Source organism: Novosphingobium sp. TH158 (genome assembly GCF_002855555.1).
Lineage (GTDB): Bacteria > Pseudomonadota > Alphaproteobacteria > Sphingomonadales > Sphingomonadaceae > Novosphingobium.
Window position 1 is genome coordinate 1,667,347 of the sequence record NZ_PKRT01000001.1, and the last position, 221,482, is coordinate 1,888,828.

At 66.0% G+C, this 221,482-nt stretch carries 211 protein-coding genes, 4 tRNA genes and 1 other RNA gene (2 of these 216 running past the window's edge); 108 read left to right on the forward strand and 108 right to left on the reverse strand.

Going from position 1 to position 221,482, the window contains the following annotated elements; all coding sequences use genetic code 11:
- Positions 1-308, forward strand: partial view of a DUF3667 domain-containing protein gene (locus C0V78_RS08265; RefSeq protein ID WP_101797280.1) — the 3' end only. Its footprint begins 754 nt before the window's first position; 308 of the gene's 1,062 nt are visible here — the last part of the coding sequence; its start codon lies off the left edge, out of view; its stop codon occupies positions 306-308.
- A gap of 39 nt (positions 309-347) precedes the next feature.
- On the opposite strand, the gene ftsH is transcribed toward C0V78_RS08265, so the two are convergent.
- On the reverse strand, positions 348-2,279 hold the full coding sequence (gene ftsH / locus C0V78_RS08270; RefSeq protein ID WP_101797281.1) for an ATP-dependent zinc metalloprotease FtsH: 1,932 nt from the start codon (positions 2,277-2,279) through the stop codon (positions 348-350).
- 247 nt (positions 2,280-2,526) lie between these two features.
- Between ftsH and C0V78_RS08275 the strand changes: the two genes are divergently transcribed.
- Positions 2,527-3,486 (forward strand): complex I NDUFA9 subunit family protein, encoded by a 960-nt coding sequence (locus C0V78_RS08275; protein WP_101797282.1) that lies wholly within the window; start codon positions 2,527-2,529, stop codon positions 3,484-3,486.
- 3 nt (positions 3,487-3,489) lie between these two features.
- On the opposite strand, the gene C0V78_RS08280 is transcribed toward C0V78_RS08275, so the two are convergent.
- From C0V78_RS08280 to C0V78_RS08305, 6 genes are all read right to left on the reverse strand, one after another.
- Positions 3,490-4,161, reverse strand: a complete 672-nt coding sequence (locus tag C0V78_RS08280) for a glutathione S-transferase family protein (RefSeq protein WP_101797283.1) — start codon at positions 4,159-4,161, stop codon at positions 3,490-3,492.
- Positions 4,162-4,241: 80 nt separating this feature from the next.
- Positions 4,242-4,646, reverse strand: coding sequence for a hypothetical protein (locus tag C0V78_RS08285; RefSeq protein WP_101797284.1), 405 nt, complete (start codon positions 4,644-4,646; stop codon positions 4,242-4,244).
- Between the two features lie 112 nt (positions 4,647-4,758).
- Positions 4,759-5,532, reverse strand: coding sequence for a ParA family protein (locus tag C0V78_RS08290; protein WP_101797285.1), 774 nt, complete (start codon positions 5,530-5,532; stop codon positions 4,759-4,761).
- Positions 5,533-5,645: 113 nt separating this feature from the next.
- The gene (locus tag C0V78_RS08295) at positions 5,646-6,044 is read right to left on the reverse strand and encodes a hypothetical protein (protein ID WP_101797286.1); all 399 of its coding nucleotides are present in this window, start codon (positions 6,042-6,044) and stop codon (positions 5,646-5,648) included.
- A 35-nt stretch (positions 6,045-6,079) separates the two neighbouring features.
- Positions 6,080-6,673 carry a methionine biosynthesis protein MetW gene (gene metW / locus C0V78_RS08300; RefSeq protein ID WP_101797287.1) on the reverse strand — a complete coding sequence of 198 codons (594 nt, stop codon included), beginning with the start codon at positions 6,671-6,673 and terminating at the stop codon, positions 6,080-6,082.
- Positions 6,670-7,779 (reverse strand): homoserine O-acetyltransferase, encoded by a 1,110-nt coding sequence (locus tag C0V78_RS08305; protein ID WP_101797288.1) that lies wholly within the window; start codon positions 7,777-7,779, stop codon positions 6,670-6,672. The genes metW and C0V78_RS08305 overlap by 4 nt, the downstream gene beginning before the upstream one ends.
- Before the next feature lie 80 nt (positions 7,780-7,859).
- Between C0V78_RS08305 and hisC the strand changes: the two genes are divergently transcribed.
- Genes hisC through C0V78_RS14915 form a run of 3 tightly spaced genes read left to right on the forward strand, consistent with a single transcriptional unit; the run spans position 7,860 to position 10,056 of the window.
- Entirely contained in the window at positions 7,860-8,957 is a 1,098-nt protein-coding gene (hisC, locus tag C0V78_RS08310) for a histidinol-phosphate transaminase (protein WP_101797289.1), read from the forward strand.
- A complete protein-coding gene (locus C0V78_RS08315; RefSeq protein WP_101797290.1) occupies positions 8,954-9,868 on the forward strand; it encodes a prephenate/arogenate dehydrogenase family protein in 915 nt (304 codons plus the stop codon). The genes hisC and C0V78_RS08315 overlap by 4 nt, the downstream gene beginning before the upstream one ends.
- 11 nt (positions 9,869-9,879) lie before the next feature.
- Complete coding sequence (locus tag C0V78_RS14915; protein ID WP_158241513.1) at positions 9,880-10,056, forward strand: hypothetical protein; 177 nt, start codon at positions 9,880-9,882, stop codon at positions 10,054-10,056.
- Here C0V78_RS14915 and nadA read toward each other — a convergent pair.
- From nadA to C0V78_RS08335, 4 genes are all read right to left on the reverse strand, one after another.
- On the reverse strand, positions 10,053-11,039 hold the full coding sequence (gene nadA, locus C0V78_RS08320; protein WP_101797291.1) for a quinolinate synthase NadA: 987 nt from the start codon (positions 11,037-11,039) through the stop codon (positions 10,053-10,055). The genes C0V78_RS14915 and nadA overlap by 4 nt on opposite strands.
- A 58-nt stretch (positions 11,040-11,097) precedes the next feature.
- Positions 11,098-11,820: an adenylate cyclase gene (locus C0V78_RS08325; RefSeq protein ID WP_101797292.1), complete on the reverse strand. Its 723-nt coding sequence runs from the start codon at positions 11,818-11,820 to the stop codon at positions 11,098-11,100.
- A 97-nt stretch (positions 11,821-11,917) separates the two neighbouring features.
- Positions 11,918-12,553 carry a DUF4230 domain-containing protein gene (locus C0V78_RS08330; protein ID WP_101797293.1) on the reverse strand — a complete coding sequence of 212 codons (636 nt, stop codon included), beginning with the start codon at positions 12,551-12,553 and terminating at the stop codon, positions 11,918-11,920.
- Entirely contained in the window at positions 12,535-13,407 is an 873-nt protein-coding gene (locus tag C0V78_RS08335) for an MBL fold metallo-hydrolase (RefSeq protein WP_101797294.1), read from the reverse strand. Before C0V78_RS08335 ends, C0V78_RS08330 begins: the two co-directional genes overlap by 19 nt.
- A 64-nt stretch (positions 13,408-13,471) precedes the next feature.
- Between C0V78_RS08335 and glpK the strand changes: the two genes are divergently transcribed.
- Entirely contained in the window at positions 13,472-14,947 is a 1,476-nt protein-coding gene (gene glpK, locus C0V78_RS08340) for a glycerol kinase GlpK (RefSeq protein WP_101797295.1), read from the forward strand.
- A gap of 12 nt (positions 14,948-14,959) precedes the next feature.
- On the opposite strand, the gene C0V78_RS08345 is transcribed toward glpK, so the two are convergent.
- Both C0V78_RS08345 and C0V78_RS08350 read right to left on the reverse strand, forming a co-directional pair.
- Positions 14,960-15,415, reverse strand: coding sequence for a DUF1465 family protein (locus C0V78_RS08345; RefSeq protein ID WP_101797296.1), 456 nt, complete (start codon positions 15,413-15,415; stop codon positions 14,960-14,962).
- A gap of 144 nt (positions 15,416-15,559) precedes the next feature.
- On the reverse strand, positions 15,560-15,757 hold the full coding sequence (locus C0V78_RS08350) for a YdcH family protein (protein ID WP_101797297.1): 198 nt from the start codon (positions 15,755-15,757) through the stop codon (positions 15,560-15,562).
- Between the two features lie 233 nt (positions 15,758-15,990).
- Between C0V78_RS08350 and C0V78_RS08355 the strand changes: the two genes are divergently transcribed.
- The 5 genes from C0V78_RS08355 to tilS all read left to right on the forward strand — a co-directional run bounded on the left by C0V78_RS08355 (position 15,991) and on the right by tilS (position 21,493).
- Positions 15,991-16,146, forward strand: coding sequence for a YdcH family protein (locus C0V78_RS08355; protein ID WP_101797298.1), 156 nt, complete (start codon positions 15,991-15,993; stop codon positions 16,144-16,146).
- 115 nt (positions 16,147-16,261) lie between these two features.
- A complete protein-coding gene (gene ptsP / locus C0V78_RS08360) occupies positions 16,262-18,535 on the forward strand; it encodes a phosphoenolpyruvate--protein phosphotransferase (RefSeq protein WP_101797299.1) in 2,274 nt (757 codons plus the stop codon).
- Between the two features lie 133 nt (positions 18,536-18,668).
- Complete coding sequence (locus C0V78_RS08365) at positions 18,669-19,376, forward strand: helix-turn-helix domain-containing protein (RefSeq protein ID WP_101797300.1); 708 nt, start codon at positions 18,669-18,671, stop codon at positions 19,374-19,376.
- A 79-nt stretch (positions 19,377-19,455) separates the two neighbouring features.
- A complete protein-coding gene (locus C0V78_RS08370) occupies positions 19,456-20,556 on the forward strand; it encodes a tol-pal system YbgF family protein (RefSeq protein WP_254049861.1) in 1,101 nt (366 codons plus the stop codon).
- Complete coding sequence (tilS, locus tag C0V78_RS08375) at positions 20,540-21,493, forward strand: tRNA lysidine(34) synthetase TilS (RefSeq protein ID WP_144039860.1); 954 nt, start codon at positions 20,540-20,542, stop codon at positions 21,491-21,493. The genes C0V78_RS08370 and tilS overlap by 17 nt, the downstream gene beginning before the upstream one ends.
- Before the next feature lie 7 nt (positions 21,494-21,500).
- On the opposite strand, the gene C0V78_RS08380 is transcribed toward tilS, so the two are convergent.
- Positions 21,501-22,127 (reverse strand): L,D-transpeptidase family protein, encoded by a 627-nt coding sequence (locus C0V78_RS08380; RefSeq protein ID WP_254049862.1) that lies wholly within the window; start codon positions 22,125-22,127, stop codon positions 21,501-21,503.
- Between the two features lie 183 nt (positions 22,128-22,310).
- Between C0V78_RS08380 and C0V78_RS08385 the strand changes: the two genes are divergently transcribed.
- Positions 22,311-23,411, forward strand: a complete 1,101-nt coding sequence (locus C0V78_RS08385; protein ID WP_158241514.1) for a phosphatidylserine/phosphatidylglycerophosphate/cardiolipin synthase family protein — start codon at positions 22,311-22,313, stop codon at positions 23,409-23,411.
- Positions 23,412-23,413: 2 nt separating this feature from the next.
- On the opposite strand, the gene eda is transcribed toward C0V78_RS08385, so the two are convergent.
- Genes eda through zwf form a run of 4 tightly spaced genes read right to left on the reverse strand, consistent with a single transcriptional unit; the run spans position 23,414 to position 28,238 of the window.
- A complete protein-coding gene (eda, locus tag C0V78_RS08390; RefSeq protein WP_101797302.1) occupies positions 23,414-24,028 on the reverse strand; it encodes a bifunctional 4-hydroxy-2-oxoglutarate aldolase/2-dehydro-3-deoxy-phosphogluconate aldolase in 615 nt (204 codons plus the stop codon).
- On the reverse strand, positions 24,025-24,975 hold the full coding sequence (locus C0V78_RS08395) for a glucokinase (protein WP_101797303.1): 951 nt from the start codon (positions 24,973-24,975) through the stop codon (positions 24,025-24,027). The genes eda and C0V78_RS08395 overlap by 4 nt, the downstream gene beginning before the upstream one ends.
- 3 nt (positions 24,976-24,978) lie before the next feature.
- Entirely contained in the window at positions 24,979-26,793 is a 1,815-nt protein-coding gene (edd, locus tag C0V78_RS08400; RefSeq protein WP_101798267.1) for a phosphogluconate dehydratase, read from the reverse strand.
- Positions 26,794-26,798: 5 nt separating this feature from the next.
- Positions 26,799-28,238: a glucose-6-phosphate dehydrogenase gene (zwf, locus tag C0V78_RS08405; RefSeq protein WP_101797304.1), complete on the reverse strand. Its 1,440-nt coding sequence runs from the start codon at positions 28,236-28,238 to the stop codon at positions 26,799-26,801.
- Between the two features lie 187 nt (positions 28,239-28,425).
- Between zwf and C0V78_RS08410 the strand changes: the two genes are divergently transcribed.
- From C0V78_RS08410 to C0V78_RS08430, 5 genes are all read left to right on the forward strand, one after another.
- Positions 28,426-29,727, forward strand: coding sequence for a tetratricopeptide repeat protein (locus tag C0V78_RS08410; protein ID WP_101797305.1), 1,302 nt, complete (start codon positions 28,426-28,428; stop codon positions 29,725-29,727).
- Positions 29,728-29,748: 21 nt separating this feature from the next.
- Entirely contained in the window at positions 29,749-33,747 is a 3,999-nt protein-coding gene (locus tag C0V78_RS08415; protein WP_101797306.1) for a hypothetical protein, read from the forward strand.
- Between the two features lie 254 nt (positions 33,748-34,001).
- A complete protein-coding gene (locus C0V78_RS08420; RefSeq protein ID WP_101797307.1) occupies positions 34,002-34,688 on the forward strand; it encodes a response regulator transcription factor in 687 nt (228 codons plus the stop codon).
- Between the two features lie 4 nt (positions 34,689-34,692).
- Entirely contained in the window at positions 34,693-36,063 is a 1,371-nt protein-coding gene (locus tag C0V78_RS08425; protein WP_101797308.1) for a HAMP domain-containing sensor histidine kinase, read from the forward strand.
- Positions 36,060-36,641, forward strand: a complete 582-nt coding sequence (locus C0V78_RS08430) for a hypothetical protein (protein ID WP_101797309.1) — start codon at positions 36,060-36,062, stop codon at positions 36,639-36,641. Before C0V78_RS08425 ends, C0V78_RS08430 begins: the two co-directional genes overlap by 4 nt.
- A 189-nt stretch (positions 36,642-36,830) precedes the next feature.
- Here the strand turns inward: C0V78_RS08430 and C0V78_RS08435 are convergent, their stop codons facing one another.
- The 10 genes from C0V78_RS08435 to C0V78_RS08480 all read right to left on the reverse strand — a co-directional run bounded on the left by C0V78_RS08435 (position 36,831) and on the right by C0V78_RS08480 (position 46,198).
- Positions 36,831-38,351, reverse strand: a complete 1,521-nt coding sequence (locus C0V78_RS08435) for a peptide chain release factor 3 (RefSeq protein ID WP_101797310.1) — start codon at positions 38,349-38,351, stop codon at positions 36,831-36,833.
- 16 nt (positions 38,352-38,367) lie between these two features.
- Positions 38,368-39,102 carry an SDR family NAD(P)-dependent oxidoreductase gene (locus C0V78_RS08440; RefSeq protein WP_101797311.1) on the reverse strand — a complete coding sequence of 245 codons (735 nt, stop codon included), beginning with the start codon at positions 39,100-39,102 and terminating at the stop codon, positions 38,368-38,370.
- Positions 39,099-41,492: a phenylalanine--tRNA ligase subunit beta gene (gene pheT, locus C0V78_RS08445; protein WP_101797312.1), complete on the reverse strand. Its 2,394-nt coding sequence runs from the start codon at positions 41,490-41,492 to the stop codon at positions 39,099-39,101. The genes C0V78_RS08440 and pheT overlap by 4 nt, the downstream gene beginning before the upstream one ends.
- Positions 41,489-42,586, reverse strand: coding sequence for a phenylalanine--tRNA ligase subunit alpha (pheS, locus tag C0V78_RS08450; RefSeq protein WP_101797313.1), 1,098 nt, complete (start codon positions 42,584-42,586; stop codon positions 41,489-41,491). Before pheS ends, pheT begins: the two co-directional genes overlap by 4 nt.
- Positions 42,587-42,670: 84 nt before the next feature.
- Positions 42,671-43,498: an AraC family transcriptional regulator gene (locus C0V78_RS08455; protein ID WP_101797314.1), complete on the reverse strand. Its 828-nt coding sequence runs from the start codon at positions 43,496-43,498 to the stop codon at positions 42,671-42,673.
- A 212-nt stretch (positions 43,499-43,710) separates the two neighbouring features.
- Positions 43,711-44,070 carry a 50S ribosomal protein L20 gene (rplT, locus tag C0V78_RS08460; RefSeq protein ID WP_101797315.1) on the reverse strand — a complete coding sequence of 120 codons (360 nt, stop codon included), beginning with the start codon at positions 44,068-44,070 and terminating at the stop codon, positions 43,711-43,713.
- A gap of 13 nt (positions 44,071-44,083) precedes the next feature.
- Entirely contained in the window at positions 44,084-44,287 is a 204-nt protein-coding gene (rpmI, locus tag C0V78_RS08465) for a 50S ribosomal protein L35 (RefSeq protein ID WP_101797316.1), read from the reverse strand.
- Positions 44,288-44,417: 130 nt separating this feature from the next.
- The gene (locus C0V78_RS08470) at positions 44,418-44,939 is read right to left on the reverse strand and encodes a DUF1993 family protein (protein ID WP_101797317.1); all 522 of its coding nucleotides are present in this window, start codon (positions 44,937-44,939) and stop codon (positions 44,418-44,420) included.
- A 30-nt stretch (positions 44,940-44,969) separates the two neighbouring features.
- On the reverse strand, positions 44,970-45,416 hold the full coding sequence (locus C0V78_RS08475) for a gamma-glutamylcyclotransferase (RefSeq protein WP_101797318.1): 447 nt from the start codon (positions 45,414-45,416) through the stop codon (positions 44,970-44,972).
- Positions 45,416-46,198 carry an inositol monophosphatase family protein gene (locus C0V78_RS08480; RefSeq protein WP_101797319.1) on the reverse strand — a complete coding sequence of 261 codons (783 nt, stop codon included), beginning with the start codon at positions 46,196-46,198 and terminating at the stop codon, positions 45,416-45,418. The genes C0V78_RS08475 and C0V78_RS08480 overlap by 1 nt, the downstream gene beginning before the upstream one ends.
- A gap of 157 nt (positions 46,199-46,355) precedes the next feature.
- Between C0V78_RS08480 and C0V78_RS08485 the strand changes: the two genes are divergently transcribed.
- Positions 46,356-47,300 carry an AraC family transcriptional regulator gene (locus C0V78_RS08485; protein ID WP_101797320.1) on the forward strand — a complete coding sequence of 315 codons (945 nt, stop codon included), beginning with the start codon at positions 46,356-46,358 and terminating at the stop codon, positions 47,298-47,300.
- A gap of 18 nt (positions 47,301-47,318) precedes the next feature.
- On the opposite strand, the gene C0V78_RS08490 is transcribed toward C0V78_RS08485, so the two are convergent.
- The 4 genes from C0V78_RS08490 to C0V78_RS08500 all read right to left on the reverse strand — a co-directional run bounded on the left by C0V78_RS08490 (position 47,319) and on the right by C0V78_RS08500 (position 51,276).
- Complete coding sequence (locus C0V78_RS08490; protein ID WP_101797321.1) at positions 47,319-48,257, reverse strand: ribose-phosphate pyrophosphokinase; 939 nt, start codon at positions 48,255-48,257, stop codon at positions 47,319-47,321.
- A gap of 391 nt (positions 48,258-48,648) precedes the next feature.
- Positions 48,649-49,158: a DUF1993 family protein gene (locus tag C0V78_RS08495; RefSeq protein ID WP_101797322.1), complete on the reverse strand. Its 510-nt coding sequence runs from the start codon at positions 49,156-49,158 to the stop codon at positions 48,649-48,651.
- A gap of 44 nt (positions 49,159-49,202) precedes the next feature.
- A complete protein-coding gene (locus C0V78_RS14765; protein ID WP_144039861.1) occupies positions 49,203-50,198 on the reverse strand; it encodes a hypothetical protein in 996 nt (331 codons plus the stop codon).
- 4 nt (positions 50,199-50,202) lie between these two features.
- Positions 50,203-51,276, reverse strand: coding sequence for a ribonucleotide-diphosphate reductase subunit beta (locus C0V78_RS08500; RefSeq protein ID WP_101797323.1), 1,074 nt, complete (start codon positions 51,274-51,276; stop codon positions 50,203-50,205).
- Between the two features lie 166 nt (positions 51,277-51,442).
- Here C0V78_RS08500 and C0V78_RS15280 point away from each other — a divergent pair, with 166 nt between their 5' ends.
- On the forward strand, positions 51,443-51,907 hold the full coding sequence (locus C0V78_RS15280) for a DUF2171 domain-containing protein (protein ID WP_371514430.1): 465 nt from the start codon (positions 51,443-51,445) through the stop codon (positions 51,905-51,907).
- A gap of 26 nt (positions 51,908-51,933) precedes the next feature.
- Here C0V78_RS15280 and C0V78_RS08510 read toward each other — a convergent pair whose 3' ends face one another.
- From C0V78_RS08510 to C0V78_RS08520, 3 genes are all read right to left on the reverse strand, one after another.
- The gene (locus tag C0V78_RS08510) at positions 51,934-52,374 is read right to left on the reverse strand and encodes a cupin domain-containing protein (RefSeq protein ID WP_101797324.1); all 441 of its coding nucleotides are present in this window, start codon (positions 52,372-52,374) and stop codon (positions 51,934-51,936) included.
- A 4-nt stretch (positions 52,375-52,378) separates the two neighbouring features.
- Entirely contained in the window at positions 52,379-52,783 is a 405-nt protein-coding gene (locus C0V78_RS08515; protein WP_101797325.1) for a PepSY domain-containing protein, read from the reverse strand.
- Positions 52,784-52,891: 108 nt separating this feature from the next.
- On the reverse strand, positions 52,892-54,835 hold the full coding sequence (locus tag C0V78_RS08520; RefSeq protein ID WP_371514441.1) for a ribonucleoside-diphosphate reductase subunit alpha: 1,944 nt from the start codon (positions 54,833-54,835) through the stop codon (positions 52,892-52,894).
- 699 nt (positions 54,836-55,534) lie between these two features.
- Between C0V78_RS08520 and C0V78_RS08525 the strand changes: the two genes are divergently transcribed.
- From C0V78_RS08525 to pbpC, 3 genes are all read left to right on the forward strand, one after another.
- Entirely contained in the window at positions 55,535-55,777 is a 243-nt protein-coding gene (locus C0V78_RS08525; RefSeq protein ID WP_101797327.1) for a GlsB/YeaQ/YmgE family stress response membrane protein, read from the forward strand.
- Between the two features lie 156 nt (positions 55,778-55,933).
- A complete protein-coding gene (locus C0V78_RS08530; protein WP_101797328.1) occupies positions 55,934-61,678 on the forward strand; it encodes an alpha-2-macroglobulin in 5,745 nt (1,914 codons plus the stop codon).
- Positions 61,679-61,809: 131 nt separating this feature from the next.
- Complete coding sequence (gene pbpC / locus C0V78_RS08535; protein ID WP_254049939.1) at positions 61,810-63,897, forward strand: penicillin-binding protein 1C; 2,088 nt, start codon at positions 61,810-61,812, stop codon at positions 63,895-63,897.
- 3 nt (positions 63,898-63,900) lie between these two features.
- Here the strand turns inward: pbpC and C0V78_RS08540 are convergent, their stop codons facing one another.
- Positions 63,901-66,015: a PKD domain-containing protein gene (locus tag C0V78_RS08540; protein ID WP_254049863.1), complete on the reverse strand. Its 2,115-nt coding sequence runs from the start codon at positions 66,013-66,015 to the stop codon at positions 63,901-63,903.
- 147 nt (positions 66,016-66,162) lie between these two features.
- On the opposite strand from C0V78_RS08540, the gene C0V78_RS08545 reads away from it, so the two are divergent.
- The gene (locus C0V78_RS08545; RefSeq protein ID WP_101797329.1) at positions 66,163-67,017 is read left to right on the forward strand and encodes an SDR family oxidoreductase; all 855 of its coding nucleotides are present in this window, start codon (positions 66,163-66,165) and stop codon (positions 67,015-67,017) included.
- On the opposite strand, the gene C0V78_RS08550 is transcribed toward C0V78_RS08545, so the two are convergent.
- From C0V78_RS08550 to C0V78_RS08565, 4 genes are read right to left on the reverse strand one after another with little or no spacing between them, the layout of a single operon-like run.
- Entirely contained in the window at positions 67,018-67,986 is a 969-nt protein-coding gene (locus C0V78_RS08550) for a phosphotriesterase (protein WP_101797330.1), read from the reverse strand.
- A 2-nt stretch (positions 67,987-67,988) separates the two neighbouring features.
- A complete protein-coding gene (locus C0V78_RS08555) occupies positions 67,989-68,993 on the reverse strand; it encodes an NAD(P)-dependent alcohol dehydrogenase (RefSeq protein ID WP_101797331.1) in 1,005 nt (334 codons plus the stop codon).
- Entirely contained in the window at positions 68,990-69,403 is a 414-nt protein-coding gene (locus tag C0V78_RS08560) for a nuclear transport factor 2 family protein (RefSeq protein ID WP_158241515.1), read from the reverse strand. The genes C0V78_RS08555 and C0V78_RS08560 overlap by 4 nt, the downstream gene beginning before the upstream one ends.
- Positions 69,400-70,155 carry an SDR family NAD(P)-dependent oxidoreductase gene (locus C0V78_RS08565; RefSeq protein WP_101797333.1) on the reverse strand — a complete coding sequence of 252 codons (756 nt, stop codon included), beginning with the start codon at positions 70,153-70,155 and terminating at the stop codon, positions 69,400-69,402. The genes C0V78_RS08560 and C0V78_RS08565 overlap by 4 nt, the downstream gene beginning before the upstream one ends.
- A 156-nt stretch (positions 70,156-70,311) precedes the next feature.
- Between C0V78_RS08565 and C0V78_RS08570 the strand changes: the two genes are divergently transcribed.
- From C0V78_RS08570 to C0V78_RS08580, 3 genes are read left to right on the forward strand one after another with little or no spacing between them, the layout of a single operon-like run.
- On the forward strand, positions 70,312-70,848 hold the full coding sequence (locus C0V78_RS08570) for a nuclear transport factor 2 family protein (RefSeq protein WP_101797334.1): 537 nt from the start codon (positions 70,312-70,314) through the stop codon (positions 70,846-70,848).
- Positions 70,848-71,705: an SDR family NAD(P)-dependent oxidoreductase gene (locus tag C0V78_RS08575; RefSeq protein WP_101797335.1), complete on the forward strand. Its 858-nt coding sequence runs from the start codon at positions 70,848-70,850 to the stop codon at positions 71,703-71,705. The genes C0V78_RS08570 and C0V78_RS08575 overlap by 1 nt, the downstream gene beginning before the upstream one ends.
- A gap of 17 nt (positions 71,706-71,722) precedes the next feature.
- Complete coding sequence (locus C0V78_RS08580; protein WP_101798271.1) at positions 71,723-72,637, forward strand: SDR family NAD(P)-dependent oxidoreductase; 915 nt, start codon at positions 71,723-71,725, stop codon at positions 72,635-72,637.
- On the opposite strand, the gene C0V78_RS08585 is transcribed toward C0V78_RS08580, so the two are convergent.
- Complete coding sequence (locus C0V78_RS08585) at positions 72,628-73,509, reverse strand: LysR family transcriptional regulator (RefSeq protein WP_101797336.1); 882 nt, start codon at positions 73,507-73,509, stop codon at positions 72,628-72,630. The genes C0V78_RS08580 and C0V78_RS08585 overlap by 10 nt on opposite strands.
- A gap of 108 nt (positions 73,510-73,617) precedes the next feature.
- Between C0V78_RS08585 and C0V78_RS08590 the strand changes: the two genes are divergently transcribed.
- The 4 genes from C0V78_RS08590 to C0V78_RS08605 all read left to right on the forward strand — a co-directional run bounded on the left by C0V78_RS08590 (position 73,618) and on the right by C0V78_RS08605 (position 78,893).
- Positions 73,618-74,436 (forward strand): sterol desaturase family protein, encoded by an 819-nt coding sequence (locus C0V78_RS08590; RefSeq protein WP_101797337.1) that lies wholly within the window; start codon positions 73,618-73,620, stop codon positions 74,434-74,436.
- Entirely contained in the window at positions 74,433-76,757 is a 2,325-nt protein-coding gene (locus C0V78_RS08595) for an arylsulfatase (protein ID WP_254049865.1), read from the forward strand. The genes C0V78_RS08590 and C0V78_RS08595 overlap by 4 nt, the downstream gene beginning before the upstream one ends.
- Positions 76,758-76,890: 133 nt before the next feature.
- Positions 76,891-78,474 (forward strand): SMP-30/gluconolactonase/LRE family protein, encoded by a 1,584-nt coding sequence (locus C0V78_RS08600; protein ID WP_254049866.1) that lies wholly within the window; start codon positions 76,891-76,893, stop codon positions 78,472-78,474.
- A gap of 5 nt (positions 78,475-78,479) precedes the next feature.
- Complete coding sequence (locus C0V78_RS08605) at positions 78,480-78,893, forward strand: EthD domain-containing protein (RefSeq protein WP_101797340.1); 414 nt, start codon at positions 78,480-78,482, stop codon at positions 78,891-78,893.
- A gap of 48 nt (positions 78,894-78,941) precedes the next feature.
- Here the strand turns inward: C0V78_RS08605 and C0V78_RS08610 are convergent, their stop codons facing one another.
- Entirely contained in the window at positions 78,942-79,394 is a 453-nt protein-coding gene (locus C0V78_RS08610; RefSeq protein ID WP_101797341.1) for a nuclear transport factor 2 family protein, read from the reverse strand.
- Between the two features lie 181 nt (positions 79,395-79,575).
- On the opposite strand from C0V78_RS08610, the gene C0V78_RS08615 reads away from it, so the two are divergent.
- From C0V78_RS08615 to C0V78_RS08625, 3 genes are all read left to right on the forward strand, one after another.
- A complete protein-coding gene (locus C0V78_RS08615) occupies positions 79,576-81,363 on the forward strand; it encodes a thiamine pyrophosphate-binding protein (protein WP_101797342.1) in 1,788 nt (595 codons plus the stop codon).
- A gap of 103 nt (positions 81,364-81,466) precedes the next feature.
- Positions 81,467-82,891 carry an aldehyde dehydrogenase family protein gene (locus tag C0V78_RS08620; RefSeq protein WP_101797343.1) on the forward strand — a complete coding sequence of 475 codons (1,425 nt, stop codon included), beginning with the start codon at positions 81,467-81,469 and terminating at the stop codon, positions 82,889-82,891.
- A 10-nt stretch (positions 82,892-82,901) separates the two neighbouring features.
- Positions 82,902-83,768 (forward strand): MaoC/PaaZ C-terminal domain-containing protein, encoded by an 867-nt coding sequence (locus tag C0V78_RS08625; protein ID WP_101797344.1) that lies wholly within the window; start codon positions 82,902-82,904, stop codon positions 83,766-83,768.
- On the opposite strand, the gene C0V78_RS08630 is transcribed toward C0V78_RS08625, so the two are convergent.
- Positions 83,765-84,556 (reverse strand): IclR family transcriptional regulator, encoded by a 792-nt coding sequence (locus tag C0V78_RS08630; RefSeq protein ID WP_101797345.1) that lies wholly within the window; start codon positions 84,554-84,556, stop codon positions 83,765-83,767. The two genes, C0V78_RS08625 and C0V78_RS08630, sit on opposite strands and share 4 nt — an antisense overlap.
- Positions 84,557-84,619: 63 nt before the next feature.
- Between C0V78_RS08630 and C0V78_RS08635 the strand changes: the two genes are divergently transcribed.
- The 5 genes from C0V78_RS08635 (at position 84,620) to C0V78_RS08655 (ending at position 90,206) form a co-directional block, all read left to right on the forward strand.
- Entirely contained in the window at positions 84,620-86,197 is a 1,578-nt protein-coding gene (locus tag C0V78_RS08635; RefSeq protein ID WP_101797346.1) for an acyl-CoA synthetase, read from the forward strand.
- Between the two features lie 24 nt (positions 86,198-86,221).
- Positions 86,222-87,346 (forward strand): MaoC family dehydratase N-terminal domain-containing protein, encoded by a 1,125-nt coding sequence (locus C0V78_RS08640; protein ID WP_101797347.1) that lies wholly within the window; start codon positions 86,222-86,224, stop codon positions 87,344-87,346.
- A gap of 85 nt (positions 87,347-87,431) precedes the next feature.
- Positions 87,432-88,643, forward strand: a complete 1,212-nt coding sequence (locus tag C0V78_RS08645) for a CaiB/BaiF CoA-transferase family protein (RefSeq protein ID WP_101797348.1) — start codon at positions 87,432-87,434, stop codon at positions 88,641-88,643.
- Positions 88,644-88,653: 10 nt separating this feature from the next.
- Positions 88,654-89,565, forward strand: coding sequence for an SDR family NAD(P)-dependent oxidoreductase (locus C0V78_RS08650; protein WP_101797349.1), 912 nt, complete (start codon positions 88,654-88,656; stop codon positions 89,563-89,565).
- Between the two features lie 89 nt (positions 89,566-89,654).
- Positions 89,655-90,206 carry a lipocalin family protein gene (locus C0V78_RS08655; RefSeq protein ID WP_101797350.1) on the forward strand — a complete coding sequence of 184 codons (552 nt, stop codon included), beginning with the start codon at positions 89,655-89,657 and terminating at the stop codon, positions 90,204-90,206.
- A 6-nt stretch (positions 90,207-90,212) separates the two neighbouring features.
- Here C0V78_RS08655 and C0V78_RS08660 read toward each other — a convergent pair whose 3' ends face one another.
- From C0V78_RS08660 to C0V78_RS08690, 7 genes are all read right to left on the reverse strand, one after another.
- Positions 90,213-90,641, reverse strand: coding sequence for a DUF2721 domain-containing protein (locus C0V78_RS08660; protein ID WP_101797351.1), 429 nt, complete (start codon positions 90,639-90,641; stop codon positions 90,213-90,215).
- On the reverse strand, positions 90,638-92,566 hold the full coding sequence (gene acs / locus C0V78_RS08665) for an acetate--CoA ligase (protein WP_101797352.1): 1,929 nt from the start codon (positions 92,564-92,566) through the stop codon (positions 90,638-90,640). The genes C0V78_RS08660 and acs overlap by 4 nt, the downstream gene beginning before the upstream one ends.
- A 51-nt stretch (positions 92,567-92,617) precedes the next feature.
- The gene (locus C0V78_RS08670) at positions 92,618-93,412 is read right to left on the reverse strand and encodes a class I mannose-6-phosphate isomerase (RefSeq protein ID WP_254049867.1); all 795 of its coding nucleotides are present in this window, start codon (positions 93,410-93,412) and stop codon (positions 92,618-92,620) included.
- The gene (locus tag C0V78_RS08675) at positions 93,409-94,449 is read right to left on the reverse strand and encodes a mannose-1-phosphate guanylyltransferase (protein WP_101797353.1); all 1,041 of its coding nucleotides are present in this window, start codon (positions 94,447-94,449) and stop codon (positions 93,409-93,411) included. The genes C0V78_RS08670 and C0V78_RS08675 overlap by 4 nt, the downstream gene beginning before the upstream one ends.
- Positions 94,450-94,512: 63 nt before the next feature.
- The gene (locus C0V78_RS08680; protein WP_101797354.1) at positions 94,513-95,091 is read right to left on the reverse strand and encodes a TetR/AcrR family transcriptional regulator; all 579 of its coding nucleotides are present in this window, start codon (positions 95,089-95,091) and stop codon (positions 94,513-94,515) included.
- The gene (locus C0V78_RS08685; protein ID WP_101797355.1) at positions 95,088-95,639 is read right to left on the reverse strand and encodes a molybdenum cofactor guanylyltransferase; all 552 of its coding nucleotides are present in this window, start codon (positions 95,637-95,639) and stop codon (positions 95,088-95,090) included. Before C0V78_RS08685 ends, C0V78_RS08680 begins: the two co-directional genes overlap by 4 nt.
- A 37-nt stretch (positions 95,640-95,676) precedes the next feature.
- A complete protein-coding gene (locus C0V78_RS08690) occupies positions 95,677-96,483 on the reverse strand; it encodes an SDR family NAD(P)-dependent oxidoreductase (protein ID WP_101797356.1) in 807 nt (268 codons plus the stop codon).
- A 143-nt stretch (positions 96,484-96,626) separates the two neighbouring features.
- On the opposite strand from C0V78_RS08690, the gene C0V78_RS08695 reads away from it, so the two are divergent.
- Complete coding sequence (locus C0V78_RS08695) at positions 96,627-97,451, forward strand: IclR family transcriptional regulator (protein ID WP_101797357.1); 825 nt, start codon at positions 96,627-96,629, stop codon at positions 97,449-97,451.
- A gap of 125 nt (positions 97,452-97,576) precedes the next feature.
- Complete coding sequence (locus tag C0V78_RS08700; protein WP_101797358.1) at positions 97,577-98,626, forward strand: phosphotransferase family protein; 1,050 nt, start codon at positions 97,577-97,579, stop codon at positions 98,624-98,626.
- Between the two features lie 17 nt (positions 98,627-98,643).
- Here C0V78_RS08700 and C0V78_RS08705 read toward each other — a convergent pair whose 3' ends face one another.
- From C0V78_RS08705 to C0V78_RS08720, 4 genes are all read right to left on the reverse strand, one after another.
- The gene (locus tag C0V78_RS08705; RefSeq protein ID WP_101797359.1) at positions 98,644-99,846 is read right to left on the reverse strand and encodes an amidohydrolase family protein; all 1,203 of its coding nucleotides are present in this window, start codon (positions 99,844-99,846) and stop codon (positions 98,644-98,646) included.
- Between the two features lie 75 nt (positions 99,847-99,921).
- Complete coding sequence (locus tag C0V78_RS08710; RefSeq protein WP_101797360.1) at positions 99,922-101,106, reverse strand: thiolase family protein; 1,185 nt, start codon at positions 101,104-101,106, stop codon at positions 99,922-99,924.
- Positions 101,099-101,509: a Zn-ribbon domain-containing OB-fold protein gene (locus C0V78_RS08715; RefSeq protein ID WP_101797361.1), complete on the reverse strand. Its 411-nt coding sequence runs from the start codon at positions 101,507-101,509 to the stop codon at positions 101,099-101,101. The genes C0V78_RS08710 and C0V78_RS08715 overlap by 8 nt, the downstream gene beginning before the upstream one ends.
- On the reverse strand, positions 101,506-102,720 hold the full coding sequence (locus tag C0V78_RS08720; RefSeq protein ID WP_101797362.1) for a CaiB/BaiF CoA-transferase family protein: 1,215 nt from the start codon (positions 102,718-102,720) through the stop codon (positions 101,506-101,508). Before C0V78_RS08720 ends, C0V78_RS08715 begins: the two co-directional genes overlap by 4 nt.
- Before the next feature lie 152 nt (positions 102,721-102,872).
- On the opposite strand from C0V78_RS08720, the gene C0V78_RS08725 reads away from it, so the two are divergent.
- From C0V78_RS08725 to C0V78_RS08755, 7 genes are all read left to right on the forward strand, one after another.
- Positions 102,873-103,895 carry a phosphotransferase family protein gene (locus C0V78_RS08725; protein WP_254049868.1) on the forward strand — a complete coding sequence of 341 codons (1,023 nt, stop codon included), beginning with the start codon at positions 102,873-102,875 and terminating at the stop codon, positions 103,893-103,895.
- Between the two features lie 5 nt (positions 103,896-103,900).
- The gene (locus C0V78_RS08730; protein WP_173843416.1) at positions 103,901-105,364 is read left to right on the forward strand and encodes an aldehyde dehydrogenase family protein; all 1,464 of its coding nucleotides are present in this window, start codon (positions 103,901-103,903) and stop codon (positions 105,362-105,364) included.
- 16 nt (positions 105,365-105,380) lie between these two features.
- Positions 105,381-106,673, forward strand: a complete 1,293-nt coding sequence (locus C0V78_RS08735; protein WP_101797364.1) for a cytochrome P450 — start codon at positions 105,381-105,383, stop codon at positions 106,671-106,673.
- A 47-nt stretch (positions 106,674-106,720) separates the two neighbouring features.
- A complete protein-coding gene (locus C0V78_RS08740; RefSeq protein ID WP_101797365.1) occupies positions 106,721-110,263 on the forward strand; it encodes a hydantoinase B/oxoprolinase family protein in 3,543 nt (1,180 codons plus the stop codon).
- Between the two features lie 160 nt (positions 110,264-110,423).
- The gene (locus C0V78_RS08745) at positions 110,424-112,541 is read left to right on the forward strand and encodes a TonB-dependent receptor (RefSeq protein WP_101797366.1); all 2,118 of its coding nucleotides are present in this window, start codon (positions 110,424-110,426) and stop codon (positions 112,539-112,541) included.
- Positions 112,542-112,644: 103 nt separating this feature from the next.
- A complete protein-coding gene (locus C0V78_RS08750; protein WP_216822171.1) occupies positions 112,645-112,911 on the forward strand; it encodes a hypothetical protein in 267 nt (88 codons plus the stop codon).
- Positions 112,912-113,030: 119 nt separating this feature from the next.
- The gene (locus C0V78_RS08755) at positions 113,031-113,510 is read left to right on the forward strand and encodes a VOC family protein (RefSeq protein WP_101797367.1); all 480 of its coding nucleotides are present in this window, start codon (positions 113,031-113,033) and stop codon (positions 113,508-113,510) included.
- Here C0V78_RS08755 and C0V78_RS08760 read toward each other — a convergent pair.
- Both C0V78_RS08760 and apaG read right to left on the reverse strand, forming a co-directional pair.
- Complete coding sequence (locus tag C0V78_RS08760; RefSeq protein WP_101797368.1) at positions 113,507-114,295, reverse strand: LysR family transcriptional regulator; 789 nt, start codon at positions 114,293-114,295, stop codon at positions 113,507-113,509. The two genes, C0V78_RS08755 and C0V78_RS08760, sit on opposite strands and share 4 nt — an antisense overlap.
- A 55-nt stretch (positions 114,296-114,350) precedes the next feature.
- Positions 114,351-114,767, reverse strand: coding sequence for a Co2+/Mg2+ efflux protein ApaG (gene apaG / locus C0V78_RS08765; RefSeq protein ID WP_101798275.1), 417 nt, complete (start codon positions 114,765-114,767; stop codon positions 114,351-114,353).
- A 138-nt stretch (positions 114,768-114,905) separates the two neighbouring features.
- Here apaG and C0V78_RS08770 point away from each other — a divergent pair, with 138 nt between their 5' ends.
- Positions 114,906-115,340, forward strand: coding sequence for a DUF6628 family protein (locus C0V78_RS08770; protein ID WP_101797369.1), 435 nt, complete (start codon positions 114,906-114,908; stop codon positions 115,338-115,340).
- Here the strand turns inward: C0V78_RS08770 and C0V78_RS08775 are convergent.
- Positions 115,337-116,545: a PLP-dependent aspartate aminotransferase family protein gene (locus C0V78_RS08775; RefSeq protein ID WP_101797370.1), complete on the reverse strand. Its 1,209-nt coding sequence runs from the start codon at positions 116,543-116,545 to the stop codon at positions 115,337-115,339. The two genes, C0V78_RS08770 and C0V78_RS08775, sit on opposite strands and share 4 nt — an antisense overlap.
- A 77-nt stretch (positions 116,546-116,622) precedes the next feature.
- Here C0V78_RS08775 and C0V78_RS08780 point away from each other — a divergent pair, with 77 nt between their 5' ends.
- Both C0V78_RS08780 and C0V78_RS08785 read left to right on the forward strand, forming a co-directional pair.
- Positions 116,623-117,927, forward strand: coding sequence for a phospholipid carrier-dependent glycosyltransferase (locus C0V78_RS08780; RefSeq protein ID WP_254049869.1), 1,305 nt, complete (start codon positions 116,623-116,625; stop codon positions 117,925-117,927).
- Positions 117,928-117,942: 15 nt separating this feature from the next.
- Positions 117,943-119,016: an NADH:flavin oxidoreductase gene (locus C0V78_RS08785; RefSeq protein WP_101797371.1), complete on the forward strand. Its 1,074-nt coding sequence runs from the start codon at positions 117,943-117,945 to the stop codon at positions 119,014-119,016.
- Positions 119,017-119,020: 4 nt separating this feature from the next.
- On the opposite strand, the gene C0V78_RS08790 is transcribed toward C0V78_RS08785, so the two are convergent.
- From C0V78_RS08790 to C0V78_RS08815, 6 genes are all read right to left on the reverse strand, one after another.
- Positions 119,021-120,163, reverse strand: a complete 1,143-nt coding sequence (locus C0V78_RS08790; protein WP_101797372.1) for a glycosyltransferase family 2 protein — start codon at positions 120,161-120,163, stop codon at positions 119,021-119,023.
- Positions 120,164-120,192: 29 nt separating this feature from the next.
- Positions 120,193-121,251, reverse strand: a complete 1,059-nt coding sequence (gene leuB, locus C0V78_RS08795; RefSeq protein ID WP_101797373.1) for a 3-isopropylmalate dehydrogenase — start codon at positions 121,249-121,251, stop codon at positions 120,193-120,195.
- 10 nt (positions 121,252-121,261) lie between these two features.
- The gene (locus tag C0V78_RS08800; protein ID WP_101798277.1) at positions 121,262-121,864 is read right to left on the reverse strand and encodes a DNA repair protein RecO; all 603 of its coding nucleotides are present in this window, start codon (positions 121,862-121,864) and stop codon (positions 121,262-121,264) included.
- A 49-nt stretch (positions 121,865-121,913) separates the two neighbouring features.
- Positions 121,914-122,174 (reverse strand): accessory factor UbiK family protein, encoded by a 261-nt coding sequence (locus C0V78_RS08805; protein WP_101797374.1) that lies wholly within the window; start codon positions 122,172-122,174, stop codon positions 121,914-121,916.
- 31 nt (positions 122,175-122,205) lie between these two features.
- Entirely contained in the window at positions 122,206-122,766 is a 561-nt protein-coding gene (locus C0V78_RS08810; RefSeq protein WP_101797375.1) for a TspO/MBR family protein, read from the reverse strand.
- A 111-nt stretch (positions 122,767-122,877) separates the two neighbouring features.
- Positions 122,878-123,657 carry a TlyA family RNA methyltransferase gene (locus C0V78_RS08815; protein ID WP_101798278.1) on the reverse strand — a complete coding sequence of 260 codons (780 nt, stop codon included), beginning with the start codon at positions 123,655-123,657 and terminating at the stop codon, positions 122,878-122,880.
- Between the two features lie 48 nt (positions 123,658-123,705).
- Here C0V78_RS08815 and C0V78_RS14920 point away from each other — a divergent pair, with 48 nt between their 5' ends.
- Positions 123,706-124,245, forward strand: a complete 540-nt coding sequence (locus C0V78_RS14920; protein ID WP_158241516.1) for a hypothetical protein — start codon at positions 123,706-123,708, stop codon at positions 124,243-124,245.
- Positions 124,246-124,611: 366 nt separating this feature from the next.
- Here C0V78_RS14920 and C0V78_RS08825 read toward each other — a convergent pair whose 3' ends face one another.
- Together C0V78_RS08825 and C0V78_RS08830 are read right to left on the reverse strand one after the other, a co-directional pair.
- On the reverse strand, positions 124,612-125,664 hold the full coding sequence (locus tag C0V78_RS08825) for a hypothetical protein (protein ID WP_101797377.1): 1,053 nt from the start codon (positions 125,662-125,664) through the stop codon (positions 124,612-124,614).
- Between the two features lie 11 nt (positions 125,665-125,675).
- Positions 125,676-126,482, reverse strand: a complete 807-nt coding sequence (locus C0V78_RS08830; RefSeq protein WP_101797378.1) for an SDR family NAD(P)-dependent oxidoreductase — start codon at positions 126,480-126,482, stop codon at positions 125,676-125,678.
- A gap of 268 nt (positions 126,483-126,750) precedes the next feature.
- Between C0V78_RS08830 and C0V78_RS08835 the strand changes: the two genes are divergently transcribed.
- Together C0V78_RS08835 and C0V78_RS08840 are read left to right on the forward strand one after the other, a co-directional pair.
- On the forward strand, positions 126,751-127,854 hold the full coding sequence (locus C0V78_RS08835) for a branched-chain amino acid aminotransferase (protein WP_101798279.1): 1,104 nt from the start codon (positions 126,751-126,753) through the stop codon (positions 127,852-127,854).
- Between the two features lie 103 nt (positions 127,855-127,957).
- Positions 127,958-129,202, forward strand: a complete 1,245-nt coding sequence (locus C0V78_RS08840) for a L,D-transpeptidase family protein (protein ID WP_101797379.1) — start codon at positions 127,958-127,960, stop codon at positions 129,200-129,202.
- A 20-nt stretch (positions 129,203-129,222) separates the two neighbouring features.
- On the opposite strand, the gene C0V78_RS08845 is transcribed toward C0V78_RS08840, so the two are convergent.
- Positions 129,223-130,161 (reverse strand): glyoxalase, encoded by a 939-nt coding sequence (locus tag C0V78_RS08845; RefSeq protein WP_101798280.1) that lies wholly within the window; start codon positions 130,159-130,161, stop codon positions 129,223-129,225.
- 78 nt (positions 130,162-130,239) lie between these two features.
- Here C0V78_RS08845 and yghU point away from each other — a divergent pair, with 78 nt between their 5' ends.
- The 8 genes from yghU (at position 130,240) to C0V78_RS08880 (ending at position 136,997) form a co-directional block, all read left to right on the forward strand.
- Entirely contained in the window at positions 130,240-131,076 is an 837-nt protein-coding gene (yghU, locus tag C0V78_RS08850; protein WP_101797380.1) for a glutathione-dependent disulfide-bond oxidoreductase, read from the forward strand.
- 32 nt (positions 131,077-131,108) lie between these two features.
- Entirely contained in the window at positions 131,109-132,062 is a 954-nt protein-coding gene (locus C0V78_RS08855; protein WP_254049870.1) for an alpha/beta hydrolase, read from the forward strand.
- Positions 132,063-132,109: 47 nt separating this feature from the next.
- A tRNA-Gln gene (locus tag C0V78_RS08860) sits at positions 132,110-132,184 on the forward strand.
- Positions 132,185-132,262: 78 nt separating this feature from the next.
- A tRNA-Leu gene (locus C0V78_RS14925) sits at positions 132,263-132,333 on the forward strand.
- Positions 132,334-132,545: 212 nt separating this feature from the next.
- Positions 132,546-134,390 carry a TonB-dependent siderophore receptor gene (locus tag C0V78_RS08865; protein ID WP_158241517.1) on the forward strand — a complete coding sequence of 615 codons (1,845 nt, stop codon included), beginning with the start codon at positions 132,546-132,548 and terminating at the stop codon, positions 134,388-134,390.
- 5 nt (positions 134,391-134,395) lie between these two features.
- Positions 134,396-135,247, forward strand: coding sequence for an ABC transporter substrate-binding protein (locus C0V78_RS08870; RefSeq protein ID WP_101797383.1), 852 nt, complete (start codon positions 134,396-134,398; stop codon positions 135,245-135,247).
- Positions 135,244-136,236, forward strand: a complete 993-nt coding sequence (locus C0V78_RS08875) for a FecCD family ABC transporter permease (RefSeq protein ID WP_371514431.1) — start codon at positions 135,244-135,246, stop codon at positions 136,234-136,236. Before C0V78_RS08870 ends, C0V78_RS08875 begins: the two co-directional genes overlap by 4 nt.
- Complete coding sequence (locus C0V78_RS08880) at positions 136,236-136,997, forward strand: ABC transporter ATP-binding protein (RefSeq protein ID WP_101797385.1); 762 nt, start codon at positions 136,236-136,238, stop codon at positions 136,995-136,997. The genes C0V78_RS08875 and C0V78_RS08880 overlap by 1 nt, the downstream gene beginning before the upstream one ends.
- A gap of 9 nt (positions 136,998-137,006) precedes the next feature.
- Here C0V78_RS08880 and C0V78_RS08885 read toward each other — a convergent pair whose 3' ends face one another.
- Complete coding sequence (locus tag C0V78_RS08885) at positions 137,007-138,119, reverse strand: S-(hydroxymethyl)glutathione dehydrogenase/class III alcohol dehydrogenase (RefSeq protein WP_101797386.1); 1,113 nt, start codon at positions 138,117-138,119, stop codon at positions 137,007-137,009.
- Between the two features lie 185 nt (positions 138,120-138,304).
- Between C0V78_RS08885 and C0V78_RS08890 the strand changes: the two genes are divergently transcribed.
- From C0V78_RS08890 to C0V78_RS08945, 12 genes are all read left to right on the forward strand, one after another.
- Positions 138,305-138,730: an NAD(P)H-dependent oxidoreductase subunit E gene (locus C0V78_RS08890; RefSeq protein WP_101797387.1), complete on the forward strand. Its 426-nt coding sequence runs from the start codon at positions 138,305-138,307 to the stop codon at positions 138,728-138,730.
- Positions 138,727-140,280, forward strand: coding sequence for an NADH-ubiquinone oxidoreductase-F iron-sulfur binding region domain-containing protein (locus C0V78_RS08895; protein WP_101797388.1), 1,554 nt, complete (start codon positions 138,727-138,729; stop codon positions 140,278-140,280). The genes C0V78_RS08890 and C0V78_RS08895 overlap by 4 nt, the downstream gene beginning before the upstream one ends.
- Positions 140,270-143,116: a formate dehydrogenase subunit alpha gene (gene fdhF / locus C0V78_RS08900; protein WP_101797389.1), complete on the forward strand. Its 2,847-nt coding sequence runs from the start codon at positions 140,270-140,272 to the stop codon at positions 143,114-143,116. The genes C0V78_RS08895 and fdhF overlap by 11 nt, the downstream gene beginning before the upstream one ends.
- Before the next feature lie 30 nt (positions 143,117-143,146).
- Complete coding sequence (locus C0V78_RS08905; protein ID WP_101798281.1) at positions 143,147-143,329, forward strand: formate dehydrogenase subunit delta; 183 nt, start codon at positions 143,147-143,149, stop codon at positions 143,327-143,329.
- Between the two features lie 153 nt (positions 143,330-143,482).
- Positions 143,483-144,064 carry a helix-turn-helix transcriptional regulator gene (locus C0V78_RS08910; protein WP_101797390.1) on the forward strand — a complete coding sequence of 194 codons (582 nt, stop codon included), beginning with the start codon at positions 143,483-143,485 and terminating at the stop codon, positions 144,062-144,064.
- A gap of 215 nt (positions 144,065-144,279) precedes the next feature.
- The gene (locus C0V78_RS08915; protein ID WP_101797391.1) at positions 144,280-144,654 is read left to right on the forward strand and encodes a hypothetical protein; all 375 of its coding nucleotides are present in this window, start codon (positions 144,280-144,282) and stop codon (positions 144,652-144,654) included.
- Between the two features lies 1 nt (position 144,655).
- Positions 144,656-145,231: a hypothetical protein gene (locus tag C0V78_RS08920; protein ID WP_144039862.1), complete on the forward strand. Its 576-nt coding sequence runs from the start codon at positions 144,656-144,658 to the stop codon at positions 145,229-145,231.
- 24 nt (positions 145,232-145,255) lie between these two features.
- Entirely contained in the window at positions 145,256-146,266 is a 1,011-nt protein-coding gene (locus C0V78_RS08925; RefSeq protein ID WP_101797393.1) for a hypothetical protein, read from the forward strand.
- Positions 146,267-146,348: 82 nt separating this feature from the next.
- Positions 146,349-147,089, forward strand: a complete 741-nt coding sequence (locus C0V78_RS08930) for a C39 family peptidase (protein WP_101797394.1) — start codon at positions 146,349-146,351, stop codon at positions 147,087-147,089.
- A gap of 77 nt (positions 147,090-147,166) precedes the next feature.
- Entirely contained in the window at positions 147,167-147,919 is a 753-nt protein-coding gene (locus tag C0V78_RS08935; RefSeq protein WP_144039863.1) for a hypothetical protein, read from the forward strand.
- A complete protein-coding gene (locus tag C0V78_RS08940) occupies positions 147,919-148,533 on the forward strand; it encodes a peptidoglycan-binding protein (RefSeq protein WP_101797396.1) in 615 nt (204 codons plus the stop codon). The genes C0V78_RS08935 and C0V78_RS08940 overlap by 1 nt, the downstream gene beginning before the upstream one ends.
- 36 nt (positions 148,534-148,569) lie before the next feature.
- A complete protein-coding gene (locus tag C0V78_RS08945; protein ID WP_144039864.1) occupies positions 148,570-149,940 on the forward strand; it encodes a transporter in 1,371 nt (456 codons plus the stop codon).
- 64 nt (positions 149,941-150,004) lie between these two features.
- Here C0V78_RS08945 and C0V78_RS08950 read toward each other — a convergent pair whose 3' ends face one another.
- From C0V78_RS08950 to C0V78_RS08960, 3 genes are all read right to left on the reverse strand, one after another.
- Positions 150,005-152,329: an arylsulfatase gene (locus C0V78_RS08950; protein WP_101797398.1), complete on the reverse strand. Its 2,325-nt coding sequence runs from the start codon at positions 152,327-152,329 to the stop codon at positions 150,005-150,007.
- 70 nt (positions 152,330-152,399) lie between these two features.
- The gene (locus C0V78_RS08955) at positions 152,400-153,032 is read right to left on the reverse strand and encodes a TetR/AcrR family transcriptional regulator (RefSeq protein WP_158241518.1); all 633 of its coding nucleotides are present in this window, start codon (positions 153,030-153,032) and stop codon (positions 152,400-152,402) included.
- 90 nt (positions 153,033-153,122) lie between these two features.
- Entirely contained in the window at positions 153,123-153,956 is an 834-nt protein-coding gene (locus C0V78_RS08960; RefSeq protein WP_158241519.1) for a MaoC family dehydratase N-terminal domain-containing protein, read from the reverse strand.
- A 79-nt stretch (positions 153,957-154,035) separates the two neighbouring features.
- Between C0V78_RS08960 and C0V78_RS08965 the strand changes: the two genes are divergently transcribed.
- The 8 genes from C0V78_RS08965 to C0V78_RS09000 all read left to right on the forward strand — a co-directional run bounded on the left by C0V78_RS08965 (position 154,036) and on the right by C0V78_RS09000 (position 161,905).
- Positions 154,036-155,256 carry a CaiB/BaiF CoA-transferase family protein gene (locus tag C0V78_RS08965; RefSeq protein WP_101797400.1) on the forward strand — a complete coding sequence of 407 codons (1,221 nt, stop codon included), beginning with the start codon at positions 154,036-154,038 and terminating at the stop codon, positions 155,254-155,256.
- A 15-nt stretch (positions 155,257-155,271) separates the two neighbouring features.
- The gene (locus C0V78_RS08970; protein WP_101797401.1) at positions 155,272-155,937 is read left to right on the forward strand and encodes a GntR family transcriptional regulator; all 666 of its coding nucleotides are present in this window, start codon (positions 155,272-155,274) and stop codon (positions 155,935-155,937) included.
- Positions 155,934-156,515 (forward strand): cysteine hydrolase family protein, encoded by a 582-nt coding sequence (locus tag C0V78_RS08975; RefSeq protein ID WP_101797402.1) that lies wholly within the window; start codon positions 155,934-155,936, stop codon positions 156,513-156,515. Before C0V78_RS08970 ends, C0V78_RS08975 begins: the two co-directional genes overlap by 4 nt.
- Before the next feature lie 93 nt (positions 156,516-156,608).
- Positions 156,609-157,811 carry a MaoC family dehydratase N-terminal domain-containing protein gene (locus C0V78_RS08980; RefSeq protein WP_101797403.1) on the forward strand — a complete coding sequence of 401 codons (1,203 nt, stop codon included), beginning with the start codon at positions 156,609-156,611 and terminating at the stop codon, positions 157,809-157,811.
- An 18-nt stretch (positions 157,812-157,829) separates the two neighbouring features.
- Positions 157,830-158,933, forward strand: a complete 1,104-nt coding sequence (locus C0V78_RS08985; RefSeq protein ID WP_101797404.1) for a CoA transferase — start codon at positions 157,830-157,832, stop codon at positions 158,931-158,933.
- The gene (locus C0V78_RS08990; RefSeq protein WP_101797405.1) at positions 158,930-160,063 is read left to right on the forward strand and encodes a CaiB/BaiF CoA-transferase family protein; all 1,134 of its coding nucleotides are present in this window, start codon (positions 158,930-158,932) and stop codon (positions 160,061-160,063) included. The genes C0V78_RS08985 and C0V78_RS08990 overlap by 4 nt, the downstream gene beginning before the upstream one ends.
- Positions 160,035-160,961: an NAD(P)-dependent oxidoreductase gene (locus tag C0V78_RS08995; protein ID WP_371514442.1), complete on the forward strand. Its 927-nt coding sequence runs from the start codon at positions 160,035-160,037 to the stop codon at positions 160,959-160,961. Before C0V78_RS08990 ends, C0V78_RS08995 begins: the two co-directional genes overlap by 29 nt.
- On the forward strand, positions 160,958-161,905 hold the full coding sequence (locus C0V78_RS09000) for an SMP-30/gluconolactonase/LRE family protein (RefSeq protein WP_256385667.1): 948 nt from the start codon (positions 160,958-160,960) through the stop codon (positions 161,903-161,905). Before C0V78_RS08995 ends, C0V78_RS09000 begins: the two co-directional genes overlap by 4 nt.
- A gap of 42 nt (positions 161,906-161,947) precedes the next feature.
- Here the strand turns inward: C0V78_RS09000 and rnpB are convergent.
- The 3 genes from rnpB to C0V78_RS09015 all read right to left on the reverse strand — a co-directional run bounded on the left by rnpB (position 161,948) and on the right by C0V78_RS09015 (position 163,811).
- An RNA gene (gene rnpB / locus C0V78_RS09005) (RNase P RNA component class A) lies at positions 161,948-162,360 on the reverse strand.
- A 91-nt stretch (positions 162,361-162,451) separates the two neighbouring features.
- Positions 162,452-163,156 (reverse strand): N-acetylmuramoyl-L-alanine amidase, encoded by a 705-nt coding sequence (locus C0V78_RS09010; RefSeq protein ID WP_101797407.1) that lies wholly within the window; start codon positions 163,154-163,156, stop codon positions 162,452-162,454.
- 13 nt (positions 163,157-163,169) lie between these two features.
- Positions 163,170-163,811 carry a histidine phosphotransferase family protein gene (locus tag C0V78_RS09015; protein ID WP_101797408.1) on the reverse strand — a complete coding sequence of 214 codons (642 nt, stop codon included), beginning with the start codon at positions 163,809-163,811 and terminating at the stop codon, positions 163,170-163,172.
- A 125-nt stretch (positions 163,812-163,936) separates the two neighbouring features.
- Between C0V78_RS09015 and C0V78_RS09020 the strand changes: the two genes are divergently transcribed.
- From C0V78_RS09020 to mtgA, 3 genes are all read left to right on the forward strand, one after another.
- Positions 163,937-164,878, forward strand: coding sequence for an RluA family pseudouridine synthase (locus C0V78_RS09020; RefSeq protein WP_101798284.1), 942 nt, complete (start codon positions 163,937-163,939; stop codon positions 164,876-164,878).
- 103 nt (positions 164,879-164,981) lie between these two features.
- Positions 164,982-165,908 (forward strand): RNA polymerase sigma factor RpoH, encoded by a 927-nt coding sequence (gene rpoH / locus C0V78_RS09025; RefSeq protein WP_101797409.1) that lies wholly within the window; start codon positions 164,982-164,984, stop codon positions 165,906-165,908.
- Positions 165,909-165,964: 56 nt separating this feature from the next.
- Positions 165,965-166,690 carry a monofunctional biosynthetic peptidoglycan transglycosylase gene (mtgA, locus tag C0V78_RS09030; RefSeq protein ID WP_101797410.1) on the forward strand — a complete coding sequence of 242 codons (726 nt, stop codon included), beginning with the start codon at positions 165,965-165,967 and terminating at the stop codon, positions 166,688-166,690.
- On the opposite strand, the gene C0V78_RS09035 is transcribed toward mtgA, so the two are convergent.
- From C0V78_RS09035 to C0V78_RS09045, 3 genes are read right to left on the reverse strand one after another with little or no spacing between them, the layout of a single operon-like run.
- Positions 166,681-167,535: an alpha/beta hydrolase fold domain-containing protein gene (locus C0V78_RS09035; RefSeq protein ID WP_101797411.1), complete on the reverse strand. Its 855-nt coding sequence runs from the start codon at positions 167,533-167,535 to the stop codon at positions 166,681-166,683. The two genes, mtgA and C0V78_RS09035, sit on opposite strands and share 10 nt — an antisense overlap.
- A complete protein-coding gene (locus C0V78_RS09040) occupies positions 167,532-168,689 on the reverse strand; it encodes an LLM class flavin-dependent oxidoreductase (RefSeq protein ID WP_101797412.1) in 1,158 nt (385 codons plus the stop codon). The genes C0V78_RS09035 and C0V78_RS09040 overlap by 4 nt, the downstream gene beginning before the upstream one ends.
- Entirely contained in the window at positions 168,689-169,498 is an 810-nt protein-coding gene (locus tag C0V78_RS09045; RefSeq protein ID WP_101797413.1) for an SDR family NAD(P)-dependent oxidoreductase, read from the reverse strand. Before C0V78_RS09045 ends, C0V78_RS09040 begins: the two co-directional genes overlap by 1 nt.
- 95 nt (positions 169,499-169,593) lie before the next feature.
- On the opposite strand from C0V78_RS09045, the gene C0V78_RS09050 reads away from it, so the two are divergent.
- Positions 169,594-170,469, forward strand: a complete 876-nt coding sequence (locus C0V78_RS09050) for a helix-turn-helix domain-containing protein (protein WP_158241520.1) — start codon at positions 169,594-169,596, stop codon at positions 170,467-170,469.
- On the opposite strand, the gene C0V78_RS09055 is transcribed toward C0V78_RS09050, so the two are convergent.
- Positions 170,466-170,834 (reverse strand): cupin domain-containing protein, encoded by a 369-nt coding sequence (locus C0V78_RS09055; protein ID WP_101797414.1) that lies wholly within the window; start codon positions 170,832-170,834, stop codon positions 170,466-170,468. The two genes, C0V78_RS09050 and C0V78_RS09055, sit on opposite strands and share 4 nt — an antisense overlap.
- Before the next feature lie 10 nt (positions 170,835-170,844).
- A complete protein-coding gene (locus C0V78_RS09060) occupies positions 170,845-171,498 on the reverse strand; it encodes an NTP transferase domain-containing protein (protein WP_101797415.1) in 654 nt (217 codons plus the stop codon).
- Between the two features lie 54 nt (positions 171,499-171,552).
- On the opposite strand from C0V78_RS09060, the gene C0V78_RS09065 reads away from it, so the two are divergent.
- A complete protein-coding gene (locus tag C0V78_RS09065) occupies positions 171,553-172,707 on the forward strand; it encodes a sulfotransferase (protein WP_101797416.1) in 1,155 nt (384 codons plus the stop codon).
- 81 nt (positions 172,708-172,788) lie between these two features.
- On the opposite strand, the gene C0V78_RS09070 is transcribed toward C0V78_RS09065, so the two are convergent.
- Positions 172,789-172,863 (reverse strand) — tRNA-Gly (locus C0V78_RS09070).
- Positions 172,864-173,050: 187 nt separating this feature from the next.
- Here C0V78_RS09070 and C0V78_RS09075 point away from each other — a divergent pair.
- Together C0V78_RS09075 and C0V78_RS09080 are read left to right on the forward strand one after the other, a co-directional pair.
- Complete coding sequence (locus C0V78_RS09075; RefSeq protein WP_101797417.1) at positions 173,051-173,950, forward strand: tetratricopeptide repeat protein; 900 nt, start codon at positions 173,051-173,053, stop codon at positions 173,948-173,950.
- 6 nt (positions 173,951-173,956) lie between these two features.
- Positions 173,957-174,571, forward strand: a complete 615-nt coding sequence (locus C0V78_RS09080) for an LON peptidase substrate-binding domain-containing protein (RefSeq protein ID WP_101797418.1) — start codon at positions 173,957-173,959, stop codon at positions 174,569-174,571.
- Here C0V78_RS09080 and C0V78_RS09085 read toward each other — a convergent pair whose 3' ends face one another.
- The 3 genes from C0V78_RS09085 to lipB are packed head-to-tail and all read right to left on the reverse strand — an operon-like array spanning position 174,572 to position 176,431.
- Positions 174,572-175,462, reverse strand: coding sequence for a DMT family transporter (locus C0V78_RS09085; RefSeq protein WP_254049871.1), 891 nt, complete (start codon positions 175,460-175,462; stop codon positions 174,572-174,574). It lies immediately after the preceding gene.
- Between the two features lie 7 nt (positions 175,463-175,469).
- Entirely contained in the window at positions 175,470-175,757 is a 288-nt protein-coding gene (locus C0V78_RS09090) for a hypothetical protein (protein WP_101797420.1), read from the reverse strand.
- The gene (lipB, locus tag C0V78_RS09095) at positions 175,757-176,431 is read right to left on the reverse strand and encodes a lipoyl(octanoyl) transferase LipB (protein ID WP_101797421.1); all 675 of its coding nucleotides are present in this window, start codon (positions 176,429-176,431) and stop codon (positions 175,757-175,759) included. Before lipB ends, C0V78_RS09090 begins: the two co-directional genes overlap by 1 nt.
- 66 nt (positions 176,432-176,497) lie before the next feature.
- Between lipB and C0V78_RS09100 the strand changes: the two genes are divergently transcribed.
- A complete protein-coding gene (locus tag C0V78_RS09100; protein WP_101797422.1) occupies positions 176,498-177,337 on the forward strand; it encodes a glycerophosphoryl diester phosphodiesterase membrane domain-containing protein in 840 nt (279 codons plus the stop codon).
- Here C0V78_RS09100 and C0V78_RS09105 read toward each other — a convergent pair whose 3' ends face one another.
- Both C0V78_RS09105 and arsC read right to left on the reverse strand, forming a co-directional pair.
- Positions 177,338-177,979: a class I SAM-dependent methyltransferase gene (locus tag C0V78_RS09105; RefSeq protein WP_101797423.1), complete on the reverse strand. Its 642-nt coding sequence runs from the start codon at positions 177,977-177,979 to the stop codon at positions 177,338-177,340.
- Positions 177,980-178,084: 105 nt separating this feature from the next.
- Positions 178,085-178,429, reverse strand: coding sequence for an arsenate reductase (glutaredoxin) (gene arsC, locus C0V78_RS09110; RefSeq protein WP_101797424.1), 345 nt, complete (start codon positions 178,427-178,429; stop codon positions 178,085-178,087).
- A gap of 151 nt (positions 178,430-178,580) precedes the next feature.
- On the opposite strand from arsC, the gene C0V78_RS09115 reads away from it, so the two are divergent.
- Positions 178,581-180,686: a TonB-dependent siderophore receptor gene (locus C0V78_RS09115; protein WP_254049872.1), complete on the forward strand. Its 2,106-nt coding sequence runs from the start codon at positions 178,581-178,583 to the stop codon at positions 180,684-180,686.
- Here the strand turns inward: C0V78_RS09115 and C0V78_RS09120 are convergent.
- Entirely contained in the window at positions 180,683-181,186 is a 504-nt protein-coding gene (locus C0V78_RS09120; RefSeq protein WP_101797425.1) for a (2Fe-2S)-binding protein, read from the reverse strand. The genes C0V78_RS09115 and C0V78_RS09120 overlap by 4 nt on opposite strands.
- 152 nt (positions 181,187-181,338) lie before the next feature.
- Here C0V78_RS09120 and C0V78_RS09125 point away from each other — a divergent pair, with 152 nt between their 5' ends.
- Positions 181,339-181,866: an HD domain-containing protein gene (locus tag C0V78_RS09125; RefSeq protein ID WP_101798287.1), complete on the forward strand. Its 528-nt coding sequence runs from the start codon at positions 181,339-181,341 to the stop codon at positions 181,864-181,866.
- Here the strand turns inward: C0V78_RS09125 and C0V78_RS09130 are convergent.
- From C0V78_RS09130 to C0V78_RS09150, 5 genes are all read right to left on the reverse strand, one after another.
- Positions 181,829-182,806: a M48 family metallopeptidase gene (locus C0V78_RS09130; protein ID WP_101797426.1), complete on the reverse strand. Its 978-nt coding sequence runs from the start codon at positions 182,804-182,806 to the stop codon at positions 181,829-181,831. The genes C0V78_RS09125 and C0V78_RS09130 overlap by 38 nt on opposite strands.
- A gap of 8 nt (positions 182,807-182,814) precedes the next feature.
- A complete protein-coding gene (locus C0V78_RS09135) occupies positions 182,815-183,576 on the reverse strand; it encodes a DsbA family protein (protein WP_101797427.1) in 762 nt (253 codons plus the stop codon).
- Between the two features lie 9 nt (positions 183,577-183,585).
- The gene (locus tag C0V78_RS09140; RefSeq protein WP_101797428.1) at positions 183,586-184,941 is read right to left on the reverse strand and encodes a M48 family metalloprotease; all 1,356 of its coding nucleotides are present in this window, start codon (positions 184,939-184,941) and stop codon (positions 183,586-183,588) included.
- A gap of 126 nt (positions 184,942-185,067) precedes the next feature.
- Positions 185,068-186,432, reverse strand: coding sequence for a hypothetical protein (locus tag C0V78_RS09145; protein ID WP_101797429.1), 1,365 nt, complete (start codon positions 186,430-186,432; stop codon positions 185,068-185,070).
- An 89-nt stretch (positions 186,433-186,521) separates the two neighbouring features.
- Complete coding sequence (locus tag C0V78_RS09150) at positions 186,522-187,772, reverse strand: MFS transporter (protein WP_254049873.1); 1,251 nt, start codon at positions 187,770-187,772, stop codon at positions 186,522-186,524.
- 141 nt (positions 187,773-187,913) lie between these two features.
- On the opposite strand from C0V78_RS09150, the gene C0V78_RS09155 reads away from it, so the two are divergent.
- Positions 187,914-188,093, forward strand: coding sequence for a DUF1289 domain-containing protein (locus C0V78_RS09155; protein ID WP_101797431.1), 180 nt, complete (start codon positions 187,914-187,916; stop codon positions 188,091-188,093).
- Here the strand turns inward: C0V78_RS09155 and C0V78_RS09160 are convergent.
- From C0V78_RS09160 to C0V78_RS09185, 6 genes are all read right to left on the reverse strand, one after another.
- A complete protein-coding gene (locus C0V78_RS09160; RefSeq protein ID WP_101797432.1) occupies positions 188,053-188,631 on the reverse strand; it encodes a putative colanic acid biosynthesis acetyltransferase in 579 nt (192 codons plus the stop codon). The two genes, C0V78_RS09155 and C0V78_RS09160, sit on opposite strands and share 41 nt — an antisense overlap.
- Positions 188,628-189,758, reverse strand: a complete 1,131-nt coding sequence (locus C0V78_RS09165) for a glycosyltransferase (protein WP_101797433.1) — start codon at positions 189,756-189,758, stop codon at positions 188,628-188,630. The genes C0V78_RS09160 and C0V78_RS09165 overlap by 4 nt, the downstream gene beginning before the upstream one ends.
- On the reverse strand, positions 189,755-191,251 hold the full coding sequence (locus tag C0V78_RS09170) for an O-antigen polymerase (RefSeq protein WP_144039865.1): 1,497 nt from the start codon (positions 191,249-191,251) through the stop codon (positions 189,755-189,757). The genes C0V78_RS09165 and C0V78_RS09170 overlap by 4 nt, the downstream gene beginning before the upstream one ends.
- A 167-nt stretch (positions 191,252-191,418) precedes the next feature.
- Positions 191,419-192,618, reverse strand: coding sequence for a glycosyltransferase (locus C0V78_RS09175; RefSeq protein WP_101797435.1), 1,200 nt, complete (start codon positions 192,616-192,618; stop codon positions 191,419-191,421).
- Positions 192,619-192,720: 102 nt separating this feature from the next.
- Positions 192,721-194,961: a hypothetical protein gene (locus C0V78_RS09180; RefSeq protein WP_101797436.1), complete on the reverse strand. Its 2,241-nt coding sequence runs from the start codon at positions 194,959-194,961 to the stop codon at positions 192,721-192,723.
- 3 nt (positions 194,962-194,964) lie between these two features.
- Entirely contained in the window at positions 194,965-195,393 is a 429-nt protein-coding gene (locus C0V78_RS09185; protein WP_144039866.1) for a hypothetical protein, read from the reverse strand.
- Between the two features lie 188 nt (positions 195,394-195,581).
- On the opposite strand from C0V78_RS09185, the gene C0V78_RS09190 reads away from it, so the two are divergent.
- Positions 195,582-196,823 (forward strand): glycosyltransferase family 4 protein, encoded by a 1,242-nt coding sequence (locus C0V78_RS09190; protein ID WP_101797438.1) that lies wholly within the window; start codon positions 195,582-195,584, stop codon positions 196,821-196,823.
- Positions 196,824-196,829: 6 nt separating this feature from the next.
- Here C0V78_RS09190 and C0V78_RS09195 read toward each other — a convergent pair whose 3' ends face one another.
- The 6 genes from C0V78_RS09195 to pepN form a co-directional block, all read right to left on the reverse strand.
- On the reverse strand, positions 196,830-197,366 hold the full coding sequence (locus tag C0V78_RS09195) for an adenine phosphoribosyltransferase (protein WP_101797439.1): 537 nt from the start codon (positions 197,364-197,366) through the stop codon (positions 196,830-196,832).
- Between the two features lie 76 nt (positions 197,367-197,442).
- A complete protein-coding gene (locus C0V78_RS09200; protein ID WP_101797440.1) occupies positions 197,443-198,243 on the reverse strand; it encodes a cytochrome c1 in 801 nt (266 codons plus the stop codon).
- Between the two features lie 27 nt (positions 198,244-198,270).
- Entirely contained in the window at positions 198,271-199,539 is a 1,269-nt protein-coding gene (locus C0V78_RS09205; RefSeq protein WP_101797441.1) for a cytochrome b/b6, read from the reverse strand.
- Between the two features lie 11 nt (positions 199,540-199,550).
- A complete protein-coding gene (gene petA / locus C0V78_RS09210) occupies positions 199,551-200,117 on the reverse strand; it encodes a ubiquinol-cytochrome c reductase iron-sulfur subunit (protein WP_173843366.1) in 567 nt (188 codons plus the stop codon).
- Between the two features lie 217 nt (positions 200,118-200,334).
- Positions 200,335-201,099, reverse strand: coding sequence for a peptidoglycan editing factor PgeF (pgeF, locus tag C0V78_RS09215; protein ID WP_101797442.1), 765 nt, complete (start codon positions 201,097-201,099; stop codon positions 200,335-200,337).
- A complete protein-coding gene (pepN, locus tag C0V78_RS09220; protein ID WP_371514443.1) occupies positions 201,092-203,683 on the reverse strand; it encodes an aminopeptidase N in 2,592 nt (863 codons plus the stop codon). The genes pgeF and pepN overlap by 8 nt, the downstream gene beginning before the upstream one ends.
- 61 nt (positions 203,684-203,744) lie before the next feature.
- Here pepN and C0V78_RS09225 point away from each other — a divergent pair, with 61 nt between their 5' ends.
- Entirely contained in the window at positions 203,745-204,533 is a 789-nt protein-coding gene (locus tag C0V78_RS09225; RefSeq protein ID WP_101797444.1) for an NAD(P)-dependent oxidoreductase, read from the forward strand.
- 10 nt (positions 204,534-204,543) lie between these two features.
- Here C0V78_RS09225 and C0V78_RS09230 read toward each other — a convergent pair whose 3' ends face one another.
- Genes C0V78_RS09230 through C0V78_RS09240 form a run of 3 tightly spaced genes read right to left on the reverse strand, consistent with a single transcriptional unit; the run spans position 204,544 to position 207,705 of the window.
- Entirely contained in the window at positions 204,544-205,770 is a 1,227-nt protein-coding gene (locus tag C0V78_RS09230) for an energy transducer TonB (protein ID WP_144039867.1), read from the reverse strand.
- Between the two features lie 31 nt (positions 205,771-205,801).
- Entirely contained in the window at positions 205,802-206,707 is a 906-nt protein-coding gene (locus C0V78_RS09235; RefSeq protein ID WP_101797446.1) for a DMT family transporter, read from the reverse strand.
- Complete coding sequence (locus C0V78_RS09240) at positions 206,704-207,705, reverse strand: low specificity L-threonine aldolase (protein ID WP_101798289.1); 1,002 nt, start codon at positions 207,703-207,705, stop codon at positions 206,704-206,706. Before C0V78_RS09240 ends, C0V78_RS09235 begins: the two co-directional genes overlap by 4 nt.
- A 52-nt stretch (positions 207,706-207,757) precedes the next feature.
- On the opposite strand from C0V78_RS09240, the gene C0V78_RS09245 reads away from it, so the two are divergent.
- On the forward strand, positions 207,758-208,048 hold the full coding sequence (locus tag C0V78_RS09245) for a GNAT family N-acetyltransferase (RefSeq protein ID WP_101797447.1): 291 nt from the start codon (positions 207,758-207,760) through the stop codon (positions 208,046-208,048).
- Between the two features lie 7 nt (positions 208,049-208,055).
- Here C0V78_RS09245 and C0V78_RS09250 read toward each other — a convergent pair.
- Positions 208,056-208,130, reverse strand: a tRNA-Thr gene (locus C0V78_RS09250).
- Between the two features lie 113 nt (positions 208,131-208,243).
- Here C0V78_RS09250 and C0V78_RS15020 point away from each other — a divergent pair.
- From C0V78_RS15020 to C0V78_RS09295, 10 genes are all read left to right on the forward strand, one after another.
- Positions 208,244-208,387 carry a hypothetical protein gene (locus C0V78_RS15020; RefSeq protein WP_173843368.1) on the forward strand — a complete coding sequence of 48 codons (144 nt, stop codon included), beginning with the start codon at positions 208,244-208,246 and terminating at the stop codon, positions 208,385-208,387.
- Between the two features lie 40 nt (positions 208,388-208,427).
- Entirely contained in the window at positions 208,428-209,114 is a 687-nt protein-coding gene (gene gpmA / locus C0V78_RS09255; RefSeq protein WP_101797448.1) for a 2,3-diphosphoglycerate-dependent phosphoglycerate mutase, read from the forward strand.
- Positions 209,115-209,117: 3 nt separating this feature from the next.
- On the forward strand, positions 209,118-209,597 hold the full coding sequence (purE, locus tag C0V78_RS09260) for a 5-(carboxyamino)imidazole ribonucleotide mutase (protein WP_101797449.1): 480 nt from the start codon (positions 209,118-209,120) through the stop codon (positions 209,595-209,597).
- A gap of 4 nt (positions 209,598-209,601) precedes the next feature.
- The gene (locus C0V78_RS09265) at positions 209,602-210,660 is read left to right on the forward strand and encodes a 5-(carboxyamino)imidazole ribonucleotide synthase (protein ID WP_101797450.1); all 1,059 of its coding nucleotides are present in this window, start codon (positions 209,602-209,604) and stop codon (positions 210,658-210,660) included.
- Positions 210,657-211,142 (forward strand): dihydrofolate reductase, encoded by a 486-nt coding sequence (locus tag C0V78_RS09270; RefSeq protein WP_101797451.1) that lies wholly within the window; start codon positions 210,657-210,659, stop codon positions 211,140-211,142. The genes C0V78_RS09265 and C0V78_RS09270 overlap by 4 nt, the downstream gene beginning before the upstream one ends.
- Before the next feature lie 7 nt (positions 211,143-211,149).
- Complete coding sequence (locus tag C0V78_RS09275) at positions 211,150-212,061, forward strand: bifunctional riboflavin kinase/FAD synthetase (protein ID WP_101797452.1); 912 nt, start codon at positions 211,150-211,152, stop codon at positions 212,059-212,061.
- A gap of 59 nt (positions 212,062-212,120) precedes the next feature.
- Entirely contained in the window at positions 212,121-214,937 is a 2,817-nt protein-coding gene (ileS, locus tag C0V78_RS09280) for an isoleucine--tRNA ligase (protein ID WP_101797453.1), read from the forward strand.
- Positions 214,934-215,446 (forward strand): signal peptidase II, encoded by a 513-nt coding sequence (gene lspA / locus C0V78_RS09285; protein ID WP_101797454.1) that lies wholly within the window; start codon positions 214,934-214,936, stop codon positions 215,444-215,446. The genes ileS and lspA overlap by 4 nt, the downstream gene beginning before the upstream one ends.
- A 3-nt stretch (positions 215,447-215,449) precedes the next feature.
- A complete protein-coding gene (locus C0V78_RS09290; protein WP_101797455.1) occupies positions 215,450-215,860 on the forward strand; it encodes a DUF3035 domain-containing protein in 411 nt (136 codons plus the stop codon).
- Positions 215,861-215,966: 106 nt separating this feature from the next.
- Entirely contained in the window at positions 215,967-217,196 is a 1,230-nt protein-coding gene (locus C0V78_RS09295; protein ID WP_101797456.1) for an NAD(P)/FAD-dependent oxidoreductase, read from the forward strand.
- A gap of 186 nt (positions 217,197-217,382) precedes the next feature.
- On the opposite strand, the gene queG is transcribed toward C0V78_RS09295, so the two are convergent.
- On the reverse strand, positions 217,383-218,450 hold the full coding sequence (gene queG, locus C0V78_RS09300; protein ID WP_101797457.1) for a tRNA epoxyqueuosine(34) reductase QueG: 1,068 nt from the start codon (positions 218,448-218,450) through the stop codon (positions 217,383-217,385).
- Positions 218,451-218,501: 51 nt separating this feature from the next.
- On the opposite strand from queG, the gene C0V78_RS09305 reads away from it, so the two are divergent.
- The 3 genes from C0V78_RS09305 to msrB all read left to right on the forward strand — a co-directional run bounded on the left by C0V78_RS09305 (position 218,502) and on the right by msrB (position 221,307).
- Positions 218,502-219,524 (forward strand): ABC transporter ATP-binding protein, encoded by a 1,023-nt coding sequence (locus tag C0V78_RS09305; RefSeq protein ID WP_254049874.1) that lies wholly within the window; start codon positions 218,502-218,504, stop codon positions 219,522-219,524.
- Complete coding sequence (locus C0V78_RS09310) at positions 219,521-220,747, forward strand: ABC transporter permease (protein ID WP_173843370.1); 1,227 nt, start codon at positions 219,521-219,523, stop codon at positions 220,745-220,747. Before C0V78_RS09305 ends, C0V78_RS09310 begins: the two co-directional genes overlap by 4 nt.
- A gap of 65 nt (positions 220,748-220,812) precedes the next feature.
- Positions 220,813-221,307, forward strand: coding sequence for a peptide-methionine (R)-S-oxide reductase MsrB (msrB, locus tag C0V78_RS09315; RefSeq protein ID WP_101797459.1), 495 nt, complete (start codon positions 220,813-220,815; stop codon positions 221,305-221,307).
- Positions 221,308-221,320: 13 nt separating this feature from the next.
- Here the strand turns inward: msrB and C0V78_RS09320 are convergent, their stop codons facing one another.
- Positions 221,321-221,482: the end of a PilZ domain-containing protein gene (locus tag C0V78_RS09320; RefSeq protein WP_158241521.1), read on the reverse strand. 498 nt of this gene lie beyond the right edge of the window; only the last 162 of its 660 coding nucleotides appear in the window; the start codon falls outside the window, past its right edge; it ends in the stop codon at positions 221,321-221,323.

Sequence of the window (221,482 nt, forward strand, 5' to 3'; positions counted from 1 at the left end):
CATTCATCTGGCTGCTGTTCCCCTTCAGCCGGCGCTTCGGGCTTTACGACCACACCGTCTTCGTCACCTATTCGCTGTGCTTCATGATGCTGCTGCTGTCGGTGCTGACGCTGGGCAATGCGGCCGGGCTGGACGTACTGCTGATCGGCATGGGCCTGATACCGCCCCTGCACATCTACAAGCAGGTGCGCCACGCCTACGGACTCAGTCGCGCCGCAGCCCTGTGGCGGACGGCGGCGATGCTGGTCTATGCCTTCGCCGCGCTGTCATTCTTCCTGATGGCAGTCCTGGCCCTGTCGGCGGGCTAGGCGCAAAGCACCAGCCCGCCGCATAAGGGATTGCCGGACTTAGGCTCCCTGCGGCGCCGTACCGGTGAACCGCTTGCCGGCCTTGGGGATCGCCGATCCCTTGACCGGGGTCGGAGCCGCAGGGCCCTTCGGCACGTCGGGGCGGTCGATCTTGCCGGTTTCGAGCAGTTCCTTGATCTCGTCGCCGCTCAGCGTCTCGTATTCGAGCAGTGCCTGGGCGAGCAGGTGGAGGTTCTTCTCCTCCTTCTTCAGGATCTTGGTTGCCCGGGCATGGGCACCATCGACGAGACCGCGGATTTCGCTGTCGATCAGCTTGTTCGTCTCGTTCGAGGCAAAGGTGCGCTGCGCCCCGCCCATGCCGAGATAGCCTTCGTACTGATCTTCGTACTGCAGCGGGCCAAGCTTGTCCGACATGCCCCACTTGGTGACCATGTTGCGCGCCAGGCCCGTGGCGTACTGGATGTCCGAGCTGGCGCCCGAGCTGACCTTGTCATAGCCGAAGATGATCTCCTCGGCGACGCGCCCGCCCATCGCGACCGAGAGGTTCGCGTGCATCTTGTCGCGGTGGTAGGAATAGTTGTCGCGTTCCGGCAGGCGCATGACCATGCCCAGCGCACGGCCGCGCGGGATGATCGTTGCCTTGTGGATCGGGTCTGAGGCTTCCTCGTTCACCGAGACGATGGCGTGCCCGGCCTCGTGATAGGCGGTCATGCGCTTTTCGTCCTCGGTCATCACCATGGAGCGGCGTTCCGCGCCCATCATGACCTTGTCCTTGGCGTCCTCGAATTCCTGCATGGCAACCAGGCGCTTGTTGCGGCGAGCAGCCAGCAGGGCAGCCTCGTTCACCAGGTTTGCAAGGTCGGCACCGGAGAAACCGGGCGTGCCGCGCGCGATGGTGCGGGCATTGACGTCGGGGGCCAGCGGCACCTTCTTCATGTGGACGGCGAGGATCTTCTCGCGCCCTTCGATATCGGGAACCGGCACGACGACCTGACGGTCGAAACGGCCGGGGCGCAGCAGAGCGGGATCCAGCACGTCGGGCCGGTTGGTCGCGGCGATGATGATGATGCCCTCGTTCGCTTCGAAGCCGTCCATCTCGACCAGCAGCTGGTTCAGCGTCTGCTCGCGTTCGTCGTTCGAATTGCCGAGGCCATGGCCACGGTGGCGGCCAACGGCGTCGATTTCGTCGATGAAAACGATGCAGGGCGCGCTCTTCTTGGCCTGTTCGAACATGTCGCGCACGCGGCTGGCACCGACGCCGACGAACATTTCGACAAAGTCCGAACCGGAAATGGTGAAGAAGGGCACGCCCGCCTCACCCGCGATAGCGCGGGCCAGCAGGGTCTTGCCGGTACCGGGCGAGCCGACCAGCAGCGCGCCCTTCGGGATCTTGCCGCCCAGCTTGGCAAAGCGCGACGGGTCCTTGAGGAATTCGACGATCTCTTCCAGTTCCTCACGCGCTTCGTCGATGCCGGCAACGTCATCGAACGTAACGCGCCCGTGGCGTTCGGTCAGCAACTTGGCCTTGGACTTGCCAAAGCCCATGGCGCCGCCACCGCCGCCCTTCTGCATCTGGCGCAGTGCGAAGAAGGCGATGCCCATGATCAGGATGAACGGCAGGGCCTGGATCAGGATGTAGGTGACAACCGACATCTCTTCCTTGGGCTTTCCGGCAAACTTCACGCCGTTATCGGCAAGCAGCGGCCCCAGCGAGGTATCGCCGGGGATCGGAACCGTGGAGAAGGTATCGCCGTTCTTGTACTTGCCGGTAATGCGGTCTGAGCTGACCTGCACTTCCGAGACAGAGCCTTCGGCCACCTTGGCGCGGAAATCGGAATAGGCGATGGGCGCCCCGGTGGTCGCCTCGCGCGGGCTCAGCATCGAGACGACGAGCAGCAGGGCCAGGAAGATTCCGCCCCAGACCAGAAGGCTGCGGAGCCAGGGGTTCTGCGGAGGCTGTTCGTCGTTCATCGTCGCAAGTGTCCTTTCGTTCCGACTATGTAGGACGGCGCGTCTGAATGGCAAGTTAGCGCGCATGCCTGCGGTTGTTCCGTTGCCTGGCTCCGGCGAAGCGTTAAGTTGGAGCGATACTGCCACGAAGCCATTGGCGGAATGACCTGCCGCCCGTTTTTGCAGGAATTGCCCTGTGCCGACTGTTGCCCCGCACCCTCGCTTGGGGCAAAGGGGCTGCCACCAATTCAGGGACTGTGGAACGGACATGACGACTTCTGAAGGCAATCTTGCCGGCAAGCTGGTGGTTCTGGTGGGCGGCAGCGGCTTCTTCGGCGCACACGTGGCGCAGGAGCTGCTCTCGCGCGGGGCGCGCCTGCGCGTCGTATGCCGCAATCCCAAGAAGGCATTCCGCCTCAAGCCGCTGGCGAACCTTGGCCAGATCCAGTTCGTCCGCGCCGACCTTACCGACCGCGCCGTGCTTCCCGCCGTGGTTGCCGATGCCGATGCGGTGGTGAACCTTGTCGGCGCCTTCGGCGGCGATCTCGATGCCGTCCATGTCCATGGTCCCGCAGCCCTGGCCAAGGCCGCAGGCGAAGCCGGCGCCGAAGCATTCGTCCACATCTCCGCACTGGGCTGCGATGCCGAGAGCGAGGTTGACTATGCCCGCACCAAGGCAGCCGGCGAAGCCGCAGTGCTTGCGGCGTTCCCCAAGGCGACGATCCTGCGTCCCTCGATCATCTTCGGTTCGGACGACAATTTCATCACCATGTTCGCCCGGCTGATTTCCAGGCTGCCGGTCCTGCCGGTCTTCGGGCCTGATGCAAAACTGCAGCCGGTATTCGTTGACGATGCCGCCCATGCCGTGGCCAATGCCCTGACCAATCCCGGCAAGCACGGCGGCAAGACCTATGATGTCGCCGGGCCGGAAGTCATCACCATGGGCGAGCTGAACCGCCGCATCGCCAAGGCGCAGGGCCGCAAGCCGCTGTTCGCCGACCTTCCCGACGCGGTTTCCGGCATGATTGCCACCTGCACCGGCTGGCTGCCGGGCGCACCGATCTCGTCCGACCAGTGGAAGCTGCTGAAGGCGGGCAATGTTGCCGGCAAGGGCCCCGGGCTGAAGGAACTGGGCGTGGCGCCCCGGCCGCTTTCGCTGTTCCTTGACCGCTGGATGGTTGCCTACCGCAAGCACGGCCGCTTTAGTGACAAGCGCGGGCTGGCCTGAACCTTATCCGTCAACGTCGGCGTAGTGCTCGGGCGGGTGAATCCCGTCCTGCCGTTCGGCAAGCAGCGGGCGGAAGCTCGGCCGGCTTTTCATAACGGCATACCAGCTGCGCGTCTGTTCATGCCCGGCCCAGTCGATACCGTTGAGGTAATCGGCAACCGAGATCTGCGCGGCGGCGGCAATATCGGCCAGGCTCATGGTCGCGCCGGCCAGCCAGGGACGGCGATCGAGCAGGTAATCGATGTAGTACAGGTGTTCGTGCGCCAGCTTCATCGCCTGCCGCAGGGCGCGGCTGTCAGGCGGCTGGCGCAGGATCACGCGCTTCTTCATCTTTTCGAGCAGCAACGGCCCGGTCACGTCCTCGAAAAAGTTCTCGTCGAACAGCGCCACCAGCCGGCGCACCTCTGCCCGGGCAGCGGCATTGCCGCCGATCATCTGGTTCTTTTCGACCGTTTCCTCGAAAAATTCGCAGATCGCCCGGCTGTCGACGAGCGTCAGCGCCTTTTCCGGATCGTGAAGCACCGGCGTTCTTCCCGCAGGATTGAGCGCGAGAAACTCGTCGCGGCCTTCCCACGGGTTTTCGCGCCACAGTTCATAGCCCACGCCCTTTTCGGACATGAGCAGGCGCACCTTGCGGCTGAACGGACAGAGGGGGAACTGGTAAAGCTGCCACATGCCCGGAACCCTTGCGCAAAGCTGAGCCGGGCTCCAACCCGCTGACGGGTGAGCCCGGCGTTTTTCTGTGCAAAACAGGATCAGTAAGCTTGGCGGCCAGCCTTTTCGATGGCGCGGCGCATCTGGTCGGCCATGCGGTCAAATTCGGGCAGCATCTCTTCAAGCGCGCCGGCGGCGCGGCCCATCGAGTTCATTGCCCGGGGCATCTCGCGGGCCACCTGCCGGGGCATGTCGCGCATTTCGGGACCGGCCAGGTCGCGCAACCGGGCATCGTCCGGAATATCGCGCATCGATTTATCGCCCCATTCGCCCATCGCGCGGGCCAGCGGGCCGACCTTCATGTCCATCACCATCTCGCTAATCAGGGCGACCATGCTCGATACCTGGGCCTGGAGCATGGGATCCGAAAGCTTTTCGGCAATGCGCGGATCATCCCGCTCCGGACGAGCCGAGGCCACCGACGGAACCAGCGCGGAAAGGGCCATTCCGGCCACAAGTGCAATTCGCCAAACCATCCCCAACCTCCTGCAGCGGGACGAATCAATCCGGTTGTCTATGAAACTTAACCGCTTTCACGCGGCTGAATGAGCAACTGGATCACGCCGGAACGGGCACGCCCTGCGACAGGGCGGCACCGGCCCGTTCGGCAAGCTTTGCCTCGATGCCGGACCACAGGCGATGCAGCGCCCGATCCGCGCGCGAACCCTTGGCGTTCGCCCCGACCGGGCAGCGCGCCGCGGCAGCCTGTTCCACCTGGTTTGCCATCGGCACCACCGGCCAACCGCGCGCCTCGCTTTCGCGGGTTGCCCGCTGCATCGGCCGCTGGGCGTTATACATGGTGAGCACCGGCAGGATGGGCGGATGGCGGCCGTGGAGCGCGGAAAGTTCGCGTCGGACCGATTGCAGGGTCCTGATGGCCATCGGGGCGGCACGCAGGGGCACGACGAGCACGTCGGCGGCGTTAAGCACCTGCTCGCTCACCTCGTTGATCACCGGCGGGCAATCGAGGACGATGCGGTCGAACTCGGAAGAAAGCGTGGTGGCAAGCTGCGCCAGCCGCCGCTTGTGGCCGATCCGGGCCAGCGCCACGGACAGGGTGCGAAGGCTGTCATCGGACTTGAGCAGGTGAAGGTGGCTGTAGTCCGTCGGCTCGATCAGCTCGCGCGGGCGTCCATCACGCTGGAAAACTGAAGCGGCGCGCGGCAGGCGCCGGTCCTCTGCACCAAGGAGGTAGGCAGAGCCGCCTTGCGGATCGAGATCCCACAAAAGGGTGCGCGATTGCCCGTAATGGGCACAGCGCCAGGCAAGGTCCACCGCGAGGGTGGTTTTGCCAACGCCGCCCTTGGCGCTGTAAACGCCGATCACAGCCATCGTGTTGCGTCCCGACCTGTTTTCGGGAGGTCTAACCATAGCCTGAGGATGAGGCAATGGCGCAGCACAGACTGTTCCGTTCCGGCGCAATGCCGCAACGAAGTGCTTATGGCCTATCGCTTTTCCGGAACCTCGGAATCGAGCAGCGGCAGGCAGGCCCGCACCACGGCTTTCAGGCTGGATGCGGCATGAGCCGCCCCTGCGGGGGCCTTCTGCAGTTCTTCGACCCGCGCCTTCAGGAGCGCCTGTACGGCCTCGCGGCTCGCCCCCGTTTCGTCCATCAGGCGCGCAGTGGTGCGAACGAAGAATTCCCGCCCGCGTTCGGCCAGCGGCGGGAATTCGCTGGCTCCTGGCGCTCCGCGCTTCTGGTCGAAAGCAACGAGTCCAAAGGCTGCGGAACAGCGCAGCGTAGTCTCCTGCGCCAGGTTAAGCCGGGGCAGCGGTGCCTGCTGCGCACTCGCGGGGATGGCGGTCACAAGCAGGGCGGCAGCAAGGGGAAGAATACGGTTCATGCCGATCGTGTGCCCGCCCCAACCTTAACCGCAACCTACCGGCGCGAAATCAGGAATACGGCGTGTTCGGCGCGGAATGCCGCCATGGCCGCCGAACAGTGCTTGTCGCCGGACAGGAACCATTCCTGCTCCACGGTAATCCCGCGGTCCGCCACCAGATCGCGAAAGTCCGAGACGGTGACATGGTGGATGTTGGGCGTTTCGTACCAGGCAACGGGCAACAACCGCGTCACGGGCATGCGACCGTTCCAAAGGAGCGATAGGCGCACGCGCCAGTGGCCGAAATTGGGAAACGAGACGAAAGCCTTGCCGCCGATCCGCAGCAGTTCTTCCAGCACCCTGTCGGGCCGGTGCGTGGTCTGCAGCGTCTGGCTGAGGATCGCATAGTCGAACGCCTGGTCGGGATAGATGGCGAGATCGCTGTCGGCGTCACCCTGGATCACCGAAAGGCCGCGCGATACGCAGTTGGCCACCGAGGCGGAATCGATTTCCATGCCCCGCGCATCGCAGCCGCGCTCGTCGCGCAGCACGGCGAGCAGATCGCCATCGCCGCAGCCGACATCGAGCACGCGCGCGCCGGGGGCGACGTTGGCGGCGATGATCGCCAGATCTGGTCGAAGCGCGCTCATGGAGAAAGGAACCCTGCGATCACCCGGTCCAGTTCGGGCACGTCAAGCAGGAAGGAATCGTGCCCGAACGGCGCTGCCAGTTCGACGAAGCTGACCGGCGCGCCTGCCGCATTGAGCGCGTGGGCCAGCTTGCGCGATTCCGCCGTGGGATAAAGCCAGTCGGTATCGAAGGAGACGAGGCAGAACCGCGCCTTGCAGTCCTTGAAGGCGTCCGCCAGCCTGCCACCACATTCCTCCGCGAGGTCGAAGTACGACATGGCGCGGGTGATGTAGAGATAGCTGTTCGCATCGAACCGCCCGGTGAAGCTCTCGCCCTGGTAGCGCAGGTAGCTCTCCACCTGGAAATCGGCGTCGAAGCCGAAGCTTTTGGCCTCCCGGTCCTGCAGGCGGCGACCGAACTTCTCGCTGAGCGTGGCTTCCGACAGATAGGTGATATGCGCCGCCATCCGCGCAACGGACAGGCCCGCATCGGGGGCCTTGCCCGTGCCGTAATAGGCGCCTTGCTGCCAGTTCGGGTCAGCCATGACGGCCTGCCGGCCAACTTCCTGAAAAGCGATGTTCTGTGCCGGCATTTCGCCAGTGGCGGCAATGGCCATGACGCGGTCAGCCCGTTCGGGCCAGTTGGCAGCCAGGCTGAGCGCCTGCATCCCGCCCATCGACCCGCCGACCACGGCGTGCAGCCGGTCGATACCCAGCGCATCCAGCAGCGCAAGGTGTGCCCGCACCATGTCGCGAATGGTAATGACGGGAAAGCGCATGCCCCACGGCTGGCCATCCGGGTGGATGCTCGAGGGTCCGGACGTGCCCATGCACGAGCCGAGGACATTGGGACAGACAACGAAGAACCGGTCCGTATCGATCGGCTTTCCCGGTCCGACCATGCGGTCCCACCAGCCGGGTTTGCCGGTGATCGGGTGCGGGCTCGCCACGTGCTGGTCGCCGGTGGTCGCGTGGCAGATCAGCACCGCATTGCTGCGGCTGTCGTTCAGCGCGCCATAGGTTTCGTAGGCAATGCGCACGCCTTCGAGCCGCTGCCCGCAATCGAGCGGCAGCGGTTCGGCAAGGTCCAGCACGGTGCTGGCAGTGACAAGCGCGGCAGTGGCCATTGCGCGGGGACTTGGGGGCATGGGCCTGTACTGTCAATGGGCTGGCAATCGCGCGCCATGATGCTAAGGCCCCGGCCATCATGAGCGGACCCAAACCCAAGAGCTGGATCGAGGCTATCCACGCCTATGTTCCGGGCAAGAGCGCCGGCGCGGACGGGCGCCCGCTGATCAAGCTTTCAGCCAACGAAAACCCGCTGGGCACCTCGCCTGCCGCGCTCGCCGCGCGTGCCGCTGCGGCCGAGCCGAGCCGCTATCCCGATCCCGACAGCAAGGCGCTGCGCGCCGCCATTGCCGAAGTGCATGGCCTGGACCCGGCGCTGGTCGTCATGGGCACCGGCTCGGATGAACTGCTGCACCTTGCCGCCCAGGGCTATGCCGGGCCGGGTGACGAGGTGCTGTTTTCGCGCTTCAGCTTTTCGGTCTACGATATTGCCGCGCGACGCTGCGGGGCGACCCCGGTGGAAGCGCCGGATGCCGATTTCGGCACCGATGTCGATGCCCTGCTGGCTCTGGTGAGCGAGCGCACCCGCGTGGTCTTCCTTGCCAATCCCAACAATCCGACCGGTTCCTACCTGCCCCGGGCGGAACTGGCGCGGCTGCATGCCGGGCTGCCGCAGGATGTCCTGCTGGTGGTCGACCAGGCCTATGCCGAATATGTCGGCCCTGCCGACGATGATGGCGGGCTCGATCTGGCCGCCGCGCACGATAATGTGCTGGTGACGCGCACCTTCTCCAAGATCTATGGTCTGGCCGGGGAACGGGTCGGCTGGGGAACGGGCGCAAGCGCCATTGTCGATACGCTCAACCGCATCCGCGGGCCATTCAACGTCACCAACAGCGCGCAGGCCATGGCGCTGGCAGCGGTGCAGGACCGCCAATTCGTCGACGATGCGCGCGATCACAACGCCCGCGAACGCGCCCGCTTCGTCGCCCGGCTGGAAGCCCTGGGCAACCACGGACTGCGTCCGCTGCCCAGCGAAGCCAATTTCGTGCTGATCCTGTTCTCCGGCAAGCTGACGGCGGAGGCCGCCTACAACGGCCTGGCGGATCGCGGCTACATCACGCGTTGGCTGCCGGGGCAAGGCCTGCCGCAGGGCCTGCGCATCACCATCGGCACGGCCGAACAGATGGACGAGATTGCCGCCCACCTGCGCGACATGGCCGAGGCTGTACGATGAGCTTCCAGCGTGTCGCCATCATCGGCCTGGGCCTGCTGGGCGGATCGACCGGCCTTGCCGTGGCCGAGCACCTCCCCGGCATTGCGACCGCCGGCTATGACGCCGATCCGGAGACTCGCAGGCGGGCGGGAGAGCGCGGGCTTGTCGGCACGGTCTGCGACAGCGCGGCCGATGCCGTGCGCGATGCCGATCTGGTGATCTTCTGCGTGCCCGTCGGCGCGATGAGCGCCGCCGCCGCCGAGATTGCCGGCGCGCTCAAGCCCGGCGCAGTGGTCAGCGATGTCGGCTCCTCCAAGGAGAGCGTGGCCAAGGCCCTTGCCGAGGCGCTGCCCGGTGCGGCGATCATCCCCGCGCACCCCGTGGCTGGTACCGAGAACTCCGGCCCCGACGCCGGTTTCGCCAGCCTGTTCCGCAACCGCTGGTGCATCGTCACCCCGCCTGAGGGCGCGGAGCCGGAGCACGTTACTGCCGTCTCCGATTTCTGGACCGCACTCGGCGCCAATGTAGAGGTGATGACGCCTCAGCACCATGACCTCGTGCTCGCCGTCACCAGCCACCTGCCGCACCTGATCGCCTATACCATCGTCGGCACGGCGAGCGACCTTGAGGGCGTGACGCAGAGCGAGGTGATCAAGTATTCCGCCGGCGGCTTTCGCGACTTCACCCGCATTGCCGCCAGCGACCCGACGATGTGGCGCGACGTTTTCCTTTCCAACAAGGATGCGGTTCTGGAAATGCTCCAGCGTTTCACCGAAGACCTGACCGCGCTGCAACGCGCCATCCGCGTTGGCGATGGCCAGCAGCTGTTCGATCACTTCACCCGCACCCGCGCGATCCGCCGCTCGATCATCGAGCAGGGTCAGGATGACGCCCGGCCCGACTTTGGACGTTCAGACCACAACGGCGGCTAAAGGAGCCCGAGATGAACTACGCTGTCTGGATTGCGCTTGCCGTCGTCTTCATCGCCGTGATCCCGCCGATCATCAAATCGGCCCGCAACAGCCGCAAGGATTCCGGCACGACCGATGCGGGATCGGGTTCCGGCAGCGATTCATCCTGCGATACCGGTTCGGACGGAGGTGACTGCGGCGGGGATTAAGCCCGCCCCAGGTCTCCCTTGCCCACGGTTCCGCTCGCCATTTCGAGCATCTTGTCGAGGCTCTTCTTGGCGCGCAGGCGCAGGCCTTCCTCGATCTCGATGCGCGGGCTCAGGTCGCGCAGGGCAAGATAGAGCTTCTCCAGCGTATTGAGCGCCATGTAAGGGCAGATGTTGCAGTTGCAGTTGCCGTCCGCCCCGGGCGCACCGATGAAGGTCTTGTTCGGCAGCGCCTTTTCCATCTGGTGGATGATGTGCGGCTCGGTCGCGACGATCAGTTTGTCGCCCGGCATGGTCTTGGCATATTGCAGGATACCGCTGGTCGAGCCGACGTAATCGGCATGATCGACGATATGCGGCGGGCATTCAGGGTGCGCGGCGATCGGCGCATCGGGATGCTGCGCCTTGAGCTTGAGCAGTTCCGTCTCGCTGAATGCCTCGTGGACGATGCACACGCCCGGCCACAGCAGCATGTCGCGCCCGAACTTGCGGTTGAGATAGCCACCAAGGTGGCGGTCGGGCCCGAAGATGATCTTCTGCTCCGGCGGGATCTGGGCCAGGATCGTTTCGGCGCTGGAGCTGGTGACGATCACGTCGGACAGCGCCTTAACCTCGGTCGAGCAGTTGATGTAGGTCAGCGCGATGTGATCGGGGTGCGCCTCGCGGAAAGCCTTGAACTTTTCCGGCGGGCAGGCGTCTTCCAGGCTGCATCCGGCGTTGAGGTCCGGCAGGACGACGATCTTGTCCGGGCTGAGGATCTTGGCCGTATCGGCCATGAACTTCACGCCGCAGAAGGCGATGACATCGGCATCGGATTCGGCCGCCTTGCGCGAAAGTTCCAGGCTGTCGCCCACGAAGTCCGCGAGGTCCTGAATCTCCGGCTTCTGGTAGTAATGCGCCAGGATCACCGCGTTGCGCTCCTTGCGCAGGCGATCGATCTCGGCACGGATGTCGAGGCCGGTGAGATTGGTGGTCTGGGCAGTCATTCGCGTACGTCCCCTGCAGGTGGTGCAGGGGGCAGATAGGGATTATCGGCCAGCGAATCTATCCCCCGGCGATATCGGACGCGATGCGCTGGAACATCGGGCTGACAGCCGCCACCTCGATCAGCACATGAGCCATGGCAACGATGGCGCCAACCGTGGCCGTCGCCGGGTGGACCCGGCCGATCGTGCGCCGGTCATGCAGGGCGATCATGCCCACGAAGACCAGCTGGATCACCATGATCGCCCATTCGCCCCAGCCGATCATCATCGGCATCGGCAGCACGCGGCCAAAGGCCGGCTCGGTGAGTAGGATCAGCGAACCGGTCATCAGGCGGCGGTGATAATCGGTCTGCGTGCGCCGGGTGATCGCGGCAAAGACCAGCCCGCCGAAGACCACGGCACCCACCTGGGTCAGGGCGAGGAAATAGGGCTCGGTGAAAAAGGGCGGCAGGAAACCGCCGCGGATCGCCGCGATGCCGGCGAATGACATGGTGCCGACCACAGCCACGGTGAGATAGGCCCCCAGCCACCCGAGCCGACGATGCTGCGCAAGGTTGCCATGCGTGGCGAGCCGCGCCTGAACCACGTGCAAGGCCAGCCAGGCCACCATGACCACCGCGTGCACGTGCGGCCAGACAAGGCTGTAACTGTAAGCCGCCCTGCCAAGCACGGCATTGAGCATGAAGGCCGCAATGATGAACAGCGACAGGATCGTTGCGAAGCGCGCGAAATAGGCGGAATCGGCGGATTGCCCCGCCTTCGGGCTTGCTGTGGTAGCCATGTTCTTCCCCTGCTCTTCTACGTGTTTGTACGAACGCTATCGCACTTAACACTTGTAACCAAGCAAGAGTTCCATAGGCCCCGGTTATTGCTGCGAATTATTCTCCGGCGAAACGCACCTCGACCTTCACGTCGCCAAAGCCTGCTACCTGCAGGGGTATGGCCAGGTTCTGGCGCACGCCCTGCCGGGCACTTTCGCGGGCAAGGCCCATCAGCACCGTATTGCCGGCCTCCTCAGCTGCCAGCTTTTCGGCAACGACGGTATTGTCGCGCGTCAGCTTGGCCTGCGCCTCGCGCGTGATCCACACGCCCTCGCGCAGGTATTGCGCGCGGCCTTCGTCAAGGTTCGGGCGAGACAGTTCCAGCGGCGGCAGCGTGACCGACAGGCTGCGCTGCTCCTCGTTCCAGCGCATGGCCGAAGCATCGAGCTTCGCCAGGTCGAGCGTATAGTCCACCCGCGCAGGAATGACGGCAACCTGGCGGCTTTTCAGCACGCCCATCAGCCGCTCGTCCTCGGACGTAACCACCGGCGAGAGCTGGGCGGAGAACACCGTCAGGCGGTTCTGCTTTTCGAAAGCATGGAGGCTGATCGCCAGGGGATCGCCTTGCTTCTCGGGCGCGAAACGCTGCCAGACCTGCTGCCCGGCCAGGGCGATGATCGCCCCGAACACCAGCCAGAATGCCGTTTGCCGCCGCGGCGGGACGGTTGCCGGGCTCAATCGAGGAGCGACCATGTTTCCTCCACGCGCGACACGCGCCCCCGTTGTTCAAGGTCAATCAGGTGCGCCAGGACCGATCGGCCTGCCGCGCCCCACAGCCGTTCATCGACGCCCTTGTACATCCGCGGAACCATGGCGGCGATTTGCTGCACCCCTTCTTCCAGCAGGCGCAGGATCTGCCGCTCACGCTGGCGGCGATGGCCGATCATGCCGCGCACCAGCTGGCGCGGCTTTTCCACCGCCTCGCCATGGGCGGGATAATAGACGCGGTCTTCACGGTCATAGAGCTTTTCGAGGCTCGCCATATAGGCCGCCATGTCGCCATCGGGCGGCGCGACGACCGAAGTGGACCAGCCCATGACGTGATCGCCGGTGAACAGCGCGCCGCTTTCCTCAAGCGCGAAACACAGGTGGTTGGAGGTGTGCCCCGGGGTGGCGACGGCTACCAGCGTCCAGTCCGGCCCGCTTACCTTCTCGCCATCACGCAGCACGCGGGTGGGCCGGTATTCGGTATCGAAGGCGGCGTCGGCGCGCGGGCCATCATCGTCATAGGCCAGCGGCGCGCAACCGATGATCGGGGCTCCCGTGGCAAGCGCTAGCGGCGCGGCGGCGGGCGAGTGATCGCGGTGGGTATGGGTGCAGCAGATGGCCAGAACCTTTGCCTCGCCAATCGCATCGAGCAGCGCGCCGATGTGTTCGGGCTCGTCCGGGCCGGGATCGATCACCGCCACGCCTTCGCCGTGCCCGACAATGTAGGTCTGGGTTCCGGTGTAGGTATAGGGCGAGGGATTGGGCGCCAGCACGCGCCGCACCAGCGGTTCGATCTGCTGGGACAATCCGGTGGGCCAGGGACGGGCGGGCATCTGCATGGGATGCGATATGGATATTCACAGGCGGCCTGTCGAGCGGCTAGGCTGCCTGCGGGAGGATCCGATGGCCGATGAACCGCTGATACTGGTGCTGGACGAAGGTACGACTTCGACCCGGGCAATGCTGTTCACCCCGGCGGGCAAGGTTGCCGCCGTGGCCCAACAGGAACTGACCCAGCACTATCCGCAGCCCGGCTGGGTGGAGCATGACGCTGCCGAAATCTGGGACAAGACGCTTGCCTGCGCCCGCCGCGCGATTGCCGATGCCGGTGGCGTCGGACGGGTGGCGGCGATCGGCATCGCCAACCAGCGCGAAACCGTGGTTGCCTGGGACAAGGCGAGCGGCAAACCGCTGAGCCGCGCGCTTGTCTGGCAGGATCGCCGCACGGCGGATGACTGCGCCAGGTTAAAGGCGCAGGGCTTTGAAAGCGATGTCCAGGCGAAGACCGGCCTGCTGCTCGATCCCTATTTCAGCGCTACCAAGGCAGCCTGGCTGATCCGGCACCGCGAGGCGGTGGCAGGGGCGGCAGCAGCCGGCCGGCTTGCCCTTGGCACCATCGAATCCTGGCTGGCATTCAAGCTTACCGGCGGACTGCACGTCAGCGATGCGTCGAACGCCAGCCGCACCCAGCTTCTGCCGCTGGATGCCCCGCAGTGGGATGCCGGCCTGTGCGACCTGTTCGGGGTGCCCCTCCACGCACTTGGCGAGGTGACCGACTGCTGCGGCCTGTTCGAAAAGACATTGCCCGAATGGTTCGGGGCCGCGATCCCGCTTACGGGCATGATCGGCGACCAGCAATCGGCCACCATCGGGCAGGGCTGCCTCTCCCCCGGCGATGTCAAGGCGACCTACGGCACGGGCGCATTCGTGCTTGCCAACATGGGCGCACGCCTGCCGCGATCGGCGCATCGCCTGCTCGGCACGGTGCTTCTGCAGGCTGGCGGCCAGCGCTCCTATGCGCTCGAAGGCTCGGTCTTTGTCGCCGGCAGCCTGATCAAATGGCTGCGCGACGGGCTGGGCCTGATCGCCAGCGCCGCCGAGAGCGAGGAACTTGCCCGATCGGTCAGCGACAGCGCCGGGGTAGTGGTTGTGCCGGCGCTTTCGGGCCTCGGCGCGCCGCACTGGCGGCCAGAGGCGCGGGGCATCGTTACCGGGCTCAGCTTTTCATCGGGCAAGGCGCATATCGCCCGCGCCGCGCTTGAGGCCATGGCCGCGCAGACGCACGATCTTGCCCGCGCTTTCGCGGCAGACGGGGCCGCATGGCGACACCTGCGCATCGATGGCGGCATGAGCGCCAACGACTGGATGGCTCAGGACATCGCCGACCTGCTGGCGATCGAGGTGGAACGCCCGGACATGGTCGAAACGACGGCGCTGGGGGCGGCCATGCTGGCGGCGGTCGGCGCCGGGCTGTTCAGTTCGCTGGGAGATGCCGCAAAGTCCATGCGCGGCCCTGCTCAGCGGTTCTCCCCCGCCATGGACGAGGCGACGCGCGCCACGCGGACCAATGCCTGGGCGCAGGCCATTGCCGCCGTGTGATGCCGAGGGCGCCTAGCCGACGATCCCGCCCAGCCGATCGCGCAGGCGCCTGATCGCGGGCACCGGGCTGCTCTCGCGCTCGCGCCAGCCGGTCTCCAGCCGGGCCAGCCGGGCGTGGAAACGCTCGGTCGCGCCGATCAGTTCGCAGACCTGGGGCGAAAGCAGTGCCAGCCGTTCCGGATCGGCCGTGGGAAAATCGGTCTGCAGCCGGCCATAGCGCCGCAGCTGGAATTCGCTGATCTCGCCGCGGAAGAAGGCCCGGTGGTTCAGCAACCAGGCAATGGCATGCATCATCCGGGTGGTGGTGCGCAGCGCTTCGCAAGAAAGCGCGATCCTGCCTGCATCCTCTGGCCCGCGATCGCCGTGATCGGCAAAGCTGAACATGGCGCGCACTTCGTCCGAAAGGGCCAGGCCCTCGCAGTAAAGCGCCTCGATGATGCGCGGATTGATGTTCGCCGGGCTCGCCATGACTGGCACCTGCGATAGCGCCGGGATTCCGTCCGATTCAACAGGTCCGGCAGGACTTGCACAGGCCATTGTGGGACTGTGCCGGAACGGAACGGTTGTGAAATCATCGGAAATCGCCGGGAACAATTCCCGGAATCGGCAAAATCAGGCGATGATATCGGGCACAAGGTAATCCTCGATCAGCGCCATCTGGTCCTTCAGCTTGAGCTTGCGCTTCTTGAGGCGGGCGATTTGCAGCTGGTCGCTTGCCCCTGCGGCAGTCAATGCATCGATGGCGGCGTCAAGGTCGCGATGCTCGATCCTGAGCATTTCCAGCCGCTTGCGCATTTCCTCTTCGGTCATGCTGACAGTGTCCCTTATCATCGACTGCAAATTGCCTCCGGCCAGCGACCAACCGCCCGCCGCATGCGAAGGGCAATTACCCCAAAACCGGATCGGAACGCGCTTCGCAAGATAAACTTAATGTGCTTATCTGACAATCGCATCGCAGGCCCGCGCTGGCCACGAGTCGGTCGGGCTGGGCTGGGCCTGGGGTGGACCCCGTCATGTCGGGGGAGCAACCAAGGAGTATGCTCATGGAACAGCCGCATGTCAGCGCTTTGCAGCTCAAGAAGAAGGGTCTGGAAGACCGTATCGAACAGGAAATGAGCCGTCCTGCGCCTGATTTTGCCCAGATCCAGCTGCTCAAGAAGCGCAAGCTCCGCATCAAGGAAGAACTTGCGCATATCTGACGGAGCTGAACGTCCGGCCGGGCACCCTGCTCCGGCCGGAACCGTCGGCCCGGCACCACGGCCATCCGCACAGCCATCCGTTTGCATTGCTGCCGCTTTGCGCTAGCAGGGCCGCATGCTCAACGCGATTGCCGCCGCCCGGACCATCCTGACCCGCCTGCACGAGGTCATGGCGTCGCGCAATCCGGCGCAGGCAAAGCTCAACACCGTGGTGGAGGTAATCGGCGAAGGCCTCGATAGCGAGGTCTGCTCGATCTACCTGCTGCGCGAAGGCATGCTCGAACTGTTCGCCACCAAGGGGCTGGCGCAGGAGGCTGTCCACGTTACCCGGATGGCAATCGGCGAGGGCCTGGTGGGCACGATTGCCGGCAACGCCGATACGCTCAACCTTGCCGAGGCGACTGCACACCCGGACTTTTCCTATCGCCCGGAAACCGGCGAAGACAAGTTTCATTCCTTCGCCGGCGTTCCGATCGTCCACCGCGAACGCGCTGTTGGCGTGCTCTGCGTCCAGCACGTCGATCCGCGCCGCTACGAAGAGGTCGAGATCGAGGCGCTGCAGACCGTCGCCATGGTGCTGTCGGAGCTGATCTCCGGCGCCGGCCTGGTCGACGAGGAAGAAGCCTGGGCGCTTTCATCCGCCCAGTCCGGCCCGGCCCAGCTTCGCGGGCTGACGCTGGTCAAGGGGCTCGCGGCCGGACAGGCCGTGTTCCACCAGCCGCGCGTAACCATCGAACATACCGTTGCCGAAGACACCGAGGCCGAACGGCAGCGCGTCTACCTCGCCTTCGACAAGATGCGCGACCAGATCGAGCGCATGGCGGCACAGGCCGAATTCGGCGTGGGTGGAGAGCACGAGGAAGTCCTCGAAACCTACAAGATGTTCGCTTACGACGAAGGCTGGAAGCGGCGCATCAACGAGGCGATCGACTCTGGCCTCACTGCCGAGGCCGCGATCGAGCGCGTCCAGCAGCACACCCGCATGCGGATGCGCCAGATCGACGATCCGCTTCTGGCCGACCGCATGCATGACCTGGAAGACCTGGCGAACCGCCTGATGCGGATCGTCTCCGGTCAGCTGGGCACCGCCGCCGCCAAGGGCCTGCGGCAGGACGCGATCCTTATTGCCCGCAACCTCGGCCCGGCCGAGCTTCTGGAATACGACAAGCGCCGGCTGAAGGGCGTGATCCTTGAAGAAGGATCGCTTACCGCGCACGTCGTCATCGTTGCGCGCGCGATGGGCGTGCCGGTGCTCGGACGCGTTTCCAGCCTGCGCGGCGTTGTCCGAGAAGGCGACCTGCTGCTGCTTGATGCGGACAACGCGGCGGCCACCGTCCGCCCCACCCCGGCGATGGAGGACGTGTTCAACGCCCGTTTTGCCCGCAACCGTGAAAAGCAGGCAGCCTGGGCGGCGCTACGCGATGTCGAACCGCGCACCAAGGATGGTGAGCGCATCACCGTGATGATGAACGCCGGCCTGCGCGACGACATGCCGATGCTGGGCATGACGGGCGCCGACGGCATCGGCCTGTTCCGCACCGAGTTCCAGTTCCTCGTTTCCGCCACCCTGCCCGCTCGCGATCGCCAGACGCGCCTCTACCGCGACGTGCTGGACGCGGCCGGCAACAAGCCGGTGGTGTTCCGCACTGTCGACATCGGCGGCGACAAAGTCCTGCCCTACCTGCGCCATGACGACGGCGAAGGAGAGGAAAACCCGGCGATGGGCTGGCGCGCGCTGCGCGTGGCGCTGGAACGCGAAGGCCTGCTCAAGGCCCAGGCCCGCGCCCTGCTCGAGGCGTCTGCCGGGCGCACCCTTCACGTCATGTTCCCCATGGTTTCCGAACCCTGGGAATTCGATGCCGCCAAGGCCGTGTTCGATGCCCAGCTGAAGTGGCTCAAGGGGCAGAAGAAGATGCTGCCCGAAGCAATCCGGTATGGCGCCATGCTGGAAGTGCCCGCGCTTGCCGAGATGCTGGACGTGCTGGCGCCGAAGCTGTCGTTCCTGTCGATCGGCACCAACGATCTCACCCAGTTCCTGTTCGCCGCAGACCGGGCCAATCCGAAGCTGGCCGAGCGCTACGACTGGGTCAGCCCGTCGATCCTGCGCTTCATCCGCCGAGTGCTGAAGGGCGTGGAAGGCCACAATGTCAACGTCGCCGTCTGCGGCGAGATGGGCGGGCGCAGGCTGGAAGCCCTCGCCCTGATCGGCGTGGGCGTGCGGCGCCTGTCGATCACCCCGGCTTCGGTCGGCCCGATAAAGGAGCTGCTTACCCGCGTCGACACCCGCGAAATCGGCGAGGCCATGAACGGCTGGCTGGAAAATCCGCCACCGAGCATGCGTGAAGCCCTGATGCAGTGGGCAGCAGAGCGAGGCATAGACTGCGACTGACCGTGACCCTGCCGCGCCTCGTCGCGCCATGACCTCGTGACACAGGATCGTAACATGGTTTTGCTTGACAAGCGCCGGGTCCAGACCATGTTTGCCGCCACTTTGGTCGCAACTCTTTACAAATCGGTGCTGAATGTCTGAGCAGGAAGCCGAGCAGCCGCAATTGCCGCTCGTCGGGGTGGGTCCACGCCTCAAGGCCGCGCGCGAAGCAGCCGGCATTTCACGCACCGCGCTGGCGCAGCGCACGCGCATTGCCGAACGGCTTGTCGCCCTGATCGAGGCGGGGGACTGGGATGCCCTGCCATCGCGCACCTATGCCACGGGCTTTACCCGGTCCTATGCCCGCGCCGTGGGCCTGAACGAGGCCGAAATCGTGTCCGGTGTGCGGCGGGAACTGGGGCTTGCCGATACGGTCAGCCAGCGCCCCAGCGCCGCTGCCCTTGAGCCGGGCGACCCCGCCCGCGTGCCGTCTGCGCGCTTTGCCTGGTGGCTGGCGCTGCTGGCGCTCGTGATTGCCATTGCGGGCTTCTTTGCCTGGCGCTCGCTCTATTCCCCCGCGCTGACCCTCCCGCTTGCCGAAGAAAGCGCCAGCGCGGAACCCGTCATCACCACCGAGGCGACAGCGCCGATTGCCGGTTCGAGCTTCGCCCCTGAGGCAAGTTTTGCCCCTACTGAGAGCGCCGAGCAGACCGATGCTCCGCCGCCGGCCCGCCCCGCCCAGCGCGAGACGGAGCGTCGACGCCAGCAGGCACCGGCAGCACCGGCACGGCAGACTCCCGCTCCCGCAGAAGCTGCTGCGCAACCTGCCGCGCCGGCCACACCTTCCACCGTTTCGAATTGACCTGCTCTCGACACGAAGTCCTTGCAGGGGTTAGGAACCCCTTCGATTTTTACTATCCTTAGGGAGCGCGTTCGCTGCGATGAACACCCTGTCCGTTTGGAAACGCCCGGGCACCGCCCTGCTTGCCCTGGCCGTGGCGCTGAGCGCAACCTCGGCCCCGGCGCAGAAGGCAAATACCGCGTTGGTTACCGCGGAGACGCGGATCAAGAAGCTCGAGGCTGAGGTAAAGGCTTTGCAGCGCCAGGTGTTCCCTGGCGGTGACGGAAAATATTTCCCGCCCGAAATCGACAAGGCCGCAACCGGCACCACGCCTGCCGCAGGAACCCCGGCAACCACCCCGGTAACCGACCTGCTGACGCGCATGGACGCAGTGGAAGCGCAGCTTTCGCGCATTACCGCGCAGAACGAGGAAAACGGCAACCGCATCGCCCAGCTTGAAGCGAAGCTGGCGGCCCTGTCACCCGCACCGGCGACACCTGCTGCCGCTCCTTCCGGCACGGCACCCGCCCCGGTCACTCCCGCCAGCACGGCGGCGACCAGCGCGGCCACCGCAGCGGCAGCGCCTGCTGTAGTGACCCCGGCTGCAACAGGTCCGGCCACGAACACGGCCGCAGCCGCACCGGCAACCAGCTTCCCCACGCCTGCCCCGGTAACCCTGACGGGCACGCGGTCCACCGCCACGCCATCCAAGCCGGCGGCCGCCGCGCCCGCGCCTGCCGCGGCGAAGCCAGTCGCGCCGTCTGCCCAGCGCGTTGCTGCGGTCAAGGCGATCGAAAAGCCCAAGAGCGACGATGCGGGCGAGGACGACTATTCCTATGGCTATCGCTTGTGGGAAGCGAAGTTCTATCCCGAAGCGCAGCAGCAGCTGCAGCTGTTCATTACCAAGTATCCGCGCCACATGCGGATCAGCTATGCCCGCAACCTGCTGGGCCGCGCCTTTCTTGACGAGAACAAGCCGCGCGAAGCGGCGCAGTGGTTCCTCAAGAACTACCAGGCCGACAAGAAGGGCGCTCGCGCGGCGGACAGCCTGCTTTACCTTGCCGAGTCGATGCGCCAGCTCAAGGACACGAACCGCGCCTGCATCGCGCTTGCCGAATTTGGCGACACCTTCGGCGCCGAAGCGACTGGCCGCCTGAAGAGCCAGTACGAGGCGACGAAGCGCGGTGTTAAGTGCAATTGACATCGCGCTGATCGAGCGCTTCCGCAAGGCGCTTACCGCCTTGTGGCCTGGTGATGGCAGGATCGGACTTGCCGTATCGGGCGGGCCCGACAGCCTGGCCATGCTCCTCCTCGCCGCAAGGGCATTTCCGGACCGGATCGAGGCAGCAACCGTCGATCATGGCCTTCGTCCCGAAAGCGCGGCAGAGGCGGCAATGGTGGCGCGGGCCTGCGAAAGCCTGGGCATTGCCCACGAGACGCTGGCTGTCGCGGTAGAGCCGGGCAACATCCAGGCAGAGGCCCGCAACGCTCGCTACGGCGCGCTCGCCGCGTGGATCGAGCGCCGCGGCCTCTCGGCACTGGCCACCGCCCACCACGCCGATGACCAGGCGGAAACGCTGCTGCTGCGGCTCAACCGGGGCAGCGGGGTTGCCGGACTGGCTGGCGTGCGCCCGCTTGGCCGGGTGCCGGGAACCGCCATCCCGCTTCTGCGCCCCTTGCTCGACTGGCGCCGTGCAGAACTCGCGGGGGTGGTCGCGGGATCAGGGCTGCAAGCGGTGCAGGATCCGTCGAACGCCGACCCCCGGTTCGACCGGGCGCGTCTGCGGCTCGCCCTTGCAGAGGTCGATTGGCTGGACGTGCCGGCGCTTGCCAGCAGCGCCGCCAACCTTGCCGATGCCGATGTGGCCCTGGCCTGGGCCGCCGCGCGCGAATGGGAGGAATGCGTCAGCAAGGCGCCGATGGGCCTTGCCTATCGCCCCAGGGCGCCGCGGGCCATTGCCCTGCGCGTCATTTCGCAAATCGTGCGCGAACTGGATGGCGAGGAGCCGCGCGGATCGGCCGTCGCCCGCCTGTTCGACAGCCTGATCGCGCGGCAACCCGCTTCCATCGGCAAGCTGGTTGCCCGCGCGGGTTCGGACGGCTGGACCTTCATGAAGGCCCCCGCCCGCCGCGCCTGAGGCGGATTCAGCTTTCGGTGAGCGATTGCCCGACGCCGGTCTGCTTGCCGCGGGTGATGTAGACCTTGTCCCCCACCGAGGCGAGCGCGAAAAGCTTTTGGGCGAACGGCGTCGGCACGCCCACGCAGCCGTGGCTGGCATAGCCATTTTCCACCTTCGTGCCGTGGATCGCCACGCCATCGTCGGTGATGTTCATCGTGAATGGCATCGGCGCATTGTCGTAAGTGCGCGAGAAGTGCTGCGCCTTCTTCCACTTGATCGGGAAGACGCCGAGCGGGGTGGGCTTATCCTCGGTGCCGAGCAGGACGGCGGTTGCGGCGATCTCGTAGCCATTGCGGAACACCGATAGCACGCGGGCCTCAAGGTCCACCGTGATCACGAGCGGCCCGGCAGGAACACCTGCCTCGTCCCAGTGCCATTCGCCATACTTGATCGGTCCGCTGATCGGCAGCACGCGCTTGATGACGAAGCGTTCATCGCGCGGCGGCGGCGCGGGCTGGGGCTTTGCCCCCGCGACCTTGGCCGGTGCCGCCGGTGCCGGGGGTTCGACATGGAGCAGGGCTGCGCCTGCCAGCACAATCCCCCCGACCGACGCCACCAGCGCGGTCCAACCTTTTGCCCCAAGACCCGTCATAACCAGTCCATGTTCAATGACCCGAGGCATGGATTGAGCAGTTCCGCGCGCCAATCCAGCCCCATTCCCGAGCCGTCCTTTTACGGGACCACTCGTGGCGATCCGGTTAACTGCCGCAGCAGGCTTGCCAGAGTGCGCCTCTGCTGGCACCGGGCAGCCCGGCGAAGATGTAAGGAATGTTGCGTGCAATTCAGTCTGCAGGTCGGGGCGCGCGATTTCTGGGAAGCCGCACGGGCCGACATCGCCGCTGCCCGACGCCGGGTGCTTATCCAGGCGATGACGTTCGAAGGTGATTCCGCAGGGCTTGGCGTGGCAGAGGCGATCTGCGCCTCACCGGCAAGCGAGCGCCGCGTGCTGGTGGACGATTACTCGCGGCACGTGATCAACGACCGTTTCCTGGCTCTGTCTTCCGATCCGGAACTGGCGGCAGAGGCCCGGGCGACCTGGGACATGTTCGATGCGATCTGCGCTTCGGGTGCGGCGCTGCGGATCACCAACCCGGTCGGCGGCAATCCGTTGAACTACCCGCTGCGCAACCACCGCAAGCTGCTGGTGATGGACGATGCCGTGTGGATCGGCGGCATCAACTTTTCCGAACACAATTTTGCCTGGCACGACATGATGCTGCGGATCGAGAATGCTGAGGTGGCAGACTGGTTCGCGGGCGAGTTCGACAAGGACTGGAGGGGCAAGCCCTCGCTCGCCAGCACTGAGTTCGAAGGCCTGTCGCTGCACGGGCTGGACGGGGCAAACAATGCCGAGGGCTCGCTGCCGCTGATCGACCTGTTCGAAAACGCGCGCCACTCGATCGAGGTCATCAGCGCCTATCCGACATTCCCTTTCGTCAGCGCAATGGCCCGTGCGGCGCGGCGCGGTGTCGAGACGACGATCTACACGCCGCGTCCGAACAACAAGCCGATCATCCGCGATTACCTGACCGGCGTTGCCCGGCGCAGCGGCATTGCCCTGCGCCTTCTGCCCGAGATGACGCACGTGAAAGCCGTGCTGATCGACGGGGAGGCTGTCGTGGTCGGTTCAAGCAATTTCGATTTCGTCGCCTATCGCGCCAATTCCGAATATTTCGCCGTACTGAAACGGCCCGAAATCATAGCCGATTTCGAAACGCGGCTGTTCGCACCGGCCCGCAGCCAGTCAACCGAACCGGCCGGTGACGATCATTCACCATGGCGCAGCCTGCGCGCCCGCGTCTCGCTTGGGCTTGCCGATATCCTGCTGCACGGGCTTTCCCACCCGGTGCGTATCGGCGAGTGGCGCAGGCCCTGATCCTAGCGGGGGAGAGCGGCTGCGGCGCGGGCGGCAGCTTCGATCTTCGCGACATCGGGCGTGCCCTTGGGCACCATCCACGATCCACCGACGCACAGCACTGCGTCGAGCGCCAGCCAGCTTGCCGCGCTGTCCTGGGTGATCCCGCCCGTGGGGCAGAACCTGGCCATGCCGAAAGGCGCGGCAATTGCCGAAAGCGCCTTGATCCCGCCCGATGCCTCGGCCGGGAAGAACTTGAACCGCGTCAGGCCAAGGTCCAGCCCCAGCATGATATCGCTGGCATTGGCCGTGCCCGGCAGGAACGGCACGCCGACATCGACAGCCGCCTTGCCCAGCGCCGGGGTAAGACCCGGCGAAACAATGAATTCCGCCCCCGCTTCCAGCGCGGCATCCAGTTCACGCGGATTGAGCACCGTGCCGGCACCGACGACAGCCCCCGGCACCTGCTTCATTTCCCGGATCACATCGAGTGCGCAGGGGGTGCGCAGGGTCACTTCCAGCGCGGGCAGGCCACCTGCGACGAGGGCCTGGGCGATCGGCACCGCATGGGCAACCTCCTCTATCACCAGAACCGGGATGACGGGCGCAAGGCGCATGACCTCTTCGGGATTGCTCACTCTGGATGCTCCTGGGCATAGGCCGCAGCGGCGCCGAATAGGCCCGGCTGCGGATGGGTGATCAACTTGATCGGGATCGATTCCATGCGGGCGCGGTAACGTCCCTTGTCGCAGAACCGGGAGTGGAAGGCGCTGCCGGCCAGGTGGCCGCGCATGCGGTTTGTCAGGCCGCCGGTCAGCACCACGCCAAGCGAACCGTGCGCCAGCGAAAGATCGCCAACCGCCGCACCGTAGGAAGCGAGGAAGGTGGCGAGTGCATCATCGAGCAGCTGCTCCCCGCCAGCCAGCGCGGCGGCCCAGAGATCGGCATCGCTGCGAGCCTCGTCCGGGTTGAAAGTGCGGACAATTTCGCCAAGCCCCGGCCCGGAGACCACGCGCTCGATCGAAGTGCGGCCATGGCTCGCAGAAATCCCGGCGCAGACGGCCGCCTCACGCGCATCGAGCGGGGCAAAGTGGATATGCGAACCCTCGGTCTCGAGCACGGCGACCCCTTTGGCGAGACGTTGCAGCACGGCAACGCCAAGCCCGGTTCCCGGCCCGATTACCGAGATGGCACCACGCCCGGGCAGCGGCAGATCCGGTCCGCACAGGTGGGCAAGGTGCTCCGCCGGCAGGGCATGGGCCGCGTGCGCCATCGCCCCGAAATCGTTGAGCAGCAGGAAGTGCTCCAGCCCCGCTTCCGCGGCCAGTGTTGCCGGATCGACGACCCAGTGCGAGTTGACGAAGCGCACCGGTCCGCCGGTGACCGGCCCGGCGAGCCCGAACACGGCGCGGTCCAGCCGCTCACCGGTCCTTTCTGCATATTCCGCGCAGGCCGGGCCGATGCCTGCGAACTCTGCAGCCTTGAACACCAGCGGTTCCGACAGCGAGAGTACCCGCCCGCCGCCAATCTCGGCAGGGGCGAAGCGGGCATGGGTGCCGCCGATATCGCCAACCAGAATGCGCATCGCCTAGAGGCCCGCGGCCGCAAGGACCGGCGAGGCGCCGCGCTCGGCACTGTCGGCCGAAGCCCGGTAAAGCGCGAACAGTTCGCGGCCCATGCCGGTCTCGGGCGCGGGTGGCGGGGAAGGCTGGCGCGCGGAGAGGTCGGCGCTCGTCTCCAGCACCCCGGACGCCGCGCAGAGCCGCACCAAGTCGCCATCGCGCAACAGGGCGAGCGGCCCGCCATCGAGCGCTTCAGGCGTCACGTGGATGGCGGCCGGAACCTTGCCCGAGGCACCCGACATCCGCCCGTCGGTAACCAGCGCCACCTTGAAGCCCTTGTCCTGCAAGACGCCAAGGGGCGGCGTCAGCTTGTGCAGCTCTGGCATGCCATTGGCGCGCGGACCCTGGAAGCGGACGACAACGATCACGTCGCGATCCAGTTCGCCTGCCTTGAACGCGGCCTGTACCGCCTCCTGGCTGTCGAACACGCGGGCGGGTGCCTCGATCGTCCAGCGGGCCGGGTCGACCGCGCTGGTCTTGAAAATGCCGCGACCAAGGCTGCCGGCAACCAGCCGCATGCCCCCGTCGCTGCGGAACGGAGCGGAGACCGGCCGCAAGATGGCATCGTCGCCGCTTTGCTCCGGCACGTCGCGCCAGGTCAGCGTTTCGCCTTCCAGCACCGGCTCGCGCGCATAGTCGGCCATGCCACCGGCGCTGACGGTCAGGATGTCACCATGGATCAGCCCGGCACCCAGCAGTTCGCGCACGACAAAGCCGATGCCGCCCGCTGCATGGAAGTGGTTCACGTCTGCCGCGCCATTAGGATAGACTTGGGCAATCAGCGGCACGGCGGCGGACAGTTCGTCAAGGTCCTGCCAGTCGATCAGCACGCCCGCAGCGCGGGCCATCGCGGGCAGGTGAATGGCATGGTTGGTCGATCCGCCGGTTGCCAGCAGGCCGACCGCCGCGTTCACCAGGGCCTTCTCGTCCACCACCTTGGCCATCGGGCGATAGTCCTCGCCCTTGCGGGTGATCGCGGCGAGGCGGTGGACTGCCGCCCGCGTGAGCGCCGAGCGCAGCGGCGTGCCGGGCGGCACGAAAGCCGAACAGGGCACGTGCAGCCCCATCAGCTCCATCATCATCTGGTTGGAATTCGCCGTGCCATAGAAGGTGCAGGTGCCGGGCGAATGATAGCTCGCCATCTCGCTCTTCAGCAGTTCCTCGCGGCTTGCCTTGCCTTCGGCATAGAGCTGGCGGACCTTCTGCTTTTCCTTGTTGCCAATGCCGGTGGGCATCGGGCCGCCGGGCACGAACACCGCCGGCAGGTGGCCAAAGCGCAGCGCGCCCATGACCAGTCCGGGCACGATCTTGTCGCAGATGCCCAGCAGCGCGACGCCATCGAACATCGCATGACTGAGCGCGATGGCCGCCCCCTGGGCAATGGCATCGCGGCTGAACAGCGAAAGCTCCATCCCGGCAAAGCCCTGGGTCACTCCGTCGCACATCGCCGGCACGCCGCCCGCCACCTGCGCCGTCGCGCCGACTTCGCGGGCGTAAAGCTTCATCGCCTCGGGATAGCGGCCATAGGGCTGGTGCGCCGAAAGCATGTCGTTGTAGGCGGTGACGATGCCCAGGTTGGCCGCCTGGGTGAAGGCGATGGTCGGCTGGTCCTGCTCCGCCCCGGCAAAGCCATGGGCCAGGTTCGAGCAACCGAGGAACGAGCGGTTGCCGTGGGCGTCCGCCTCGCGCTCCATCTGGTCGAGATAGCGGCGGCGACTGTCCTTCGAACGTTCGATGGTGCGCTGGGTGACGCGTTCTACGGCGGGGTGCAGGCTGCTCATGTCGGTCACTCGTGCCAGGTTACGCCGTCGCGCTCGGCCAGCGCGATTGCGGCCGAGGGGCCCCACGAACCGGCGCTGTAGGGCTTGGGCACGATGCCGTGCTCGGCCCAGCCGGCGCGGATGGCATCGATCCAGTCCCACTGCGCCTCCACCTCGTCGCGGCGGACGAAGAGGGTCTGGTCGCCCTCGATCAGGTCGAGCAGCAGGCGCTCATAGGCGATGCGCTTGACCGGCCCGGCGAAGGCATCGGTCATGGCGATGTCCAGCGGCACGGGGCGCAGGCGGATGCCATCGCGGTCCAGCCCCGGCACCTTGGCCATCAGTTGCAGGGTGATGTTCTCTTCGGGCTGGATGCCGATGACCAGCTTGTTCGGCACGGTCTTCGCCGCCTTGCTGGCAAAGATCGAATGCGGCACGCGGCGGAACTGGACGACGATTTCGGTCACGCGTTCGGGCAGGCGCTTGCCGGTGCGCAGGTAGAATGGCACGCCCTTCCAGCGCCAGTTGTCGACATGGGCCTTGATGCCGACGAAGGTCTCGGTATCCGATTCCTTGCCCAGCTCATCGTCGTAGCCCGGCACCGGCTGCCCGGCGATGGCGCCGGCGCGGTACTGCCCGGTCACCGATTCATCGGCCCCGACCAGCCGCAGCGAACGCAGCACCTTCACCTTTTCATCGCGGATCGCGGTGGAATCGTAACTGGCAGGTGGCTCCATCGCCACCAGGGCCAGAAGCTGCAGCATATGGTTCTGCACCATGTCGCGCAGCGCGCCGGAACCATCGTAATAGCCCACCCGCGATTCCAGCCCCACCGTCTCGGCCACGGTGATCTGCACGTGGTCGATGTGCGCAGCGTTCCACAGCGGTTCGAACAGGATGTTGGCAAAGCGCAGCGCCAGCAGGTTCTGCACCGTTTCCTTGCCAAGGTAATGGTCGATGCGGAAGGTGCGGTCCTCGGGAAAGGCGCTGGCGACGGCATCGTTGATCTGGCGGCTGGAGGCGAGATCGGTGCCGAGAGGCTTTTCCAGCCCGATGCGTGTGCGCTCGCCCGCAAGGCCGCTGGCGGCAAGGCCGGCAATGGTCGGCTCGAACAGGTGCGGCGCAGTCGAAAGGAAAATTGCCAGTCCGCCCTGCACCGGCCCGACCTTTTCGGCCAGGGCCTGGAAACCGCCGGTGTCGGTGGCATCGAGCGGCTGGTAATGCAGGCGGTTGAGGAATTCCGCCATGTGCCCGCGCCGTTCGGCAGGAAGGAACTTCTCCAGCGCCTCGCGCGCGAACTGGCGGTAGCCGGCATCGTCGAGCTTCTGCCGCGCCGTGCCGACGATCCTGAGGTTCGGAGAAATCAGCCCGTCGGACCCAAGCGCGCACAAGGAAGGCAGCAGCATCCGCTGCGCGAGGTCTCCTGTCGCTCCGAACAGGAGCAGGCTGTCTGCGGTAAAGGACATTCGAAACTCCCGGGGAGGGACAGCGCGGTTACCATCGCGCAGGCGATCTGGCCAGACCGATTCCGGCCAATTCCGCAGCCTCGCAACGGAAATTGTCACGCTCCTAACAGGCTTTGTCAGCGGACAGGCAAAGCGCGCCCGCGCATTCCGGCAGCGATCCAACTGGTGGAATGATGAGGCTTTGAAAATGACTGCAATTTCCGCGAAGGCCTGCGCCGGTATCGCCGCCGGTCTCCTGGCCGGGGCCGCACTGCCGGCCCACGCACAAGGCACGCCGCCCACGCCTGCCCAGGCCGAAGCGCAATACCGCGCCCTCGCCGCCGATGAAGCGGCGAAAGCGGGCGACCCGGCCTTCGACTATGCCCTTGGCATTGCAGCGGCCGACAGCGGGCACTTCGGCGCGGCGATCATCGCCTTCCAGCGCGTGCTGGCCGTCCAGCCGAACCACGCACAGGCCCGCGCCGAGCTGGCTCGTGCCTATGCCATGGCCGGCGATATCGATACCGCCCGCGCCCAGTTTGCCACCGTGGTCGACGATCCCAGCCTGCCCGACCCGGTCCGCCAGCGCTTCACCGGCTTCGTCCGGCAGTTCGACAAGCAGATCAAGGGCGGCGGATCCGACCTGTCCGGCTTTGCCGAGGCATCGGTCGGGCATGACAGCAACATCAATGCGGCAACCGACCTTGCCGCCATCACCATCCCGCTGTTCGCCGCGCTTGGCCCGGGGACTCTGGGCGCCGGGGCACGGGCCAGCTCGGACGAATACTACGAATTGAGCTCGGGCCTCTCGGGCGTGGTCGGCGTGGGGCGGCAGGATCGCCTGTTTGCCAGCCTGCTGGGCAACTGGCGCGACAACTTCGATAGCCGCGCCTTCGACCAGGCAAGCCTGACCGGCACGGCAGGCTTTGCCCACACCTTTGCCAATCAGGATGTCGCCTCGATCTCGGGACAGGTGCAGAAGTTCTGGCTGGGCTATGCCGGATATCGCACCGCATGGGGTGCGATCGGGCAATACACGCACCGGCTGAGCGGCGGGCGCGCCCTTTCCTTCTCCGCCCAGTGGAACCGCTTCGACTACGACAGTGATCCGCTGCGCAGTTCGGACCGCTTCACGCTGGGCGTGGGGCTGGTGACAAAGACCTTCTCCGCCAGCCTGATCGGCGGGCACGAAGATACCCGGCAGCATGCCGGGGACCACAATTCCAACACCTTCGCCGGAGCCAGCCTTGGCGCCGAGGTGCCGGTGGCCAAGGGCCTTGCCGTCGTCGGCGGCGCAGCCTTCCAGTACAGCAAATACGACGCCGCAGATCCGCTGTTCCTCGTCAAACGAGAGGACAGCCGACTGGACCTTTCCGCCGGCCTCAAGGTCGCCGTGCTGCCCAGCCTCTTCGTGGTCCCCAAGGCCACCTACACCCGCAACTGGAGCAACATCGCGCTCTACGACCACGAACGCTGGACGGCCTCTGCCGGCCTCCGCTTCGAATTCTGATCCTTTCCGGGAGCATCCGACATGACCCGCCTTTCCGCCCTCTATCTCGCCACTGCCTCGGTCCTCGCCTTTGCTGCGCCGGCCGCCGCGAAAACCACCACGCTTTACGCCTCCGACGCCGGGCTTGCCCGTTCGGCCGCAGAGGGGCGCCGCGTCTCGCAAGTGACCGGCGTTACCCAGATCCGGCTTGAAAACGGCGGCACGGCCAGCTTTGTCGCGGGCGCCAGCTTCCAGATCCGCGAGGACGGGTCGATTGACCTGTTCGCCGGCACCGTGACCATCGCTTCGGGTGATGGCCAGCCGGTCATCGTCCACCTTGCCGATCGCGGCGAAGGCCGGGTCTCGGGCAAGGGAGCGGCGGCCAGTTTCTCGGTCGATGCCGGCAAGGACGGGCGCACCGAGGCGCGCGGGCATGTCCTGACCGGCAGCGTCACCATTGTCATCGGCACCGGCTCGCCCCGCACTTTCACTGCCGGGCAGATGTGGAATGCCGAAGGCAATCGCGCCGGCCTTGCCGTGGCAAACGGCGCGGCGGCGGTTCCTGCAGCCGGCGCGGCCGAAGAGGCCGGCACGGTCCAGCCGATGGGCGGCGAAGGCGGCCAGGTTGCTGCAGCCGTCAATGGCCTGCCGGTAGTACTGGGCGATGCCCTCGCCGCCGCAGGGGCTTCCGGCGATGTCGTCGCCGCCGCGCGGCGCGTGCAGGCGGCCTCGGCCAATCCCAGCCTGGAAAGCTACCCCTCGGGCGATCTTGCCCTGCTCGTCGCCTATGCCGGCAATCTCAACGGAGCCTATGGCGGCCGACCGTTCAACGGCGCCGCGGCAGACATCATTCGCACCTACCTGCAATTCCTGAGCACCGGCGGCGCGCAGGCAAACTTCCTGACCGCCTATGCCGGTTTCATGGTGCAGTACCTCGATCTTGTCCGCTCCGGCGCCCTGCCCAGCTCGTTCCGCGGGGCTAGCCTGGCGCAGATCAACAGCTTCATCTCCTACCGCGGACGCACCGCCGGCTTCGGATCGCTTTCAGGCCAGAACCAGGTCCTGGTCGATGCCTACCTCGCCTTCATCCTGGGCGGCGGCAATGCGGACCAGTTCCTCGTTCGCTATACCGACCTGACCAACGCCTATTTCGCTTTCATCCGCGGAGGTGGCACGCCGACGGCCTTCACCGGGGCAAGCCAGGCGACGATTACCGCCTACCTGACCTTCCTGCGCGATGCCGGGCTGCTGGCCAACCTTTCGGCGCAGAACCGGGCGCTGCTCTCCGCCTACCTGACCAGCCTTTACGCCAGCGGCAACGGCATGGCCTGGGCCGACCAGTACCGCGTCAGCCTGAACGCCTATTACATCTATCTCCAGCAGGGGCGCCTGCCCTCAACCTATACCGCGGCAGACCTTGCGGCGCTGCGCCGGTATCTTGAAACGCTGAAGGCAACCGGCCTGTTCGACCAGGTGCTGGGCAGCCAGGCCAGCTTCTTCAACGGATACCTCGTCTGGCTTCAGGGCGGCGGCGCGGTGGACGGCTATACCCAGCTTCCCGCCAACATCTTCGCCGGCTATGCAACCGCGCTCAGCGCCTATTACGAGTTCCTGAAGAACGGCGGCGTGCCTTCGGGCTATACGGTGCTGACGCAGGAACAGATCCGCATCTATCTTGCCGCGCTGGAATCCGCGGGTGCAACGGCGCGGTTCACCGGCGATCTCGGCACCTTCTGGTCACAGTACTTCGCGTGGATTTCCGCCGGCAACAACGCCAACCTGTTCGCCGGCCTGCCAACCCCGCCGGACTATCCGGCCTTCGCCACGGCGCTGAACGCCTATTACGCCTACCTGGCGGGCGGCGGGCTGCCGTCCGGCTATTCGGCGCTGACGCTCGAACAGCTGCGGGCCTATATCAATGCCCTGATCGCGGGGGGCCGCCTTGGCGATCTTGGCGCGAACGCCAGCTTCCTTCAGGCCTACTTCACGTACCTGGGTAACGGCGGAACGCCGAACGGCTATGCCCAGTTGCCGGTCTACCTGAACTACCAGACCGCCCTGACGGCCTATTACACCTACCTGCAAGGCGGCGGACTGCCCAGCGGCTATACGGCGCTGACCCCGGCGCAGCTTCAGGCCTACCTGCAGGCCCTGATCGACGCGGGTGTCTATTCCAGCCTGTTCTCGGGCCAGACGGCCACCTTCCTGACCGCCTACTACAATTTCGTATCGGGTGGCGGATCTCCGAACGCTTATTCCGCGCTGCCGGCCTATACGACCTATGTCAGCGCGCTGAACGCCTACTTCGTCTACCTGCAGGGCGGCGGCGTTCCGGGCAGCTATACCGGCCTCACCCTCGCGCAGCTGCAGGCCTACCTGCAGGCACTGATCGATGCGGGAATCCTGGGGCAGTTCTTCACCGGAACGACCCTCTCCTTCTTCCAGGGCTATTACACCTACGTTTCCGGCGGCGGCGCGCCCAACAGCTATTCGGGCCTCGCCTCGATCGTCACCAGCGGATCGGGCACGGGTGGAAGCGGCACGGGAACGGGAACCGGCACGCCTGCCCTGCTGACCGGCTATACCGGCGGGTTCAATGCCAATGCGCCCAAGATCAACATGGTGCTGGCGAACAACACGATCGTCGGCGGCGAGTTCGGCTTTGACGCAACCTCCTATACGCTCAATTCGAACGGCGGCCTTACCTCCTACGTCCGCAGCAACGTGATCACCCGGGGCATCGGCACCAATACGGTGACCGACATCTACGGCAATGCCAATGCCGTGATCGGCCGCTGGTCGGGCGGTTCGACCACGGGGGCGAGCGCCTACGCCTTCAACGCGAACCAGGGCCTGCATTACCTGATGGCCCGCCCGCTGCCGACCGGCTTTACCCTGCCCACTACCGGCACGGTCAATTACACGCTGATCGCCGCCACCAAGCCAACGATCGGCACCGGCACGCTCAGCCCCGGCACTTTCGATGCCCGCCTTGCGCTCGCCTTCGGCAGCACGACGAAGATCGGCTTCGACGGCACGATCACCATGCCGCAATCGGGCAGCAACCTGGTCTACAGCTTCACCACTCCGGGCGGGGCTGCCAATCCGGCGCAGAGCGACCAGAACCTGACGCTGAACGGCCAGTTCTTCACTTTCATCGCCCCGGCCACCGACAGCTCGGGTGCCTGCGCCAACATTTCCTGCGTGATGAGCGTCTATGGCCTGCTGGCGGGCGGCACCGACAACATCGGCATCACCTATGTCGGCGGGCGCAACACCAACACGGGAAGCATCGCAGGTGCCGCGATCTTCGCCGCCAATGGCGCTGCCGCTTCGAGCGGTTCGGGCTCGGGCAACACCACGCAGGCCGCGCCAGCCGGCGATGGCACCTGGGTGCGCGCTACCGGACGCACCAACATCATTGGCTCTAGCAACAGCTATGCGGTGGGCAGCTTCTATGCCAACATCCCGACCGGCGTGGTTGCCGATGCCGATGGTCAGTTGCAGTCCATCGACCTCAGCGGTTTCCGCCTAAGCCGGGTCACTGCCACCAATGCCGATTACGGCACGGCGGGCGGGGCGATCGGCTGGGCCCGCTGGGCAGGGGGCACCGTCCGCAGCCAGGACAATACCCTTTCGGAAATCCCGGCGAATGGCGGCATGAGTTTTGTCTGGGGCAAGCCCGTCACCAACATGCCGACGAGCGGGACGGTCAATTACCAGCTTGCCGGGTCGACCAAGCCGACGCTGCAATCGGGTGCTTCCGCTCCGGGCACACTCAACAGCGCAGCATTCTCGGTCAACTTCGGCACCATGACAGCCGATTTCAGCGCCAACGTGACCGTCGCGGGCAACACCTACACCGCTGCCAACAACGCGCCGATGACGATCACTGCGAATGGTGCGTTCCAGAACACCAACTCCACCTCGCATATCTTCGGCTTCCTGGCCGGACCGGGGGCGAGCCATGCGGGGGTCAGCTACAACATCTTCGGACCGGGCGTTTCGGGCGTGATCGCCTTTGCCAAGCCGGGGACCTGACCAGACCGATCCTGGGATCGCCCGGCCCACTCATCATTCCCCAAGACCGGGCGGGCGATAGGGCCGCGCTGCCAACCTCCGGCGGCGCGGCCCGTTTTTCATCGCCCAGTACCGGCACCTAACAGTCTTTGTCATTTTCCTAACAACCAAGGTGTGTGGCGGAGTTCCAGTCCCGAATTAGGAGCCGTCAGGAAGATGACGCTGCTTGTCAGCAAGATGACAGGCTGGCAGCAAGGCGGGGAATTGGGGAATCGATGGCCGGGATCAGCATTCTTTACGTGGAAGATGACCAGCGCGCTGCCGAAGAAGTGCAGGACCTGGCGCGCAATCACGGCGATACGGTAATCTGGGAAAGCACCGGGGCAGCCGGGCTGCTGCGCGCCGGGCGCGACAATTTCGACGTCATCATCCTCGATCGCATGCTGCCCGATCTTGACGGGATGACCATCCTCAAGCGCCTGCGCGAAAGCGGGGTGGGAACGCCGGTGCTGATGCTCTCTGCGCTGGGCCGCACGGTTGACCGGGCCGAAGGGCTAGATGCCGGGGCCGACGATTACCTTGCCAAGCCTTATGAGGCCGAAGAACTCGTGGCCCGCCTGCGTGCTCTGCACCGACGCAATTCGGGGCGCGAGCACGCTGCCGTGATCATTTACGGCCAGTTCGAATGCCACACCAAGGCGCGCACCGCCTTTCGCGCCAACCGCCACATCGCGCTGAGCCCCAAGGAATTCGAGCTGTTCCGCTATTTCATGGAGAATGCGGGCGAAGTGGTAACGCGCGAGATGCTGCTGCGCGACGTGTGGAAGATGAATTTCGATCCGCAGACCAACGTGGTCGATGTCAACATCGGCCGCCTGCGTCGCAAGCTGGAAGACGGCTTCACCACCCCTGCCCTCGAAACGATCTGGGGCACCGGTTACCGCCTGCTGGAAGGCAGGTAGGCGCATGAGCGAGGTCCGCTTCCGCCATTCGATCTTCGCCCGGCTGGTGCTCTGGGCGATGCTCGTTTCGGTGGGCGTAACCCTGCTTCTCTGGGTGGTCACCTATACCACGCTGGAACGTTCAAGCCGCGCGGCGCTGGTCCGCGCGGTCGATGTCGAGCTGGCCGCCATGGCCGATATCCACGCCAGCGGCGGCCAGGCGGAACTGGCCCGGCGCATCGAGGACCGGCTCGTCCTCTCCGCGCCCGAAGGCAATGCCTCGCACTACATGGTGGCGGACAACGCCGGGCGGCGACTGGCGGGAGACATTGCCACCTGGCCGAAGCTCGATGCACGTCTTTCGGAGGCTGGATACGTCACCCTGCCCGGCCGGATCCCTGCCTATGCCCGCGCCACCCAGCTCGCGCCTGACCTGAAGCTGCTTGTAGCGCGCGAATATGGCCACGATTCCGCGCTGGCCTCAGCTATCGGCTGGGCCTTCCTTGCTGCGGGAGCCATCGCCGCACTGGCCGTGGGCGTGATCGGCCGCTGGCGGGCCAACCGGCTGGCCGAACGCGTCGGCCGCATCAACCGCGCCTTCCGCGAGCCCGATGAGCCCAGCCTTGAAGCACTGGCCGAAGGCAGCAGGGAAACCGACGAGATCGGCGAGCTGACCCGTCACACCTCCGAGGCGCTTGCCCACCTGCGGCGCATGGTCAACGCCCATCGCGAGACGACGGACCAGGTCGCCCACGAATTGCGCACCCCGCTGATGCACCTCGATAACCGGTTGGTGAAGGCGCTGGCCAAAGCGCAGGACGATGACGATCGCCGGCACCTCAGCGATGCCCGCGCCGAAATCCGCCACCTCGTCGCGCTGCTCGAATCGCTGCTCGACATCGCCACCAGCGAAGCGCGCAAGGGTGACCGCCTCGGCCTCTCGCCGGTCAACCTCAGCCAGCTCGTCACCCGCGTGGCCGATCTCTACGCCGACAGCGCCGAGGAGAGCGGCCACCGCTTCGTCCGCTCGATCATGCCGGGGATCACCTGCCAGGGCGAGGAGATGCAGCTGACGCGGCTGATCACCAACCTGCTGGACAATGCGTTCAAATATGTCCCGGCGGGGGGAACCGTGCGGCTTGCGCTTGAGCAGGGGCCGGTGCTTACCGTCTCGGACAACGGACCCGGCGTTCCCGAGGATGAGCGCGAACACATCTTCGACCGTTTCCGGCGTGGCCGCAGCGCCGCCCGGCTCAACGGCACCGGCAGGCGGCACAGCGCGGGCCTGGGCCTTGCGCTGGCCCGTGCCATCGCCGAACGCCACCGCCTCACCCTCACCCTCGCGCCCCGTGACAAGGGTGCCTGCTTCATCGTTGCTCCGGAGACCAAGCCATGAACCTGTTCCGCCGCGCCCCGATCGTTGCGCTGCTGCTGGCCGGCGCCTGCGCCTCATCGCCCTCGCCTGGAACCGCGCAGGCGGCGCCGGCAGAGGCCAGCCTTGCCGTGCGCCTGGCCGATGCCATGGCCGATGCGGCCGAGGCGGAGGCGCGCGGAGACGGCAAGGCGCTGGCCCGCGCCGTCCAGGTGATCGATGCCTCGGGGCCGCAGCCGCTTGAAGGTGCGCCCAGAGATCCGCTGCCCGCCTGGCGCGATGCCGTGCGCGGCGAAGCGGGTCCGCCGTGGCGCGGCCGCCCGCTCGGTCCCGGTTACCGCAGCGGCAAGCTGTCCGTCGGCGGGCGCGAAAGCTTCAGCCAGCTGTTCCTTTCCGGCAGCGCCGCCACCATCGCCCTGTCTGCGCCGACGGGAGACAGGCTGGCCCTGCGCGTCCTCGACCCCAGTGCTAAGCCGATCTGCACGGATGAGAGCGGGCGCGGCGGCCTGTGCAAATGGGTGCCACTGTTCACCCAGCGCTACACCATCGAAGTGATGAACCGCGGCGCCGGCGATGCGCGCTATTTCCTGGTGGTGCAGTAATCGGATTATCGCAGAGACGGCGGAGAAATAAAAGAAGACGCAGAGGAGACGCCCCGAGCCGAAGGCTCAGTCACCAAAGCGGGGTCGCACTGCCGCAAAGTCAATAAATTGAAAGCGGCCTCGCCGCAGGCGCTGCATCCCTGCGCCTCTTTTCCTTCTCTGCGGACTCTGCGCGAACCCCCTTAATCTTCAACGTTCCTTCGTCGCAGAGAAGGTCAGCTCCGGGTTCTTTTCCTGCTGGTAGCCGACATCCCAGGAAGACCGCGCCATGAAGACGGGATCACCATCGCGGTCCTTGGCGAGGTTCGACTTGTTGAAATCGGCAAAGGCCTTGAGCGCCGCATCGCTGCCCTTCAGCCAGCGCGCCGTGTCGAAGGGCGAAGCCTCCAGCACCGCCTCCACCTTGTACTCGGCCTCCAGTCGGGAAATCAGCACGTCGAGCTGGAGCTGGCCGACCACGCCGACGATCCACTGGCTGCCGATCTCCGGGTAGAACACCTGGATCACGCCCTCTTCGGAAAGATCGTCGAGCGCCTTGCGCAGCTGCTTGGTCTTGGTCGGATCCTTCAGGGCGACACGCCTCAGGATTTCCGGGGCAAAGTTGGGCAGGCCGGTGAAGCGCACCTTGTTCGCTTCGGAAAGCGTATCGCCCACGCGCAACGTGCCGTGGTTAGGGATGCCGATGATATCGCCCGGCTCGGCCGTGTCGGCAATCTCGCGGTCCTGCGCGAAGAACAGGATCGGCGAGTGTATGGCGATGGGCTTGCCAAGTGCCGAGGGCGTCAGCTTCATGCCGCGCTTGAAGGTGCCCGATACCAGCCGCATGAAGGCAATGCGGTCACGGTGCATCGGGTCCATGTTGGCCTGGACCTTGAAGATGAAGCCGGTGACTTCCTTGTTGGTGGGGTCGATCGTGCCCTGCTCGCTTGGCTGCGGCCGCGGCGGCGGGGCGAAGCGGGCGATGGCGTCGATCAGCTCGGCAACACCGAAGTTCTTCAGCGCCGATCCGAAATAGACCGGTGTCAGGTCACCGTGGCGGTAGGCTTCAAGGTCGAACGCGGGATAGCCGCCCTGGGCCAGTTCCACTTCCTCGGCGATCGCGGCCGGCAGCTCTGCCTTTTCCCGCTTGCCCAGGAACTCGCGGCTGTCGCCTTCGGGGCGGCTGATCTCGCCCGTCGCAAAGTCGAGCACGCCCTGGAATTCGCCGCCCAGCCCCACCGGCCACGACATCGGGCAGACATCAAGCGCAAGGGCGTCGGCTACCTCGTCCAGCGTTTCGAAGGGCGATCGGCCCTCGCGGTCCACCTTGTTGACGAAGGTGATAATCGGCACCGAGCGCAAACGGCAGACCTCGAACAGCTTGCGAGTCTGCGGCTCGATGCCCTTTGCTGCGTCGATAACCATGATCGCCGAATCCACCGCCGTCAGGGTGCGATAGGTATCTTCGGAAAAGTCCTCGTGGCCCGGCGTGTCGAGCAGGTTGAAGGTGATGCCGTCACGTTCGAAGGTCATGACCGAGCTGGTCACGGAAATGCCGCGCTGCTGCTCGATCTTCATCCAGTCGGAACGCGCCCGGCGCGCCGCCCCGCGTGCCTTGACCTGCCCGGCAAGGTGGATCGCGCCGCCGTGCAGCAGCAGCTTCTCGGTCAGCGTGGTCTTGCCCGCGTCAGGGTGCGAGATGATGGCAAAGGTGCGGCGGCTGGAAGTCACGGGCGGGAACAGTCTGTCAGGAGTTGCGGGCGTATTGGAAGCCGGCGAAGCTCTGGCTTACCGGCATCATTTCGATCGTGTTGATGTTCATGTGCGGTGGCAGGTTGGCGATCCAGACGACGATGTCAGCCATGTCGCCCGGCAGGATCGGGTTCGCCCCACCATAAAGCGCATCGTGCGCCGCCTGGTTACCATCAGTCCGCACCAGGGTGAATTCGGTCTCGACCATGCCCGGCTCGATCGATGTTACCCGCACGCCCGTACCTGCGAGGTCTGAACGAAGGCCCAGCGAAAACTGCCGCACGAAAGCCTTGGTACCGCCATAGACGTTGCCGCCAGCATAGGGATAGGTCGCCGCGACCGAGGACAGGTTGATGATCGCCCCCTTGCGCGCGATCAGGCCGGGCAGCAGCTTGTGGGTGATTGAAACCAGCGCCGTCACGTTGGTCTCGATCATGGTCTTCCACTGCTCGAGGTCGCAGGACTGCGCCGGGGCGGTGCCGAGCGCGAGGCCGGCATTGTTGACCAGCAGATCAAAGCCATCGAAAGCCCCAAGCGCGGCATCGCGGGCGGCCTCGTCGCGAATGTCGAACACGGCGGGCACGAAGCCTTCGCCCAGTTCGCGGGCCAGCTCGTCCAGCCGCTCCGCCCTGCGCCCGGTGCCGATCACGCGCCAGCCGGTGGCGATCAGGCCCCGCGCGCAGGCCTCGCCAATGCCGGCACTCGCCCCGGTGACCAGCGCCGTCTTCATCCGCGCAGTACCGCGCCCAGCTTGGCGGCAGCCGCCGTCACCTTGTCTGCAATCGCCTTGAGATCATCCTCGGTATAGGATTTCTCGCCCGGCTGAAGCGTGACTTCCACCGCCAGCGACTTCTGCCCTTCCGGCACGCCCTGCCCGCGGAAATCGTCGAACAGGCGGGCGCCGACGATGTTCGCCTTGTCCGCCCCCCGGACCAGCCGGACAAGATCGCCGGCAGGGACCTGTGCATCGACGAGGAAGGCGAAATCGCGCGTCAGTGCCTGCAAGGCCGGCGGGGCATAGTGCGCGCGGGCAAAGCTCGCCGCACCCCTCTTGCCGGGGATGGCATCGAGGAACAGCTCGACCATGGCCACCGGCACGTCAATGTCGAAAGCCTTGGCGGTTGCCGGATGGATCATGCCGAAGCGGGCAAGCACCGTCTTGGGCCCAAGCCGCAGCGTGGCCGACTGGCCGGGATGGAACTGCGGCCCGGCCTCGCCCATGACCATCAGGTTGTCCACGGGCGCGCCCGCCTCTGCCAGCAGGGCAAGCGCTTCGGCCTTGGCATCGAAGGCGTCGAAAGGCGCTGCCTTGCCGCTCGCCCAGCCGCGCGGCGTGCGTTCGCCGGCGAGCACCACGGCGAGCGAAAGGCGCTCGTCCGAATGGCCGCCTTCGCCGCGCAGGTAACGACGGCCGATCTCGAACAGGCGCAGGCTGCTCGCCCCGCGCGCGACGTTGCGCCCGGCGGCGGAAAGCAGGCCCGGCAGCAGCGAGGGACGCATGGCCTTCATGTCTTCGCTGATCGGATTGGCCAGCACCCACAGGCCGCCATTGCCATTGGCGAAGTGATCGGCCGCGTCCTGCGGCAGGAACGACCAGGTAACAGCCTCGTTGAGGCCGCGCGCGGCGGCAGCGCGGCGCAGGCGGCGCTCCAGCTTCTGCGCCGGGGTTGCGGTGGGCGTGGCAACACCACCGGCGCGCGGCAGCGGCGTGCTTTCGATATTGTCGAGGCCGTGGATGCGGACGACTTCCTCGACAAGGTCGGGTGCGCCGGCAATGTCAGGCCGCCAGCCGGGCGTGGTCACCTGCCAGCCGGCAGCGACGATGAAGCCCAGCGACTCGAGGATGGCCTTCTGGCGCTCGTCGGCAATCGGCACGCCGCCCAGGGTGGCGGCCAGCGACGGGTCATAGGCGATGGTCCTGGCCCCGCTCGGCGGTGTGCCGGCGCGGACAACCTCACTCGCCTCGCCGCCGCACAGGCGCAGGATCAGGTCGGTCAAAATGTCGAGCCCGGCATCAAGGAACTGCGGATCGACCCCGCGTTCGAAACGCTGGCGCGCGTCGGACGTGAGGTTGAGCTTGCGTCCGGTCGAGGCAATGTGTTCGGGATCGAAATAGGCGATCTCGAGCAGGACATCGGTGGTCGTTTCGGTGCAGCCCGAATGTTCGCCGCCCATGATGCCGGCGATGTCGTGCACCCCGCTGTCATCGGCGATCACGGTCATCGTGCTGTCGAGCGGATATTCCTTGCCGTTAAGCGCCAGGCAGGTCTCGCCCTCGTTCGCCTTGCGCGCCACGACCGTGCCCTTCAGCTTGGCAAGGTCATAGGCGTGGGCCGGGCGGCCGAATGCCAGCATGACGTAATTGGTGATATCGACCAGGGCCGAAATCGGGCGCTGGCCAGAAGCCTTGAGGCGAGCCTGCAGCCATTCGGGCGAGGCGCCGTTGGTCACGCCCCTGATCACGCGACCGTAAAAGGCCGGGCATCCGGCCTGATCGTCGGTGCGGATCTCTACCGGGCAGGCGAAATTGCCGGCAACGACCGGCGCAACATGTGGCTTGAGCGTACCGAGACCGGCCGCGGCAAGGTCACGCGCGATGCCGAACAGGCCCATGCAGTCCGGGCGATTAGGCGTGATCGCCACGTCGAACACCGGGTCTGCCTGCGAGTAATCCGCAAAGGCGGTGCCGATGGGCGCGTCTTCGGGCAGCTCGATGATCCCGGCGTGATCGTCACCCAGGTCCAGCTCGCGGCTGGAACACATCATGCCGTTGCTCTCGACCCCGCGGACGGCGGCAACCTTCAGCTCCATGCCGTTGGCCGGGACCACAGCGCCGGGCAGGCCCAGCACGCCGACAAGGCCGGCTCGCGCATTGGGTGCACCACAGACGACCTGCAGCGGCTTGCCATCGCCGGTATCGACGGTGAGGACCTGCAACTTGTCCGCCTGCGGGTGCTTCTCTGCGGTCAGCACGCGGGCAACCCGGAATCCGGCCAGCTTCTCGGCCGGGTTCTCGATACCTTCAACCTCGATGCCGATGGCGTTGAGTCGCGCGGAAATCTCCTCGATCGAGGCTTCGGTCTCGAGGAAATGCTTGAGCCAGGAGAGCGAGAACTTCATGCCACTGCTCCTACGCCAGCGGAAAGGGTGGGCTGGTCAAGCGCGCCGAAGCCGTAGTGCTGCAGCCAGCGGACATCGCCATCGAAGAAGGCACGAAGGTCATCCATGCCGTACTTGAGCATGGCCAGGCGATCCACGCCGACACCGAAGGCGAAGCCCTGCCATTCGTCCGGATCGAGACCGCCGAATTCGATCACCTTGCGGTTGACCATGCCCGATCCGAGCAGTTCCATCCAGCCGTGGCCCGCAGCATCGCCCGAGCCGCCCAGAACCCGGCGGCCGTTCTCCAGACGGAAACCCACGTCCACTTCCACCGACGGCTCGGTGAAGGGGAAATAGCTCGGCCGCAGGCGCAGGACGATGTCGTCGCGCTCGAAGAAGGCCTTGAGGAAGGTTTCCAGCGTCCACTTCAGGTGGCCAAGGGTGATACCCTTGTCGATCACCAGACCTTCGACCTGATGGAACATCGGCGTGTGGGTGGCATCCGAGTCCGAGCGATAGACGCGCCCCGGCGCGATGATGCGCAGCGGCGCCCCCTTTGCCAGCATCGAGCGGATCTGCACCGGGCTGGTATGTGTGCGCAGCAGCATGTCGCGCCCTTCTGCATCCTTGTCCGGAAAGTAGAAGGTATCGTGCATCGCGCGCGCCGGATGGCTTTCCGGCATGTTGAGCGCGGTGAAATTGTGCCAGTCGTCCTCGATTTCCGGGCCGGTCGCGACGGCGAAGCCCATGTCGGCGAAGATTTCCGCCAGTTCGTCCATCACCTGGCTGACGGGATGGACCGAACCGCGCGGGGCATCGGGAGCAGGCAGCGAAAGGTCGATGCGTTCGGCCGCCAGCCGCGCTTCGAGCGCCGCGTCTTCGAGCGCCGCCTTGCGATCGGCCAGGGCCAGCGTCACGCTTTCACGCAGGGCGTGGATCTTCGGGCCTTCTGCCTGCCGCTCCTCGGGCGACATGCCGCCAAGCGTCTTCAGCAGGCCGGAAATGGACCCCTGTTTGCCGAGAAACTCGACACGCAGCTTCTCCAGCGAATCGAGATCGCCAGCCGCCGCAATGCGGGCAAGCGCTTCCTGTCCGGTAGCTGCATGGTCCACGTGATTTTCCGTCCTGCTCAGAAGGGTTGAACGCGGCCCTTTAGAGGCTGGGGCGGCAGGGGGCAACCTGCCTGCAGGCAGCGGTCAGTCGGGCGCGTCCAGCGCCTGCACCGCCTTGCCGGCAAAGCGTGCCCTTTCCCGCATTACCGCGGACAGCATCGGCTTTTCGAGAGCCGCATACTGGCGCGGCGTCATTCCCATGAACTGCTTGAAATCGCGCACGAACTGGGCCTGGTCGTGGTATTGCCCATCCAGCGCGCCGATCCACTTCAGGCTGGGATCAAGGGCATATTTGGCCAGGCTGCGCAGGAATCGCTGGCGGCGCAGCAACAGCTTGGGCGAAAAGCCGAAGGCGCGATGGCATATCCGCTCCACCGTCCGCTGGCTGATCCCGGTGCGCGCGACAAGGTCGGTCACGCTGACCACTTCCGGATCGACAAGCGCGGTGTGCACGGCAACGATGCGGTCCTCGTCAGGTACCGGTCGGTCAAGCCGCGCCGCGAACCAGTCCGTGATGCGCGCCAGTTCCCCGTCGACGTCGGGCTCGCCCTGGAACAAGGTGTCTGCCAGGCCGGCAAAGTCGGCGAAAGCGGGAGTGCGGTTGCCGTCGACCAGCGCATCGGCCCAGTCCGCCGCATCGGCGCGGATGAACTTGGCCCAGCCGAGCGGCAGGATGCCGACGCCCCAGACGCGGATTGAATCGTCGAACTCGAACTTCACCGCGCGGCTGCTCGGCCCCGTCACATAAAAGCCCGCGTTCGAAACGCAGTCTCCGCGATAGTTCGTGGAAACCGGCTTGTAGCCATCGTGGAACCGGAAATTGGTCCATTCGGGGTGCAGGTAGTCAACCGCATGGTAAGGCGTGCACATGCGCGCTTCCACATGGTAGAACGTCGTGAAATAGCGACGCATCTCCGCCGGCGGGCGAAAGAATCGCGCCTGAACCTCGCATCCCTGCGACACCGAATTTCTGCCCCTGTATGTCTTATTACCTACAATTGCGCAGATCGCGCGGGGCTTGGCAAATGACAAACCTGTTTCATGCCAAAAAAGGGCCACAAAAAACGCGGGAGGGCCAGGGCCTTCCCGCGTTCTTGTGTTTCAGGACCGCTTGGTCCGGATCGTCAGGCCGGCAGGGCTGCCTTGGCCTGGGCGATCACGGCAGCGAAAATGCCGCCTTCGTTCATCGCCAGATCGGCCATTGCCTTGCGATCGAGTTCGATGCCGGCAAGCTTGGTGCCGTGAATGAACTGCGAATAGGTCAGGCCTTCGGCGCGGACGGCAGCGTTGATGCGCTGGATCCACAGGGCGCGGAAGGTCCGCTTCTTAACCTTGCGGTCGCGGTAGGCATACTGGCCGGCTTTTTCGACGGCCTGGCGGGCGACGCGAATCGTGTTCTTGCGACGGCCGCGATAGCCCTTCGCCTGGTCCAGAATCCGCTTGTGCTTGGCGCGGGTGGTAACACCCCTCTTGATACGGCTCATGGTCTAGCGCTCCTCAGTTCAGCCCGTAGGGCGCCCACTTCTTGATCACCTTCGCATCGGCGTCGGAGATCACTTCAGTGCCGCGGTTCTGGCGGATATACTTGCCGTTATGGCTGATCAGGCGGTGACGCTTGCCGGCAACGCCGTGCTTCACCTTGCCCGAAGCGGTGAGCTTGAAGCGCTTCTTCACGCCGCTCTTGGTCTTCAGTTTGGGCATTTTCGTCTCCTTGTTCGAAGACACGTCCAACTCGCCATGGCAGCCCTTTCAGCCAGGCCAGTCATCGATTCCGTGTCAATGAAGCGCGCGCCACTAGGCCAAGGCGGGCGGAAAAGCAAGCCCCGGCGGGTCAGTGCTTGAGCCGGATCGCCCCAAGGAAGTCCGCCTTGCCCACCTGCACGCCCTGGTTCCGCAGCACGGCATAGGCCATCGAGGCATGGAAGTAGAAGTTGGGGAGGGCGAAGGAGAGCAGGTAATCCTCCACGGTGAACGGCATGATCCGCTCGCCGAAGCGGAAGCAGGTGTCATTGGCAGCGATGCCGTCGACCTCCTCGGGCGTCACCTTCTCCAGCGCGGCAATCGCCCCGGCAACGGCTGCGGCCAGCGCATCGAAGCTGGTCGGCGGCGCGGACATGTCAGGCCCCGTCTCGCCGCGCTTCGCCCCTTCGATGGCCCCAGCCGAATGCTGGACCGCCGCCATCACCTGCTTGGCAAAGGGCCACATGTCGGGTGCCAGCCGCGCATCGCAGAGCGCAGCCTCCTCGCCGCCCTGCGCCTTGCAGTGTTCGCGCGCCTTCTCCACCAGTCCCGCCACCGGGCGCAGGATCTGCAGGAAGGACGGCACGGTGGCCTGGTAAAGTGAAAGCTGCATGGTGGCTCCTCTCTGTATCGTTGTATTCGATCAAGCCTCGCGCAGGCCGGTGAACGGCGCAAGGCCGGTTTCGCGAAGCCAGCTCCGGAAATCGCCGCTGCGGATGGGCCGGCTGCCGGGTGGGAGGGGCTGGTTGAAGAGGTAGGCCTGAGCCGCGCCACCGCCGGTCAAAGCCACTTCCCGGCGCAGGTACAGCGAAGTTGCCGGCCGGACGGGGTCGAAATCCTCATAGGCATCCAGCCGCGCAAGGTCGGCCCCGGTAAACTGCGGCCGCGCCGTATAGACCCGCCCGAAGACCTCGCCCTCGCCCGCGACCAGCGCCGGGAACCAGCCGGCCGCATCGGGCAAGGCATGCAAGGCGCCGCGTACACTGGCAGGTGAGCCGGGCTCAAGCAGCCGGTGCACCTCCTGCGCCACCGGGTTGTCGCCGCCGTCGAGCAGGGTGCCGTAGAAGAAGAAGCGCAGCGGCTGCCCCATCAATGCCCGCAGGCCAGCGCCTCGACCACGTCTTCCAGCCGCGCCGGATCGCCCAGCGCCAGGACGTGGCCCGCCGATCCCGAATGCAGCGGATCGCCGTTCCAGTCGCACATCGTGCCGCCCGCGCCTTCCACCACCGGCACCAGCGCCGCCCAGTCGTGCAGCTTGAGCCCGGCCTCGCAGACGATATCGAGGTGTCCCGTCGCCAGCATGGCATAGTTGTAGCAATCGCCGCCCATCACCATGCGGCGGTGATCGGTGCGCGCGGCAAGCGCCATGAAGTGGCCGCCCTCGTGATCGTCGAAGTAGTGCGGCCCGGTGGTCGCCAGCGTGGCTTCCTCCAGGCTGCGGCAGGCGCGGGTGCGCACCGGCTTGCCGTTGAGCGTGGTCGGCCGTCCGCTCACGCCCACCCAGCGTTCGTTCATCACCGGCTGGTCGATGATGCCGAGCACCGGCCAGCCTTCGACCACCAGCGCGATCAGGGTGCCGAACATGGCACGGCCGGCAAGGAAGCCCGCCGTGCCGTCGATCGGATCGAGCACCCAGGTGCGCCCGCTGGAGCCGGTCGTCGCGCCGAATTCCTCGCCATGCACGGCATCGCGCGGGGCTTCTGCCTTGAGCAGGCGGCGCATGGCTTCCTCCGCTGCGCGGTCCGCCTCGGTCACGGGCGTGGCGTCTCCCTTGCGCTCGCTGGCCAGCTCGCTGCGGAACCAGGGGAGGATGGCTTCCCGCGCCGCATCGGCGAGGCGGTGGGCAAGGGCGATATCGTCATCAAGCTTCATGCCCGCCTCCTGCCCGCCTGTCGGGCATTCGGTCAAGAAGCAACGGTTTTGGCGGGAACCTACAAGTTTGCCTTTCCCAACCGTTGTATTGGGGGGCAAACATACAGACAGGCCGGAACGTGCTTTTCCGGCTCAGGGAACTCGGGCGCAGGCCATCATGTTGAAGCGGACCATTCCAGCGGTCGATGCGGCGTTGAGCCCGCAGCACGGCGTTTCGCGCCTGGGCCAGCCGCTGTCCTACAACCGCGCGCCTGCCGCCGACATCGCCCCGTGGATCGGCGGGCTCTATGCCACGATCATCGACGCGCCCGACGATTACGTGCTCGATTGCGGCATTGTCGCCGATGCCTCTGTGTTCCGCTTCCAGCTGCGCGGCAACTGGTCGGCGACGACGCCCGACGGCACGCACAGCCTTGGCCGCTCGGCGGTGTTCTTCGGCCCGCAATCGCGGCTCATGCCGATCACCGTGCGCGGCGCCTTCACCTCGATCGGCTTCAGCCTGCGCCCCGGTTCCGGCCCGGCGCTGATCGGCCAGCCCACCGCCGTGGTGCTCGATCGCATGTTCGACTGCGGCGAGATGGGCCTGCCCGGCGCCCATGCGCTTGACCAGCTGGACCGCGCCGGATCGCCCGAGCAGTGCCTGCTCTACCTTGAAGACCTGATCCGCCGCATCATCGGCGAGAAGGGCGGGCGCCTGCCCGATCCCGTCACCGCCCGGTTCGAGACGGCGGCACTGGCCGATCCGACCTTCGCCGTGGCCGACTTTGCCGCCGAATGCGGCATCACCACCCGCAGCCTTGAGCGGATCATCGCGCGTGACTTCGGCATGAGCCCCAAGCAGGTGCTGCGCCGCGCCCGCGCGCTCGACATGGCGGCCCACCTGCGCGGCGTGGCCGACGAGGGCGAGGCGGCGGAGCTGGCCCTGCGCTATTACGACCAGAGCCACCTGAACCGCGAGTTCACCCAGATCTTCGGCATGACGCCGCGCCAGTTCGTCCAGCGCCCGCAGCCAATCCTCACCCTCGCGCTGGAGAGCCGTCAGGCCCGCCGGCTCGAGGCGATCAAGCGGCTGGAACCGGGCGGGGTGCGCCCCTGGGAATAGCGGCCTGCCGGGGCCGGCTCAGTCGAACAGCGAGCTGACCGAGCTTTCGTCCGCGATGCGGCGGATCGCCTCGCCCACCAGCGGGGCGATGGACAGCACGCGGATGCGGTCGGAAGCGAGCGTCGCCTCGGTCGGCTGGATCGAATCGGTGATGACCAGTTCCTTCAGCGCCGAACCGTTGACCCGCTCCACCGCCTTACCCGAAAGCACGCCGTGGGTGAGATAGGCGGTAACGCTGGCCGCGCCGGCGGCCATCAGCGCCTCGGCCGCGTTGCACAGGGTGCCGCCCGAATCGATGATATCGTCGATCAGGATGCAGGCGCGGTCCTTCACGTCGCCGATGATGTTCATCACCTCGGACGAGCCGGGCTTGTCGCGGCGCTTGTCGACGATCGACAGCGGCACGTTCTCGCCCAGCCGCTTGGCCAGCGCGCGGGCGCGCACCACGCCGCCGACGTCGGGGGAGACCACCATCAGCGGCTGGTCGCCATAACGGGCCTGGATATCGGCGGCCATCACCGGTGCGGCATAGAGGTTGTCGGTGGGGATATCGAAGAAGCCCTGGATCTGCCCGGCGTGCAGGTCCACCGCCAGCACGCGGTCGGCCCCGGCCTCGGTGATCAGGTTGGCCACCAGCTTGGCCGAAATCGGCGTGCGCGGGCCGGGTTTGCGATCCTGCCGGGCATAGCCGAAATAGGGGGTGACGGCGGTGATCCGCGCGGCCGATGCGCGGCGCAGCGCATCGATGCAGATCAGCAGTTCCATCAGGTTGTCGTTGCAGGGGTACGAGGTGGACTGCACCACGAACACGTCCTCGCCGCGCACGTTCTCGTGAATCTCGACGAAGACCTCCTCGTCGGCAAAGCGGCGGACCGAGGCATCGGTCAGCGGCAGTTCGAGATAGGCGGCGATGGCACGGGCGAGCGGCAGGTTGGAGTTGCCGGTCAGGATCTTCATGGCGCGTTTCCCTCGGTTGCCCCGGGGCGGTCGGGGCCTGCAATCCGGCCCTTAACGCGCCGGGAAACGATTGCAACCGCGCCGCCCCCGCCCGCGCGCCGTGGCTTGGGGATATCGCCGGGGGGCGTTTGGCCCGGCGGGGTTGAGGTTGACAAGGTTGACACGGTGTAAACCTCGCGTCCAAACCTTTTGCCGTGGAATCCCAGTGGCTTGCGCCGTTTTTGCGACGGAAACACGCCGCGAAATAAAAAAATCCGCCGCCCCGCCCGCCCACCGGCGCGCCGCCAAGCGGCACGGGCGGGCAGCGGCAGGCCGGGGGCAAGGCAGGAAGAGAGCGGCATCGCCCGCGCCTTTTACCGCACGGCGCGCCTGTAGGACAGCGGCAGCCCGATCAGGCAGGCGCGCCCATATAGTCCGCCTTGCCCAGTTCCACACCTGCACCGCGCAGCAGGGCATAGGCCATGGTGCAGTGGAAGTGCAGGTTGGCGAGGACGAAGCCGAACAGGAAATAGCGGCCGGTGAATTCCAGCACCTCGCCGCGCGGGGTGGGGAGCGTGACCTGCCGTTCCTCCGCCCCTTCGAGGCTTTCGGGCGTGATGCCTTCGAGTACGGCAATGGTATCGGCAATGCGCGCCTGCAGGTCGGCAAAGGTGCCTTCCTTGTCCTCCATCGGCGCGGGCTCACCACCGCTCAGGCGGACCATGCCCCGGCGCGGCACGTCGCAGGCGATCCGCACCTGGGCGGAGAGCGGCAGCATATCGGGCACCAGCCGCATGGTGAGGTAATTCGCCTCGTCCACGCCCTTGGCCTTGGCATGGGCTTCCCCCTTGGCGAGGACGCCCGAGAGCGCGGTGAGCCGCTTGATGATGACGGGGATGGAGGATTCGTGGACGGTGAGCATGGTTGGCACTTTATTTTCGGGGCTTCTAAATTTCTACACCTCGGTCACTGTAGCCCTGCTTGAATATAGCTTGCAAACAAGCTTGACAATGTCCCAACCAAAAAGCCCACTATAACTACCCCAAAAACGAAAGCAAATCTAGCAGAGCGTCGCTTTATTTCCTTCTCAATCCTTGTACGTCTTTCTTGGTCGCCAGAACTTATTAGCAGATACGTAGTAGGTTGAATCTTAGCAATTGTATTTAGAGCCCATTTGATAAAAATCTTCATGAACCCGAATACAAATAAAGCAGCCGACATAGCTTGAAGAAGGAGCAGCGCCCCCTGAGAGAAACTCAAGGGATTTGAAAATCGCATAAACGGCACGATAGCCAGGACCGCTGCGAAAATTGGAATGGCCCCATTGAATGCACGAATACTTGTGGGAAGTTTCTTTAAAACGAATGGAACATCGCGACGCGGGAGCGTTGCAACCCACTCGTCCACAGCCCCTTGCAACGCCCTCGATACCGAGTACTCAGAATACTCGATTACGCTGAGAACGTTCTTGCCAGCAACTCCATCATTAAAAAACCCTGCCTGCTCAGGATCAGGATCTGAAAAAAAATCTTGATCCAAAAGCATAAAAACTTTGAATTTTTGTGGAGGCATCATACCTCCCTGCAATTCATTTGCCGGGCAAACTATGAAGTCAAAATCTATTGCAACACTTTTTGTTTGCGCACCCTTATGACTTACATCTGTGGCAATAAATTTTTCCAAGCTCGAAAGCTGCTCAGAAGTATCGTTACGAAACGCGACCGTAAACTCTACTTTTTCAGCCTGAGGACCGTAAGCTACAATTGATTGCTTGAGACGATAAATCAAATCAATTATTTTATCTTTATCAATTGTGAACGCGCCAGAGTGTAACTTTTTTCTTGTCTCAGTTTTTTTACTAAGATGGTAGTATATCGCCTGCCAAGCTGCTGGAGGTATTTTATCGGTTGGAATGACAAGATTTTTGCCGCCCTCACTAGGGTCTATGACTATGTCCGTCATGCAACTACTCCGCAGCCACACCACCAGCAAACATATCCGGCGTGCCCTCGCCCTCGGCGCCGGCCTCAAGCGCGGCGTCCTCGCCGTCGTTGGCCGACTTCGCCTTCTGGCGCTTGTCGAAGCTGGACCAGACGGTCTGCCAGTCGCCGCGGGTGGCGCCCTTCGAATATTCGGTCGCGCGGGTTTCGAAGAAGTTGGCGTGTTCCACGCCGTTGAGCAGCGGGGTGAGCCAGGGGAGCGGGTGATCCTCGATCATGTAGATCGCCGGCAGGCCGAGCTGGCCGAGGCGCCAGTCCGCGATGTAGCGGATATAGCGCTTGATTTCCTTGGCGCTCATGCCCGGCACGGGGCCCTGTTCGAAGGCGAGGTCGATGAAGGCGTCTTCGAGGCGCACCGTCTTCTGGCAGCAGTCGATGATGTCTTCCTTCACCGCCTTGGTCAGGCAGTCGCGTTCCTTGACGAAGGTGTGGAACAGCTTGGTGATGCCTTCGCAGTGCAGCGATTCATCGCGCACCGACCAGCTGACGATCTGGCCCATACCCTTCATCTTGTTGAAGCGCGGGAAGTTCATCAGCATGGCGAAGCTGGCGAAGAGCTGCAGCCCTTCGGTGAAGCCGCCGAACATGGCGAGGGTGCGGGCGATATCCTCGTCGGTATCGACGCCGAAGGTGTGCAGGTAATCGTGCTTGGCCTTCAGTTCCTCGTACTCAAGGAACATGCCGTATTCGCTTTCGGGCATGCCGATGGTGTCAAGCAGGTGCGAGTAGGCGGCGATGTGCACCGTTTCCATGTTGGAAAAGGCGGCGAGCATCATCTTGATCTCGGTCGGCTTGAACACGCGGCCGTACTTTTCGTGGTAGCAATCCTGCACTTCCACGTCGGCCTGGGTGAAGAAGCGGAAGATCTGGGTGAGCAGGTTGCGCTCGTTCTCCGAGATCTTCTGCGCCCAGTCGCGGCAGTCCTCGCCCAGCGGCACTTCTTCCGGCATCCAGTGGATCTGCTGCTGGCGCTTCCAGAATTCATAGGCCCAGGGATATTCGAAGGGCTTGTAGGTCTTGCGGGCTTCAAGCAGCGGCATGGGTCGATTCCTTCTGGAGCGAGCGTTCAATATAGGGATTGCCGGCGGCGGCGCGAAGGGCGGCGCGCGGCGCGGTTGGGGATATTCGGGAACCGCCGCGGCCTGCGGCGTGTTCAGGGAAAAGCGGGCCGGTTTTCGCGCCCGATCCAAACCGAGGAGACTCCCCATGGGTGGCCAGGGCGGCGAATACGAACCGCGGGACAGCCGCAACGTGACCGGCACCAGCGCCAACCCGACCGGCGACCGCTGGTCGAAGGCGGCGCGCGACGGGCGCCCCCCCGATGCCGCGGGAGATACCGGGGACGAGGAGAACGAGATCACCTTCGATCCCGACCCGGTGCTTGAACAGCAGGTGACCGGCGGGGAGAGCGCCTTCCTCTACAATGCCGACACCGGCTTTGCCGACGAGATCGCCGAGCACATGCAGGTAGTCGGCTCCGACGGGGAGCATGTCGGCACGGTCGACGGCGTGGAGGGCGAGCGGATCAAGCTGACCCGCGCCGAATCCGGCACCGATACCGATGGCGGCCACCGCTTCCTGCCGATCGAGCTGGTGGCGGCGGTGGAGGGCGACATGGTGCGCCTGTCCACCTCGGCCGCGCAGGCACGCCAGCGCGTGACGGCGGGCTGAAGGCCGGGAAAGGCGCGGGCGCAGGCTCACACCGTGCGCCCCTTGCCCAGCGGCTTTGCAGGCATCAGCACGATGGCCGCGCGGGCGGGCTTGCCACTGTCGTTGCGCCAGCAGTGGACGATGCCGCGATCGACCAGCACGTCGCCAGCGCGCAGCGTGACCTCGCCCGTCTCGGTCATGAAGACGATCTCGCCCGAAAGCATGGCCAGGCAATCGACCGTGTCGGTGGAGTGCCAGTATTCGCCCATGTCGGCCGGGTATTCCATGACCATGAACGAGGCGCCGCCGCCGTGCATCAGGTCGAACGAGAAGGCCGGCACCGGGCCTGCCGGCGCGGAATTGTCTGCCGGCAGGGCTTCGCTCGCCCAGATGATCGCCGCGCCGCCGGCGGTGTGGACGATCGCCTCGTCCACCAGCACGGCAGAGCGCCCGTCGCTGTCCAGCCCGGTGATGATGCGGCGGCCCATCGGATCAGTCCCAGAACCAGCCGGGCTTCATCGACCTGCTCTTCCGGTTGCGCCACATCTGGATGTAGAGCCACAGGCCCGAGAAGGCGAAGAACACCATGGCGAACCCCGAAAGCGTGGCGATCACCACGCCGAGCGGGCCGAAGCTTTCGCCCGAATGCAGGTGGTGCAGCGTGCCGACGATCGAGCCGCCCTTGCGCTTGGGCTGGCAGGTTAGCGTTTCGGGGCAGACGAAGCCCGGCGGGGTCGCTGCGGCCAGGGCCCTGGCGCGCTCCGCCTTTTCCGCCGCCTCGTTCTCGAACCCGCCGCGCTGGACGAGCGGAACAACCTGGCTGAGCGTGCCCGTGACGGCGATCCACAGCAGGAACACGCCGAAGAACACGGACAGCCAGCGGTGCCATTTACGCATGAAATCTAACTCCTTGCTTGTTGCGAACGATTCGCAACAAGCCGAAGGTTGCCGGCGGCGCAAGGCCTGCCGTGTCGCAAAGTGTAACCGGGGAAGCGGCCTGGCCCATCACTGGCAGGCCAGGCATTCCTCGTAATCGGTCTGCTTGGCTTCCATCTGGTACTGGGCCGGAGCGGCGGTATTGTCCGCCTCCACCCCGCCAGCGAAGCCCGCACGCTGCACCGACTTGGAGCGCAGGTAATAGAGCGACTTGATGCCCTTTTCCCAAGCCTGGTAGTGCAGCATCATCAGGTCCCACTTGTCGACATCGGCCGGGATATAGAGGTTCAGCGACTGGGCCTGGTCGATGTAGGGGGTGCGGTCTGCCGCGAATTCGAGCAGCCAGCGCTGGTCGATCTCGAAGGAGGTCTTGTAAACGTCCTTCTCCTGCTGCGACAGGAAGTCGAGATGCTGGACCGAACCGCCGTGTTCGAGGATCGAGTTCCAGACATTGGTCGAATCCTTCGACTTCGACTGGAGCAGCTTTTCCAGGTAGGGGTTCTTCACCACGAACGAGCCCGACAGGGTCTTGTGCGTGTAGATGTTCGCCGGGATCGGCTCGATGCAGGCCGAGGTGCCGCCGCAGATGATCGAGATCGACGCGGTCGGCGCGATGGCCATCTTGCAGGAAAAGCGCTGCATCACGCCCATGTCCGCCGCATCCGGGCAAGCACCGCGTTCCTGCGCGAGGAGGAGCGAAGCCTCGTCCGCCTTTGCCGCGATGTGCTTGAACATCTTGAGGTTGAGCGCCTTGGCCATCGCGCTTTCGAAGGCGATGCCTTTCTTCTGCAGGTAGGAGTGATAGCCCATCACCCCCATGCCGACCGAGCGTTCGCGCGCGGCGGAATACTTGGCGCGGGCCATCTCGTCCGGGGCACGGTCGATATAGTCCTGCAGCACGTTGTCGAGGAAGCGCAGCACGTCCTCGATGAAGCGTTCGTCGCCCTGCCACTCTTCCCAGGTTTCCAGGTTGAGCGAGGACAGGCAGCACACCGCCGTGCGATCGTTGCCCAGATGGTCGCGGCCCGTGGGCAGGGTGATTTCCGAACAGAGGTTCGAGGTGGAGACCTTCAGCCCGAGATCGCGGTGATGCTTGGGCATCATGCGGTTCACGGTATCGGAGAAGACGATATAGGGCTCACCCGTGGCGAGGCGGTTTTCAACCAGCTTCTGGAACAGGCTGCGGGCATCGACCGTGCCGCGCACCGAACCGTCCTTGGGGCTGCGCAGGTTGAATTCGCGCCCGTCGCGAACGGCTTCCATGAATTCGTCGGTCACCAGCACGCCGTGGTGCAGGTTGAGCGCCTTGCGGTTGAAATCGCCCGAAGGCTTGCGGATTTCGAGGAACTCCTCGATCTCGGGGTGCGAGACATCGAGGTAGCAGGCCGCCGAGCCGCGGCGCAGCGAGCCCTGCGAAATCGCCAGCGTAAGGCTGTCCATCACGCGGACGAAGGGGATGATGCCGCTGGTCTTGCCGTTGAGGCCGACCGGTTCGCCGATGCCGCGGACATTGCCCCAGTAGGTGCCGATGCCGCCGCCCTTGCTGGCCAGCCAGACGTTCTCGTTCCAGGTGTTGACGATGCCTTCGAGGCTGTCATCGACCGAGTTGAGATAGCACGAGATCGGCAGGCCGCGCCCGGTGCCGCCGTTCGACAGCACCGGCGTTGCCGGCATGAACCACAGCTTCGATACGTAATCGTAGATGCGCTGGGCGTGATCCTGATCGTCCGAATAGGCATCGGCAACGCGCGCGAAGAGATCCTGGTACTTTTCGCCCGGCAGCAGGTAGCGATCGTCCAGCGTGTCCTTGCCGAAGTCGGTCAGCAGGGCATCGCGGCTGTCATCGGTGACGATGGTGAAGCGGCGCGGCTGGACGGACTTGGAATCCTCCTTCGCCTTCTTCGCCGCCTGCGAAACGGCCTTCACCGCGCCGGCCATCGCCTCGGCACCGAGCTTGTCGATCTCGACCGCTTCAACCAGGGCTTCGCTGCCCCTATCGCTCTTGTCCGCCATGGGTACGGCCGGGTGTGAACCCGCCTCCTTTGCTTCGGATGGCGCGCTTGCCAGGTCGGTCACTTCAACATCACCGTCCGACACGGACCCATCTCCGTTCCTGAAATCCACCTTGCCTGCCCCCGTTCCAATCGCTGGCTGCCACGGCAGCCGAAAATTTCGCCGGCGACCGAATCGGAAGGCTTGATCCCTTCCTACCAGTCGCGCTCACCATTGAGGAGAACAAAAAGGGAAAGTTTTTCCCCTGACTTGTCCCCCGATCCGTCAACTTCAGGCCACTGCCAGACCGAATCCGCCCCCTTTCGCCGGAATCGGCGGCCTTGGGCTGAAACTAGGTCTAGTGGGTCCCCCTGCGTACCGGACCACTATCGATAGTGCCTCAACCAGTTTCAGGTTCAAGAGGGTAAATCCGGAACTAACCAGCGGGCTGTGGATGGAGACGGGCGGCGCAAACTTTCTGCATTGCAGCGACGCGCGGGAAATCCTCGGCTGGCGAGGCGCGCAAGAGTCAAAGTGCGCGGGGAATATTTTTTTCTCCACATCGACGAAGCGAGTCCTGCTTGCGCCGGATTGAATCGGCACTTGTCCGCGCCTTGCCCGCAACCGGCCCGCGAATGCGCATTGCCGGACCGGTCGAAGCGGGTTAGCCCTTGCCTCAGGGAACCATGGGGGGTCGCCCCCGCAAGGGAGAATCGGGCCATGATCAATGCCATTTCCTACATCATTTCCGGCCTCGTCGTCGGCGTGCTGGCCAAGCTGTTCTACATCGGCAATACCGACATCGGCTTCTTCAAGACCACGCTGATCGGCATCCTGGGATCGCTGCTGGCCGGCTTCGTCACCAGCCGCGGGCAGCAGAGCTTCAGCCGCGGCGGCTGGATCGCCTCGATCATCGGATCGATGGTGCTGATCTTCGCCGGCAAGCACCTGGGCGTGCTGTAACCGGCGGCCCATGGCAGCGGCCGGGGCTTCCGGTTGAATTGCATGGACAATTCCTGACAGGAAATTTCACCTCTGCCCCCATGCGCGGGCGTGGACAGCGCCCCGCGAATGGGGAAGGGTAGCCTTCGAATCACCTCGTACCCTGGGGGACTACTGATGCGCGCCCGCTGGATCCTTTCGCTGATTGCCATCGCAACCCTGCCCTTTGCAGCGCACAGCGATACTGCGCCGCAGGTCGTCCTGGCGACGATGGGCACCGGCGGCGGTGCCGGCGGCGCGGTGGAGCGCTTTACCCTGCGCTTTTCCGAACCGATGGTGCCGCTGGGCGATCCGCGGGCCAGGCCGGCGGCGACCAGCGACTGCCCGGTGCCCGCCACCGGCCGCTGGGTGGACCAGCAGACCTTCGTGCTCGATTTCGAACGTCCCCTGCCGGGCGGGCTTTCCTGCAAGGTTCAGCTGCGCGACCGGCTGACCACCCTGCGCGGGCTTTCGGTGGGCGGGCCGGGCTCCTACCCCATCGACACCGGCGGCCCCTCGGTTCGCGCCGTGCTCGCCCCCGGCAGCGACGGCGATATCGACGAGGACCAGGTGTTCCTCGTCGCCACCAATGTCTGGGCCGATCCCGCATCGGTCGCCGCCCGCGCAAGCTGCGCGGTGGACGGCATCGGCGAGGCGGGCGCGGTAGACGTGCTCCCGGCCGACACGGCGGGCAAGGTGCTTGACGGGCTGGGCGAGGATAACTGGACCCGGCGCAATTTCCTTGAGGAAGCCGGCCTGCCCACCCGCCTGCCTGCCGATGCCCGGCTGCGCGTGCAGGCCTTGTCCAACGTGACCGCACTGAAGTGCCGCCGCCCGCTGCCGCCCGAACGCGACATGGCGCTGGTCTGGCCCAAGACAATCAGCGGCAAGGGCGGCAAGCTGGCGGGGACCGACCAGCGCTTCGACTACACCGTGCGCAAGGCCTTTGCCGCCAGCTTCGATTGCGGGCGCATCAATGCGGCCGCCGGGTGCAACCCGATCACCCCGGCCTGGGTCCGCTTCACCGCCCCGATCGACCGGGCAAAGGCGCTGGCAGTGCGGCTGCGGATGGCGGACGGCACCGAATTCTCCCCCCGGATCGATCCCGACAGCCGCGGCGATGCCCAGCTTTCCGACCTTCAGTTCACCGGCCCCTTCCCCGCCGGCAGCGTCGCGCAGGTGATCCTGCCGGCCGACATCATCGACCTTTCCGGGCGCCGCCTGTCCAATGCGGCGCGCTTCCCCCTGGCGGTGCGCTTCGATGCCATGCCGCCGCTGGTGAAGTTCGCCGCCGAGTTCGGCATTGTCGAGGCGAGCGAAGGGCTGCTGCCGGCAACCGTGCGCGCGGTGGAGCCGGACCTCATCGGCAAGGCCACGGCCATCGACGGGCGCTCGGCACGGATCGCCGACGATGATCGCGTCATCGCCCAGTGGCTGCGCCGCCTGAAGGACGCGACGCGGCGCAATTACGAATATATCGACCAGAAGGACGGATCGACCAGGGCCATCAACCGCACCGGCGAAAAGCCCCTGCTGCGCCCGGCGGAAGGCGCGGCGATCAGGCTGCCGCTGCCCGGCAAGGGCAAGGACTTCGAGGTGATCGGCGTGCCGGTGAAGCAGCGCGGCTTCCACGTGGTCGAATTCGCCAGCCCGGCGCTGGGCCGCGCGCTGCTGGGCCGCAACGTGCCGCGCTATGTCCCGGCGGCGGCGCTGGTCACCGACATGGCGGTGCATTTCAAGTGGGGCCGCGAAAGCTCGCTCGTCTGGGTCACCAGCCTGTCGGGCGGCAAGCCGGTGGCCGGGGCTGCGGTGCGGGTAAGCGATTCGTGCACCGGCGCCCAGATCGCCACCGGCACGACCGGCCGCGACGGCACCCTGCTGGTGCGCGGCAACCTGCCCGAGCCCGATACCGGCGGTGGCTGCGAGGAAGACCAGAGCCATCCGCTGATGGTTTCCGCCCGCGCGGCCGGTGACATGAGCTTCACCCTCACCACCTGGAACGACGGCATTTCGCCTTACGATTTCGACCTCTCCTTCGGCGCGAGCGCCAATAGCGAGATCATCCACACCATCATGGACCGCGCGCTGGTGCGCGTGGGCGAAACGGTCAACTTCAAGCACGTGCTGCGCAAGCCGATTGGCCCCGGCTTTGCCTTTGCCAAGGGCTTTTCGGGCAAGTTCGTGCTGCGCCACAACGGCTCGGAGACCGAATTCTCCCAGCCGGTCACCATCGATGCCATGGGCTCGGGCGAGAACAGCTGGGCCGTGCCGCAGGGCGCGCCGCTCGGCACCTATTCGCTGCGTTTCGAGGTGGAGGGTCGCACGATCTATTCCATGCAGGACGTGCGGGTGGACGAATACCGCCTGCCGACCATGCGTGCCTCGGTCACCGGCCCGGACCAGCCGCTCGTCCAGCCGCGCGCCGTGCCGCTTTCGCTGTTCGTCGGCTACCTATCCGGCGGCGGTGCGGGCCAGCTGCCCGTTACCCTGCGCACCGAGTTCGAGGCGACAAGCCGCAGCCCCAGGGGTTGGGAAGCCTATGACTTCGGCGGGGCCGAGGTGAAGGAAGGCGTTCGCCCGATGTCGATCGAGGGCGAGGGCGAGGTTACCGATCCCCTTCCCTATTCGCAGACCCTTCCCGCCACGCTTGGCGCCGATGGCACGGCGAAGACGGCGGTGGACGTCAGCGCACCGATCAACCAGCCGGTCGCACTATCGGTGGAGATGGACTACCCGGACGCCAACGGCGAAACGCTGACGGCGGGCCGGCGGATCGTGCTGTACCCCAGCGCCGTCCAGCTTGGCATGAAGACCGATGGCTGGATGATGCGATCGAGCGACCTCAGGCTCAATTTCATCGCGCTTGACCTTTCGGACAGGCCGCTCACGGGCCAGATGGTCAAGGTGGAGCTGTTCTCGAAGCAGACCATCACCGCGCGGCGGCGGCTGATCGGCGGCTTCTATGCCTATGACAACCAGCAGAAGGTGGAGCGGCTTTCCGCCGGATGCACCGGATCGACCAATGCCCAGGGACGCGCCGACTGCGTGATCGATGCCGGGGTTTCCGGCGAAGTTACCGTGGTGGCCACTACCACCGACCGCGACGGCCGCGTGGCCCGCTCGGTCCGCTCGGTCTGGCTGGCGGGCGAGGATGACTGGTGGTTCGGCGGCGACAATGGCGATCGCATGGACGTGATCCCCGAAAAGACCGCCTATGCCGCCGGCGAAACCGCGCGCCTGCAGGTTCGCATGCCCTATCGCGAGGCGACCGCGCTGGTCACTGTGGAGCGCGAGGGCGTGCTTTCCAGCTATGTTACCGAACTGTCCGGCAAGGACCCGGTGATCGAGGTGAAGATGCCGGGCTCCTACGCGCCCAATGTCTACGTCTCGGTCATGGCCGTGCGCGGGCGGGTTACGGGGGCGCGGCCCTGGCTGGCGGAAATGGCGCAGAAGCTGGGCATCCCCTATACCGCCGGTGGCGTATTGCCCACCGCGACGGTGGACCTTGCCAAGCCGAGCTACCGCATCGGCATGACCCAGCTGAAAGTCGGCTGGGAAGCCCACAAGCTGGCGGTCGAGGTCAAGGCCGAGAAGGAAGCCTACGCCGTGCGCGAAACGGCGCGGGTGAAGGTTGCGGTGCGCGATCCCTCCGGCAAGGGCGCGCCAAGCGCCGACCTGGCCTTCGTGGCGGTTGACGAAGCGCTGCTGCAACTGATGCCCAACGATTCCTGGAAGCTGCTCGATGCCATGATGGGCGAACGCAGCCTTGAGGTGGCGACATCGACCGCGCAGATGCAGGTCGTGGGCAAGCGGCATTATGGCAAGAAGGCCGTGGCAGCGGGCGGCGGCGGCGGCGATGCCTCAGGCGTCAACCGCGAGAACTTCCAGCCGGTATTGCTGTGGAAGGGCAGGGTCGCGCTGGATTCGCGGGGCGAGGCGGTGGTCGAAGTGCCGCTGTCCGATGCGCTCACCCGCTTCCGGCTGGTTGCCATCGCCACCGATGGCGCGCAGCTGTTCGGCACCGGCGAAACGGCGATCCGCACCCGGCAGGACTTGGCAGTCTATCCCGGCCTGCCGCCACTGGTCCGCACCGGCGATCGCTTCGACGCGGTGTTCACCCTGCGCAACGGCTCTGACAAGCCGATGACCGTGACCGCAAGACCGCGGGTCGAAGGCGGCATCTCTGCCGACGATGCCCGCACCGTGACCATTCCGGCAGGCGGCGCCAGCCGGGTGCAGTGGACCGTCGCCGCCCCGGCAGAACCCGGCTCGCTCAAGTGGACGGTCGAGGCGAGGAGCAAGGACGGCAAGTTCCGCGATACCGTGGTCGCCATGCAGGAGGTTGCGCCTGCCGTGCCCGTCGAGGTCTGGGCCGCCGGCCTCTACCGCGTGGGCGAGGGCGAACCACCGGCGATCATGGTGCCGCAGGGGGCCTTGCCGGGCGGCTTTGTCGATGTGGCGCTGAGCGACAGCCTCGCCCCGCCACTGGGCGGTGTTCGCGACTACATGCTGCTCTATCCGTGGACCTGCTTCGAGCAGCGGCTCAGCCGCATCGTCGCCACCGGCGATGCCGCCGCCTGGGAAAGCCTCGCCTCGGCCATGCCCAGCTATCTCGATGGCGATGGCCTGCTGCGCTATTTCCCGTCGGCGGAAATGCGCGGGTCGACCGAGCTGACCGCCTATGTGCTGGCCATCACCGCCGCTGCGGACCTCAAGATCCCCGAGGCGACCCGCGCCCGCATGGTCGCGGCCCTGAAGGGCGTGATCGAAGGCCGGGTCAGCCGCGACCGGCCCTTTGCCGCCGACGAACGGCTGGTGAAGATCGCCGCGCTATCTGCCCTTGCCCGCGCCGGGGCAGCCGAACCGGGGCTTGTCGCCCGCATCGACATGGTTCCGGCGCAGATGCCCACCGGCACCCTGGCTGACTGGATCGCGGCGCTGGACCGCCTGCCGAAGGCACCGAAGGCGGCGATGCTCAAGGCCGCGGCCGAGGGCGAACTGCGAAAGCGGCTGGTCTATGAAGGCACGCGGCTCGACCTGTCCGACAGCGCCCGCGCGCCCTGGTGGATGATGGTCAGCGCCGACGAGATGGCGATCAAGGTGCTCGATGCCACGCTGGGCAAGCCCGGCTGGCAGGCCGAAGCGCCGCGCCTGATGGTGGGCCTGGCCAGCCGCCAGCAGAAGGGCCACTGGGACACGACGCTTGCCAATGCCTGGGGTTCGGTGGTGGTCCGCCGCTTTGCCGCGCTTTACCCGGCAACGGCGATTGCCGGCACGACCCGGCTGGCGCTGGGCGGCAAGACGCTGGAGGCGAAGTGGCCGCGCGCCGCCGATCCGCAGCCGCTGCGCCTGCCGCTCGTTACCGGCCCGCTGGCCATGACGCAAAGCGGCGGCGCGGGGCCCTGGGCCAGCGTCACCGTGCGCGCCGCCGTGCCGCTGAAGGAACCGCTGATGGCCGGCTATCGCCTTGCCCGAGAAGTGACCGTGGTTTCGGCGCGCGAGAAGGGCAGGCTGAGCGCGGGCGACGTGGTGCGCGTGAAGCTGTCCATCACGGCAACGGCAGACCGGAACTGGGTGGTTCTGGCCGATCCCCTGCCCCCGGGTGCCACCGTCATGTCGGGCCTTGGCGGGCAATCGGCTCTGGCGCGCAAGGATGAAGGCCGGGCCAGCGAAGGCGCTTATCCTGCCTATGTCGAAAACCAGAAGGACAGCTGGCGCGCCTATTTCGACTGGCTGCCACGCGGCACGACCACGGTGGAATATACCGTACGGCTGAACGGTTCGGGCCAGTTCACCCTGCCCCCGGCGCGGGTTGAGGCGATGTATGCCCCGTCCATCCGGGCGCAGCTGCCGGTGGGAGCGATGACGGTGTGGGGAAGCTGAAGAGCCTTGCCTCCGCGCTGATCGGCTGGGTTGCGCGCATCGAGGATGCGCTGTGGCCGTATGTCCGGCGTGCCGGTGGCTGGTTGCGGGGAACGGCCTGGCCATGGTTGCGGCGCACGGGCTGGAAGCGCGTGCTGCTTTCGCTGCCGCTGGGCTTCCTCGCATGGCTCTATGTGGCCACCACGCCGCCGCCCGTGCCCACCTTCGCCGATCTCAGGGACCAGTGGCGGCCCAGCGAGGCCTGGCTTTACGACCGCAATGGCGACCTGCTCGACGAAGTGCGCGTGGACTTTGCCATGCGGCGGTTGGGGTGGATGAAGCTGGATGCCATGGGCGAGCCGCTGCGCCGCGCGGTGATCCGGGCGGAGGACCGCCGCTTTGCCAGCCACGGCGGGGTGGACTGGCTGGCGCTGGGATCGTCGCTGCGCACGCGGATCGAGGGCGGCCGGGCGCGCGGTGCCTCAACCATAACCATGCAGCTGGCTGCCTTCCTCTCGCCCGATCTCGGCCGGCCGGGCCGGCGCGGCTGGATCGACAAGCTGCGCCAGATGCGCGCCGCCTGGGCCATCGAGGGCCTGTGGTCGAAGCCCGATATCCTCGAAGCCTATCTCAACCTCGCGCCGTTCCGGGGCGAGACGCAGGGCGTGGCCGCCGGCGCGCTGACGCTGTTCGGCAAGGCACCGGACCGGCTGGACCCGCGCGAGGCCGCGGTGATGGCGGCGCTGCTGCCCGATCCGGCGGCTCCCGCACCGCGCGTTGCCCGCCGCGCCTGCCGCGTGCTGGGCGAGGCCGATTGCGCCACGATCGAGGCGCTCGCCTCGAACCTCAGCGCCCCCGGCCGCCTCAAGGCGCTTGACCCGGACCGCGCCCCGCATCTCGCCGGCAAGCTGCTGATCGAGCCGGGCATGAAAGTGCGCACCACCATCGACCCCAAGGTGCAGGAGGCTGCCGTTCAGGCGCTGCGCCAGCAGTTGCAGGGCCTTGGCCCCACGCGCGTGCGCGATGGCGCGGTGATCGTGGTGGACAATGCCAGCGGCGAGGTGCTGGCCTATGTCGGCGGCGTCGGCCTCGGCTCGACCGCCGCGTCGGTGGACGGGGCGGACGCACCGCGACAGGCGGGATCGACGCTCAAGCCGTTCCTTTATGCCCAGCTGATCGAGCGCAAGTGGCTCACTGCCGCCTCGATCCTCGATGACAGCCCGGTCCAGCTCGATACGGCATCAGGGCTCTATGTGCCGCGCAATTACGACAACGCCTTTCTCGGGCCGGTATCGGTGCGCCGGGCGCTGGCCAATTCGCTGAACGTGCCCGCCGTGCGCGCGCTGCTGCTGGATGGCGTGCAGGACTTTCGCGACCGGCTGTGGGATTTGGGCTACAACGGGCTTGAAGGCGACGGCGCCTATTACGGCTTCAGCCTGGCGCTGGGATCGGCGGAAGTGACGCTGATGGAACAGGCCAATGCCTATCGCACCCTGGCCAACCAGGGGCGCTGGTCGCCGCTGCGCCTGCGGACGGACGAGGCGGGCGCAGAGCCGCGCCAGCTGCTCGATCCGGCATCGGCGTGGATCGTGGCCGATATCCTGTCCGACCCCTCGGCCCGCGCCGGCACCTTCGGCGTCGATTCCGCGCTGCGCCTGCCGTTCTGGGCTGCCGCCAAGACCGGTACCTCAAAGGCCATGCGCGACAACTGGTGCGTCGGCTTTTCCGATCGCTTCACCGTGGCGGTCTGGGTGGGCAACCTTGAAGGAGACGCCATGCGCTCGGTCTCCGGCACCAGCGGCGCGGCCCCGGTATGGCGCGACGTGATGCTGGCGCTTCATGCCGGAAAACCCGGAGCGGCCCCGCCCCGGCCAAAGGGGGTGGAGGCCATGCGGGTCAGCTTTGCCACGGGCAACGAGCCGCCGCGCAGCGAATGGTTCGTTTCCGGCACCGGGCAAGCGACCCTTGCCGAGGCCCCCGCCTTCGCCCGCCGCCCGCGCATTGCCAACCCGGTTTCCGGATCGGTCTATGCCTATGATCCGGACATCCCGGCCGCACGCCAGTCGCTTGGTGTCAGCATCACCGGGTCGGCCGTCGGCTATAGCCTCTCGCTCGACGGACGCACCCTGAGCGGCGTGCCCGACGGAATGCAGCTTCCGCTGCTGCCGGGCAGCCACCTGCTTGCGCTCCACGACGAAGGCGGGCGCAAGGTGGACCAGGTGCGCTTTACCGTGCGCTAGGCGTTACTTCACCACCACCCGCACGCGCGCGAGGTTGGGGATGCGGGCATAGGGCGTGGTCATGTTGCCCTTGCGGTGCGAATAGGCCCGCAGCGCGACAAAGTAGGTGCCGGGCTTGTCGAAAGCATGGCGGGCGGTCAGCGTCACGGTCTGCGCCGCCGCCTTGATGTTCGCCTTCTCGGCAAATCTGCCCGATCCGTCGAAGTCCCATTCCGCGCCCACGACCTTGCCGGTCCCCGGAGGGGCGGCAATGGTGGAGACGAACTGCACCGGCTGGCCGGGCCGCACCACGGCGCGGGCGGCGCCGTTGGCCTTCAGGGTAACGACCGGCTGCACGCCGCCGCGCGCGGTTGCCTTGGGCGCAACCTCCACCTGCCCGCCGACCACCTTGTAATTGGTGCTCTGCGGCGGAGCGGTGCCCTTTTCCACCCAGGCCGAAACGTCGCGCAGCGCCTGTTCCAGCACGGGGTTGTAATTGACCACCCGGGTCGGATCCTCGACGTACTGCTGCGCTCCGTGGAGGGCGTTTTCGGTGTACCAGATGCGGTAGCGGTTCGATGCGTCGGCCCCGTAGTGCTCGTCGAACTTGCGGCGGTACCAGTCCGCCTGCCAGGGAACCGCCTCGCGGTCGAGCAGCGAGTTCACCGTGATGATCTTGCCGTTGAAGTGACCGGTCGGCACGGACCCGGCGGCACCACGCGCGAACATCGGGCCCAGCAGCATCTTGCGCTGCGGGTAGATCGGCTTGCCATCGGGGCCGCGGAACTGGTCATAGACCTTGTAGCTGGCATCCGGCACCTGGTGTCGGTGGAAGGTCTGCGCGGCGAGGAAGTTCGAGTTGTCGACCCGCACCTCATCCCCCGGCTTGATCTTGGCGAGCGTGGCCAGATCGACCACGCCGAGGGTGACCGCATCCCCCTTGAGCGCCCGCAGCGCGAGCCGCTTGCCCTTCGCCTCGCCCGAGAGGACATAAAGGTCGCCGCCAAGGAACCCGACATCGGGGGGCGTGCCTTCGAGCTGGAGCCCGACCGGCCGCTTCGACCCGTCGCCAATCACGCGCTGCCATGCCAGTTCGGCCGTGCCGCGCGACGTGCCGGGAATGCGGACATCGGCAAACCCCTTGGCAACGGCCGCATCCTCGTCGAGCCAAGTCTTCACCTTGGTGACGTATTGCAGCCGCGCCTTCTTCAGCGATTCGGGCGGATTGAAGCCGAGGTATCCCGGCTTGGTCCAGAAATCCTCGAAATAGGAGGGGTCGCCCATGACCACGCCCTGATAAACGGCAGTGAAGGCGTGGACGCCGAACTTGTCGTAGTTGAACCACGCCTTGGTCGGGAAGCCCATCGCCGTCGCTTCCTTGAGCGCGGCGGCTTCCTCGGCATTGAGGCCCTTGTAGGGATCGCCGCTGCCGCCGGCGTCAAACGCATCGATGATCTGCGGGAACTTGTCATTGAGCACGCGCATGGCGTGCATTCGGATGGAGAAACTGTTGGGTACGGCCATGGGCGAGCCGAGCACGAAAGGCACCGCCCCGTCCCACACACCCTTGGTGTTCTCCATCGAGCCCAGCGTGCGATAGCCGCCGCCCGAACCGCCGTAGAGATAGCCATAGACGCGGCCCGCCCCGTACATCTCGTTGGCCACCTTGCGCGAGAAATTGGCCGCAGCTGCATTGGCGCGGAAGGCGGCGATGGTGGGATCGGCATTGAAGGCCGGGCCCGCCGTGGCGCCGGTGCCGCCGCTGTTGGTCTCGACGAAATAGGCGCCCGAATCGATCGAGAAGCCGATCTGGTTCAGGCCGTTGGTCGGCGCGAGGTTCTCGCTGTCGGGCACGGGGGTGACGTACTGGAAGAAGCGCCCCTGGTACTGCTCCTTGGGCGGGAAGTAGAACGAGAAGCGCGCGTCGGTGCCCTTGAAACCGCCGTGGACATAGCGATGGCGAACCGGGGCATCGCGCCATTCGTCGATATCGATGTAGGGTTCCTTGAACAGGGGATCGGCCGCCGGCGCAGCCTCTGCCGCGGCGGGCTCTGCGGCATGGACCGGCAGGGCCGCGGCCATGGCGCAGCCGGCCAGCGCGGTTACAGCCAGCGCCCGGCGCAGGTGTGAGTTCCCCATGTTTATTCTCCTCTCCGTCTATTTAATCAGCATGACACGCACCGGCAGCCAGCGTCCAGTCGCCATGACGATCCTTCGACAATTTGCGACAAATTTGCTTTGCTCCGCCGCCCCTGTCGGGCCAGAACCGCGGCAGGGAGATCACGGATGACGACATTCACCGGCAAGGCTGCGCTGGTCATCGGCGCGGGGCAGAACATCGGGCGGCGCGTGGCGCAGGAATGGGCAAGGCGCGGCGCGCGGCTGGCCGTTGCCGATATCGACGAGGCAGGCGCGCAGCAGACCGCCGCCATGCTGCGCGATGCCGGGGCAGAGGCCCATGCCATCGCCTGCAACGTGGCCGACGATGCTTCGGTCCTTGCCTGCATCGATGCGGCCGAACAGGCGCTCGGCCCGCTGGACATCCTGATGAACAATGCCGGCATCCTTTCGGGCGGCAACCCGCAGGACATTCCGCTGAGCGAATGGCAGCGCATGTTCGATATCAACCTGTTCGGCATGGTGCGCGCCAACAACGTGATCGTGCCGCGCATGATCGAACGCGGCACTGGCCATATCGTCAACACCGCCAGCTTCGCCGGCTTCTATCCCTTCGCCGCCAGCCGCGTGCACTATGCCGCCGCCAAGGCAGGCGTCATCTCGATGAGCGAGAACCTTGCTCTCTACCTCATGCCGCTGGGCGTAAAGGTCAGCTGCCTGATCCCCGGCCCGGTGATGACCACCTCCACTGCCGGCATGAAGGAATTCAGCGAAAACTATGTGATGCGCGCGCCGGGCAGCCACCTGTTCGTCATGAGCCAGCAGGAAACCGCGCGGGTGCTGTCGGACGGAATGGAGGCCGGGAAGATCCTGATCCCCACGCACGAGGAAGGCTGGGACAGCTATCGCGAGCATGCCGCCGATCCGGATGCCTTCGTGGCGAAGAAGAATGCCGAATACCTAGCGGGCGATGCCGGCAAGCCCGGCATCACGCCCGAGGTTATCGCCTCGTTGAACGAATAGTCAGCCCGCGAACAGCCGCAGCGGATTGGCCGTGAACATGGCCTCGATCTGCGCCTCGCTCACCCCGGCCTCGCGCAGCAGGGGCAGCACGTCGTCATGGATGTGGCGCAAGTGGTGGTTGGGCATGGCCCGCCGGTAATCGTCAAAGCGGGGGAAGAAGTCCGACCAGCCGATGCAGCAATCGTGGCTCAGCGCCAGTTGCCCGGCATGGCCCCGGCGCACCAGTTCGACGATGGTATCGACGCGGTCCTGCGTGGTGATGGCGAAATCGACGCCGAAACGGTCCATGCCGAGCAGCGAGCCCTTTTCCGCCAGCCGCAGCAGGTAATTGACATCGGTGGTATCGCCGCAATGGCCGATGACCACGCGCGAAAGGTCCGCCCCTTCCTCTGCCAGCACGCGCTGCACCTCAAGCCCGGTATGCTCCTTCGGCGCGGTGTGTACGGTGATCGGCGTGCTGGTTGCCCTGTGCGCCTGGGCCACGGCGCGCATCGCCCGCTCAACCCCCGGCCGCAGCCCCTGCTTGTCTATCGCACACTTGAGCATCCCGGCCTTTGCCGCAGTGCCCGCCATGCCAACGGTAATGTCGCGCACGAACAGGTCCACCATCGGCTCTGGCGCATCGAGCAGCAGGCCGGGGCCGTGGAATTCGAACGGACCGGGCACCGCATCGAAGGTGTAGAGCCCGGTCGAAAGGATCATGTTCACCCCAGTCCGCTCGGCCACGGCCAGCAGGCTGGGAACGTGGCGGCCAAGGCCCAGGACGGTCAAATCGACAATCGTGTCATAGCCCAGCGCCTTGATCTCGTTGAGCCGCGCGGCGGCGCTGTCGATCGTCTCCTCGGTGAAGAAGTCCGGCCGGTAATTGAGCGTGTATTCCATATCCATCAGGAACACGTGCTCGTGGATCAGGACCTTGCCGAGGCTGGCGGCATCGACGGGCCCGCGGGCGGTCTGGACAGTGGCCATGGTCAGATATCTATCACGATCTTGCCGAAATGCGCCCCGCTTTCGAGATGGCGGAAGGCATCGGCCAGCCGTTCAAGCGGGAAGCGGCTGTCGATCACCGGGCGGATGCCGTTGGCCTCGATCGCGCGGACCATGTCCGTCTGGTCCCGCCGCGATCCCACGGTCACGCCCTGCAGGCGCAGGCGCTTGGCCTGGGTGATGGCGAAGGGGATCGTATCGATATCGAAACCGCCCGCCGCGCCGATGATCGCGACATGCCCGCCGGTCCGCGCCGCGACCAGCGACTGTGGCAGCGAATGAGGTCCGCCGACTTCGATCACGTGCTCGACGCCAAGCCCGCCGGTCAGCGCCAGCACGGCTTCTCCCCACTTCTCCGTCTTGCGGTAATTGACCACGTGATCCGCGCCGAGTTGCGCCAGCCGGGCAAGCTTGTCCGCGCTCGAACTGGTGGCGATCACGGTTGCCCCCGCCGCCTTGGCAAACTGGAGCGCGAAAAGAGAGACGCCGCCGGTGCCTTCGACCAGCACGGTCTGGCCCGGACGGATCGGCCCGTTGGCCAGTGCGCGCCATGCGGTAACCCCGGCGCAGGTCAGCGTTGCGGCTTCGGCATGGCTGAGCCCGGCAGGCGCAAGGGTGAAGCTGGCCACGGGGCGCGTCACTTCCTGCGCGGCAAAGCCATCGGCCGGGCCGCCCGGGCTGGCGTTCAGCTCTGCCCGCTCGACGTGCCCATCGCGCCAGGTGGGGTGAAAGGTGGAGACGACCGCATCGCCCGGCGCGAATTCGCTCACGCCTTCGCCCACCGCGATCACCTCGCCCGCACCGTCGGACAGCGGCACGATGCCGTCGACCGTCGGGAAGAAGCCCTTGGCCACCAGCATGTCGCGGAAGTTGAGCGAGGCCGCGTGCAGCCGCACCCTGATCTCGCCCGGGCCGGGGGCCGGTGCGGTCCATTCCTCCAGCCGCAGGTTGTCGTAACCCGCCGGGTGGCGCAGGCGGATGGCCTTCATGGCATTTTCCCTTCCGAATTCAGCTGCTTCATCAGGGGCACCAGCTTTTCCCGGGCGACCAGCGCGTTGTAGTGTTCGGCAATCGAACAGAACCGCCCATCGCGCACCCGCAGGACATAGACATAGGTGTTGGCATAGCTTTCGCCATTGACCAGCCGCGCCTGCGAATGCGCCTCTATCACCACGCGATCGTCCTCGGCGGTGATGGCATCGACGGTCATCTCGATCGGCCCGTCGAGCATCTGCTTCAGGCTGGCGATCATGCCCTGGTAGGCGGCCCTGGAAACGGTGCCGCCGGTGGTGATCCATCCGGTCATGTCATCGGTCAGCAGGCTGTCGGGCAGGTGCCCTTCGCGCACGGCGGCGATGAAGGCATGGGCAAGGTCGCGGGCGGCGGCGCGATCGGTCACGGGGCGATCCAGATGCCGCCGTCGACGTTGATCGTCTGCCCGGTGATATAGCTGCCACCGGGGCCGCATAGGAATACCACGGTAGCGCCCACGTCCTCGCGGCTGTTGCCCAGGCGCTTCATGGAGGTCTGCTCCGTCAGCTCGTCAATGAAGCCGGGCTGGGTATCGATCATGTATTCCACCCCCGGCGATTCCGAGAAGGGGCAGATCACGTTTACGGTGATCCCGTGCACGCCCCATTCGCGTGCGGCCACGCGGCTGAGCCCGCGCACGGCTTCCTTGGCGGCGGCATAGGCACCAAAGCCGGCATCGCCCCGGATCCCGGCAACCGAGCCAAGGTTGATGACCCGGCCTTTCGCCGCCTTGAGATGCGGGAAGGCGGCGCGCATGCAGTGGAACCCGCCGTGAAAGCCCTGGAAGGCGAGCGCCAAGTCCTTGTCGCGGGTATCTTCCACCCCGACCATGGGGCGCGAGGTATGGGCATTGTTGACCAGAACATCGAGCCGCCCGAACACCGCGACGGTGCGTCCGATCAGCGCCTCGCACTCCTCACGCTCTGCCACGTTGCAGGCCAGCGCCAGGCCGGAGCCGCCCTCGGCCTCGATCTCGGCCAGCACCTTTTCGCACTTTTCCAGCGTCCGCCCGGCCAGAACCACGCGCGCGCCCGCTGCGGCCAGTGCCCGGGCAATGCCGCGCCCGACGCCTTGCCCTGCCCCGGTCACCACGGCCACCTTGCCTTCAAGCTGCTTCACGCGATCTCCTCCCGTCTGAATCCTGATCCCGTTTTTCTGCGCAATTGCCGGAGCCGCCACTGCTTTTGCACCGTGGACACCCGATATCGCCGCGACGCTTGCGCCGGGGGCGAGAAGCCGCAATCAAAGGGGCCGCATTTTGGGAGAAACAGCGACATGGAACCCGCCCTGCAAGCCCTGATCGACAAGGAAGCCATCCGCGACTGCATCGCCCGCCTTGCGCGTGGCGAAGACCGCCGCCAGCCCGAGGTTCTGTCCGCCTGCTTCTGGCCGGATTCGACCTTCGACTATGCCATGTACAAGGGTTCCTTCCCCGAATACCTCGCCTGGGTAACGCCGGGGGCGGATGCCATCACCAACACCCAGCACGTGCTTGGCCAGACGGTAATCGATCTGGACGGCGCATCGGCCAAGGCCGAAACCTATGTCATCTCCTACCACCGGGTCGACATGGGGCCGGAAACCGGCGAGCGTGATACCTGCATCGGCGGCCGCTATCTCGACACCATGGAAAAGCGCGACGGCAAATGGGCCATTGCCCACCGCACCATGCTGTATGACTGGTACCAGGACTGGGGCCAGAGCGCCGACTGGAGTCAGGGCATCATGGGCTATCCCTTCCACGGGCCCAACTATACCGGCCGGGTTAAGGACGATGCCAGCGTGGCCTTCTTCGCCGGCAAGCCGTTCTGATGCGGCCGCTGGAAGGCAAGGTTGCGGTCGTCACCGGGGCCAGTCGCGGCATCGGCAAGGGCACGGCCTGCGTGCTGGCAGAGGCCGGCGCCACGGTCTACGTCACCGCCCGCACGGTCGATGCCGGTGCCCATCCCCTGCCCGGCACCATCGGCGAAACGCTCACCGAGATCGAGGCACGCGGCGGCAAGGGCGTGGGCGTGGCGCTCGACCTGCATGACGATGCCGCCATCGAAGCGCTGTTTGCCCGGGTAAAGGCCGAACAGGGCCGGCTGGACGTGCTGGTGAACAATGCCATGTCGATCCCGCCCTCCATGACCGAGCGCAAGGGCTTCTGGGAAAAGCCGCTGGCGGATGAATGGGACATCTGGGAAACCGGCGTGCGCGCGGCCTTCATCGCCAGCCACCACGCCGCGAAGATCATGGTTCCGCAAAAGAGCGGCCTTATCGCCTTCATGTCCGGCTATGTCGGGCGGACCTATACCTACGACGTCATGTTCGGCACGGCCAAGTCCGCGACCGACCGCATGGCGCGCGACATGGGCGTGGAACTGAAACCGCACGGCGTGGCAAGCGTCTCGCTGTGGCAGGGCTTCACCTATACCGAACGGGCGATCGAAAACCTGAAGACGGTTCCCGGAATGGCCAGCCAGCTGAATTCCGCGGTCGGCTCCAGCCCCGAATTCCCCGGCCGCGTCATTGCCGCACTGGCCGCCGCGCCCGACCGGATGGAACGCACCGGGGGCAGCTGGATCGTTGCCGAACTGGCCGAGGCCTATGGCGTGACCGACAAGGATGGCCGCACGATCCCCTCGCTGCGCGAAGAACGCGGCGCACCGATTTTCGGACCGGTCTGACACTTCTGGAGAGCATGATGACACAGCGTCGCTTCGATGGCCGCGTGGCCGTGATTACCGGTTCGGGCCGCGGGCTCGGCTTTGCCTATGCCGAGCTCCTTGCCGGCCTTGGCGCGAAGGTCGTGATCAACGACAACGGGTCCTCGCTCGACGGATCGGGCAAGGACAGTTCGGTTGCCCAGCAGGCGGTGGACCGGATCAAGGCCGCCGGCGGCGAAGCGGTCGCCTGCACCGAAAGCGTCGCCACGCCAGAGGGCGGCAAGGCCATCGTCGATGCCGCGCTCGACAGCTGGGGGCGGATCGACGTGCTGATCCACAATGCCGGCAACACCCGCTTCGATCCGCTTGACGAGATCACGCACGAGGCCTTCCGCAGCCTTGTCGACGTGCACATGCTGGGCGCGTTCAACGTGGTCCAGCCCGCCTTCCCCCGGATGAAAGCCGCAGGCTATGGCCGCGTCGTGCTCACCGGCTCGATCGGCGGCATCTATACCATGCCGCAGACGGTGCATTACGCCATGTCGAAGGCCAGCATGATCGGCCTCAACAACGCGATCAGCGTGGAAGGCAACGAATTCGGCGTGAAGAGCAACATCATCCTGCCCGGCGCGGTCACCCGCATGTCCGAAGGGATCGATGTCAGCCAGTTCCCGCCGATGGACCCGGCACTGGTGGCACCCATGGTCGGCTATCTGAGCCACGAAGACTGCGCCGTTTCCGCCGAAATCTTCGCCGCGGTCGCCGGTCGCATGGCGCGGGTCTATGTTACCGAGACGCACGGGGTCTGGCAGAAGGACTGGTCGATCGACGATGTCGCCAGCAACCTTGCCGCGATCCGCGACACGTCGAACAACTTCACCTTCCACCCGGCCGAAGGCGGTTTCGGCGAGCATCTGGGGCAAAGCTTCGGCGTGGTCGGCAGTCAGGGCTGATCGGGCAGTTCCGCCAGCTTTTCGCGCAGGGTCTGCGCCAGCGCCTCTGCCGCCGGGGAAAGCTTGCGCCCGCGCCGGCGTGCCATGACGATCTCGCTGCGCCGGGCGACCTGGTCTGCCACGTCGAGAACGACGATGCGGCCCGCCGCAATATCCTGCGCGACGAGCGCCGGGCAGGACAGCATGATGCAATCGGTTCCCAGCACGGTTTCGTGCAGGACATGGTAATTGTCGCAGACCAGCCCTGCGCCGGCTCCCGCGACGGCGGCCGATGCATCGACGGCAGCGGCTGAGGGATAGGGGGCAAGGTCTGCCAGCAGCAGCCCTTCCCGTCCGGCCAGCGGGTGGCCGGCGCGCGCCAGCAGGGCAAGGCGGAAGGCGCCCACAGGTTCGATCACCAGTTCGGCCTGATCGCCCAGGTGCCAGGCATTGGCGAAGACCAGTTCGAGATTGTCGGCGAGCAGTTCGGAAATGAGGTCTCCGGGCCGGACCACCGCCTTGAGCGCCAGCCGGGGGCTGGCATTCAGCAGGTTGCGGCTGATCTGCGGCAGCAGCAGCGCCGCGAGCAGGGGGCCGATGCCGAAGCTGACCCGCCCTGCCTCTCCCCTGCCATAGAGCCGCAGGTCGCGCTCAAGGTCATTGGCTGCGGCGAGCATCGCCTGCGCCTGTTCGGCCACCAGCCGTCCGGCCGCGGTCGGCACCACGCCGCCCCGGCTCCTCTCGAACAGGCGCACGCCGTGCTGCACCTCGAACGCGGCGATGGAGCGGCTGAGCGCGGGCTGGGTGATGTGGCATTCCTGCGCCGCCCGCGAGAACGAGCGTGTGCGCTCGACAGCAAGGATATGGCGCAGGCGGGCAAGGTCGATATTCATGTCTTTGACTCATGCAAATCGGCATAAAGATGCATTTGACTGCATTCATGCCCTGCCTATCCTCTGCCCGCAAGCACAGGCCGCCGCGCCGGAGGGGAGAACCGTTCCATGATGCAGTACTTCCTGCTGGTCTATGCCGGCACCGCCGTCCTGTTCGTGCTGGAAATCCTGGCTGGCAGGCATCGCGGGGCCTATGAAAAGGGCGATGTGCCGCTGATCGCGGGATCGCTGCTGGGCCGCCAGCTGATCGGCCCCATCACCACCGGCCTTATCACTGCCGCCTATGGCGCGGTTGCGCCCGCGACCAAGGGCGCGCTTGCCGGTGCCAACCCGTGGCTGGTCTTCGCAGGGCTGCTGCTGCTCACCGAATTCGTCTTCTACTGGGTCCACCGCTGGGCGCACGAGAACCGCAAGGCGCGCCTGCCCCTGTTGTGGAAGCTGCATCGCACCCATCATTCGGGCAGGCACATGAACATTGTGCTGATGTTCCGCGTCAACGTGTTCTGGTACCTGATCTTCCCCGCCGCGCTGACGATCGCGCTCGGCGTCCACCTGGGCCAGCCCGCCGCCGCTGCGGGGGTAACGCTGGCGCTTTCGGCATGGAACGCGATCACCCACTGCAACTTCCGCTGGGATGACCGGGTGCGCGCCCATCCGCGCTTCGGCCCGGCTTTCCGCGCGCTGGAACACGTCTTCGTCTCGCCCGGCCTGCACCACACTCACCACGGCTATGGCAAGGACGGCGCCGGCTATCGCAATTTCGGCACCGTGCTTTCGCTGTGGGACTGGCTGTTCGGCACCCTGCACATCCCGGAAGGCCGGCCGTGGCGCTATGGCAATCCGGGACCGACCGCGCACTGGAGCGAGGAACTGCTCTACCCCATCGTTCGCCGCAAGCCGGTTGCCGCACAGGAGAAACAGGCATGACCAGAGCCGCCAGGATGCTCAAGCTGGGGACCGCGCTTACCGCGCTCGTCCTGGGCCAGGGTCTCGCCGCGCAGGCCAGCCGCACCGTGCTGCCCGTTCCCGCCGCGCCCTTCGACGGCACCATCGGCGAGACCATCGCCCAGTCGAAGCCCGCCCGCCTGCAACCGGTGCGCGCACCGCAGGGCGCGCCCAACGTGCTCGTGCTGATGAGCGACGATGTCGGCTTTTCGATGGCCAGCACCTTCGGCGGACCGGTGCCGACACCGAACATGGACCGGCTGGCCGCGCAGGGCCAGCGCTACAACCGGTTCCACACCACCGGCGTCTGTTCTCCCAGCCGCGCGGCGCTGCTAACCGGGCGCAATCACCACCAGACGGGCGTCGGCTATCTGTCGGACCTGCCGGTGGGCTTCCCCGGCTATACCGGCCGCATCCTGCCTGAAACGGCCAGCATCGCGCAGGTGCTGCGCCTCAATGGCTACAACACGGCGATGTTCGGCAAGCATCACAACATGCCCAGCACCGATCGCAGCGAGGCCGGACCGTTCGATGCCTGGCCGACCGGGCTGGGCTTCGAATACTTCTTCGGCTTCGTGCACGGCGATGTGGACCAGTATTCGCCGATCCTCCACCGCGGCACCAGCCGGGTGGACCAGCGCGAGGGCAAGGGAGACTTGCTCGACAAGCGGTTTGCCGACGACATCATCCGCTATGTCCACAACCAGAACGCCGCCGCGCCGGACAAGCCCTTCTTCGTCTACTGGGCTCCGGGTTCCACCCATGCACCGCACCAGGCGCCGGCCGAATACATCGCCCGCTTCAAGGGCAGGTTCGACCAGGGCTGGGACAAGCTGCGCGAGGAAACCTACCGGCGCCAGATCGACCAGGGCATCATCCCCAAGGGCACGAAGCTGACCCCGCGCCCGGCGGAGATCCCCGCATGGGCTTCGCTCTCCCCCGCGCAGAAGGCCTTTGCCGCCCGATCGATGGAAGTGGCCGCGGCGCAGATGGTCTATCAGGACGAACAGATCGGCCGGGTGATCGACGAGCTTGAGCGCATGGGCCTTGCCGGCAACACGCTCGTCTCGATCATCCAGGGCGACAACGGCGCCAGCGGCGAGGCTGGCCCTCCCGGAACGATCAACGAGCTGCGCGGCATCATCACCCATGACGAGCGCGAGGACTGGATGCTCGCCAATACCGAGAAGCTGGGCAGCGCGGACACCTATGGCAGCTATCCGGTGGGCTGGGCGTGGGCGATGAACACGCCGCTGCGCTGGGTAAAGCAGATGCCTTCGATGCTGGGCGGCATCCGCAACGGCATGGTGCTTTCCTGGCCGGGCAAGGTGAAGCAGCCGGGATCGGTCTGCGCGCAGTTCTCGCACCTTGTCGACATTGCGCCGACCGTGCTGGAAGCGGCGAAGCTGCCCGCGCCGGAAACGGTCTATGGCGTGCGGCAGAAGGCGATGGACGGGCAAAGCCTGGTCGGTTCGCTCTCTTCCTGCGAGGCCGGCAAGCCACGCACCCAGTATTTCGAGATCGGCGGCAAGATCGGCCTTTATCACGATGGCTGGTTCCTCTCGGGCGACGATGGCCGTCCGTCCTGGAAGGAGGAATCGACGCCCGCGCCGGTCAAGTGGTCGCTCTACAACCTTGAAAAGGACTTCGCGCAGGCCACCGACCTTGCCACGAAGGAACCGGAGCGGCTGGCCGAGATGCTCGCGCTGTGGAAGCGCGAGGCGGAGCGCAACAACGTGTTACCGATCGACACCCGCCGCGCAATGGACCGTTCCGACCGCGTGGCATCGGGCGCATCGCGCAAGAACTACGTCTATTGGGGCAAGGACGTGTCCATGCCCGCCGTGGGCTCTGCTCCCTTCCTTGGCGCGCGCAGGTTCACGATCAGCGCCGACCTCCGGCTCGACAAGGCGGAAGCCTCGGGCGTGGTGCTCGCCTGGGGCAGCAAGTTCGGCGGGTTGAGCCTCTACCTCGATGGCGGCAGGCCCGCCTTCGCCTGGGCAAAATCCACCGACCCGCGGGAAATGGCCACGCTGCGCGCCGAAGGGAGGCTGCCGCAGGGAGGCGCGAAGCTGACCCTGCGCTACGAGCCCAAGGCCGGGGCCGACAGCGCGACGGTCATCCTCAGCGCCAACGGCAGCGAGATTGCGCGCGGCGACATGCCGACGCGGATCGTCACGCCGGCAGGCAATGGCGAAACCATGGATATCGGCCGCGACCTTGGCGTGCCCGTAACCGCCTATGCCACGCCTTTCGGCGAGATCGAGGGCGATATCCCGCGCCTGGCCATCGACTTCGACTGAACCGTTCCCCTCGCCTTGGCCCCGCGCCTTGACCCCGCGCCTTGGCGATGCCTTGCGATTGGCGGTTGCACTCCAACCGCCAAGGCGGAACACTGTGCGCGAACGGATTCGAGGAGAGGATTGCATGGTGCACGTGAGCGGTCGCCCCGCGGAAAACCCGGCTGCGGAAGTCGCCGAAGGCTACAGCCTGTCACGTGTGACGGCTCCCAGCCGCCTTTCCGGTGCCAACGGCATGCGCACCGGGGCCGATGGCAAGCTTTATGTCGCGCAGGTTTCCGGCAGCCGCGTCTCCACCGTCGATCCCGACAGCGGCGAAGTGCGGGCGCTGACCGCGATCGGCGGCGGCATCACCGCGCCCGACGACCTGGTGTTCGACGATGCGGGCAATCTTTACTGCACCGAAATCACGCTGAACCGCGTTTCGGTGCTCGAGCCGAACGGCAAGGCGCGCGTGCTGCAGGGCGAAATCAACACGGCCAATCCGATCACCTTCCACCAGGGTCGCCTGATCGTCGGCGAGCTGACCCTCGATGCGCGCATCATGGAACTGGACCGCAACGGGGGCGCGCCCAAGGTGCTGCTTGAACACGTGCCCATGGTCAACGCCTTCGATGTCGGCCCCGATGGCAAGCTCTATTTCCCGGCGCAGGGCGCCAACGAGATCTGGCGCATCGGCCTGGATGGCGGCGAACCGGAAGTGGTCGCCAAGGACCTTGGCGTGCCCGATTCGGTGAAGTTCCACCCGGACGGCTACATCGTTTCCACCCAGGTGCATTCCGGGCAGGTGCTGAAGATCGATCCGCGCACCGGCTCCAGCGAGGTGCTGGCCAATATCGGGCCGGGGCTCGATAACGTCACCTTTGTCGGCAAGCGCATCTTCGTCTCGCACATCACCGGCTCGATTCACGAGATCACCGCGCCCGGCACGGCCAAGCCGCTGATCGAGCGGGGCCTGCAATGGCCGCTTGGCCTTGCCGTGGCGGCGGACGGCACGCTGTTCATCGCTGATGGCGGCTTCGTCTATACCAAGGGCGATGGCGAGCCGGACCTCGTCGGCCACCTGTTCTCCAACGGCTTCCCCGGCTGGACGCGCGGCGTCGCCGCCTCTGCCCCGGGCGAATGGATAGTGACCACCGCTGCCGGTACGGTGGCGAAGTTCCGCCCGGCTGCCGAGGAGAGCGAAGTTCTCGCCGCCGGCCTTGGCGTGCCGGTGGGCGTAGCCCTGGCCGCTGACGGCGCAGTTGTCTTCACCGATGCCCAGACCGGCAAGGTGCAGAGCGCGAAGGGCGGCAATGTCGAGGACCTGGCCAGCGGCCTCAGCTATCCGACCGGCGTGGCGATCGGCCCCGACGGCACGATCTACGTTTCCGAAACCGATGCGGGCCGCGTCGTCACCATCGCCGGCGGCAAGGCGGAAACGCTGATCGACGGACTTGGCCAGCCCGAAGGACTGGTGATTTCCGGCGGCAAGCTGCACGTGCTCGACGTAAAGGCCAAGGAACTGGTGCAGGCCGACCTTTCCGGCGGTGGCCGCCGGGTGCTCGCCTCAAGCCTTCCGGTCGGTGCGCCAGAAGGCATGATCATGCCGCGCCTTGGCGGGATCGGCATCTTCTGCGGCCCGATGTGGACCTTCTCCGGGCTCGCCGCGGCAGCGGACGGAACGATCTACATCGCCGGCAACGGCGAAGGTTCGGTGCTGGCGCTGAAGGCGGAGTAAGCCGGATGTTCAAGCAGATCTGCTTCTTCCGCAAGCGCCCCGACATGACGATGGACGAGTTCCTCGACTATTACGAGAACCAGCATTCGCAGCTGTCGAAGCGGCAGGGCCGCGCACCTTCGCTGCCCAATGCCCAGCGCTATGTCCGCCGTTATCTGGTGCCGGAAAAGAACCCCGTGACCGGCGAGGTGCATGATCCGGGCTATGACTGCATCATGGAAATCTGGTGGAACAGCCGCGAGGACTTCGAGAATTCACAGCGCGTGATTTCCGATCCCGAGCGGCTGCCGGCGATCAAGGAGGATGAGGAAAACCTCTTCGCCAGCCACGCCAACCCGGTCTGCACCGTGATCGAATACGATTCGCCCATGGGCCCCAATGGCGAGGCCACGCAGGTCAAGGTCGTTCACGGCGATTGAGGGGCCGCCGCGCGTCCCGGCCCGCGCCGGGATGGCATGAGTGCGCGGCTACTTTTTGGGGCTGCGCACGAACACCGGCTTCGAATCGAAGCTGGCGATGCGCCAGTGCCCGTCTTCGCAGCGGCGCACGTCCATCCACACGTCGGCGTAGGACAGCGGATCGGCAAGGTCTGCGCCCATGGCCGCGACGACGCTGGAGAAATAGGTCAGGTTGAAGTCGCAGCGCGCTTCGTCCGCCGACTTGAAGGTGACCCGGTGATTGGCCAGCGCGTGGCGGTGGATCGGCGGACCATCGGGGAATTCGCCCAGCCGGCCGGTGTAGAAGGCAACGACGGCGTCGCGCCCGTCACGGCATTCGCCGCGCACGACATACTGGCAGTCCTCGGTCAGCAAGGGGCCCATGGAGAGGCCGTTGTTCACGTCCATTTCGAAGGCCCATTCGTTGATCACCTGATGGATCGCCAGGACGTCTGCGGCCTGGTGCGCTTCGAACTTTGCCATGAAAACGGGCTCCTCTGTGATCCCGCGTGGCTAGCGCGGAGCACGCCGGACGATCAAGCCGCCAGCGCGCGCGTCCGATTCCATCGCCGGAGCGTCCCGCTAGGCCATTGCGAGAGGCGGGCAACTTGGGCAATCCCGCACGGTCATAGCGCCACGTGAGCGCCGCGAAGAGGATCTGTCCATGAGTTACGCCGACACGCCTGCAACCACCAACCAGGCCAAGCCCAAGGGCGTTCCCGTCTACAAGCGCATTCTCGACCTTCTGGAAGCCGAGGGCATCAAGACCCTGTTCGGCATCCCCGACCCGAACTTCGTGCACCTGTGCCTCGAAGCGGAAAGCCGGGGCTGGACCGTCGTCTCGCCGCGCCACGAAGCTGCCGCCGGCTTCATGGCCGAAGCCGCCAGCCGCATCACCGGCAAGCCCGCCGTCTGCTTTGGCACGCTCGGACCGGGCCTGGCCAACCTGATGCCCGCCATCCAGTGCTGCAAGGTCGAAAACTCGCCGGTGATCTTCCTGGGCGGTCAGCGCGCTCGCATCACCGAACAGCGCGTCCGCCGCGGCCGCATCCAGTTCGTCCGGCAGGAGCCGATGATCCAGGATTCGGTGAAGTATTCGGGCGTGATCGAATATGCCGACCAGGTGGATGAAATCGTCCGCGAGGCGATCCGCATCTCGATGTCGGGCACCCCGGGGCCGAGCTACATCGAATACCCGGCCAACGTGATCCTCGAGGAAGTCGAAGACACCCCGATCCTGCCGCCGAGCCGCTATCGCCTGACCCAGCAGGGCGCCGACGGCGATCGTCTGGCCGAAGCGGCCAAGGCGATCATGGAAGCCAAGAACCCGATCCTGCTTGTCGGCCACGCGGTGCACACCACCAAGTCGGGCGAAGCGGTGAAGGAACTGGCGCTCAAGATGAACTGCCCGGTCATCCAGACCTCGGGCGGCACCAGCTACATCAAGGGCCTTGAAGACCGCACCTTCCAGTACGTCTTCTCCGACGCCTCGATCGACGCGGTGGAAGAATGCGACGTGGTCGTGGCACTCGGCACCGAACTGGGCGAGCCGCTGCACTTCGGCCGCTGGCGCCACTGGTACGATGGCGAAGCCAGCCGCAAGTGGATCTACGTGCAGCAGGATGCCACGGCGATTGGCGTCAACCGCCCGATCGACATCCCGCTGGTGGGTGACGTGCGCGCCGTGGTGCCGCAGCTTACCCGCGCGCTTGGCGAAGGCCGCCCCGAAGCTCCGGGTCTTGCCCGCTTCATGAAGGACGGCGCGGAAGAACTCGCCGAACTGGCCGAGGAAACCCTGACCAAGAGCGACGGTACCGGCAATGTCGCCTGCCACACCAGCCGCTTCATCGTCGAGGCGACCAAGGCCTTCCCGCCCGAAGGCATCATGATCCGCGATGGCGGCGCATCGGTGGTCTTCGGCTGGACCTATAACCAGTGCAAGCCGCATGACGTGATCTGGAACCAGAACTACGGCCACATCGGCACAGGCCTGCCCTATGCCAACGGCGCGCTGCTGGCCGACCAGGCCGAAACCGGTGTCGCCCGCCCGGGCATGCTGGTCACTTCGGACTCCTCGTTCCTGTTCCACATCGGCGAACTCGAAGTGGCGGTCCGCAAGAACCTGCCGCTGGTCTGCGTCGTCGCGGTGGACTTCCAGTGGGGCCTCGAAGTGGGCGTCTACAAGCGCACCTTCGGCCAGGGCACTGCCGAAACCGGCACGCATTGGTCCGACAAGGTCCGCTTCGACAAGCTGGCCGAAGGTCTTGGCGCGCGCGGCGAATTCGTTGCCACGGCGCAGGAAATCGGCCCGGCAATCGAGCGCGCCTATGCCCACATCAAGGCAGGCGGCGGTCCCTCGGTGATCCACGTGCCGATAGATCCCAAGGCGAACTCGGAAGAAATGCCGAAGTACGAACGCTTCCGCACCTGGTACGCCGAAGGCACCCAGTAAGCTTCGCGGCCGGGAGGCAGTTTCATGGGCCCGCGCCGCGCCATGATGGCGCCGCGCGGGCCTTTCGTTTAATCAGCACCCAAACCAGATTCGGGAGCAGGACATGCGCAATTACACCCAGTTCTACATCGACGGCGCTTTCGTCGATCCGATCACGCCCAAGACTGCGGAAGTGATCAACCCGGCGACCGAGGAAGTTTCCGGCACGATCTCGCTCGGCTCGCCCGCCGATGTCGACAAGGCCGTGGCCGCCGCCCGCCGCGCCTTTGCCACCTGGTCGGTTTCGACCGTGGCCGAGCGCATCGACCTGATGGGCGCGATCCTGGCGGAATACGAACGTCGCGAGCGCGAACTGGGCGAAGCGGTGACCGAAGAAATGGGCGCGCCGCTGTCGCTCGGTTGCGGCTTCCACACCTTGCTGGGCAAGGGCCACATCGGCACGGCACTGGAAGTGCTCAAGACCTACAAGTTCGAGGAAGAGCGCGGCGTCACCCTGATCCGCAAGGAACCGATCGGCGTCTGCGGCCTGATCACGCCGTGGAACTGGCCGATGAACCAAACCTGCGTAAAGATCGCGCCGGCCCTCGCCACGGGCTGCACCATGATCCTGAAGCCGCCGCAACTGGCCCCCTATTCGGCCCAGATCCTCGCCGAGATCCTGCACACGGCAGGCGTTCCCGCCGGTGTGTTCAACATGATCCAGGGCCAGGGCTCGGTGATCGGAACGGCGCTTTCCACGCACCAGGATGTCGACATGATCTCGTTCACCGGTTCCGAACCGGTTGGCGTGCAGATCCAGAAGGACGCCGCCGAAACGGTCAAGCGCGTCGGGCTGGAACTGGGCGGCAAGAGCGCGTGGATCGTGCTCGACGATGCCTCGATGACGGCAAACGTCGCCGGCGCCACGGCGGGCATGATGGGCAATTCCGGGCAGACCTGCTCTGCCGGTTCGCGCCTGCTGGTGCCCGCGTCGCGCATGGCCGAGGCCAAGGCCGCTGCGGCTGAGGCAGCCAATGCTGTTTCGGTCGGCGATCCCACCGGCAATTTCGCCATGGGTCCGGTCGTCTCGAAGAGCCAGTACAACATCATCCAGGACTACATCCAGAAGGGCCTGGACGAAGGCGCCGAACTGATCGCCGGTGGCCTTGGCCGCCCGGACGGGCTGGACAAGGGCTTCTTCGTCAGGCCCACCGTCTTCGTCGGCACCAACGACATGGTCATCGCGCGCGAGGAAATCTTCGGGCCGGTGCTGGTGATCATCGGCTATGACGATCTCGACCACGCGGTTGAAATAGCCAACGATTCCAACTTCGGCCTCGGCGGCTACGTTTCGGGCGAGAACCTCGATGTTGCGCGCGACGTTTCGCGCAAGATGCGCACCGGCGCGATCTGGGTGAACGGCGGGTTCGATTTCAACGCGCCGTTCGGCGGCTACAAGCGGTCGGGCAACGGCCGCGAATGGGGCGTCGAAGGCTTCAGCGAATACCTCGAAATCAAGGCGGTCATCGGCTGGAATCCCGCCGCCTGACCGCTGCCCGATGAGCAGGTACGATCACCTTGTCGGCACCGAAATGGCCAGGGGCACCTGGTCATGGGATGCCGACAAGGTGATGCTTTATGCGGTGGGCGTCGGCGCGGGGCTGGAAGACAACCAGCGCGAACTGCACTTCACCACCGAGAACACGCCCGGCCAGCCGCTGCAGGTGATCCCCACCTTCCTCGCCCTGATCGGCGTGCACAGCGACTGGATGGAACGGCTGGGCCTTGTCACCGAGGGCGGCCACCCGGTCGGCCTCGTCCACGGCGAAGAGGGCGTGGAACTGGCCCGCCCCATCCCGCTGTCTGGCACGGTCAACCTCTCCAAGGTGCTGACCGGGGTCTATGACAAGGGTTCCGGCGCGCTCATCTGCATGGAAACGCGCCTGACCCTCGCCGATAGCGGCGAGTACCTTGGCTGCACGCGCATGAACCTGTTTGCGCAAGGGTTCGGCGGGTTCGGCGGCCCCCGCACACCGCCCGGGGAAGCGCCCTGGCAGGAGCCGGAGCGGGCACCCGATGCCGTTGTGACGCAGCAGGTGGGCAAGAACCAGTCGCTGATCTACCGCCTGACCGGAGACCGCCACCCGCATGGAACGGTGCTTGACCGGGCCCGGCGCGACGGTTTCGACCGGCCGGTGCTTTACGGCCTTGGCACCTATGGCTTTGCCTGCCGCGCCCTGCTCGGCGAACTGTGCGGCGGGAATGCCGACGGCTTCCGCGCCATGCACGCGCGCTTCTCCAAGCCGGTCTATCCGGGCGACAGGCTGGAAACGCAGATCTGGAAGACGGGGAACGGCGCGCAGTTCCGCACGATCGCGGCCGGAGAGCGCGTGGTGCTCGATCGCGGCACCTTTACCTGCGCCTAGGCTCCCATCTGCCGCGTCAGGTTCTGCGCGGCATCCACCAGTGCCGCCTGAAGCGCTGGCAGCCCTGCCCGTTCCAGCGCCGCCGATAGCCCGATGGCGACGAGCGCATGGCTCGGGGCGCCGGGCGCCTGCCATACCGGCGCGGCAAGCACGGTGACGCCGGCGATGTAATTGCCCTCATCGCTGCCGAAGCCCTGCACGCGGGTCTGCTCCACCTGCTCCATCCATTCGGCAAAGCTGGGCGGATTATCCCACCGAAGACCTTCGAAGCGGGCCTTGAGCCGGCTTTCGGCATAGCCGCCGAAGGCCGCGATGCAGCGGCCCGTTGCGCTGATCAGCGCGGGAAAGCGGCTGCCCACTTCGGTAGCGAGCTGGAACCCGGTCGATCCGCGCGCCACCCCCACGGCGATGATATGGTCCAGCCCGAAGATCTGCACGCCGAGCACCGTCACGCCGAAATCCTGCGCCAGCCGGTCCAGCACGGGGCGCGAAAGCTCGGCGAACTGGTCTCGCTGCAACCATGACCGCGCCAGCGTCAGCACGCCCGAGGCCAGCGAATAGCGCTTCGATGCTGCATCGAAGGCCACCAGCTCCTCTGCAACCAGCGCGCGCAGCACGTAAAGGCAGGTGCTGGGATTGAGCCCCAGTTCGCGCGCGATGGGATTGAGGCCCAGCGGCGCCTCGCTCTTTCCCAGGAGCCGCAGGACAGCAGCCGCGCGGCTGATCGCGGGCGCCTTGCTGTCTTTCACGGCCTTGACCAGACTGGGGGCGAGTTCGGGGTTTGTCATTCTGTATATTGAATATCATTCAACATTTGCAATGGCAAGTGCAATCTGCCATAGGCCTGCGCCATGACCCGACTCACCGATTACACCAGCTATGCCGATGCCCAGGCGCACGCCTCGTCGGCTGCCCTGTGGGAGCTGTTCGACGGCGACCGCGAGCACCTGAACATCGCGCATGAGTGCATTACCCGCCACGCCGACGGCTCGGGCCGTCCCGCCGTGCGCATCGCCCATGCCGATGGCCGCGACGAAATCCTGAGCTTCGACACCATCTCGGCCGGCGCTGCGCAGTTTGCCCACTGGCTCGATGCGCAAGGCATCCAGCAGGGCGACCGGATCGCCTTCATGCTTGAACCCAGCCTGCCCTTCTACGTCTGCCTGTTCGGCGCGATGCAGACCGGCGCGATCTCGGTTCCGCTGTTCACGCTGTTCGGCCCCGACGCACTCAAGCTGCGCGTTGGCGATTGCAATCCGACGATCCTGATCACCAACCGCGAGAAGGAAGAACTCGCTCGCGGCTCGGTCAACGCGGACGGCCTGCCGCGCGTGGTTGTGGCCGACGATGGCCTGCTTGACGAGATCAAGCAGTACCCGGCCACCTATACGCCGAAGACCAAGGCCAATGACATGGCCGTCTTCCAGTACACCAGCGGCACCACGCGCGAACTGCCCGAAGCGGTCAAGCATTCGCACCGCACGCTCGTCACGCTGATGTTCGCCGCGCTCTATGGCACCGGCATCCGTCCGGGCGACGAGTTCTTCTGCCCGTCCAGCCCCGCCTGGGGCCATGGCCTGTGGCACGGCACGCTCGCCCCGCTGGCGATGGGCGTGACCACCGGCACCTTTGCCGGCCGCTTCGATCCGGTGCGCCTGATGAAGGCGCTCGACGATTTCGGCATCACCAACATGTCGGCTGCCGCCACGCACTACCGGATGATGAAGAACTCCGGGAAGGGCGGCGATTTCAAGTTCCACTTCAACAAGCTGTCCTACACCGGCGAGCCGATCGACCCGGCGACGCTGGAGTGGATCGACGAATACTTCAAGGTTCCCGCCTGCTCGATGTACGGCACGACCGAGATCGGCGTGGTGCTGGTGAACTATCCCGGCGCCAAGGACTTCGTCGTCAAGCCCGGCTCGCTCGGCAAGGCGGTCCCCGGCCAGAAGCTCGAAGTCCAGCGTGCAGATGCCACGCCCTGCGATCCCGGCGAGATCGGCGAACTGATGCTGTGGCGCGGCGGCGGGTGGATGACCACCAAGGACCGCGCGAAGATCGACGAGGACGGCTACTTCTATCATTGCGGCCGCGCCGACGACGTGATCATCTCGGCCGGCTGGACCATGTCCGCCGTCGAGATCGAGAACACCATGCTGCGCCACGAGAACGTGCTGGAATGCGGCGTGATCGGCGTGCCCGACGAAAAGCGTGGCCAGGTGGTCAAGGCCTTCGTCGTGGCCAATTGCCCGGGCTCTGACGAACTGACGCGCGAGCTGCAGGACTTCACTCGCGAGCGCCTGGCACAGCACGAATTCCCCCGCATCGTCGAATATGTCGACGAACTTCCGAAGAACCCGGCGGGCAAGGTCCACCGCAAGATGCTGCGCGATCGCGAAGCGGCCAAGGCCGCCGCAGCGACCGCCTGAAATCCGAATACAGGAGAAGAGAAGATGGCAGCCAAATTCCCCAAGATCACCGAGGAAGGTCTCGCCGACCTGCGTTCGCGCATCGGCGTCAAGATCGAGAACACCGTCGAGCCGTGGAACTATGAAGCCACCCGCGACGCGATCCGCCACTATGCCCACGGCATCGGCGACGACAACCCGCTGTGGTGCGATCCCGAGTATGCGGCCAAGACCCGCTATGGCTCGATCATCGCTCTGCCGAGCTTCCTGTTCACCACCAGCCGCATCGTTTCGGGCTACTGCGGTGGTCTTTCGGGCGTCCACGCGATGTGGGCCGGTGCCGACTGGACCTGGCACAAGCCGGTGTTCCGCAACGACACCATCCGCACCGTTGCCTACCTGAAGGACCTGGTCGAGCACCAGACCAAGTTCGCCGGCCGCTCGTTCCAGCAGATCTATCACGTCGACTTCTACAACCAGAACGACGAGATGGTTGCCGAAGCCGACAGCTGGGTGTTCCGCACCGACCGCGACGAAGCGCGCGAGCGTGGCACGAAGTACACTGAAGCCCGTGGCCGCGTTGAGCCCTTCACCGACGAGCAGCTCGCCGAATGGGGCCAGCTCTACGCCAACGAAGAAGTCCGTGGCGCGACCCCGCGTTACTGGGAAGACGTCAACGTCGGCGACGAACTGCCGCGCATGATGAAGGGCCCGATGACCGTCACCGGCTTCATCTGCTACGCGCAGGGCTGGGGCGGCCTTTACATCCGCGCCAACAAGCTGGCGTGGAAGATGCAGCAGGCACACCCGGGCCTGGGCATCAAGAACCGCTTCAACGTGCCGGATTGCCCCGAGCGCGTGCACTGGGACGAAGAGTTCGCCCTCGAAGTCGGCGCGCCGGGCGCTTACGACTACGGCCCAGAGCGCAACTCGTGGCTTACCCACCACATGACCAACTGGATCGGTGACGATGGCCACCTGCACAAGACCTCGTGCCAGATCCGCCGCCACAACCCCGACGGCGACGTGATCTTCATCGACGGCAAGGTCGTCGAGAAGTTCGAAGAGAACGGCAAGAAGTACGTGAAGGTCGAGCAGAAGGCGACGACCCACCGCGGCGAACTGTCGGCCTTCGGCACCTCGGTTGCCGAACTGCCCTCGAAGGGCTGAACGATCCTCGCCCCCGGGCGATGAAATGCGGCCGCGCTTCCCCTCGGGGGTGGCGCGGCCGTTTTCTTGCGTTAGAGAGCCTGCGATGAGTGAGACTGCTTCCCCCTGGCCCGGCCCGCTTGCCGGGGTACGCGTTCTGGACTTCACCCGCGTGCTGGCAGGCCCGGCGGCAAGCCTTGCGCTGGCCGATCTGGGGGCGGAAGTGATCAAGGTGGAGCCGCCCCGCACCGGCGACGACACCCGCACCTTTCCCCCCATCCGCGACGGGGAAAGCCACTATTTCCTGGCCGTGAACCGCGGCAAGAAATCCATCGTCATCGACCTGAAAGCGCCCGAAGGCCTGCAGCTTGCCCGCGATCTGGCGGCCAAGTGCGACGTGCTGATCGAGAATTACCGGCCCGGCGTGATGGACCGGCTGGGGCTGGGTTACGAAGCGCTGAAAGCGATCAACCCGGGCCTGATCTACTGCGCCATTTCGGGCTACGGCATGACCGGCCCGATGAAGGACCGTCCCAGCTTCGACATCGTGCTGCAGGCGCAGTCCGGCGCGCTGTACATGAACGCCGAACCGGGCGGGCAGCCGATGAAGCTGGGCTTCCCGATGGGAGACCTTGTCGGCGGCATCTCGGGGCCCATCGGCATCCTTGGCGCGCTGTTCGAACGCACCCGCACCGGCAAGGGTCGCCTGATCGATGTCAGCCTTACCGAAGGGCTGATCGGCCTTTCCGCCTACCTGCCCCAGCTTGGCTGGTTCACCGGGCAGGATCCACAGCCGCAGGGATCGCAGCATCCCAACCTCGTCCCCTATGGCGTGTTCCCGGCCAGCGACGGATCGATCGTAGTGGCCTGCCTTACCGCAGGGTTCTGGGGCAACATCTGCCGCGCAATAGAGCGGCCCGAGCTCGCCGACGATCCCCGCCTCGCCACACTGGAACAGCGCCGCGATGCCCGCGCAGAGATCAATGGCTATGTCTCCGAATACACCGGGCGGCACACGATTGCCGAACTGGTAGAGGTGTTCACCGCCCACGAAGTGCCGCACGCGCCGATCCTTTCCATGCTTGAGGCGCTCAACTCGCCGCAAAGCCAGGCACGCGGCGTGGTGGCAGAGGTCGAGCACAGCACGCTGGGCCGCATCCCCATGGTCAACCGCCCGATCCGCTTTGCCGACGTGGAGCAGGCCCCCGTCACCGCCCCGCCGGTATTGGGCGAACACACCGATGCCATTCTTGCCGAGGTGCTGGGCATGGACGAAGAGGGCATTGCGACGCTTCGCGCCAGCGGCGCCGTCGCCTGAGGAGAGAGAGATGACCGAACTGCGTTTCGATAACCGCGTGGCCGTGATCACCGGCGGCGGGCGTGGCCTGGGTGCCGCCCATGCGAAGCTGCTGGCCTCGCGCGGGTGCAAGGTCGTGGTCAACGATCCCGGCGTCTCGATGGCCGGCGATGCCACCGATGAAGGCCCCGCCGATGCACTGGTCCGCGAAATCCGCGAGGCTGGCGGCGAGGCCGTGGCGAATACCGATTCGGTCGCCACCCCCGAAGGCGGCGAGGCGATTATCCGCACCGCTCTCGACACCTGGGGCCGGATCGACGTGCTGATCCACTCCGCCGGCAACGTGCGCCGCGCCCCGCTCGCGGAAATGACCGCGGCTGACTGGCAATCGGTAATCGATGTGCACCTGAACGGTGCCTTCCATGTCACCCGCCCGGCCTTCGCCGCGATGATGGCGGCAGGCTATGGCCGCATTGTCATGACCAGTTCGGTCAACGGGGTCTATTCGAACAAGCAGGTGGCCAATTACAGCGCGGCCAAGGGCGGCCTGATCGGACTGGCCAATACTGCCGCGATCGAGGGCTTCGCTGCCAACGTCAAGGCCAACTGCATCCTGCCCGCCGCCGTCACCCGCATGTCGGAAGGCGTCGATACCAGCCAGTTCCCGCCCATGACGCCGGAGATGGTCGCACCGCTGGTGGCTTACCTGTGCCACGAAAGCTGCGAGGTAACCGGCGAGCTGCTGATCTCTGCCGCCGGCCGTATGGCGCGCGCCTGGACGGCGGAATCGCCCGGCGTGTTCAAGCCGGAATGGTCGATCGAGGATGTCGCCGCGAACATCGGCGCAATCCGCGACATGTCCGCCCCTGTGCATTTCCCGCCAGCGCCGCAGGGGCACCTTGACCACCTGTTCTACAGCTTCGGCATGGCGCGCGGCGGCTGAGGGGAAATTTTTCCCCGCTGCCCGTTCAACTTGCAGCAAGCGCACCCCATTTAGCGCGAGCTTTCCGTTTTTCGTGGAGTTTCCGCCAGATGAGCCGCAGCCGCATCCTTGCCATCACCACCCTGGTCGCCGCCGGCGCCTTGCTTGCCGGATGCGCCGCGCTGGGTCCCAAGCATCCGGTGGGCAATGCCACGGTTCCGCAGCCGGCGAAGTCTGTCGACCTTGATCGCTACCTTGGCCGCTGGTACGAAATCGCGCGTTACGAACAGGGCTTCCAGAAGGACTGCGACAAGGTGACGGCCGACTATGCGCGGCGGGATGACGGCAAGATTTCCGTGCTCAACGCCTGCGTGAAACCCAATGGCAAGGCCACCTCTGCCACCGGCCGCGCCAAGGTGGTGGATACCGCCACCGGCGCCAAGCTGAAGGTCAGCTTCTTCGGCCCGTTCTATGGCGATTACTGGGTGCTGGACCGCGCCGAGGATTACAGCTGGTCCATCGTGGGTGAGCCTTCGGGCCGCTACCTGTGGCTGCTGGCGCGCGAGGCGCGGCCTGGCAAGGACAAGGTCGATGCACTGGTTGCCCGGGCCGCGGCACTGGGCTATGACACCTCCATGCTGCGCATGACCCGGCACGACTGAGCCGGGTCAGCCCTCCAGATAATCGCGCGGGATCCGCAGGGTCGCGGCGGCAATCTGCGTTTCGCGCAGGAACAGCGTCAACGCCCCCATCAGCAGGGCAATGGCGACGATAAAGAAGCCGGCGGCCACGCGCTCAAGCTCGGCACTGATCAGTTCCTCGAGAAACAGCACCGCCACGGTCGTGCCGATGGCGATTCCCGAAATCACCAGCAGGCGCATGGCATGGCCGATAAGGCGGATGCGCTGGTCGATCCCGCGCATTTCGCGAACGACCATTTCGCGCTGCGGCCCTTCCGTTTCGCCATGGCGTGCCTGGAGGTGCCGCGCCCGATCGACGATCCGCCCCAGCCGGGCCGAAAGGATGTTGAGGATATTGCCGATCGCCACCAGCACGAAGACCGGCGCAAGCGCAAGCTGGATGGTCTGGGCGATCATTTGCCGCTGCTCAGCAGTACATCCACCACGCCCGGATCGGCCAGCGTGCTGGTATCGCCAAGGTTGCTCGTATCCCCTTCGGCGATCTTGCGCAGGATGCGGCGCATGATCTTGCCCGACCGGGTCTTGGGCAGGCCGGGGGCAAAGTGGATCACGTCCGGCGTGGCAATGGGGCCGATTTCCTTGCGCACCCATTGCACCAGTTCGCGGCGGCAGTCCTCGCTCGCCTCCTCGCCGGCATTGAGCGTGACATAGGCATAGATGCCCTGCCCCTTGATGTCGTGCGGAAAGCCCACGACCGCCGCCTCGGCAACCGCGTGGTGTGCCACCAGCGCGCTTTCCACTTCCGCCGTGCCCATGCGGTGGCCGGACACGTTGATCACATCATCGACCCGCCCGGTGATCCAGTAATAGCCGTCCTCGTCCCGCCGGCAGCCGTCGCCGGTGAAATACTTGCCGCGATAGGTGCTGAAATAGGTCTGGAAGAAGCGCTCGTGATCGCCCCAAACGGTGCGCATCTGGCCGGGCCATGACTGCGTGATGCACAGGTTGCCGTCGGTCGCACCTTCCAGCACCTCGCCATCGGCATCGACCAGCTGCGGCACCACGCCGAACATCGGCCGGCTGGCAGAGCCGGGCTTGAGATCGGTCGCACCGGGTAGCGGCGTGATCATGGCCCCGCCGGTTTCGGTCTGCCACCAGGTGTCGACGATCGGGCAGCGCTGATCGCCGACCACCCGCCAGTACCATTCCCAGGCCTCGGGATTGATCGGCTCGCCCACCGAGCCGAGCAGCCGCAGCGAGGATCGGCTGGTGGCCTTCACCCATTCGTCACCCTCGCGCATCAGGGCGCGCAGGGCGGTGGGGGCGCCGTAGAAGATGTTGACCTGGTGCCGGTCGACGATCTCCCAGAAGCGGCTGTGCGTCGGGTAATTGGGCACGCCTTCGAACATCACCACCGTCGCCCCGTTGGCCAGCGGCCCGTAGACGACATAGGAATGGGCGGTGACCCAACCGATGTCCGCCGCGCACCAGTAGATGTCTCCGGGCCGGTAATCGAAAACGTAATGATGCGTCATCGCTGCCCAGGTGAGGTAGCCGCCCGAGGTGTGCAGCACGCCCTTGGGCTTTCCGGTCGATCCGGAGGTATAGAGGATGAACAGCGGGTCTTCCGCGCCCATTTCCTCAGCCGGGCAATCCGCCGGGACACCTTCGCGCAGGTCCTGCCACCAGTGGTCGCGGCCCTCTTTCATGGCGATTTCGGTGCCGGTGTGGCGCACGACGAGCACGTCCTTCACCCAGTCGCAGCTTTCCAGTGCGGCATCGACATTGGCTTTCAGCGGCACCAGCTTGCCTCCGCGCCACCCGCCATCGGCGGTGATGACGAGCCTGCTGTCGCAATCGGCAATGCGGCCCGCCAGCGCCTCGGGGCTGAAGCCGCCGAATACCACCGAATGGATCGCCCCGATGCGCGCGCAGGCCAGCATGGCCACGGCGGCTTCGGGGATCATCGGCATGTAGATCGTCACCCGGTCACCGCGCGCCGCGCCCATGCCCTTCAGCGCATTGGCCATGCGGCAGACCTCGCCATGCAGCTCGCGGTAGGTCAGCCGGCGCTGCTGGCTTGCATCGTCGCCTTCCCAGATGATCGCGGTGGTATCGCCGCGCTCTGCCAGGTGCCGGTCAAGGCAATTGGCCGAGACATTGAGCGTGCCGTCGGAAAACCATTCGATGCCGAAATCGGCCTCGTCGAACGAACAGCGCGAAAGCGTGGTCCACGGCCGGATCCAGTCGAGCCGCGCGGTCTCCTCGCGCCAGAACTGCTCGGGCTGTTCGACCGAGCGCCGGTACATTTCGGCATAGCGTTCCGCGTTGACATAGGCACGTTGCGCCCATTCGGCGGGCACGGGATGCAGGCTGGCCATGACTCGCAACTCCTTCGACGCAGGGGTAGCGCGCCGACAGGAGGCAGGCAATCAGGCGGGCTGTGCGATCAGCAACTTGGCACCCGGTTCGGGATCGAGCGCGGCGAGCGCGGGGGCGAGCGCGCACTGGCCGGGGCCGACCGTCTCGCCTGCCAGGCGCACCGAGCCGCTTACCGGGATGACCAGCAGCGGCCGCTCGCCATAGCGCGCGGCAAGGCGTGCATCGCCGGTGCCGTCGAGCCGGTCGAGCCGGAAGCGCGGTCCGTCCACCAGCGTCACGCTGCCGCTCCCGGGCACGCGGCAATGGCTTTCGCGCCGATAGGGTTCGCCGCGTGCCACCTTCATCCCCTGATCCAGGTGCAGCTCGCGCGGGCGGCCATAGTCATAGAGGCGGTAGGTCACGTCGGAATTCTGCTGGACCTCGATCAGGCCGATGCCCGGCCCGATGGCGTGAACCGTGCCGGGCGGGATATGGAAGAAGTCCCCCGCCGCCACCGGATGCCATTCGAGCAAGTGCTCGATCGACCCGTCAAGCGCGGCGGCGCGCATGGCCTCGGGCGGGATATCCCGCGTGAAGCCGACGCCGAGGCGGGCGCCGGGATCGGCGGCAATGACCAGCCAGCATTCCTCCTTGCCCTGCCCCGGTGCCTGATCATCCGAGGGATGGACCTGGACCGAAAGCGCCTCGCTGGTGAAGATGTACTTGACCAGAAGCTGTGACAGTTCAGCCGGCGGATCGAACCAAACCTCGCCGATCTTGCAGCCTGCCGGCGCGGTGAACGGCGCAGGCAGCGCGTGGCGCCCCCACGGCCGTTCCACCATGCGCAGCGGCAGCAGCGCACTCACTGGTTGACTGCACCCGATAGCTTGCCGACGAGCTGGGCCCCGGCTGCCGAGGTCACCAGCACTTCATCGCCATCGACCACGATGATCACGTCCTCCAGCCCGATGACGCTGACGCGTGGCCCGTCGCTTTCCACCAGCACGTTGCGGCAATCGACCAGTTCGGCACGGCCGGTTACGCTGTTGCCGGCCTCGTCCCTGGGGCGGGCATCGCGCAGGGCGGGCCAGTTGCCGATATCGGACCAGCCCATGTCCGCCGGGACCATGGCGGCGCGCGCGGTGTTCTCCATCACCGCATAGTCGACGCTTTCGCTCTCGATGCGGGCGAAGGCTTGCGGTTCCGGGTGGAAGCGGGCGCCGTCCGCGCAGCCGGCGGCCACGGCCTCGCGCGCGGCGGCGGCGATTGCCGGGCGATGGCTTTCCAGTTCGGCGAGGAAGGCACCGGCACGGAATGCGAAAATGCCCCCGTTCCAGGCGTATTCGCCCGAGGCGAGGAATTGCCGGGCGCGGTCCAGGTCGGGCTTTTCGACGAAGCGGGCAACCTTGTAGCCACCGCTCGCCCCGATCGCCTCGCCGCGATGGAGATAGCCGAAGCCCGTTTCCGGCGCGGTCGCCTCGATCCCGAAGGACACCAGCCAGTCCTCTGCGGCAAGCGCGGCGGCCGCGCGGGCGGCGGCGGTGAAGGCCGCAGCATCGGCAATGTAATGGTCGCTGGGACAGACCAGCATGATGGCGGATTCCGGCAGGCGCAGCGCCGCCAGCGCAATGGCGGCGGCAGTGTTGCGTGCGGAAGGCTCGACAATGACCTGCGCCCCCGCCACTCCGGCCAGCTGCGCCTCGACATGGTCGAGATGGGCAGAACCGGTGACGACGATCGGCGGCGCATAGGTCGCCGGGTCGGCGGCGCGGGCAACGGTGCCCTCGAACAGGGTCCGGTCACCGACAAGCGGCAGGAACGGCTTGGGAAAGCGGGCGCGGCTGCGCGGCCACAGGCGCGTGCCGCTGCCGCCGCAGAGGATCACGGGAGTAATCAAGGTCATGGCAATGCGCTATGTTCCAACCGCTTGGCAAGGGCAATGGCTTTGCCCGAACATGGTTAACACCTAGTTTCCGCGCAGCGAGCCGACCGTGGGGGTTATCACCAGCCGGTCAAGCAGTTCGGCCACACGCTCGGCCGGCAGGGGCGGTTCCTGGCGCAACCACCAGGCCAGGATTTCCACCGTGGCGGAAACGCCGAAAATCACGCCAAGATCGGCCGGCAGCCATGTGCTCTCCGGCGTCGGGCCGGGCACGTCGGCAGCAAGGCGGGCGAACTGTTCACGCAGGTGCCCCGCCGCGCCGCCTGTCAGCAGGGCCCGCCACACGCCCCGGCGTTCATCGACATAGGCGGCAAGGGCAAGGCAGGTCTGGCGGGTATTTTCGGGGCTCAGCAGCGGCGCGGCCAGCTGCACCATCGTCGTCAGCTCCTCGCCCGCAACCGCGTCGAAAAGCGCCTCCTTCGAAGGATAATGGCGGAAGAAAGTGGCATAGCCGATGCCTGCCTCGGCCACGATGTCGCGCACGGTGATGCGGTCGAACGGCTGGCGCTCTACCAGCGCGAGCAAGGCCGCGCGCAGGGCGGCATCGCTGCGCAACTGCCGCGCATCGCGCGACTTTTCCGTGGCCCTTTCCCGACCGCTCATTCCCGTTCCTCGTCCTGCCCTGCCGCGCGTTCCAGATCGTGCGGAAAATTGATGTTTGCCGGCGGATTGGCAAGCTCCACCAGCCGCGCATCCAGCGCCGCTGCCAGCGCGCGCATCGAATGCCTGCCTGGTCCGGAAAGGATCGCTTCTGCCGCGCGGGCGCCTTCGACGGCCGGCCACAGCCCGATCACCGGTTGCGCGGCAAGGCAGGCGGGCGCGGGAGAGAGCAGGCCCGGCAGGTCCGGCGGCGGATCGGGACAATCGACACCAAGGCTGAGGACAAGATCGAAACCGTGCTCCCGCGCATGGCGCAGCGCCCCGCAAAGCCCGGCCAGCGGCCCCATCTCCGACGCGGGCCAATCGGGCAGGCACGGCACCGGGCCATGCTCCCGCCCGACAATCGCCACGGCATCGCACCAGGCCTGCAGCGCGGCAACGGCATGGTCGATCAGCGGGGCGCCATCCAGCAGCGCCAGTGCCTTGTCGCTGCCGAAGCGGCGCGACTGGCCACCGGCCAGCACCACGCCAAGGATGCGGGGAGAGGTCATGACGCAGAGGCTAGCCGCCGCGCCGCGCCGCGTCCACTCAGCGGCGCGGGGGAATGCCCGCCGAAAGCCCGCCATCGACCGGCAGGTTCACGCCGGTGATGTTGCTCGACAGGTCAGAGGCGAGGAACAGCGCGGCATTCGCGCAGTCCATCGGATCGATCGGCCGCCCCAGCGGGTGCGTTGCGCCCATGCTTGCCTTTGCGGCATCGCTGGTCTGCAGGCCGGGAAGGAAATTCGTCGGCATGCCAGCCGGGCAGACCGAATTGACCCGGATGCCCTGCGCCGCAAGCTCGAGCGCCAGGGTCTTGGTGAGCAGCGTGACTGCGCCCTTCGACGAGCCATAGGCGCTGCCGCCCCAGCCGATCAGCCCGGCGACCGATGCGGTGTTCACGATGACACCACCAGGCCGCCCCTCGCGCGCCTGCGCCTCGAACTGGCGGATCGCGGCCTTGCAGCCGTTGATCACGCCGTTGACGTTGACGCGGTAGATCCGCTCGATCTCGTCATCGTCGGTGTCGATGAACTTGCGCACCCCTTGGTAGCCCGCCCGTGGCTGCAGGGTGATGCCGGCATTGTTGTAGATCACGTCCAGCCAGCCGAAGGCCTCGACCGTTGCGGCAACGGCGGCATCGACCGCCGCGGCATCGCCCACGTCGCAGGCCCGGGCCAGCGCCGTTCCTCCCTCGGCCGATACCATGTCGGCGGTTGCCTGCGCCGCCTCCAGCCCGATATCGAGCGCCATGACCTTCGCACCGTGCCGGGCGAAAAGCAGGCAGGCCGCGCGGCCGACCCCCGATCCGGCACCGGTGACGATCACGTTCCTGCCATCGAGCAGACCCTGCATGACACTCTCCCGTAATTCGTATTTGCGAATGATTGTTCGGGAATCATGCTATGCCCTGCATGACCAGCGGTCAACCGGCGAGAGCTTGACGATGGCCAGTCGCCCGCCTAGCAAGCCCGTTCACAATAGCGAAAAGGCCTGCGATGACCCGCACTTCCCCCGGCGTTAAGCGCATTGCGGCGATCCTCGATTTCCTGGCCGACCATCCTACGCAGTCCTTTGCGCTGACCGATCTCGTTCGCGCGCTCAAGCTCAGCCGGGCGACGGCCCATGCCTTGCTGACCGGGCTGGTAGAGGTGGGCTATCTCTATCGCACCACGGACAAGACCTATGTGCTGGGCCCGGCACTGGCGCGTGTCGGCCGCGCGGCGGCGCAGAACATGTCGCCGCTGCAGGTGGCCCAGCCAGAAATGCGCGCGCTGGCGGATGAGTTCGACGTGGTCTGCTCGGCCTTTTTCCTCGAAGGCGATACCATCGTCAGCCGCGAACGCGCCGCCTCGATCAGCCATGTCGGCTATTCGCTGCCGCTGGGCACCCGCATCCGCCTGATGCCGCGTTCGCTGCCGACCTTCTTTGCCTGGGATGCCGATGAAGCGCGCGCGCGCATGGACCGGGCGGAAACCCCGGTCACCCCGGCTGCGCGCGAGCAGATCGAGGCAGCCATGGCCTTCATGCGCGAACACGGTTTCGGCGTGATGATGCGCACCGATGACCCGGGCCGCAATCCCGACAGCCTTGAGGCCTTCGGCGGCGAGGCGGACCGCCCGGTTGCGATCCTTGGCGCCATCACGGGCGATGAAACCTATGTCGTCAGCGCCATCGTCGCACCGGTGTTCAACGCGCAGGGGCGGATCGAATTCGTGCTTTCGCTGATGGGTTTCAGCCGCGCCATGACCGGCACGCAGGTGTTCGCCGCAGCCGGTTCGCTGCTGGCGGCCTGCAAGCGCATCGGCGCATTTATCGGCTAGCCTGCCGAAGGACTGCAATCCTTTGCCAGTCGCGCTGCCCGGCATCGTCCCGGGCGAGAATCCGCTTGCGCGCCGCGTGACGAATTGCGAATAGTTGTTCACAATTTGGAATTTGGGAAGAGCCGATGTCCGACGTAATTGTCGCCCCCGAAACGCGCGACCTCGATGAACTGTCCGCGTCGCTGGGCGCGTGGCTTGCAGGCAGGCTAGGCGTGAGTGCGGTGACGCTTTCCAACCTGTCCTATCCGCGCGGCGCCGGGCAATCGCACGAGACGATCCTGTTTTCGGCGCAATGGCCGCAGGGCTCGCTCGATGGCGTTGTGCGGATCAAGCCCGGCGGCTTCACCGTTTTCCCCGACGACCTGTTCGAGCAGCAGTACCGGATCATGGACCTGATGCACCGGTCCGGCGCGGTGCGCGTTGCCGAACCGCTGTGGCTGGAACACGACGAGGCCGTGCTCGGCCGCCCGTTCTTCGTCATGCGGCAGGTGAAGGGGCGCGTGCCCGTTTCCATCCCCCCCTATTCGCGCGAAGGCTGGGTCAAGGATGCCAGCCCGGCGCAGCGGCGGCGCTTGTGGGAAAGCGGCGTGCGCCAGCTTGCCGCGATCCAGTCGGTGCCGGTTGCCGATACCGGCTTCCTTGCCGGCCCGGATGGCGCGCGCGACGGGCTGGCGCAGGAATGGGACAAGTATTGCCGCTTCGTCCGCTGGCTTGAGGCCGAAGGGGCCGATCCCGGCTATGTCGCGGTGCTCGACAAGGGCCTTGCCCGGCTCGATGCCTGCCGCCCGTCGAACCAGCCCCAGGGCATCGTCTGGGGCGATGCGCGGCTCGGCAACATGATGTTCGACGACAATTTCGATGTCGTGGCGGTGATGGACTGGGAACAGCCGTCGCTGGGCGGCGCGCTGCATGACCTTGCCTGGTTCTGCGAAATTGCCGAGACCATGCACGGCCCCGATGCAAGGCACGGCGCGCCGCTGGACGGCATGGGCAGCCGCGCCGAGACCGTCGCGCTGTGGGAAGAGGTCAGCGGCAAGAGCGCCGCCGACCTTGAATGGTATGCCGATTTCGCCAAGCTCAAGATGAGCTGCACCGGCGTGCGCCTCGGCCTGCTGCGCGGGGTGCCGCCGCAGATGGGCGTCGATCAGATGGCCGCCCGGCTCAGGGTGGACTGAGCCGGCTCCGGCAGCCCTCAGGCCAGGTTGAAGAACCGCTTGGCTATGTTGCAGATAATGTCCTGCGTCTCGGCCTCGGGGATCCCGTCGAAATCGCGCAGGATGATCTCGCGCGATTTGGGGAAGGTCGTTTCCGAATGCGGATAGTCCGATGACCACATGATGTTCCGCCCGCCCGGCAGGTTGCGGCACAGGATGCCCGTGCGGTCCTGGATGAAGCTGCCATAGACGTTGCGGTCCATGTAGAAGGCCGGGCTCTGCGTCAGCGGGCTCTTGGTCCAGAAGCGCTGCTTCTCCCAGGTGCGGGTGACATATTCGGTGTACCAGGCCATCCAGCCCACGCCGCTTTCGATCATGCCGATGCGAAGCTTGGGAAAGCGCTGGAAGATGGCGTTGAACAGGAAGATGCCGATGGGCTCGGCCATGGCCATCTTGCTCATCGGCATGTCGGGCAGGAAGTGCTGCGCATCGCCAAAGCGCGGCACCCGGCCGCCAAGGTGCATGGTGATGGCCAGGTCATGGTCCTGGATCACCGCCCACAGCCGGTCGAATTCGGGAAGGTAGTATTGCAGCTCGCCCTGCGGGTCCCCGGTCAGCGCAGAGACCTGGCCAGCCTTCATGTTGGCGACGTTCGACGATGTTTCCCAGGCCTTGGGGTTTTGCGGGAAGGCGGGCAGGTTGATCGCCTTGAAGCCCATTTTCGCCAGCCGCTCGACATGGCCGATGGTCTCGTCGATGTCGCGCATCGGCACATAGCCAATGGGGTGGAGACGGGCCGGATTTGCGGCGCACCAGTCCATCACCCAGCGCTGGTAGGCCTCGTAGCTGGCCATGTAGAGTTCGTCGTCCAGCGTGCCCAGCGGCCCGCCGCCGAACAGCACGGCCTGGCCGATGCCGTCCGCGTCCATGTCGGCCAGGCGGACATGCGGATCCCAGACCGCCCGCTGCTCGCTGAGCTTGCCGACCATCTTGAAGTCCTTGCCGGTGCGCCCGGCCTGGTTGTTGATCATCCGCACCGGGCGGCGGGTGCCCTCGAACACGATCCAGTCGCACTCGTCGCCTTCCTCGATCACCGGCGCCTTGGCGCGCAGGTGCGCGGGCAGGTATTCCTGCCACATGTCATAGGGCGGATCGATATGGGCATCGGCATCGACGATTTCGCCGAGGGTCCAGGTGCCCAGTTCGGCCAGCGGCCGGTCGAGCGTTGCGAGATCGGTCATCGGGCTCTCTCCAATCATTCGCTATTTCGAATTTAACGTCGCGATGATGAATTATTCCCCATTCCCCCCGGCGAGTCAATCACGCCGCAGCAGCAGCGCGCCATAGCCGTAGCCGCCGTTGCACACCGCACTGACGCGCGCATCGCGCACCTGCCGCGCGCCGCCCCGGCCCCACAGCTGCAAGCAGGCCTCATAGGTATGGCCATAGCCGTGGAACCGCCCGCCCGAGAGCTGCCCGCCGCCGGTGTTGATCGGCAGCTCGCCGTCCAGCGCGATGCGGTGGCCGCCGGCGAAGAAGGCGCCCGCCTCGCCGCGCGGCCACAGCTTCAGCGCTTCGCCCCACAGCCAGGTGTGGATCGAGAACCCGTCATAGATCTGCGCGCACGACAGGTCCCGCGGCGTCAGGTCGGTGCGTGACCACAGCATCTCTCCGGCCTTGTCCGCGGGCAGCGCGGTAAAATCGCCGCGGTGGATGCCCTCGCCCAGTCCGCCGAGCGCCATGCCCATGGCCTCGAAATGGATCGGCGGATTGCGGCAATCGCCGGCCGCATCGCGATGCGAGATGACCAGCGCCGTGGAACCGTCGATATGGGTATCGCAATCGTACAGCCGCAGCGGGGTCGAGATCATGCGGCTGGCAAGGTAATCCTCGATCGTCAGCGGATCGCGATAGACGGCGTTCGGATTGAGCGCCGCATTGCGCCGGGCATTGACCGCCACCCAGCCAAGCTGCTCCGGACCTGCGCCGTACTTGTCGAAATAGGCCTGGGCATAAAGCGCCCACATGTTCGCCGGGGAGACGGCGCGGAAGGGCACGGTCCAGGCATTGTTGCCGGTGACGCGCCGGGAACTGCCTGCAAGCAGCGTCGCCTCGCGCGATTTCAGCCGTGCCTGCGCCTGGGCCACGGTGCGGAAGACCAGCACGTGCCGGCACAGCCCGCTGGCCACTGCCATGATCGCGGCGAAGATCGCGCCCATGTGGCCGGGGCCTTCGTGATTGGCGACGCCGATCCACTTTGCCTCGATGCCCAGCGCCTGCATCGTCTCGTTCACCCCGACGGGCGAGATCCCGCCGCCAAGGTCGGTCTTGGGGGGATAGTTGACGATGCCGTCGATGTCAGCAACGCGCAGGCCGGCATCGGCGATTGCCCCCAGAGCGGCATCGAGCGTCAGTTCGATCGGGCTTTTTGCCGATGGGCGGCCAACTTCGGACTGGCCGATGCCGGTAATGCGGCAGAGCTTTTCGGGCAGTTCAGCCATGGGCCTGCACCGGGACGAAAAGCGGAATCCAGACATCGTCCTGCTGCTCGAACGTCACGGCCACGGCCATGCCGCCATGCACCTTTCCGGGGTCGCACAACACGTTGGAGAAGACATAGAGTTCGGCCTGCTCGGCCAGTTCGATGGCGGCGAAGACGAAGCGCGGGTCTTCCTCGCGGCTCCAGGCCTGGTGGTTGACGGTAAAGGTGGCCACCCGGCCCCTGCCGCTGACGGGCTGCGGCGCAAGGTCTGCGCAATGACAGGCGGGGCAGCGCGGCAGCGGCGGGTGCTGCCAGTGGCCGCAGGATCCGCAACGCTGGATCGAAAGCACCCCGTCCCTGCCCGAGGTCCAGAAGAATGCCGTTTCCGGCACCAGTTCGGGCAACTTGCGCGGACTGCTCAAAACACCACGCCTTTCACCTTGAGATCGATGATCTCGTCCTCGCTGAAGCCGGCCGCCGCCAACAGCTCGTCCGAATGGGCGCCCACGTCGGGCGATTGCCCCGCCGGCATCGCCGCACCATCGAACTGCACCGGCACCGAGACAACCGGAATGTCGACGCCAGCCGTGGTTCGGACCATCTGGATATAATCATTGGCCTGCACCTGCACGTCCCTGTGCAATTCGCCGATGTGCTGGACCAGGTCCCACTGCCCGTCCTGCTTCGCCAGGATCTCGCGCCATTCGGCAAGCGGGCGGGCGGCGAAGATCGCGGTCAGTTCGGCAAGGCAGGCTTCGACATTCTCCCGCCGCGCGGCGGCATCGACATAACGCGGATCGTCGGCCATGTCCGGCCGGCCGACAAGATGCATCAGCCGGGCCCAGTACTTGTCGGCCTGCAACATGCACAGGGCAAGGAAGCGCCCGTCGCTCGTGCGGTAGGTATAGGACAGCACGTTGTTCGGCCGTCCGCGCGGCGGGCGCGGGAAGTTGTCGGTGCCGTCCATCATGGTCTGCGCGATGCCGCGCTGCATCGACCACATCGCGGCATTGAGCAGCGATACGTCGACGGTCGATGCCTCGCCGGTCATGGCCCGCTTGGCGATGGCCGCGCAGACGCCGCCCGCCAGCATCGAACCTGACAGCGTATCGCCATGGGCCGGACCCGCAGGAGCAACGGGGAAGTCCGCGTCGGGCTCGGTCAGGGCAGAGGAAATGCCGCCGCGCGCCCAGTAGGAGATGGCGTCGTAGCCGCCCTTGTCCCCCTCCGGCCCGCGCTGGCCGACAGCGCTGCCCACGGCGTAGATCAGCCTGGGAAAGCGGGCGCGCAGGGTTTCGGCGTCGATGTTCATCGCCTTTCGCGCGCGCGGCAGGAAGTTCGTCAGGAACACGTCGGCATCGGCCAGCAGCCGGATCAGCACGGCCTGCCCTTCGGCGGACTTGAGATCGAGCGTGATCGATTTCTTGCCGCGGTTGTAGCATTCCCACGAAAGCTCAAGCGCCTCGGCCCCGGTCGCGCCGGGGGTGGAGCGCAGGCCGCGAATGGGGTCCCCATTGACGGGTTCCACCTTGATGACCTCTGCCCCCAGGTCGGCCAGCATGGCGCCGGCGACCGGGACGAAGGCCCACATCGCTGCTTCGACCACCTTGATACCTTCGAGCGGCCTGCCCATTCGCTTCTCCCAAACATATCCGGCCAAGACGCCGCAAAGCCTAACTTTGCTTGACAAGCGGTCAACCGTTTTCGAATATGCGACCCTATTTTCGCTATTTCGAATTTTATTGCGCTTCCAGCCTAGCGCAACCCAGTGGGAGAGTCACCGCGGTGGATCGCGCCGAAGTCCCCGAAAAGCGTGCCGATGCGCTGGCCCCCGGCTGGCTTTCGCGCGCGCTGGGCGTGGAGATCGTGCGGGTGGAAACCGTGGAGGTAATCCGCACCGTCGCAACCAAGGTGCGCTTCCTCGCCTTGCCGGCTGACGGAGCGCCGGCGCTCGCCCTGTGCCTGAAGGGCCTGCTCGATGGCGACGAGGCGACGCGCATGGGCGGCCCGACCATGGTGAAGGAGGCCGATTTCTATGGCCTGGTCGCGCCGCACGTCGCCGTGCAGGTGCCGCACCATGTAACCAGCGTGATCGATCGCGAGGCGCGGCAGGCCGTGGTCATCATGCGCGACCTGATCGCCCAAGGCGCGCAGTTCTGCTCGGCACTCGATCCCTTCACCGCCGATGATACCGCCGCCAGCCTCGAGCAGCTTGCCAGACTGCATGCGGGGGCGGGATTGCTGGCCAACCGTCCATGGATCACCCGGCGGATCGACGATTTCGCGCGCCGCCCGCACCTCTCCGCCGGCCAGTTGCAGGACCTGCTCGACGATCCGCGCGGCAACGGTCTGGGCGCGCGGACAAGCAACGCTTCCCGCCTGCTTTCCGCGCTGGTCCCGCTGGCCGAACGCGATGGCACCCGCGCGCAGTTCCTGGTCCACGGCGATGCCCATGCCGGCAATATCTTCCGCACCGCTTCCGGTCCGGGCCTGATCGACTGGCAATTGCTGCAGGCGGGGGGTTGGGCGCTGGACGTTGCCTATCATGTTGCCGCAACCCTGCCGGTCGAAATCGCAGCGCGCGAGGAACGCCGCCTGCTCGATCACTATCTTGCCGTGATGCGCGCCAAGGGATGCACCATGCCCGACAGCGATACCGCCTGGCGCGAATACCGCGAGGCCATGGTCTATGGCTTCTACCTCTGGGCGATCACCCGCCGGGTCGATCCGCCGATCATCCACGCATTTACCGCCCGGCTCGGCGCCGGAGTGGAACGGCTGGGCAGCTTCGAACTGCTGGGAGTGTGAACCGTATGGAACTGGAACAGGCTGGCTATATCGACGGGCGGTTCGTTCGCGGCGAGGGTGAACGCTTCACGGTCACGAACCCGTCCGACGGCAGCACGGTGGCGGAGGTCACGGGCCTTTCCGGCGATCAGGTGGGCGAGGCCATCGCCGCCGCCCGCCGCGCCTTCGACACGGGTGAATGGAGCGCACTGCCGCGCAGCGAACGCGCCGCCATCATGCGCCGCTATGCCGCCGCCCTGGCGAAACACGCAGATCGCCTGAAGGAGCTCGCCGTGCTTGAGGCGGGGTGCCCGGTTTCTTCCTCGGTCATGTTCGCGCAGGTCCAGACGCCGCTGCGCCACGCCGCCGAGATCCCCGAGGTTTACCTGTCGCTGCCCGAGATCGAGGAAAACCCGCTGCCGATGCACGAGCGGCTGGGCATGGCGGGCCTGCCGATGCAGTCGGTCCGGCGCTACCTGCCGCATGGCGTGGTAAGCGCCATCGCCGCCTATAACGTGCCGCTGTTCACCGCCCTGTGGAAGGTGATCCCCGCGCTGGTCACCGGCAACACGGTTGTCCTGCGCCCCAATCCGCTGACGCCGCTTTCGGCCTTGCTGTTCGCCGAAGCGGCAGAGGAAACCGGCCTGCCGCCGGGCGTGCTCAACGTGGTGATCGAAGGCGGGATCGAAGGCGGTCAGATGATGTCCAGCGATCCGCGCGTCGATATGGTCTCGTTCACCGGCTCGGTGGGCGTCGGTATCCGCATCGCCGAGCAGGCCGCGCCGACGCTGAAGCCGCTGGTGCTCGAACTGGGCGGCAAGTCGGCGCAGATCTTCCTGCCGGATTCGGTGGAAAAGGCCGCGATGCATGCCCGCGTCGTCTGCGTCAGCCATGCCGGACAGGGCTGCGCACTCGGCACCCGGATCTTCGTGCCGGAGGAAAGCAAGGCCGCCGTGCTCCAACAGGCCAAAAGCCTGCTCGAGGCGATCCGCATCGGGCCCGCAAGCGATACCGCAACCGAACTGGGCCCGGTGATCGATGGCGCGGCGGTAAGCCGCTGCGAACGGATCGTTGCCGAAGCCGTCGCTGCTGGCGCCACCGTGGTCACCGGCGGCAAGCGCTGGAGCGGCATACCGGGAGGCCACTACTTCGAGCCCACCCTGCTCGACCTGCCGGATAACACCAATCCTGCCGCGCAGGAGGAAGTGTTCGGTCCGGTCGTCTCGGTCATAGGCTACCGCGATCTCGACCATGCGATCGCCATGGCCAACGATTCGCGCTTCGGCCTTTCCGGCTGGGTCCACGGAGCAGACAAGCGCGCCGCGCTCAAGGTGGGCGAGGCGATGCGCAGCGGCTCGATCAACGTCAACAACGGGGTGACAAGCGCCTGGGCCTCGATGGGCGGCATCAAGCTGTCCGGGCAAGGGCGCGAGCGCGGGCCGGAGGGCATCCGCGCCTTCCAGCAGATGAGCGTCCTCAACTTCAGCTGAGCGAAGGAACACGACCATGGCACAGGCAGGCACGATCGACCGCGAAAGCCAGCAGGCCCGGCTGATCGAGATGTTCTCGGTGCAGAGCCAGGCGGGCAATGCCGGTCTGGATACCGACCGCGACTATTCCGAGGCGATCAACGCCCTGCGCGAAGCCGGCACCGTGCAGAAGGGCAGCCCCCGCAGCCTGCTCGGCCTGCCAGAGATCGATGGCTCGATTACCGTGGAGCGCGAGAACTGGACCCTGCTGGGATTTGAAGCCTGCGAGCGCGGCTTTCGCGAGAACACGGTCTTTTCGTCCGAGATCATGGCCGAAAGCGCCAGCCTGAAAGTGATCGGCCCGACCATCATCCAGATGATCGGCAAGGAGCACAAGCGCAACCGAGCGGTAGCCCAACCGCTGTTCCTGCGCCCGCGTACGCTCGACTGGTGGAAGCCCAACTGGATCGACGAGGCCGTTGAATCGCTGCTCAAGCCGCTGGAAGGCCGCAGCCGCGCCGACCTCAACCTCGAACTCTGCGCATGGCTGCCGATGTGGGTCGTCTCGCGCAGCCTGGGCCTTGCCGGCACCGACGAGCTCGACTTCCGCTTCCACCTGACGCGCAGCTCGTTCGGTGCGCGCAACCACACGAGCGAGGAAGTTGCCGAATCGCGGCGGGTAGTGGACGCGATCCTGACCGACATGGTCGCCTCGCGCCGCCGCCAGCCGCAGGACGACGTGATTTCCGGCCTGCTGGAAAACGAACTCAAGCTGCCCGACGGCACCAGCCGCAAGATGACGCAGGAAGAGCTGTTCTCCTTCGCCAAGCTGGTGATCTTTGCCGGTGGCGGCACCACCTGGCGGCAGCTTGGCATCACCATCGATGCCCTGCTCACTCACCGCGATGCCTGGGATCAGTGCCTCGCCGACCGCAGCCTGATCGAGGCGGCCGTGGACGAGACGCTGCGCTGGCGCGCGACCTCTGGCAATTTCCACCGCGTCGCGACCTGTGACATCGAAGTGGATGGCGTAACCATCCCGCAAGGCGCGCGCGTCAACCTGTGGCTGGCTTCCGGCAACCGCGATCCGCGGGTGTTCGACAATCCCGATGCCTTCGACATGCATCGTCCGAAGCACCACCACCTCGGTTTCGGCCTTGGCCCGCATCGCTGCCTGGGCATGGACGTCGCCAAGCAGGAGATGATCGCCGCGATCAACGGCCTGATGGATCGCTGGCCGAACCTGCGTTACGATCCGGAAGCGCCCCGGCCGATCTTCGCCGGACTGGACATGCGCGGGATGACCGGCCTGCCCGTGCTGCTCGACTGAAGCACGCCGCTTGACTTGATCCTGCCGGGCCGCTTCACCCGCCGGGCATGAGCGGCTGGCATTTCTGGATCGATCGCGGCGGGACATTCACCGATGTCGTCGCGCGTGCGCCCGATGGCAGCGTGGTCACGCACAAGCTGCTGAGCGAAAATCCCGAACGCTACCGCGATGCGGCAACGGCCGGCATCCGCGCGGTGCTGGGCCTTTGCGCCGATGCACCGATCCCTGCCGATCTGGTCAGCGATGTGCGCCTTGGCACGACAGTTGCCACCAATGCCCTGCTGGAACGCAAGGGCGCGAAAGTGCTGCTGCTGGTAGACAGGGGCTATGCCGACCTGCTGCGGATCGGGCACCAGACCCGCCCCGACCTGTTCGCCATGGAAATCCGCCTGCCGGAGCCGCTCTACGCCGATGTGCTGGAGGTCGGCGGGCGGGTGAGCGCGGCGGGCGACCTGCTCCACCCGCTCGACGAGCCAGGCCTCCTTGCCGCATTGCAGGAGCGGCGCAAGCAAGGGCTGGAAAGCTGCGCCGTGGCCCTGATCCATGCCTGGCGCTTTCCCGACGCGGAACGCCGCATTGCCAAGCTGGCAAGGCAGGCCGGTTTTGCGCATGTTTCGGCCAGCCACGAGGTTTCCCCCCTGCTCGGCCTGGTGGCGCGGGCACGCACGACGGTCGTCGATGCCTACCTCGCCCCGGTCCTGCGGACCTATGTGGAACAGGTCGCAGGCGAGATGGATGGAGTGCCACTCAGCTTCATGCAGTCGAACGGCGGACTGGCTGCCGCCGACGATTTCCGCGCGAAGGACGCGATCCTTTCCGGGCCGGCAGGCGGCGTGGTCGGCGCGGCGCGCAGTGCTGCGGAAGCCGGGGAGGAACGCGTCATCGCCTTCGACATGGGCGGCACCTCGACCGATGTGGCGCTTTATGCCGGAGCGCTGGAACGCCAGCTCGATACCCGGATCGCCGGGGTGGAACTGCGCGTGCCGATGCTGGCCATCGATACGGTAGCGGCGGGTGGCGGCTCGATCCTTTCCTTCGATGGCGCGCGGCTTCGCGCCGGACCGGAAAGCGCCGGGGCCAATCCGGGGCCTGCCGCCTATCGCCGGGGCGGGCCGCTGACGGTTACCGATGCCAACGTGATGTGCGGCAAGATCCAGCCCGCGCACTTCCCCGCCCTGTTCGGCCCGCAGGGCGACCAGCCGCTCGACCGCGATGTCGTCGCCGCCCGCTTTGCCCAGCTGGCTGCTCCCCTGGGCCGCGACCCGCGCGACCTTGCCGAAGGTTTCCTGACCATCGCCGTTGCCGCCATGGCCGCCGCGATCAAGCGCACGGCCCTGTCGCGCGGTGAGGACGTCTCCACTTTTACGCTCCAGTGCTTTGGCGGCGCAGGCGGCCAGCACGCCTGCCGCGTGGCCGAGGAGCTGGGGATGCGCAAGGTGCTGGTCGATCCGCTCGCGGGCGTGCTTTCGGCCTATGGCATCGGCCTTTCGCAGCGATCGGCCCTGCGGCAGGCAGCCGTGGAACTGCCGCTCGATGCAGACCTGCTGCCCTATGCAGACGCGCTGGAAGCAGAGGCACGCGCCGGGCTGGAAGGCAAGGTCACGGCTACGGTGACCGCGCACCTGCGCTATGACGGGACGGATGCGGCCCTGCCCGTGACGCTGGGCGATCCGGCAGCGATGCGGTCTGCCTTCGAGGAGGCGCACCGCCGCCGCTTCGGCTTTGCCACGCCGGAGCGTGAGATTGTCGTCGCCGAACTGTCGGCAGAAGCCGTGGCGCAAGGCCCCGCCGTCGTTCGGCCCGCCCTGCCAAGGGGCAGGGGCGCAATGGCCATCGACCATGTCACGCTGTGGACCGGCGGCCGCGAATGGCAGGCACCCGTGCTTGACCGCGAAGCCCTGGGCCGGGGCGACAGCATCGCCGGCCCGGCACTGGTGCGCGAGGCCATCGGCACCGTGGTGATCGAGCCCGGCTGGCACGGCGAAGTGCTTGCCAATGGAGCCTTGCTGCTGACCCATGTCGAAGCGGCGCCCGCGCGCCTGCCAGACCTGTCGCGCGCCGATCCCGTGCTGCTGGAGCTGTTCAACCAGCTGTTCATGGGCCTTGCCGAGCAGATGGGTGCGGTGCTCGAAGCCTCGTCCTCCAGCGTCAACATGCGCGAGCGGCTCGATTTCTCCTGCGCGCTGTTCGACGCGCAAGGCAACCTGATTGCCAATGCACCGCACCTGCCCGTCCACCTCGGTTCCATGGGAGAGGCCGTGCGCACGGTGATCGCCAGCCACGGCGAAAGCCTCAGGCCGGGCGATGCCGTGGTGCTGAACAACCCCTACAACGGCGGCACGCACCTGCCCGACGTGACTGTGGTTTCGCCCGTGTTCGACGAATCCGGCCGGGAACTGCGCGCCTTTGTCGCCAACCGCGGGCACCATGCCGATTTCGGCGGGCGCACCCCCGGTTCGATGCCGCCAGACTCCACGCGGCTGGACGAGGAAGGCGTGGTGATCGATCCCATGCTGCTGGCCCGCGACGGGCGCTTCCTCGAAGCCGAATTCCGCACCGTGCTTGCATCGGGACGCTACCCGGCGCGTAATCCGGACATGAACGTGGCCGACATCAAGGCCCAGCTTGCCGCCAATGCCACCGGCCAGCGCGAGCTTGCCGCCATGGTAGCCCGCTGGGGCTGGCCCTGCGTTCTGGCCTACATGAACCACGTGATGGACAATGCCGAGGAATCGGTGCGGCGGGTTATCGCGCGGCTGCAGGATGGGGCATTCAAACTGCCGATGGACCAGGGCGGATCGATTGCCCTGCGGATCGCGGTGGACCCGCAGGCCCGCTCGGCACGGATAGACTTCACCGGCACCTCGCCCGAGCGCGAGGGCAATTTCAACGCGCCCCCCGCCGTGACCCGCGCCGCGGTGCTTTATGCCTTCCGCTGCCTTACGGGCGATGCCCTGCCGCTGAACGAAGGCTGCCTGCGCCCGCTGGAGATCGTCATTCCGCGCGGCTCGTTCCTCTCTCCCGCACCGGGCCGTGCGGTCGTGGCCGGCAATACCGAAGTCAGCCAGGCCATCACCAATGCTGTGTTCGGGGCACTCGGCGCGCTTGCCGCCGGGCAGGGAACCATGAACAACCTGCTGTTCGGCAATGCCCGTCACCAGTATTACGAAACGATCTGCGGCGGCGCGGGGGCGGGTCCGGGCTTCGCCGGAGCCGGGCCGGTACACACCCACATGACCAATACCCGCATCACCGATCCCGAGGTGCTGGAACTGCGCTTGCCGGTGCGGCTCGAAGAGTTTGCCGTGCGCCGGGGTTCAGGGGGTGCGGGCCAGTGGCGCGGTGGCGACGGTGCGCGGCGTCGGCTTCGCTTCCTTGAGGACATGACCGTCACGCTCGTCTCGTCGAGCCGCACCGTCCCGCCATTCGGCCTTGGCGGCGGGGCAGCCGGGGCCTGCGGGCAGCAATGGATCGAGCGCGCGGACGGCCGGACCGAAGCTTTCGCCGGCACCGATGAGGCCCAGGTCGGGGCCGGCGATGCGCTGGTGATCGAAACGCCCGGAGGCGGGGGCTTTTCCGCCAGCGACTGATCCACCCGCGCGCCCTTTGTCGGAGGCGATGGACCATTGGTCGATGCCGGATGGCAACCGGTCGGCACCGGGCCTAGCCCTGCTCCCACGGGGGATGTCGGCTTGAAGTGTCGTTGCGGGAACGGCGGCGCTTCTGGTCTTAGCAGGGAATAATAAAACCATGACATCCCGGATATTTGCGGCGCGCCCGCTGGCCACCGGATTCGCCCTTGCAGCCGTGCTGGCGATCAGCCCCGCCCGGGCCGAGGAGGCTTCGGAAGGCCTGCCCCAGCCACGGCCCGAAGGCAGCCGCACGACCACCTACCGGCCCGATTATTTCGCCCAGTATGCCCCGTCCAATGCGCTCGACATCGTGCGCCGCGTCCCCGGCTTCGTTCTGGAAGAGACGAACACCGGGGTGCGCGGCTTTTCGGGCGCGGCGGGCAACGTGGTGGTCAATGGTGCGCGCCCAAGCTCCAAGGCGGAATCGCTGTCGGCCATGTTGCAACGCATCCCGGCACGCCGGGTGCTGCGGGTCGAAGTGGCGCCGGGCGATCTGTACGGGTCCGACTATGCCGGCAAGAGCCAGGTGCTCAATGTCGTGCTGAGCCGCGAGGGCGGGCTGGACGGCAACGTCAAGGTCAGCGGCACGCGCCTGCATGACGGCACGCTGTTCGGCAATGTCGAGGCATCGGCGCTGATCCGTACCGGGTCATCCAGCTTCAACCTGTCCGCCGGCACCGGGCGGGGCGGCAATGTCGAGGTGGGCTATGACGATATCCTGCGCGCCAGCGACGGAACCCGGCTGGAGTTCCGCGACAAGGTCAACGATATCGATTCGAAAGACCCTTTCCTGGCGGCAAGCTGGTCCAACGAAGGCGGCACGAACCGGTCTGCACACCTCAACCTGCGTTATGCGCCCAGCAAGTTCCGCCTGTTCCAGACCAACCACGTCACCCCGCTCGGCGGACCGGAGCGCGACGACCGCCTGACGCAGGACTATCGCAACACCGGCTACGAGATCGGCGGCGACATCACCCGTCCGCTTGCCGGCGGGGCGGTAAAGTTTGTCGCCCTGGCCAACCGCCGCGATCGCGACAACTTCGATTCAAGCTACAACCGGGTCGCCGGCACGACGACCGGCGGCTTCGAACAGAGCCAGAAGGCCCGCTATGACGAAGTGCTGGGGCGCCTCAGCTGGTCGCACCCTTCCGTGCTGGGATTCTCGGCCGAGGCGGGGACCGAGCTTGCCTACAACCGGCTGGAAAACCAGACCGAGCTCTACCTGATCGGCACCGGCGGCACACGCAACCGCATCGACCTGCCGATCGATTTCGCCACGGTGGACGAGGTCCGCTCGGAAACCTACCTCAACCTTGGCCGGCCGCTCGCTGCCGGGCTGCGGCTCGATACGACGCTGGCCTATGAGACTTCGCGCCTGACGGTCGGCGGCGACACGTCGGCCCGGCGCGTCGTGCGCTTCTTCAAGCCGGGCATGACGCTGGACTGGAAGGGCAAGGGCGGCTGGCAAGTCCAGGCTTCGCTGCGGCGCGAGGCGGCACAGCTCGATTTCTACGATTTCATTTCCTCGGCAGAACTGGCCAACGGCCGGGTCAACGGTGGCAATGCCGACCTGATGCCGCAGAGCAGCTGGGAAGCACGGCTGACGGTGCAGAGACCGGTGCTGGGCCGCGGTCTCGTCAAGCTGGAACTGGGGCACGATTGGGTAAGCCAGTTGCAGGATCGCATCCTCACGGCCGAAGGTTTCGATGCGCCGGGCAACCTTGGCAACGGCACGCGCCGCTTCGCCCGGATGACCTTCGATGCGCCGCTCGACCAGCTGGGCCTCAGGGCAACGCGGATCAAGATCGAGGGAGGCCTGGAGCATACCGAGGTGCGCGATCCGCTGACCGGCAAGACCCGCGGCTGGAGCACCGACCGCCCGCACTGGAACGCCAATGTGGAGCTGCGCCGCGATCTTTCGCAATGGTCCTATGGCGCCAGCCTGTTCCACCGGTCAAAGTTCACCTTCTACCGCACGGACGAGATCGACGACCTGTTCAACAGCGGCGTTTTCGCCACGGCCTTTGCCGAATACCGGCCCGATGCGCACACGACGGTGCGGCTCGATATCGATAACCTGCTGAACACGGCGGGCCAGCGGATGCGCACCTTCTACCTGCCGAACCGTACCGCCGCGCTGCCGGCGATAACCGAGTTCCGCCATCGCAACAGCCACTTGTCCTTCACCCTGTCGATCAACCGCACCTTCGGCGGGACCGGCGCAGCCAGCGGCTGATGCGCCGCGCCGCACCGGCGCAACGTTCCATCGCAAGCCCGGTTGGCAGCAAGGGAGCGGAAAGGCTTCTGGCCGCCAATTCGGGGGCGAAGGAGAAAAACACATGGATCGCAAACCCTTTTCCCGCGCGCTCGCAACCGTAACCGCACTGGCCCTTGCCATCAGCGCCGCCGGTCCGGCCGAAGCGAAAAAGCGCAGCTGCAAGCGCATCAACAAGACCGAAGGTGCACTGCTTGGCGGCGTTGGCGGCGGGGTGCTAGGCAAGGTGATCCTGGGCGGCACGGGCGGCGTCCTGGTGGGTGCCGTGGCTGGCGGCGTTGCCGGTCACGAAGTCGCCCGCAAGAAGCACAACAAGTACTGCCGCCGCTGACCGGCGCCTGATCTGCACCTGCCCGGTCGCGCCCGATTGCGCGGCTGGGCAAGTGCGCCGCATTGCCAGCCAGTCCCCGCTCGCGCAGACTGCGCACCAAGCAGCCAGGGGAATGCGCCATGATCCGCGGCATCCATCACGTCGGCATCCATTGCCACGACATCGACCGCATGATCGCCTTCTACAGCGAGGCGCTGGGCTTCGAGATGGTCGGTCAGTTCGACTGGGCCAATGACGCAAAGCTCGATCATATCGTCGCGCTTGAGCAGTCCGTCGCGCGCGGGGCGATGATGAAATCGGGCACCTGCTATATCGAGCTGTTTCAGTATGCCGCCCCGGCCCCGCGCAATACCCAGGCGCTGACGGCAGCGGACAAGGGCTATACCCACATCTGCATAGATACCGACAACATCGAGGAAGACTTCCCCCGCCTGATCGCCGCCGGGCTGCAGGTTGACGGGCGCGACTGGGTGGACATGGGCCACGTCCGCACGCTCTATTGCCGCGATCCCGAAGGCAACCTCATCGAACTGCAGCAATGCATGCCGGGCAACGGCATGGAACTGAAGGATGCGGGCAAGTCCGGGCCGGCTGGCTAGCCTGCCGCCAGCGCCTCGATCAGCGCCTTGACCTTCTTCTGCCGCCACTGGGGCAGCGGCGCCACCAGCCAGTAGGCGCGGCGGCACTGTTCGGTTTCACCCAGCGACGCGATGCGTCCGGCAGCATGCCATTGGCGCGCCAGCAGTGCCGGCACGCGGGCCCTGCCAAGGCCCGCCGCTGCCGAGGCGAGCGCAAGGCCGGCATCGCCCACGTGGATCGGCGGCTCTTCGCCCCCTTCACCCTGCGGCGCAGGGTCGCCCGGCCAGGAGATCCAGCATCCGTCACCGACGATCACCCGTTCGGCCGGGCCAAGCTGCATACCCTCGAGATCGCCGGGCCCCTCGGTCCAGCGGACGGCAAGATCGAGGTTCGCCTCGGTGAAATCGACATCCTCGCCATCGAGCAGGACGTAACGCACCTCCGGATTGCCCTTGCGGAACTCGGCCAGCCGGGGGGCCAGCCACACGGCAAGGAAATCGCGCGGTGCGGCAATGGTATAGACATGGCTTGCCTGCCCGGCCTGCATGGCCTGCACGGCATCCTCGAATTGCAGGAAGCCCGATCGCAGGGCCTCAAGCCCGGCGTTCGCCTCGTCCGTCAGCTCGAGCCCCTTGGACGTGCGGCGGAAAAGGACGACGCCCAGCAGGTCTTCCAGCGCGCGGATCTGCTGGCCGACGGCGGCAGGCGTCACCGCCAGCTCATCCGCGGCGCGGGTAAACGACAGGTGCCGCGCGGCGGCATCGAAGACGCGCAGGGCGTTAAGAGGCAGGTGGGTGCGCTTCACACTGCGCGTTTACGGCGCGAGGCCGGCTTTGCCAAGTTTGGGCTTGCCCGAACGATCAGTGCAGGTCGTTGGGCGAATTGACCCCCGCCGGTGCCGTCAGCGGGAAGAAGGGAATGGCCGCCTCGAAGGTTTCGCCGTCCTCGTCCAGGAAGGTGTAGTGCCCTTCCATCGAGCCGCTGGGGGTGGCGAGCGGGCAGCCGGAGACGTAATCGTGGCTACCGCCGGGGCGAATCAGCGGCTGTTCGCCGACAACGCCTTCGCCTTCGACAAGGTTGACCATGCCGCGGCCGTCCGTGATCTTCCAGTGGCGGGTGAGCAGCTGCACGGCGCGAGCGCCATGGTTTTCAATGCGAATGTGGTAGACCCAGAACCACTTGCCCGCCTCGATCCGCGATTGTTCGGGGAGGAAATTGACCGCGACTCGCACGGTAATCCCGTCGGTCATGGCGGCGTGCTGGAAGAACTGCTCCATTGCCGGAAAATAGCGGTTCATGGCCCTGCGGGCAAGGACAAGGGCGGCGCGGGGCGCAGATAAACATGGCATGACTTATTGCGAATCATTCTCAATATCATTAAGGCATGGCCTGACAGCGTGAAGATGGAGAGACCCATGCACCGGCCCGATGCGATTGCCTGCCAGCTGCCCCTGCCCGTCCCGCAGGAGGCGGGCCTGCGGCTGATGCTCATGCTGTTCCGCCGCCTGGCCACGCATGGCCTGCGCGATGGCCGGGCCATCATGCTGGCAGTGGACGGATTTGGCACCGGATTCCGCCGGCCGCTGGTGCTGCTGCGCGCCTTTTTAGCCGAACTTGCCACACGGTCCGGGCGGCAGATCACGGTTGCGCCGTGCTGCGCGCTGCGGATGACGATGGACGAGGCCCGCGTGCTGGGCGTGCTCGCCGCGGCAGGTAGCGCGGACGACTGTGCCGCCCATCACTTGCGCATGCTGACCGACCGTTTCGACGTGGCCGAGCCGCTTTCGGCGGCAGCGGCGCTGAACGCGGCCCTGGCCGACCTTGGCCGACCGCTGGAGCTGCGCCCCTAGAGCCCGATCGCCCTCAGCGCCTGGTCGAGATCCTCGATCACGTCCTGCGGGTCTTCAAGGCCGACGGAGATGCGCAGCATCCCCTCGCTCACGCCCATGTCGGCGCGCACTTCCGGCTTGAGGCTGGAATGGGTCGTCGATGCCGGATGCGTCATCAGCGATTTCGAATCGCCGATGTTGTTGGAGATATCGACCAGTTCCAGCGCATCGAGCAGGCCATGGGCGGCCTTGCGCCCGCCTTCGACCTCGAACGAGAAGATCGATCCCGCCATGCGCATCTGGCGCTTTACCAGTTCGTGCTGCGGGTGGCTGGGCAGGCCGGGGAAGTTGAGCACCGGCACCCGCCCTTCAAGGAAGCGAGCCACTTCCAGCGCGTTTTCGGCTTGGCGGATAGCGCGCAGCTCCAGCGTTTCCAGGCCCTTCAGCACGATCCAGGCATTGAACGGCGAAAGGGTCGGCCCGGTGTTGCGCTGGAACGGCAGCAGGGTGCCGTTGATGAATTCAGCCGAGCCGCAGACCGCACCGGCGAGCACGCGCCCCTGCCCGTCCATCAGCTTCGTGGCGGCATAGGCGACGACATCGGCACCGTGTTCAAGCGGGCGCTGCAGGGCCGAGGTGGCAAAGGCATTGTCCACCACCGAACAGATGCCATGGCTTTTCGCCAGCGCGCAGACCGCGGCGATATCGACCACGTCCATCGTCGGGTTGGCCGGGGTTTCGAAGAAGAAAACCTTGGTGTTGGGCCGTATCGCCGCTTTCCACTGATCGAGATCGCGCCCGTCCACGGCCGTGCATTCGATGCCGAAGCGCGGCAGCAGGTTGTCCGTCACCCAGCGCGTCGGGCCGAAGGCGGCGCGGGCAACCACCATGTGATCGCCCACGGAAAGCTGGCACAGCATGGCAGTGGACATCGCCGCCATGCCCGATGCCTGCACGCGACAGGCTTCTGCCCCCTCCATCAGCGCGATGCGTTCCTCCAGCATCTGGACCGAAGGGTTCTGCGTGCGCGAATAGGTCATCCCCGGCAGTTCGCCGGCAAAGCGCGCGGCGGGCGTATGGGCATCGTCATAGCTGTAGCCCGAGGTCATGAAGATGGCCTCGCTGGTTTCGCCCTGCTCGCTGCGCCAGGTGCCGCCCCGCACGGCTCGGGTGGCCTGCCGCCATTTTGCGGTGATCGAGCGGTTCTGTCCGGTATCGCGCTTCATGGGTGGGGCATTAGGTCTGCGCCGCCCCCCTTGCAAGCCGGTTGCACCGGGCGCACTCGGCATTTATCGAGGTTCGCGTGCAGCCCGCCCGCCTCTACACTCCCGAACTGTTCAGGACGGACAAGGACCCATGGCGCTGGTGCCTGGCCATCTGCGCCGCCTTCCTGGCGCTGCTGTGGATCCGCCTGCACATCCCCTCGAAGATCTATTTCGACGAGGTGCATTACGTGAAGGCAGCGCGGGTGCTGCTGAGCATGGAGCGCCCGCAGAACCCCGAACATCCGTTGGTGGGCAAGGAACTGCTGGCCGCCGGCATTGCCCTGTTCGGCGATAATCCCAGGGCATGGCGGATCATGCCTGCCCTGTTCGGTACGCTGGGCCTGTTCGCTTTTTCCCGGCTGATGTGGGCGGCAAGCCAGCGCCGACTGGCGACGATCCTGGGCACCGTTCTGCTGGCAACCAACTTCACCTGGTTCATCCAGAGCCGCATCGCCATGCTCGACATTTTCATGGCCACATTTGCCATGCTGGCCTTCTGGCAGATTGCCGCCGCGCTGCGCTGGCAGGAGCAGGCGCGATGGCGACTGGCGCTGGCGGGCCTGTTCCTGGGGCTGGCGATGGGATCGAAATGGTCGGTCGTCGGACCGGCGATGGTCCCCGGGCTGGCCATGCTGTTGCTCAGCCTGGTCCACCGCCGCAAGGGCTTCCTGTTTTCCGCCAAGGGGCCGCCGATCGCCGGAATCAGCCTGGCCGAGGCGGCGGTCTGGCTGGGGATCGTGCCCCTGCTGGTCTATTTCGCGACCTTCTGGCCGGCCTTCCACTATGCCAGGAACCCGGTCGATCCCTGGGGTATCGTCCAGTATCAGGGCTATATGGTCCAGCTGCAGGACAGCGTGACCAAGAAGCACAATTACATGAGCACCTGGTGGCAATGGGTGCTGGATATCCGCGCCGTCTGGTACCTGTATGAAAAGGTGGACGGCACCCAGCGCGGCATCGTGCTGATCGGCAATCCGGTGGCCATGTGGGGCGGTCTCGCGGGCCTGGGCTGGTGCCTCTGGGCCGGGCTGCGCCGGGGGCGCAAGGATGCCCTTGGCCTTGCCGTGCTCTACCTTGTCGCCATCGGCATGTGGGTGGGCAACCGCAAGCCCGTGCAGTTCTATTACCATTACCTGCTGCCGGGCGCCTTCCTGATGGGCTGCCTTGCCCTCGCGCTCGACCAGTTCTGGCGCCGCGAGGACCGCTGGCGCTGGCTGGGCATGGGAACGCTCGCTGCGGCGCTCGCCGTCTTTGCGTGGTTCCTGCCGATCATCTCCGCCGCCGAGCTTTCCGGTGGCCGCAAGAGCTATGAAACCTGGATGTGGCTGCCTAGCTGGCGCTGAACGGAAAACCGCACGATGACCGATCCCTACGCTCCCCTCACCTTCCCGCGCGGCCCGGCCATGCTCAACCGCTTCATGCTGGCCCCGCTGACCAACAAGCAGAGCCACGCCGACGGGACGCTTTCGGACGAGGAGTTCCACTGGCTGACCTTGCGGGCGCAAGGCGGTTTCGGACTGGTGATGACCTGCGCCGCCCACGTCCAGAAGGAAGGCCAGGGATTTGCCGGGCAGCTCGGCATCTGGTCGGACGATCACCTGCCCGGACTGGCCCGGCTGGCGCAAGGCATCCGCGATGGCGGCGCGCTGTCCTCGGTCCAGCTGCACCATGCCGGCTTGCGCAGCCCGCAGGAACTGATCGGCGAGGTTCCGCAAGGACCCTTTGCCGAACCGGACAACGGCCGGGCGCTGACCACCGCCGAGGTCGGGCAACTGCGCGACGATTTCATCGCCGCCGCCCAGCGCGCCGAGAAGGCCGGCTTCGACGGTGTCGAGATCCACGGCGCGCATGGCTATGTGCTGTGCCAGTTCCTCGATCCCGCGAACAACCGGCGCGAGGACGGCTATGGCGGCAGCTACGAGGGCCGCACCCGCATCTTCCGCGAGATCATCGCCGGCATCCGGGCTGCGACGGGTCCGCAGTTCCAGCTTGGCCTGCGCCTGTCAGCCGAACGCTTCAACATCGATTTTGCCGAGGCGAAGACGCTGGCCGCCGAACTCATGGCGGGTGGCGAGCTCGACTATCTCGACATGTCGCTGTGGGATTGCTTCAACCAGCCGGCCGATCCTGCCCATGCCGGCAAGAGCCTGATCGCGCACTTTGCCGAACTGCCGCGCGGGGCGACGCGGCTCGGTGTCGCCGGCAAGATCATGGACATGGACAAGGTTCGCGCCTGCCTTGCCGAAGGGGTCGATTTTGTCCTGCTGGGCCGCGCGGCGATCCTCAACCACGATTTCCCCAACCGCGGGCGCGCCGATGCGGGCTTTGGCCCCACGCCGACGCCGGTAACGCGCGATCACCTGCGGCGCGAAGGCCTGTCCGAAGGGTTCATCGACTACTTCGCAACCTTCCCCGGCTACGTCGCGGCCTGACCGGTCAGTACTTGCCCCAGACGAATTTCGACGAAAGCGCGAAGTTCCACACCGAGCCCAGAATGATCCCGGCGATCACCGCGACAAAGGCGGGGACGCCGATCATGGTCTTCAGCACATGGGCCGAACCGATGTTGGTCAGCAGGCCCGCCGCACAGGTCAGCGCGAACTGCGCCCAGCCCTTGAGCAGCGGGAAGAAGCCGCGCAGGCGCTTGTCGGAATAGGTCAGTTCGTTGTTCAGCACGAAGTTGAAGGTCATCGCGACGACGGCGGCAACCGTGTTGGCCACGTTGAACGTGGTCGATTCAGACCAGTTGCCGTAAACGAACCGTTCGCCGAAGACGAGGTGGAGCATCACCCACAGCGCACCAAGCTGCACGAAGACGCCCAGTGCACCCACGGTGCCGAACAGCGCGAAGCGCGTGGGAATGATGCGGCCGAGCCACTTGTCGTAAAGGCCGACAAGGAATTCGAAGACCACGGTCTGGTCCAGCTTCGATTCTCCGTCCGCACGGGCGGCGAAGTTCATCGGCAGTTCCTTCACCCGAAGCGGGCGTTCCACCGTGGCCAGGATATCGAGCAGGATCTTGAAGCCGACGCCCGAAAGCCGGTGCGCGTCTGCCCGCAGCACATCGGCCTTGAGCATGAAATAGCCGCTCATCGGGTCGGACAGTTCGACGCCGGTGACCTTGTTGGCGATGCGGTTGGCAAAACCCGATGCCTTGACGCGGTCCGGCCGGCCCCATTCCTCGGTGCTCGCCCCTTCGGCAAAGCGCGAGGCATAGGCGAGGTCGTACTCGCCAGACTGCACCGCTGCCAGCATCTGCGGCAGCAGTTCGGGATCATGCTGGTGATCGGCATCCATCACCGCAACGATCGGCGCGGCGGTGGAGCACATGCCCTCGATCGCGGCAGAGGCCAGGCCGCGCCGGCCGATGCGCTGGATGCAGCGCACGCGCGGATCGGCCAGTGCCAGCTTGCGGGCGACATCGGCCGTGCCATCGGGGCTGTTGTCATCGACGATGACCACTTCCCACGCGATGCCCTGCAGCGCCTTGTCCAGCCTCTCGACCATGCCGGGGATGTTCTTGGACTCGTTATAGGTCGGCAGGACGACCGCGAGTTCGAGGGGCTTGGCTTCCGTCATGCGCGCTATTTGCCTGTGACCGTGGGGATTTACAACCGCGCCAGAACGGCATCGCCGATGGCACGCGTGCCGTGGCTGCCGCCAAGATCGCCGCCCTTGATGCCGTCGGCCAGCGCCTTGGCCACCGCAGCCTCTATCCGTGCCGCCTCGGCCTCGAGCCCGAAGGAATGGCGCAGCATCATCGCGGCGGAAAGGATCTGCGCCATCGGGTTGGCCTTGTCCTGCCCGGCGATATCGGGGGCGGAGCCGTGGATCGGCTCGTAGAGGCCCTTGGTGCCGTACTGCGTCTGCGTCTCGCCCAGCGCGGCCGAGGCGAGCAGGCCAATCGAGCCGACGCACATCGAAGCCTGGTCGGAGAGGATATCGCCGAAGATGTTGCCGGTAACGATCACGTCGAACTGGCCGGGGTTCTTCACCAGCTGCATGGCGGCATTATCGACATACATGTGGCTGAGCTCGACGTCCGGGTATTCGGCGGCAACCTCGATCACCACGTCGCGCCACAGCTGCGAGGTTTCAAGCACGTTGGCCTTGTCCACCGAGCACAGCTTGCCACGACGGCCCTGCGCCGCGCGGAAAGCGACATGGGCGATGCGGCGCACCTCGTCCTCGGCATAGGACATCATGTCCCAGCCCTGGCGGCGGCCATCATCCAGCGTGCGGATGCCCTTCTCGCCGAAATAGACGTCGCCGTTCAGCTCGCGCACGATCAGCATGTCGATGGCGCTGGCGACTTCGGGGCGCAGGGTGGTGAGGTCTTCCAGGCCCTTGAACACGGTGGCGGGGCGCAGGTTGGCGAACAGCGTCAGCTCCTTGCGCAGGCCCAGGATGGCCTGTTCCGGGCGAAGGTGGCGTTCCAGCGTGTCGCATTCGAAATCGCCGACCGAGCCGAACAGGATGGCATCGGCAGCATGCGCGATTTCCAGCGTCTGCGGCGGCAGGGGATGGCCATGCTTGCGCCAGGCAGCGCCGCCCACATCGCCTTCCAGCAGCTCCACGCCCGGCAGTGCCAGCGCTTCCAGAACGCGAACTGCCTCGCGAACGACTTCCGGGCCGATGCCGTCACCGGCGAAAACCGCGATCTTCATGGATACCCCGCTATTCGATCCTGCCGAGCCGCTCCCTGAGAACGGCGCGCGCCCCCATAACATCCGAGCGGCGATCGGCAAGCGGATAGCGCGCGATCACCGGGCCAAGCCGGTCGAGCAGGGCCAGCACGGCGGGAAAGTCATCGGGATCGGGAAGCCCGGCAGGCGCGCCATAGCCCAGTTCGCGCAGCAATAGCGCCTCATACCCCGCCAGCGCCGCTGCCCAGCCGCGCGCCGAGGGGGCATGGCAGACGGCATCGAGCAGCGCGCCGAGCGCGGAATAGAGCGCCGGATAGGCATGGCGTTCGGGCAGCGAGGCAGCGGCCAGCGCCGTCGCCCAGCCGATTGCCGAGGCGGCCAGCGGCTCGCCCAGCCAGGGTCCGCGGCTTTCGACCAGTTCCAGCCGCAGCGAGGGAAGCTGGCTTTCCGAACGGACCGAGAGTTCTGCCGAAACGCGATTGCCCGGGATCAGCACCGGACGCAGCGTCCGCCCGCGCGCACCGGGAACATAGCCGGCGACCATGCCGTGCTCTTCGGTCAGCACGCGCACCACCGCGCCGGTCTCGCCATGCAGGCGGACGGCGCAGACAATGGCCGGGGCAGTCAGGTGCAGCATGGCGCGGCGGTGTGCCGCCTCAGCCCGGTGCTGGCAAGCGGCTGGCTTATTTCTTCGCCTTGGCCTGCAGCGCCGCTTCCAGCGCTTCGACACGGGCGGTAAGCGCATCGGCCTGTTCGCGCGCCCGGGCAGCCATGTCCTTCACCGCGTCGAATTCCTCGCGGCTGACGAAGTCCATCCCGGCCATGGTTTCGCGCAACCGTTCACGCGCGGCATCGCGCGCTTCGCGGCCCATGCCGGCCATGGTGCCCGCCGCGCTGTTCAGCATCTTGGCGAGATCGGCGAAGAGGGGGTTTTCACTTTGCATGGCGGCTAGATGGACCTTGCGGCCCCGCGCTTCAAGGCTGCAATTCGATCCGCTGCACCGCATTGGCCGTCGGCCGGCCATCGGCATCGGGATTGAGCTGCAGGAATTGCCAGTTGAGCACGGTGGCGAAGCAGACCCAGGCCAGATAGGGCACCAGCAGGATCGCGGCCAGCGAGCGCACCTTCCAGAACAGGAACAGCGTGACCGCGACCATAATGTCGAGCGCGATCAGCAGGTACAGCGCGCTCGTCATCTGGTGCATGCCGAAGAACACCGGCGTCCAGGCAAGGTTCAGGAGCAGTTGCACGGCAAAGGCGGCCAGCGCCGCAGTCCTCCCCCGGGCACCGCGCGCCGCGGCCACCATCGCCACGGCCAGCCCCATCAGGATGTAGAGGATTGTCCAGACGATCCCGAAGGTGGCTGATGGCGGATAGATCCCCGGCTTCACCAGATCGGCGAACCAGGCATTTTCCGGCCCGCTTTGCGCCAGCTTGCCCGAAACGAACCCGAGCAGCATGACCAGCGGCACCAGCACCAGCGCCCAGCGCAGGAAGGAGGCCCTGAGTTGTCCCGGAGAGGCAATGGTGTTCATCGGCTGTGCGACCCCTGATTCGTTCACCGCATTTTTGCGGATATTGGCGAGGTGCGGCGGCGCTGGCAATTCCCGTGCACATTCCGGGGGATACCGGAACGGGACAGCATTTCAATGGCGCTCCGCCGAGATGAGGAATTCGACGTTTCCTTCCGGCCCCTTGATCGGGCTTTCGACGATCCCCTGGACCTGCCAGCCCAGCCCCTCGATCCAGCCGCGCACCTCGTCGCAGACGCGCTGGTGAAGCGCGGGATCGCGCACCACGCCCCCCTTGCCGACCTCTGCCCGGCCCACCTCGAACTGCGGCTTGATCAGCGCAACGAGGCGACAGGGGCTCGCCGCAAGCCGCAACGGCACGTCCAGCACTTTGGCAAGGCTGATGAAGCTGGCATCGCAGACCACCCAGTTGCACGGCCTGTCGATCATTTCGGGCGTCAGCAGCCGTGCGCTGGTCTGTTCAAGCACGGTAACGCGCGGATCCTGCCGCAGTTTCCAGGCCAGCTGGTTGGTGCCGCTGTCCACGGCGAAGACATGGGCCGCGCCCTTGCTCAGCAGGACATCGGTGAACCCGCCGGTGGAACTGCCGATGTCCATGGCCACGGCCCCCGCCGGGTCGAGCCCGAAATGGTCGATGGCGTGGGCCAGCTTGATCCCGCCACGCGAAACCCAGGGATGATCGCGCCCGCGAACCTCAAGCGGAGCATCGGCGGGCACCTGCTGACCGGACTTGGCGATCCTGGTTTCGCCGCTGAATACCGTGCCCGCAAGGATCAGCGCCTGCGCGCGCGTGCGGCTTTCGGCAAGGCCGCGATCGACCAGCAGCTGGTCCACCCGTGCCTTGCCGGCCGGGCGCGCCTTTTCGGCAGAACGGGGTTGGGGCGGGTTGGTCATGATCTTCAAGCTCTTGCCGACAGGCCTGTGTCCTTCCATACCGGGGCGATGAAGGCAATCGGCCCCCTAGCGCTAATCACCCTGTTCCTTGCCGGATGCGCCTCGCAGCAAAGGCCTGCGCCCGCACCGGTTCCGCAAGCAACCCCGGCCCCGGTGCGCGCCGCGCCCGTGCCGACTGTGCCCCGAACAGTCGCCCCGCCACCGACGGCCGACTGGCGCGATGCCCCGCAGACGCCGGGCGCCTGGTCATGGCAGAAGCGCGATGGCCGCTCGGTCGCCTCCTTCGGTTCGCCGGCTTCTGCCCTGCTGACGCTGGGCTGCAATCCCGCTGCCCGGCAGGTTGCCATCGGCTACACGCCTGGCGGCCCGCTGCCTTCGCTGCTGACGATCACCACCACCTTCTCGCGCCGGGCGCTGGACATGGCGAGCGAAAACGCCCGCGCCGTGGCCATCCTGTCGGCAAGCGATGGCCTGCTGGACGACATGGCCTTCAGCCGCGGCCGCTTCATGGTGGAGGCCCCCGGCAACCGCCCGCTCTACGTGCCGAGCGCGCCGGAGATCAGCCGCGTGGTCGAGGATTGCCGCTGAAGCCAAGACGGCTGGGGAAAACCCGCCCGAAAGCCGGGATTCCGACAGCAAAATATTTTGCGGCAAGTCTTGTCGTTCGCCCTCACATGAATCACATTGATGGCAAGGTCGGCGATGCGATTTGCCGCCCCAGCCCCGAGAGGGGCGACTTTGGCTTCAACAGCGCGAAAGGAGGTGACCGATGTCTCATGGTTCAGCAGGGAGGTCGGTAATCCGCGTCATGGAGCATTATCGCTGATTCCAGACATTGCGATAAAGGCTTCGTGAGCGGCACTTTCCGGCCGCTGACCATGCGAAGGGCTGCACCGTCAGGCGGTTGCAGCCCTTCTCATTTCTGGTCCTGACAGGGGAGTCCGGCGCGGGGCTTCACCGCCGCACCAGCCCCTGCGGCTTGACCACGCCAAGGTCGAAGTGGGTGACGATCCCCGGCTCCGCATCGCAGACGTCGGGCACTACCGTGCAGCCCAGCAGCCCGGTCCAGGGAATGCCATAGAACGGCTGGCGGCCGTCCGCCTCTTCCTGGCCCATCAGGTGGCATTCCAGCGGCGGATCGCCGTGGATGCGGACGCGGTACTTGGCCTCGCCCTGTTCCCACAGCGGATCGAGATCGGTGCCGAGCTGCCAGTAGAAGTGATAGACGATCAGCGGCTTGCCCTGCACCCAGGCGGTCCATTCGTAATGCTGGCCGCCGCAAGTGCCCTGCTTCACCACGCCGTGATCGTGGACGATATCGGCAGTCGCCTTTGAAACCTCGAACCGCGTGGTCACTTTCTCGATCTCGACGCCCAGCCCCTCGGCGATCATCTGCATCGAGGAATAGAAGTGCTGATAGGTATCCGGCCCGCGGCGCGGATTGGCCAGCAGTTCGTCGCAGTCCGCGCCGAAGCCCATGATCTCGGTATAGATCATCGGATTGCGCTTCTTGTCGATGATTTCGGTAACCTCGACGCAGTCGATCCGGCTCATCAGCCGGGCAAGGGTGAGCGGCAGGATGTCGCTGGCAAAGCCCGGGTGGATGCCGCAGGAATGGAACGAGGTGCCGCCCTTCTCGCAGGCCGCTTCGATCCGCACCTGCTTTTCAGCAAACCACTTGTTCGGGACATGCGGGCCGGCGGGCGAGATGACGTTCTTGCCGCTTTCCAGCAGGCGGCAGACCATGTCGACCGGCGGGGTCATCATGCTGGGGGCGAACAGCACGGCGTCCGCCTCCATCGCCAGGATCGCCTCTTCGCTGTCGGTGCAGAGCACGCCCGTTTTCGGCAGGCCGACGATATCGCCCGCATCCTTGCCGACCTTGTCCGGATTGGTGACGAGCACGCCGACCAGCTCGGTAACGGGGTTCTCGATGAAATACTTGAGCGCGGCCGAACCGACCACGCCGGTGGCCCACTGGATGACCTTGTAGGTTTTCTGCGCCATCGCCTGTCTCCTCAGTTGAGCCCGCGGACCTGTCCGCCGTCGACTCGGTAATTCGCGCCGGTAATGAAGCCGTTGAGCGGACTGGCCAGCAGCGCGGCGACCATCGCCAGCTCGCGCGGCAGGCCAAAGCGGCCGGCGGGCGGCACTTCGAACACGGCCTCTGCCGCCAGCCGTTCATTGACCTGGTCAGCGGTCAGGCTTTCGTCGCCGAACTTCATGCGTCCGAAGCGCACCAGCCCGTCGACCAGGATCACGCCGGGCGAAAGCACGTTGGCCGTTACGTTCACCCCGCGCAGCGAACCGGCAAGACTGAAGGTGTAATTGTTGAGCGCCGCCTTCGCCGCCGAATAGTCGGCCCCCATGTAGTTGGGCTGCATGGCCACCGCGCTGGAAACGTTGACGATGCGGCCCAGCCGGTTCGCCACCATGTCCGGCACGCTCAGCTCGCACAGCTGGATGGCACCGAGCGCATTGGCCTTGAAGTTGGAGATATAGTCTGACGCCGGGATCGCTGCCGGGGGCTTCGAGGTGTTGCCTTCGGAATTGCCGCCGGCATTGTTGATCAGCACCTCGATATTGCCGCCCAGCGCCGCGACCGCTTCGGTATGGACGCTGGCCGCCTGGCCATCTTCGGCAAGCTCGCCGATGGCAACGCCTGCCGCACCGATGGCCGCCGCGACCTTTTCCGCCCGTTCCCGGTTGCGGCCGTGAATGACCACCTTTGCGCCTTCATCGGCAAAGAGTTGGGCGATTGCCTCGCCGATGCCGCTGCTCGATCCGGTGACCAGCACGCGGCGGCCCTTGAGCCCCAGGTCCATTCTCGCATCCTCTTCCTGTTATTACCGCCATAAGAGGTGCAAGCCTGCCGCTTGGCAAGGGCGGGTGAAAGCACCTTGCCGCACGTCCGGAAACTCCGTGATGGCGATGGCGGCAGCAACGGGGGCCCGCGCCCCTCTTTTCTCCCCCGGGGTTTGCGCCTAGACACTCTGCTAGCAACGGCCTTCCGGCCAATAATTCCACTTTCCTTGCCGTGGGCGTAATTTTCGTTCAATGGCCAGGCCCTTTTTTGTAACCAAGGATCGAATCATGGCGACTCTCGCCGCATCACGGCTTTCGTTCACCCATGTCCCGCACCCTTCGCCGGTGCCGGCAGACGTGCGCGATGCGGCACTGGCCGATCCCGGTTTCGGCCGGCTGTTTTCCGATCACATGGTCTCGATCGACTGGAGCGAGGATCTTGGCTGGCATAACGCCACGGTCGGCCCGCTCGCACCGATCCCGCTCCACCCGGCGGCTTCGGTGCTGCACTATGCGCAGGAAATCTTCGAAGGGCTGAAGGCCTATCGCCTGAAGGACGGTGCCATGGCGCTGTTCCGCCCGCAGGCGAATGCCGCGCGCTTCAACGCCTCGGCCCGCCGCCTCGCCATGCCGGAACTGCCGGAAGACGTCTTTGTCGAAGCCTGCCGCCAGCTCGTCGCAGTCGATCGCGCGTGGTTCCCCGAAGTTCCCGGCGGCTCGCTCTACCTGCGCCCGTTCATGTTCGCGGACGAAGCCTTCCTGGGCGTGCGCCCGGCCAAGAGCTACAAGTTCCTCGTCATCGCCAGCCCGGCGGCCAACTATTTCAAGTCCGGCGCCCCTGCCGTCTCGCTGTGGGTTTCCGACTATACCCGCGCGGCCCCCGGCGGCACCGGCGCGGCCAAGTGCGGCGGCAACTATGCGGCCAGCCTTGTCCCCACGGCAGAAGCCTTTGCCCGCGGCCATGACCAGGTGCTGTTCCTCGATGCCGCAGAGCACAAGTGGGTCGAGGAACTGGGCGGCATGAACATGTTCTTCATCCTTGCCGACGGTTCGCTGATCACGCCGCCGCTTACCGGCACGATCCTGCCCGGCATCACCCGCGAAAGCCTTATCGCGCTGGCCCGCGAGGAAGGGCTGGACGTACGCGAGGAACGCTATTCGATCGACCAGTGGCGCGCCGATGCCGCATCGGGCAAGCTGGTGGAAGCGTTCGCCTGTGGAACGGCGGCGGTCGTAACCCCGGTGGGCCGGGTAACCGAGCCCGAGGGCGGCGAGTTCGTGATCGGTTCGGGCGGCCCCGGGCAGACCACCGGCAAGCTCAAGGACCGGCTGGTTTCGATCCAGCGCGGCGAGGCCCCCGATCCGCACGGCTGGGTCCTTCGCCTCGACTAAACCGTTACAGAGTCGCATTTTTACTAGCTGAATCCCCCCGGCATGGGGCATAAGCTGCTGCGTGCAATCGCGGTAGCAGGGCTATCGGCATCCGGGGGATGGCGTGGCAGGTCGGGGCGGAAAATCGGGCAAGCGGAAAGCGGCACCGCGCTGGCGCAGGCTTGATGCTCGCCATCTTGCGCCGTTCGCCGTCCTGCTGCTGGCCGCAGACCATCTCGAACCGTCCGACCCGGCCAATCCACCGTGGAGCGACGAACAGGTCGCACAACTGCTTCATATTGCCGCCACCGCTCCGGAAGACGGGCTGCTCCGGCCCGATACCACCGCGCTGGAAAACGCCATCCGCAGGGACCGGCCCGGCGCCATTGCGCGCGAGGCGAACGGGCTGGCGCTGGGCCTCGCCCGCCAGCACCTGCTGGGCGCGGCCCCGGCCAGCGAGCGGGTGGAATGGTACATCGTCGATACCGACAAGACCGAAGGCCTGCCCCAAGCCATCGCTGCCGCCCTGGCCGAGAACCGCCTGCCCGCCCTGTTCGACAGCCTGCGGCCAAGCCATCCCGATTACCGGGCGCTGCGTGCCGCCCTGGGCAACGAGCGTGATCCGGCCCGGCAGGCCGCGCTCGTCCGCACCATGGACCGCTGGCGCTGGCTGCCGAATGATCTGGGCGATGACTTCATCATGGCCAATGCCGCCGGCTTCGAGGTGAAGCTGTGGCGCCGTGGCGAACAGGTGAAGCGCTGGGCGGCGATATCGGGCAAGTCCAGCACGCCCACACCCTCGCTGATGGCCGAAGCGACCGCGGTCAATTTCAACCCCTGGTGGGAGGTGCCGGCCAGCATCGCCAAGGAAAGCGGTATGCGCGCCGGCGGGCGCTATGTCTGGTCGGGCAAGCATTTCCGCCAGCCGCCGGGGCCGAGCAATGCCTTGGGCCGGGTGAAGGTGATCATGCCCAATTCGCACAACATCTACTTGCACGATACGCCGAGCCGCGGCCTGTTCGGGGCAGAGCAGCGCGCCTTCAGCCACGGCTGCCTGCGGGTGGAAGATGCGCTGGGCTTTGCCCACACCCTGCTGGACGGAACCATGAGCCGCGCCGAGATCGACAAGCTGTTCGAACCGCCCAAGCCCGCCCCCGGCGGGGCAGCACTCGCAACCTCCTCCGCGCCGCCGCAGCCCAAGTCGACTGTGGTCCACCTGCCGGTCAGGATCCCGGTCTATGTCACTTATATGACCGTAACCGTGCGCTCCGACGGTTCGCTGGCCTATCACCGGGATATCTATGGCCGCGATGCGCGGCTCGCCTCGCTGGTGCCTGGCCTGTCGAGGCCGCAGCTGGCGCTTCAGTAGTCGCCTTTGGTCAAATGCCGTCAGCTCGCAGGGGCGGTGGCACCGTCCGGCAGGCCCGGAACCGGATCGGGCGCGCGCAGCGAAGAGCCTGGCGCGGGCCAGCCGGCGGGCAGGTGCTCACTGAACCAGATCAGCCGCCCATGCGCCTCGGCCGGCTCGATGGCGAAGCGCGTGTCGGCAGATCCGCGCAGGGTGAAACCGCGCGCCGCCAGGTGATCCCAGGCCGCCTGCGCGCTCCTGACCTTGAAGGTTATGCCACACATGCCGGATGCACCCTGCGGCGGTGGGGACAGCGCCTCCATCACCGTATCGCACAGCCGGAATGCGATGCCCTTTGCCCCTTCGCCCGGCAGTTCGCGTTCCGATAGCAAGGGCAGTTCCAGCCGCGTGCCGAACAGATCCCGCGCCTCGGCAAGGTCAGGCGCGGCGACATCGACCGAGAGCAGTCCCTCGATCCCCAGCGGGTGATCCTGCGCCCAGCGCTGCGGCGCCCAATCAGGCTTCAGGCGCGGATCGCCGGGCAGTTCGCCCTGCATGACCTCGATACGGATGCCCAGCACCTGCCGCTTGGAAATAAGGAAATACTTGTCCTCCATCCCGCAGTCGAAGTGCAGGGAAAAGTCCCGGCTTTCGAACCAGCGAGCCGCCGCGGGCAGGTCTGCTGCGCGGAAGGCAAGTCCGATCCAGCGGTTTTCGCCGGCAGAGCGGCGCAGCATGTCGCCCAGCGGATTGCCCGGCTCCGCCCCGGGACCGGCAGGGGCAATGGGGATCAGCATGGTATCGCCCACCACCATCAGCCGCTCTTCACGGTCGAAGCGGTAATGCGCGGTTTCCGGCGTCACCAGCATTTCATAGGCGGTCTGCGCCCCGAACAGGTCAAGGATGAAGGCATCGCAGGCGGGCCGATCTGCATTGTCGGCAATCGCCCAACTGATATGCGCCAGCGGCAGCCACGCCATCACCCTCTCCTTATCTTGCCCGCTTGCATTGAAGCCGTGCGCGTCGCCATAGTCCATGGGCAAAAGGAGATTTACCGCATGGCCGATGCCTATGTTCCGCCCCGCGTCTGGCAGCCGAAAGAGGCCGACGGCCCCTTCGCCGCAATCAACCGGCCGGTCGCCGGACCGACGCACGAAGCCGAACTGCCGGTGGGCCGCCACCCGTTCCAGCTCTATTCGCTGGCCACGCCCAACGGCAAGAAGGTGACGATCCTGCTGGAGGAGCTGCTGGAAGCAGGCAAGGCGGCTGACTATGACGCCTGGCTGATCGACATCCTGAAGGGCGACCAGTTTTCGTCAGGCTTCGTCGCGATCAACCCCAACTCCAAGATCCCGGCCCTGCTCGACCGCTCCGGCCCGGAACCCGTGCGGGTATTCGAATCGGGATCGATCCTGGTCTACCTGGCCGAGAAATTCGGGATGTTCCTGCCGGACGACCTGAAAGGCCGGACGGAGTGCCTTTCCTGGCTGTTCTGGCAGATGGGCGCACAGCCCTTCATCTCGGGCGGGTTCGGCCATTTCTATCACTACGCGCCAGTGAAGATCGAATACGCCATCGATCGCTATGCGATGGAAACCAAGCGCCTTCTCGATGTCGCCGACCGGCGCCTGGGCGAGGCGCGGTTCTTTGCCGGCGACAGCTATTCAATTGCCGACATGGCGCTTTACCCCTGGTACGCCGGGCTGTTTTCAGGGACGACCTATGGCGGCGCGGCGGAGTTCCTGAGCCTGCAAGACTATGCCCATATTCCGCGCTGGCTGGCAGAGATCGGCCAGCGCCCGGGGGTGAAGCGCGGCATGGTGGTCAATGACCGCGAGATCATGCCCGAACGCCACGAGGCATCGGACTTCGACACGATCGACTGGAGGGGCTGACGAAGGCCGACGAACCCCTCGCCCCTGGCGCCGTGCGCCTGCCGGCTCGCGTCATCCCCTTGCCGCAGACCATCAGCGAGGAAGCCCGCGCTTTTCTTGCCAACCCAATGTTCGGCCACGAGCCAGTGGTTCCCGCGCTCGATGATATCGAGGGCTGGCGGCGTCATTGCGCTGAAAGCAACGCCCGCATGGTCATGATGATGCGGATGCAGCGGGCCGGGATCGAATTCGAATCGCAGATCATCCGCCTGTCGAATGCCGACCTCCATGACGTCCGCCCGGCAAGGATCGTCGCGGACGACCGCGCCGTGCTTTACATCCACGGCGGGGCCTTCATCGTCGGCGGGGGCGAGGCAGCAGGCCTTGCTGCCGCGCAGATCGCCGACATGATTGGCCTCAGGACCCTGTCCGTCGATTACCGGATGCCGCCCGATCACCCCTTCCCCGCGGGCCTCGACGATTGCGTGGAAGCATACCGCCTGCTTCTCGAAAGCTACGCGCCCGGCAACATCGCGGTCTACGGCGGCTCGGCCGGGGCCAACCTGGCAGTGACGACCATTCTCAAGGCGCGCGATGAAGGACTGCCGCTGCCCGCCGCCTGCGTGCTGCATTCGCCGGTTTCGGACCTGCGCCAGATCGGCGATACCTTCACGACCAACACCGAACTCGATGTCGTGCTCAAACGACCCGGCGAATGGATGCCGGCACTCTATTCGGGCGGGCATGACCTGACCGATCCGTTGCTCTCGCCGGCGCTGGCGGACTTTTCCGCAGGCTTTCCGCCCACCGTGCTGACCTCTGGCACGCGCGACCTGCTGCTGTCGGACACCGTCCGCCTCCATCGGGCCATGCGCAAGGCCGGCCTGCGCGCGGACCTGCACGTGTGGGAGGCGATGTGCCACGGCATGGCCCATACCGCGCCCGAAGCGCAGGAGCTGCTGGGTGAGCACATCGCCTTCATGCGCGAGATGCTGCGGCTGGATTGAACCCCCTTCCCATGGGGGCGAATCCCGTCTAACCGCCCATCCGCTGCTGGGGCGTCGCCAAGTGGTAAGGCACCGGTTTTTGGTACCGGCATTCGCAGGTTCGAATCCTGCCGCCCCAGCCAGCCATCTTCCAGACATCGCTGAAATTGCCCGATATCGCGGCCACGCCTTGCACAATGCTGCGGAAGCGACTAGCGCGCGGGGCAGTGTCATAGGTTACCCGGGAGACCGGGTCTAAGAGGGAAGCGGGTTCAAATCCCGCGCTGCCCCCGCAACTGTGACCGGGGAGCGTGCCGCCACTCACGCCACTGGCTTCGGCCGGGAAGGCAGGCGGTTCGTGTCGATCCGGCAGCCAGGAGACCTGCCTGTTGACCGTCGTTCCGCGCCGGGCGGGGTGTACCGGAATGCAGCGTGACCCCGGCAAATGCCTGCGGGGGTCTCTCGCCATGAACGGCATCAACGTTCATGACGGGAGTATTGCAAGTGAATTCCAGGTACCTGATTGCCACGGCGATTGCCTTTGCCCTGCCGGCCGCTGCCCATGCGGATGAGGGGGCGGACGAGGAAATTGTCGTCCTGGCCTCCGGCTTCGAGCAGCCGGCCGACGCAACCGGACAGGCTATCGCCATCATCGGCCGCGAACGGCTGGACCAGCTGCAAAGCGTGACCATCGGCGATGCGTTGCGCTCGCTGCCCTCGCTCAATGTCGCGCAGCGCGGGCCGGTGGGGGCGCAGTCCAGCGTCTTCGTGCGCGGCGGCAATTCGTCGCAGACTTTGGTTCTGGTCGACGGGGTTCGCGCGAATGACCCTTCCAGCCCCAACGCCGCTTTCGATTTCGGCGGGCTGCTGGCCGGCAATGTCGAACGCATCGAGGTGCTGCGGGGCCCGAATTCGATCATCTGGGGCAGTCAGGCCATCGGCGGCGTGGTCAACATCGAAACGGCCCGGCCGCAAGGCCCGCTTCGCCTGAGGGCATCGGCCGAATATGGCGCCTATGACACGGTCAACGCCCGGGCCAACCTTACCGGCTCAAGCGGCGCGGTGGGCTTCAGCCTGGGCGGCGCATTCTATCGCACCGATGGCTATTCGATCTTCTCGGGCGGCAACGAGCGCGACGGATCGGAACTGGCATCGCTCAATGGCCGCGTTCTGGTGACGCTGTCGGACGCACTGAGCCTCGATTTGCGGACGATCTACAGCGATACCCGCTCGGCCTATGACTCCGAATACAGCGGCGGCGCCAATTCGCTGGCCGGAGCACACAACCGCCAGTGGTTCGCCTATGCCGGGCTGAACCTCGACCTGGCTGACGGCCGTTTCCGCAGCCGCCTGGCCTATAGCCGCTCGGACATTGACCGGGTGGGCACCGATCCGGTGGTATTCAGCTTCAACAATTATATCGCCACCGGCCTGACCGACCGGGTCGAATATCGCGGCCAGTTCGAGCTTTCCCCGGCCATATCCCTCGTCGGCGGGCTTGAGTACGAGCACATCCGTTCCAGCACCGCGTTCGAGGGTGCCGTGCCGGACCAGGCCGATAACGACGTGACGGGGGGCTACCTCCAGGCAAGCCTGCGCCCCCTTGCCGGGCTGACGATCACCGGCGGGGTGCGGCACGACATCTACAGCGATTACGGCGCGCACACGACGCTGGGCGGCAACCTTGCCTACAGCCCGAACGAGGGCAAGACGGTAATCCGCGCCACCTATGGCGAGGGTTTCCGCGCCCCGACGCTGACCGAAGGGCAACCGCCCTACGGCAATCCCGACCTGAAGCCGGAAACCGCCCGCAATCTCGATCTGGGGATCGAGCAGAACCTGGTCGATGGCAGGCTGGCACTCTCGCTCACCTGGTTCCAGCGCCGCAGCACCAACCTCATCGCCTTTTCCGGCATGCGGTCGGAAAACATCGGCCGCGCCGAAAGCGAGGGCGTGGAGGCTACCCTGGTGATGCGGCCGACAGACCGTCTGCGCGTCGAGGCGGGCTATGCCCGGGTCAACGCCTTCAACCGGTCGGCCCCTAACGATGGCAAGCGCCTGCCGCTCCGCCCGGCCGACAGCGCGAGCTTCTCTGCTGACTGGGAAGCTCCCTTCGGCCTGAAGCTGGGGGCGACGATCTGGCTGGTCGGCGACAGTTTCGACAATGCCGCCAATACCGTGCGCAACGAAGGCTACAGCCGGATCGACCTGCGTGCAGCCATGCCGGTGGGCGATGCGGTCGAACTGTTCGGTCGTATCGATAACCTTGGCGACGCGCGCTATCAGACCGTTTCGGGCTATAACACGCCGGGCCGTTCGGCCTTTGTCGGCGCGCGGATCAGGATCTAGGGCCCATGAAGCAAAGGTGGCTCGGCTCTGTGCTCGCAGTCCTGCTCGCAGCAGGCTGTGCACGGGTGCCCGAGCCACCGCTGCGCCAGGGCATCGTCAGCCTGAACCCCTGTACCGATGCGATACTGGCAGAAGTAGCCGATCCGGCCCAGATCCGCGCCCTTTCGGCTTACAGCCGGGATCCGCAATCAAGCTCCATGGACACGGAGCTTGCCGCCCATTTCGCTGCCACCAGCGGCACGGTGGAGGAAATCGCCGCGCTGCGACCGGCGCTTGTCATTTCGGGGAATTTCACGCCCCCGGCAACGCGCGAAGCGCTGGCCCGGTTGGGCATTCCGATGGTGGAGTTCCCCATTTCCCGCACTGTCGAGGAGAGTGTTTCGCAGGTCCGGCAAATCGCCGCGATCACCGGGCAGCATGAGCGCGGCGAAGCTCTTTCGCGCCGTATCGCTGCTGCCCTTGCCCGCGCCGCGCCGGGCGATGGAGCGGCAGTGCCGGCGCTGGTCTGGCAATCGGGCGGGATCGTGCCGGGCAGCGATACGCTGATCGCCGACCTGCTGCGACGCACCGGCTTTGCCAACGCCGCTGCCGCCCGCGGGCTGAAACAGGCAGACCTGCTGCCACTGGAACGCGTGCTGGCCGATCCGCCGGCTGTCATCCTTGCCGCTGGCGACCATTCCGGAGAGGACCGGATGCTCGATCATCCCGCCCTTTCGCGATTGCCCGGGACAGAGCGCGCTCCGTTCAATTCCGCCCTGCTGTGGTGCGGCGGCCCGACCATCGTCCGCGCTGCAGACCGGCTGGCCGAAGTGCGCCGCCAGGTCACGCGGCCCGCATCGCAATGGAGCCGCCGTTGAACCGGCTGAACCTCTGGCTGCTGGCCGTCCTGCTGCTGGCGGTTCCCGCCTCGCTGCTGGCGGGCAAGGTGTGGATCGATCCGCTGCACCCTGCCATGCCCAATGCCAGCCTGATCCTGCTGGAACTGCGCCTGCCCCGCGCGCTGCTCGCGCTGGCGCTGGGAGCCGGGCTGGGCGCTGCGGGAGCAGCGATGCAAGGGTACCTGCGCAACCCGCTTGCCGATCCCGGCCTGTTCGGCATTGCCCCCGCCGCCGCACTGGGGGCGGTGCTGGCGCTCTCGTTCGGCCTGGCCACGACGACTTGGGCCTTGCCGCTATTCGCCCTGATCGGCGCGGGCGGCGCCATGGCGCTGCTCAGCCTGATCGCGGGCAGGCAGGCCGACGGACAAGGCGGCGGCATCGCGCTGTTCACGCTGGCCGGCATGATGATCGCCAGCCTGGCCGGGGCACTGATGAGCCTGGCGATCAGCCTTGCCCCCAGCCCCTTCGCGCAGTCGGAGATCGTGACCTGGCTGATGGGCGCGCTTACCGATCGCGGCTGGCCCGAAGTATGGATCGCCGCGCCGCTGACGCTGGCTGGGCTTGTCCTGCTGAGGCTGGCGGGACCGGGGCTGGACGCGCTGATTCTGGGCGAGGCAGCGGCGCGTTCGCTCGGGCTCGATCCCGGGCGGTTGCAAGCACTGCTCATCGGCGGCGTGGGCCTGACCATCGGGGCGGGCGTCGCCGTGGCCGGGATCATCGGTTTTGTCGGCCTGATCGTGCCGCACCTGATGCGGCCCTTCACCGATCGCCGGCCTTCCAACCTGATCGTCCCCTCCGCGCTGGCAGGAGCCCTGCTGCTGCTGGTGGCGGACTGCCTGTGCCGGGTGCTGCCGCTGGTCAGCGAACTGCGGCTTGGCATCGCGCTCAGCCTGGTGGGCGCACCCTTCTTCCTGGTCCTGCTGCTGCGCCTGCGCCGCTCGCCCGCGCTTGACGGAGGGCTGGGCTGATGGAGCTAAGGGCCGAGAACCTTGTGCTTCCGGGCAGGCTGGACGGGATCAGCCTTTCCGTCCGCACCAGGGAGGTAACCGCCATCGTCGGGCCGAACGGCGCGGGCAAATCCAGCCTGCTGGCCTGCCTTGCCGGACTTCTCGATCCCGCCAGCGGCACCGTCAGCCTTAACGGGCGCGACCTTCACAGCCTGGAGCCGCGCGACAGGGCGCGGCGCATCGGCTTCCTGCCGCAAAGCCCGGAGATCGCCTGGGACGTGACGGTGGAGACGCTGGTGTCGCTGGGCCGGCTGCCATGGCAGGGATCGCCGCTCCACGTGCCGCACGCCACTGCGGCGGAAGATGCGGCGGCCATCGAAAAGGCCATCGCCGCGATGGATCTCGCCCCGCTTCGCCACCGCCCCGTGTCGCGGCTTTCCGGCGGGGAACGGGCCCAGGCGCTGGCCGCGCGGGTGCTGGCGGGCGAACCGGCGCTGGTCCTTGCCGACGAACCGCTGGCCAATCTCGACCTGGCCCACGCAGCAGCACTGATGCGGCTGCTCAGGGCAGAAGTGCAGGCCCGCCGCGGGGTGGTGCTGGTGCTGCATGACCTGGCCACGGCGATGAACCGCGCCGACCGCGTGGTGGTGCTCGATCAGGGCCGGATCGTCGCCGATGGCATGCCCGAGCAGGCACTCGACGCGGACACCGTCAGCCGGGTCTGGCAGGTCCGCGCCCGCTGGACCGGAGAGCCTGGCGCGCAGGCGCTCTCGGTGGATTGAACCTGCCGGTCAGAACACCACGACCGAGCGGATCGACTTGCCCGCGTGCATCAGGTCGAAGGCGGTGTTGATCTCTTCCAGCCCCATCACATGGGTGATCATCGGATCGATCTCGATCTTGCCGGTCATGTACATGTCGACGATCTTGGGAACGTCGGTGCGGCCCTTGGCGCCGCCGAAGGCCGTGCCGCGCCAGTTGCGGCCCGTCACCAGCTGGAACGGGCGGGTCGAGATTTCCTTGCCCGCCTCGGCCACGCCGATGATGATCGAGGTGCCCCAGCCGCGATGGCAGGCCTCTAGCGCGGTGCGCATGACCTCGGTGTTGCCGGTGGCATCGAAGGTATAGTCGGCGCCGCCCTCGGTCATCTGCACGATGTTGGCGACAATGTCCTCGCGGCTCATGCCCTTGGAGTTGAGGAACTCGGTCATGCCGAACTTGCGGCCCCATTCCTCGCGATCGGGGTTGATGTCGACGCCGATGATCTTGCCCGCGCCCGCCAGCCGCGCGCCCTGGATCACGTTGAGGCCGATGCCGCCAAGCCCGAAGACCACCACGTTATCGCCGACCTGCACCTTGGCCGTGTTGATCACCGCGCCAACGCCGGTAGTCACGCCGCAGCCGATGTAGCACGAGGTCTGGAACGGCGCGTCGTCGCGGATCTTCGCGACGGCAATTTCGGGCAGGACGGTGAAGTTCGAAAAGGTGCTGCAGCCCATGTAGTGGAAGATCGTCTGGCCCTTGTAGCTGAAGCGCGAGGTGCCATCCGGCATCAGCCCCTGCCCTTGCGTCGCGCGGATCGCGGTGCACAGGTTGGTCTTGCCCGAAAGGCACGATTTACACTGGCGGCATTCCGGCGTGTAGAGCGGGATCACGTGATCGCCCGGCTTCACGCTGGTCACGCCCGCGCCCACCTCGCGCACAATCCCGGCACCTTCGTGGCCGAGAACCGAGGGGAAGATGCCCTCGCTGTCGAAGCCGTCGAGCGTATAGGCATCGGTATGGCACACGCCGGTGGCCATGATCTCCACCAGCACTTCGCCGGCCTTCGGACCTTCAAGGTCCAGCTCGACGATCTCGAGCGGCTGCTTCGGGGCAAAGGCGACTGCGGCGCGGGTCTTCATCGATCGGATCCCTGTGATGTTGCGGACAATTCTGTGTTCATTAGCCGCGTGTACACCGGCAGTAACCCCCGAATGCGCCCCGCTCCGCGTAAATTCCCGTGGGCAGACGCACTTATGCGAGTGAAAGCACCGTGCAGACCGCTTCCGGTTGCCTGCAACAGGCATATGGCGGCATAGATAGCGCGATGGACGAAACTGCGGACCTCGACGGGATCATCGCCGCCCATGCCGGGCGGAGAGGCGCCCTGCTGCCCATCCTGCACGATGTGCAGCAACGCTTCGGCTGCATATCTCCGGCCGCGGAAGCAAGGATTGCCAGGGCGCTCAACCTCAGCCGCGCCGAGGTGCACGGCGTGGTGAGCTTCTATCACGATTTCACCGCCGAACCCGATCCGCAGCCCTGCATAGAGCTTTGCCGGGCCGAAGCGTGCCAGGCGCTCGGGGTTGAGGCGATGGTCCCTGCGGCACAGGCCGCTGCCGGCGACCGGGTGCGGATCAAGACGGTTTACTGCCTGGGCCTGTGCAGCGCCGGGCCTTCCGCCCGGATCGGTGATGCCCTGCATGCCCGGCTGGACGAGGCCGCGCTGGTCAAGCTGGTGCAATCGGCATGAGGCAGGTGCGCATCTCGGACGATTCGCTGGCCCTGGCCTGCGGTGCCGATGCCGTGGCGGCAGGCTTTGTGGCGGCCGGCTGGACGGTTGAACGGGTATCATCCTGGGGAATGCACTGGCTGGAGCCGCTGGTCGAAGTGGACGGGATCGGCTGGGGGCCGGTAACCCCTGCCCGCGTGGCAGAGGTCATTGCCGGCAAGGCGGATGACCTGTGCATCGGGCCCGTAGCCGATCACCCTTTCCTGGCCGGGCAACAGCGCCTGACCTTTGCACGCGCCGGCAAGACGCGTCCGCTCAGCCTTGAGGATTACGCTGCGACCGGTGGCTGGATGGCGCTCACGCGCGCAAGGGCCATGGCACCGGCGGATGTTGCAGAGGCGGTGATCGCATCGGGCCTGCGCGGCAGGGGCGGCGCGGGCTTTCCCGCCGGTATCAAGTGGCGCACCGTTGCCGACGCTCCGGGCGCGGAAAAGTTCATCGTCTGCAACGCCGATGAAGGCGACAGCGGAACCTTCGCCGATCGCATGCTGATGGAGGGCGACCCCTTCCAGCTGCTTGAGGGCATGGCCATTGCGGCCCATGCCGTCGGGGCCGCGCAAGGCTATATCTACGTTCGCAGCGAATACCCGCGCGCCATCGCGAAACTTGCCGCGGCCATTGTCCTGGCCGCCCCCCTGCTCGCCCCCTTCACGGTAGAATTGCGCGTCGGCGCGGGTGCCTATGTCTGCGGTGAGGAAACCTCGCTGCTCAACTCGATAGAAGGCAAGCGCGGAGAGGTTCGCGCCAAGCCGCCCTTGCCCGCGCTGCATGGCCTGTTCGGCTGCCCGACCGTGGTGAACAACGTGCTGACCCTGGCCGCCGTGCCGCACGTGCTGATGCCGCAAGGGGCATCGCTCTATGCCAGCCTCGGCATCGACCGGTCACGCGGGACGATGCCGATCCAGCTGGCGGGCAACGTCCGCTTTGGCGGACTGTACGAGACGTCCTTCGGCATCCCGCTTGGCACGCTGGTCAACGGCATCGGCGGTGGCACGGCAAGTGGCCGCCCGGTCAAGGCGGTGCAGGTGGGCGGACCGCTGGGGGCCTATATCCATCCTGACCGGTTTGATCTGCCCTTTGACTACGAAGCCTTCGCCGCCGCCGATGCCCTGATCGGCCATGGCGGTGTGGTGGTATTCGATGACCGGGCCGACATGGCGCAATTGGCGCGCTTTGCCATGCAGTTCTGCGCCGCCGAAAGCTGCGGCAAGTGCACGCCGTGCCGGATCGGATCGACGCGCGGAGTGGAACTGATCGACCGGATCCGGGCCGGGGCCGATACGCCGGCTGGCAGCGTGGAAGCACTGCCCCAGATGCACAATGCGCGCAAAACCGGGCGCGGCCGGGCAGACGATGTCGATCTGCTCGAAGACATGTGCGAGACGATGCAGTACGGATCGCTCTGCGCGCTTGGCGGTTTTACTCCCTATCCGGTACGCTCTGCCCTGCACCACTGGCCGGAGGATTTCGGCCTGGCAGGCAGCCGCGGGGAGAACAGCGATGGGCTATGAACCGCAAGCCGATTTCGGTACGCCCGAAAGCCGCGCAGAGGCGCAGGTAAGCCTCACCATCGATGGCCGCGCGGTAACCGCGCCTGCCGGAACCAGCGTGATGCGCGCGGCCGCCGAATGCGGCGGGTCGATCCCGAAGCTCTGCGCCACGGACAGCCTCGAGGCTTTCGGATCGTGCCGCCTGTGCCTTGTCGAGATCGAGGGGCGGCGCGGCACACCGGCCAGCTGCACCACGCCGGTGGAGCCCGGCATGGTGGTCCATACCCAGACGGCGCGGCTGGAAAAGCTGCGGCGCGGGGTGATGGAACTGTATATCTCGGACCACCCGCTCGATTGCCTCACCTGCTCGGCCAACAACGATTGCGAGCTGCAGGACGCGGCAGCGCAAGTGGGCCTGCGCGATGTGCGGTATGGCTATGAAGGCGCCAGCCACCTTGGCCTGCCGACCGACAGTTCGAACCCCTATTTCGATTTCGACCCGTCCAAGTGCATCGCCTGCTCGCGCTGCATCCGCGCCTGCGACGAGGTGCAGGGAACCTTTGCCCTGACCATGGCAAGGCGCGGTTTTGCCTCGCAGGTCAGCGCCGGGCAGGCGGGTGACGACTTCCTTTCCAGCGAGTGTGTTTCCTGCGGTGCCTGCGTGCAGGCCTGCCCCACTGCCACCTTGCAGGAAAAGGCCGTGACGCAGATCGGCAAGCCGGAGCGCGCCGTGATCACGACCTGCGCCTATTGCGGCGTCGGCTGCACCTTCCGGGCCGAGATGCGGGGCGAACAGCTGGTGCGGATGGTGCCGTGGAAGGACGGCAAGGCCAATCGCGGCCACTCCTGCGTCAAGGGGCGCTTCGCCTGGGGCTATGCCCGGCACAGGGACCGGATCACCACGCCGATGATCCGCGAAAGCGTGGACCAGCCGTGGCGCGAGGTCAGCTGGGATGAGGCACTGGCCTTTACCGCGGCAAGGCTCGGCGCGATCCGCGCGCAATATGGCGCGCGGGCGCTGGGGGGCATCACCTCCAGCCGCTGCACCAATGAGGAAACCTTCCTCGTGCAGAAGCTGGTGCGCGCCGGGTTCGGCTCGAACAATGTCGATACCTGCGCCCGCGTGTGCCACTCGCCCACCGGCTATGGCCTGAATACAACTTTCGGCACGTCCGCCGGCACGCAGGACTTCGACAGCGTGATGCAGGCCGATGTCATCCTGCTGATCGGGGCCAACCCCACCGATGCGCACCCGGTTTTCGCCAGCCGGATGAAGCGGCGGCTGCGCCAGGGTGCGCGCCTGATCGTCATCGATCCGCGCAGGATAGACCTCGTGCGTTCTCCCCATGTCGAGGCGGCACATCACCTGCCGCTCCAGCCGGGCACCAATGTCGCCGTGCTGACGGCGATGGCCCATGTGATCCTGACCGAGGGCCTGGCCGACGAAACGTTCATCCGCGAACGCTGCGACTGGGACGCCTATCAGGACTGGGCGCGCTTCGTGGCGGACGCGCGCCATTCGCCCGAGGTGCTCGAAGCGGTCACCCGTGTCCCCGCAGCGGATCTTCGCGCCGCCGCACGGCTCTATGCCACGGGCGGCAATGGCGCGATCTACTATGGCCTTGGCGTGACCGAGCATTCGCAAGGCTCCTCCACCGTGATGGCGATCGCCAACCTTGCCATGGCAACCGGCAACATCGGCCGGGAAGGCGTGGGGGTGAACCCCCTGCGCGGCCAGAACAACGTGCAGGGCGCCTGCGACATGGGATCGTTCCCGCACGAGCTTTCCGGCTACCGCCATATTTCCGACCCCGCCACGCGCGCCCTGTTCGAAGCGGACTGGGGCGTGGCACTCGATCCCGAGCCGGGCCTGCGCATTCCCAACATGCTCGACGCCGCGCTCGATGGATCGTTCCGGGCGATCTACATCCAGGGCGAAGATATCCTCCAGTCCGATCCCAACACCGCACACGTCGCCGCGGGCCTCAAGGCAATGGACTGCGTCATCGTCCATGACCTGTTCCTCAACGAGACGGCAAATTACGCCCACGTACTCCTGCCGGGCTCCACCTTCCTGGAAAAGGACGGCACCTTCACCAATGCCGAACGGCGCATCCAGCTTGTCCGCAAGGTGATGGAGCCGGCTGCAGGCATGGCCGACTGGGAAGTGACGCAGGCCCTGGCCAATGCCATGGGTCTGGGGTGGACCTATAGCCACCCTTCGCAGGTGATGGACGAGATTGCCCGCCTTACCCCCACGTTCGCCGGTGTGTCCTTTGCCCGTCTGGAAGCGGAGGGTTCGCTGCAATGGCCGGTGAACGATGCCCATCCCGATGGCTCGCCGATCATGCACGTCGATGGCTTCGTTCGCGGCAAGGGGCGGTTCGTCGTCACCGACTATGTTCCCACCGACGAGAGGACCGGCCCGCGCTTTCCCCTGCTGCTCACGACCGGGCGCATCCTCAGCCAGTACAACGTCGGCGCACAGACGCGGCGGACGGACAACATCGTCTGGCACGAGGAAGACCTGCTGGAAATCCACCCCACCGATGCCGAAAACCGCGGGCTGAAAGACGGGGACTGGGTGCGACTTGCCAGCCGCACCGGCGAGACGACACTGCGCGCCAAAGTGACTGACCGGGTGGCACCGGGCGTGGTCTACACCACCTTCCACCACCCGGCGACGCAGGCCAACGTGGTGACCACCGAGTATTCCGACTGGGCAACCAACTGCCCCGAGTACAAGGTCACCGCCGTGCAGGTCAGCCCGAGCAACGGCCCGACAGACTGGCAGGAAAGCTATGAAAGCTGGTCTGCCCGTTCGCGCCGCGTCGTCCACGCGGATCCAGCGGAGTAGCTGCCGGTGGATATCGCCCGCCTGACCTACATGGCCAACCAGATCGCCCTGAACCTTGCGGCGCAGGGCGAGGAAGCAGCAATCGCCGCAACCGCCCAGCACCTGCGGGATTTCTGGGATCCGCGAATGAAATCGGCGATACTTGCGAGCGACGGAAATGGCCTTAACAGCATCGCCAGGGCCGCCGTAGAAATGCTGCGCGCGGTTAATTGACACCGGTTTTCCAATAATAAAATCATAAATAAAATTTATGTCATTAATTTAGATTATATTGCCAATCCGGAACCATATCGCCTGACAGGCGTTTACCCCGAATTGCCGAAGTCGCCGTGAGCAAAGTTCGTCGCAATTCGGGGGCTAACCTCAATGGATGCAAAGCATAACCTGAAGCTGTGGAATGCGTTCGATGGATGCGCGCGGTTTCTGCTGTATCCGGATGGCAAGCTGCTCGGCCTGTGCGATCTCGCACGCGAGGTGGTTGGTGCACAGGCAGGTGTCACCATGCGCGGCGGGATGATCTGGCTGCGCGATGCCCCGCTATGCGAGGCACAACTGGCCGCAGCCCTTGGCGACAAGTCGATCGGCCTCCTGCACCGCCAGGAAGACCGCTTGATCCTTGCCAGCTTCAAGACTTACCAGGCCGGCGAACAGCGCGTGATCGCGTTGATGATGCGGCTCGTGACTACCGATGACAAGCCGGACTTTGCCTGCCTGGGCGAAGCCTTCCACCTCACGCCGACAGAAGAGGCCGTGGCCCTGCAACTGCTGCGCGGATCATCTCCCGCAGAAATCGCGCGGACCGACCACGTTTCGATCAACACCGTGCGCTGCCATATTGCGCACATCTACAGCAAGCTCGAGGCGAGAAATCGCGAAGAGATGTGGGTGAAGTGCGCACCATTTGCAATAAAGTCTCGTTCAAGAAATTTTAATAATAGTACATGTTGATGACGCGAATCGGTTGATACCAACATATCTAACTCCGCAAGCCAGACAATTTACCCGGAAGTTCAATTAACTTCCGGATGCTTTCGGAGTAAATGGACATGCGTCCGCTATTTTGCTCATCTTTTACTTATGTAATAAGTCTTGCCGCCTTTTGGGCAGCACCCGGCACTTCACCTGCCCTCGCACATGGCAACGCTGACGGCGCAGCCCGGGGCGTGCTCATCTACAGCCGTGATGTCCCGAGCCAGCCGGCGCAAATCCGCGGGGAACCTGCGCCACCGGACCAGATCGTCCTGGCAGGCAAGGGCAGCGTCTGGGATTCCGCCGACCCCGCACAGATAATCTCCGACAGCGAGGCCGCCGCAGTCGGGGCGCCGCTCCGCGCGCTGGCTGGCGCGCCGGCCTCGGTGGCAATCTGGTCCGATCCCCGCAGGAGTTCCGAGTTCGAGCGAACTGGCCCGACCGTCAGCGGACAGGCCGCTGCCTTGTCCGGCGGCGGGCTCACTGCACCGCTGCACGGCGCGCTGGGCACGGTTGGCGGCGTCATCGCCGGCGCCATCGGGGCAGCAACCGGCAGCGGAGGCAACTGACATGTCCCCCCGCGCCATCTTCGCCGGCCTCCTTTGCAGCTGCTGCCTGTCACAGGCCGCCATGGCCCAATCGACGGCGGTTCTTTCCGCCACCGACCTGCCCGGCAATGGCCGGGTGGCGGTCAACGTCGCGGCGGGTCACGGCAACCAGGAAGCCAATGTCGCCGTGATTGCCATCGGCGATCACGCCGTCACTCCGACCTCGCTGATCCAGTCTCGCGGAGACGAATCCCCCGCCGGCGGCCCGGTTACGACCCGGATCGAGGACAACACCCTGGCGGGCTCAAGCGGCCTGATCGCGGTCAACGTGGCGGCTGGCAATGACAACCAGCTCGCCAACCTGGCGGTCATCGCCATCGGAATCGAGGCTCCTCCGGCAAGCACGCTCGTGCTCGACCAGGCAAGGGCCTCCCAGCAACCCTCGGGCTCACCCGGCAGCCCCGTCTCCTCCGAAGCCGTCGCAGAACTTGCGGGTACGGCGTTCGCAGGCAGCACGGGGCTCGTCCAGGTGAACCTCGTCGGTGGCGAGCGAAACAGCTCGTCGAATACCTTCGCCCTCACCTTTGCGGGCGAGTGACCCCCTGACCTGAAAGGACTGAAGATGAAGAACCATCTCTTGATTGCAGCGTCGATCCCCGCGCTGCTGGTTGCCGGTAGCGCCTTTGCGCAGGAAGCAGCCATCACTTACGCCAACAACATCGATACCAGCGTGGTCACCGACGTGACCTATACCAAGGACGTTGCCCTGACCGGTACCGTCACGCTGGAAGGCACCATCGATGTCGACAGCTCGGCGGTTGCCGTCAACGATGTCAAGCAGCTCCAGGGTCCGGCGGTGATGAATTACCGCGAGGAAAACGAGCTTAACGGCGAAAACGGCTACGTCGATCCGGTCTTCGGTCCGGGCTGGAGCGAAGCCGGTGCAGACCCGAACGACGATCTGTTCGATGGCGTTCCCGAAGGCCAGATCCGTGCCGGCTTCTTCGCGCCGATCATCAACACGGTGGAAGACGTGACGGTGGACGGCACCGGCAACGTCGGCGTCAACACGGCTGCCGGTTACTACAACATGCAGCTCAACTCGGCCGCCCTTGCGGTGTCCGACAACCTTGACGACGAAGCCGACGGCGGCTGGGCGGAAGCCTCCACCACCGCCCTGCAATCGCTGATCGGCACCGTGCATGCGGCAACCCCGGGCGACGTGCTTGACGAAGACGATCCCGAAGCCGGCGGCGGCAGCAACAACTTCCGCGACCGCAACACGCTGGCGACCTTCGCGGTGACCGGTTCGGGCAATGTCGGGCTGAACGGTGCCGCCGGTGCCTTCAACCAGCAGGCCAACCTGATGACCGTGGCCGTGGCCGACAATTCGACCCTGGCCGAAGCCAATGCCGGACTGATCCAGTTCGCCGCCGGCAACTATGCCGAGCAGCAGGACAGCATCAACCTGGTAACCGGGCTGACGGTCGGCGGATCGGGCAACATCGGCGTCAACATGGCGAGCGGCGTGGGCAACCAGCAGCTCAACGCGCTGACCATCGCTTCCTCGACGGCGACGGCTGGAAACGGCGGCGGAAACGGCGGCGGCAATGGCGGCGGCGATCCGAGCTGATCGGCCACAGCGGTTTGGAGGAAGGCCGCGGCAACGGCCTTCCTCCGGCCACCCACTTTGACAGAACGGTGGAACGGGTAGGATGGCATTTCCCTCTCCCTCAGGCAAGCACGGCAGGATCGGGCGACTGGCCCCGATCGTTGCGATCGCCCTTCTCGGCGGCTGCGCGACCGGGCCTTCTCCTTCGACGCCGGTCTGGCTGGGCCAGATCGCACCCGACGGGCAGACGCACGAAGTCAGGGTCAGCAGCTGGAAAGACCTGAAATTCGTCAACATCGTGCGGCAGCGTACCGATTTCAGCTGCGGTGCCGCCGCGCTCGCGACGATCTTCAACTACGCCTACGACAAGCAGACCAGCGAACAGCAGATCCTGGCCAACATGTTCAAGGTGGCCGATCCGGACGTGGTGCGCGAGAAGGGCTTCTCCCTTCTCGACATGAAGCGCTACGTCGAGGCGGTCGGCATGCGTGCGGAAGGCTACAAGGTGGGCTTCGACGCGCTGCGCGGGCTCAAGGTGCCGGGCATCGTCCTGCTCTCGACCAAGGGCTACAAGCACTTCGTCGTGCTGCGGCGGGTAAGCGGCGACAAGGTCAGCGTCGGCGACCCTGCGCTGGGCAACCGGGTGATCCCCCGCAAGGATTTCGAGCGCGAATGGAACGGCATCGTCTTCGTCGTCACCGGCGAGGGGTTCGATCCCGCAACTGTCCTGCTCAATCCGCCCGAGCCGCTTTCGGCACGCCGCCTGTTTGACCAGCGATCCCCCGTCCAGGACGCCACCCAGTACGATTTCGGGCTGTTGCCTGCCTACAGCTACGTCTTTTGAATCAAGGATTTCGTGTCATGCCCAGATGCTTCCCAGCCAGGCGCAGGATCGGTCTGAAACGCCGGCGGCAATTGTCCGTGATGCTGCTTGCGGTCCTGCCCGTCATCGCCGCAACATCGCCGCCGCCGGACAGTGTTTTCGATACCGGGCTGGGCGCGGCACAGGTGGCAAGCGACAGCGAGCTGGCCGACATGCGCGGCAAGTTCATTTCGGCCGAGAACGTGCGCTTCTTCGGCATCACGCTGCACACGCTCTGGCAATCCGACGATGGCGTGGTCACGGCGGCCCGCCTGGGCTTCAGCATCTGGCTGGGCGAGAACGGGGCTTCAGGGCCGCAGGTCGTGGTCCAGTGGCAGCGCGAAGGCGATCCGGACATGGACGTGGCCGGCTTCGCACCTGGGGCGGACGGAGCCTATGTCGTCGCGCCGACAACCGGCGCCTTCCAGTCCAACGTCATCGCCGGATCGGATAACCAGACCGCCAACCGCATGAGCGTGGCCGTGGTCCCCGCCAGTTCGGTCGCGACCGGCAGCAGCGGCGGCACCTTCACGGGAACGGCGACCGGCACGGCACTCGATGGCGATACCATCACCTTCATTGCCGAGGACGGGCAGTTCGGCCTCGCCATGGTCGATGCCCAGGGCGGCGGCACGGTGCGGCAGGGCATTTCCAGCGATCCCGGCCAGCTCAGCCAGTCGATCCTGCTCAACAGCGATCGCAACGCCGTGGTCAATTCGATGAACGTGACCGTGGGCATCGATCGCGGGCAAATGGTCGATACGGTGAACATCGCCAATTCGCTTTCGGCGATGAAAGGCCACGGTTTCTGATGCGCGGGTGGCTGCACATCGCCCGCCTCACCGCGATCGCTTCGCTGCCCCTTGCCAGCTTCACGACCGCGCCGCAGTCCGCGCGGGCCGCCGCGCCCGATGGGGTCTTCGCGGTGGAGGAAAGCGGACGAATGCCCTGCCCCGCTTTCGTCGCGGCCAAGGCGAAGAACAGTCCCGCCTTCACCCGCGCGATCGGCTTCATCGAAGGCTATATCAGCGCGGCCAACCGCTATGAGGCGAACACCTTCGACCTTTCGCCATGGCATACCGGCCAGGCCTATGGGCTGATCCTCGAACAGCACTGCAAGGCGCACGCCAGCGATACCATCGGCATGGCAGCGCAGCGCCTGGTTGCAGCGCTGCAACCGCTGCGGCTGGCCAGCCCGTCAAAGCTGATCGAGGTAGGCAACGGCAAACACAAGGCTGTCCTCTACGAGGCGATCCTCAAGCGCGCCCAGTCCGCACTGGCCCGCCGCGGCCTCTATCGCGGCGCGGCGAGCGGCACCTTCGATGCCCCGACCCAGAAGGCCTTCGCCGCCTTCCAGTCCGGCGCGTCGCTTCAGCCAACCGGCGTCCCCGATCCGGCGACCCTGTGGAAGCTGCTGAATCCATGAACCCGCGTCCGATCACCCAAGAAGGAGTTGTATGGCATGACACGTACCTACAAGACCCTGACCCTGCTGCTGGCCGCCAGCGCGATGGTTCCCCCTGCCTGCCTGGCGCAGGCGAGCCCCGGCAGCGCGACTGAACCCGCCGGCAGCCTTGCCGCGATCCAGGCCGAGCTGGTCGAAGTAAAGGCACGCGAAGCCGCCGCCCGCGCGCGCGCGGATATGCTGGAGGAGCGGCTGAGCCAGCTTGAAGAGCTGCTCGGCGTGCCCGAAGGCGATCCGGCACTGGCGGAAATGCGCGGTCGCGCCATGCCGCGCATGCGGGCCGAACGCATCGCCGATACGGTGATCCCGCAGCTGGGCTACAGCCTGAGCGACCGTGACCGGACCGGTTATGCCGCAGTGAAGGGCCGAACCGGCCTGCAGGACGCCGCCGAACCGGAGCGCAAGTCCGCCGCCCCCACCGCTGCGGTCGAGGATGTCACCCGCAAGGAGCAGGGCTATTTCGGCAACCGCCTGACCATCGAGCCCGGCCTTACCTATACCCATTTCGACGACGCGCGGATCAACCTCAACGGCTTCCTCGCGCTCGATTCGATCTTCCTTGGCCGAATCTCGATCGACGATGTCAGCGCCGATATCCTCGCCGCCGATCTAACTGCCCGCTACAGCCTGACACCGCGCCTGCAATTCGACGTCAACGTGCCCTTCCTCTATCGCCACTCGACCTTTTCATCGGGCGGCGCCGGCGGCAATTCGGAAGGGGTGAGCGAAATCTCGCGCACCAGCCGCGGGCTTGGCGATGTGAACTTCGGCGCTTCCTATCGCCTGTTGCAGGAATCCGGTCGCCGCCCGGACCTGGTGCTCAACGCCCGCGTCAAGGCGCCCACCGGCAAGCACCCGTTCGGCGTGGAATTGCTGGAAGTGCCGGGCAGCGAAGGCAACCTCACCGTGCCGACCCGGCTTTCCACCGGATCGGGCGTCTGGGGCGCTTCGGTTGGTCTTTCGGCGCTCAAGACGATCGACCCGATGGTGGTCTACGGCAGCGTCAACTACTTCCACAACTTCACCCGCGCATTTACCGACATTGATGAGGCCCCAGGCGACCAGCCCGGCCGGGCGCGACTGGGTTCGGCGATCCAGTTCGGGGCCGGTGTCGCCTTTGCGCTGAACGACCGGTCCAGCCTGAACCTTGGCTACACCCAGCGCCTTGTCCGCCGCACGCGCATCCAGCGTGATGGCGACCTGTGGCGCAATGTGGCGGGCAGTCAGGCGAATGTCGCGCTGATGAACATCGGATCGACCTTCGCGCTCGATGATCGCACGACGATGATCGCCAATGTGGGCATCGGCCTGACCGACGATGCCCCCAACATGATTGTCAGCCTGCGTTTCCCCTTCCGCGCCAACTGAGCGCCGCGGAGGGCCCCCGGAGCGGAGGCGCGTTCGTGTCGCGCGCCCTGCTTCGGGGCAGCTCTCAGTGCCCCCCGTGCTGCGGCGGCGCACTGCCGGAAAAGTCGAAGGCGACCTCGCCCAGGCCGACAAGCGGCTTTCCAGCAGGGTAGCCCTGCAACACCGGCGAGCCGTCATCGTTGCCCACGCCAAAGGTCTCGCCGATTCCGAAGAAGGTCGGAATGGCAAGGCGCAGGACCGGATCGGCGATGGGAAGGTCGCGCCCGTCAAGCTTCATGGCGATGCGATAGTCGCTCTTGCCGTCAGGGCCCGGTGCGCCCTTTGCCAGCGTCATTTCCAGCAGGCGGCTGCCCGGGCCGACTTCGGCATCAGAGATGACGCCCGTTGCCGTGCCGTCCAGATCGTTGAACAGCAGCGCGGGCCTTCCCTGCTTGAGATAAAGGCCCATGCCCCCAAGCTGGCCGCCATAGGCAAAGATCGGTCCGGTCGCCCTGCCCTCGGGCAGGTCCAGCCGCGCGCTCAGCTTGAAGCCCATGGCCGCGACCGGCGGTGCCAGCGCTGATGGCACCGCTGCAACCGGCACGGCATAGCGCCACACGCCTTTGCGCCGAGCGAATTCGGCCTGCACCTTTTTGATCCCGAACCCCATCGAATCGCGGAGATTGAATATCGGGTCGACATTGTAGCGCCTGGCCTGCGCCGCGAACTCGGCTTCCATTTGCTTCACACGCTCGGGATACTTGGCGGCGAGATCGGTGGTCTGGCCCGGATCGTTGACCAGATCGTAAAGCTCCCAAGGCTCGTCAAAGGTATTCGCCGTGTTCCACTCCCAGGTCTTGTAGCGGTGCGTGGTGACGATCGACCATCCGCCCTGCCACAGGCCCTTGTTGCCATAGAGTTCGACATATTGTGCACGGCCATCGCGCGCGGAGCCGGGCCGGCTGAAGCTTCCGGCGAAGCTTTGCCCCTCCATCGGCACCTGCTGCTGGTTGTTGATCACGGGCGACAGCGGGGTCTTCGCGGCATCGAGGATGGTCGGCGCGACATCAGCCACATGGACGAAATCGCTGCGCAGCTCGCCGCGTGCGGCAATGCCTTTCGGCCAGGCGACGATCAGAGGCACCCGTGTACCTCCCTCGTGTGCGGTCTGCTTGAAATAGCGGAACGGGGTGTCACCGGCCACCGCCCAGCCATTGGCATAGTGGGGAAAGGTTTCCGGCCCGCCCCACTTGTCGACCAGCTTGAGGTTGTCTTCAACGGTCACCGGTCTGGGTGAGGTTACCGCCGCCTCGTTGAACAGGCCGTTCATCCCGCCTTCGGCACTGGCCCCATTGTCCGAGGTGACGATCACCATGGTGTTCGCAAGCTCGCCTCGCGCCTCCAGCGCATCGAGCAGCTTGCCGAACTGGGCATCCGCGTGGCTCAGCGCCGCAGCAAAGGTTTCCATCTGGCGGGCATAGAGCTGCCGGGCCTGCGCGCTCAGGCTGTCCCATGCCGGCAGACCTTCGGGACGCGGAGAAAGGCGCGTGCCCTTGGGTACCAGCCCTTGCGCCACCTGGCGCTTGAGGATCTCTTCGCGCACCTTGTCCCAGCCCTGGTCGAACTTGCCGCGATATCGGGCAATCCATTCGGGCGGGGCATGATGCGGCGCATGGGCCGCGCCGGTTGCCCAATACATGAAGAACGGTCGCTGTTCGCGCGCGGCATCGCGCGCGCCGATCATGCCGATCGCCTGGCGGGCGAGATCCTCGCTCAGGTGATAGTCCTCGCCGCCCGGCTTGCGGATCGGCGTGGTGTCGCGAACCAGCACCGGGTTGAAGTTGTCGGCATCGGCAGCAAGGAAGCCATAGAACCGCTCGAAACCCTGCCCGGTCGCCCAGTAGGTGAAGGGGCCGGCGGGAGAGCTCTCTTCGGCGGGCAGATGATCCCACTTGCCAAGCGCATAGGTGGCATAGCCTGCCGCGCGCAGGTTGGCCGCAATCGTGCCTGCATTGGGCGGAATGCGCGCATCGTGCGAAGGCCAGGGCATCGCTGCCGTCGCATGGCCGCCGATGTGCACCGAATGCGGCATACGCCCGGTAAGGAAGGATGCGCGCGCCGCAGAGCAGATCGGCGCAGTGTGATAGTTGGTATAGCGCAGCCCCATGCGGGCAACGCGGTCAATGTTGGGCGTTTCCACCAGTCCGCCGAATGCCCCGACCTGCGCGAAACCGACATCGTCCATCATCCAAACCAGCACGTTGGGCCGGGCGCTCGCCGGCGCCGGAGCAGGTGCGGGTGCGGGTGCGGGTGCGGGTGCGGACTGGTTTGATTGAGCCATGGCCGGACTTGCCAAGATGCCGCCCAGCAACGCCGTGGCAATCGCCAGGTTGGAAATCTTCGCCATCATTCGCCCTCTCCCATGCCGTCGGCCTTGCGGGAGAGACTATCGCCGGAGAATAAATCAGGCAATTGCCTTTTTATTCTGCTGGCCGTCCGGGTGCGAGCAAGGCGGCGGCGGCAGCCGTGAGGGCATCGGCAAAGGCAGTTTCCGCTTCGGCAGCCCCGGCACCGTCGGCCATGCTGATTGCCTCGAGCATCATGGTGCTGACAAGGTCAATACGCCGCCGCGCCGCCGTGGCGCCGCAATGTCCGGAAGATATCGCCAGAAGCAGGCCGGAGGTCCGTTCGGTATGCGGCGTCAGTTCCCTGATCGACTGCCTGAGATGGCCATATCGATCATGCAGCACGGCGCGTAGGAACATGGCGAAACCGCGCTTGCCACGCCTGTCGACCAGATCGAAAGTCGGCCGCCAGAGCACCTCCAGCAAGGCGCGGGGATCGTCGGCTCGTCCCTGCTGCATAACCGAATCCAGCATCGCGCCCCGCGTGCGGTCCAGTTCCGGCAGCCGCCAGCGGAACACCGCATCGATCAGCGCATCCTTGCCGCCGAAATGATAGGAGACGACATTCTTGTTGGCCGAACCCACCGCTGCGGCAATCTGCCGCACCGTGACGCTCTCGATCCCGTCCTGACCGAACAGGGCTTCGGCTGCTTCGACCAGCGCTTGCCGCGTCAATTCGCGCCGCGGATCGAGCCGGGTTCTGGTCACCTTGTGCAAACTGTCACTCCACGCAGGCACCCCGCACGTTGCGGGGTCTGCCGATGTGGCAAGCCGCATCCCGTGCCGTCAAGCCGCGCGTCAGACCGTGGTAACCGTCGCCACCATGTTCTTGCCGCCGGACTGTTCCGTCCAGAACGCGGCGCCGCCCTCTGCCGGTTCACCGCAGACGTCGAGGCGGGTGCCGGCGAAGGCTGGAACCTGACCACGGAAGTCGAAGGTGGCAAGCGGCTTGCCCAGGCTCTTGACCGCAAGGTCCGCCAGCAAGGTCGCCTGCAGCGGTCCGTGGACGACCAGTGCCGGATAGGCTTCCTCGTCCATGGCATAGGGCAGGTCGTAATGGATGCGATGGCCGTTCATCGTCAGCGCCGAATAGCGAAACAGCAGGACCGTGTCGGGCATGACCGAAGCCTGCCAGGGCGCGCTCGGCACCGGGCCTTCAGCCGCGGGGGTCTTGAGCGCACCGGGAGGTGTCTCGCCCTTGTAGACCAGGTCCTGTTCCTCGACGATGGCAAGGCCGCTTTCGCCCGAAAGGCGGTGCTCGACCGTCACGAAGACGAGGTCGCCGCTCTTGCCGCTCTTGGCGGTCACGCTTTTGATCGTGGAAAGCTTGGTAACCCGCTCACCGATCAGCAGCGGCTTTTCGAACCTGAGCCGCCCGCCGGCCCACATACGGCGCGGCAGCGGCACCGGCGGAAGGAAACCGCCCTTGGCCGGATGCCCGTCGGGGCCAAGCCCGGCCGGCGGCTGGACGTTCCAGAAGTGGAGCCAATGGTGCAGCAGCGGCATTTCCGAACCTTCCGCCAGACCAGAAGGCTGGCCCAGCGCCGAAAGCAGGGCATTGCAGCGCGCGGCGTCGATCCGGTCGAACAGTTCCTCGCTGCGGCCGATCCAGGCGGAAAAATCTTCGCTCATGCTTGGTGCCTTTCGCTGTGCGGGCCAAACCCGTTTTTCCCGCCTTGATGGATAATGCATTATTTGGCAAGAGGCACGCATGAGCAGCAAGCCCCTCGCCGGAAAGCGCGTCATCGAACTTGGAACGATGATCGCGGCCCCCTTCGCCACGCACATCCTCAGCCAGCTTGGCGCAGAAGTGATCAAGGTGGAGCCGCCCAGCGGCGACACGACCCGCGCCCTGATCCGCGGTGGCCCATCGGGCACGATCGTGGCCTACAGCCATTCGAAGAAGGCCATCTGCCTCGACCTGACCACGGACGGCGGCAAGGAAATCTTCCGCAAGCTCGTCGCCACCGCGGACGTGGTGATCCACAACCTCGCCCCCGCTGCCGCACGCAAGCTTGGCGTCACTGCGGATGACTGCATGGCGGTCAACCCCGCCCTGATTCACGTGCACGTCAAGGGCTACACGCACGGCCCGCAGGCGGATGACCTGATGACCAACCCGATTGCCGAAGCGGCAACCGGCGCCATGGACGATCACCGCATCGATGGCCGCCCGACCCGCTTCGGGCCGAGCTATCATGACCAGTTCGCCGGCACCTATGCCGTCATCCGCGTGCTCAGCACCATGCTCGATCCCAATGCATCGCAAGCCGACCGGCGGATCGAGATCGGACTTTACGAAACCGGGCTTCACCTTGCTGCGCGCGATCTGGCCGGCATGCAGCTCAAGACCCAGCTCCTCGGCCGCCTCGAAAAGGAAGGCGGCGGCGAGTTTTCGATGCCGGGCTATGGCTCGTACCTCACCAGCGACGGCCGCTGGATCTACCTGCTGATCCTGACGGACGCCCACTGGGCGAAGCTGACCCGTGCGCTTGCCATGCCCGAAGACGGGGATCCCGAACTGCTCAAGCTGCGCGACCGCAAGAAGGCGCGCGACCGCGTGGAAGAAGCAGTCAGCAAGGCGATCGGCGCGCTGACCTATGACGAGGCCGAGGCCAAGCTGCGCGCGGCCGGGCTGGGCTTCAACGAGGTCATGCCGCTTGAACGCGTGCTGGAAAAGCCGCAGGCGCGCCAGCCCGGCAAGCTGCGCGATCTCGATTTCCGCGGCCTGCATTTCGAGGTGCCCGAATTCCCCGGTGCGCGCGAAGTGGCGGAAAACCTGCCCCCGCCCGAACTGGGCGAGCACACGGCGCAATTGCTGGCGGAACTCGGCTATTCGGCCGATGCCGCAGCCGGCTTGCTCGCTTCGGGCGCAGCCCGTACGGCGCAGGAAGGCGATTTTGCCTGGGCGCCGGTGCGCGACAAGTCCTGAGCGGAAGGATCGGCGATGCAGTTCAAGACCAAAGAAGAACAGGTCGCCGATTACCTGCGCGAAGGTATCATTTCGGGCCGCTTCCCGCGTGGTGCGCGGCTCAAGCAGCAGGAAATCGCCACCCTGCTGAACACCTCGATAACCCCGGTGCGCGAAGCGCTGAAGCTGCTTGAGGCCGAAGGCTATGTCGCGGGCGACAGCTTCAAGGGAGCGGTCGTCGCCCCTTTCGACATCGAGGCGTCGAGCGAAGTCCTGGCGCTGCGCATCTTGCTTGAAACGCAACTGGTCAAAGGTGCGGTGGAGAATGCCTCGGCCGCCGACATCGCCGAGATGAAGGTGCTGGCCGCCGAATTCGCCGAGGCCTTCGCAGCGGGCGACAACGAGCGCGCCAGGGCGGCAAACTACCGTTTTCACAACCGTTTGTTCGAAGCTGCGCGGATGCCGCAGACGCTGCATTTCGTGCAGATCCTCTGGGCGCGCTATCCCTTTGACCTGATCAACCGCCTCAAGGGCCGGGTCAGCCGCGCCGCCGAGGAACACGATGACATGCTCGCCGCGATCATCGCGCGTGACACTGCCGCCGCCATGCTCGCCACCCGCCAGCACGTCGAAGCCGGGTGGCAGGAACTGCGCGCCGCGATGGAGCGGGAAAAGGCCGGAAAGGAAGCAAGCAAGCGATGAAGAAGACCCTGTTCCTGGTGATGGACATGATGAATGACCTTGTCGATCCGGAAGGCTTCAGCAAGGCGACATACGGCGTACAGGTGGCCGAACGCGGCGTTCTGGCGAATACGGCGTCAGCCATCGCCGCGGCCCGCAAGGCCGGTGCAAAGGTGGGCTACGTCCGCGTTGGCTTTTCCGCCGATTACCGCGAGTGCCCGCCCGCCTCGCCGATCTTCTCCGGCGCGCGCAACAACGGCATCTTCAAGCTTGGCACCTGGGGGACCGAGGTTCACCCCGCGATCGCCCCGCAGGAGGGCGATTTCGACGTGGTCAAGCATCGCGTCAGCCCGTTCTACGCCACCTCGCTCGAAGCGATCCTGCGCGCCAACGGAATCGAGCGCATCGTCATGTGCGGCGTTTCGACCAATGGTGTCGTCCATTCCGGCGCGCGCGAGGCGCATGACCGGGACTACGAGGTGGTGATCCTGGAAGACTGCTGCGCCGGGGTTACGGCGGACGAGCACATGCACGCCATCGCCTGCCTTGGCCGCTACGCCACTATCGTCAAGGCATCCGAATACGACTGGACGGCCTGACGGCAACGCCATCGCGTTGTCGGCGCGGCTGTCGCTTGACGTCGATCCAGATAATGCATTATCCACAATCTGACAGAATCGAGGACCAATTCCATGAGCACCAATGAAAAGGACGTCGGCGCGGCGCCGGCAGAGGGCAAGATCACCCCTGAAGCAATCAAGGCAGCCGAAAACATGATCGGCATGCAGCTGCGCCCCGAAGGGCCGTACCTGCAGGACGCCACCGCTGACACCATGCGCAACTGGTGCAATGGCATCGGCGATCTCAACCCGCTTTACCGCGATGAAGAGCATGGCCGCCTGTCGCGCTATGGCTCGATCGTCGCGCACCCGAACTTCCCGATGGCCTTCGGCTGGGTCGGCCGCACGCGCTGGGGCCTGCCGGGCGTGCACGGCTTCTACGCCGGCAACGACTGGGAATTCTTCCGCCACATCCGCCCCGGCGACCGCATCACCGCGATCGAACGCGTGGTCGGCATCGACGTGAAGGAATCCAAGTTCTCGGGCACCCTGGTGATCCAGTATGTGGAAGCCAGCTATGCCAACCAGAACGGCGACCTCGTTGCCCGCGCGCTGGGCACCTGCACCCGCCACGAGCGCAAGGCAGCCCGCGAGGCCGGCAAGTATTCCGAGATCAAGACGCACGAATACTCGGCGGAAGATTTCGCCAAGATCGACAACGCGATCCTGATGGAAGAAAAGAACATCCGCGGCAACAACGTGCGCTACTGGGACGAAGTGCAGGAAGGCGAAGAACTGCCGGAAATCGTCCGCGGCCCGCTCTCCCTCATGGACACGATGGGCTTCCTCGTCGGGTCGGGCCGTGGCCACACCCACGGCGTGATCTTCAAGAACGCCGTGAAGCACCCCGGCCACTTCTTCCGTAACCCGGAAGCCGGCGGCGGCATCGAATACACCGGCATCGGCCACCACCGCGAATCGACCGCGAAGGAAGTGGGCGTTCCCGGCGTTTACGATTACGGCCCACAGCGTTCGTCGTGGATGGCCAGCCTCGTCACCAACTGGATGGGCGATGCCGGCTTCCTGAAGCGCGTGCGCACCCAGATGCGCGGCTTCAACATCATGGGTGACTGCACCTGGGCGCGCGGCAAGGTGACCCGCAAGTACGTCAAGGACGGCAACGCCCTGGTCGACATCGAGATCCGCGGTGAAAACCAGCGCGGCGAACTGACCACGCCGGGCCTCGCCACGGTGCTGCTGCCCAGCCTCAACCCGCAGCACAACGTGTTCTTCGATGGCCGCAACTGCGACCTCGAACTGCCGGTGGTCCGCTGAACCGGCAGGAGCGTTCCCGTGACAAGCGCTCCGCTTGAAGGCGTAAAGGTCGTCGTCCATGCCAATGGCGTGGCGGCGGCCTACGCCGCCCGGCTGCTCTCTACCCTCGGGGCGGAGTGCCAGCTGGTCGAAGGGTCGCAAGGCTCAGGGCTGCGCGGGGAGGCTCCCTTCCTTCCGGGCAGTGAAACCTCGGCGCTGTTCGCCTACCTGACGGTGGGCATGACAGCGCGCACGGTGAACCTGGCAAACGCGGAAGAACGCGCAGCCCTTCTGGGCAGTGCCGACATCTTCATCGACGACACCCCGATCACCCAGCGCGCCGCGCTGGGGCTCGATCAGGCGAGCGTCGCCGAACACCACCCGGACCTGATCCACGTTTCCACCCTTCCCTTCGGCGCCCACGGCCCCAAGGCAGAGTGGAAGGGCGAGGAGATCAACGTCCTCCACGCCTCGGGCGAGGGCTTTCTCCTCCCCAACGGCCTGACCACCGAGCTTTTTCCCGATCGCCCGCCGGTCAAGATTCACGGCCACTTTACCGAGATGCAGGGTGGCACCGCCGCCGCGCTCGGCGCGCTCTCGGCGCTGTGGGCAAGGCCAGAATGCGGCGGCCAGTTCGTTGACGTGGCCAGCCAGGATGCCGGCCTGTCGGTAGGCGCCTTCGCCATCCAGCGGCTGGGCGACGGATCGGTCGAACACCGCGTCGAACGCTCGTTCCGCTTTGGCGGCGTGATCGAATGCGCCGACGGTTTCGTCGAGCTGCTGACCCTGGAACAGCGCCAGTGGACCGGCCTTGTCGACCTGCTGGGCAACCCGGACTGGGCGCAGGACCCAGAACTGGCGGACAGCGTTTCGCGCAGCCGCCGCGGCCCCGAAATCAACCGCCATATCCGCGAGTGGGCCCGCACCCGCCTGGTCGACGATGTCGTCCGCGAGGGCCAGGCCCGGTCCGTGCCGCTTGCGCGCTATTACAAGCCGGCAGAGGTTCTTGCCGATCCGCACGAAGAATTCCGCGGCCTGTTCCAGCAGATAGACGTGCCGGGATCCGGTCCGCTCGCCATGCTGGTCTCGCCCTTCCATTTCGACGGCGAGCCGCTCTCGCTGCGCGGAGGCGTTCCCGAATGAAACCGCTCTCCGGAATCCGCATTGCCGATTTCACCGTGCACAACGCCGGACCGTTCTGCACCAACCTGCTCAGCCAGCTTGGCGCCGAAGTGGTGAAGGTGGAAAGCGCCATGCGCCCCGATGCCTTCCGCAAGCCGCACCCGGTCTATGGCCGCGAGGGTCCGGCAACCTTCGACCAGGTGGCATCGACCAAGCTTTCGATCCGCATCAACCTCAAGAAGCCGGAAGGCATCGCACTGGCCAAGCGGCTTGTTGCCGTGTCCGACATTGCTGCCGAAAGCTTTCGTGCTGGCGTGCTGGCACGGCTTGGGCTGGGCTATGAAGCGCTGCGGCAGGTCAAGCAGGATATCATCCTGCTGTCCGTATCGTCCTGCGGGCAGGAAGGGCCGGATTCGCACTTCGCCGGCTATGCTCCGCTGTTCGGCGCCTGGGGTGGCCTTTCCGACCTGACCGGGTTCGAAGACGGACCGCCCGTGGAAATGCGCCACGTGATGGATCACACCGTGGGCATGCATTCCGCTGTCGCCGTCATGGCCGCGCTTCACCGCCGCCGTGCGACCGGACAGGGCGCCCATGTCGATGTCGCGGCGCGCGAAGTCGCCTCAGCCCTGTGCGGCGAGGCGCTGCTGCTGGCGGCCGCAGGCGGAAAGCCCGCACGCATGGGCAACCGTGCCGAAGGGCTGGAACCGCACGGCGTGTTCCCCGCACAGGGCGAAGACCGCTGGATTTCCATCGCCGTTCGTACCGATGCCGAACGCGCGGCGCTGAAGGGGCTGACCGGCGATCTTTCCGATGCCGCCATCTCCGCATGGACTTCGGCTCGGGAAGCCAATGCCGCCGCCGCAGAACTGCAGGCAGCGGGGATCGCCGCCCATGTCAGCTGGACCACGCCGGAAATCGCCGGCGATGCCCACCTGCAGGCCCGCGGCGCCATCGTCGAAGTGGCCGAACCCGACGGGAAGAAGCGTGCCGCCGTTGCCGTGCCGATGCGCCTTTCCAAGGCCCCTGAAATCGGCATTCATCGCGGCACGCCGCAACTCGGCGAGGACGAGGACTATATCTATGGCGAGCTGCTTGGCCTGAGCCGGGCAGAGCGCAACGATCTGGAAAAGGCCGAGGTCATTTACTGACCGGGCCCATGGAGAGGACCCAATGAGCAACCCGACCCTTGGCTTCATCGGCTTGGGCGTGATGGGCGCGGGCATGTGCGCCAACGCCATCCGCAAGCACGCCGCCCCGGTCCACGTGTTCGACCTCAACGCCGAGGCGCTTGCCGCGCAGCTGGCGAACGGCGGCGTGGCTGCACCCAGCGTCGCGGCTGTGGCCAGCGCAGCCTCGGTCATTTTCTTATCGCTGCCGGGTGGCAAGCAGGTCCGCGCCGTTTGCGAGGAAATTGCCGCCCATGCCGCGTCCGGTACGACCGTCGTCGATCTCTCGACCACGGCCGTCGTCGATGCGCGCGAAGTTGCCGCCATGCTGGCGGAGAAAGGCATCGCCTTTGCCGATGCACCGGTTGCGCGCACCCGGCAGGCAGCCATCGATGGCACGCTTTCGATCATGGTCGGCGCATCCGATGCGGTGTTCGCACAGGTCCAGCCGCTGCTGTCCTACATGGGCAGCGACGTGACCCATTGCGGCGATGTCGGCTGCGGGCAGGTGGTCAAGCTGATCAACAATACCCTGCTGTTCGAACAGGTTGCCGCAATTGCCGAGATGATGGTGGTGGCAGAGCGTGCGGGCGTGACGGGCGACAAGCTGATCGAGGCCGTGGTCCTTGGCTCGGGCAATTCCTTCGCGCTGCAGAACCACGCGAAGAAGGCCATGGCCCCGCGCCTGTTTCCCGAAAAGGCCTTTCCCAGCGATTACGTGCTGAAGGACATGGGCTATACCATCGAGCTGGCCGGGCAGATGGGGGTTGAACCGCGCATGGCGAACCGGGCGGCCGAATATTACAAGCGCGCGGTGGACTCCGGCATCGGCGCAAAATACTTTCCCGCCATCATCGAACTGGTGGAGGGCAAGGCGTGAAGACCCTGACGCTCGATTACCGGATTGTCACCGATGGCCTGATCTTTCCGGAAGGTCCGATCGCCATGGCCGATGGCTCGGTGCTGGTGGTCGAGATCAAGGGTGGCCGGCTGATCCGCGTGCGGCCCGATGGCGCGAAGGAAGTGGTGGCGGAACTGGGCGGCGGCCCGAACGGTGCTGCCATCGGGCCCGACGGAGCCTGCTATGTCTGCCAGAACGGCGGCTTCCACTGGCTCAAGGAAGATATCTTCGGCGTGAAGGGCTATGACCGCCCGCACGGCCGCGCGCAAGATTACACCGGCGGATCGATCCAGCGGGTTGACCTGGCCACCGGCGAAGTCACCACGCTTTACACCCATTGCGAAGGCAAGCCGATCAACGGGCCCAATGACATCGTGTTCGATGCCAATGGCGATATGTGGTTCACCGATCATGGCAAGACCTATGACGGCGTCATGGACCAGGGCGCGATCTATCACGCCGCTATCGACGGTTCGTGGATCAGGCAGGCGGTATTCCCCATGCTGACGCCCAACGGTGTCGGCCTTTCGGCGGATGAGAAGGTGCTCTACGCATCGGAAACCGAAACCGGGCGGCTGTGGCAATGGCCGATCACGGGGCGCGGCGAAGTGGCGAAGAAGCCGTGGCCCTCGCCCAACGGCGGCACGATGATCGGGCAGGCGACCGGCTATCAGCGCTTCGATTCGATGGCGATCGAGGAATGCGGCAACATCGCCGTCGGCACGCTGGTTACAGGCGGCATCACCGTCTTCTCCCCCGAGGGCGAGAAGCTGGAATACTGGCAAGGGCCCGAGCCTTACTGCACCAACATCTGCTTCGGCGGGCCAGACATGAAAACCGCCTACATCACGGTTTCTGGCCACGGCCTGCTGATCGCCGTGGACTGGCCAAGGCCGGGCCTGAAGCTGCTGCACCAGCGGTAAGCACGGCGGCTCCCGCAGCGGTTTTCCGACTTCCCAAACGAATATGCCAGGGGGCCTGTAAGCCGGGTTCTGTCCCGCCGACGGTATGCGAAAATCGCACCGTATCGGCGGTGGCAGCCATTCATCTAGGCCATGCATTGCTGCGTGGCTCAAGCAACCAACCCGGGCGGTCGATGCGAAACACATCTACCGGTTCCGAAGAACCGACGCGCCGCCCCTATTCGGTCTTGCTCCGGGTGGGGTTTGCCGTGCCGCTCCTGTTACCAGTCGCGCGGTGCGCTCTTACCGCACCCTTTCACCCTTACCCCATGGAATGGGGCGGTCTGCTCTCTGTGGCACTTTCCCTGAGCTTCCCTGCAAGCAGGTCGCCCGGCGGGCGTTACCCGCCACCCTTGTTTCGTGGAGCCCGGACTTTCCTCGGGACCTTGCGGTCACGCGGCTGCCCGGCCCCCTGGCTGCGCCCGCTTAGCACGCTTCGCTGGCGGCGAACACCTCCGTGTTCGCCAGTGCCGCAAGCAAGGTGCGGATGCACCTTGCGCTCCCTGGTCATCTCGCCTTGCCAAGATCCCGCTGCAGCAGCAGCTCGAACAGCAGGGCGCTGATCTCTCCGTCGATCTCGCCGGTGATGCGTTCGGGCCGCCAGCGCCGCTCGAACGCGCGGACGGCGGCGCGGCCATCGGTGATGTCATAGCCGAAGCGTTCCAGCGCGAGGAAGAAGGCGCCGTCATTGTCGAACACCAGCCGGGCTGAGGAGCGCGGCGCGGGCAGCGCAAGCTTGTAGCGCGCCAGCCGCTCCCACGGGAACAGTTCGCCCGGATCCTCCTTGCGAGTGGGGGCGATATCGGAATGGCCGACCACGTTCGAGCGGGAAATGCCGTGCCGCCGCTTGATGTCGGCCAGCAGCGGCAGCAGCGCCTCGATCTGGGCATTGGGGAAATCGCGATAGCCGAATTCGTGGCCGGGGTTGACCAGTTCGATCCCGACGCTGGCCGAGTTGACGTCGGTTATCCCGCGCCAAAAGCTCTTGCCCGCATGCCAGGCCCGGTTCTCTTCGGCGACCATCTGGGTGACGGTGCCATCCTCGTCGATCAGGTAATGGGCCGAAACGCCGGCTTCCTCGCTGCACAGCCGCTCCAGCGCCTCGTCTGCCGATTGCATCCCGGTATAATGCAGGACGACCATCGACACCGGCAGGGCGCGCGCGTTGAAATTGGGCGATGGCACCTGCCGGTGAACCAGCCAGCTGCGCATCGCGCCCAAGCCCTCAGGCCCCCGGCAGCACGGCGCCGAGCACCAGCGCCTCAGAGGTCAGGGCATATTGCACCCCGCCCCCCATTTCGCGAGCCAGCGCCTGAACCAGCGCGGCGGGCGCGGTGCGGCTGGAAAGTTCTTCCTCTGGCAGGGTGCCATCAAGCGCGCGACCGACGGTTTCGTCAAAGGCGATGCGCGGGCCCGACGCGCGCACCGCGATCTCGCTGGCGCCCTCGTTGATCTCGGCGCCCACTTCCAGCGTACCGCCGCGCACCAGCGCTTCCATGCCGAACAGGGCAAGGTTCAGCAGGACCTTCACCGCCGCCTTGGGCATGGCATCGGCAGACACGTTCCAGCTGAGCGTGATCCGTTCGTTGTTGCTTACCAGTCCTTCCACCAGGGCGCGCGGTTCGGCCACGGAAACCAGTTCGCCAAAGCCGCCCGCCGCCCCGAAGGCGAGCCGGAAGAACTTCAGCTTGTCGGCGCTGGCCTTGGCGCTCTGCTCCAGCAGTTCAACGATCCGCGCCCGCATTTCGCCGTCGCGTTCCTCCGCCAGCAGCTCAAGCCCGTTCGACAATGCGCCCACCGGACTCAACATGTCATGGCAGAGGCGCGAACAGAGCATGGCGGCAAGATCGGTGGCGGAAATGGTCATGAACGGTCCCTGCAAACTTTCCATACCCTTACAACCGCCCGAGTCGCGTGGGAAGCTACGCAAATTGGCGGACTGTGGCTTTCTCGCCACTTGTCACCGCCGATTCCATGCCCAAGTCCAAGCCCATGCAGGGGGGAGAGCACATCCTATCCGGCGTGATCGCCACCGGGGGCGAGCGGCTCGACAAGGCGCTCAGCACCGCCAGCGGCCTTTCGCGCGAGAGGGTGAAGGCGCTGCTGGGCGAGGGCCGGGTCGAACTGGCCGGGAAGGTGGCCAGCCAGGCCTCGCTCAAGGTTGCCGAGGGCACAGCCTTTGCCATCCGTGTGCCCGAGGCCGCGCCGGCTGAAGCGCAGGCCCAGGATATCCCGCTTTCCATCGTCTACGAGGACGATCACCTGATCGTCGTGGACAAGCCCGCCGGGCTGGTGGTGCACCCGGCTGCGGGCAACCTTGACGGGACGCTGGTCAATGCCCTGCTGCACCATTGCCGGGGCCAGCTTTCGGGTATCGGCGGCGTCGCCCGGCCCGGGATCGTCCACCGCATCGACAAGGACACCTCCGGCCTGCTGGTCGTCGCGAAGACCGACAAGGCGCACGAAGGCCTTGCCCGCCAGTTTGCCGACCATTCGATCGAACGCGCCTACCTCGCCATAGTCGGCGGCCATCCTATGCCGCCTGCCGGAACGGTGCGCGGCGCGATTGCCCGTTCAAGCACCAACCGCAAGAAGATGGCGCTGGTGGAAGACGGGCGCGGCAAGCATGCCGTCACCCATTACCGCACGCTGGAGCGGCTGACCCATTCCGCACTGGTCGAATGCCGGCTGGAAACCGGGAGAACCCACCAGGTTCGCGTTCATATGGCATCCATCGGGCATGGGCTATTGGGAGATCCGACCTATGGCAGGACCCCGGGACCATTGCGTGGATTGTTGAACCGAATCGGTTTTCACCGCCAGGCGCTGCATGCCGCAGTGCTGGGCTTCATCCACCCTGTTACGGGCGAATCCCTGCGCTTTTCAGCCACGTTGCCCGCCGATCTGGAGACACTGTTGGTCGATTTGAGATGATTTTTTCGCGTTGATTTGCTAGAAGAAACTCCGTGGCCGCCGCGGGGGGATGCCTCGGAAGGGTCCCCTATGGGCTGCCGACACGAAAGGACGATTGAAGAAGATGTCCGACCATGACCGCACCACGCAGGGTAACCTGCCGGCCGCGCCGAATGCCATGCCTACCCTGGGTGGCGAGGCTGGGCTGAACCGTTACCTGAGCGAAATCAAGAAGTTCCCCGTGCTGACCGCTGAGCAGGAATACATGCTCGCGAAGCGCTATGCGGAACACGAGGATCCCGAAGCAGCCCGGCAGCTGGTCTCCAGCCACCTGCGACTCGTGGCGAAGATCGCCATGGGCTATCGCGGCTATGGCCTGCCGGTGTCCGAACTCATCTCCGAAGGCAATATCGGCCTGATGCAGGGCGTGAAGAAGTTCGAGCCCGATCGCGGCTTCCGCCTGGCAACCTATGCGATGTGGTGGATCAAGGCCTCGATCCAGGAATTCATCCTGCGCTCATGGAGCCTGGTGAAGATGGGCACCACGGCCGCGCAGAAGAAGCTGTTCTTCAACCTGCGCCGCATGAAGAAGAACCTCGATGCCTACGAGGATTCCGACCTCCACCCCGAACAGGTGAAGGCCATCGCCACCAAGCTCGGCGTGTCGGAAACCGAAGTGGTCAACATGAACCGCCGCATGATGATGGGCGGCGATGCCTCGCTCAACGTTTCCCTGAACGAGGAAGGCGAAGGCCAGTGGCAGGACGTTCTGGCCGACGAAGGGCCGCTGCAGGATGAAACCGTCGCCGAGGCAGAGGAGGCTGGTTTCCGCCATGCCCTGCTGCTCGAAGCGATGGAGAGCCTGAACGAGCGCGAGCGCCACATCCTCACCGAACGTCGCCTGATCGACGATCCCAAGACGCTTGAGGAACTGTCGCAGACCTACAACGTCAGCCGTGAGCGTGTCCGCCAGATCGAGGTGCGCGCTTTCGAAAAGCTGCAGAAGGCCATGCTGCGGATCGCCGGGGAAAAGCGGCTGATCGCAGCCTGAGCCGGCAAAGATGGAGTTGCCAGCGCGCGGCATCGGCGGATAGATCATAGCCGCATATGCCGCGCCGCTTCCGCTTGCCCCGCCTGCCGCGCCCCGGCCCCAACCGGGGCTGGCTTTACCGTTCGGCATGGTGGGTTGCGCGGGCCTTCATCTGGTTCGTGACGATCAGCCTTGGCCTTGTCCTGCTGTTCAAATGGGTGCCGGTGCCCGTCACTGCGACCATGGTGATGGACCCCAACGGCTTCGAGAAGGACTGGACCCCGCTCAGCCGCATCGACCGCAACATGGTCGCCGCCGTGATCGCCGGGGAAGACGGGAAGTTCTGCTCGCATAACGGCTTCGATATCGACGCGATCGAAAAGGCCTACGAGCGCAACCAGAAGGGCAAGCGCATCCGCGGCGGATCGACGATCAGCCAGCAGACCGCCAAGAACGTGTTCCTGTGGCAGGGGGGCGGCTATTTCCGCAAGGGACTGGAAGCCTGGTTCACCGTGCTGATCGAGAACATCTGGGGCAAGCGGCGGATCATGGAGGTATACCTCAACGTCGCGGAAACCGGGCTTGGCACCTATGGCGTCGAAGCCGGGGCGCAGCGCTATTACAAGCACTCGGCCGCGAAGCTGAGCCGGATCGAGGCAGCGCGCATCGCCGCTGCCCTGCCCAGCCCCAAGAAGCGCGAAGTGGTCTCTCCCGCCGGGTTCACCCGCCGTCACGGCAACGCCATCGCCGCGCGCAGCAGCGTGGTGAAAACGTCCGACTACGATGAATGCGTCTATGAGTGATCGGCTAACCGCGCGCGGATGAAGTCTGCGCTGGCGGCAAAGACTTCACCTGCCCCCGTGGCATCCATCGCCCGGGTGACAGCCACGTGCTCCATGCCCTCTGCCACCAGCAATCGCGCGCCGGGCCCCAGCCGCGCCGCAAATGCACGGGCATCGTCGAGCAGGACTTCGCCCGAGCCCACCGTCACCAGCAGCGGCGGGAAGTCGGCCGGATCGGCGAACAGGGGCGAGGCCAGCGGATCGCGCGGATCGTGGCCTTGCAGGTAAAGCCCCGCCGCTGCCTCTGCCGAGGCCCGCGAAAACAGCGCATCGCTATCGGCATTGGCTGCATAGCTGTCGGCTGTGATGGTTAGGTCGAGCCACGGCGAGTGCAGCAGCATCCCGGCGAGTGCGATGCCCGCCCCCCGCGCTGGTCCTGCAAGCGCGGCCGCCAGGCCACCGCCGGCCGACCCGCCCGAAAGGAACAGCGGACCTGCACCCGCAAGGGCGCGAACAAGCTTCATGCCGTCATGCAGCGCGCCGGGAAACGGCCGCTCTGGGGCGAGACCATATTGCGGCACAATTACCTCCACGCCGCACGCCAGCGCGAGGCGCTGAGCGAACGGGCCCTCCATCTCCGGCGCGCCCAGCCGGTAACCACCGCCGTGGAAATGCACCACAGTTCCAACCGGCTCGCCGCCGGGGCGCCAGCGCAGCCCGCGCAGGCCGTCGATCCAGTCCTCGACCGGTGGCGGATTTGTCAGCCAGGCTCCGCGCGCGACGGCCGCCGACAGCCCCTCGCGGGCGGGCAGCAAGTCGGCAGGCGGCGCATGGCCGGGCCGCTCGGGCGGCAACAGCGCGGTCACCTGGCGGCTGCGACCGATGCCTCAAGGCTGCGTGCGATCCGCGCCGCGCCGGCTTTCTTGAGCTCCGGGATCACGTAATCGCCCAGCAGGCTGATCGATTCGAGCACGGCTTCATGGGTGAGATGGCCGAAGTTCACGTAGCAGAGGACCTGGTCCACCCCGGCCTCTTCATACTTGAGGAACTTGGCGAGGCATTCCTCGGGCGTGCCGACGATGACCATGTCCTCCTCGTCGAACTTCTCGATCTCGAACTCGCCATCGGCCTGCTTCTTGAGCAGCGGAAAGGCCTTTTCCTGCGCTTCCTTGGGCAGGTGGGCGAATTCCCACTTCAGCAGGAACTGCGCCACCGTGGTGTACCACCACCACATCGATTCCCACAGCTTGTTGCGTTCGAAGTCGGCACGGCTGCGGGCACAATGCACCAGCGTGTAAGTGCCGACCTTGTTGGTGTGAATGCCCGTCAGCGGCTTGGCCCGGCTCTGCCCCTCCTGATAGGCGGCAAGAATCTCCGACAGCTTGGACAAGGGCTGCATGATCGAGAAGCACAGCAGGCCGAGCCCGTTCTCGCCGGCGAAGCGGGCGCTTTCGTGGCTCGATGCGGCGAGCCAGACGGGCGGATGCGGATCCTGCCAGGGCTTTGGCGTGACCATGCGCGGCGGGAACTTCAGGAACTCGCTGTCCTCCTCATAATATTCGGCCTCCCACATGCCGACCACGGTCCTGGTCGCGGCCAGCATCTTTTCCTTGGAACGCGCGATATCGACGCCGAAGGCCATCTGTTCCATCGGGGTGGAGCGGCCGATGCCCCATTCGACGCGGCCTCTCGAGAGGACATCAACGGTCGCCACCTTTTCCGCCACGCGCACCGGGTGGATGAATTCATGGGGCATCAGCGTGACGCCGAAGCCCAGGCGGATATCCTTGGTGATCTGGCTGAGCGCGCCAAGCACGGCTTCCGAGCAGGGCATGTGGCTGCGCCCTTCGCGGAAGTGGTGCTCAACGCACCAGGCAGTGTGAAAGCCCTTCTTGTCGGCCAGCACGATCTGTTCGATCGCATTGTGATAGCCCTTGCGCTCTGCCTCGCGCTGGCCCCACGGGTGCGGCTTGTCCCAGGGCTGCGGGGCTTCGAATTCGTAAAGCAGGCCCAGTTCCATCAGCGTTCACTCCCTACTTGCTTGCGGCTTTTGCGCGTACCGGCGCAGAACTTGGTGGAGAGCGAACGATCGACGACAATCGTCTGCCCCGAAACGCCATTGGCGAGGTCCGACAGCAGGAAGACGATCATGTTCGCCAGCTCTTCGGGCAGGGTGAAGATCACCGATCCGTCATCGACAACGTTGGCCGCCTTGCGGCGATTGATCACCCGGGTGGTCAGCACCCCGCCCGGCGAGACCGTGTTCGCGCGGATGCCGAATTCATGCCATTCGTTGGCCATGGTGCGGGTCAGCGCCGAAATTGCTGCCTTTCCGGCGCCATAGGGGCCGTGCCACGGCGCCGCCGCGATCGCCGAGACCGAGCCGACGTTGACCAGCGACCCGCCATGCCCCGCAGCGATCATGTGCCGTGCGGCATCGCGGCAGATCATGAAGATGTAATCCAGGTTGATCGCCAGTGTCTGGCGGAAGCTGGCGGTCGGCGTTTCGTCGAGCGGGATCCACTCTTCCTCGCGCGTGCCGCCCGCGACATTGGCGACACCATCGATCCGGCCGAAACGCTCCACGACCCTGCCGACCACGGCCTCGCACTGCGCCTCGTCGGAAAGGTCGATCAGCGCGGTGGCGATCGTGCCGCCAAGCGCTTCCACATCCTCGCGCACTTCATCGAGCAAGGCCTGTTCGCGGTCGATGGCAAAGACGCTGCCCCCCGCCTGCACCACCGCGCGCGCCGTGGCACCACTGATGCCCCCGCGCCCGGCACCGCAGATGAGGATGACCTTGCCGGTCAGGTCGATGGCGATTGACATGCACTCTCCCGCAGATTATTTTGCAATGTCGAATATTATTTCGTATTGTTGATGCTGTCGTGATTCAGCGCGGGAGTCAACCGCGAAGGAGTGCCGTGGCCCGTCCCGCCCTGTCCGCCACGCGCGGGCTCGATATCGTCGATTTCCTCGCGGCATTCCCGACGCGCGATTTCACGCTTTCCGAAATCGTCCGGGCCACCGGGATCAATCCCGCATCGTGCCATGCGGTTCTCAACGCCCTTGCCGATCGCGGCTATGTCGCGCGGGCACCAGGGCAGAAGGCCTTTCGCCTTGGGCCGGTGCTGATTGCCGCCGGCGATGCGGCGCTGCGCGCCCACCCGCTGGTTGCACTTGCCCGCGAGGCCGCGAGCGAGCTGGCTGCAGACCTCGACATCCCGGTGATGATGAGCGCCGCGGTCGGCGATGACATTGTCGGCATCATTGCCGTGGCCGATTCCCGCGGGCGCATGCCCGGGCTGCGCACCGGCGAGCGCCGCCCGCTGGTGCCGCCGCTGGGTGCCCCCTTCGTGGCATGGGACGATGAAGAGGCCATTGCCGCATGGCTGGCCAAGGGGAACGATAGTGGCTCCGAGGCCGAGGCCGTCCAGCGCGCCAGCCTCGACCTTATCCGGCAGCGCGGCTTCCAGGTGGCGCTGCGCGGCGCTGGTGCACCGCGGCTCGGTCCCGAGATCGGCGACATGGCCCGCGGCCGCGAGGCGCCGCGCTATCGCGATCACATGGTCGGGCTGATTTCCGGACTGGGGACCATCCCCATGCCCGAGGAAATCGAACCCGAAGCCCGCTACGACATTGTCCTGATTGCCGCGCCGCTGTTCGACCGGGCCGGCGCCTGCGCCTTCAACCTGTGCCTGACCGATTTCCCCGCGCCGCTGTCGGGCCGCGAAGTCCTGGCCTGCGCCGAACGCCTGCAGGCCGCCTGCCTGAACGTGATGCAGGCCGACCGGGCCTAGGCCGCTGGCGCTGAAAGATCACCGAAGCCGACGCGCACGAAACTCGCCCCCTCCTCCTCGGTCCGCAGGCTGTAGGTGGTATCGCGCGCCACATAGATCGCATCGCCGAAGCCCAGCCGGTCACGCCCGTGAAACAGCGTTCCTGAAAGCACGAAGATCACCTCGTCCTCGGGGTGGCTGTGCGGGGGCTCGTGATGGTGCGGCATATATTCGGTGCGCTGCACGTTCGGCATTCCCGCCATGCCGTGCCGCATCAGCCGCTTGAACCGCAGGCTGGCGTCACCTTTAGCATATTTCGCCTTCCAGTCGCCGTCGACCTGTTCCCATTCGCTTTCGGCATCGCGCATCAGGACAATCTTCGGCATCGGCGTTTCCTCACATCGGGCTCGAACCATCCTGCGCGCCACAGCGGCGTGCAGCAAGGTGCCAACCGTCCAGAGCGGCTTGCCGGGCTGACACGCGCCATCGAGCGAGCCGGCTTTCCGCCTCGGCCAGCGCTTCGGGTGTATCAACGTCGAGAAGTTCCTCCCTGCGGGCATCGACAAGCGACACGTCTCCCCTTCCCCGCAGGATCCGGGCAGCCCCCACGTCGCCACCCAACGCCTCAAGCTCGCCAAACAGCGATGCCGGGATCAGCGCCGGCACTCCGGGCGCAAAATCGTGCGAACAGGCTGCCGGGGCGCGTGCGCCGGCCAGGCGAAGGAGGAACTGCGAGGAGACGAGTGGCATGTCCGCCAGCGTGACAAGCAGGGCACCCGCAAGCCGTTCGCGCGCCAGCCGGGCCGCCAGTGCCACCGATGTTCCAAGGCCTTCGGCAGCCCTCGGGTTCTGAGCGATCTCGCAGTCCACCCAGTCGGGAATCGTGCCCCCGGCAATCCAGATTACCGGCAGGCCCGTGCCCTTGGCGGCCTCCAGCGCCCAGAGCCCCAAGGGCTTGCCGCCGCAGGGCTGGGCCAGCTTGTCAGCGCCGAACCGGCGGGCGCTGCCGGCACCAAGCACGGCTATCAAGATATCGGCGGGGCGGCTCATGATCGCGCGAAGCTTGCGCTATGCAGGCGGCAACGACAAGTCGGGAGAGCGACAGTGAACCGCATCGAAGGCCTGATCGAACGGGCAAAGCAGGCTGCCGGCAGCGACCATTTCGGCCCGGACGGCTGGCAGGAAGGGCTGGAACGGCTGGTCCATTCGGCCGAACGCGACGCCCGTCACACCGCCATGGGCGCGGCCGTCTTCGATGGCATGGTCGTCGACCTGCTGAGGCAGCGGCTTGAAGTGGAATCGTGGTACGCCCGGCACCCGGAAATCGATGACGAGCAGATCGTCGCGCCGCTGATCGGCCTTGGCCTGCCGCGCACCGGCTCGACCGCATTCTCCTGCATGCTGGGCGAAGACCCGCACGTGCGCACGCTTCGCACGTGGGAGCCGATGCAGGTCTGCCCGCCACCCGAAAAGGCGACCTATGCCAGTGACCCCCGCATCGCCCTGGCCGAAGCATCGATGAAAGTGCGCAACGAGCGCTTTCCACGCGCCAAGCAGATGCTGCCCAGCACGGCCACTTCGCCAACCGAATGCCAGCTGCTGATGGGCATGGATTTCAAGGCGCAGATCTTCCAGGCCATGCACCAAGTGAAAAGCTATGTGCAGTGGCTGCACTTCGAAGCCGACCTCAAGAGCACCTACCGCTGGGTCAGGCGCGTGCTCAAGCTGCTGCAATGGCGCTGTCCTTCGGACCTTGGCCCGCACACCCACTGGCGGCTGAAGAACCCCAGCCACATCCTGTGGATCGATGACCTCGATACCGTGTTCCCCGATGCGCGCTTCTGGATGACTCACCGCGATCCGGCAGATGTCATCACCTCGGTCGCCGATCTCTATTATGAATATACCAAGCCGTTCACCGATTCGGTGGACATGGCCTGGCTGGGCGCGATCAACATCGAATATTGCGAAGAGGGCATGAAGCGGGTCATCGCCTTCCGCGAAGGTGGCCATGACCACCGCTTCTTCGACGTGAAATTCGCCGAGTTCCAGACAGACCCCTGGCCGTCGATCGAATCCCTCTATCGCTGGCTCGGCGAGGACTTCACGCCGGAAGCGCGCGCCGGGATGGAGCGGTGGCGAGCAGAAACCCCGCGCGACAAGCATGGATCGCGCACCATCGATCCGGCAGACTACGGGCTGGACAAGCAGACCCTTCGCGCTCGCTTCGGCTTTTACCGGGATCGTTTCGGCGTCTGACCGGGGCGGGCGCGCTAACGACCCCACGCAAAACAAAACGCGCCGAAAAGGCGCGTTGGACAATTGATCTGATTTGGAAACTGGAGCGGGCGAAGGGATTCGAACCCTCGACCCCAACCTTGGCAAGGTTGTGCTCTACCCCTGAGCTACGCCCGCTCTGGCGCCTTGGAACGGTCTGGACCGTCCGGGTGAGGCGCGCGGTTAGCATCGGGTTTTGCCCTTGCCAAGGGGATTCTTCATGGAAAATGCAATCCATCGGTTTCGCGCGCTTTGCGGGCTTCACAATTCCGTGGCAGGGCCCACATAGAAGCGGAAAATGAAAAGGAGTTTGCGCGTGGCGAGCATGGGACTGAACATCGAGGAACAGAAGGCCGTAGACCGGTTCCGCAAGGCCGTGGTCGAACCCTCGATGACCTCGCTGGTCGTGCTCGATTTCTGGGCGGAATGGTGCGGGCCGTGCAAGGCGCTGGCGCCGCTGCTGGAAAAGGTCTGCGCCGAATATGCAGACAGGGGCGTGGTGCTGGCCAAGGTCAATGTCGATGAGGAAAAGTTCATCGCCAGCCAGTTCCAGGTCCGCTCGATCCCTACCGTCTACGCCATTTTCCAGGGCCAGCCGGTTGCCGACCTGACCAACGCACGCAGCGAATCGCAATTGAAGGGCATGCTGGACCAGCTGCTTGCCAAGCTGCCAATCCAGCCCGGCGGCGCCCCCGAACAGGACATTGCCCCGCTGATCGCCATGGGCGAGGATATCCTGGCCACCGGCGATGGCGAACGGGCGGTCGGCATCTTTTCCCAGATCGTCGAGATCGCGCCCGATTCGGTTCCCGCCCATGCGGGCCTGATTCGCGCCCTGGCCCTGGCGGGACAGGTGGACGAGGCGCGCGCCGTGATGGCCGCTCTTGATCCGGCGGTCGCTGCCGATCCGGCGCTCGCCCAGGCAAAGGCTGCGGTGGAGCTCGCCGCAGATCGCCCTGAAGACAGCGAGCTGGCCACGCTGCGCGCCGCTGCCGCCGAATCGCCGGCCGATATGGACAAGCAGTTCGCCTGGGCCAGCGCCGCCTTTGCCGCAGGGCAGCGCGATGCCGCCGCCGATACGCTGCTGGCCATGGTGGCCGCAGACCGCGAATGGAACGAGGGCGCCGCGCGGACCAAGCTGCTGCAGATCTTCGAGGCCATCGGGCTTGAGGATCCCTGGGTCGCCGCCACCCGCCGCAAGCTTTCGACGGTGCTGTTCGGCTGACGCGCGATGGCGGCAAAGCGCATCTCGATCTTTCCCTTGCCCGGCGCGGTTCTCTATCCGGGGCTGCAACTGCCGCTGCACATTTTCGAGCCGCGCTATCGCGCCATGGTAAAGGATGCCCTCGCACGGGATCGGCGGATCGGCATGATCCAGCCGCAACGGAGCGAGGAAGGGGCGCCGCTGTTCGCCATCGGCTGCCTCGGCAAGATCGACGAGGTCGAGGCATTGGAGGACGGCCGGTTCAACCTGGTCCTCCAGGGCGAATCACGGTTCCGCCTGCTGCGCGAACTCGACGTGACCACGCCGTTCCGTCAGGTCGAAGGCGAACTGATCGACGAGCCGGAATACGAAGCGCTTGCCGCGATCGAGCGCGCCAGCTTCGAACGCGAGGCACGGCGCTTTGCCGATGCGCAGGGCTATAGCGTTGACTGGGAATCGGTTGCGCGACTTGACGACGTCTCGCTGATCAACGGCGTTGCCCAGATCGCGCCGTTCGATCCCGCATCGAAGCAGGCGTTACTGGAAACGGACGGGATCTCCGCGCGCTGCGAACTGCTGGTGCAACTGATGCAATTCTACGGCAGGCGCGATTCGGACGAGGATCGCGCCACGCTGCAATAGTCAGCCGCGTTCGCTGGCCCGCGCGATCACCAGTGCGGCGGCAACCAGCGCCATGCCCAGCAGGTCGAGGATACCCACCGCCTCGTTGAAGGCCAGCCAGCCGGCGAGCACGCCGATCACCGGCTGGGTAAGCAGCATCAGCCCGATCACCAGTGGCCGGAAGTGGCGCAGAGAATAGACCAGCAGCCCCTGCCCGATCACCTGGCTGGTCACGGCCAGCCCCAGAACCGGCCACCATGTCTGCGGCCAGACCGGCTCGCCCAGCAGCAGCGCGATGGCCAGCAGCAGCGGTGCGCTGGCAAGGCTGGACCAGGCGAGCAGCGCCCAGTTGCCCAGGCTCGCCCGCGCCTTCTGCAAGGGTATCAGGTAGAAGGCATAGCACAGCCCCGCAAACAGGCTGAACAGATCGCCCGCGAAGGTGCGTGCCGAAATGTCGAGGCTGCGGCCGAACAGGATCGCCGCCCCGGCCATCGCGGCGAGGATCGCCACGACCTCGGCAGTCCGGGGCCGGCGCTGCAGCGCGACAAGCCCCCAGATCATTACGATCAGGCTGCCGGCATTGCCGAACAGCGTGGCATTGCCCAGCCGGGTCATGCCGATGCCGATATGCCACGATGCCAGGTCCAGCCCGAAGAACAGGCCCGCAGCGATGACCATGATGAACGTGCGGCGGGGGAATTGGGTTACGCCTTGTCCGCTGGCCCGCGCGAACAGGAAAAGCAGCGGGATCGGCAGCAGTACGCGCCAGAAACCGGCGGAAACGGGCCCGCTGTCTGCCATGCGCACCCACCACGGCCCGAGCGCGAGCGCGGCATTGGCACCCAGCAGGGCAAGCAGGTGGCGCCAGGCCCAGCCGGACCCGGGCGCAGTTCCGGCGGGACCGCTGGTCAAGGCCGGCCTATTCGCCTGCCGGTGCCGCATCGGGTGCGGCGGGTGGTTCTGCCGGGGCCTCTGCCGCGGCGCCTTCCTCGGCCGGTTCGTCACCCGGCTTGGTCGCCGACTTTTCGACCTTAGGCGCAAGCGGTGGCTGCGAAGTGGCGGTATCGAGCGGGAGCATGGCATCGCTCACCGAACCGGGGAGGATTTCGCCGCCGGCCTGGGCCTGTGCGGCAGGCTTCTTGTCGCCACAGCCGGCCAGCGCGGCAAGGCCGATCAGCGCGGCGATGAGCAGGTGCGGCTTGGTCATCACGATCCTTCCGGCAGGCAGGGCACGTTCAGCCGGTCAAGGAATTCGCCGGCACGGGCCAGCAATGCCCGATCCCAGTCCTCGATGGCAAGGGGGGGGCCCAGGCGTTCGAGACTGGTGACACCGGCATCGCCGATGCCGCAGGGCACGATGCCGCCGAAATGGGCAAGGTCGGGTGAAAGGTTCACGGCAAAGCCGTGCATCGTCACCCATTTGCGGATGCGCACGCCGATCGCGCCGATCTTGGCTTCCGATCCATCGATGTCCCGCGTCCAGATGCCGATGCGGCCCGGCACGCGCCATGCCTTGACGTCGAAATCGGCGAGCGTGTCGATCACCCAGCCTTCAAGCGCATGGACGAAACCGCGCGCATCGCGGGCGCGCTTGCGCAGGTCCAGCAGGACGTAGCCGACCCGCTGGCCCGGGCCATGATACGTGTACCGCCCGCCGCGTCCGGCTTCGACAACCTCGAAACGCGGGTCGAGCAGTTCGGCAGAAGCCGCGCTGGTGCCGGCGGTATAGACTGGCGGATGTTCCAGCAGCCAGACCAGTTCCTGCGCCTCGCCGGCGGCAATCGCCGCGTTGCGCGATGTCATCTCGTCAAGCGCGACGCGATAGGGAACGCGCTCGCTTTCCACGCGCCATTCGATCCCGGGGGGAAGACCTTCGACCATGCGCGGTTGCCTGCCGGGCTTTGCCGTGGTTATCAAGGGGCCAATACACCGCACCAAGGGGGAACCATGCAATTCGACAGCAACCGCGCCTGGCAGGAAGCCGCTGCCGCTGCCAGCGCGAGCCGTTCGATCCTGCTGCCGGTCGCGGGCGTGTTCTTCCTCATCCCCGCCGTCGCCTCCTCGCTGTTCCTGGGTGAGACGCAGGCGATGATGATGGCGAACCTGGGCAACCAGGACGTGCTGGACCGCATCATCGAAGCCGACATGGGCAAGATCGTGGGCATCAGCCTGATCGCCTTCGTTGTGCAGCTGGTGGGCTACCTTGCCGTGCTGACCCTGTTGACCGACCGCAGCCGCCCCACCGTGGGCGAGGCCATTGGCCGCAGCGCCGGATTCTTGCCGACGGTGATCGGCGCCTCGCTGATCGGCTATGTCATCATGATGGTGGCGGTGATGCTGGTGGCCATTGTCGGGGCCATTCTTTCGGCGGCGCTAGGCGCGGCAGGTGCGGTTCTGATGGTGGCCGGGATCCTTGTCGCCATGACTTTCGTCGCGGTGAAGCTGTCGCTGACCCTGCCGGTCGTCGTGGTCGAAGGTGAGCGCAACCCCTTCTCGGCGCTCTCGCGCTCATGGCGGCTGACGCACGGCAATACGGGCCGCCTGCTCGGCTTCTACCTGCTGCTGTTCATCGGCTACCTGGTGATCGCCGTGATCGCCATGGTCTTTGTCGGCGCCATCGCCGGCTTGGCGGGCGGCGCGGCAAGCAAGGCGGCGCTGGTCCTGACCGGCGTTGTTTCGGGAGCCATCGGGGCCGTGGTGGCCGTGCTGCTGTGCGCCGTGCTGGCAGCGGTTCACCGCCAGCTTTCGGGCCGGTTCGACAGCGACGTCAGCGATACCTTCGCCTGATCAGGCGTCGGCCGCGGTATCCTTCCAGCCCCAGAACAGCTTGCAGGGCAGGATATTGAACAGCTCGAAGCTTGAGTCGATGCGATTGAAGTGGCGGGCCATGAAGTCCCGCGCCTTGGCGGAGAACTGATAGACCAGGAACGCCCCGCCCGGGCGCAGCACACGATGGGTCGCGGCGGCGATGGCAGGTCCGACGCCATCGGGCAGGGTCGAGAACGGGAGGCCGGACAGCACGTAATCGGCATGATCGCGCCCATGCGCGCGGACGATTTCCTCGACGTCGGCGGCCGATCCAAGCACCGCGGAAAAGCGGCTGTCCGTGATCGTTGCGCGCAGGTAATCGATGTAAAGCGGGTTGGTATCGATCACGATCAGCTGGCCATCGCGCCGCAGCCGGTTGAGCACCGGGCGGCAGAAGGTACCGACGCCGGGGCCGTATTCGACAAAGACCTTGCACTCGTCCCATTTCACCGGGGCCAGCATCTTGGCGATGGTGAAGCGCGACGAAGGGATGATCGAGCCGACCATCACCGGATGCTCGATGAACCCTTCCAGGAATACGCCCTTGGGGCCCATCATCCGCGAAAGACGGCGCATGATCCTGCGCGGCCAGGCTTCGCGGGCTAGCTCGGAGCTGGTCATAGGGAAAAGACGTCCACGGACAAATGCATAGGTTCAGGCGGCGTTTGCAAATTTGCCCCTGCTTGGCAAGCCAATTGGGACCACCTGTGCCGACAGCGCACGCGGTCAGAGGATTTCGCGAACCTTTTCCTGCGGGCGGCACAGCCGCACACCCTTTTCGGTTTCGACGAGCGGCCGTTCGATAAGCGCCGGCTGGCTGGCCATGGCGGCAAGCACCTCTTCGTCGCTGGCCTGCGGCAGGCCGCGGTCTTCTGCATCGGTTCCGCGCAGGCGCAGGCCCTGCTGCGGACTGATGCCGGCATCGCGATAGAGCTGGGCAAGCTTTTCCGCGCTCGGCGCGTTCTTGAGGTATTCGACGACCGTCACCTCAACCCCCGGGCTTTCTTCCAGGATCGCCAGCGTCTTGCGCGAAGTTCCGCAATTCGGGTTGTGCCAGATGGTCGCCTTCATCGTGTCCTCAATGTTCCTGATGCCCGGCTATCGCCGTGACGATTGCCCTAGCGGTTCGTCGCAAGGGCCGCAATTTGATCCTTGTCAATGAGAACGATTCGCATTAGCGGCACTCTCGTTATTGCGAATAATTCTCATTAAGGACTTCTACATGTCATCTCCTTCCAAGCTTTCGCCAGCCATCCTGCGCCTCACCTGCGCGATTGCCGCCCTTGCGGCCGCGCATCCGGCCATGGCTGAAGAGGCAGCGGAAGGCGCTGGCGAGGAAGGCCCCTCGATCATCGTCTACGGTCGCCCCGAAGGCTACGACATCAAGAAGACCCCTACCGCCACCAAGACCGACACGCCGCTGATCGACGTGCCGCAGTCGGTCACCGTGCTCAGCCGCGAACAGCTCGACGATCAGGGCCTCGAACAGCTTGGCGAGGCGCTGCGCTATGTCCCGGGCGTGGTTCTGGGCCAGGGCGAAGGCCATCGCGACCAGGTGACGCTGCGCGGCCAGAATTCGACGGCCGACTTCTTCCTCGACGGCCTGCGCGACGATGCCCAGTACTATCGCCCGCTCTACAATGTCGAGCGCGTCGAAGTGCTCAAAGGCGCCAACGCCATGATCTTCGGTCGCGGCGGTGGCGGCGGCGTGATCAATCGCGTGTCCAAGGTACCCGAATACAACGAGACGATCCGCAAGGCCTCCGCCGGGGTCGACAGCTTCGGCGCATGGACGATTGCCGCCGATCTTGGCCAGCCGCTGTCCGATACGGTCGCCGTGCGGCTCAACGCCACGCATGAGGAATTTAACAACCACCGCGATGCCTACAAGGGCCACTTCACCGGTGTGACGCCGGAAATCGGCTTCCGTCTGGGCGATCGCACGCAGGCCCTGCTGTCCTACGAATTCGCCGATGACGACCGGGTGACCGATCGCGGTGTTCCTTCGCTTTCGGGGGCGCCGATCACCGGACAGGACGATACCTTCTTCGGCGATCCGGCAATCAACCGCAGCACGGTCGAAGCACATATCGCCCGCGCCCGGCTGGACCACGAATTCTCCGACGCCTTCAGCGCCAACCTGCAGTTCCAGTACGCCAATTACGACAAGTATTACGCCAATATCTATCCGCGCAGCGCCACGGCGACCACGGTGACGGTGGAAGGCTACGAAAGCTGGACCGACCGCGAGAACCTGGTCGTGCAGGGCAACCTGCTGGGCAAGTTCGAAACCGGGCCGCTGCGTCACAAGGTGCTGATCGGCTTCGAAGCCATCGACCAGACGACCGATAACGGGCGCACCGATGCGAAATTCGGTGTCGGCGGCACTGCCAACACGACCGTGGCCATCACCCGCCCGCTGGCCCTGCCGGCGATCGCCTTCGGCGGCAATCCGCGCTCCACGCATTCGGACGTACGTTCGCTTTCCGCCTATATCCAGAACCAGATCGAGATCGGCGATCACGTCCAGGTCGTCGCCGGCCTGCGCTATGACGATTTCCGCATCGCCACGGTCAACCGCATCAACAACTTTGCCGCCGAACGCACGGACGGCAAGTGGTCGCCCCGCGTGGGCCTGATCCTCAAGCCGCAGGGCAATGTCTCGCTGTACGCCAGCTACGCGATCAGCTTCCTGCCGCAGTCGGGCGACCAGTTCTCCGTGCTCGACGCGACGACCGCGACGCTGGCACCGGAAGAGTTCCGCAACCTCGAAGCCGGGGTGAAGTGGGACATTACCCCCAGCCTGGCTTTCACCGCGGCTGCCTATCGGCTTGATCGCCTGAACACCCGCGCCACCGATCCGGTGAACGGCAACACGGTGCTGACCGGCAAGAGCCGCGCCACCGGTTTCGAGGCGGCGCTGATCGGGCAGGTCACGCGCGATTTCCAGCTGACCCTGGGCTATGCCCTGCAGGAAGGCGAGATTCGCGCCACCACCACCGCGGCTCCGGCTGGACGCACCCTGGCACAGCTCCCGCGCCACCAGTTCTCGGCCTGGACGCGCTATGACGTGACACCGAAGCTTGGCCTGGGACTGGGGCTGATCCACCAGTCCAGCTCGTTCGCCACCATCAGCAATGCCGTTAACCTGCCCGCTTTCACCCGCATCGATGCGGCGGTGTTCTACAAGGTCAACGATGCGCTCCAATTGCAGCTGAATGTCGAGAACCTGACCGACGAGGACTATTTCCCCTCGGCCCATACGGACAACAACATCTCGACCGGCAAGCCGCTGAACGCGCGCCTGACCGCGCGGGTGAAGTTCTAAAGCGACTTGAGCGCGGGGACGGGGCCGATCTGCGGGGCCGGCTCCACCCCGCGCGCAATGCGTCCGGCCCGCTGCACGGCGCGCACCAGCCGCGGATAGGTGCCACAGGGACACAGGTTGGTCAGCGCCGCGCGGATCTCCGCCTCGCCAGGATCGGCGTTGCGGGCCAGCAGCGCGACCCCGGCCATGACGATGCCCGGTGTACAGAAGCCGCACTGGATTGCCCCTTCCAGCAGCAAGGCCTGCTGCATCGGGTGCGATGCATCGCTGGAAAGCCCCTCGATCGTCGTCACGCTGCGGCCTTCCGCTTCGGCCAGCGAAAGCGTGCAAGCGGCAACGACCTGGCCATCGACCAGCACGTTGCAGGCACCGCAGGTTCCCTCGCCGCAGGCATATTTCGCCCCGGTCAGGTTCGCGCCGTCGCGCAGCGCCCAAAGCAGCGGGGTCTGCGGGTCCATCTCGAAAGCAAGCGGATTGCCGTTCACGGTCAGGCTGGTCATGGAACCAATGCCTATACGCTCCCTTCCCCAAGGGGAAGCTTGTCAGCGCGCAGGCAGGCGCTAGCCTGTCTGGAAACGGGAGAGCCGAGGTGGATACGGCAGAGGAGCGCGCGCAGTTCACTGCGCTTACCGAAGGCACCCAGGCCGACTGGATGATCATCGCGCGCGAGATGATCCGGTTCGGCGCGGGGCTGCCAGACCGGGTGATTGCCCACCTGAAGCTGCTGGATGGAGACCATGGCGGCTTCCCCATCGACCGGCTGCAACACTGCCTGCAAACCGCCACCCGCGCGCACCGCGACGGGCGGGACGAGGGCTATGTCATCATGGCGCTGCTGCACGATATCGGCGATACGCTGGGAACCTACAATCACCCCGATATCGCCGCCGCCATGATCCGGCCTTTCGTTTCGCAAGAGCTGCACTGGATCTGCGAACAGCACGGGGCCTTCCAGGGATATTACTTCTTCCATCACCTGGGCTGGGACCGCAATGTGCGCGACCGCTTTCGCGGTCATCCCCATTTCGAAGCCTGTGCGGAATTCTGCGAGAAATACGATCAGGCTGCCTTCGATCCGGCCTATGACACCGCGCCGCTGGAATTCTTCGAACCCATGCTGCGCCGGGTCATGGCCCGCCCGATCAACGGGATCTATTCGGCAATGTCGCAGGCGGAGTGAACCGCGCGCGCCAGTCTCGCAGGCCCGATGCTTGCGGCATGGCATTGCGTAACTCGCCCAGTTCCTGCTCGACCCGCCTTGCCCGTGTTTCGGCGCGATCATGGTGCGGGCCGGGAAACAGGTCCGCCAGCCCGCCGCCGCGCCGCCGGAGGAAGCCCGGTGCCACCGAGGGATCATAGCCGGCATTGGCCATGAGCCATGCCGCCAGCCGGTCCGCCTCGCGCTCGGTCTCGGCAATCACCGCGCGCGCGCGGCCCGCTGCGCGCCGCCGTGCCTGATGATCGAGCACGACATGCGCCAGTTCGTGCGCCAGGACAAAAGCTGCCTCATCGTCGCTGCGAGTCTCGGAAAGCAGGGCGCGGCTCATCACCACGACATTCGCCCCGGCCTCGGCCCCCTTGCCGCTGGTCGCCAGTTCGAAATGGGCGTGGCAGGCAGGTGCACCCGAAAGCGTAACCGTCCGCCCGCCCAGCCGCAGCGTCAGTTCCCGTCCCGCGGACAGGGCAGCCTCGATCTCGTCGTGCAGGAAGTTGAGGCGGACCTGCGCTTCGGGAGAGATGCCATCGGCAATGACTGCCGGCGGTTTGCCATCAACTGCCTGCAGTTCCTCACCGGCGAGGATACCCGCCCGGGCGGCAGGCGACCTCGGCGCCACGGCCTGGACGGCAAAATCGCCGGTCAGCCGCATGGCCGAACGGATGTTTGCCGGAACGTGATAGGCCGCCGCATCCAGCAGCAGCAGGCCCGATGCCCCGCGCACGTCGGCACAGAACGGCGCATTGGCGGCGGCGAGGCGATAGCCGATGGCGTTGATCTGCGCGTCGTCCGCCTGCAGCGCCCGAAAAGCGGCCACCAGTCCGGGGGAAGGCTCTGCGGCGAGGACCGGTGCGGCGAGGACCGGTGCGGCGAGCAGCGCAAGCGATAGTGCGATGCCGCGCATGGGCTGGATCAGCTGGCGTCCTTGATCGCCGCTTCCAGCCGCTCACGCCCGACCGCGCCGGAAAGCAGCGCATTGCCGACAACCCAGCTGGGCGTACCGTTGAAGCCGAGCTGGCGGGCCAGTTCGATATTGCGGGCAAGTTCGGCTTCGACGCGCGGATCGGCCAGAACCTTCTGCGCGCGCGCCATGTCCAGCCCGGCAGCCTGTGCAGCGGCCTGGATCGTGCGGGCATCGGGCTTGCCGGCAGCGAACATGGCGTGGTGGAACGCGGCATACTTGCCCTGCTCCGCCGCAGCCATGCCCATCTTGGCGGCATCGGCGCTTTCGGGCGAAAGGATGGGCAGCTGGCGGATCACCACCTTCAGGTCCGGGTTGGAGCGAACCAGTTCTTCCACATCGGCAACGCTCTGGCGGCAATAGGTGCAGCCGAAATCGGTGAACTCCACCAAGGTCACCTTGCCATTCGGATTGCCCAGAACCTGCCCCGGCCAAGCCTTTTCCACATCGCCCCGGATGCCGGAAAGCGCGCTGGCGTTTTCCTTCTTCTGCAGCGCTTCCATCGCCTTGGGCAGGACTTCGGGATTGGCGATCAGGTAATCGTGAACAACCTTTTCGATCGCCGCGCGATCGGTGCCGGAAAGGCCGGCCGCCGGATCGACCGAGGACCGCCACTGCTGCCAGCCCCAGCCGAGGGCAAGCCCCAGCACGATGCAGGCCAGGGCAATGGCCCATGTGGGGCGGCGGCGGGGCGTGGTGTCGGCTTGGGTCATGAAGCGGGCCTAGCGGCGCTTGCGGCCGCGTTCAATCGCAGCGCGCGCCTGCATGGCAATATCCTGTGCGCGCAACCAGTCGGCCGAGCCCCGGGGCAGGCTGGCCTCTGCCGCCTCGGCATTGCGCAGGGCCTCGGGATAGCGCAGCGTCATTACCTGCTGTTCGGCACTGGCAAGCTGCGCGCGCGGGGTATCGCCATTGGCCGCATAGACCACGCCGAGCTGGTACCAGGCGTAGGGATTCTCGCGATCGCGCGCCACCGCTGCCTTGAGCACGCGCTGTGCCTCGGCAAGGTTCTTCGGATCCTCCGTGGCGACCAGCGCATGGCCGAATGTCGTGGCGATCAGCGGCTGGTTGGCGGTGATTTCGGTCGCGCGCCGCAGATAGCCCAAGGCGTCGGCCGGCCTCCCCGATTCAAGCAGGATCTGGCCCTTGAGCTCGAGGAAATAGGGATCATCCGGCGATTGCTTGAGCAGGGAATCGGTTTCCGCCGTCGCCTTGTCGAGGAAGGCGTCCTTGTGCCAGGCATAGGCCCGGGCATAGCGCGCCGGCACCGAATTGTCGGTCAGCGGATAAGCCGCGATGGTCTGCTGCGGCTTGGCGAGGTAGCCGAACAGCTTGGCCTTGATCCGCTTGAAACGCGCCTCCAGCGCCGGATCGGACGGCGTGTTCCAGGCCGGATCCTTCTCGTAAGTACCCTGCAAGTTGGAAATACGATCGCTTTCCAGCGGGTGTGTGCTCATGAAGTCGGCCAGGTCTTTCTGGCTGTAACCGGCACGATAGGCCTGGTTGGCCAGCTTCTTGAAGAATTCGATCGAGCCCCGACCGGTGATCCCGGCTTTCGACAGGTATTGCGCGCCCGCCGCATCCGCCGAACTTTCTTGTGCCCGCGAAAAGGCGAGGTACTTGCCAAGCGCCAGCTGCTGCCCGGCCATGATCACGCCCATCGCCGCTTCCCCGCCGCCGGCTGCCGCCGCCGCAACGCCCAGCAGCAGCGAAAGCAGGCTGATGCCGCTGGCTTCCTTTGCCCCTTCGCTGCCGCGGATCACGTGGCCACCGGTGATATGGCCCAGCTCGTGCGCGATCACGCCCTGCACCTGGTTGGCGCTGTCGGACGCGTTGATCAGGCCAGAGTGGATATAGACCGCCTGCCCGGCGACGACGAAAGCGTTGATCGAGGGATCGTTGATCAGGACGATATCGACGTTGTTCGGATCGAGCCCGGCGGCGACCACCAGCGGCCGTGCCATGTCGCGGAACAGCGCCTCGGTCTCGGCATCGCGCAGGATCGATTGCGCGGCGGCGGTCTGCACGCAAAGCAGGGCGGCTATGAAGGCCGTGAAGATACGGGAAAGCCAGCGCATGGCTGCGTGTTGAAGCCTCGATCCGATGAACCGGGGCTTAAGTAGCGCGCAATTGCGCAAGGCGCCATGTCCGAAACCGGACACGGCGCCCCGCTCGCATTCAAAATGTCGAAACCTGCTCTCGGGTCAGCCGACCAGCCGCTTGGCCGCACGTTCGAACAGCGGCTCGTCATCGGCCACCTCGCCTACCAGCAGCACCTGCCCGTCGGTCATGCGGCGCACGAGGACGAGAGCGAATTCATCGCCGTCTCCGGTGATCGCGCCCAACGGCTGCGGCGCGATCTCGCGCAGCCGGCGGACCAGTGCCTCGCGCGGGGAATCGCGGCGCGTGCCGGCTTTGCCGCTTTCTTCGCGGCGCAGGCGGCGTTCGGCCTGGACCACGCCCTTAAGGCCGCCGGGAGCCTGCGAAAGGAAGGCGGCGAGCCCGCCCCTGCCGATCCCCTGGCGCTGGGCGTGGGACATGGCAGAGGCATATTCGGTAAGGCGCGTCTTGTCGTAGTCCGCGCCGAAGACCAGCTTGACGATCGGCGTGAAGGGTGCGCGCTCCTGCATGGTGAGGCCGGCATCTTCCAGCAGTTCGCGGAAGTCTTCCGGCTGTTCCTGCGCGGCCAGGGCAAAGTCCCAGGCCCGGCCGATGGCGGCATAGAGCGCCTGCCGGCTGCGGTCTTCGGATCCCTGCGCCGCCTGCGCCAGCTCGCGCGCAGCCGCAAGGCAATCGGCCAGCGACTGGTCATCGCCCCCGGCATCGCTGCCGAAGACCGGCTCCGGCCAATCAATCGAAGGCTCGCTATCGTCGTGATAGGGAACGGTAAGCTCAAGCACGTCGCCATGGCCGAAGTCTGCCGGGCCATCGGCCCAGTCGGTCAGCTGGTCCGCCTCGCGGTGCGTGCGCGGTTCGAGTGCGCGGTCGATCTCTGCCAGCAGCGCTTCGGTGGTCTGCTGGTCGGCCAGTTCCTTCCAGTTGATCACGCCGTAGATCAGGTCGATGCCATTGCTGTCGAGACCGCCCGAGAAGGGCAGCAGGATGCCGCGATAAAGGATTGTGCGGCCCAGCGTGTTGACGAATTCGGCCTCGAATCCGATCGGCGCCTGGTTGGCGTGGATCTGCATGTAGTGATCGGTGATGCGCGACAGCAGCGAACGGCTGGGCACATCGGAAAGGGTGCGGATATCTGCGGCAGTGGCGCCGCATTCGTCGGCCAGGGCCGATCCCAGATACCGGATGGCCGGATCTTCCAGCCCTTTGGAGAAATCGAGCAGGACGCTGAAGGGATCGAAGTCGGGCAGGCTGCCCGTGGCAAGGTCGGCAATGACCGGAAACGTCCGGTCCTGCAGCAGGCTTGCCCAGTGGTTGTAGGCCCGCACCTGCAAGCGGCGCTCGTCGGTGCCGATGACCGCCGGGGGCGCATCGTGGCCGATCTCGTCCTCAGCCGGATCATAGGAATCACCGTGGCCGGAATGGCCGCCGAAATCCCCGCGCAAGCTGTCCATTGCGTAAAACCCCCGTATCTGACGGAAGGTGTTCTGGCGCATCGTGGTTGATTAAACGTTAAGTTGTGCGGGTTTTGGCGCGACTTTGTTCAGCCGGCCTCGATGCGCCCTTCATGCGGCTTGGGCAGCGGCGCCAGGAAAGGGAATGCGACCAGCACCAACAGGAGCCAGCCCGCGGCCAGGAACAGCGCCGTCGAAAGGCTCAGCAGGTCGGCCAGGGTGCCCCAGCCCCAGGCCCCCAGCGCCATGCCGCCGAAGGTGACCGCCGAATAGGTCGAAAGGCAGCGCCCCAGGATCGCATCCGGCGAGCGGAACTGCATGGCGACGTTCAGGGTGGTGAGGCAGGCCGCCCAGCCTATCCCGGCCGAGAAGGCCAGCGGCAGGGCCTGCCAGACGTGATCGAGCAGCGGCAGCACGGCAAGCGGCAAGGCAAATCCGAAAGTGCCCATGGCAACCACGCGCTCGGTTCCATAACGCCGTCGCAGTTGCGGCAGCACCAGCGATACAAGGATCGATCCAAGGCCGAAGGCGCATAGGTTCACCCCGAAATCGAACTCGCTGCCATGCAGCCTTTCGCGCACCACGACGGGGATCAGCGCCTGGTATCCCGCAATGCCGAAGCCGATCACGAACCCGCGCAGCAGCACCTTGCGCAGCGGAGACGATGTGAAGCAGAACTGCAACCCCGCGCGGATCGAGGGCAGTATCGGCTGGCGCGCGGGGGTCGGCGCTTCCGGCCGCCAGCGCCACAGCACCCAGATCATTGCGATGAAGCTGACCGAGTTGAGCGCAAAGGCGGCGGCAATGTTCGACAGGGAGATCAGCAGCCCGCCCACCGCCGGCCCGATCGAGCGGGCAAGGTTGAAGGCAATGGTGTTTAGCGAGATGGCCTGCGGCAGGTCTTCCGGCCCGACCTGCACCCGGACCGAGGCCTGCCAGGCCGGAGAATTGAGCGCCGTACCGCAACCTAGCGCGAGCGTCAGCACCAGCAGGGCGGTCGGCCCGATCATGCCTTCGAAGGTCATGGCGGCCAGCACTGCAGAGGCGAGCAGCATGGCGATCTGGGCGGCGAGCATGACCCGCCGCCGGTCGAAATTGTCGGCAATGGCACCGGCAACCAGCCCCAGTGCCATGATCGGCAGGGTTACCGAGCTTTGCACCATGGCCACGAGCCGGTGCGAACCGGTAAGGTCTGTCATCAGCCAGGCCGCGCCGACCGACTGGACCGAAGAGCCGATCGCGGAAAACAGGTTGGCCGTCCAGATCGCCCGGAAGGCGCTATGCCGGAAGGGAGCGAGCGTGCCGCCCGTTGCCATCAGCGATGCCCGCCAGCCGCTCAATGTCCTGTCCGATCCGCCACGACCCTGCGATGAAGCCCGCAACCCGCCCGGTCAAGCCGGAGGAGCGATTGCGACCATTCCGGGGCTATCGGCCTGCCGCCGCCTTGCCGCATTGCAGCACCTGTGCTTGAACTTCAGCAAATGCGACACCATCCGCCAAGCCCTTGCATTTCCATCTGCCGCATCGATCGGACCACCGGCTGGTGCGAAGGGTGCAAGCGCACGCTGGATGAAATTGCCGACTGGCCGATGCTTTCGGCCACGCAAAAGCGGGCCGTGATCAGCCAGCTTGCCGGCCGGGGCGCAGGTTCCGCTGCTTGATCAGCCGCGCCGGGTTGCCGGAATAGACGCCATCTGCCTCGGCATCCTCGAACAGCACGCCCCGTGCGCCGAGCACGGCCCGGTCTCCCATCGTTACGCCAGGGCCGACGAAGGCTTCCGCCGCAACCCAGCACTGCTTGCCGATCGCAATGGGCCGGAAGACCAGCTGGAAATCCGGATCGTGGATATCGTGCGTCGAGGCACACAGGTGCGCGCGCTGCGAAATCACGCTGCGCGCACCGATCGCGATGTGGCCCTGATTGTAAATGCGCGCGCCGGGACCGACGAGGGCGTACTCGCCAAGCTCGAGATTGCCGGGCCACCAGATCGCGACCGAGGCGTGGACCCGCGCACCCTTGCCAACCCTGGCACCGAACATCCGCAGCACGAGCCGCCGCCAGCCGTGCAGCGGTGGCGGGGTGAAGCGCGCGAGCACCAGCCATGCCGCCATCCAGGCAATGCGTGCCAGCCGGTTGCCGAGCGAGAAGCTGGGTCCGCCTTCGAGCGGCTTGGTCTGGCTGGCATCGAGCAAGGTCATCGCGGCGTCCCCCCGGCAAGCGCGCCGGCATAAGCTGCGCCCCACCGCGCGGCAACCGCCTGTTCCGAAAAGGGGCCCGCGGCAAGGCGAAGGGCCGCCTCTGCCATGTTGCGCCACTGTGCGGCATCAAGCGCCAATGCCGTTTCCACCGCGCGGGCAATGGCGGCAGGATCGAAGCCGCTGTCCAGCGCCGCTCCAGCCGCGAAGCCTTCGGGCAGGTTGCACTGGGTGGTCATGATCGTTGGCCGACCTGCCGCCCATGCCTCCAGCATGGCCATCGGCAAGCCTTCGCTGTGCGAGGGCAGGACCATGAAGCGCGCGCCTTCGATCAGCGCCCGCTTGTCGTCCCCGAACAGGGCGCCGAGGAATTCGATGCTACCGTCACTTGCGGCAATGGCCGATTGCAGCGCGGCAACATCCGCGTCGTCGCCCCAGCCACCGATCCGCAAACGGGCACCTGCCGGCTTGCTGGCCCTGCTCCAGCCTTCGACCAATGCAACGAGGTTCTTCTTGGCATGGATACGCCCGAGATAGGCCACGACCGGCGGCGGCAATTCGCCGGGGTGATCGCCGGCTGGCGGGCCGGCATTGGGGATGATCAGCACGTCCTGGCGGCCAGCTTCGCGCGCGATGTCGCCCGCCTCGGCCTCGGTCAGCCCATGCAAGGCCCAGGCACGCGACCATGAATTCCGTTCGTACCCCGCACGCGCGAGCGCCTTTTTCCAGCGCCCGCGAGCGGTGATCCAGGGGTCGAGCATGCCATGCGGCGAAACGATATAAGGCTTTCCGCTCGCGATCGCCCAAACAGAGCCCGCCCGCGATGGGTACATCCAGATGCCGTGAAGGTGCAGCAGATCGAGATCGGCAGCGATCAGGCGTTCGACCAGGCCCGGCGCGAAGCCGATCTGGCGGGGCCCCCAAACAGGCAGGGCTTCGACCTGCACCGCGCCGAAACGGTCACGATCACGCTCAGTGTCGCCGTCTTCGAGCGCGAAGACTCGCGGCCTGCCGCCAAGGCTTTCGATCAGCCTGGCCTGCGCCACGACCGCTTCGAACACACCCCCGCCCTGCCGCGATGCCGAGGCGGTCAGCAGTCCGATGGTCCGGCCATGAAGCGGCCCCTTCATCCGCCAACCGGGTTGCGGGCGCGACCGGCAAGCGCCAGCCTGCGGCGGCGCACGGCGGGTGGCAGGTCTGGCCCGGCGGGGGCGGCGGGCACCGCGGGCGATACAGGAGCGATCGGATCGGCTTCGGGGCCATCGGGCATTTGCCGTCTGCGCTGACGCGCCTTCATCGTGGCCCATTGCCGCAGGTCGGCAAGGCGCGGCACGCGGAAATACCGTGCAACCATCAGCCAGACGAGCATGGGCGCCATGTAAACCCCGGTCTGCTTGACCATCGTGAGCAGCGATCCATCGCGATAGGCCAGGACAAGTGAGGCGATGAAGATCATGTAGGCCGCGGTCTTGATCGTCGACTGATCGCTTTCCCAGTAGCGCCGGTAGACATAGCCGAGGACGTGGCCCCACAGGCCGCACCAGATAATCACGCCAAGCCACCCCATGCTGAGCCAGCCCATGCCCGGCAGCGAACTGGTCATCCCGATGGGCGAACCATATTCCCAGAGGCGAACCCGCATGATCGGCGCGCCGATGGGCTTGCCGGGCCACAGCACGCGGGGCACCGGTTCGGTGAAGATCTGCAGGTTGTTGAGGAAGTAATCGTAAGTGCCGGACCGCTGCGGAACGACCCATACGATATATTCGAAGAACTCCATGTTGGCGAGGTCCATGGTCTCCATGAACTTGGCATGATCTTCGCCATCGACGAAAACCTCCTCTGCCTGCTGGAGGCCAATTACTTCACGCAGCGATTCGCCGCGGTCTTCGCCAATCCAGTTGAACAAAGCTGCAACCGCGGCTCCCGCCAGCGCCAACCGAAGGGCCGGATAGCGAATGCGCTTTTCGTAAAGGTAGAAGAGAAGCAGCATCACGAGTGCGGCAACAAACGGCCCGCGCCCGCCCATTGAGCCGCGCATGATGACAAAGGTGATCATCGGCAGCAGCGACACCAGACGGAAACGCCCCAGCCAGGCGATCACCGCGCACATCGGTGCGAGCATCAACTGGGCATCGGTGAGATACCCGTTGGACTTTGTATTGATCATCGTGCCCGTGCCGCGATCCAGCACGATCCCTTCATAAAGCTGCCCGGAGAAGTTTCGTGCCAGCGAATAGACCGCAATCGGGCCACAGATCGCCAGCACCCAGACGAACAGCTGCGTCAGACGCTTGCGTTCCTCCAGGGTCAGGCGATCGGCCCGGAAGCTGACCGGCACGTTGCCGGAGCGCAGGCAGAAAAACGCAAACGAGGCAAAGCCAAGGTTCGCCGCTAGGATCACCGTGGTCTTGTCCCACAGCGTGGGCATGAAGCCATAGCCGCGATAGACCGAATTGTACTCAAGCAGGACGGCGAGGATCGGCCTGATCACGAAAATCAGGAAGTGAAAGGCCGAATAGAGGGTGAGCGGATGGAAAAGGCTGAACGCCTGGTGACGCACGAAAAAGACGAGGATCGACAGGCTCATGATGAACCCGAATCCCAGCGCTAATTCGTACATCCCTGTCTCCGGTCAGGATCGACTGCCGTCCCCGCTCAATTCATAGCCATCTGGCGGCACTTTCGCCAACCCTTGTTAAGTTGGCCGGCAGTATCACCCGCAACTCTCCGCTTCCCGAAACGCTTGCGGGTTTCGCCGCAGGCCAAGAGCTTCGCGGCCGGTTACGCTCAGTCCTCACCAATGGCGCGTGCGAAACGGGCCGCCGCCACGGCCGGCTCGTCATCGACAAGCCCGGTCATGGCGGCAACCGCATCGGCAAGCCGCTCGGTATCGCCCATCCATGCGCGCGCATGCGAATGCGCAACCTGTTCGCGCCAGACCTGTTCGTCCTGCCCGAGCCAGCGCATGGCCGCGGCAATCTCGGCCGGATCTTCGGAATTCACCACGGCACCGTTCCGGCCATGCCTGACCAGCGCATCGCGCGAACCGACCTGGTGCGAAACAATCGCGGGCAGGCCCAGCGCCAGGGCCTCGTTGACGACGAGACCCCATTGTTCTTCCCGGCTGACGAGGACCAGGCAAAGCGCATCGGGCAGCAGCCGCGAAACCTGCGGCGCTGTCAGGAAACCGGTAAAGGTCACGAGGTTTGCGATTTCGTGCCGCTCGATCAATGCGCGCATCTGTTCCTCGTCCTCACCCGATCCGGCGAGAATGAGCTTGCGGGCCCTGCTGCCTTCCTCCTTGGCGTAGAGGGCGAAGGCCTCGATCATGTTGAGCAGGTTCTTCTTGCCGACGAAGCGGCCGACAAAAACGAACGGGCGCTGGTCGAAGGGGGCCCCGTCGGGCGCATGGACGCCGCCGGCCTGCTCCCGCAGCCGATTGACACTGACGGTATCGTAGCCGGGCAATACCGGCCGGCGGCGAAAACCCAGCTGGCGGAAATAGGCGATGTGGCGCGTGGCGCCGACGATCGCGCCGCAATAGGCGCCGAGCACGATCCGCTTGCCCATTTCGACAAAGCGGCGGCGCGGTTTGTCATCTTCCTTGGATTCGCTGAAGACCACGACCTTGACGCCGCAGAGCCTGAGGGTCCAGGCAAGGACGATCATCAAGGGTTCGGCATAGGAAAGGCCGATCATCACCCAATCGCACCGGCGCAGCGCGCGGAACGTCGCCATGAACCTGCGATGGAGTGGAACCGCATTGTACGACTGGCCGGGAAAAAGGGTTACCTTTTGCGCACCGGCAACGTCTCCCGATGGCTCCCACGCGTAATGGAGCGAGGTCGTGGCCACCTCCAGCGCGAGCACATTGGCCTTGCCCTTGAGCCGCCGCGCCACGGCCTCGCATCGGTCGACGTGATAAGCGGCGAACTGTGCCCAGACGAGCGCAACTGTCGGGAGTTCCGGGGAATTGTCCTTATGCATCGCGGGGGTCTATGCGACACGGGGGCAGGCCATGCAAGCGCGCGCCGGTGGCAGGGTGGCGGCGGCCGGGGCAACCTGCCCGAGCCGCCACCACCCCCCGACTTATCGTTTCTGCACCTGGACCGAGAGATTTGCCGAGGGCAGGTTCACAGCAGCCGCCGTCGGATTGTAGAGCACGACGGTGACCGTGTTGGCCGCGGACACATAGCCGGTGACGATAAGGCCGCCCGCATTGGTATCCAGCGTCACAGCCGTTACCGCGTCACCCAGGGCTGCGCCTGTCACGGTGACGGTCGTGGAAGCGGTTGCACCCGCCGCCAGTTCCGGCGCATCATAGGTTGCGGAACCCGAGAACACTTGCCGGGTAGCCGTGACATAGCGCTCCTCGACCCAGCGCGAGAGCACGGCGTCGTATCTCAGCTCAAGGAAATCGCCGGCGGCATAAAGCTTGCGATCGCGCTGCAGTTTCAGCCCTGCACCGGCAGCGGGGAAGTTCACGACCTTACCCGGCGCCGGGTCGCCATGGTAGAACAGGACCTTCTGCCCATCCGCATAGCCGTAGGTCGAATTAAGCGTGATGTTCCACGTTCCCGCCGCCGGGAAAAGCACCATTGCCGCCCAGGAGACATCGTAGACCTTGTCCGCTGCGGGATAATCGTATGCCCCGCCATAGGGCTGTCCGGTGGACCGGTAAGTGCCGATGTCGATGCGCGGCAGGGCAAAGCCGGCCGGCGGGTTGGGGGAAACCGAGAAGGCCAGGTTCGTTTCGCCGCTGACGGTGAAGGCAACGGTGTTCTTGTCGTAAAGCCCCGGCATGCAGTGAACGCCGGCCGAGATGTAGCGGTTGTTCGCCTGCGCCAGCTGCGTGCGCCGGGCCTGGACGTTCACCCGGATATTGCTCGGCGGCACGACATAGGCCCCGGCCGGCCCGCCATTGATCTGGGTGGTCAGCGTGGGCGGACCATTGATCTGTACGGCGGGGAATGCGCTGCGCTGGTCGGCCCAGGCCTCGATGTTCAGGTGGATGTCCTTCAGCGCACCGACCCCGGGATTGAGCGTCACCGTGCAGTCAACCGTGACGATCGAACCGTGAATCCAGGATCCCAGGTAGATCGAGTCGGTAAAGCCCTCGATCCGCGTGCCGATCAGTTGCACCCAGGGCGGGCGACGGTTGTTGACGCGGGTGGAATAGGTGAACGGATAGCCTTGCGGAATGCTGCCATCCGGTCCGCCGCCCAGCGAACTGGAGTAGCAGTCATAGAGACGCCCGCCGATCATCGTGAAGTTCTGGGCACCCAGAACTTCGCAGGCCTGGTAGGAATTGCCGGCCTGGACGTTGATGCCAAGGAAACGGCCCGATGAAGACGGGTTCAGGGCCGATTGCGGTGAGCCATCAAGCGTGACGTTCTCCAGCATCTGCATGGCAATCGTGCTGCCGCCCACGTAATAGATCTCTCCGGCAAAGTTCCGGAACGTGCAATTGCGCAGGTGCAGGCGATTGCAGATGACATCCTGAACCCGCAGCCCCTTGTCGTTAAGAACCACGTTGCTGCGGTCGGCGGGATTGAAGGTGACGCCGCCATCGACCGAGAGGTTCTCGATCGCGATCCAGTCGACCGATGCGCCTGCCGATGGCCACACGCCGTTGGGCAGAATGAAGATGCCGCCGCCCTGCCAGTTGATGCCATTGACCACCTGGGTGATCGTGTTCTTGCTGCCGCCCTGCGAATTCTTCAGCAGCAGGTTCGTGCCGGCGCGGCAACCGCGCAGGCCAAGGCCGTCCGTGCTCGTGATGACGATCGGGTGTCCGTCTCTGGCGGCGGAAGAAGGGTGCGAGGTGCGGGTCGGGCACCACAGTTCGTACGTGGTCTCGGGGAATTCCACCCACTTGCATCCCGTGGCGCAGGCATAGTCGATCGTTGCCTGGATGATGGGCTGCTCGTTGATCCCGGCGCCCCCACTGGCACCGCCCTGGGCAACCGAAATGGATTTGTCCGGGCTTGCCGGCACGAGGCGGAAATAGCGGCCGTTGGCGGTCTGCTTGCAGAAGCGGGGATGGGCCGCAGCCAGCGCGGCTGTCGCCAGACTGTCGCTGATGTAGTGACCGATGCCTTTTCCGGGCGCGGAAAAGCCGCTCGAGACGATCATGGTGATTGATCTGTCGATGGTCTTGCCGGGCAGGCTGCTGAAAAGGTCTGCCGGCATGGCGGTTGCCATGGCCAGCGCGGCACTGTTCGCCGCCGTGCTGGCCGAGGATTGGGCGACGAGGGCCGAAGCCTGCGCTGCAGCGGCGTTCGAGGCGGCTGCATTCGCTGCAGCCCGGGCGATGATATCGAGCCCCATGGCTTACTGGCCCATCCGGTAGGCCAGCGATCCCGAGGCGAGCGTTATCTGGAGGTAAAGGGCAGCGCCGGCCTCGCCCTCGTCCCACACGGGTTCGCACAGGTTCGCGGTATAGCTGCCATAGGGCTGGCCCAGTGCGGTGAGGGGCAGCTTGACGGTGCCACCGTCGGTCGAGCGCAGGATCTGTACCTGGCCGCTCCAGGTGCCCGAGAGCGAGAGCATGACCGGACGGCCGGGAACCGGCAGGAAGGGCCCGACCGTTCCGGTGAGGTTGGCGGTTCCGGCGAGAGGCGCCGGCGCGGCTTGCGGAGCAGAGGCGACGGGGAGCGGATTGGCTGCGCTGACGATATCGCTTTCGCCCGCGGCATTGGCGAAGGCCAAGGCGAAGGGTGGCACATAGCCTGCAGGCGTAACGAGGGGAGACGGGGGCATGGAGGTCCTTTCGGCTGGAAGATTCGAGTCGGGATAACCGATTTGGTTATCTGTAGGAAAGTGGATCTCCAGAAAGTGGATGGTGACTTGCGTTGGAAAGAACCGGGCGCGAAGGCTGTTGCGAGAGAGCGCACTCCACGGCTAAGTGCTGGTCATGAAGCAGCAAGCGGCGGCAGGCGCAGGATAAAATGGCTGACGTCGCAGTCTTTCATCCCGGAACGCAGCATTCGTGGCAGACCGCGATGGCGCTGCGCGATATCGACCGGCTCGCCTGGTATGCGACCTCGATCTTCTACCAGCCCGACAAGCTGCCTTACCGGATCGAACGCTGGCTGCCCGCGCCGCTGTCCGAACGGCTGCATCGCGAATTCCTGCGCTTCAGCCATCCCGGCCTCGATCCGGCAATGGTTCGCACCTCGGGGCTGGCCGAATGGTTCGAACGGATTGCCGCACGCGCCGGTTTTCGCCGGCTGGCGCAGCGGCTCGACGCCTTCGGCAACCGTCGCTTCGCCCGCTCGCTCTCGCGCGAAATCGCCTCCGATCGCAGCTTTGCCCTGTGGGGGTTCAACGGCAGTTCGCTGGCCGCCTTCGAGACAGCACGGCGCGTTGGCCGCACCTGCATCCTGGACCGCACCATCGGTGATTTCCGTTACTACAATGCCCGGATGGCCGAGGTACAGGACCGGTACGGCGAATGGTTCCTGCCGACCGAGCGACGCATCGGCGATGACCAGATCGCCCGCGACCAGCAGGAGTTCGAACTGGCGGACTGCATCCTCGTCGGCGGGCCATTTGCCGCGCAAACGATCCGGGACCACGCCGGACCGCAAGTGGCCGCCAAGGTGCGCCAGTTCTCCTACTGCTATGACGAGGCCCTGTTCGGCCACCAGCCCTCGCCCGAGCCCGTGCCTCGCACTGGCCCTGTGAAGTTCCTGTTCATTGGGCAGGTCAACCCGCGCAAGGGGGTGCATCACCTGCTGGAAGCCTTTGGCCGGCTGCCCGCAAGCAATGCCGAGCTGACGATACTGGGAGACCTGCGCATCCCCGCGTCCGTATTCGCGCGCCATGCAGACCGGGTGAACTACATTCCCACCGTCGCCCGGGCGCAGGTGCCCGCGATCATGGCCCAGCACCATGTGCTCGTATTCCCGAGCTACTTCGAAGGATCTGCCCTGTCGCTTCTCGAGGGCCTGGCCTCTGGTCTGGCGCTGATCCAGACGCCGATGAGCGGGCTTGGCGTGACGGAGAAAACCGGCCTGATGCTCGATCGGCCTGATACCGATGCCCTCGAAGCGGCGATGGCGAGCGTCATTGCCGATCGGCCCCGCCTCGATGCCTGGCGGGCAGCGGCGCAGGACGAGGCGCGGAACTATACCTTCGCACGATACCGGGCGGGTATTGCCGCCTTTCTGGACGAACTGGACCTCTGACCGGGCTCAGTGCCCGGGGAATTCCATCAGCGACTGGACGGTAAGTCCGGCCCCGCGCAGCCGGTCGGCACCGTGGAGGTCCGGCAGGTCGATCACGAACAGCGCATGGTCGATGAGGGCACCGGCCTGGCGCAACAGCTCGGCCGCGGCCAGCGCGGTTCCACCGGTCGCGATCAGGTCATCGACGATCACCACGCGCTCACCGGGCCGGATCGCACCCGGATCGATTTCCAGCCGGTCGCGGCCGTACTCAAGAGCATAATCGATGCCGAGGGTCGGCACGGGCAGCTTGCCGGGCTTGCGAACCGGGATGAAGCCGAGGCCAAGGTGCGCTGCAACCGCTGCACCGAAAATGAAGCCTCGGGCTTCCATCCCGGCAATGGCCGCCGCACCGGCCGTGCTGGCCATGTCGGCAAGGTGGCCCACGCAGGCCCGCAGGCCTTCGCCATGGCTGATCAGCGTCGTGATGTCACGGAACAGGATCCCCGGTTCGGGAAAGTCATGGACCGTGCGGATCAGGTGTTTCAGCTCTTCGGGGGTCATCGTCAGTCCTCGAAAAGGAAAGGCCCCCGCACCGGGGTGCGAGGGCCTGATCCTGTTAGCCTTCAGGGCAGCAAGCTCAGTGCTTGTCGGCCCAGATCTGGCGCTTGGCCATATAGGCGAGCACCGTGGCGAAGAGCAGGAAGCCAAGGACTGCCCAGCCGGTCTGGCGGCGCTTGTCCTGCTTGGGCTCTGCGGTCCAGACGAGGAAGGCCGAGACGTCTTCTGAGATCTGGTCCTTGGTCGCCTTCGTGCCGTCGGTGTAGGTCACCTGACCGTCACCCGTGAGCGGAGCGGGCATCGCGATGTTCAGGTTCGCGAAGTAGGGGTTGTAGTGCAGCCCTGCGCCCGGACGGTTTTCCTTCGGCAGGTTGGCCGGCGGCTCCTGGTAACCCAGCAGCAGCGAGTGGACATAGGCCGCACCGCCATGACGCGCCTTGGTGATCAGCGAGAGATCGGGCGGCACGCCCTGGCCAGCGTAGAGCACCGGCGGGAACTTGTCCGTCGCGAGGCCCGGGCGCGTCTTAACTTCGCCGGTGTCCTTGTTGTACTCGGGCACCTGGTAAGTCTTGGCGATCGCCTTAACTTCGTCGTCATTGTAGCCGATGGCCTTCAGGTCGCGGAAGGCGACATGACGCAGCGAGTGGCAGGCCTGGCAGACTTCCTGGTAAACCTTGAAGCCGCGCTGCAGCTGCTGGTTGTCAAAGCGACCGAACACGCCGTCGCTGCTCAGGTGCAGCGGTTCCGGGTGCTTGTGGAACTGCGCCTCGACAGTCTTGGGAAGACCTTCGCTGGCCGTGCTGACAGCACCGACGACAAAGGAGTAGCCAAGCACGACCGAGAAGAACAGGCCGACGAGGATGGAGAGAATGCGGATCATGGTACTGTCTCTTTCCTTCTCGCTGGCTCAGGCCTTGCCGCCTTCGCTTCCGAGCACCGATTCGGTGATCGAGAAGGGCAGCGGTTCGGGGCGCTCGATCGAGGACACGATCGGCACGATGATCAGGAAGTGCGCGAAGTAGTAAAGCGAAGCCAGCTGGCTGAGCATCACGTAGGGTTCCTCAGCCGGGGCGCCACCGCAGTAGAACAGCACCACCATGGCCGGGATGAGGCCGAACCAGAAGAACTTGCGATACATCGGACGGTAGTTGCCCGAACGGACCGGCGACTTGTCGAGCCAGGGCAGGAAGAACCACACCAGGATCGCCGAGAACATCGCCAGCACGCCCATCAGCTTCGCCGGGAAGAACAGGAAGTCCTGGGTGAAGGCGCGCAGGATCGCGTAGAACGGCCAGAAGTACCATTCGGGAACGATGTGCGCCGGGGTCTGCATCGGGTTAGCCGGGATGTAGTTGTCCGGGTGGCCGAGCATGTTCGGCGCAAAGAACAGCACCGCGCAGTAGATCAGCAGAAACACGCCCAGTCCGAAACCGTCCTTCGCCGTGTAATACGGGTGGAAGGGAACGGTGTCGCTCTCGCTCTTCACCTCGACGCCGGTCGGGTTCGACGAGCCCGGGATGTGGAGCGCCCAGATGTGCAGGATCACCACGCCCAGGATCACGAAGGGCAGCAGGAAGTGCAAAGAGAAGAAGCGGTTCAGCGCGGCATTGTCAGGCGCGAAGCCGCCAAGCAGCCAGTGCTGGATCGGCTCGCCAACCAGCGGAATGGCGCCGAACAGGCCGGTGATCACCTGCGCACCCCAGAAGCTCATCTGGCCCCAGGGAAGCACGTAACCCATGAAGGCGGTTGCCATCATGAGCAGGAAGATGGTGACGCCGAGCAGCCAGATCATCTCGCGCGGGGCCTTGTAGGACCCGTAATAGAAGCCGCGGAAGATGTGCAGGTAGACCACCACGAAGAACGCCGAAGCGCCGTTCGCGTGGGCATAGCGCATCAGCCAGCCCCAGTTGACGTCGCGCATGATGTGCTCGGTCGAATCGAAGGCCACCGTGGCGTTGCCCGCATAGTGCATGGCCAGCACGATGCCGGTGACGATCTGAAGCACGAGGCAGAAACCGGCGAGGACGCCGAAGTTCCAGAAATAGTTCAGGTTGCGCGGAACCGGATAACCGGCGCCGACAGCGTTGTAGACGAAGCGCGGCAGCGGCAGCTTCTCGTCAAGCCACTGCATGGCCGGGTGGCTCGGCTTGTATTCGTTCGCCCAGGGAAAGCTCATCGTCGTCTACCTCAACCGATCTTCACGACAGTGTCGGAGGTGAATTCGTATTCCGGAACCAGAAGGTTCTTCGGCGCGGGGCCTTTGCGGATGCGGGCGGCGGTATCGTAGTGCGAACCGTGGCAGGGGCAGAAATAGCCGCCGAACTCGCCCTTCACCTCGCCTTCGGCGGCACCCTGCGGGACGCAGCCGAGGTGGGTGCAGACACCCATGGTGATCAGCCAGTTTTCCTTGCCTTCCTTCGTACGCTCCTTGAGCGTCTGGGGATCGCGCAGCGAACCGACGTCAACCTTGTTCGCCTCTGCCACTTCGGCAGGCGTCAGGTTGCGGATGAAAACCGGCTGCTTGCGGAACACGCCCTTGATCGCCTGGCCCGGCTGGATCTGACTGATGTCGATCTCCGTCGAGCTGGCAGCAAGAACGTCGGCCGAGGCCGACATCTGGCTGATCAGGGGAATAAGCGTGGCGGCCCCGCCGACACCTGCTGCACTGACGGCAGCAATGTTGATGAAGTCGCGCCGACGCACGCCCTCGGCCACGTGGCCTTCAGGGGTGGCAGTGCCCGCATCCTGTGACATGGTTGACCTAGTCCTGTCCAAGCGACCCGCTTCGCAGCATGCTGCCGCTGACGGGCCAGAAACCTCAATTGCGCCTTTCGGAGCCCCCTCCCGCCGGTGGGGAGGAAACGGTTGCAACACCGCCCCGATACCGACTTGCGGCCCCCTCTAGACGCGAAAAATTGGCCTGCCAACCGCCTTTTTCACCGCTTTGCGCAACTGCGGTTGCACAGCCGCTTCAAAGCCCGATCAGAGACAGCTGGCGGCCATAGTTCGCCTGTCCGAGATGGGTGGCGCGCCGGTACGAAAAGAAGCGTGCCTCATCGGCATATGTATCGAGGTGAAGCGGCTCGATTGCGCCGATTCCCGCCGATTGCAGCCGCGCGGCAACGTAGCCCTCAAGGTCGAACTGCCAGCGCCCGGGCCGCCCGGGAAGGAAGTGCCCGGCCATCGCCGGTGCCTGCGCGATGAACCGTTCGCGGAAGCCGTCGTCCACCTCATAGCTCGCCCGGGCGATGCAGGGACCAATCGCGGCAGCGATCCTCTCGCGCCGGGCGCCGAGGCCTTCCATCGCCTCGATTGTCCGGTCGGTGACTCCCCCGATCGCGCCCTTCCAGCCGGCATGGGCAGCGCCGATCACGCCAGCTTCGCGATCGGCAAGGAGTACCGGTGCACAATCGGCGGTGACGATGCCAAGCAGCAGCCCCGGCCGGTCGGTGACCATGGCATCTGCGTGGGGCCGCGCTTCGATCGGCCAGGGTTCGGTGACGACGACGCAATCGGGCGAGTGGACCTGGTAGACCGTCGCCAGCCGGGCACCGGGAAGCACGGCCGCGACCGCACGCGCCCGGTTCTCTGCCACCGCGCCATCGGCATCGCCCGCACCGAGGCCCGCGTTCAGCCCGGCGACCTCTCCGACCGAAATGCCGCCGCGCCGGCCGAGGAAGCCGTGCGGGACGCCGTCCAGTACCTTCGCGCGGATGACCTCTACCGGATCAGCCAAGGCTCTTGCTCACCTGTTCCAGCGTGTCGCGCGACAGCGCGGGAGTGGCGGCGATGCGCTCAAGCTCGGCGCGCATCATCGCTGCCCGCCGCTGCTCGATTCGCCGCCAGCGCCCCAGCGGGGCGACAAAGCGCGCCGCCGTCTGCGCGTTCAGCGGATCGAGCGCGAGGATCAGGTCCGCAATCATGCGATAGCCCTTGCCCGATTCGTCGTGGAAGGCATGGCCGTTCGACGCCAGCGCCATGTACAGCGCCCGCACGCGGTTGGGGTTGTGCAGCGTGAACTCGGCATGGCCTGCCAGCGCCTCTGCATGGGCAAGCGCATCGCGGTGGAGCGAGCCTGCCTGCAACGAAAACCACTTGTCGATGACCAGCGCATTGCCGCGATAGCGGGCGTGGAAATCGGCCAGCCGCTCTTCGCGCAGCGGGGTGTCGAGCGCGCAGAGCGCCATCAGCGCACCTTGCCGGTCGGTCATGTTGTCGGCGGCGTCGTATTGCGCGGCGGCGCGGCGCGCGGCCTCTTCGGGTGCTCCTGCTGCGAGATAGACCAGGGCCTGCGTCTTCACCTTGCGCGCGCCCTTGGCCTCGGCATCGAGCGAAAAGGGCACCGACGCAGCACGATCGTGCATCGCTTCGAACCGGCCCTGAAGCTGTCGGCCGACATGTGCCTTCAGCGCCTCGCGCTCACGCCAGATCGCCACCGGATCGGCAGCGAGCATCTGTTCGGCAAGGTAGGCCTCACCGGGAAGGACCAGCAGTTCGCCGCGCATCAGGTCATCCAGCGAGGCATCATCGAGCACGGCGGCCATGGCCTGGCAGATCGCCTGTTCGCCGCTCGCCCGCTCCTGCGCCGAAAGCCCGCCACCCAGCACGCCGACGAGGTGATGCACGACAAGGCTCTGGAGAGCTTCGTAACGGGCGAAGGGATCGTCGTCGTGCGCGGCGAGGAAAACGAGATCCTGCGCCGATTGGCCGGCATCGACTGCCACCGGGGCGGAAAAGCCGCGGTTGATGGAGAGCACCGGGCGGCTCGCATGGCTGGGAAATTCGCAGCCCATCTCGGCCTTGTCGAGCACCACCAGCTGCTCGCCCGAATGGGCTCCGGTCGCGGGGTCGAACAGGGCCAGCCGCAAGGGGATCGGCACGGGCTGCTTGTCGGGCTGGCCCGGCGTGGGCGGCACCTGCTGCCTGAGGTGCAGGGTGGCCGTGGTCCCCGAATGCTCCAGCCGCGCGGTGACGCGGGGTGTTCCGGCCTGCGAATACCACAGGCGGAACTGGCCAAGGTCCAGCCCTGCCCCTTCCTCGATCGCCTTGACGAAATCCTCGCAGGTGGCGGCTTCGCCATCGTGCCGGGCAAAGTAGAGGTCTGTGCCTTTGCGGAAGCGTTCCGGCCCGGCCATGGTCCGCATCATGCGGATTACCTCCGCGCCCTTGTTATAGACGGTCGCGGTATAGAAGTTGGAAATCTCCTGGTACGAATCGGGGCGGATCGGGTGCGCCAGCGGGCCCGAATCCTCAGGGAACTGGGCCGCGCGCAGAACCCGCACGTCCTCGATCCGCTTGACCGGCTCGGAGCCCATGTCGGCACTGAACAGCTGGTCGCGCAGGACGGTGAAGCCCTCCTTCAGCGAAAGCTGGAACCAGTCGCGGCAGGTGACGCGGTTGCCCGACCAGTTGTGGAAGTATTCGTGGCCGATCACCGCCTCGATGCCATCATAATCGGCATCGGTCGCGGTTTCGGGGTCCGCCAGCACGTAGCGGGTGTTGAACACGTTGAGGCCCTTGTTCTCCATGGCCCCCATGTTGAAATCCGAAACGGCGACGACGTTGTAGAGATCGAGATCGTATTCGCGCCCGAACACCTCCTCGTCCCACTTCATCGAATTGATCAGGCTGCGCAGCGCGTGGTGCGTGCGGTCCTCGTCCCCGGCGCGCACCCAGATGTTGCAGGTAACTTTGCGCCCCCCGCAAGTGGTGAAGACATCGCTGGTGGAAACGAGATCGCCGGCAACCAGCGCGAACAGATAGCTCGGCTTGGGCCAGGGATCGTGCCATTCGGCCCAGTGGCTGCCATCGGCTTCCTGCCCGCTTGCCGCGCAGTTGCCGTTGGACAGCAGTACCGGGAAAAGCTGCCGCTCGCCCGCCATCCGCACGGTGTAGGTCGAAAGCACGTCGGGACGGTCCGGAAAGAAGGTGATGCGGCGGAAACCCTCTGCCTCGCACTGCGTGCAGAGCATGCCGTTGGAGGCATAGAGGCCCATCAGCTGCGTATTGGCCAGCGGCGAGATCTCGGTCTCGATGGCAATTTCGTGCGCATCGCCCGGCAGGTCCAGCAGCAGTTCATCGCCTTCCATGCGCCAGGAATTCGTCGGCGCGCCATCCACGCAGACCGCCTGTGCCATCAGCCCGTCGCCATTGAGACGCAGGGTCCGGTCATCGCCATTGCGGCGGACCGACAGGCGCGAGGACACTTTCGTCGTCTCGATCCCGAGCGCGAAGTCGAGCCGCACTTCCGGCACCAGCCATGCCGGGGGGCGATAGTCTTCCCGGCGGATTACCGGGGGAGCGGCGGGCGCATTCTGCATATCCATGGGTCCCGGTGTAACCCCATTTGCCAAGGCGCGTCACCCGGCTATTCGACGGATTGTGTCACGCATGTTCATCTTCGGCCTTGGCTATAGCGCCGCCGTCATCGCCCGCCTGCTGGAAAGGCGCGGCTGGGAAGTGGTCTCTACCGGACGCAGCGGAACCCTGTCCTTCGACGACGAAGGTTCGGTGCGGCTGGCCCTTGCCGATTCGAGCCATGTCCTCAGCTCCGTCCCACCCGGTGGCGAGGGCGATGATCCGGTACTGGCGCGCTATAGCGGGGCGCTGGGCGGAAAGTGGCTGGGCTATCTCTCCTCGACCGGGGTCTATGGCGATACCGGCGGGGCCTGGGTGGACGAGACTGCACCCACCGGCACCGGCCGCCGCACGGCGCGGGCGGACTGCGACGGCGAATGGCTGGCTCGCGGCGCGCGGGTGTTCCGCCTGCCGGGGATCTATGGCCCTGGTCGTTCGGCGATCGACCGGGTGCGCGAGGGCCGGGCGAACCGCATCGACGTGCCGGGACAGGTGTTCAGCCGCGTCCATGTCGACGACATCGCCGAGGGCTTCGTCGCGGCGCTCGATGCGCCGGCCGGGGCCTATAACCTCGGCGACGATTATCCGTGCAGCCAGAACGCAGTGATCGAAGAGGCCTGCCGGCTGCTCGGGCTTGCGCCCCCGCCGCTGCTGACGCTGGAGCAGGCGAACCTCTCTCCCATGGCCCGGGCCTTCTATGCCGAGAACCGGCGCGTCGCGAACGGCAAGGCAAAGCGCGTGCTGGGCTGGAGCCCGCGCTTTCCGACCTATCGCGAGGGGCTGGCGGACTGCCTTGCGGCCGCGCGCCAGTAACCCTTTCCGGTCAATAACCGGGCAGGGTCAGCGTGCCTTTTGACCAATCGACGCGCAGGTCCATCCCGCTTGCCACCGGGCGGCCGAAGCCGTCCTTGCCCGCCGTGAAGGCGGCCTGCCGTGCCAGTTTGCAGGCGGCCGCATCGAGGGCATCGTCTTCGCCCACCCCAAGGATCATGCACGAGACCGGCTTGCCCTGCGGGTCGAGCAGGACCCGGACCCGCACCGGCCATTTGGACGGTGAAGCCGGGCGTTGCTCCGGTGGCACGATGATCGGCGATACCAGGCTGGGGAGAGTTTCCGGGGAGGCAAGCTGGACCCTGGCCTTTTCTCCCTGCCAGTTCACCTCAACCGGCAGGCCGCGCAAAGGCCAGCGCCGCGGCGCAGTCTGCACCGAAAGCAGGCCTGCGCAGGTGGCATCGTCAAGCCGCTTGTCGCCGGAAGACACGCGCAGATCGCAGCGAACAGCCTGTCCGGTGTTGGCGATGTCGATCACAGCACCTGTCACGGCCTTCTTCGGCAGGCCCTTCCGGTCAGCCAGGAAGTTCTTGAACTTCGGCGGCGTCAGGCTGATCGGCGCATCCAGCGAATAGGCCGGCGGCCACGCATCCCGGCGGCTGTATGGCGCGGGCCCGAGGAACCGGCTTGGCGGCGGCGGAGCCGGCGGTGCGAGCATGTCGTAGCGCTGCCGCATGTAATAGACCGCGACCGCGACGGGCGCTTCGATCCGCCTGCCCTCCGCATCGATAGCCGGCCTGAACTTGCGGTTGGCCTTGACCAGAGCGCAGGCCGCCTCCCCAAGGTTCTGGTCGGCCGGAAGCTCGGCGCGCTTTCCCTGGGCATATTCGAACGCATCGACCCGCGCACCCCGGCAGGAAACGATGGCCCCGTCCGGCGCGATGACGAGATCGACCGTCACTTCGGCCTGGCGCGTCTCCGAGCCGGCGCGCAGCCATTGCGGGAACGGCACATTGACCAGCGGCGGTCCACCCCGGTCGATCAGGCTCGGGCGGCGAATCATGGTTGCCGTTGCCGGGTGATCGCCCTGGGGCTCGCGCCAGCTGTTGTAGATCGTCACCCGCTCCTGCAGCGGCGGCTCGGCGCAGGCGGGCGGCTTTGGCCCCCATGCCTGGCAAACAGGTAGCGACTTTGCCGGTTCGATTCCGGCGGGCTGAGCAGCCGTGGCGGCTACGGGCGCTGCGGCCAGAACGAACAGATAGGCGATTGGCGTAATCATGGTGCGACCCACTCCCCCGGTTCGCCGCGTCCTATTTGCGGCCCCACAAAGCTATGACCAGCCCGGCCAGCGCAAGCATGCACCCTGCCACGGCGAGCCCCGTCCAGCGATAGCCTTCGAGCACGGTTGAGAGGAACATGGCAAGCACGACGACCAGCACGCCGTTATAGGCCGCGCGCCCTGCCCCCAGGTTGCGCACCAGCCCGAAATAGAGCGGGAAGGTAACGACCGATCCCGCCAGCGCGAGATAGGCTGTGCCTGCCCAGAAGCCCAGGCTGGACGGGATCACCGGCGGCCCGGCCGTGACCAGGGCGAAGACCACGTCGATCGCCACGCCCCATGCCATGGACCAGGCCAGCAGGCTCGCCATCGGCAGCGAACGGCCGGTATCGTTTGCCTGAACGACATTGGCGACGGCCGCCGCGATCATCCCGCCAAAAGCCAGCGCCACGCCCAGCCAGACGTTGCCGCCGATTCCGCCAGTCTGCGCCTCGTTGACGAAAAGCAGGGCGATGCCGGCGATGGCAACCAGGCTGCCAAGGGCGAATTGCCGGGTGATTCGCTGGCCCAGCCACAACCAGCCCAGCAGCATGTTGGGCACGAACAGCAGCGAGAGCATGACCGCGACGATGCCCGAAGTCAGGTGCCGTTCCGATTCGTACACGAACATGTAATTGCCGCAGAACTGGGTCAGCCCCACCAGCATGGCGAGCCGCTGGCCCTTTGCCCCGATCCGCAGGCTCTTGCCGGTGGCGAGCGCAAGGATGGCCATGGCAGGGGCGGCGATCACAAAGCGCCAGACAACCGCCCAGGCCGCCGGAACGCCATCGATCTGCCCGGTGATCACCCACCAGGTCGATCCCCAGATCAGGGCGACGAGCAGGAAGGGCCCGGCAATCCGCGGGTTGAGGAACGATGCCTCTGCCGGCGCGCTCATAGCGCAGCCACGGCGCGGGCCAGTGCCGAGACATGCGCCGCGTCGCTGGACCACGAGGTGACGAGCCGGGCGGCATCATCCCCCCAGTCATAGAAGGAAAAGCCCTGCGCGCGCAGCGCCTCGCGCTCGGCAGCGGTCATCCGCACGAACAGCTCGTTGGCCTCCACCGGATGGAGCAGGCGGCCGGCACAGGCAGCGCCCAGTTCCTGCGCCGCGGCATTGGCGGCGCGGGCGTTATCCAGCCACAGCCCGTCCTCCACCATGGCGACAATCTGTGCTGCCAGGAAACGCCCCTTGGATTGCAGGTGCCCCGCGCGCTTGCGGCGGTAGCGCACTACGTCGGCCAGCCCGTCCTCGAAAAAGACGATCGCTTCTGCGCCCATGCCGCCGTTCTTCACGAAGCCGAACGACAGGGCATGGACCGCGCCGGATCCGCAGGCCTCATCCGGGGTGCAGCCAAGGAAGGATACGGCATTGGCGAATCGCGCGCCGTCCATGTGCAGGCGAAGGCCGCGCTCGTGCGCAAACCGGCCGATCGCGGCGACCTCTGCCGGGCGATAGGCGCAGCCATACTCGCTCGCCTGGGTGATGGAGATCGCGTGCGGCTGGACCTGGTGCACGTCGTTGCGGATCGGATCGATCACAGCGGCAATCGCCGAAGGCGTCAGCTTTGCGCCTTCCCCTTCGGCCAGCATCAGCTTGGCCCCGTGCAGGTAGAAGCCGGGTGCGCCGGCCTCGTCCATCTCGATATGCGCTTCGCGGTGGCAGACCACCCCGCCGTGCGGCGGCACCATCGGCGCCAGTGCCAGGCAATTGGCCGAAGTACCGGTTGCCGTCCACAGCACGGTGCAGGGACGGCCGAACAGGTCCGCAAACAGGCTGTCCAGCCGTCGGCTCAAGGCATCGCCGTCATAGGGCGAATCGGGGGCATCGGCGGCCTGCATGGCGGCCCAGACCTTCGGGTGGACCCGCGCGGCATTGTCGGACATGAATTGCATTGCCATATCGGCTTTGCCGATGACTCACCCAAGGTCAAGGAGAGCAGAGCGAATGGAAGGCCTCACCATTACCCGCCACGGCAGCGCGTCAGCCGGGGAATACCACGCCCACGTCGAGGGCAGCGACAAGATCGGCCGGCTTACCTGGGTGCAGAAAGACAACGTCCGCGCCGCGGAACACACGCTGGTGCCACCTGAACTTGGCGGACGGGGAATCGCCGCGCGGCTGGTCGACGCCCTGGTCGCAGACGCGCGCGAACATGGCTTCAAGGTGAAGCCGGTGTGCAGCTATGTCGTGAAGGCCTTCGAAAAGCACCCCGAATGGGCGGAACTGAAGGCCTGAGAAGAAATGGTGCTGCTGGGGAGGATTGAACTCCCGACCTCAGCCTTACCAAGGATGCGCTCTACCACTGAGCTACAGCAGCCAACCATTTCGTCCGTCCGGCAGTCCGGACAGGCGGGCGCTATTGTCCGCGCGGCGGGCGAATGTCAAGGACGGCTTGAGCCTTACTGAAAATCACCGCAATAGGATGGGCCGATGGCCAAGGAAGAACCCGCCTTGACGCGCGAGGAAAGGCTTGCCGCCCAGCTGCGCGAAAACCTGAAGCGGCGAAAGGCGCAGGCACGCGCCCTGGCGCAGGGCGACGAGCCACCCCTTCCCAAACAGGCCCCCAGGCGCTAGGGGCCAGCCTCCTTTCGCTAGAGGGAACGAAGGAATACCCGTGCCCAAGCTGATCCTTGTCCGCCACGGCCAGAGCCAGTGGAATCTCGAAAACCGCTTCACAGGCTGGTGGGATGTCGATCTCACCGAAAAGGGTGAGGCCGAAGCCCGCGCTGCCGGCGCGCTGCTGGCCGAAAAGGGCCTGCTGCCGACCGTGGCCTTCACCTCGTTCCAGACGCGCGCGATCAAGACGCTGCACTTTGCCCTAGAGGCGGCCGGTCGCCTCTGGATTCCCGAGACCAAGGACTGGCGCCTGAACGAACGGCACTATGGCGGCCTCACCGGGCTCGACAAGGCGGAAACCGCAGCAAAGCACGGCGATGACCAGGTGAAGATCTGGCGCCGTTCCTTCGATATTCCGCCGCCGGTGCTCGAAGCCGGCAGCGAGTTCGACCTGGGCAAGGATCCCCGCTACGCCGGGATTCCCATCCCCTCGACCGAGAGCCTGAAGGACACGATCGCCCGCGTCCTGCCCTATTACGAGGCCAACATCGCCCCGGCCCTGCGCGCTGGCGAGACAGTGCTGATCGCGGCTCACGGCAATTCGTTGCGGGCGCTGGTGAAGCACCTGTCGGGCATTTCCGATGACGAGATCACCGGCCTGGAGATCCCGACCGGCCAGCCGATCGTTTACGAGCTGGACGCCGATCTCAAGGCGACCGACCGCTATTACCTCTCGGAGCGCTGAGCGATGACCGCGCCCGTCGCCATCGTCATGGGCAGCCAGTCGGACTGGGCGACGATGAAGTGCGCCGCCGATGCGCTCGACAAGCTAGGCGTGCCGCATGACGTGAGAATCGTCTCCGCCCACCGCACGCCCGATCGCCTTGTGGCTTTCGCCAAGGGGGCAGAGGCAGAGGGTTTCAAGATAATCATCGCCGGAGCGGGGGGCGCTGCTCACCTGCCGGGAATGGTCGCCTCGATGACTCACCTGCCCGTGCTGGGCGTGCCGGTGCAGAGCCGGGCGCTCTCGGGCCAGGACAGCCTGCTTTCGATCGTCCAGATGCCCGCCGGCATTCCCGTCGGCACGCTGGCCATCGGTGAAGCGGGCGCAACCAATGCCGGCCTGCTGGCAGCATCGATCCTTGCCACGAACGACCCTGCATTGAGCGAACGGCTGAAGGCCTTCCGCGCCGCGCAGAGCGAAAGCGTGGCGGAAAGGCCGTCCTGAAGCCATGATCCCGCCGGGCGAGACAATCGGTATCCTCGGCGGCGGCCAGCTTGGCCGGATGATCGCCATGGCCGCGGCACAGCTGGGCTATCGCTGCCACACCTACGCGCCTGAGCCCGATTCGATCGCGGCCGATGTCTGCGGCGCCTTCACCTGTGCCAACTGGGACGATGCCGAGGCCATGGCCAGCTTCGCCGCCGATTGCGCCGTGGTGACCTACGAGTTCGAGAACGTGCCTGTCGCCCCGCTGGCGGGAATCGCGCCGGTGCCGGTGCTCGCCCATCCCCGCGCGCTGGAAGTGGCGCAGGACCGGCTGGCGGAGAAGGTCTTTGTTTCGGGCCTCGGCGGCCGCCCCGCGCCCTTCGCCAAGGTCGATAACGATGCCGATCTTGCCGCCGCCATCGCGCGGATCGGCACCCCCGGCATCCTCAAGACCCGCCGCGACGGTTATGACGGCAAGGGCCAGTGGCGGATCATGCAGCCCGGCGATGTCGATGGACTCGACCTGCCGACCACGCCGCTGATCTACGAGGGCTTCGTCGATTTCCGCGCTGAATTCTCGGTGCTGCTGTGCCGTGGCCAGGATGGCGACATCCGCTTCTGGGATACGCCGGAAAACGTCCACAAGGGCGGCATCCTTTCCACCTCCACGGTGCCCGGTTCGGCACTGGTCCAGGGCGAAGTGGCCGAGGCGCGCGCACTTGCGGCCAAGGTGGCCGAGGCGCTGGACTATGTCGGCGTCCTCACCCTTGAATTCTTCGCCACCGAAGATGGCCCGGTGTTCAACGAAATGGCGCCGCGCGTCCACAATTCGGGCCACTGGACCATCGAGGGCGCGATCACCAGCCAGTTCGAGAACCACGTCCGCGCCATCTGCGGCCTGCCACTGGGCGATACCTCGCTGGCGGCCAGGGGCGTGGTGATGAACAACCTGATCGGCGATGATGCGCATGACTGGGCGCAGATCCTGTCCGATCCGGCCAACCACCTTCACCTTTATGGCAAGGCGGCAGCGCGCCCCGGTCGCAAGATGGGCCACGTCACCCGCCTTATCCTGGAATGAGCGCAGAGGTTTTCCTGATCTATGCCCGCGCCGGTAACGGCGTGATCGGCAACATGGGCGCCCTGCCCTGGCACCTGCCCGCAGACCTCAAGCGGTTCAAGGCGCTGACCATGGGCAAGCCGATGATCATGGGCCGCAAGACCTTCGATTCGTTTCCCGCCCCGCTGCCCGGCCGCCGCCACATCGTGCTGACGCGCGACCGGAACTGGCAGGCACACGGCGCGGAAGTGGCGCATACGGTGAACGAGGCGCTGGAGCTGGCCGGAAGCAGCACCGTGGCCGTGATCGGCGGCGCGGAGATTTTCGCGCTGTTCCTGCCGCTGGCCGAATGGATCGAGCTGACCGAAGTGCACGGCAGCTATCCGGGCGATACCTTCATGCCGCCGCTCGGCCCCGAATGGCGCGAAGTGGCGCGCGAGGAACACGGCGAGCAGGACGGCAAGCCGGCCCATGCCTTCGTCACCCTGCGGCGGGACCAGTAGCCCCGCCATGGTCCGCCTCGATCACCGCCAGCCGATGCCCGAAGCCTTGCGCGGCGCGATCATCGCGCTCGGCAACTTCGACGGCTTCCACCTTGGCCATCAGGCCGTGGTCGGCGCCGCGCTCGACTGGGCTCGGCGCGAAGGCCGCCCGGCCATCGTCGCCACCTTCGATCCGCATCCCATGCGGCATTTCCATCCCGCTGCCGAACCCTTCCGGCTGACCACGCTCAACCAGCGGCAGGAACTGTTCGCTGCCGCCGGGGCCGATGCCATGCTGGTCTTCCACTTCGATGGCGAACTGGCCGGGATGCTGGCGGAAGACTTCGTCACCCGCCTGCTGTGCCAGCAGCTTGGCGCGGCCGGGGTGGTGACGGGGGAAGACTTCACCTTCGGCAAGGGGCGCGGCGGCAATGCCGATACCTTCGCCGCGCTGGGCATGGCGGCGCGCACGGTAAGTGCGGTGATCGACAGCGGCAGTGCCGTTTCATCCAGCCGCATCCGCGCGGCGCTGCAAAAAGGTGACTGCGCCGAGGCTGCACGCCTGCTGACCCGCCCCTTCACCGTCCGCGGTACGGTGCAGCACGGCGACAAGAACGGTCGGCTGCTCGGCTTTCCCACCGCCAATATCGACATGGGCGCCTACCTGCGCCCGCTTTACGGCATCTATGCCGTCCGTGGCCGCCTGCCCGGCGGGCGCGTGGTGCAAGGCGCGGCGAACCTTGGTGTGCGGCCCACCTTCGACCCGCCCAAGGAGCTGCTCGAACCCCATTTCTTCGACTTCGCCGAAGACCTCTACGGGCAGGAGATCGAGGTGGAGTTCCATCGCTTCCTGCGCGGCGAGGCTCGGTTTGACAGCCTTGACGAGCTGAAGGCGCAAATGGACCGCGATTGCGAGGCAGCCCGCGAGGCGCTGCGCTGAACCTGCCGCCCCAAGAGAAAATTGCGCAAACGCCCACCCCCCGCTAAGGCGCGGCGCATATGACCGAAAAGCGCGATTACCGATCGACCGTCTTCCTGCCGAAGACCGATTTCCCCATGAAGGCGGGCCTTCCCCAGAAGGAACCCGGCATTCTTGCGCGCTGGCAGGAACAGGGGCTGTACCAGAAGTTGCGCGAGGCCCGCGCGGGGCGTAAGAAGTTCATCCTTCACGATGGCCCGCCCTATGCCAATGGCGACATGCACATCGGCCACGCGCTCAACCATATCCTCAAGGACATGGTGGTCCGCACCCAGAGCCTGCTGGGCGAGGACGCGCCCTATGTGCCCGGCTGGGACTGCCACGGCCTGCCGATCGAATGGAAGGTCGAGGAGCAGTACCGCAAGAAGAAGCTCAACAAGGACGAGGTCGACCCGGTCGAGTTCCGCGCCGAATGCCGCGCCTATGCCAAGGGCTGGGTGGACCGCCAGCGCGAACAGCTAAAGCGGCTCGGCATCAATGGCGATTGGGACAATCCCTACCTGACCATGGATTTCCAGGCCGAGGCGACGATCGTTTCGGAACTGCTCAAGTTCGCCGAAAGCGGCCAGCTCTATCGCGGGGCCAAGCCGGTGATGTGGTCGCCGGTCGAAAAGACCGCACTGGCCGAAGCCGAGGTCGAGTACGAGGATATCGTCTCGACCCAGATCGACGTGGCGTTCGAGATCACCGAGAGCCCGATTGCCGAACTGGTCGGCGCATACGCGGTGATCTGGACCACGACGCCGTGGACGATCCCGGTGAACCAGGCTTTGGCTTATGGGCCGGAGGTTCGCTACGGTTTGGTTGAAACGGACGTACCGGAACTAGCGGGTAAGAAGTTTCTGATTGCTCGCCAATTGGTGACGGAATTCAACAGGCGTCTAGATGCAGCATTTGGTCGAACCGTTTTGCTGACGGGGGATGGCAATTTCGCTGGCTCCGACCTCGCCGGAACCATCGCCCGCCACCCGATGCACCACCTCGGCGGGTTCTTCGCCAAGCCGCGTCCGTTCCTGCCCGGCGACTTCGTCACCACCGAAAGCGGCACCGGCCTTGTCCACATGGCGCCCGACCACGGCGAGGACGACTTCGACCTGTGCAAGGCGCACGGCATCGAACCGGTCTTCGCGGTCGAAGGCGACGGCAAGTACCGCGCCGACTGGGCATGGCTCGGCGGTGAAGGTTCGGTCATCAACCCCAAGTTCAACGCGCCCGACGGCCCGATCTGCACCGCGCTTCGCGAGGCTGGCGGCCTGCTCGCGGCCTCGGCCGACTACAAGCATTCCTATCCCCACTCGTGGCGGTCCAAGGCCAAGGTCATCTTCCGCTGCACCCCGCAGTGGTTCGTGCCGATGGACAAGGCGCAGGACGGCGGCACCCTGCGCGACAAGGCGCTGAAGGCCATCTCCGACACCCGCTGGGTTCCTGCCAAGGGCGAGAACCGCATCCGCTCGATGGTCGAGGGCCGCCCGGACTGGGTGCTGAGCCGCCAGCGCGCGTGGGGCGTGCCGATCACGCTGTTCGTCAACCGCAAGACCGGCCAGTACCTGTGCGATCCGGCGGTCAACGCCCGGATCATCGCCGGGGTTCGCGAGAACGGCGTCGATGCCTGGTCGGAAGACCGCGCGCAGGAATACCTCGGGCGCGACTACAAGGCGGAAGACTTCGAGCGCGTAACCGACATTCTCGACGTGTGGTTCGATTCGGGCTGCACCCATGTCTTCACGCTCGAATCCGGGCGCTGGCCGGGCATGCAGTGGCCGGCCGACCTCTACCTTGAAGGCAGCGACCAACATCGCGGCTGGTTCCAGTCGAGCTTGCTGGAAAGCTGCGGCACCCGCGGCCGCGCGCCGTACAAGGCGGTGCTGACCCACGGCTTCACCATGGACGCCAAGGGCATGAAAATGTCCAAGAGCCTTGGCAACACCATCGACCCGCTGAAGGTGATGGAAACCAACGGCGCCGACATCATCCGCCTCTGGGCGCTGTCAGTCGATTACACCGAGGATCACCGCATCGGCGACGAGATCCTCAAGGGCGTAGCTGACCAGTACCGCAAGCTGCGCAACACCTTCCGCTACCTCCTGGGCGCGCTCGACGGGTTCTCGGACGCGGAGAAGGTTGCGGTCGAGGCCATGCCCGAGCTGGAACGCTATGTCCTGGCGCTGCTGGCGAAACGCGACGCCACGCTGCGGCAGGCGACGCAGGACTTCGACTTCAACACCTACGTCCGCGCGCTGACCGACTTCTGCAACGAAGACCTTTCGGCCTTCTTCTTCGATATCCGCAAGGATTCGCTCTACTGCGACGCGGCGGACGATCCCAAGCGCATGGCCTATCGCACCGTGCTCGACACGCTGTTCCACGCTCTGGTCCGCTATGCCGCGCCGGTTCTGGTGTTCACCGCCGAAGAGGTCTGGGGCACGCGCTATCCGGAAGGCGGCTCGGTGCACCTGCTGGAATGGCCGGAACTGCCAGTGATCGATTTCGACAATGCATTTCTCGCGAAATGGAGCGAACTCCGCGGATTGCGCGGTCAAGTAACCGAAGCCATCGAGCCGCTCCGAAGGGACAAGACACTCGGCTCAAGTCTCGAGGCAGAAGTCCGACTGTCAGACATTTCTGCGATCTTGGGAGACTACGATCAGACTGATTGTCTGGCCGAGTTGTTCATCACGAGCGACGTCCAACTTGTTCAAGGGACGGATGCTCCGAGCGTCACGCGCACCGCCAACCACAAGTGCGGACGCTGCTGGCGGCACCTGCCGGAAGTCAGCGAGGACGGCGACCTTTGTTCACGTTGCGACAATGTGGTCGCGGGCATGGACGCGGCATGAACCCCGCCCGTCGCCTCGGCTTCATCATCGCCGGCATCACCTTCCTTGCCGATCAGGCACTGAAGTGGCTGGTGATGGGGCCGCTGGCCCTGCCGGAGCGGCTGCAGATTGATCTTGTCCCCTTCTTCCGCCTGACCTGGGCGGAGAACCGCGGTGTTTCGCTTGGCATGTTCACCGCGGAAAGCGATGCCGGGCGCTGGTCGCTGGTCGCGCTGACGGCGCTGATCTCCATCGGCGTGGTGGTGTGGATGCTGCGCGAAAAGGCGCGCGGCGATATCCTTGCCCTGGGCCTGGTCCTCGGCGGGGCGCTGGGCAATATCGTCGACCGTGTGCGCTTCGGCTATGTCGCCGACTATGCCGACCTTCACTTCGGCGAATTCCGCCCCTTCATGATCTTCAACCTTGCCGATGCGGCCATTTCCATCGGCGTTTTGATAGTGCTTGCCCGCTCGCTGCTTTCGCGCGAAAAGGCGGCCGACCAACCGGCGGGCCCCGCCTCGGAGAGCTGATACATGCGCAAGTCCATCGCCATCACGACCCTTATCGCCGGTTCGGCCATGCTTTCGGCCTGCGGCAGCAGCGGTCTGTTCAATCGTGACCGGCCCGACGAATTCGCCGTGCAGCGCCAGGCCCCGCTGGTGGTTCCGCCCGATTTCTCGCTGACCCCGCCGCAGCCCGGCGCCCCGCGCCCAGCCGATTCGTCGGCCGCCGTCCAGGCGCAGGAAGCGCTTTTCGGCCCCGGCCCGAACCGCAGCGAAGTGGAAAAGAACACCATCGGCCGCGCCGGCAGCGCCGCTCCTGGCATCCGTTCGACCGTGGGCGACCCGGCGACCAACACCGTCGCCAAGGGCGCGGTGACGCGCGACGTGATTGCCGCCCCCGAAGGTGACGGCCGCGAAGCCCAGGCGGTCGCCGGCGGCTGAGCCCGCCCGCGCAATTTCTCCAGACTGATCGCGATCAATCCGGCTTGGCGCTTGACGCGCTAGGCCTTTTGGCGAATCGCGTCTGAAACACAGGAGTGCATAGAGGATGAGCGCAGCGGATGTCGTGATCGTCGGAGCCGGGCATGGCGGGGCGCAGTGCGCCATCGCGCTGCGGCAGGCCGGTTTCGCAGGGACGATCACGATGATCGGCCGCGAAAGCGAACCGCCCTATGAGCGGCCGCCGCTGTCCAAGGAATACTTCGCCCGCGAAAAGACGTTTGACCGGCTCTATATCCGCCCGCCCCAGTTCTGGGAGGAAAAGGGCGTGGACCTGATGCTCGGCGTCGAGGTGACGGCGGTCGATCCGGCAGCAAGGCAGCTCACGCTCTCCAACGGACAGACCTTCGGCTATGGCAAGCTGGTCTGGGCAACCGGCGGCGATCCGCGCAGGCTGCCGGTCCCCGGCGGCACGCTCGCCGGTGTCCATGCCGTCCGCACCCGCGAGGATTGCGACCAGCTGATGGGCGAGATCGATGGCGGCGTGCGCAATATCTGCGTCATCGGCGGCGGCTACATCGGGCTTGAGGCGGCAGCCGTGCTGACCAAGATGGGCTGCAAGGTTACCCTGCTCGAAGCCCTGCCCCGCGTCCTTGCCCGCGTTGCCGGGCCAGAACTGTCCGCCTTCTACGAAAAGGAACACCGCGATCACGGCGTTGACCTGCGCACCGGCGTGACGGTCGAGGCGCTGGAAGGCGAAGGCCGCGTCACGGGCGTTAAGCTGGGCGATGGCAGCGTGGTTCCCGCCGATGCGGTAATCGTCGGCATCGGCATCATTCCCGCCGTCGCCCCGCTGATTGCGGCAGGGGCCGCCGGCGGCAACGGAGTTGATGTGGACGAACTGTGCCGCACCTCGCTGCCGGACGTCTATGCCATCGGCGATTGCGCCGCCTTCGCCTGCGATTTTGCCGATGGCGCGGTGATGCGCGTCGAATCGGTGCAGAATGCCAACGATCAGGCGAGCTGCGTCGCCAAGGGGATCTGCGGCGATGCCCAGCCCTATCACGCGTTCCCGTGGTTCTGGTCGAACCAGTACGACCTGCGCCTGCAGACTGCCGGGCTGTCGGTCGGCTATGACCAGACAGTCGTGCGCGGCGATCCGGCAGCGCGCGCTTTCTCCGTCATCTACCTGAAGAACGGCAGGGTCATCGCGCTCGACTGCGTCAACATGGTCAAGGACTATGTCCAGGGCCGCAAACTGGTCGAGGCAGGCGCTTCGCCCGAGCTCGAAAAGCTGGCCGACGCCAGTGTTCCGCTGAAGGAACTCATGCCGGTTTAGAAACTCGTTCACGCAGAGCGCGCAGGGAAGAAAATAGAGGCGCAGAGGGGTCGTGAATTCCGCGAAGCGGCTAATCATTCCGACCGTCAGTAATGCCGCGTCGTTGCAGATTGAGAGCGGCTTCGCCGCAGACGCAACACCTCTGCGTCTCCTCTTTCTTCTCTGCGCTCTCTGCGCGAACCCAGATTACCCCAGCCTCGCCGCGGCCCAACGCGCGGCGTCTGCGACCGCCGGGTCGGGATCGTTCGCCAGCGCCTCCACCTGCGCCAGCAGCCCAGCGTCCCCGCTGTTGCCCGCCGCGTAGAGGCAATTGCGCACGAAGCGGTCACGCCCGATGCGCTTGATGGGTGAGCCGGAAAACAGCTTGCGGAAACCCGCATCGTCCAGCCGCAGCAGGTCGGCCAGCCGGGGCGCGGCGAGTTCTGCGCGCGGCAGGAAGGCCCGGTTTGCCGCGGCGGCATCGGCAAACTTGTTCCATGGGCAGGCCGCAAGGCACAGGTCGCAACCATAGATGAGGTTGCCGAGCGCGGGGCGAAGCTCTTCGGCCACCGGTCCCTTATGCTCGATCGTCAGGTAGGAAATGCAGCGCCGCGCATCGAGCCGGTAGGGTGCCGGAAATGCGCCGGTGGGGCAGGCGCGCTGGCAGGCATCGCACGATCCGCAGCGGTCCTGCCCGGGGGCGTCTGGTTCGAACTCCAGCGTGGTGTAGATCGCGCCAAGGAACAGCCACGAGCCGTGCTGCCGACTGACCATGTTGGTGTGCTTGCCTTGCCAGCCCAGTCCGGCGGCCTCGCCAAGCGGCTTTTCCATTACCGGCGCAGTATCAACGAAAACCTTGACGCCAGCTTCGCCAAGGCCCCGCTGCGCCGCCTCGGCAACAAGCCAGCGGGCAAGGTGCTTAAGCGCCTTCTTCACCGTATCGTGATAGTCCACGCCCTTGGCATAGGCGGAGATCCACCCGCGCGAGCGCTCGCCGGCCAGGGCCAGCGGATCGCCCGCCGGGGCATAGGACATGCCGAGCGCGATGACGCTGCGCGCCTCGGGCCAGAGCCCTTTCGGCGAGCGGCGATGGTGCGCGCGCGCTTCCATCCATTCCATCTGCCCGTGCGATCCGGCCGCAAGCCATTGCTCCAGCCGCAGGGCGCGCAAGGGATCCTCGCCTGCCGCCGCGACACCGCAGGCAACAAAGCCGAGCCGCCGGGCCTCTTCGCCCAGGGCTTGCTTGAGGTCAGTCGTTGCCGCTGCGTTAACCAAATTTGGCGCGCTCCTCTTCACAGGGCGTGGTTAATGCGTCACCCCATGAAAATGGAACTAGGCCCATTGCAGGCAGCGGGCAACGCGCCGCTTGCCGGAATTTCCGAGCGACCGCTGGCCATCGAGGCGCGCGGGCTGGTCAAGCGGTTCGATGGCTTCACCGCCGTCGATGGCATCGACCTCTCGGTGCCAGAGGGCGCGATCTATGGCGTGCTGGGCCCCAATGGCGCGGGCAAGACGACAACGCTGCGCATGCTGCTGGGCATCATCGACCCCGACGAGGGCCTGCGCCGGGTGCTTGGTGCCGAACGACCGCATGATGTTGCCCATGCCATCGGCTACCTGCCCGAAGAGCGCGGACTCTATCCGGCAATGAAATGCCATGAGGCCATCGCCTTTGTCGGGGCGCTGCGCGGCCTGCCGCTGGACGAAGGCCGCCGGCGCGGCAAGGCGCTGCTTGAAGAGCACGGCCTTGGCTATGCCGCCGACCGGCAGATCCGGCAGCTTTCCAAGGGCATGGCCCAGCAGGTGCAATTGCTGGCCACGCTGGTTCACGAGCCGCGGCTGGTGATCTTCGATGAACCCTTCTCCGGCCTCGATGCACTCAACCAAGGCAAGCTGGAGCGCATGATGCGCGGCCTTGCCGAGAAGGGCACGACGGTGATCTTCTCAACCCACGTGATCGCCCATGCCGAACGGCTTTGCGATTCGGTGGCGATCATTGCCGGCGGCAAGGTGCCCTTCGCCGGCCCGGTCGATGTGGCGCGCGACCGGATCCGCCCGCAGGTGCGGCTTGAAACCCGGGCAGCAGACGGCCGCTGGCGCAGCGCGCTTCCCGCCGATGCGCGCCGCGAATCCAAGGCCGATGGCAGCACCTTCTGGTACTTCAACCTGCCCGAAACCGGGGTCGAGCCCTTGCTGCGTGCGCTGATCGAGGGAGAGGCAGGCATCCTTTCGCTGTCCATCGAACGCGCCGGCCTGCACGATGCCTTTGTCGCCATCGCTGGCGAAGCAGCTGCGCGCGCGCTCGACGAATCGCCCGAAGAAGTCCTCGCCATGGAGAAAGGCCGATGAGCGCCCCCGTCACCTCCGGTCGTCTCTCGACCATGCAGGCCGCGCTGGTCGTCGCACGCCGCGATTTCGGCGCGATCCTGCTCAGCCGAACCTTCTTTTTCTTCCTCCTCGGCCCGTTGTTCCCGCTGATCGTCGGCCTCGCCGCAGGGTCGGTCACGCAGAAGGCGGAACAGGCCGCCGCCCGGCCCGTGCTCGGCCTGGCGATGACTACGAAAGATGCAGACGCGATGGTCGCCGCCGGCAATGCCCTGCGCCCGCAACTGGGCGATGCAGCACCCGACATGACGGTGATCGGGACGGTGCGACCGGGCGAAAGCTTCGATGCGGCAAGAGCGCTGACCGACAGCCACGGCAACATCGCCGCGGTGCTCACTGGCAGCCTTGCCAGCCCGCGCCTGACCGGCACCGAGGGGCAGATCGCCGCATGGCAGGGCCCGGTATCGCTGATCGCCGCACGCGCTTCCGATGCAAACCCGCAGGCCCTGCCCAAGGTCGGGCTTTCCGCCACGGCGACCAGCACCGCCAGCGAGCGGCATGGCCAGATGCGCACCGCGCAAGGCGGCCAGATGCTGCTGTTCCTGCTGACGATGATGCTGGCCGGCATGGTGCTGTCCAACCTGGTCGAGGAAAAGGCGAACAAGATCATCGAAGTGCTCGCCGCCGCCATCCCGATGGATGCGGTATTCTATGGCAAGCTTTTTGCCATGCTGGGCGTCTCGCTGGTCGGCATCTCGGTGTGGGGCGCCTGCTTTGGCGGACTGGCCCTTCTGGGGCGCGATGCGCTGGGCGGCATGGCCGTGCCGGCAGTCGGCTGGCCGGCCTTCGTGGCACTGGGCGTTGCCTATTTCGCGATGGCCTACCTGCTGCTCGGCTCGGTCTTCCTGACGATCGGTTCGATGGCATCGACCGTGCGCGAGGTGCAGACCATTTCGATGCCGGTGTCGATGAGCCAGCTGATGATCTTCTTCTTCGCCACCTATGCCGCCGCCCAGCCGGGCAGCATGGTATCGCTGGCGGCAGAGGTGATCCCTTTCTCCTCGCCCTTCGCCATGCTGGCGCGTGCGGCGCAGGATGGCTCCGCCCTCCCGCACGTGGTCGCGATTGCCTGGCAGGCGATGTGGGTGGCGATCTTCGTCCACTTCGGATCGCGACTGTTCCGCCGCCGGGTGTTGAAATCCGGTGCGCAGGGCGCGGCGCGGCCAAAGGCGCGCGCTGCCGCCTGACGCCCCTTCAAACCGGGACCGGTCCGGCCTACATTATCGTCCAAGGGGCAAGGAAAGGCCGGACCATGTCGCACCCGATCACTGTTTCACGCCGTGCAATCTGCGGATGGCTGGGCACAGCAGCGGCGTTGCCCCTGTTGTCGGCCTGCGGGTCGAGCGCCGAGGCGAAGACCTTTCCGGTGCGCTTCACCGAAACCGAATGGAAGAAGCGCCTGACGCCCGCGCAGTTCTATATCCTGCGCCAGAAGGGCACCGAGCGGCCCGGAACGTCACCGCTCAACAAGGAAAAGCGCAAGGGCACCTTCCACTGCGCGGCAGATGGTCACCCGCTCTATTCGTCCGAGACCAAATACGAAAGCGGCACCGGCTGGCCGAGCTTCTGGAAGCCGCTTCCCGGCGCGATTGGCACCTCGACTGACTGGGATGTCGGCTATCCGCGCACCGAAGTGCATTGCGCCCGGTGCGGCGGACATCTGGGCCACGTGTTCGACGATGGCCCCAAGCCCACAGGCAAGCGCTATTGCATTAACGGTGCGGCGATGGTGTTCCGCCCCGCCTGAACCGGACGCCGGTTCAGCCTTCCATCGCGCGGCGGAAGATCGCGTCCTTTTCGTCTTCCGCGACGGCGGGCGGGAACGGCTGCAGCCGATGCAGCAGGCGCGCCAGCTCGTCGAGCTTGAAGGTCTGCTCGAACACCAGTCCGACGCGATTCCCCCGCCGCCAGCGCACCTTGGC

What these genes read in the sequence shown, in the direction of transcription:
- ftsH (WP_101797281.1), bottom strand. Translation starts at nt 2,279, where the DNA reads ATGAACGACGAACAGCCTCCGCAGAACCCCTGGCTCCGCAGCCTTCTG.
- C0V78_RS08275 (WP_101797282.1), top strand. Translation starts at nt 2,527, where the DNA reads ATGACGACTTCTGAAGGCAATCTTGCCGGCAAGCTGGTGGTTCTGGTG.
- C0V78_RS08280 (WP_101797283.1), bottom strand. Translation starts at nt 4,161, where the DNA reads ATGTGGCAGCTTTACCAGTTCCCCCTCTGTCCGTTCAGCCGCAAGGTG.
- C0V78_RS08285 (WP_101797284.1), bottom strand. Translation starts at nt 4,646, where the DNA reads ATGGCCCTTTCCGCGCTGGTTCCGTCGGTGGCCTCGGCTCGTCCGGAG.
- C0V78_RS08290 (WP_101797285.1), bottom strand. Translation starts at nt 5,532, where the DNA reads ATGGCTGTGATCGGCGTTTACAGCGCCAAGGGCGGCGTTGGCAAAACC.
- C0V78_RS08295 (WP_101797286.1), bottom strand. Translation starts at nt 6,044, where the DNA reads ATGAACCGTATTCTTCCCCTTGCTGCCGCCCTGCTTGTGACCGCCATC.
- metW (WP_101797287.1), bottom strand. Translation starts at nt 6,673, where the DNA reads ATGAGCGCGCTTCGACCAGATCTGGCGATCATCGCCGCCAACGTCGCC.
- C0V78_RS08305 (WP_101797288.1), bottom strand. Translation starts at nt 7,779, where the DNA reads ATGGCCACTGCCGCGCTTGTCACTGCCAGCACCGTGCTGGACCTTGCC.
- hisC (WP_101797289.1), top strand. Translation starts at nt 7,860, where the DNA reads ATGAGCGGACCCAAACCCAAGAGCTGGATCGAGGCTATCCACGCCTAT.
- C0V78_RS08315 (WP_101797290.1), top strand. Translation starts at nt 8,954, where the DNA reads ATGAGCTTCCAGCGTGTCGCCATCATCGGCCTGGGCCTGCTGGGCGGA.
- C0V78_RS14915 (WP_158241513.1), top strand. Translation starts at nt 9,880, where the DNA reads ATGAACTACGCTGTCTGGATTGCGCTTGCCGTCGTCTTCATCGCCGTG.
- nadA (WP_101797291.1), bottom strand. Translation starts at nt 11,039, where the DNA reads ATGACTGCCCAGACCACCAATCTCACCGGCCTCGACATCCGTGCCGAG.
- C0V78_RS08325 (WP_101797292.1), bottom strand. Translation starts at nt 11,820, where the DNA reads ATGGCTACCACAGCAAGCCCGAAGGCGGGGCAATCCGCCGATTCCGCC.
- C0V78_RS08330 (WP_101797293.1), bottom strand. Translation starts at nt 12,553, where the DNA reads ATGGTCGCTCCTCGATTGAGCCCGGCAACCGTCCCGCCGCGGCGGCAA.
- C0V78_RS08335 (WP_101797294.1), bottom strand. Translation starts at nt 13,407, where the DNA reads ATGCAGATGCCCGCCCGTCCCTGGCCCACCGGATTGTCCCAGCAGATC.
- glpK (WP_101797295.1), top strand. Translation starts at nt 13,472, where the DNA reads ATGGCCGATGAACCGCTGATACTGGTGCTGGACGAAGGTACGACTTCG.
- C0V78_RS08345 (WP_101797296.1), bottom strand. Translation starts at nt 15,415, where the DNA reads ATGGCGAGCCCGGCGAACATCAATCCGCGCATCATCGAGGCGCTTTAC.
- C0V78_RS08350 (WP_101797297.1), bottom strand. Translation starts at nt 15,757, where the DNA reads ATGACCGAAGAGGAAATGCGCAAGCGGCTGGAAATGCTCAGGATCGAG.
- C0V78_RS08355 (WP_101797298.1), top strand. Translation starts at nt 15,991, where the DNA reads ATGGAACAGCCGCATGTCAGCGCTTTGCAGCTCAAGAAGAAGGGTCTG.
- ptsP (WP_101797299.1), top strand. Translation starts at nt 16,262, where the DNA reads ATGCTCAACGCGATTGCCGCCGCCCGGACCATCCTGACCCGCCTGCAC.
- C0V78_RS08365 (WP_101797300.1), top strand. Translation starts at nt 18,669, where the DNA reads ATGTCTGAGCAGGAAGCCGAGCAGCCGCAATTGCCGCTCGTCGGGGTG.
- C0V78_RS08370 (WP_254049861.1), top strand. Translation starts at nt 19,456, where the DNA reads ATGAACACCCTGTCCGTTTGGAAACGCCCGGGCACCGCCCTGCTTGCC.
- C0V78_RS08380 (WP_254049862.1), bottom strand. Translation starts at nt 22,127, where the DNA reads ATGACGGGTCTTGGGGCAAAAGGTTGGACCGCGCTGGTGGCGTCGGTC.
- C0V78_RS08395 (WP_101797303.1), bottom strand. Translation starts at nt 24,975, where the DNA reads ATGCGCATTCTGGTTGGCGATATCGGCGGCACCCATGCCCGCTTCGCC.
- edd (WP_101798267.1), bottom strand. Translation starts at nt 26,793, where the DNA reads ATGAGCAGCCTGCACCCCGCCGTAGAACGCGTCACCCAGCGCACCATC.
- zwf (WP_101797304.1), bottom strand. Translation starts at nt 28,238, where the DNA reads ATGTCCTTTACCGCAGACAGCCTGCTCCTGTTCGGAGCGACAGGAGAC.
- C0V78_RS08410 (WP_101797305.1), top strand. Translation starts at nt 28,426, where the DNA reads ATGACTGCAATTTCCGCGAAGGCCTGCGCCGGTATCGCCGCCGGTCTC.
- C0V78_RS08415 (WP_101797306.1), top strand. Translation starts at nt 29,749, where the DNA reads ATGACCCGCCTTTCCGCCCTCTATCTCGCCACTGCCTCGGTCCTCGCC.
- C0V78_RS08420 (WP_101797307.1), top strand. Translation starts at nt 34,002, where the DNA reads ATGGCCGGGATCAGCATTCTTTACGTGGAAGATGACCAGCGCGCTGCC.
- C0V78_RS08425 (WP_101797308.1), top strand. Translation starts at nt 34,693, where the DNA reads ATGAGCGAGGTCCGCTTCCGCCATTCGATCTTCGCCCGGCTGGTGCTC.
- C0V78_RS08430 (WP_101797309.1), top strand. Translation starts at nt 36,060, where the DNA reads ATGAACCTGTTCCGCCGCGCCCCGATCGTTGCGCTGCTGCTGGCCGGC.
- C0V78_RS08440 (WP_101797311.1), bottom strand. Translation starts at nt 39,102, where the DNA reads ATGAAGACGGCGCTGGTCACCGGGGCGAGTGCCGGCATTGGCGAGGCC.
- pheT (WP_101797312.1), bottom strand. Translation starts at nt 41,492, where the DNA reads ATGAAGTTCTCGCTCTCCTGGCTCAAGCATTTCCTCGAGACCGAAGCC.
- C0V78_RS08455 (WP_101797314.1), bottom strand. Translation starts at nt 43,498, where the DNA reads ATGCGTCGCTATTTCACGACGTTCTACCATGTGGAAGCGCGCATGTGC.
- rplT (WP_101797315.1), bottom strand. Translation starts at nt 44,070, where the DNA reads ATGAGCCGTATCAAGAGGGGTGTTACCACCCGCGCCAAGCACAAGCGG.
- rpmI (WP_101797316.1), bottom strand. Translation starts at nt 44,287, where the DNA reads ATGCCCAAACTGAAGACCAAGAGCGGCGTGAAGAAGCGCTTCAAGCTC.
- C0V78_RS08470 (WP_101797317.1), bottom strand. Translation starts at nt 44,939, where the DNA reads ATGCAGCTTTCACTTTACCAGGCCACCGTGCCGTCCTTCCTGCAGATC.
- C0V78_RS08475 (WP_101797318.1), bottom strand. Translation starts at nt 45,416, where the DNA reads ATGGGGCAGCCGCTGCGCTTCTTCTTCTACGGCACCCTGCTCGACGGC.
- C0V78_RS08480 (WP_101797319.1), bottom strand. Translation starts at nt 46,198, where the DNA reads ATGAAGCTTGATGACGATATCGCCCTTGCCCACCGCCTCGCCGATGCG.
- C0V78_RS08485 (WP_101797320.1), top strand. Translation starts at nt 46,356, where the DNA reads ATGTTGAAGCGGACCATTCCAGCGGTCGATGCGGCGTTGAGCCCGCAG.
- C0V78_RS08490 (WP_101797321.1), bottom strand. Translation starts at nt 48,257, where the DNA reads ATGAAGATCCTGACCGGCAACTCCAACCTGCCGCTCGCCCGTGCCATC.
- C0V78_RS08495 (WP_101797322.1), bottom strand. Translation starts at nt 49,158, where the DNA reads ATGCTCACCGTCCACGAATCCTCCATCCCCGTCATCATCAAGCGGCTC.
- C0V78_RS14765 (WP_144039861.1), bottom strand. Translation starts at nt 50,198, where the DNA reads ATGACGGACATAGTCATAGACCCTAGTGAGGGCGGCAAAAATCTTGTC.
- C0V78_RS08500 (WP_101797323.1), bottom strand. Translation starts at nt 51,276, where the DNA reads ATGCCGCTGCTTGAAGCCCGCAAGACCTACAAGCCCTTCGAATATCCC.
- C0V78_RS15280 (WP_371514430.1), top strand. Translation starts at nt 51,443, where the DNA reads ATGGGTGGCCAGGGCGGCGAATACGAACCGCGGGACAGCCGCAACGTG.
- C0V78_RS08510 (WP_101797324.1), bottom strand. Translation starts at nt 52,374, where the DNA reads ATGGGCCGCCGCATCATCACCGGGCTGGACAGCGACGGGCGCTCTGCC.
- C0V78_RS08515 (WP_101797325.1), bottom strand. Translation starts at nt 52,783, where the DNA reads ATGCGTAAATGGCACCGCTGGCTGTCCGTGTTCTTCGGCGTGTTCCTG.
- C0V78_RS08520 (WP_371514441.1), bottom strand. Translation starts at nt 54,835, where the DNA reads ATGGCGGACAAGAGCGATAGGGGCAGCGAAGCCCTGGTTGAAGCGGTC.
- C0V78_RS08525 (WP_101797327.1), top strand. Translation starts at nt 55,535, where the DNA reads ATGATCAATGCCATTTCCTACATCATTTCCGGCCTCGTCGTCGGCGTG.
- C0V78_RS08530 (WP_101797328.1), top strand. Translation starts at nt 55,934, where the DNA reads ATGCGCGCCCGCTGGATCCTTTCGCTGATTGCCATCGCAACCCTGCCC.
- C0V78_RS08540 (WP_254049863.1), bottom strand. Translation starts at nt 66,015, where the DNA reads ATGGGGAACTCACACCTGCGCCGGGCGCTGGCTGTAACCGCGCTGGCC.
- C0V78_RS08545 (WP_101797329.1), top strand. Translation starts at nt 66,163, where the DNA reads ATGACGACATTCACCGGCAAGGCTGCGCTGGTCATCGGCGCGGGGCAG.
- C0V78_RS08550 (WP_101797330.1), bottom strand. Translation starts at nt 67,986, where the DNA reads ATGGCCACTGTCCAGACCGCCCGCGGGCCCGTCGATGCCGCCAGCCTC.
- C0V78_RS08555 (WP_101797331.1), bottom strand. Translation starts at nt 68,993, where the DNA reads ATGAAGGCCATCCGCCTGCGCCACCCGGCGGGTTACGACAACCTGCGG.
- C0V78_RS08570 (WP_101797334.1), top strand. Translation starts at nt 70,312, where the DNA reads ATGGAACCCGCCCTGCAAGCCCTGATCGACAAGGAAGCCATCCGCGAC.
- C0V78_RS08575 (WP_101797335.1), top strand. Translation starts at nt 70,848, where the DNA reads ATGCGGCCGCTGGAAGGCAAGGTTGCGGTCGTCACCGGGGCCAGTCGC.
- C0V78_RS08580 (WP_101798271.1), top strand. Translation starts at nt 71,723, where the DNA reads ATGACACAGCGTCGCTTCGATGGCCGCGTGGCCGTGATTACCGGTTCG.
- C0V78_RS08585 (WP_101797336.1), bottom strand. Translation starts at nt 73,509, where the DNA reads ATGAATATCGACCTTGCCCGCCTGCGCCATATCCTTGCTGTCGAGCGC.
- C0V78_RS08590 (WP_101797337.1), top strand. Translation starts at nt 73,618, where the DNA reads ATGATGCAGTACTTCCTGCTGGTCTATGCCGGCACCGCCGTCCTGTTC.
- C0V78_RS08595 (WP_254049865.1), top strand. Translation starts at nt 74,433, where the DNA reads ATGACCAGAGCCGCCAGGATGCTCAAGCTGGGGACCGCGCTTACCGCG.
- C0V78_RS08605 (WP_101797340.1), top strand. Translation starts at nt 78,480, where the DNA reads ATGTTCAAGCAGATCTGCTTCTTCCGCAAGCGCCCCGACATGACGATG.
- C0V78_RS08610 (WP_101797341.1), bottom strand. Translation starts at nt 79,394, where the DNA reads ATGGCAAAGTTCGAAGCGCACCAGGCCGCAGACGTCCTGGCGATCCAT.
- C0V78_RS08615 (WP_101797342.1), top strand. Translation starts at nt 79,576, where the DNA reads ATGAGTTACGCCGACACGCCTGCAACCACCAACCAGGCCAAGCCCAAG.
- C0V78_RS08620 (WP_101797343.1), top strand. Translation starts at nt 81,467, where the DNA reads ATGCGCAATTACACCCAGTTCTACATCGACGGCGCTTTCGTCGATCCG.
- C0V78_RS08625 (WP_101797344.1), top strand. Translation starts at nt 82,902, where the DNA reads ATGAGCAGGTACGATCACCTTGTCGGCACCGAAATGGCCAGGGGCACC.
- C0V78_RS08630 (WP_101797345.1), bottom strand. Translation starts at nt 84,556, where the DNA reads ATGACAAACCCCGAACTCGCCCCCAGTCTGGTCAAGGCCGTGAAAGAC.
- C0V78_RS08635 (WP_101797346.1), top strand. Translation starts at nt 84,620, where the DNA reads ATGACCCGACTCACCGATTACACCAGCTATGCCGATGCCCAGGCGCAC.
- C0V78_RS08640 (WP_101797347.1), top strand. Translation starts at nt 86,222, where the DNA reads ATGGCAGCCAAATTCCCCAAGATCACCGAGGAAGGTCTCGCCGACCTG.
- C0V78_RS08645 (WP_101797348.1), top strand. Translation starts at nt 87,432, where the DNA reads ATGAGTGAGACTGCTTCCCCCTGGCCCGGCCCGCTTGCCGGGGTACGC.
- C0V78_RS08650 (WP_101797349.1), top strand. Translation starts at nt 88,654, where the DNA reads ATGACCGAACTGCGTTTCGATAACCGCGTGGCCGTGATCACCGGCGGC.
- C0V78_RS08655 (WP_101797350.1), top strand. Translation starts at nt 89,655, where the DNA reads ATGAGCCGCAGCCGCATCCTTGCCATCACCACCCTGGTCGCCGCCGGC.
- C0V78_RS08660 (WP_101797351.1), bottom strand. Translation starts at nt 90,641, where the DNA reads ATGATCGCCCAGACCATCCAGCTTGCGCTTGCGCCGGTCTTCGTGCTG.
- acs (WP_101797352.1), bottom strand. Translation starts at nt 92,566, where the DNA reads ATGGCCAGCCTGCATCCCGTGCCCGCCGAATGGGCGCAACGTGCCTAT.
- C0V78_RS08675 (WP_101797353.1), bottom strand. Translation starts at nt 94,449, where the DNA reads ATGACCTTGATTACTCCCGTGATCCTCTGCGGCGGCAGCGGCACGCGC.
- C0V78_RS08680 (WP_101797354.1), bottom strand. Translation starts at nt 95,091, where the DNA reads ATGAGCGGTCGGGAAAGGGCCACGGAAAAGTCGCGCGATGCGCGGCAG.
- C0V78_RS08685 (WP_101797355.1), bottom strand. Translation starts at nt 95,639, where the DNA reads ATGACCTCTCCCCGCATCCTTGGCGTGGTGCTGGCCGGTGGCCAGTCG.
- C0V78_RS08690 (WP_101797356.1), bottom strand. Translation starts at nt 96,483, where the DNA reads ATGCAGGGTCTGCTCGATGGCAGGAACGTGATCGTCACCGGTGCCGGA.
- C0V78_RS08695 (WP_101797357.1), top strand. Translation starts at nt 96,627, where the DNA reads ATGACCCGCACTTCCCCCGGCGTTAAGCGCATTGCGGCGATCCTCGAT.
- C0V78_RS08700 (WP_101797358.1), top strand. Translation starts at nt 97,577, where the DNA reads ATGTCCGACGTAATTGTCGCCCCCGAAACGCGCGACCTCGATGAACTG.
- C0V78_RS08705 (WP_101797359.1), bottom strand. Translation starts at nt 99,846, where the DNA reads ATGACCGATCTCGCAACGCTCGACCGGCCGCTGGCCGAACTGGGCACC.
- C0V78_RS08710 (WP_101797360.1), bottom strand. Translation starts at nt 101,106, where the DNA reads ATGGCTGAACTGCCCGAAAAGCTCTGCCGCATTACCGGCATCGGCCAG.
- C0V78_RS08720 (WP_101797362.1), bottom strand. Translation starts at nt 102,720, where the DNA reads ATGGGCAGGCCGCTCGAAGGTATCAAGGTGGTCGAAGCAGCGATGTGG.
- C0V78_RS08730 (WP_173843416.1), top strand. Translation starts at nt 103,901, where the DNA reads ATGGAACTGGAACAGGCTGGCTATATCGACGGGCGGTTCGTTCGCGGC.
- C0V78_RS08735 (WP_101797364.1), top strand. Translation starts at nt 105,381, where the DNA reads ATGGCACAGGCAGGCACGATCGACCGCGAAAGCCAGCAGGCCCGGCTG.
- C0V78_RS08740 (WP_101797365.1), top strand. Translation starts at nt 106,721, where the DNA reads ATGAGCGGCTGGCATTTCTGGATCGATCGCGGCGGGACATTCACCGAT.
- C0V78_RS08745 (WP_101797366.1), top strand. Translation starts at nt 110,424, where the DNA reads ATGACATCCCGGATATTTGCGGCGCGCCCGCTGGCCACCGGATTCGCC.
- C0V78_RS08750 (WP_216822171.1), top strand. Translation starts at nt 112,645, where the DNA reads ATGGATCGCAAACCCTTTTCCCGCGCGCTCGCAACCGTAACCGCACTG.
- C0V78_RS08755 (WP_101797367.1), top strand. Translation starts at nt 113,031, where the DNA reads ATGATCCGCGGCATCCATCACGTCGGCATCCATTGCCACGACATCGAC.
- apaG (WP_101798275.1), bottom strand. Translation starts at nt 114,767, where the DNA reads ATGGAGCAGTTCTTCCAGCACGCCGCCATGACCGACGGGATTACCGTG.
- C0V78_RS08770 (WP_101797369.1), top strand. Translation starts at nt 114,906, where the DNA reads ATGCACCGGCCCGATGCGATTGCCTGCCAGCTGCCCCTGCCCGTCCCG.
- C0V78_RS08775 (WP_101797370.1), bottom strand. Translation starts at nt 116,545, where the DNA reads ATGAAGCGCGATACCGGACAGAACCGCTCGATCACCGCAAAATGGCGG.
- C0V78_RS08785 (WP_101797371.1), top strand. Translation starts at nt 117,943, where the DNA reads ATGACCGATCCCTACGCTCCCCTCACCTTCCCGCGCGGCCCGGCCATG.
- C0V78_RS08790 (WP_101797372.1), bottom strand. Translation starts at nt 120,163, where the DNA reads ATGACGGAAGCCAAGCCCCTCGAACTCGCGGTCGTCCTGCCGACCTAT.
- leuB (WP_101797373.1), bottom strand. Translation starts at nt 121,251, where the DNA reads ATGAAGATCGCGGTTTTCGCCGGTGACGGCATCGGCCCGGAAGTCGTT.
- C0V78_RS08805 (WP_101797374.1), bottom strand. Translation starts at nt 122,174, where the DNA reads ATGCAAAGTGAAAACCCCCTCTTCGCCGATCTCGCCAAGATGCTGAAC.
- C0V78_RS08810 (WP_101797375.1), bottom strand. Translation starts at nt 122,766, where the DNA reads ATGAACACCATTGCCTCTCCGGGACAACTCAGGGCCTCCTTCCTGCGC.
- C0V78_RS08815 (WP_101798278.1), bottom strand. Translation starts at nt 123,657, where the DNA reads ATGACCAACCCGCCCCAACCCCGTTCTGCCGAAAAGGCGCGCCCGGCC.
- C0V78_RS14920 (WP_158241516.1), top strand. Translation starts at nt 123,706, where the DNA reads ATGAAGGCAATCGGCCCCCTAGCGCTAATCACCCTGTTCCTTGCCGGA.
- C0V78_RS08825 (WP_101797377.1), bottom strand. Translation starts at nt 125,664, where the DNA reads ATGGCGCAGAAAACCTACAAGGTCATCCAGTGGGCCACCGGCGTGGTC.
- C0V78_RS08830 (WP_101797378.1), bottom strand. Translation starts at nt 126,482, where the DNA reads ATGGACCTGGGGCTCAAGGGCCGCCGCGTGCTGGTCACCGGATCGAGC.
- C0V78_RS08835 (WP_101798279.1), top strand. Translation starts at nt 126,751, where the DNA reads ATGGCGACTCTCGCCGCATCACGGCTTTCGTTCACCCATGTCCCGCAC.
- C0V78_RS08845 (WP_101798280.1), bottom strand. Translation starts at nt 130,161, where the DNA reads ATGGCGTGGCTGCCGCTGGCGCATATCAGTTGGGCGATTGCCGACAAT.
- yghU (WP_101797380.1), top strand. Translation starts at nt 130,240, where the DNA reads ATGGCCGATGCCTATGTTCCGCCCCGCGTCTGGCAGCCGAAAGAGGCC.
- C0V78_RS08870 (WP_101797383.1), top strand. Translation starts at nt 134,396, where the DNA reads ATGAAGCAAAGGTGGCTCGGCTCTGTGCTCGCAGTCCTGCTCGCAGCA.
- C0V78_RS08880 (WP_101797385.1), top strand. Translation starts at nt 136,236, where the DNA reads ATGGAGCTAAGGGCCGAGAACCTTGTGCTTCCGGGCAGGCTGGACGGG.
- C0V78_RS08885 (WP_101797386.1), bottom strand. Translation starts at nt 138,119, where the DNA reads ATGAAGACCCGCGCCGCAGTCGCCTTTGCCCCGAAGCAGCCGCTCGAG.
- C0V78_RS08890 (WP_101797387.1), top strand. Translation starts at nt 138,305, where the DNA reads ATGGACGAAACTGCGGACCTCGACGGGATCATCGCCGCCCATGCCGGG.
- C0V78_RS08895 (WP_101797388.1), top strand. Translation starts at nt 138,727, where the DNA reads ATGAGGCAGGTGCGCATCTCGGACGATTCGCTGGCCCTGGCCTGCGGT.
- fdhF (WP_101797389.1), top strand. Translation starts at nt 140,270, where the DNA reads ATGGGCTATGAACCGCAAGCCGATTTCGGTACGCCCGAAAGCCGCGCA.
- C0V78_RS08905 (WP_101798281.1), top strand. Translation starts at nt 143,147, where the DNA reads ATGGCCAACCAGATCGCCCTGAACCTTGCGGCGCAGGGCGAGGAAGCA.
- C0V78_RS08910 (WP_101797390.1), top strand. Translation starts at nt 143,483, where the DNA reads ATGGATGCAAAGCATAACCTGAAGCTGTGGAATGCGTTCGATGGATGC.
- C0V78_RS08920 (WP_144039862.1), top strand. Translation starts at nt 144,656, where the DNA reads ATGTCCCCCCGCGCCATCTTCGCCGGCCTCCTTTGCAGCTGCTGCCTG.
- C0V78_RS08925 (WP_101797393.1), top strand. Translation starts at nt 145,256, where the DNA reads ATGAAGAACCATCTCTTGATTGCAGCGTCGATCCCCGCGCTGCTGGTT.
- C0V78_RS08930 (WP_101797394.1), top strand. Translation starts at nt 146,349, where the DNA reads ATGGCATTTCCCTCTCCCTCAGGCAAGCACGGCAGGATCGGGCGACTG.
- C0V78_RS08940 (WP_101797396.1), top strand. Translation starts at nt 147,919, where the DNA reads ATGCGCGGGTGGCTGCACATCGCCCGCCTCACCGCGATCGCTTCGCTG.
- C0V78_RS08945 (WP_144039864.1), top strand. Translation starts at nt 148,570, where the DNA reads ATGACACGTACCTACAAGACCCTGACCCTGCTGCTGGCCGCCAGCGCG.
- C0V78_RS08950 (WP_101797398.1), bottom strand. Translation starts at nt 152,329, where the DNA reads ATGATGGCGAAGATTTCCAACCTGGCGATTGCCACGGCGTTGCTGGGC.
- C0V78_RS08960 (WP_158241519.1), bottom strand. Translation starts at nt 153,956, where the DNA reads ATGAGCGAAGATTTTTCCGCCTGGATCGGCCGCAGCGAGGAACTGTTC.
- C0V78_RS08965 (WP_101797400.1), top strand. Translation starts at nt 154,036, where the DNA reads ATGAGCAGCAAGCCCCTCGCCGGAAAGCGCGTCATCGAACTTGGAACG.
- C0V78_RS08970 (WP_101797401.1), top strand. Translation starts at nt 155,272, where the DNA reads ATGCAGTTCAAGACCAAAGAAGAACAGGTCGCCGATTACCTGCGCGAA.
- C0V78_RS08975 (WP_101797402.1), top strand. Translation starts at nt 155,934, where the DNA reads ATGAAGAAGACCCTGTTCCTGGTGATGGACATGATGAATGACCTTGTC.
- C0V78_RS08980 (WP_101797403.1), top strand. Translation starts at nt 156,609, where the DNA reads ATGAGCACCAATGAAAAGGACGTCGGCGCGGCGCCGGCAGAGGGCAAG.
- C0V78_RS08990 (WP_101797405.1), top strand. Translation starts at nt 158,930, where the DNA reads ATGAAACCGCTCTCCGGAATCCGCATTGCCGATTTCACCGTGCACAAC.
- C0V78_RS09010 (WP_101797407.1), bottom strand. Translation starts at nt 163,156, where the DNA reads ATGCGCAGCTGGCTGGTTCACCGGCAGGTGCCATCGCCCAATTTCAAC.
- C0V78_RS09015 (WP_101797408.1), bottom strand. Translation starts at nt 163,811, where the DNA reads ATGACCATTTCCGCCACCGATCTTGCCGCCATGCTCTGTTCGCGCCTC.
- C0V78_RS09020 (WP_101798284.1), top strand. Translation starts at nt 163,937, where the DNA reads ATGCAGGGGGGAGAGCACATCCTATCCGGCGTGATCGCCACCGGGGGC.
- rpoH (WP_101797409.1), top strand. Translation starts at nt 164,982, where the DNA reads ATGTCCGACCATGACCGCACCACGCAGGGTAACCTGCCGGCCGCGCCG.
- mtgA (WP_101797410.1), top strand. Translation starts at nt 165,965, where the DNA reads ATGCCGCGCCGCTTCCGCTTGCCCCGCCTGCCGCGCCCCGGCCCCAAC.
- C0V78_RS09040 (WP_101797412.1), bottom strand. Translation starts at nt 168,689, where the DNA reads ATGGAACTGGGCCTGCTTTACGAATTCGAAGCCCCGCAGCCCTGGGAC.
- C0V78_RS09045 (WP_101797413.1), bottom strand. Translation starts at nt 169,498, where the DNA reads ATGTCAATCGCCATCGACCTGACCGGCAAGGTCATCCTCATCTGCGGT.
- C0V78_RS09055 (WP_101797414.1), bottom strand. Translation starts at nt 170,834, where the DNA reads ATGCCGAAGATTGTCCTGATGCGCGATGCCGAAAGCGAATGGGAACAG.
- C0V78_RS09060 (WP_101797415.1), bottom strand. Translation starts at nt 171,498, where the DNA reads ATGAGCCGCCCCGCCGATATCTTGATAGCCGTGCTTGGTGCCGGCAGC.
- C0V78_RS09075 (WP_101797417.1), top strand. Translation starts at nt 173,051, where the DNA reads ATGGGACTGAACATCGAGGAACAGAAGGCCGTAGACCGGTTCCGCAAG.
- C0V78_RS09080 (WP_101797418.1), top strand. Translation starts at nt 173,957, where the DNA reads ATGGCGGCAAAGCGCATCTCGATCTTTCCCTTGCCCGGCGCGGTTCTC.
- C0V78_RS09090 (WP_101797420.1), bottom strand. Translation starts at nt 175,757, where the DNA reads ATGACCAAGCCGCACCTGCTCATCGCCGCGCTGATCGGCCTTGCCGCG.
- lipB (WP_101797421.1), bottom strand. Translation starts at nt 176,431, where the DNA reads ATGGTCGAAGGTCTTCCCCCCGGGATCGAATGGCGCGTGGAAAGCGAG.
- C0V78_RS09100 (WP_101797422.1), top strand. Translation starts at nt 176,498, where the DNA reads ATGCAATTCGACAGCAACCGCGCCTGGCAGGAAGCCGCTGCCGCTGCC.
- C0V78_RS09105 (WP_101797423.1), bottom strand. Translation starts at nt 177,979, where the DNA reads ATGACCAGCTCCGAGCTAGCCCGCGAAGCCTGGCCGCGCAGGATCATG.
- arsC (WP_101797424.1), bottom strand. Translation starts at nt 178,429, where the DNA reads ATGAAGGCGACCATCTGGCACAACCCGAATTGCGGAACTTCGCGCAAG.
- C0V78_RS09115 (WP_254049872.1), top strand. Translation starts at nt 178,581, where the DNA reads ATGTCATCTCCTTCCAAGCTTTCGCCAGCCATCCTGCGCCTCACCTGC.
- C0V78_RS09120 (WP_101797425.1), bottom strand. Translation starts at nt 181,186, where the DNA reads ATGACCAGCCTGACCGTGAACGGCAATCCGCTTGCTTTCGAGATGGAC.
- C0V78_RS09125 (WP_101798287.1), top strand. Translation starts at nt 181,339, where the DNA reads ATGATCATCGCGCGCGAGATGATCCGGTTCGGCGCGGGGCTGCCAGAC.
- C0V78_RS09130 (WP_101797426.1), bottom strand. Translation starts at nt 182,806, where the DNA reads ATGCGCGGCATCGCACTATCGCTTGCGCTGCTCGCCGCACCGGTCCTC.
- C0V78_RS09135 (WP_101797427.1), bottom strand. Translation starts at nt 183,576, where the DNA reads ATGACCCAAGCCGACACCACGCCCCGCCGCCGCCCCACATGGGCCATT.
- C0V78_RS09140 (WP_101797428.1), bottom strand. Translation starts at nt 184,941, where the DNA reads ATGCGCTGGCTTTCCCGTATCTTCACGGCCTTCATAGCCGCCCTGCTT.
- C0V78_RS09145 (WP_101797429.1), bottom strand. Translation starts at nt 186,432, where the DNA reads ATGGACAGCTTGCGCGGGGATTTCGGCGGCCATTCCGGCCACGGTGAT.
- C0V78_RS09155 (WP_101797431.1), top strand. Translation starts at nt 187,914, where the DNA reads ATGCGACACCATCCGCCAAGCCCTTGCATTTCCATCTGCCGCATCGAT.
- C0V78_RS09160 (WP_101797432.1), bottom strand. Translation starts at nt 188,631, where the DNA reads ATGACCTTGCTCGATGCCAGCCAGACCAAGCCGCTCGAAGGCGGACCC.
- C0V78_RS09165 (WP_101797433.1), bottom strand. Translation starts at nt 189,758, where the DNA reads ATGAAGGGGCCGCTTCATGGCCGGACCATCGGACTGCTGACCGCCTCG.
- C0V78_RS09170 (WP_144039865.1), bottom strand. Translation starts at nt 191,251, where the DNA reads ATGTACGAATTAGCGCTGGGATTCGGGTTCATCATGAGCCTGTCGATC.
- C0V78_RS09175 (WP_101797435.1), bottom strand. Translation starts at nt 192,618, where the DNA reads ATGCATAAGGACAATTCCCCGGAACTCCCGACAGTTGCGCTCGTCTGG.
- C0V78_RS09180 (WP_101797436.1), bottom strand. Translation starts at nt 194,961, where the DNA reads ATGGGGCTCGATATCATCGCCCGGGCTGCAGCGAATGCAGCCGCCTCG.
- C0V78_RS09185 (WP_144039866.1), bottom strand. Translation starts at nt 195,393, where the DNA reads ATGCCCCCGTCTCCCCTCGTTACGCCTGCAGGCTATGTGCCACCCTTC.
- C0V78_RS09190 (WP_101797438.1), top strand. Translation starts at nt 195,582, where the DNA reads ATGGCTGACGTCGCAGTCTTTCATCCCGGAACGCAGCATTCGTGGCAG.
- C0V78_RS09195 (WP_101797439.1), bottom strand. Translation starts at nt 197,366, where the DNA reads ATGACCCCCGAAGAGCTGAAACACCTGATCCGCACGGTCCATGACTTT.
- C0V78_RS09200 (WP_101797440.1), bottom strand. Translation starts at nt 198,243, where the DNA reads ATGATCCGCATTCTCTCCATCCTCGTCGGCCTGTTCTTCTCGGTCGTG.
- C0V78_RS09205 (WP_101797441.1), bottom strand. Translation starts at nt 199,539, where the DNA reads ATGAGCTTTCCCTGGGCGAACGAATACAAGCCGAGCCACCCGGCCATG.
- petA (WP_173843366.1), bottom strand. Translation starts at nt 200,117, where the DNA reads ATGTCACAGGATGCGGGCACTGCCACCCCTGAAGGCCACGTGGCCGAG.
- pepN (WP_371514443.1), bottom strand. Translation starts at nt 203,683, where the DNA reads ATGCAGAATGCGCCCGCCGCTCCCCCGGTAATCCGCCGGGAAGACTAT.
- C0V78_RS09230 (WP_144039867.1), bottom strand. Translation starts at nt 205,770, where the DNA reads ATGATTACGCCAATCGCCTATCTGTTCGTTCTGGCCGCAGCGCCCGTA.
- C0V78_RS09235 (WP_101797446.1), bottom strand. Translation starts at nt 206,707, where the DNA reads ATGAGCGCGCCGGCAGAGGCATCGTTCCTCAACCCGCGGATTGCCGGG.
- C0V78_RS09240 (WP_101798289.1), bottom strand. Translation starts at nt 207,705, where the DNA reads ATGCAATTCATGTCCGACAATGCCGCGCGGGTCCACCCGAAGGTCTGG.
- C0V78_RS09245 (WP_101797447.1), top strand. Translation starts at nt 207,758, where the DNA reads ATGGAAGGCCTCACCATTACCCGCCACGGCAGCGCGTCAGCCGGGGAA.
- C0V78_RS15020 (WP_173843368.1), top strand. Translation starts at nt 208,244, where the DNA reads ATGGCCAAGGAAGAACCCGCCTTGACGCGCGAGGAAAGGCTTGCCGCC.
- purE (WP_101797449.1), top strand. Translation starts at nt 209,118, where the DNA reads ATGACCGCGCCCGTCGCCATCGTCATGGGCAGCCAGTCGGACTGGGCG.
- C0V78_RS09265 (WP_101797450.1), top strand. Translation starts at nt 209,602, where the DNA reads ATGATCCCGCCGGGCGAGACAATCGGTATCCTCGGCGGCGGCCAGCTT.
- C0V78_RS09270 (WP_101797451.1), top strand. Translation starts at nt 210,657, where the DNA reads ATGAGCGCAGAGGTTTTCCTGATCTATGCCCGCGCCGGTAACGGCGTG.
- C0V78_RS09275 (WP_101797452.1), top strand. Translation starts at nt 211,150, where the DNA reads ATGGTCCGCCTCGATCACCGCCAGCCGATGCCCGAAGCCTTGCGCGGC.
- ileS (WP_101797453.1), top strand. Translation starts at nt 212,121, where the DNA reads ATGACCGAAAAGCGCGATTACCGATCGACCGTCTTCCTGCCGAAGACC.
- lspA (WP_101797454.1), top strand. Translation starts at nt 214,934, where the DNA reads ATGAACCCCGCCCGTCGCCTCGGCTTCATCATCGCCGGCATCACCTTC.
- C0V78_RS09290 (WP_101797455.1), top strand. Translation starts at nt 215,450, where the DNA reads ATGCGCAAGTCCATCGCCATCACGACCCTTATCGCCGGTTCGGCCATG.
- C0V78_RS09295 (WP_101797456.1), top strand. Translation starts at nt 215,967, where the DNA reads ATGAGCGCAGCGGATGTCGTGATCGTCGGAGCCGGGCATGGCGGGGCG.
- C0V78_RS09305 (WP_254049874.1), top strand. Translation starts at nt 218,502, where the DNA reads ATGGAACTAGGCCCATTGCAGGCAGCGGGCAACGCGCCGCTTGCCGGA.
- C0V78_RS09310 (WP_173843370.1), top strand. Translation starts at nt 219,521, where the DNA reads ATGAGCGCCCCCGTCACCTCCGGTCGTCTCTCGACCATGCAGGCCGCG.
- msrB (WP_101797459.1), top strand. Translation starts at nt 220,813, where the DNA reads ATGTCGCACCCGATCACTGTTTCACGCCGTGCAATCTGCGGATGGCTG.